Source organism: Bacillus sp. FSL W7-1346 (assembly GCF_038593335.1).
Lineage (GTDB): Bacteria > Bacillota > Bacilli > Bacillales > Bacillaceae > Bacillus > Bacillus altitudinis.
Genome location: NZ_CP151988.1, coordinates 1210082 through 1440767, shown reverse-complemented (window position 1 = coordinate 1440767; position 230686 = coordinate 1210082). Strand labels below are relative to the sequence as shown.

Below are 230686 nucleotides of genomic sequence, written 5' to 3'. Positions count from 1 at the left end.
CGGAATGTTGATCGGCTTATCGCTAGATGTTTCTTCATTAGACACCTTCGGCTCATTGCTGTTTTCTTTTTCTGGTGAAGATCCATATTGAATAAACAGAACGTACGTTCCAGATATAATCAGGAGGATGAAGAGTGTTTTCAGCACAGTTTTCAAATAAACACCTCCGTTAAATTGGCAAGGTACAAAAAGTACCTTCTACTGTCATTTAAACAAAACTTGCTCCATTTATCAACGACAATACAGCCTATTTAACACGAATTTAAAATATGCCCCTCCTAATGAAGAAATCCTTGGCCATGATCCTGGTCTTGTTGAGAGATTTCCGTCAGAGCATCACCTGCACGATCGTTTGATAAATCTTCAACTGATAAATCCCCAAGGGCTACGATTCCTGTTAGTGCCCCGTTTTTGACAACCGGGATACGGCGGAGCTGATGTTCTGACATCAACCGGACAATTTCTTCTAGGGTTGCATCTTCTTCAGCTGTCAATACTTCCTTCGTCATGAGGACACCAACCTCTTGTGAGTTCGGCTTTTTCTCAGCAATACCTCTAAGTACAAGGTCGCGGTCTGTGACAATACCAACAAGCTGATCTCCGTCGACTACTGGAATGGCACCAATGTCAGCATCTTTCATTTTGACTGCCGCTTCATACGCATTGTCGTCCTTTCGCAACGTCACTACTTTTTTCGTCATGATATCTTTGATTTTTTTCGTTTTCACGTTGATTCCTCCATCCGTTATTTTCTTTATTACTGTAACCAGCTTATAAAAGAACATACCTTTCACAGTTGAAAGTTTAACGCTTTCATACTATGATTGTCAGTAAAGGGAATTTTTATAAGGAGGGGTTTTGGGTGAAGTTTGAAGGTACGGGGATTGAGAAGGTATCAGCTGACTTAAATAAATTAGATTTCATTATGGAAAGTGAAGGATTTGTACGAGCCGATCAATGGGATTATGAGCGTGTGACGTACGACAGGAAGTATAACATGGTAGAGGGGACGTTTTACTTACGGATCTCTGGCTACGCCACTGAAGGAGATGTTGGCTCCAAAAAAGCCCACATCCAGCTGCTGACACCTTTACTTGGAAAACACTATTATCCGCATGGTGTTGAATATGGAGAAGGCGAAGATTTCCCTAAATCTCTTATTCAATCAAGCAAAAAAACGCTGAACCAATTAAAAGAAAAACTAGAAGCGATAACTGCTGAAGCATAAAAAGCACAGCCCCTGCGGCTGTGCTTTTCATTTATTCATATTTCGGAATGAGCGCATCTGGTACGGCATCTTTCGCTCTTTCTTTTCTCGCCCAGTCAAAGAAGACAACAGCAAGAATCGATCCGTATACAATCTCTTGAATGATTTTCATCAAAATAGCACCTAGTTGCTGATCTTCTAGCAGCGGCAATGTATGAAACATGTCAGGACCCGTAAGTGCAAGACCAGCAAGCATATCACTCGGTACGCATAGGTGCAGTGCTTGTATCCATGCGCCGGCATCTGAATAAGTGGCATAGATAGGCGCTTCACTAAACATAATGAGTGCGCAGGCAGGTGTCATTAAAATCCCATCTGCCATAATATACCCAAGCTTTAAAATGCCTGTAATCTGCGGCTGACTTTGCACTTTATGGACAAGCGGCCACCACATGAAAAAGGCAGCGATAAAAATGACAACCGTCATCAATGCGTGATAAAACGGATCTGTTTTAACAAAATCGAACACAAGCGGAATATGATAAAGCGAAAACAACCCGTTAAATCCGAGCAAGGCAATCAACGGCTTAGAAAACAAGCGGAAAATCGGCTGAATACCCCGTGTTTGAATGATCCGCTCCCAAATCGCCGCAGGTAAACCTGTAATAAGAAGCGGCGGGATGACCAAATAGAGCACTGCCATTTGCGCCATATGCGCACTGAACATAATATGCCCCATTAAATCAATCGGGCTCCCCTTCACTGCGTAAAGCAACACAAGCCCCGTGAGAAATAGCGTTTTCTCTTTCACCGTCGCACGGTGCTTTCCCTTCGTCACGAGAAGCAGATAAAAAGCGGCTGCTGCTACAATACATGTCAAATAGTAAGGACTCCATAATGCACGAAATCCAAATATCTCTAAGTTTTCCATTGCTGCGCCTCCTTCAAGGGCAAAGCGAGCTTACCACCAAATAATGGTCAAAAAGGCTAAAACGGTAATAAACGCGACAAACACACCTGAGTAAAGAAACAACGCGGGTGTTTCATGCCCTTTTTGGTTCATGTGCATAAAATAATAAAGCTGAAAAGCTACCTGAATCACTGCAAGCAGTAAAATAAAAGGGACAGCGAACCAATTTCCGACATCTTCAGAGGCGATTGTTAAAAAGGCAACAAACGTTAAACCAATCATCAAGCCGAAAGAAATGAGCTGATGCTTCATTTCTTCGGCATTTTTCTTTTTCCGATAGACAAGATCGACTTTGGACTGATTTGTGTTTTTATTTCCCATTCTTATCCCACCATTCCCATTAAATATACAACGGTAAAGATGAAGACCCACACAACATCAATGAAGTGCCAATAAAGGCTCGCCACATAATATTTTGGTGCATTGTATAAATCGAGTCCGCGTCTCATATTCCGAATCATCAGAGCGGTGATCCAGCAAAGTCCAAATGCGACGTGAGCCCCGTGTGTTCCAACAAGCGTATAGAAGGAAGAGCCAAGTGCAGAGCTCGTAATGGTAAATTCATACGCATGCACATAATGATAAAACTCATAAATTTCTACCCCTAAAAATCCAGCACCTAAAAGAACGGTTACACCTAGCCAAAGCTGCATTTTTTTAAAGGCAAAGTTTTTCATATGATACATAGCATACACACTCGTTAAACTGCTCGTTAACAGAAGCATTGTGGCAATAAAGACAAGTGTGAGGTCAAACATTTCAGTTGTTGTTGCGCCGCCTGCATTTGAATTTTTCAGCGCCAAATAAGTGGCAAACAAAGATGCAAACAGGACCGTTTCTCCCCCAAGAAACAACCAGAACCCGACGAACTTATTCTTTCCTTCTAACGTGGCTTTCTCAGGAGAAGCCGGAAAGGTTTCCGCTGTCATTTTTTGTGGTTCCATTATGCTTTCACCCCTTTGTCATCGTCATCCGTCAAATCTTCTTTGTGAATATGGTATCCATGATCATCTTTAAGAGAGCGAACGAGCATGGTCGCAAACGTGATCCCAAGACCAATGAAGATCACCGGTAGACCCCAGCTGTGTTCTTGACGATACATAAAACCAAACGCTGACACAAATAGACCGAATGAGATAATGATAGGCAAGATGGAATTATTCGGCATGTGAATATCATCGAGCGGTTCAGATGCTGTCATTCCTTTTTTACCATCCATTTTCTCAATCCATAATGGATCAAGCCCCCGTACAAGAGGCAGCTGCTTAAAGTTATATTCTGGAGGAGGTGAAGATACTGCCCATTCAAGCGTTCTTCCATCTCCCCAAGGATCGCCCGATACACGCTCCCCTTTTGCTGTCGTCCAGATGATATTAATCAGCATGATGACAACTGCTACAAACATGAACAGTGCCCCAATCGTACTGACCAAGTTCCCAAGGTCTAGACCCTGACCTGGCAAGAATGTAAAGACTCGGCGCGGCATGCCCCAAAGACCGAGAAAATGCTGGATAAAGAACGTTAAATGGAAACCAACGAAAAACAGCACAAAGCCAATTTTTCCAAGCTTCTCATTCAGTATTTTCCCAAACATCTTCGGCCACCAATAATGCACACCTGCTAAAATACCGAAGACCACACCACCGATAATGACATAGTGGAAATGCGCCACAACGAAGTACGTGTCATGGAACTGATAATCCGCTGCTGCTGCTGCAAGCATGACGCCGGTTACACCGCCAAGTAAGAATGACGGAATGAACGCAACTGAATATAGCATCGGCGTTGTAAACTTCACATTACCGCCCCATATGGTGAGCAACCAGTTAAATACTTTAATTCCAGTTGGCACCGCAATCGCCATTGTGGCTACGGCAAAGATCGCATTGGCAATTGGACCAAGTCCTGTTGTGAACATGTGATGCGCCCACACCATGAATCCAAGGAAACCAATTAATACAGTCGCAAACACCATGGACGAATAACCAAACAATCTTTTTCTTGCAAACACCGGAATGATCTCAGAGAAAATCCCAAATGCCGGCAAAATTAAGATATACACTTCTGGGTGTCCGAAAATCCAGAACAAATGCTCCCAGATGATTGTATTTCCGCCGAGCTCTGGATTAAAAAAGCTCGTATCAAACATTCGATCAAGCATCAGCATCGCAAGCCCTGCTGTCAGCGGCGGGAATGCGAATAAAATTAGTGCAGATGCCACAAACGTCGTCCAGGTAAAGAGTGGCATTCTCATATACGTCATACCTGGCGCTCTCATATTAATAATCGTTGCAAGAAAGTTGATTCCGGCAATTAGCGTACCAATACCCGCTATCTGCAACCCTAAAATATAGAAATCCATGCCGTGCCCTTCTGAATTCAGCGTGAGCGACGCATAGGCAGTCCAGCCTGCATCAGGTGCTCCGCCCATAAACCATCCAAGGTTTAAGAAAATACCACCGAAAAAGAACAGCCAAAAACCAAGTGAATTCACAAATGGAAACGCTACGTCACGTGCACCAATTTGAATGGGTACAACCGCATTCATTAATGCAAATAAAAGCGGCATTGCTGCAAGGAAAATCATCGTTGTTCCATGCATCGTCATGACTTCATTGTAAAACCCTGCACTCACAAAATCATTTTCAGGGATGGCTAGCTGAATACGGATAATCATCGCTTCCAGGCCACCAATTAAAAAGAAAAATCCCCCTGCCACTAAATATAGTATGGCAATTTTTTTGTGGTCAACCGTCGTTAAGTAATCCCATAAGACAGCGCCAAACCCCCGCTTTTTAGCTATTGTACTCACCATGAAATCCCCCTCTTATCTCCCATTTGCCCCTTTTCATATCAATGTCTATCTTCACGTTCTAAAACAGACTATATCTGACAGATGACTTATTCTTGGATGTAGAGACTTATTCGGGAGCTCTTAACAAAAACTTCACATAGATCGTATACCCTTTTGAATGTGCACCACTTCAAGCTGCTCAAGGCATTTACTGTATTTGAAGACCTTTTAAATACTCGTAGAGTGCATCTGCTTCTGAGTCATTTAGTTTAGGATACGTCCCTGTCATCTTATTACCTGGTTTAAAGCTCTCTGGATCTTTCAGCCATGCTTTGACATTTTCTTTGTTCATGTCTTTAATTCCAGCTACTTTTGTCCGCTCTCCGAAGGTTGCAAGGTTTGGAGCAGTCCTTGCCGCCTCTGGCCGTTCATCTCCAGGCTCTACCGCGTGACAGCTTAAACAGTTTTTCTCTTTAAAGAGTTTTTCACCCTCAAGGGCTAGATCTGACGTAGATGCAGGCTTCTTATAATCTGACATCTTTTTCGTCCAGCCTAAAAACTCATCTTGAGAAAGCGTTTTAACTTTAAAGTCCATTAAAGCATGTGATGGACCACAAAGCTCCGCACATTTCCCATAGAAATATTCTCCAGCATCTTTCGTTCGTTTTGAGTCAAATGTTAAATAAAACTTGTTCTCGTTGTCTGTATTTGTATCAATTTTACCCCCAGCCGATGGAACCCAGAAAGAGTGTTTCACATCGGATGCTTTCAGCTTAAAATAAACCTTTTGGTCAGTTGGAACAATCAATTCCTGACTTGTCACAATCCCATAATCAGGGTATTCGAATTCCCACCAATATAAGCTGGCTCTTACATTCACAACAAGTGTTTTTTCAGGATCTCGTTTTTTCTTATCCATGGCGCTTGTATCCCCTAGCTCAAGCGTATATGCCACAACAGGTACAACGAGAATAATGAGTAGAAGTATCGGAATCGCTGTCCACGTAATTTCGAGGTTACGGTTCCCTTCTACCTGTTTAGGAATCGTATCTTCTCCCACTTTAGAACGTTTGAATTTAATGATGACGTAAAAGAAAATGATCGATACAACAATAACGACAAGAACCATAATAAGTGTACTCAGTACCGTTAGGAAAAACTGTTTATCTGCTACTTCCCCAACTGGCTTGAGTGTTGATAAGTATGGTTCACCGCAGCCCGCCAAAACGAGCGTCAGTAAAAGAAACAGTGAATAAACACGCCATTTTCTTATCATAATTTGTCCCAACCCCTTTTGCTTGATCTCCTTTGCCTTTCGGTTTTACCTCTTATTTATAAAATCACCTTTCACCCATCCATAACCCCCGCCTCTTATAAAAGCACTTACATTTCCTCTTTTCATAAAAAAATGATGTTTTTACTCAAAATACCATCTATGTATAAACAGAAAGCCGCCTAAATAGAACTGAATATCAGGCGGCTTTCATAGTTGTAAGAAAATGTTGTGTTATAAGATATAGCCATTGTTTTGATGTGATCAAAGTGTATTTCACTCTAGAATAGTGTAATAATAATCATCGCAACGAAAAAGATCGTTAAGTAGTTTAATGAATAAACGAACATGAGTGTTGACCACTTCATGATATCTTTCATTTTAAAGCCCATAAGACCAATGACGAGCCATCCAATGTTCAGCAATGTGCCAAGTGCGACAATCGGCCATCCTAATCCACCTAAGAAAAATGGAAGCGGGAGAAGACATGCTGTCCAAATGATGATTTGGCGTTTTGTGACTTCAAAGCCGTAAACAACTGGCAGCATTGGAATACCTGCTTTGCGGTAATCTTCCGTTTTCTTAATCGCAAGTGATAAGAAATGCGGAATTTGCCAGATGAACATAATCATAAACAGGACCCAAGCCGTTGTGTCGATGGTGCCTGTAACAGCTGTCCAGCCAATTAATGGCGGAACCGCACCAGATACACTCCCAATGACTGTATTAATGGTGTAATGGCGTTTAGACCACATCGTGTATAGAACTGCATAAGTAAAGACACCGATAAATCCAATCACTGCTGATGTAACAGTTGTCATCAGAAGCATAATCAGTCCAAGTACAACAAGCAGAATACCAAAAGCATACGCTTGACCCGGCTGAACTTTACCTGTCACCGTCGGTCTTGTTTTTGTTCTTTCCATTAGTATATCAATATCACGGTCAAACGCATTATTAATGGCGCATGAACCGGCAATAATAAGAGAAGAACCAATCATTGTTAACAGAACAATATCAAGATTCCCAAGGAAACTCATATCTGTAAAATAAAAAGCAAGCCACATTCCAGTAAATGTTGTAATGAAATTGGAATTGACGATGCCCATTTTAATAAGAGCAAGAAAATCTTTTAAAGCGGTTGTTTCTTCTATTTGTCCATGAATAGCTGCTTCCGCGGCTGTTTTGGAATTTGCCAATGTGTATAACCTCCCTTGCCCAAACCTTCAAACGAACGAATAAAACGTAAAATCGTTACAACTCTATCATACAAGATAAAGAGCTGTAAAAAAACATCCTATTAAATAATAAACGACAAACTTGAAGTTATTTGTGAACTTTTCGTGAATTTATTAGGATGTGCGTTTCAGAAGGCGGTGCAAAATGAAATATTCTCTCCTCTATTTCTATCAGACTGTCAAAGAAAGATCAAGCACTCTAAATCTGTAAACTTTGTGAACTAACATATCATTTTTTTGTGAACTTTGGTCATTATGAATTGCAACAGAACACGCATTTGGCTTAAACTTGAGAGCATGTGAGGTTTTCATTTAGATCAGAAGTTATTTAGAGAAGGTGAAATCATTTGATGAAATTTGCTTTAAGGTTATTGAGCGTTGTCACAACATTTGTGATGCTGATCGTTCTGATTGGCGGTGCGCTTGTGACGAAAACTGGCTCCGGTCTTGGCTGCGGCAGACAGTGGCCCCTTTGCCACGGTCGTTTCTTTCCAGAAATGAACCCTGCTTCCATTATCGAATGGAGCCACCGCATGTCAACAGGAGTTTCCACCATTCTTGTACTGGCACTGGCGGTCTTATGCTGGAAAAAAATCAGTCCAGTATTCCGTGAAACCAAATTTTTGGTCATCATGTCCATTATATTCTTACTGCTTCAAGCGCTGTTAGGGGCACTCGCCGTTGTGTTTGGTTCTAACGCACTTGTCATGGCACTGCACTTCGGTATTTCACTGATTTCTTTTGCTTCCATTTTACTGCTGGCACTGCTTGTGTTTGAAGCAACCAGATCTGAAACAAAGCTTGTAAAGCCGCTTCATATCGGCAAAAGAATGCAGTTCCATATTTATGGGTTGATCACATATATGTATATTGTGGTGTATACGGGCGCCTATGTGAGACATACAAAATCAAGTCTTGCATGCTCTGTCTTCCCATTTTGTTCAAAAGACGGCGCACTTCCAGCGTATTTTAATCAATGGGTTCAAATGTCTCACCGAGCAGCAGCCCTTCTTTTATTCGTTTGGATATTTGTTGCGATGTTCCATGCCCTTAAACATTATAAAGAACAAAAGCAGCTGTATTATGGATGGATCATTTCAGCCATTCTGATTACACTTCAAGCGATCTCTGGTGTCATGTCTGTTTACTCTCAGCTCGCACTCGGTTATGCGCTTGCTCATTCATTCTTTATTTCTTGTTTGTTTGGGGTACTATGCTACTTCTGCTTACTCATTGCCCGGTTTAAATATGAAAATAGAGAGCCTTTCAGATAAACATACAATCCCCCTTTCATCCGAAAAGGGGGATTTCTTTTATGTTTGTTTCGCTTCTTCAAATGTCGAAATGGCTCTTTTTCGTCTTTCTTGATGATCGACTGTAGGCAGAGGATATGTATCCCCTAGCACACATCCCGATTTCATTTGCTCATCTATCGGCATTTTACTCGGTTCATGAATCCATTTTTCATTCACATGCTTTAGTTCTGGTACATACCTTCTAATATATTCTCCGCTTGGATCAAATCGTTTCGACTGGGTCGTTGGGTTAAAAATACGGAAGTAAGGAACCGCATCCGTTCCAACAGAGGCCGCCCACTGAAATCCCCCAATATTCGAAGCCTCATCATAGTCGACAAGTTTTCTCGCAAAATACGCTTCGCCCTTTCTCCAATCGATGAAATAATCTTTTGTCAGGAATGAAGCCGTCACCATTCTCAAACGGTTATGCATCCAGCCTTCTTCATTTAACTGTCTCATCCCAGCGTCAACGAGCGGGAAGCCTGTTTGTCCTTTACACCAAGCTTCAAAAAGTGTCTCATCATCATTCCATTTTATATGTTGAAAGGAGGAGTTGATTTCTTTTTCTTTCATCTCTGGATAATGCGCAAAGATCATATGATAAAAATCACGCCATGCTAGCTCTTTGATAAATGTTTCCTTGCCCTCATCTTCAAAAAGTTCTTCCTTATTGATAGCATGAAAGATCGTGCGAATAGAAATGGTCCCAGTTTTTAAAAACCGAGACAGCTTGCTCGTCCCAAAAACAGACGGAATATCTCGTTTCTCATGATAACGCGTCAATCTTTCTTGAATAAAGCCGTCTAGCGTGCTTCTCGCTTTGTCTGACCCAATCTGATCGAATTTCCTTGTACATTTCTTGATGATGTCCCTCAGTTTCTCGTCTCCCTTTTCAGAAAGTGACTCATCACAAATCGTATGCTTGCTGTTCAGAAATGATTTGTCAACTTTTATCACAGACTGCTTCTCCTGCTTCCGCCACGCTTGGTAGTATGGAGTAAACACTTGATAATGAGAACCATCCGCTTTTAAAATATCTCTCGCACCATGCAGATGCGTATCTTGCCACTTTGACACATGAATGCCCTTTTCTTCTAAGAAACGGGTCACTTGCTCATCACGTGTTCGACCATTTCCTACTTCGTCCTCATTAAAAAAGACCGCATTGATGTCATAAGCATCTATGAGCTTTTGAAAAGCGGACAAAATGTCATCATGAATGAGATGAACATACATGTGAGATTCTCTTGCTTCCTTTACAAAATTGGCCAAGTTTTGAAAGAAATGTTCGTTGTTCAAATCCAGTTTCATTTCTGTAAAAAATGGATCTAGATGATAAAAAGCACATAATCGGTACTGATGTTTTTTTGCATATGTGATCGCTTTTGATAAGGCGATATGATCATCCAATCGCATATCTCGGCGAAACCAAATCACGACAATTTCCACTCTTTCTTCACCTCATTCTATAGTGTAATCACTCTAGCGGGCGGCTGCACATTTTAATGCGCTCAAAAAAAGACACATCACAGTGGATGTGTCTTTGATTGTTGACAAAGGGCTAAAATGCTCTTTATTTTAGCCCTTTGTCTTCTTTTCAGCGTGATAGAAAGCCCTTGAAGTCTAGGAAGAACGAGTACTGGAGCGGAGCGAATGTAACATTCGTGAGCACCAGCACGCAGGACTGACAAAGAATGCAAGGGTTTGTCTATACGCTGAGACACATCGCAGTGGATGTGTCTCACTCATTATTCAGGCTTTAAGACAATCAACAGATCTCCAGTTTGAATCCCTTCTCCATTCGTGACATGAATTTCATCCACGATTGCTGAGAACGGTGCTTGTACCGTCGTTTCCATTTTCATCGCTTCATTGATCATCAAGTGCTCACCTTGAGAAATTTTCTGTCCTTTTTCAACAAGCACTTTGATCACAGTGCCTGGCATCGATGCGGCAATGTGATTTGGATTTGAGCGATCTGCCTTCATTTTTTCTTGAACGGAGGATTTGATGCTTTCATCCTTAATGACCACTTCACGCGGCTGTCCATTCAGCTCAAAGTAAAGCACTCTTGTAGCGTCCGGATTCGGTTCTCCAATGGACACGAGTTTGACAATGAGGGTTTTCCCTTTTTCAATTTCTACCTCAATTTCTTCACCAAGTCTCATGCCGTAGAAGAAGGTTGGTGTGTCAAGAACAGAGATGTCTCCATAGCTTTCTGCTGTTTGAACAAATTCAGAAAAGACTTTCGGGTATAAAGCATATGCAATGGCATCTTGTTCTGACAGCGTCAGATCATGTGATTCTTTGAACTGTTTTTTGATTTCTTCAAAGTCCACAGGCTTCAGTTTCTCACCTGGTCTGACAGTAAGCGGCTCCTCCCCTTTTAAAATCAGCTTTTGCAATTTTTCTGGGAATCCGCCATGAGGCTGCCCTAAATAGCCTTTAAACAATTCAACAACCGAATCTGGGAAATCCAGTGTTGCTCCTTTTTCATAAACATCCTCTTCTGTCAGATCGTTTTGCACCATATAAAGCGCCATATCTCCGACCACTTTAGAAGACGGTGTCACTTTCACAATGTCACCAAACATGTCATTTACACGTCTGTACATTTCTTTTACTTCATTCCAGCGGTCGCCAAGGCCGACTCCTTTCGCCTGCTGTTGCAGGTTACTATACTGGCCACCAGGCATTTCATGCTCATAAATTTCTGTATGCGGTGAATTCATTCCGCTTTCAAACTCATGGTAATATTTTCTGACGGAATCCCAATATTGAGAAAGACGTTCAACCGCTTGAACATTCATTTCGGGCTTTCTTTCATGCCCGTCTAAAGCATAATATAATGAGCTCGCACTTGGTTGTGATGTGAGCCCCGCCATAGAGCTGACAGCAACATCAACAATATCAACACCTGCATCAATCGCTCTTGCATAGGTGAAGAGTCCATTTCCACTCGTATCGTGTGTATGAAGATGGATTGGAATCGTGAGCTCGTCTTTTAGAGCCGATACAAGCTCATAAGCCGCTTGCGGTTTTAATAATCCCGCCATATCTTTAATGCCTAAAATATGAGCGCCTGCGGATTCAAGCTCCTTCGCAAGAGAGACATAATATTTCAAATCATATTTCGGACGTGATGGATCAAGAATATCACCTGTATAACAAATCGCTGCCTCTGCCACTTTGCCGGATTCACGAACAGAATCAATGGCAAGCGTCATGCCTTTGACCCAGTTTAGACTGTCGAAAATACGGAAGACGTCAATGCCTGCTTCTGCCGATTCCTTTACAAATGCTTTAATCACATTATCCGCATAGTTTGTATATCCGACAGCGTTTGATGATCTTAATAGCATTTGGAACAAAGTGTTTGGCACTTCTTGACGAAGCTCTTTCAATCTTTCCCAAGGATCTTCTTTCAAGAAACGATATGCCACATCAAATGTAGCGCCGCCCCACATTTCCATACTGAATAACTCTGGCCATAAACCTGCTGTTGGCTGCGCAACTTTCTTTAAGTCGTGTGTTCTAAAGCGTGTTGCAAGCAGGGATTGATGTGCGTCTCTAAAGGTTGTATCCGTTAAGAGTACACCGCTTTGCTCTTTCACCCAATTGGCGAGCCCCTCAGGTCCATGCTTGTCTAACAATTGTTTCGTTCCAGAAGGAATCGTTTCATGGACAGCAAGTTTCGGCACATTTGGTTGATCAAAATGAGGCTTCTTATTTTCCGAAATACCAGGGAACCCATTAATGGTAACGTTACCAATATAAGTAAGCATTTTCGTTCCGCGGTCTTTTTGCTTAGGGAAGTTAAATAGCTCAGGTGTTGAATCAATAAACGATGTATCATATTCCCCTCTTAGAAACTTCTCGTGCTTTGCGACGTTTTCAAGAAACGGGATATTTGTTTTAATGCCGCGAATCCTGAATTCTTGTAAATTTCGGACCATTTTAGCCGCAGCTTGATCAAATGTAAGTGCCCAAGTAGACAGCTTGACCAACAGTGAATCGTAATAAGGTGTAATCACCGCACCTTGGAAGCTGTTCCCTGTATCAAGACGTACACCAAAACCACCGCCTGAACGGTAAGCCATGATTTTTCCTGTATCTGGCATAAAATCATTCAAAGGATCTTCTGTTGTGACCCTTGATTGAATGGCAAATCCATGTGTAAAGATATCTTCTTGTTTTGGTATCCCGACTTCTTTGCTGTGGAGGTCATGTCCTTTTGCGACAAGAATTTGGGTTTGGACGATATCGACCCCTGTGATCATTTCTGTGATCGTGTGTTCCACTTGGACCCTAGGATTGACTTCAATAAAATAAAACTCCCCATTTGCCACTAGGAATTCTACAGTCCCTGCATTGATATACGATACATTCTGGGCCAGCTGAACAGCCGCTTCACAGATGTCTTCACGCAATTGATCTGAAAGAGACACACTTGGTGCAACCTCAATGACTTTTTGATGACGCCTTTGAACAGAGCAGTCACGCTCATATAAATGAATGATATTGCCGTGATTGTCTCCAATCACCTGCACTTCAATATGCTTCGGATTTTCAATCAGCTTTTCAACGTATACTTCGTCATTTCCAAAAGCCGCTTTCGCCTCTGACTTTGCACGGTCGTAGGCTTCGTTCAGCTCCTCTTTTGATCTGACAATCCGCATACCTCGGCCGCCGCCTCCAAGTGAAGCTTTAATAATAAACGGGTAACCGTATTCTTCACCGAATTTTTCGACTTCTTTGACCGAATCAACCGGCCCGTCACTTCCTGGAATGACTGGAATCCCAGCTTTTTTCGCTTCATCTCTCGCTTTTACTTTATCTCCAAACATATCTAAATGTTGAGAAGTTGGGCCGATGAATTGGATGCCTTCCTCTTCGCATCGTCTTGCAAAATGAATGTTTTCAGATAAAAATCCGTATCCTGGATGAATCGCATCCACGTCATTTCGTTTTGCAATTTCGATGATCCCCTCGATATCAAGGTAGGCATCAATCGGCTTTTTCCCTTCTCCAACTAGATATGCTTCATCGGCTTTATAGCGATGATAAGAGCCCGAGTCTTCTTTGGAGTAAATGGCCACTGTACGTAAGTTGAGCTCCGTACAGGCCCTAAAGACTCTGATAGCGATTTCCCCTCTGTTTGCAACTAGAACCTTTTGAATTGTTCTCTGTGACATTCTCACTCCTCCATATCCCTTAAAATTTTATATGTACTCTATAATAAAGGAAGAAATGAAAACTGTACACTTTTGTTTTCTAAAGATTCAAAGTTTTCTGCAATCCATTTTTTTGAATCGATGGTTTGCTGATTGATTTTTTCTTTTTATAACGTTCTTTATATTCAGTGAACATGCTGATATTCAGCAATATTCCCATACATCCACTCAGTAAAATGATAGACGATCCCCCGTAGCTGATAAACGGAAGTGTGACCCCAGTAATCGGAATGAGACCTGAAACACCGCCCAAATTAATACACGTTTGGATGGCAATCATTGAAGAAATTCCTATTGCAAGCAAACTTCCAAACGGATCTTCACACTTTCTCGCAATGTAAAAACCTTTCACGACAATAAAGCCAAGGAGAGCAAGGACAAAAAATACACCGAAAAAACCAAGCTCTTCCGAGATAATTGCCATGATAAAATCTGTATGCGGTTCTGGAAGGTATCCATACTTTTGTACACTCTCTCCAAGACCAAGCCCAAAAAAGCCACCTGATCCAATCGCATAATATGAATTAATCAATTGATGCCCAGAAGCGCCTGCGTCTTTAAATGGATCTTGGAAACTCTCAAAACGTCCAAGACGATTCTGCGTGAAAATTTTATCCCAAAAAAGAATAATAAACGGTGTCACAACAACCATCACCGCACTAAATAAAGCGAGCAGCTTGGCCAGCGTTTTACCGCTAAACCCTGAGCATAAAATCATCGCAAGGGCAATCATACCAATGATAAAAGCTGTCCCATAGTCTGGCTGCAAAATAATAAATCCGCATAGGATGGAGACAACCACAATTGGAGGTGTCACCCCTCTTAAAATATGGTCAATATAATGCTGCTTCTTTGCATAGACAGCAGCAAGATAAATGATGACAACGATCTTCACGAATTCCGCTGGCTGAAGACTAAAAGGTCCAAATTTGATCCAGCTTCTAGCATTCCCTGCAATGTGACCGCCAAAGTACACATAAATGAGAGAAAACACAGATAGCAAAAGCATCACAATTTGGAATCTTTTATTTAAGAGCAGCTGATACGGAATGAGGGCTGTAAAAATCAAGATGACCGCCCCGACAATCATAAATAAAAGCTGTTTCTTGAAAAAATTATCTGGCGCAGCATCATATCTGATCACAGATGTAATCATACTTGAGCTATACACCATCACCAAGCCGAATGCGCTAATTAATATAATGGCGAACAATAATGAGTAGTCATACGATTTTAGCATTCTCTTTAACATATAATCCTCTTCCTAACGTCTATTTCTACTGCTTGATATTCTCTTCTCTTAGCTGTTCTTATTCTACTACATTTTCTCCGTTTGATCCCGTTTTACCTCTTTATATTGTTCGTCTTTCATGAGACAATCAAGTCCGTTTGGCATCAATCGAAATAAAAAGGCGGACAAAAAAACTCAAACTTATGTTGTGGAAGTTTGAGTTTTCAATCATTATTTTTTTGTGAACGCATCATGAAGTGCGGATAATTCTCTCTCAAGTTTATCGAGTAGTTTTTTGCCTTCATGTTGATCAACTAATCCAAGCCGGACAGCGAAATCAATTTCTCTCGATAATCCGAACATTTGAGTATCTAAAACCTCTTCATAAAGAGGACATTGCGGCATCGTTAAGTTGTCCATTTGCACTTGGATCAATTTTAAAATTTTATCTGCATCCAATTTTAATAAAGCCAGTGCTTTTTGCCGATGATCGACTAAAATTTCTGACGCCAAAAGTATCCCTCCGTTCCCCAGGCGAGTACCTAATTCTTCTATTTATCATAAAGCGAAACGCCCAAAATTGCAAGCAGATTTGTACAGTTCGCTCTGTAAAAATAAAAAGAAGCCATTCGTCATTAAAAGATACTCATCTCATATTTTTCACTCATGAGCTCAAGCAGCTTAATACCCGCAATACTATTCCCTTTTTCATCCAAAGCAGGCCCAAATATACCTATTCCAAAGTCGTATGGCGCCGCCCCCATAATTCCGCCTGAAACACCACTTTTAGCAGGGATTCCGATATTGATCGCAAATTCCCCGCTCGCATTGTACATACCGCATGTGACCATAAATGTTTTACAAATTCTAGCCACATCTTTCGAAAGGATTCGCTTTCCTGTCTCTGGATGCCTGCCATCTAATGAAAAAACACACGCGATCTTCGCCAAATCCAGGCTATTCATCATGACGGCGCATTGCTTCGTATAGACGTCCATCACCTCTTCTACATTCCCTTTAATGATATGATATTGCTTCATATAATAGCACATTGCACGGTTAATCATTGATGTTTCAAATTCGGATGCAGCGGTTTCTTTGCAATATGTAATGGTGGTGTCATTGGCAAGCTCTCTAATAAAACCAAGCAGCCGGTTCAGCTGATCTTGCGGCGTTGCCCCTCTTATTAAACTTGTAACGGCAAGCGCTCCTGCATTAATCATTGGGTTCAGCGGCTTATTGGGGCTTGCAGTCTCTAGTTTAATCATCGAATTAAACGGGTCGCCAGTCGGTTCTTGTCCAACATATTGAAACACTTTTTTCGGTCCTTCTTCTGAGAGCACGAGCGCCAGTGCTAATACTTTTGAAATACTTTGCAGGGTGAATCGTTTATCAATATCTCCCGCTGAGTGGCACGTATTACTCACATGGTATACAGCGACAGATAAATCCGATTGATCCGCTTTACCGAGTGCCGGAATATAGGATGCTACCTTTCCATTTTTGGCCACCTTTTTTGCCTCTTCTACAAATCGCTGAAGCTCTTCATTGTCACGACATGCCATGCCCAAAATCCTCCCTATTTTTCGTCTAATCGTAGTGTGTACAAGGAAGTGCATGTTTATGAAAGTGACAAAGCGGGCGAAAACTTCTATAATTTATGTTGGAAAGGGGTTGTCTTGAACATGAGCATTATTCAAATCAAGGGGAACGTACAATACAAGATCACCATTGATCCGAGTGTATGGATTTTTGATGACCGTAAATTTTTAATGGATTCATTTTTTGAGAAAAGTGCAGCAAACGAAGAGCAGCAGCTAGATCAGGAACTCGATCAAGAGCGAGTCATAAGAGAAGGTCAAACACTTCCACCCACATTAAAAACAGAGAAAAAGTACGAAAAAGAAAGACTTGTCACAGGCAGCTTCGGGATGAAACTTGGCGACATGATAAAAAATGCAGAACCGCTCGAACAAGCGGAGACGTGTGAATTTGTCACAGAAACAGAAACAATTGCTGTTCCGCTCTCTAAGGCGATGGATAGCATTGCCCATTTCAGCCAAAATGGAAAACCTATAACAGAAGAAGGACCAATCCACGTTTATTTCGAGGATCAGTCCAACATCACTCAGCCGATTAAAGGCGTCAAAGAGTTAATCATTACATAAGATGGCGGGTCTGGACTATAATAAATCAGCTGCAAGCTGAGCAAGTCCAGACCTTTCTCCTTTGACAAGCTTGACATGTCCAGATATTTGCTGCCCTTTGAAACGCTCAATGACATATGTGAGCCCATTATTTAAGCTGTCTAAATAAGGGTGATCAATCTGCTCTGGATCTCCCATCAGCACAATTTTACTTCCCTCACCAACCCGCGTTAATAATGTTTTCACTTCGTGTTTTGTTAAGTTTTGCGCCTCATCGATAATGATAAATTGATCAGGGATACTTCTCCCGCGAATATACGTTAAAGCTTCCACTTGAATTGAACCGATGCCCGCTAGTATCGCATCGAGTTCACCAGGTTTTTTTGTGTTAAATAAAAATTCTAGGTTGTCATAGATCGGCTGCATCCACGGTCTGAGCTTCTCTTCTTTTTCGCCTGGCAAATACCCTAAGTCCTTACCGACAGGAACAATAGAGCGCGCCACGATGAGCTTTTTAAACATGCCGAGGTCCTCTGTCTGCATTAATCCAGCAGCAAGTGCAAGCAGTGTCTTTCCTGTTCCCGCTTTTCCGATAAGTGTCACAAGCGGAATATCGCGGCGTAAAAGTAACTCAAGCGCCATCGTTTGCTGGACATTTTTTGGACGAATTCCCCAAATATGTTCTTGGTCATAAATAAGCCGTTTTACATGCTCTGCTTTTTGATCAAGCATCCCCAAAGCAGAACCACCCTCATTTCCCTTCATAATAACAAATTGATGAGGGTTTAATGGCGTTTGGGTGACGTCTTTTATTGGTAACTGATTTTGCTTATAAAATGTATTCAGCTGCTCAGTCGGAATATAGAGCTCGTGATAGCCGTTATCAATGTCTTCATTTTGTAGCACTCGATCGCTTAAGAAATCCTCTGCTTGCAGACCAATGGCATCCGCCTTTACTCGCACTAGGACATCTTTGCTGACCAAAATGACAGGCCGGCCATCCGGTTTTGTTTCTTCCTCTAAGCTCAAATTCTTCGCAACAGCCAAAATCCGATTATCGTTTGTTTTTTCGATGAAAATTTCTTGAAGTTCATGGAAAGAGCGATGATTCAGCTCAATACGCAGCGTTCCTTTTGACTCCAGCGTAATTTTTTCATGCAGTTTCCCTTTCGATCTCAACCCGTCGATTAAACGTGAGACACGTCGTGCGTTTTGCCCAACCTCGTCCATATATCTTTTTTTCGAGTCTACTTCTTCTAACACTACGGCCGGAATCACGACCTCGTTGTCTTCAAATGAAAAGATTGAATTCGGATCCTGTAATAACACATTTGTGTCTAATACATAAATTTTACTCAGGTCCTTCGCCTCCTGATCGGGGTTTCATTCATCCTTGTCTTTCCAAAAACGATTGTTAAAATATATGTTTTCATGAATAAAGTTAGAAGGTTAATTCAACAATAAAATAAATCATGCAGTTTGTGAAGGAGGGAATACACATGCGACTATTTTTGACGTTATTCATGGTTCAAACCATTCTTTTATTAGGCGCTTGCCAGCATCAAGAGAAGCCTTTGGCACAAGAACATCAAGACGGAAACAAGCATTTAGTAAGAGTATCAGACTCATCCAAGAAAAGCACTGACAAAGCCCGCCCATCAACAGATGTGGCGCAGCACCTAGTGAATGTGACTGAGCATGTAGCAGATGTAAATGACGCAACAGCGATCGTCATCGGCAAGTATGCTGTCGTCGGCATTGATGTAAAAGATGATTTAGATAGAAGCAAAGTTGAAACCATTAAATATTCAGTCGCCAAAGCACTGAAAAATGATCCAGAAGGTGCGAATGCTGTTGTCGTCGCTGATCCAGATACAGTGAGCCGTTTAAAGGAAATGGGCAAAGAAATTCAAGCTGGCAGACCAGTAAGCGGAATTATGGATGAACTAGCAGCCATTGTGGGCCGTGTGATGCCAGAAATGCCTCGAAATGAAATCGACCGTAACGAAACAGATCCGACGAATGATCCGAATCATCAGCTCAAACAACAAGATCAAAAGCAATTAGAAAAAAATCAAAACGATCAATCAAACCATCATATGAATCAGAAGAAATAATGAGAACGGCTTATATCTCTTGTGATATAAGCCTTTTTTATGCTGATTTTAAGTGGTTCAAAAAACATGCTATAATGAAGGCATGACCAAAGTGAGGTGAAAATGATGAGAGTGAAGTGCTCATTATGTGAAAAGCTTGAAACCATTAATGATGATACACTTGTTGCTAAACGGTTAAGAAATCGACCGATTCATACATATATGTGCGATGACTGCCAAGAAAGAATTAAAGTAAAGACAGAGGCACGCATCAAAACTGGCAGATTCTCTCTTTATCAAGATCCTGCGACGAAAGAGAAAAAGAAGAAAAAAGGAAAAAAAGAACAGAAGACATAAAAAAGACCTGACACAAGTTCAGGTCTTTTTTACGTACTCACTGTTCCTTCTTTTTTCGCACGATGCAGCCGTATTTTATAAATAATCAAAATGACAGCTGCCACAACCAGGCCTTCTGCGACTGGCAAGAAGATACCTAGAAATGTGAGAAACGTGCAGCCAAAAATCAAAAACAAATAAATGACAAGTGCTTTTAAAATCGGTAAACGTCTAGCAAAGCCGAGTTTAAAAACAATAATCGCTAAAACAAGGATGGTGCCATATAGGAGCCACATCCCTGTTTGCGGATTTTCATCGACACGAAACAGCATCGCAAAAAAGGATAGATTCTCACTTACTTCCTGATCATTCAAAAAGATTCCCTCCCCTTACCTTTCAGGGTTCTATCTTTTTAATTCTTCATGGAATTAAGATAATCCTGCTAGCTTTTTCTTCTTCGCAGCTTTCTCACGTTCGTTTTTATCTAAAATTTTCTTTCTTAAACGGATCGATTCCGGTGTAACCTCACAGTATTCGTCTTCATTTAAGTACTCAAGAGATTCCTCAAGTGACATAATACGTGGTTTTTTCATACTAACCGTTTGATCTTTTGTCGCTGAACGTACGTTTGTTTGTTGTTTCATACGGCTCACGTTGACAACAAGATCGTTTTCACGGTTATGCTCACCAACAATCATTCCTTGGTATACTTCAACACCCGGCTCAACGAAAATCACACCGCGCTCTTCAACGCCTTGGATTCCGTAAGCAGTTGCTTTACCTGTTTCCATTGAAACAAGTACACCTTGACGGCGTCCGCCAACTTGACCAGACTGCATCGGCTGGTAGCTGTCAAATGTATGGTTCAAAATACCAAAACCACGAGTTAATGAAAGAAATTCAGTTGTATATCCGATTAAACCACGTGATGGAACTGTAAAGATCAGGCGAACTTGACCGTTACCATTATTGATCATGTCAATCATTTCACCTTTTCTTGCACCCATTGATTCCATAACAGAGCCAGTATGCTCTTCAGGTACATCAATTTGAACACGCTCTACAGGCTCACATCGAACACCATCTACTTCTTTTACAATAACTTCTGGCTTCGATACTTGCAGTTCAAATCCTTCACGTCTCATGTTCTCAATCAGAATTGATAAATGAAGCTCACCGCGTCCTGATACGACCCAAGCATCAGGTGAATCCGTTGGATCTACACGAAGACTTACGTCTGTTTGAAGCTGCTGTTCTAAACGCTCTTCAATTTTACGTGATGTCACGTACTTTCCTTCACGGCCTGCAAATGGGCTGTTATTGACAACAAATGTCATTTGAAGTGTCGGCTCATCAATACGAAGGATCGGCAAAGCCTCTTGGTGTTCTACCGGGCAGACTGTTTCTCCTACGTTGATGTCTTCCATACCAGATACTGCGACAAGATCTCCAGCTTTCGCTTCATTGATTTCCACTCGTTTTAACCCTTGGAAACCAAAAATCTTCGTCACGCGGAATTGTTTTACACTGCCATCCACTTTCATGAGAGCAACTTGCTGTCCTACTTGCATCGTTCCTCTAAATACACGGCCAATTCCAATTCTTCCAACATAATCATTGTAATCAAGTAGCGCCACTTGGAATTGAAGCGGTTCTTCATGGTTGTCGACTGGGCATGGGATATGGTTGACAATCGCTTCAAACAACGATTCCATGTTTTCATCTTGCTTACTAGCATCGTTACTTGCTGTACCATTGATTGCTGATGCATATACAACTGGGAATTCAAGCTGTTCTTCTGTTGCATCCAATTCAATGAACAAGTCAATGACTTCATCGACTACTTCAGCTGGACGAGCAAAGTCACGGTCAATTTTATTGACAACAACAATTGGTGTTAGGTTTTGCTCAAGTGCTTTTTTTAGCACGAATCGTGTTTGAGGCATACAACCTTCATATGCATCCACAACGAGAAGTACACCATCTACCATTTTCATGATACGCTCAACTTCACCACCGAAATCGGCGTGTCCTGGTGTATCTAAAATATTAATGCGTGTATCTTTATAATGGATCGCAGTATTTTTAGCTAAGATCGTAATACCGCGCTCTCGCTCTAAATCATTTGAATCCATGGCTCTCTCAGCGATATTTTCATTCGCACGGAAAGTACCAGCTTGATGGAGCAATTGGTCAACAAGCGTCGTTTTACCATGGTCAACGTGGGCAATAATTGCGATGTTGCGAAGGTCTTTTCGAAGTTTCACATTTTCATCTCCTAAAATAATTAGATAACTTTCATATTATATCACAATCCCCTTTAAATGCCGATCGTTTTTCTGTAAACTTATATTAACTCTAAAAAAAGGGATGGAGACAAATGAAACAAATCAAATGGCTTCTATTATTATGTGCATTACTTGCCGTCGTCAGTATGGCGTTTATTGGAGTGTCTGTTGCAGAAAAAAGCATACTGGGAACATGCTTAAGTATTGTGTTCGCCATGATTTTCATGGGTACAGGATTTACATTAAAACGAAAATTAAACGTACAATCATAAAATTTATGAAAAGCCTTTTACATTTTACATGTAGAAGGCTTTTATTTTGGGTAAAAACAAGACCAACCACCTATGTAACACTAATTATTCAACTAAAAATTTCATATAGTGTTGGCAAATCTAAGCAATCTGAACTCCTCCATTTTTCGACAAGAACTTTTATAGTTCTCCAAAATCAAACACAAAGTTACATTTTTCCTATTCTTCCACAAAGTTTCTCATGGTATGCTGTTCTTGCAACAAAATTTAACAGAAAAGGGAGAGAAAAGAAGCATGAAGAAGTTTTTGAGCAAATCGCTCAGCTCTGTTGTATTTTTCGCTTTAGCTATCATTTTTACTTTCACAACAGTAGCTCCTGGGCAAGCAAGTGCTGCAACTTTCAAAGGGATTCCTTTTGAGCAGCAACAAATTATTAAAGATTTATTGGAGAAAAACGAGCGTGTTATCAGCATTCTCATCAATTCATTTGTTGAGGAAGACAACAACTACACATTTGATGTGAAAAAAGCTGTTGAGCTCGGTTTGACTGAAGAAGAAGCGGCGACTGCTGAGAAATTCTTAGATCGCGCAGCTGTTCTTACAATCGTTTTCAGTGAAAGCATCACTAAAAACGAAAAAGGAAAATTAGTTTTTGATGCAGAAAAAGCTGTTGAACTTGGTCTTACTAAAGAAGAAGCAACTAAATTCGAAAAGCTTTTCAAATCAGTGATCAGAATTGCTGATCTTGCTGGTGATGCACTTGTTCTAGACAAAAAAGGAAACGTTGTAATTGATTCTAAAATCGCTAAAGGTCTTGGATTCAGCTCTACTGAATTACTTGTTTTCAACCAATTGCTTAAGAAAATTCCTCAAGAGCAATTAAAAACGTTCTATGATGCAGTTCAAATTGCTAAAGAAAAATTGAACTAAGCTCAAAAAACCCCCATCCGGTTCATCCAGATGGGGGTTCTTTCTTATATCCAATAGATCAAGAGCATGATGAGATAGACGATACTAAAAACGATACTTGCCCTTAATAACAGTTTTCCATAGTAGCGCTTTTCAAACTTTCTTTTTTCTTCTTTTTCATCTATGAACGGTATGAAATCTGTTGACTTTGCAATAGAGACTGGTTCTTTCATTTCTTCATATAGATGAAGGCATTTTTTGCATGAACGTAAGTGCTCATTCACTAATTGATTTGTTTCTTCACTCGTGTCCCCTTCTATATAAAGTGGTAATAGTTCTTCAATCAAATAACAGCTCATTTGTTGAACTCCTCACAATGTAGCTTTCGTTTCAGCTCTAATCTAGCTCGATGAAGGGTTTTCTTTACTTTAGATAAGGTCCAATTCAAAATTTCCGCTACTTCTTCATACGATAATTCCAGAATATCTCTTAAAATGAGGACTTCTCGGTAAGAATCCTTCAATTGATTGATCTGGCTTCACAGCCTTTGAATATCAGCTTGAGTTTCTAAATGGTCTTCAGGTGTCATGAATATCTGCTGCTCTAAAAAATCAGCTTTTTCTACATCCGTAAAAGTTCGTTTTACTTTTCGGCGATAGTCGTTGAATATAATGTAGTGTCCGCTGGTACAAACTTTGAAGCGAATGCTTTCGCACTTGCTTCAGATAAAGGGCGATATTCTTCTGAGAAAGTATCTGTCAGTTCCGTTTTAGTAAATTGAAACATGATATGTGGGAGATTTAGGATCGGGTTCAGCATCAGCATAAAAAAGACGACAATTCCCCAAGCACCCACTGTCTCAACTTCACCTTGTTTTGTAGTAACGCACCTAACAAATGTAATGTCATAAAGCTTCCTGCGGCCGCTACTAAAATCACAATGGATTTAAACGAAGATTGCAGCTCATGCTTCGAGATAGAAGGATAAAAAATATACAGCAGCGCAGCGAAAATCAAGCCATAGAAAAACAGCAATTCTTTCCACTTCTGATGCCAAAACAAGCGAAAGAATAGGTGAAGTACCAAAACGGCAAAGCCAATCATAAGCAAAATGATGATTAAATCTCTCCATACCAGCTCCGTATCACCGCTGAGAAAGAACTTTTTGCTTTCAACTAACACAATAAACACCGTTTGACATAAAGGCAGAAGTAACACAGATAAATCAAACGCATTTAAATAAGGAAGAGAAATCACATAGAAAAGTGATGCAAGCAAGACATATCCATAGATGAGAAATTGCATGAAATCTGTCAGCACTTCAAATGTTTCGATCGTATACTGTCTAGCTAGCACTTGGTGGATCATCTCAAGTGTCATACTCCCTAGCAGAACTACTCTTAATACGATTCCAGCATAAAATACATAACTACTCTTCTTTTCTTTCCATATGGGAAGTGTAATGAAAAGGACAAATAGTCCAAGCACACACCATTGAATCATGTGGATACTGTACTCATTTAAAATAAAAAACCTTTCAAAATGGAGGGATAAATCACTAAACAAATCAAACATCGCTACACAATCCTTTACTTCAAATTAAGGCCTCGTTCGTATAGACATTTGACTTGTTAAAAAGTTTCATCAAATACAAAAAATCACTTCATTCTCATGAAGTGATTTTGTTTATTGTTTATTTCCGCTTCCCTTTATGTAATCATGCAAGATTTTTTCACAGACGGATCGATTTCCAGCAACAATGCTATTTTTCTCTAGAAACGTCAAGCGTTCTCCGTGAATATTCGAGTAAACAGCGCCTACCTCATCAAGTAACACACATCCAGCCGCATAATCCCAAGGCGCTAGCCTTAACGTGACATATGCGTCGCTTCTTCCGCTTGCAATATAAGCTAGTTCAAGTGCAGCTGACCCAATCGTTCGTGTTCCTCTCACATCGCGTACGAGACGGGCAAACGGCTTAGCGTCAAAATGAGGGCTTTCAATCGCCCATGTTGGGTTAATGCCGACAATGGCTTTTTCAATGGCGACATCTTTTAAAGGCGGGAGTAAGATATCGTTCATATATGCCCCTTCTCCTTTGACTGCATGATAGAGCTCGTCATGGATGACGTCATAAATAAGACCGATTTTCCCCACACCATGTTCAAATATCCCAATTGAAATGGCAAAATTTCGTTTTTGATGGACAAAGTTCATGGTGCCATCAATTGGATCAATGATCCATACTATCCCGTCAAGAGAGGTCACTTCTTCCCCTTGGCCCTCTTCTCCTAAAATATGATGATCTGAAAATGTCGACTGTATCTTTTCAATGAAGAAACGTTCTGTTTCTTTATCGATATTTGTGACAAGATCATTTGGATTTGATTTTGTTTCAATTGATAGACCTTCCTGCATGGATTCTTTAATGCGGCTACCCGCTTCTTTTACCCAAAGCTTTGCAAGTCGGTCAATTTCCACCCAGTTTGTCATCGGACTGTAAACCTCTTTTCTATGTAGTACCTATTTGTATTAGCATACTGATATTATGTACGTAAAAGCAAGAAAAAAGTAGCTTCATACAAAAACGAACCGATGAATTGGTTCGTTTTTACCTCACCTTGTTTTACCCTTGAAGCTGCTCCCATTCTTTTCTTAGGCGCTCAAGCTTTCGTTTGCTGCGTTCTACCTGGATATCATCTTTTTGCTCGATGGCTTCATGAAGCGTAGAAAGCTCATAATCAACCTCTAATCTCCACACAGCAATGCGATTCTTCTTCTCTTGTCTATACCCATGCTTCACGATTTGCTTCATTGGTCAACGCCCCTTCCAGAGAATGATTCATTCCTTGTCAGTTTTCATTGATAAAAAATACAATCGATAAGAGAAATGGTTCTTGCTTATATCGTATGAAGCGATCGCATAACCGCAACGACATTCTGAAAATTGTGTTTTTACCTATTTGTTATGTACCACAAAATCGATGTTTTTAAACGCCGAACCAAGATCCCTGCTATCTTTCTCCTTAAAGTGCATCTTTTTTTGAGCTTGACCCAAGCTATGATAAAATATGATCAGCGAAAAGATACAGGAGGCATAACATGAGTGAAATGCGTTTTAGAGATGAAGATTTTGAAACATTCACAGTAGACGGTTTAGATGAACGTATGACCGTATTAAAAGAGAGAGTCCGTCCAAAGCTTGAAGCACTTGGTGAACATTTTGCACCGCTTCTTTCTTCTATTACAGGAGACGAAATGTTTGTCCACGTGGCAAAACATGCAAGAAGATCAGTCAACCCGCCAAATGACACTTGGGTGGCTTTCGCTAACAGTAAGCGTGGGTATAAAAAGCTCCCTCATTTTCAAATTGGGCTTTGGAAAACTCATGTATTTGTATGGTTTGCGCTCATTTATGAATCTCCAGTAAAAGGTGAATATGGGCAACTATTCGAAAAAGAGCTGGACACGATCCAAAAGAAAATACCGCAAGACTTTGTTTGGTCTAAGGATCATATGAAACCGGACGTCCTCCGCCACAGCGAACTTGATGCTGAACAGCTGAGAACACTATTTGAACGTGTTCAAACAGTCAAAAAGGCCGAACTCCTTTGCGGCATCCAGCTTCCTAGAGAAGAAGTTGTTCAAATGAATAATGAAGAATTCTTATCAAAAATTGAAGATGCCTTCCGCACAGTAACTTATCTATACCGCTTTACACAAAAAGAATCTGTATAAAAAAACGAGCCTATATTGGCTCGTTTTTTACATCCGTATCATAGCTGTTTCTTCAGCCTCTCTTGCACTTTTTACTGTGCGATAAGGGGAATACCCACTTCCCTTTTCAAACGCCGCACAATGCGTCTTTTCTTCTGCTTTTGATGGTACAACTTCTTTAAATCGTTTATAAGCCTCTAGTAACGCTTGTTTCGCAATTCCTGTTTCATAGGCTTTTTCAACGGCTTGAAAAAATGAAATGACCGCCATCTTTTCTTCAGTTGTCCAGTCGACGTCCATTGGATATTGATATTCCATTTACTTGTCCCTCACTTTAATCCACATTTCTTATTTGAACTTTTATTATAGCATCTGTTTGATCAGAATCCGATTGATTTTATGCTTTACATTCCGATCAGTTCATAATATAATTCTTTTGTTTTATGCAATGAAATCTGCTGTTATTGGGATAATAATAGCAGGTATTTCGATGAAGGTGGGAAAGCAATTGTCACAACATGATACACCCTTATACACTGGACTTAAAAAACACGCTTCAACCAATCCAGTCCAATTTCACATTCCAGGCCATAAAAAAGGAGCCGGAATGGACCCTGAATTTAGAGCATTCATTGGAGACAATGCATTAAGCATTGACCTTATTAATATAGAACCTCTTGATGATTTACATTCGCCTCGAGGAATGATCAAAGAAGCACAGGAGCTTGCAGCAGAAGCATTTGGTGCCGACCATACGTTTTTCTCTATACAAGGAACAAGCGGTGCGATCATGACAATGGTGATGACCGTCTGTGGCCCTGGCGACAAAATTATTGTTCCACGTAATGTCCATAAGTCGATTATGTCTGCTATTGTATTTTCTGGTGCAGTACCTGTTTTTATTCACCCGGAAATTGACAAAGAGCTCGGCATCTCTCATGGCATCACGCCAGAGTCAGCTAAAAAAGCACTAACTAAACACCCAGATGCGAAAGGGCTGCTTGTGATTAACCCAACGTATTTTGGTATTTCAGCTGATTTAAAAACCATTGTAGAGATTGCTCATTCATATGACGTACCTGTTCTTGTAGATGAGGCACATGGTGTGCATATTCATTTTCACGATGAGCTTCCACTGTCTGCGATGCAGGCGGGAGCTGATATGGCAGCAACAAGTGTGCATAAACTTGGTGGCTCTCTCACCCAAAGCTCGATTTTAAATATAAAAGAAGGGCTTGTTTCAAAGGATCGAGTACAATCTATTTTAAGCATGCTGACAACTACGTCTACTTCTTATTTGCTTTTAGCCTCCCTGGATGTCGCTAGAAAGCGATTAGCGACTGAAGGAAAGGCACTTGCAGATGAAGCCATTCGATTAGCTGAATCAGCAAGAACTCGTTTAAACGAAATTGAAGGTATTACTTGTATTGGTCAAGAAATTCTCGGTTCACCTTCTACTTATGATTATGACCCAACAAAATTAATCATCTCCATTAAAGACCTTGGACTGAATGGCCATGATGTGGAGAAATGGCTAAGAGAAAGCTACCGAATTGAAGTAGAGCTCTCTGACCTATACAACATTTTATGTATCGTAACGCCTGGCGATTGTGATGAGACGATTGATACGCTTGTAACGGCTATGAAGGAAATTGCGGCCACCTCTGCACGTCAAGGCGGAAAACAAGCCGTGACAGAAGTGTTACTGCCTGAGATCCCTTCGCTTGCGATGACGCCGCGTGACGCTTTTTACGCAACAACGGAAGTCATTCCATTTAAAGAAGCGGCTGGCCGGATCATTGCAGAATTTGTCATGGTTTATCCGCCTGGTATTCCTATTTTTATACCAGGAGAAATCATCACAGAAGAAAATATCTCCTATATCTTTAAAAATATCGAAATCGGTCTTCCTGTTCAAGGACCAGAAGATTCCACACTAGATATGATTCGTGTCATTAAAGAACAAAAAGCCATTTTATAAAAAAGAAACATGCAGCCCCCATTGGAGCTGCATGCTTTTTTTATTTATTCAGAGGCTTCATCACAGCAATGACAGTGACCACATGTTCCATAAAGTGTTGTCACTTTTTCATTTTCAAATTGATCAATGGTTTCATTGCAATCTTGACAAATAATTGTACCCACGTACATTCCCCTTTTCTTTACTCAAAGTTTGAAAGCGTTTAATCTATTTCATATCTCTATAATATGATGTCACATTTAAGTTGTCAACGGTTAATTGTATGACACATTTAATCATTTTTTATAAATATATGTTTTTTTCTCATCATATTGAGGAAACGTTTCAAATGTATTTTGCTTCATATCAATTCTGTAACAATTGAGTAACAATCGAAAATTGTCAAAAAGGACGTGATACACTAGAGTGACTAACAGGGAACTGGCTCCTAAAAATGTTGGTACAACCCCAAAGGATTTTGAGGTGAATAGATTGAATTTTATGAGGACCCTTCTCATTATATTCCCTATGCTCTTTGTACTTAGTTCATGCTCATTTGCGTATATCATACCGAATCAGACAGACCAGGTCAGTCATATTCAAAAACCAAGAATTCTCTTTTTTACTGATGCAGAAAATCTTGATAAAGAAAGTCCTTATTATGACGCAGTGCTCGATTTAAAAAATGAATATCCGAAGGAAATGTCCAAGATGATTGTCAAAGAAGATCGTAAAGGCTGGAAAAATGAAGTAGACGAACTGCCGGCTATTTTACTTGTCAATAATGAAAAGGTCATTGTGAAGGTGGAAGGTAATGTCCGAAGTAAAGAGGATATCTTATCACCCATATGCCAAGCATTAGATCGAGTGAATACAAATTAACAGTTCGACTTTGCACTTATATATCCATATGAAAAAAGCCCTCAGCTCATGAGGGCTTTTGGTTTTCAGCGAGGTTTCACATACATAAAAAAACCCTCTCCGTGTGGAGAGGGCTTCAGCGTGTAGACAAACCCTCGCATTCGGTGTCAGTCCTGCGTGCTGGTGCTCACGAATGTCAAATTCGCTCCGCTCCAGTACTCGTCCTTCCTAGACTGCAAAGGTTTTCTATCACGCTGAAAAGAAGACAAAGGGCTAAAATCAAGTTCATTTCAGCCCTTTGTCAACAATCTGAAACCCTCTCCGTGTGGAGAGGGTTTCAACGTTCATTATTTTACGATATGGATTGGGCTTCCGATTGCTACTTCAGCCGTTTCCATTGTGATTTCACCTAAAGTTGGGTGAGCGTGAATTGTCATTGCGATATCTTCAGCTGTCACACCAGCTTCAATTGCAAGGCTAAGCTCTGAAATCATATCAGAAGCACCAACACCTGCGATTTGTGCACCGATCACAAGACCATCCTCTTTACGAGTGATCATCTTCATGAAGCCATCAGTTGCATCAAGAGAAAGTGCACGTCCGTTTGCTGCGAATGGGAATTTCGCTGCAACAATGTCGATTCCTTCTTCTTTTGCTTCTGCTTCAGTGTATCCAACAGTTGCAAGTTCTGGCTCAGAGAATACAACAGCAGGAATACCAAGGTAATCAATTTCAGCTGGCTCTCCAGCGATTGCTTCAGCAGCAATTTTACCTTCGTAAGAAGCTTTGTGTGCAAGTGGTGGTCCATCAACGATGTCACCAATTGCATAGATGTTTGAAACGCTTGTACGGCATTGTTTGTCAGTTTTGACAACTCCGCGGTCTGTCAATTCAACACCAACTTGCTCAAGACCAAGCTCATCTGTGTTTGGACGACGACCAACAGTCACAAGTACGTAGTCAGCATCGACAGTTTTTTCTTCACCTTTTACTTCGAAAGTAACAGTGACACCGTCAGATTTTTCTTCAACGCCTTTTGCAAGAGCGTTTGTGTGAATTTCAACGTTTCCTTTTTTCTTCAGGTTACGTTTCACTAATGAGCTCATTTGCTTTTCAAAACCTGGAAGGATTTCGTCTCCACCTTCAAGGATGACAACTTCTGTTCCAAAGTTCGCATAAGCAGTACCAAGCTCAGTACCGATGTATCCACCACCGATGACAACTAACTTTTTAGGTACTTCTTTAAGCGCTAAAGCACCAGTTGAGTTAATCACGCGGTCTGTGTATTTAAATGTAGGCAATTCGATTGGACGAGATCCAGTTGCAAGAATTGCATTTTTAAATGTATAAGTCTGCGCTGAATTTTCATCCATGACACGTACAGAGTTGCTGTCTACGAAATAAGCTTCACCTTTGACGATGTCTACTTTATTTCCTTTTAGAAGACCTTGAACTCCACCTGTTAATTTGTTTACAACAGAAGCTTTCCACTCTTGAACTTTTGTGAAATCAACTGTTACGTTTTCAGCTTTGATACCCATGTCTTCAGAATGCTTTGCATTCTCGAAACGATGTCCAGCATTGATCAATGCTTTTGAAGGGATACAGCCGACGTTTAGACATACGCCGCCAAGTGTTCCTTTTTCAACGATTGTTACTTTTTGTCCTAGCTGTGCAGCACGAATAGCAGCTACATATCCACCAGGACCTGCACCGATGACAAGAGTATCTGTTTCGATTGGGAAATCTCCTACTACCATGAATTTACGCCTCCATTAAAATTAATTGTGGATCATTCAATAAACGCTTGATGTGGTTAAGGGCATTTTGCGCAGTAGCTCCATCAATCATACGGTGGTCAAAGCTTAGGGAAAGAGCTAAGACTGGAGCTGCAACGATTTCGCCATCACGAACAACCGCTTTTTCAGCGATACGGCCAATACCAAGGATCGCTACTTCTGGGTGGTTGATGACTGGAGTAAACCATTGTCCACCAGCAGAACCGATGTTTGTGATTGTGCAAGATGCACCCTTCATTTCAGCTGGAGCCAATTTACCATCACGTGCTTTTGTTGCAAGCTCGTTGATTTCGTTAGATACTTCGAAAATCGCTTTGCGATCTGCATTTTTCACAACTGGAACAAGCAAGCCTTTTTCAGTATCAGCTGCAATTCCGATGTTGTAGTAATGCTTTTGAACAACTTCATCTGTTTTATCATCGATAGAAGTGTTAAGTACTGGGTACTTTTTCAAAGCAGAAGTTAGAGCTTTTACAACGTAAGGCAAGTAAGTTAACTTGATTCCTTGATCAGCTGCAACTTGTTTGAATTGTTTACGATGTGCAACAAGGTTTGTTACATCAACTTCATCCATTAATGTTACGTGAGGAGCTGTGTGCTTAGAGTTCACCATTGCTTTCGCGATCGCTTTGCGGATTCCGCTCATTTTCTCGCGAGTTTCTGGGAATTCTCCTTCTAGAACTGGAGCTGCTGCCGCTTTTGGAGCTGCTTCTTCTTTCGCACTTTCAGCTGCTTGAGGTGCTGCTTCTTGAGTTGCTGCAGAACCGCCATTAAGGAAGCTGTCGATATCTTCTTTTAGCACGCGGCCATTTTTACCAGTACCTGCAACTTTGTAAATTTCAACGCCTTTTTCACGCGCATATTTACGTACAGATGGCATAGCAATAACGCGTTTGTTAGGATCAGCATCTACTTGCTCTTGTGCGCCAGCACCAGTTGCTGCTGCCGCTTCTTCTTGAGCAACTTCTTTCTTTTCAGGCTCGTTACCAGCTTCAGCAGTACCTTGTACTTGAGCTTCAGTTTTCGCTTCGCCTTCTTCTTCGCTGCCTTTAAATTGAAGATTTTCGTAACCAGGTGCATCAAACGTAATGATTGTTTGTCCTACAGTTGCAACTGTTCCCTCTTCAACTTTTAATTCTAATACTTTTCCTTTAACAGGTGAAGGAATTTCTACAACTGCTTTATCATTTTGTACCTCTGCTAAAACGTCATCTTCATTGATTTCGTCGTTTGGTTTTACAAACCACTTAACGATCTCACCTTCGTGGATACCTTCTCCGATGTCCGGAAGTTTAAATTCAAATGCCACTGTTTTTCGCCTCCTAGATTATGTTAAACCCTTGTTCTGTCAACATTACACGGTCATGTAATTGATAAAGGGGAAGAGAAATAAATTCTTTTCCCCTCTGTCATTTAATTAAAATTCAAGAACTTTCTTAGCTGTTTCAAGCACGTCTTTATGGTTTGGAAGCCATACGCTCTCAGCTTGAGAGAAAGCAAATACAGTATCAGGTGCAGCTACACGAAGTACTGGTGCTTCTAGACTAAGAATTGCTCTATCATTGATTTCAGCTACTACGTTTGCTGCAATACCAGCTTGTTTTTGCGCTTCTTGAACAACGATCGCACGACCTGTTTTTTCAACAGAAGCGATGATTGTTTCAATATCAAGCGGGCTCACTGTACGAAGGTCAACGACCTCAGCAGAAACGCCTTCTTTTTCAAGTTCTTCAGCAGCTTTAAGTGATTCGTGAACCATTGCACCGTAAGTGATGATTGAAAGGTCAGAACCTTCACGTTTCACGTCAGCTTTACCGATTTCAATTGTGTACTCTTCTTCAGGAACTTCCTGACGGAAAGAACGATAAAGTTTCATATGCTCAAGGAATACAACCGGATCGTTGTCACGGATTGCAGAAATTAATAGTCCTTTTGCATCGTAAGGTGTTGAAGGAATAACAACCTTGATACCAGGCTGTTGTGCAATAAGACCTTCTAAGCTATCAGCGTGAAGCTCAGGTGTGTGAACTCCTCCGCCAAATGGAGAACGGATTGTCACTGGAGAATGCCAGCGTCCACCAGAACGGTAACGCATACGAGCCATTTGTCCAGAAACAGAATCTAATACTTCGTAAACGAATCCGAAGAATTGAATTTCCATTACTGGGCGGAATTCTTGTAGTCCAAGGCCAATTGCAAGACCGCCAATACCAGATTCAGCAAGTGGAGTATCGAATACACGATCCTCACCAAACTCTTTTTGCAATCCTTCAGTCGCACGGAATACGCCGCCGTTTTTACCAACGTCTTCTCCGAAAACAAGAACGTTTTCGTCATTTTTCAGTTCTGTGCGTAACGCATCAGTGATCGCTTGAATCAATGTCATTTGCGCCATGGCTTACTTCGACTCCTTCTGTTTGTAGATTTCAAGCTGTTCAACCAAGTTAAATGGTTTCACATCGTACATGTTTTCAATCAAATCAGTGACTTTCTGCTTAGGCTGTTCGTCAGCTTCTTTGATTGCTTGTTTGATTTGTTCTTTTGCATCTTCGATGACTTTATTCTCTTCTTCTTCAGACCAAAGGCCTTTGTTTTCCAAGAATTTGCGGTAGCGTACCAATGGATCTTTTTGCTCCCACTCATTTTCATCTTCTTTTGTACGATATCTTGTTGGATCGTCACCAGCCATTGTATGTGGGCCGTAACGGAATGTAAGAGTTTCAATTAATGTTGGACCTTCACCATTTACAGCACGCTCACGAGCTTCAGCAGTCGCTGCGTATACAGCTAATGCATCCATACCGTCAACTTGTACGCCTACGATACCAGCTGCAGCTGCTTTTTGTGCAATCGTTTGTGCAGCAGATTGCTTTTCAACAGGTGTAGAGATCGCATATCTGTTGTTTTGGACAACAAAAATCGCTGGCGCTTTGTAAGCCCCTGCAAAGTTAATACCTTCGTAGAAATCACCTTGTGAAGCTCCACCATCACCAGTGTAAGTGATTGCAACAGCATTTTTACCGCGCTTTTTCAAACCAAGAGCTACACCAGCAGCTTGAATGATTTGTGCACCGATAATGATTTGCGGAGAAAGTGCATTCACATCTTCAGGCATTTGGTTTCCAACAAAGTGTCCACGAGAGAACAAGAATGCTTTTGTTAGTGGAAGACCATGCCAGATTAATTGTGGTACATCACGATATCCTGGAAGAATGAAATCTTCTTTCTCAAGTGCAAAGTGAGTTGCAAGCTGAGAAGCTTCTTGTCCAGCTGTTGGCGCATAGAAGCCAAGACGTCCTTGACGGTTCAATGAAATTGAACGTTGATCTAATACACGTGTAAACACCATACGGCGCATTAATTCTTTTAATTGGTCATCTGAAAGATCTGGCATTGCCGCTTCGTTTACGACTTCGCCTTTTTCGTTTAAAATTTGGAACGTTTCAAACTGCTTTTTGATGGCATCGAATTGCTTTTTGCTATCAACAATTGCTTTTTTTGTTTTTGCAGCCATTCTAAAGTCACCTCTTCCTTTCTTTTAACAGTCAATTTGTCGTGAATCCATTTATACATACAGATATAGGATAACCCAAAATGCTCATATGACTCCTGTATATAATAGCCACAAAGATCATTGTCGAAACATTGGATGATCGCTTGCTTTTGAGTTTTTCTAACTGTATTAACGATAGTTCACAAAAAACTAATACAACTTCTGTTAACAAGGAATAGTTTACAACAAGAAAAATAGTCCGTCAATTGATTTAACGGCTTTATTTAAATAAATGTATTCGCTTTACTTTTTATGGTGACCTGTATCAATCTGTTTAATCAACAGCACAAACTGTACTAGTATAGAGTGGGTCACTGTACTACAATAGCAGATGTTTGTTTTTGTCGAAAAATAAAAAAAGAGCTATTTTTAGCTCTTTTGATCGTGATGGACAAAGGGCTAAAATGAACTTCATTTTAACCCTTTCTCTTCTTTTCAGTTTGACTTCTTGGAAAAACGAGTAACAACACGCAGGCACTTTGTGAGTAGCAGCGATAAACAAAACTAGCAGCAAGTACTGTTTTTAACTGTTTTGTGATTCTTTCTGAGCTGTTTTGTATAAAGCTTGTTTATATTCGTTCAATTGATCTGTATATTGATTGAACTTCTTGCTTTCTTTTCTCACTTTACTATAGGAACGATTGACTGTTTTCAGTTTGGATTTCAGTTCAGCGTATCCTAAGTCTTTTCTTTTTAAAGATTCATACAAGTGCTTGTCTTGTTTCAGCGCCTTTTGATACTCACGGTAAAGCTGATCATACGATGCATATCTTTTTTCAATTGATTTGACTGTTTGTTCTGCTTTGTCTTTTACTTCCGCATCTTTTATCTGTCCAGCGAATTCCTTTACAGATTGAAATTCTTTTTTCGATTGATCCATGCTGTCTTTTTCTGTCTTTAAATGTTCTTCACGCTTTTCTGCCGATGCTAATGCTTGATCAGACAAGCTTGAGACTGTTTTTGTGTGGTCTTTTGTTGTTTGAATCATTTTTTTATACAACTGCTGCTCTTTTTTCTCATAGCTTTGCAGTGTACCTTGTTCTTTTTCAAAGGATGCTTCTTTTTCGCTCATTTTCGTCATGGCATCTTGCATCTCATAAAGCGGATTTTGACCTCCGCAGCCCGCAAGCAAGAGGGTGCATATCCCCGCTAAAGTTGCACCTGCTTTTATTCTTCTTTTCATCTGTTTCAATTACAAGGTCCCCCTTTACATCTCCACATACCACTATAATTTTTCAGGGCGGTTGTGACAAGGAAAGAGGCTGGTTTTTTGAGGGGAAAGAAGATTTTTTTCATGCTCTAGGCTCATGACTATACAAATAGTGCATTCATACATAGTTTATATTACACGCTTCGCCTTCACTTATGAGAGGCCGAGTGTATTTCCAAAGGAGGTCAAAAGTATGTCTAATTATAGTCATGGAAGTATGTATGGTGGATACGGCGGTTACGGTTATGGATACGGCGGCGGTTGTTGCTATCCAAGTTATGGTGGTGGATACGGTTGCGGTTACGGTGGTGGACGTACATTCGCTTTAATCGTCGTCCTATTCATTCTATTGATCATTGTTGGCGCAGCATTCTTAGGCGGCGGTGGCTGCTGCTAATGGCTGAATAAGCCTCTGACCGGTCTCATACGACCGGTCTTCTTTATTTCATTGCATATGTCGTGTATCATTTTATATACTTTACATACAAATGAAATAGGAGTGAAGTTTTGTGATTACCATGGATGATATCGTACGAGACGGGCATCCCGTCTTAAGACAAACAGCTGAAGCGGTCGAACTCCCGCCAACAGAAGAAGAAAAACAGCAATTAGCTGACATGATTGAATTTGTCAAAAACAGTCAGGATGCAGACATTGCTGAAAAATATGAACTTAGACCCGGTGTTGGCCTAGCAGCTCCTCAAATCAATATCAGTAAACGAATGATCGCTGTTCACTGTGAAGACGAGGGCGGAGAACTTTACAGCTATGCATTATTCAATCCTCGCATTGTTAGCCATTCAGTCAAAAGAGCTTATTTAGCTACTGGTGAAGGCTGTTTATCTGTTGATGAAGCCATCCCTGGATTCGTCCCGCGCTATGAAAAAATCAGGGTGAAAGGTACAACGCTTGAAGGTGAAGACATTGATATTCGCCTCAAAGGGTTTCCGGCCATCGTTTTTCAGCATGAAATTGACCACTTAAATGGCATTATGTTTTATGATCATATTCAAAAAGATCATCCATTCGCCGAGCCAGACAACGCGGTTGCGATCGGTAGATCATAACATAAAAACAAGACCCGTCCATCAGCGGGTCTTGTTTTTTATTCTTCAATAAGGCCTAATTCAGTCACAGCGTGGAATATGCCATCCTCATCTACAGGTTTGGTGACAAAGTCAGCTAATGTTTTTAATTCATTGACTGCATTCCCCATTGCAACGCCTGTTCCAACAAACGAAATCATTTCTCGATCGTTCAGCCCGTCACCGAAGGCAATTGTGTCCTTTTGATCGTACGGGAGTCTTTCAATGACTCGTTTAATTCCTTCAGCCTTTGATCCACCTTTTGGCAGGACATCAGTAGACAGCTCATGCCACCTGACGAGATCAATTTCTTCACGGAACGCTTCATATAGATGTTCCTCTTCTGCTTTACAAAATAACAGCATTTGATAAATGACGTTTTCTTTAAAGAATGACAAATCATGCTCGGGATGCTCTGTTTTTAAAGTGCCAATCCCTTCATGGATAAATGGATGGTTCGGCACAGACGCCTTCATCGTCTTCTCTCCCATGAAAACAAGCGGATGAGCATGTTGATCCGCTGTTTCATAAATTTTATCCATCAGCTCTTGCTTAAGCGGATTGCCATAAATGACTTCTCCTTCGTACATGACATACTGACCGTTATAAGCAATAAATGAGTCAAGCCCTATTTCTTCTAAAATAGGCTGGATAAGAAAAGGCGAACGGCCAGATGCAATGAAGAGATGATGCCCTTTTTCTTTTAATAAACGAACAGCTCGCTTCGTTGATTCAGGTATTTTTTTATCATGGTCATATAAAGTACCGTCGATATCAAAGAAGATGACTTTTTTATTCATATCTCGTCTCCTGTCTCTTGTTATGTATACCCTCTCCCCTTCATCATACAGAAAGATCTTCACTGACGAAACCACTTCCTCTTAAAACGCCCATTTCCCACATATAACCATGTAACATTAAGTGGAAACATCATATAATACAAGTATATAGAGAGAACGGAACAAATGGCTGAATGAGACTCATACCGAAAGGAGGCGATCCGCGATGCTTCGTCGTCTGCGCAAGAAAATTCGAAGACAATGGAAGGACATGCTTCGTAAAAAATCGATTGCTTAAAAGGATCTTCCGCACATTTGCTGAAGGTCCTTTTTTCTCTGAGACTTTTCTTATGCGCGTTTTTTTAATATAATAGAATAAGCGAGTGTAACATACGGTATTTAAGGAGAGATTTGGATGATATATAAGGTATTTTTTCAGGCAAGTACGACTGAGGTACCTGTGAGAGAACACACAGATTCACTATACGTTGAAGCGGTTTCTGAAAGAGACGTACGCGATAAGTTGAAAAAACATAACTACAATATTGAATTCATTCAGCCTGTAGACGGTGCTTTTTTAGACTATGAACGAGAAAGTGAAAATTTTAAAGTATTGGAGCTATGAGAGGAATGAAATTTGTAAAAAACGATCAGGCGGCAGTTTTTGCGCTCGGCGGATTAGGCGAGATCGGTAAAAACACGTATGGCGTTCAATTTCAAGATGAAATCATTTTGATTGATGCTGGTATTAAGTTCCCTGAAGATGAACTTCTAGGAATTGATTACGTCATCCCTGACTATACGTATTTAGTTAAAAACGAAGATAAAATCAAAGGTCTTTTTATTACTCATGGACATGAAGACCACATCGGCGGTATCCCTTACCTTCTCAAGCAAGTGAACATTCCAGTTTACGGAGGCAAACTCGCAATCGGCCTACTTCGTAACAAATTGGAAGAGCATGGTCTATTAAGACAGACCAAACTTCACATCTTTGAAGAAGAAGATACGATCAAATTTAGAAAAACAGCTGTGTCTTTCTTTAGAACGACGCACAGTATCCCAGATTCTTATGGAATTGTCGTGAAAACACCTCCTGGTAACATCGTACATACAGGCGATTTCAAGTTTGACTTTACTCCTGTTGGCGAGCCTGCCAATTTAACGAAAATGGCTGAGATCGGGAAAGAAGGCGTTCTTTGTCTTCTATCTGACAGTACAAATAGTGAAATTCCAGAATTTACGATGTCCGAAAGACGTGTAGGTGAAAGCATTGATGACATCTTCAGAAAAGTAGATGGACGTATTATCTTTGCTACATTTGCATCTAACATTCACAGACTTCAGCAAGTCATCGAGTCAGCTGTTGCCAATGACCGAAAAGTCGCTGTGTTTGGACGTAGCATGGAGTCTGCCATTGATATTGGACAAGAGCTCGGATATATCAAATGTCCAAAAAACACGTTCATTGAACACAATGAAATCAACCGCCTTCCAGCAAACAAAGTAACCATTCTTTGTACTGGTAGTCAGGGCGAACCGATGGCCGCTCTTTCTCGTATTGCTAACGGAACGCACCGCCAGATTTCAATTAACCCTGGAGACACTGTTGTCTTCTCGTCTTCACCGATCCCAGGTAACAATATTAGCGTAAGCCGGACTATTAACCAGCTTTATCGTGCTGGTGCTGAAGTCATTCATGGCTCACTCAATAATATTCATACCTCTGGACACGGCGGGCAGGAAGAACAAAAGCTAATGCTCCGTTTAATTAAACCAAAATTCTTCATGCCGATTCACGGTGAGTATCGCATGCAAAAAACGCATATTAAACTTGCGAATGATTGCGGAATCCCTGAGGAAAACTGCTTTATCATGGATAACGGTGAAGTTCTTGCACTGAAAGGTGACGAAGCAAGTGTCGCTGGCAAAATTCCATCAGGCAACGTGTATATCGACGGTAGCGGTATTGGTGATATCGGCAACATCGTGTTAAGAGACCGCCGCATTCTTTCAGAAGAAGGTCTTGTCATTGTTGTTGTCAGCATGGATATGAAAGAATTCAAAATTTCTGCAGGTCCTGATTTAATCTCAAGAGGTTTTGTCTACATGAGAGAATCTGGAGACCTCATTAATGACGCGCAAGATCTCATTTCAAAGCATCTTGAAAAAGTAATGGAACGCAAGACGACTCAATGGTCAGAAATTAAGAACGAGATTACTGACACTCTTGCTCCTTTCCTTTATGAAAAAACAAGACGCCGCCCAATGATCTTACCGATTATTATGGAAGTGTAAGGACGTACAGGGAGACACAGCCAATTGGCTGTGTCTCTTTTTTATGCGGAATAAAAAAACCCGCATATCTGTACGATACGTGCGGGTTTAGTCATTGTTTTACGATTGAATCGGGAGATGCTGAAAACTTCTCACATCAAACAATCCTTGTGTTGTCATTTTCACATCAGGAATGACTGGCAGTGCTAAGAAGGATAATGTCAAAAACGGATTAAAGTCTAAGACAAAGCCTGTTTCCTTTAAAGCATCATGAAGTGCATGAAGGCTTTCATTGACCGTATGTGCAGGTTGATCTGATAATAAACCGGAAATCGGTAATGGAAGCGTATGAAGAACTTCTCCGTCTTTTACAACGGTCAAACCGCCCCCTGCTTCTTTTAACGTCTCAATGGCTTTGATCATATCAGCATCATTTGTTCCAACGGCAATTAGGTTATGCGAGTCATGGGCAACTGTTGTTGCAATTGCCCCCTCTTTTAAGCCGAATCCGCTGACAACCCCTATCCCAATTTCAGATAGACCTTTGTGGCGTTCGACAAGTACTATTTTTAATACATCTCGATCAATATCACTCGTAAATTGTCCATCGCTTCCAGAAGGAGATATTTGTTCTAATTTCGTTTCAAGTTGATTCGGTATAATGCGGATGACATTCATCTTTTGATGATCTGTTATAGGCAGCGTTAGATCTTTCTCTTGAACGTCCACTGCATGTACCGATTGCATGAGCGAAGAATTTGGCGTGATCTTGTCGACACTTGGCAAATATTCTCCATGTTCAGAGACCAATTCTCCTGCGATAAAGACGCTTGTAATTCCTACCTCATGTAAGTCAGAAATGAGCATAAAGTCCGCGTCAAATCCTGGTGCAATCGCTCCCTTTGTTTTGAGACCGAAACACTCCGCTGCGTTTAAACTTCCCATTTGATATGCTAAAAAGGGGTCCAATCCTTCTTGTATCGACATCCGTACTTGTTCATCAATACTTCCTTGAGCCATTAAATCATCTAAATGTTTATCATCCGTACAAAAGAAAAAGCGTCTCGCATTCTTCTCATTGACAGCAGGTAATACGTTTTTCACGTTTTTAGCAACAGAGCCTTCTCTGAGCATGACATACATGCCTCTTTTGACACGTTCAAGGGCCTCTTGAGCTGTTGTCACCTCATGATCCGTTTGGACATTAGCTGTTCGGTACACATTAATTAATCGGTCCGTTAATCCTGCTAGATGGCCATCAATGAGTTTATGTTCATGTTGAGCATCAAGCAGTTTTTGAAGCATATCTTCTTCCGCTTGTTCCACCGCGACATAATCCATCACTTCGGCAAGACCAAGCACTTCTTTCTCCTGATAAAGAGGTTTTAAATCTTTTGCTTTTAGTGTAGCACCTGATCGTTCAAAGCTGACTGCCGGTACACAGGATGGCAGCATGAAATATATATTTAAAGCAGCTTTTCTCGCTTCTTCGAGCATAAAACGGATACCTGCAACACCGGATACATTGGCAATTTCATGCGGGTCTGTTACAACAGTTGTCACACCGTGAGGAACGACAGCTTTGGAAAATTCAGCAGGAGTCACCATCGAGGATTCGATATGAACGTGGCCGTCAATGAAACCGGGAACAAGCATTTGACCTGTTGCATCCAGCTCCTGTTCCCCCTCATACTCCCCAATTCCTACTATTTTTCCATTTTCAACAGCGACATCAGCGTCTATCCATTCCTGGTTAAACACGTCCATAACCTTCGCATGTTTAATCACTAGGGCTGCTTTTTTTCTCTTTGCAGCTACCTCAATTTGATGTCTGAAAAGCTCCTTATCCAACGACACTGCCTCCTCCGAGTAAACAATATAATGTTTCTTATCGTAAACGAATCTGTTTGTCCAGTCAATGACATTTAGAGAAAATCAACCATATCAAAAGATTGATTTTTATTTCTGAATAGTGATAATTGGCTGAAAAATAACCATGTTCTATTTTGCTGTTCTTTTGGAAAGTAAACGGCTCATTTCCACTTTGTTCTCTCCCACAATGTCCGCCCCATACGTACACTTCTAAAGCAAAAAACACCCCTTCTCGGAGTGTTTAATAGTCGTTCTGCATTTCCCGTTTTTCAAAGCGCCCGATATCTGCCACTGCCCCAATGACAATGAGGATATCTTCTTTTTGAATCATTTCATCTGCGAGCGGTGAAACGATCACTTCTTTCCCGCGCTTAATTGCCACGATATTGATCCCGTACCTTGCACGAATGTCGAGATCTAACAAAGAGTGCCCGGCGAGTCTGCTGTTGGCGACGATTTCAATAAGGCTGTACTCATCTGACAGCTCTAAATAATCAAGCACGTTGTTAGAAATAATTTTATGTGCAATCCGTCTGCCCATGTCTCGTTCAGGATGGACAATACGGTCCGCACCAATTTTATTCAAAACCTTTTCATGGTAGTCATTTTGAGCTTTCACTGTGACCATTTTGACACCCAGCTCTTTCAGCATAATCGTTGTTAAAATACTCGCCTGAATGTTTTCACCTATCGCCACGATCACATGATCAAAATTGCGGATGCCTAGGTTTTTTAGGACAGATTCGTCCGTCGAATCACCAATCACGGCATGTGATGCAATTTTAGCATATTCGTTCACACGATCTTCATTCATATCCATGGCCATGACTTCAAGTCCTTCTTCGCTTAGCGCCTTGCAGATACTTCCGCCGAAGCGTCCAAGACCAATGACTGCATATTCCTTTTTCATGTTCAGACTCCTTTTATATCACTTACCATGCATTTTACTACGGTTTGATTAATGAATCCATATGTGACCGTATTTTTTTACGGAATGCTTCACTTAAGTAAAGGTCTGCTCCTTTTTCGATTTCACTGCGATAATGACCAGGAGGCGCAATTTCTTCGCTCTTTTTTAAAACGAGAAACGTTAAGCAGTCCTCATACACTTGATCACCTACTGTGACATCGACAAATGCTGGACGATAAGTCCCTTCATTTACACCTTCTCGTTTGTACAAATAACGAATGGCATCAAAAGGCACTTCATATAGAACACCCTCTGTTTCTCCGCCGTCTTCTACCATATCTGCTCTTGATCCATCAGGGCGCACCAATGTAAACCTTGTGGTAAAACGATCAAGTGTGCCGCCGCCGATGATTTGTTTGAAATAATGTTCCACTTTCGCAAGCTTAAACCTTGCATCATCCATACAGGACCCATAGGCAAAATAATAGAAGGAAGACGGTTTGCGCTCCCATAGTTGATATGACTTCCAGCAGCCGCTTTCAATCTCCTTCAGGCTCGATGCCTTCTGCTTACCTATTGTATAAGCAACGGCTGACCTTGGCCCCTGGTCTGTCATAACCTCTATTTCCTGCTGGTCATACCCTTCCTCTAGCTCATCTATCTTATGCAGCGTTTCATCACTGACCTCATACAATTCTCCATATACTGTGTTTTGTTCCGAGACAACACACACAGGGTAACCCTCACCTGTATCGTACAGTCTCCCCTTTATCCAAGCAGATGCTGCTAATGGACTGCTTTCTTTCATCAATGTCTCGTGATACTTTTCGTGCTTTAAAAGTGTCCCATACACAAATAAAGTTTTTGTCTCCTTCGTCATCACACATCACATCCTCTCACCTTGCTACTATCTGCTTTTTTGATACACAGGTAAGTAAATATCAAAAGCCGTCCCTTTGCTGAGCTCGCTCTTTACATCCATTCTTCCATGGTGATCTTTTAAGATCGTCGCACAGATCGTTAAACCAAGTCCTGTACCTTCTTTTTTAGTCGAAAAGAAAGGATCATATATTTTCAGAATGTCCTCTTCGGACATTCCTTTTCCTTCATCTTGAATCGTGATTTTCCATTCATTCATCACTTTTTCTGTTGATATGTATATACTGCCGCCTTCAGGCATTGCCTCGATCGCATTTTTGATTAAGTTAATGAACAGCTGCTTCATTTGATTGGCGTCTGCTAATATCGTGCCAGCATCCTGCTTTTTAAATGGCTGTTTGAGATCAATATTTGAAAGAACGGCATTTGTGTTTAATAAGGTAATCACCTGCTCTAGCAAATCATGGAGCTGTACTTCTTGAAATTGAATCGATTGAGGTTTTGCTAAGACAAGCAGCTCACTTAAAACAAAATCAATGCGTTTAATTTCAGAAAAGATGATATCAAAATAATCGGTTCTTTCAGGATATTGCGTTTTCATCAGCTGCAAAAATCCATTGACTGAGGTGAGCGGATTTCTGACTTCATGGGCAATGCCAGCGGCTATTTGTCCTGCAACAGCCAGCTTTTGTGCCTGCATTTGCAATTGCTGATTTGATCTTTCAAGTTCAAGCTTTGCCTGCTTTTGTTTCGTGATATCTGCAACCGTTCCAATACCTCCAGTAAACTGGTGCTGTTCATCGAAATAAAGCTTATAATGCACATCTCCCCATACCTTTTTTCCTTCTTTATGGAGAAGCTGTAGCTCCACCCGCCCCTCATCCTTATGCTCTTTGATCACAGACAACAAATGCTGAACGACATGCTCTTCTTGATCAAAGTACTGATTGTACATCGTACCTAGACACTCCTCTATGTCGTAACCCGTCATTTGTTTCCATGCTTGATTTAAAAAAATGATTTCACCTTTTTCATTGGTTTCAAAGACGATTTCTTGCAAGTTATCTGTTATTCGATTCAGCCGCTCTGTCAGTTCATGTGCTTCTTTTTCTCGTTTATTTAAATCTGAGACAAGTAAATTCAGCCGGTCCACATGGCCTGAGATGACCCAAATACCGACCAAAACAACGACTGTAAAGGCTAGATCGAGCGGCCAATTAATGTGATAGCCGCTAAGATAATAAAAGAAATCCCAGCTCAAAATTAATATAAATGCAAGAACGGATAACAGAATCCGTACTTGATATGTTTTGTTCAAATAATTCCACCTGCCGCCCTGAGATTCTTTGTCAATTGTACCATTTTCCACTTATTTTTTGAGGGAGATGCGGCATTTTTTAGGAACTTTTTTAGAAAAAATAGCCTGCTCTCAGCACAATGGGAGAGAACAGGCTATTTTTATTTACTGCTGAAGGGCTTCTTGAAGCTCTTTTAGCAGCAGTTCTGCGCCTTCAGCGCTTAATGTAATTTGACCATTTCCATACTCGTGGTTCTCAGAAGTAATCTCACCAGTCATCAGGCAGACGCCCTCTGGCTGATATTTTTTCAAGACGATTTTCTCTCCATCTATAAAAAATTCCATACTGTCTTTAATAGCGATATCAAGTGCTCTTCTCAATTCGATTGGCATCACAATACGCCCTAGTTCATCTACTTTTCTTACAACTCCGATAGATTTCAATTTCGTTCCCTCTTTCTTTCATTAGCTCAAGATCAATCTGTTTTTCACCAATTGATATATCGTAGACGTAAGAGATTCTTAAAAGGTTTCTCCTGCATAAAAATTTTTTTCAAAATCGAAAAACCAAAGGGAAAATTTATTGTGAATGTCAAAATGAGACTTGAATTTTACAGATTCATTTCAAGGTGATCACACACCCCCACAAATGACTTCACCCCTCTGAACTTTTAAATGTAAAATTGTTTAAAACAGCAAAAATAGAGATTGGGTGAAAACATGTTTCAAAATGCCGAAATTGGAATTGATTTAGGAACAGCTAACATATTGGTTTACAGTAAAAATAAAGGAATTATTCTCAATGAACCATCCGTTGTGGCAGTAGATACGGAAACAAAAACTGTCCTTGCAGTGGGGTCAGAAGCAAAAGAGATGATTGGGAAAACACCTGGAAAAATTGTAGCGATCCGTCCGATGAAAGATGGTGTCATCGCTGATTATGATATGACAACCGATTTACTTAAACAAATTATGAAAAAAGCAGGAAAAAATATTGGGTTTACCTTTAGAAAGCCGACTGTGGTTGTTTGTACACCTTCAGGTTCAACAGCTGTCGAACGCCGCGCGATCAGCGATGCTGTCAAAAATTGCGGGGCAAAGCATGTGCATTTAATTGAAGAACCCGTCGCAGCTGCAATCGGTGCTGATCTCCCGGTGGACGAGCCTGTTGCCAACGTCGTTGTAGACATTGGCGGAGGAACGACAGAGGTAGCGATCATTTCATTTGGCGGGGTTGTCTCTTGCCACTCGATCCGAATTGGCGGAGATCAACTGGATGAAGATATCATTACTTTTGTGAGAAAGAAATACAATTTACTGATCGGTGAACGGACAGCTGAACAGGTAAAAATGGAAATTGGTTATGGACTCATTGAACACGAACCTGAGTCATTAGAAGTACGTGGACGCGACCTTGTCACAGGTCTTCCAAAAACAATTACACTTGAATCAACAGAAATTCAAGGTGCTATGCGTGAATCACTTCTTCATATTTTAGAGGCGATTCGGGCTACATTAGAAGACAGCCCTCCAGAACTGAGTGGTGATATCGTAGATCGAGGCGTCATTCTAACTGGCGGTGGTGCACTATTAAACGGCATTCAAGAATGGCTCTCTCAAGAAATTGTCGTTCCAGTTCATATCGCAGCAAATCCTCTTGAATCTGTCGCAATTGGAACAGGTCGTTCATTAGAAGTCATCGACAAATTGCAAAAAACATTAAAATAATCTTCATGTTCTACTTCTTTTTTCATCATTTCGATCATATCGTGATGAATGGATAAACGTGAAGGAGGAAGAACATGTTGCTTGATTTAGGTAAACGGGTCGTTGTCACAGTCATTTTAACCGGTATTATTTTAGGAGGAATGAGCCTGTCGTTTTCACATATGCCCCCTTCTAATGCACAGCCTGTGAAACAACTGAACCGCTAAAAAAGCCGCACGAAAGCGGCTTTTTTATTTTGCTTCGGGACGGCTCCCTATTTTCCTTTTCGGTCTTAAATCTGATATGATGAACATGACTAAAGGAGGGTTTTTTATGAGTTCATTCGAAAAACAACTAGATCAATATGCAAAAACCATCGTTGAAGTAGGTGTAAATGTTCAAAGTGGTCAAGAAGTGGTCGTATCTGCGTTCACTGAATCTGTAGACCTTGTCCGCCTTGTGGCAAAACACGCATATGAGCGCGGAGCGAAAAACGTACATATCCGCTGGAGTGATGGTGTTCTGACCCGTTTAAAATATGAACATGCCCCACAAGATGTGTTTGAGCAATTTCCAGAATGGGAAGCACAGATGATGGAAACCATCGCAAAACGTGGCGGTGCTTTTATTACGATCTTGTCAGAAAGCCCTGATCTTCTAAGTGGCATTGACTCGAAAAAAATTGCTTCACAGCAAAAAGCTGCAGGTTCAGCACTTCATACATATCGTCAATACGTTCAATCTGACAAAGTTGCATGGACAGTCGTCGGTGCTGCATCAAAAGATTGGGCGAAAAAGATTTTCCCTAAGCATGCAGATGAAGAAGCTGTTGCATTATTATGGGACCAAATCTTTAAAGTCGCCCGCGCTGATCAGCCAGATCCTGTTGAAGCGTGGAAAAAGCATGATGAATCACTAAATGAAAAAGTAAAAGTATTAAATGAACGTCACTACCACAAGCTGCACTATGAAGCACCAGGTACAAATTTAACGATTGAACTTCCAGAACAGCATATTTGGGTAGGTGCTGGCAGCGTAAGTGAACGCGGCGTATCATTCATGGCCAATATGCCAACAGAAGAGGTCTTTACCGTACCTAAAAAAGATGGTGTAAACGGGACTGTCTCTAGCACTAAGCCACTTAGTTATGCAGGAAACATTATCGATGAATTTACGTTAACCTTTGAAAATGGGCGCATTGTAGATGTGAAAGCAAAAGAGGGCGAAGACATTTTAACCTCTCTCGTTGAAACAGATGAAGGCTCACATTATCTAGGTGAGGTTGCCCTTGTACCAGATGATTCACCAATTTCTAACTCAAATATCCTCTATTACAATACACTTTACGATGAAAATGCATCCAACCACCTTGCCATCGGCAGCGGTTATGCATTTAATATCGAAGGCGGTAAAGAGATGAAACGAGAGGAATTAGACGCAGCGGGTGTGAACAGCAGTATTACACACGTCGATTTCATGATTGGTTCAAAGGAAATGAATATTGATGGGATCACAAAAGATGGTAAACGTGAACCGATTTTCCGAAATGGAAATTGGGCTTTTTAAGCAGTAACTTGATATAGAGACGTTTTGAAGCCTTTAAACCCTGAGTTGTCACATTTCTTTAGCTTTGAACAAATTATCAAGTTCATCAGCCACGTGTTTCTGCATACTTGGAAGCACGTGGCTATATTTATCTAATGTAATTTGGATTAAGGGAGTGTCCAATCCACTCCGGGATCAGCTTCCTTCTTAGGATTAAAATTCTCTTTTTCTTTTTTACGTTCTTCTCTGTTAATAGGTCTACACCCATTTCGAGTATATAAAAAATCCCTTCCTGTTTCTTGTATTTCTTGATACTAGATTTTACACTGTACAGCCCTCTTAAATTACCTAATAGTCATTATTATTCCCCCTAGGTCTACTTCACCTAAACCTAAACAAATTTTAAAGCACCACAATTAAAACTTATAGGAAATCTACTTGATAACCGCCTTTCAATATTCCTACATCCCTTAAGTTTTTCACTACTACCACTAATTCAATCAATGGAAGCTATCAGCATGTCTACTGGTAATTTTTATGTATATTGACGATTTTTAAGTTATAATAAGACTTAAAAAGAAAAGGAGTAGTATATGGGGGTAAAAATAGAAAAAGCTCTTTACATTAAAACAAAAAAAATGATGACGAATATCGAAGCTGATAAACATGAATTGAATGGGGAAAAGTTCATCTGTCCTTATTGTAATACAGAACTAACATTCAGAAGATCAGGAAAGAGACAGTTAGAAAATCGGGTAATTCCAATATTGCCTTATTTTTATTTGAAACAAGGAAACGAACATGGTAGGAATTGCGAATACAATACATTTGGAAAGATTGAAATTCTAGCACGCAAAGCAATGAATTTGAAAGATTTTATGAAAAAAAAGAAACCTGATCAATATGCTATAAGGATGCAAGTTGTTAAGCAAGCAATGGAAGAGCCTCCCGAAGAAGAGGAAGATGTGAGAACAGCTGATTCAAAAGGAAAAGGTGTTACTGCGAGTAAGAATTATAAAAATAGTGGAACAATGGCACCTTATCTTAGCAGGATGAAAGATATCATGATCTTGCGTTCTAAAATGGAAAAAAATGATGATATTAGGAAATACTTAAGGCTAGAATATAAGGGCAGGACGGTTAATTGGGATAAATTTTATTTTGGTCCTGATAATATGAGCCTTCTAGATTTATCTAAGTATTTTAGAAATAACACAGAGCCGGAGCATCCTATTTGTATAGAAGGAATAATAAAGAAATATATAGAAAAGAAAGATAAAAACGGCAAAACTTATTATTCTTTTATTTTAGAAAAAACTACTGTTAAGGATATTGATGCAGGAGGATTTCGGCATATTCCATGTGTCAGTGTCAATGTCTATGAAGGATATGGAAAGTTAATAGAATACATGAAAGATAATTATAAAAAACATAATAAACAAATAGTTGCTTATGGTCATAATCCTTATGTAAAGGTGAATCCTTCATCAGATAACACTGCAAAATTTCATAATATTACGATTTGGATTAATCGGACAGCTCAAGTTCATTTATTTAATGATGTTTATGAAAATTTATTTGAAGAATGAAAAAAGCCACCCTTATCGGTGGCTTTTCTTTATGTTTATGCATACAGTTCTTGTAGTCTTTTTTGAATCTCTTGATCTGATAAGAACTCATCATAAGTTGTTTGTTTATCAACGATGCCGTTTGGCGTCACTTCGATAATCCGGTTTGCAACTGTTTCAACAAACTGATGGTCATGAGATGAGAAGAGCATAGCCCCTTTAAAGCTCATTAGACCGTTATTCAGCGCTGTGATGGACTCTAGGTCTAAATGGTTCGTCGGCTCGTCTAACAGCAAAATATTCGCTCCAGACAGCATCATTTTTGATAACATACAACGAACCTTTTCTCCACCTGATAAGACGCTTGCTTTTTTCTTCACTTCTTCCCCAGAGAAAAGCATACGGCCTAAGAAACCACGCAGGAAGCTTTCACTTTGATCATTAGGAGAATATTGACGAAGCCAATCAACAAGATCTAAATCGCTTCCTTCAAAATATTCACTGTTGTCTTTAGGGAAGAATGCTTGAGATGTTGTCACGCCCCATTTAAATGTCCCGCTGTCTGGCTCCATTTCACCAGCAAGGATTTTAAATAAAGTAGAGACAGCAAGTTCATTACGGCTTAAGAACGCAATTTTATCCTCACGATTCATAATAAAGCTGACGTTATCCAGTACTTTTACACCGTCAATCGTTTTTGATAGACCTTCTACTTGAAGGACATCATTTCCGATTTCACGCTCTGGCGCAAAATGAACATAAGGATATTTACGAGAAGATGGTTTAATGTCATCTAGCGAAATCTTATCAAGCAATTTCTTTCTTGATGTCGCTTGCTTCGATTTAGATGCGTTCGCACTGAACCGAGCAACGAATTCTTGAAGCTGCTTAATTTGTTCTTCTTTTTTCTTGTTGGCATCCTGGCTGAGTTTTAATGCCAGCTGGCTTGATTCATACCAGAAATCATAGTTTCCGACATACACTTGAATTTTTCCAAAGTCAAGGTCTGCAATATGCGTACATACTTTGTTTAAGAAATGACGATCATGCGATACGACGATGACGGTATTTTCAAAGTTAATGAGGAACTCTTCTAACCACTGAATGGCTTGTAAGTCCAAGTGGTTCGTTGGCTCATCGAGAAGTAGAACGTCAGGCTTACCGAATAAAGCTTGTGCTAAAAGCACTTTTACCTTTTCAGATCCGCCAAGCTCAGACATTTTCTTCGATTGCAAGCTCTCTGGAATGCCAAGACCTTTTAATAGGATCGCAGCTTCACTTTCCGCTTCCCATCCGTTTAACTCAGCAAACTCACCTTCAAGCTCTGCTGCACGAATCCCGTCTTCATCTGAGAAATCAGGTTTCATATAAATCGCATCTTTTTCCTGCATCACATCATATAGACGTTTGTGACCCATGATGACGACTTTTAACACTTCAAACTCTTCGTATTCAAAGTGGTTCTGTTTTAAAATCGCTAAACGTTCACCTGGACTCATATGAACATCGCCCGTTTGAGCCTCAATTTCTCCAGAAAGAATCTTTAAGAACGTTGATTTACCAGCTCCATTGGCACCAATTAGTCCGTAGCAGTTGCCAGGAGTGAACTTAATATTTACTTCTTCAAATAATTTACGATCAGCAAATCGCAAACTAACATTATTCACTGCAATCATTTATTAATCCTCCATCACTCATTCATCAATATGAAGTATAACATGAATAACGATTGATAGAAACGTCTCTCGCTAAGAACAAAGGCTTTTTGTCCAATATGGTATAATAAGTGGGAATGTTTTTATTGAAGGAGTTCGGGCGATTTGAGATTACTCACACTCATGGAATACTGTTTATTGATTTTCTTTATGGGCATTTATTTATCGGCGACAGGCTTTAATGCAAGAGACTTTGGCCTTTATATTGGGCTTGTCCTCATTTACACACTGGTCCACATCTTTTCAAAACGCTTTTTACAAAAGCGCGGAAAAGACAATGTGAAAATTGGATTATTCCGTTCTGTTTTGGCGATTACCGGGTCCGTTTTCGCTTCTGTTTTGGCCATTGTCATCATTGTCACGATGCTCACACCAAATTAAAAACGACCCTACATGAAGGGTCGTCCAATCAAGCACCTTTCTTACGCAATTGAGAAAGGTGTATTTATTGTGTTTGTCGAATATCGCCAAATGGGAAGAAAACAAATTCTGATGTGCCGACAATCCGATCCTTTTCAATGAGTCCGAGTCCATTTCGACTGTCCATAGAATTCAGTCTGTTGTCACCCATAACAAAGTAATCGTTTTTCGGTACTTTCACTGGACCAAAATCTCCTGTTAAATGTACCTCATACTCTTTGGCATGTGCCTTGTTCTCTTTTAAATAAGGCTCATCTACTTTTTTACCATTAATGTAAAGCGTATCATCCTTCATTTCAATCGTGTCGCCTGGAAGGCCGATCAATCGTTTGACATAATGTATTTTCTGACCGTCTTTTCCATTAATAATCACGATGTCACCACGTTTGACTCCACCGAGATAGTTGATGGTTTTGTTAACAAACAGCTTTTCTCCATCATGAAGGGTTGGTTCCATTGACTCTCCTTCCACCACATACGGCTCAAAAATAAACGTACGGATGATGAGGACGAGGGCAAGTGCAATTAAAATGGCTTTGATCCATTCAAACAGAGAACTTTTCTTCTCTTTTTTGGCTTGTTTCTCATCAGATTGAATGTCATTTTCGTTTTGTTTGTTTTCTTCGTTCAAAATACTGCTTCCTCCTAAGACTTTCTGCTAAAAGACTTGAAACGTGAATTGAATAACTTTACTTTATCACATGTCATTTAAAAATTCACAAGACAACCATTCAATTAGATATTTTTTCCTAATTTGCTAATGATTAAACAAAAAGAAGCACCGCTCTTCACGATGCTTCTTTTCAAATTAAGCTTCTTGTCGGACTGGTTTTTTTAGAATTCCGAGAAGTAGCGCTGTAACAATGGCACCGATTAAGATGCTGATGATGTAAAGAACTGGATGGTTTGTTACCCAGAAAACGAATAGTCCGCCGTGCGGTGCAGGAAGCGTCACTCTAAAGAATTCTGTTAATCCACCTGCAACTGCTGCACCAATCACAGCTGAAGGAATGACGCGCAGAGGATCTGCCGCTGCAAACGGGATCGCCCCTTCCGTAATGAACGCAGCTCCCATGAAGTAACATGTAATACCTGCTTCGCGGTCACGTTTAGAGAATTTGTTTCTAAAGATCGTTGTCGCTAGGGCAATTCCTAGCGGCGGCACCATTCCACCTGCCATAATCGCAGCATGCGGTGCATAGTTGCCAGCAGCAATCATCGCAAGACCAAATGTGTAGGCCGCTTTGTTAATCGGACCACCCATATCAATGGCCATCATACCAGCTAAAATAATCCCCATTAGTACAAGGTTTCCAGTACCAAGTGATTCAAGCCAGTGTGTTAATCCGTCCATGACCATTTTAACAGGCGTGTTGACGATGTAATGCATGATAATCCCTGTAAAGAAAATACCGAACAATGGATAGAGCAGAACTGGTTTAATACCATCGAGCGACTGTGGTACAAAAGTGAATACTTTTTTGAGCAGCACCACGATGTAACCAGCAAGGAAACCAGCAATCAATCCGCCTAAGAATCCAGCACCTGCTGCTGAGGCCATGAATCCGCCAACCATACCTGGTGCGAAACCTGGACGGTCTGCAATACTCATTGCGATAAATCCAGCTAATACAGCAACGATTAAGGCAAGTGCATTATCTCCGCCAATTCCTTTTAATACAGCTGCAAATGAATTGAAAGAAGGATCTTTAGGGTCAGCTGAGTTAATTCCCCAGAAGAATGAAATCGCAACGAGGATACCGCCCCCAACAACAAACGGAAGCATGTTGCTTACACCGCTCATTAAGTGCTTATAGAATCCACTTCTTCCCTTACCTGACGATTCATTTTCATCTTTTGAAGAACTGCCGCCTGAACCTTTATAAATCGGCGCATCTTGATTGATGGCTTTTTCGATCAATTCTTGCGGACGGCGAATTCCAGCTGTCACAGGTACTTCAATGACATGTTTGCCTTTAAAGCGTTCCATTTCAACTTGTTTATCAGCTGCCACAATAATAGCTGGCGCTTCTTCAATTTCTTTTGCTGTCAGGGCATGTTTAATTCCACTAGAGCCGTTTGTCTCAACTTTAATGTCAACGCCCATTTCTTTTGCTTTTTCTTTCAAAGCATCTGCGGCCATAAATGTATGCGCGATACCTGTTGGACAAGCTGTCACCGCTAAAATTTTAGCAGGTTTTCCCGGTGCAGCCGGTTCCTCTTTGACTTCCTCTTCTTCTTCATCGTCTTTATCATGTGTATTGATAATTTCAATGATTTCATCTTCAGTAGCCGCTTCAAGAAGCTGCTTTCGGATCTCTTCACGCATGAGAAGTGTGGATAAACGAGAAAGTGCTTCTAAATGCGTGTTGTTTGCGCCTTCAGTTGCTGCAATCATAAAGACAAGATGACTTGGCTGTCCGTCTAATGATTCATAATCTACACCAGCTGTTGAACGACCAAATGCAATGGCAGGTTCTTTCACACTTGCTGTTTTCGCATGAGGAATCGCAATTCCTTCTCCAATTCCCGTAGAGCTTTGTTTTTCACGATTAACAACAGCTGCTTTGTAGCCTTCTTTATCATTTAATTTACCAGCTGTATCTAATACAGTGACCAGTTCTTCAATAACGGCTTCTTTTTGCTGGCTGTCTAATTGAAGCTTAATCGTATGCTTCGTGAGTAGTTCTGTAATTTTCATGATGACTCCTCCTTTAAATGCGTGTGACTTTTACTTGTGGCAATAATGTATCGACAAGCTCTTTTGTTCCAAGTTCCTCAGAAAATGCTGTAGCACTTCCTGATGTGACGCCAAGCTTAAATGATTCTTCTATGGAAAGGCCTTTAGAAACGCCAGCTAAGAATCCTGCAACGACTGAATCCCCTGCACCAACTGAGTTGATCAGCTTGCCTTTTGGAACATTAGATTGAAAGATCCCTTCCTTACTGAATAAGAGAGCGCCGTCTCCAGCCATAGATACAATGACATGTTCAGCACCTTGTTCCAACAGCTTTTTCCCATAAGGAATGGCTTCTTCTGCAGATGAAATACTGGTTTCAAACATTTCACCTAACTCATGATGGTTTGGTTTCATTAAGAATGGTTGCAGATCTGCTGCTTTTTTTAAGGCTTCTCCAGAAATATCAAGTACTACTCTTACCCCTTGCTTCGCACATACCTCAGCAATGCGCTCATATGTGTTATGAGGCAGTGAAGAAGGAATGCTACCTGCTAATACAACGACATCGCCTTCTGTTAATGAAGTGAATTGGGATAAAAACGAATCGAACTGTGCTTCAGTAATACTTGGACCGAGCCCGTTGATTTCTGTTTCTTCGCCTGTTTTTAGTTTCACATTGATACGTGTATCTTCTGACACCTCATGAAAGGCTGTTTGTAATTGTTCGTTTTGTAAAAAGTCTTGAATATATTTGCCTGTAAAACCGCCAATGAATCCAAGTGCTTTTGATTCAACACCGTGCCGTTTTAAAAGCCTTGAGACATTGATTCCTTTACCACCTGGATATTTTTTGTCATAGGTTGAACGATTTAAACCGCCGACCGCAAAATCCTCCACGTGTACGATGTAATCAACTGATGGGTTTAAAGTAACTGTATAAATCATGTTTTCACTACCTTTATAACCGTTTTTTCATGGTAATTATCGAATGAATCCTCTTTTGCGTCGTTTGTGATAATGGTGGCTTCCTGTAAACTAGCAAAGGTTGAAAACGATATTTCGCCAAACTTTGAGGCATCTGTTAAGATGTAGGTTTTTTTCGCCTGCTTCATGGCTCTTTTTTTAATGAGTGCTTCTTCTGGATCAGGTGTTGTAAACCCTGCCTCGGGATGAATGCCGTTCGTCCCAACAAAGCTTTTGTCAAAACGGTAATTTTCCATAGCTGTCAAAGCTGCGGCTCCCACCATGGCTCCTGTTCGATGTTTCACTGATCCGCCTATCAGGTAAAAAGAAATGCCTTTTCTCATGAGTGCTTCAATGTGCATGACACCATTTGTCACCACAACGATGTCTTGATCTGGATCGATAAAGTCAATCATTTGCTGTGTTGTCGTACCAGCATCTAAGTAAATACAATCGCCTTGTTTTATAAGTGATGCAGCTGCCTCTGCAATCAATGACTTTTCATGAAGGTTTTTGGCAGATTTCTCAAACACATCTGGTTCAAGACGAATACTAGATATTTTAGCTGCTCCTCCGTGAACTCTTTTAAGAAAGCCTTTTTCTTCGAGGGCTGACAAATCTCTTCTAATTGTAGATTCAGACGCATCCATCATAATCGTTAAGTCCTGTATTTTGATGACATCGTTTTCTTCTAAATAGTCGATAATGAGTTGATGTCTTTCTGGTGTTAGCATTGAAAACACCCCCTTTTGAAAACGTATTCATTTTGCGCGCACCTTTATTGTAATCGCTTTTTTCAACATTATCAATACAAAACAATCAAATACATTCAATAACTATCAAAATCTTTCACAATGGTCATCTTACCTTTATATGTACCATTTGTAAACTGAAAAATATGTGACATTGAGAAGAAAGTCATGATATTAGCATTTCTATCATTTTTCATTTCATTCAATTGAACGAAAAAAAGCCTTTATGCGTTTTGCATAAAAGCTTCAGGTGCGGAGCAGCAGGCAATATATCTCGTTCTACCTTCTTGTCAGCACCTTGAACGTTAACTTTAGGATTATTCATATCTAAGTGATTCAATCGGATCGAGCCTCGCTGCTTTATTGGCAGGAATCAGTCCAAAAATAATACCAATGAGCATACTAAATAGGACGCCTCCACATACGATTTGCCACGATACAAGAGAAGGCCACCCTGCAAACAGTGACACAAGTGAAGCACCTCCGAAGCCAAGCGCAATTCCAAGTAACCCACCGATCAGTGTAAGGACGACAGACTCAATTAAAAACTGAACGAGTATTTGAGCCCTAGTTGCCCCAAGTGCCTTTCGAATTCCGATTTCTCTTGTTCTTTCTGTGACAGATACGAGCATAATATTCATGACACCAATGCCGCCGACAAGTAATGAGATACCAGCAATTGAGCCAATGATTGTTGTCATGACAGACGTAATCTGACCAATGCCTGCTGCAATCTCTTCCAGATTGATCATTTCGTAAGCATCTTCTGTATGATGGTTTTCATTTAAGCGTGCAGCCGCACTCTTTCCCACTTCTTTCATTTGATCAGCATGTGCAACTTGAATAGACAACTTATCATATTCTTTCACACCGAATGCAGTTGTCAGCATTGCAAAAGGGACATATATTTCATTCATATCAAATGAGAACAGACCTTCCTGTTTTGCTAAAACTCCGATCACCTCAACCGGCTGTCCATTCATCCAAATCAACTCGCCTACTGCCTTCTCTCCATTAAACAATTCTTTTTGTATCCCTTCTGAAATAACAGCTGCCCTTCTTCCGCTCCTAAAATCGATTTCACGTAAGTCCTGTCCTTCTGCTATATGTAATGAATGTACATTCGTGTAGCCTTCATTAATTCCATTGACCGTTGCATCTATTGTTGTATCTTGGAATCTTAATTGCATGCCTTGTGCCGTGGAGGAGGCAACCTGTTTAACCCCATTCAATGCTTGAACACTTTGAATGTCTTCTTCAGTAAATGTGGCTTCAAATAACGCATTCGGATTCGCATTTAACTCCTCATCAGAGGGTGTATAGGTCATATCAATGGTATTGTTTGGCCCTGAAATTGATTCTTTCAGCATTTGCTCTCCGCCTTGACCGATGGCAACGACTGCAATCACTGATCCAACCCCAATAATAATGCCAAGCATTGTTAAAATAGAACGCAATTTATGAGCTAGGACAGAATTCAGCGCTATTTTGATATTTTCAAAGAGTTTCATTCATTGCGTCTCCTTGTATCAATCTATCTTGAACGAGGCGTCCATCTCTTACAACGACTATCCGGTTTGTATACGCAGCTATTTCTTCTTCATGAGTAACGAGCACAACCGTTGTTCCTTCCTCATTGAGCTTTGTAAACTGTTCCATAATCGAACCGCTCGTTTTTGAATCAAGAGCGCCTGTTGGTTCATCTGCCAAGATGAGCTTCGGCTCATTGACAATCGCACGTGCGATGGCTACTCTTTGCTTTTGACCCCCTGACAACTCGTTTGGCATATGCTTCATTCGATCTGCCAAACCAACCTTTTCAAGTGCCATTTCCGCACGTTCTTTTCTTTCCTTTTGACTGATACCAGCGTAAATCATCGGAAGTTCAACATTTCGCCTCGCATTTAATCTAGGCAGTAAATAAAATTGTTGAAAAACAAAACCAATGGATCGATTTCGAATCACTGCGAGATCTTGATCCTTTGCTGCCGACAGCTCCATACCTTGAAAATGGTACTGTCCGGAGGTCGGGTGGTCCAAACAGCCAATGATATTCATTAACGTTGATTTTCCAGAACCGGACGGGCCCATAATGGACATATACTCGCCTTTACCAATGACGAGGTTCACATCACTTAATACATCAAATGTCTCCTCAGCAACTTCGTAGCTTTTTGTCACGTTTGAAAGCTGAATCATTCAGCATTCACTTCCATTCCGTCATACATGTCATCTGATGGCTCTGCAATGATTTGATCTTCTTTTGTTAAACCTTTCGTCACTTCAAGATCTTGACCTGACGTTTCACCTAATGTCACTTTTACTTTCTTCAGTGCATTCTTTTCAACAACATAAACGTATGATCCATCTTTCTCTTTTTTCACAGCTGTTTCAGGAATTGTGAGCACTTGACGCTTGTCCGTTTCAATTTCCATGATCATTTTAAAGCCTGGTTTTGCATCCGGCTTTTTCCCTTTTATTTCAATTTCGACTGGATATTGTACGGTTTGATCACTAGCAGCTGTTTCTGCTGTTGACTGGGCAGGCACAGTGCCCACTTTTTTCACCACTCCTTGCCAACTCTTTCCGCGAATGACATCAGACGTTACCTTTACTTTTTGTTTCTTTTTGACTTTCATAGCATCATACTCAGTGATTAAGCCTCGTACGATCATTTTTTTCTCATTGCCAATATGGATCACCGGCTGCCTCTCTTCTAGCTTCCCTGCGCCAGCATCTTGCTCGATGGAGATGACTGTTCCTTCAATTTTGCTATGTATCGTTAAATCTTCTATTTGTGCCTTTACTTTTTCTTGGTTAAGCTCCGCTTGTTTTTGCTCTAATTCAGCGGCTTTGAGTTCGAGTTCAAGCTGATCTCGCTCGTTTTTCGAATCAGAGCCCGCCTTTTTCCCCTGATTTTCATCTAATGTATTGAGTCTATTTTGTAATTGTTCAAGCTTTAGTGTACTTGATTCAGCCGCAAGTGCTTGCTGCTGTTCTTCAAGCTCCAGTTCCTTATTTTCATATGTAAGGAGCGGTGTTCCAACTTTCACCTTTTCTCCTTCTTTCACAGCGATATGATTCAGGCTTCCCTTCTCTTCTTCTGTATAAATGAATTGCTCCTCCGAGAATGAAAGTGTTCCAGGCGTCATCACCGTAGAAGTTATTTCTTTTGATGCAAGTTGGACTGTTTTAAATGATGCCGTAGAGGCAGGCTTTGATTGGTTTTTTGCAATATTAAATCCAATGAATAGACCAATCACAATAATGATAATGGATCCGATAATGATTTTCTTTCTCATAAAAACATTCTACCCCCAGCTTACTGCATGTTGATGGTGATTGTGGTTCCTACATATTGAAAAATTAAAGATAATACATAAAAGACACTCACAATAATCCAAGATATTCTTGGCGAAATGCGGCCGACTTTGATCAATAAAAAGCCTGTTAAAACAAGATTCCAGATCACAAAAAGATCGATATTGGCTAACACGGCATGCCATGGACCAGACATTCGAATGAATGCGTTTAATGAGGTAACCGTGATATCTTTTGGCACATGAAAAAAAATGATCGCCAAATGAGAAATAATCGTACCAATGATCGTAATAGGTGTGATATACAGTACACCTGAAAACAGCTGATGAAATGTTGCATCACCTTTTGCTAAAAAGACGATGAACTTGTATACGGCAGTATTAATGACAATCCCAATGACCAGACCAATAAGCGTGATCACATAAACGAAAGGGATTGGTAAAATTAAATCTGCCCACAATCCTTCATTCACTAGCTGAGACAAATAAGTGACAACAACTGTTAATACAAGCACACATGATAAAGGCCACCAAACGAATGGCTGCTCCCACACTCTTTTTAAATGCTCTGATGGTCTTGTGCTTACTCCAATCATTGTGGGTTTTGGCGTTGTTTCTTTCATCAAATGTCATCCTCTCCATGTGCTGTAAGTATCGAAACGTTTTTTCATACTCTTGTTGTTTCTATTTTATCAAAAGATTGCCAATAAGTGATAGATCATTTGATTTTCTTATTTTCATAGTGATAGGATTGAATCTATTATTCTATTTTCATGAACGACATCCTTCAAATGATACCTTGATCCGACCATATTCTTATGAAAAAATCATGATTTTACTGACTGAAAAACAGTTTATGAAGTAAACAACATGTCTTTCGGAATAAATATCCTTTTCCTTTGGATTCAGATGGTCTCAGTTAGACACAACAATTTTTTGTTAAAATATTCCTAGTAATTTCAATGAATCCCGGCTTTATAGGACTATGTTTAGCGCCTTTTATAGAACAGATGAGCCTTTAGTATCAATACTTTCATATTAAAAAAATAAAAATAAAAGGATTTTACTTGATCAAATGTTATTTTTTCATATAATGTAAAATAGAGGTAGGTTAAATGATAGTGGAAATGGAGTCAAGTGAATGTTAAGAGAAAAATTGAAAATGCAATTGATTTTACTTTATGAAAAGGAACAAGAAGCATGGCAATACTTTAGAAAGGAAAGAGAACTGATTTATCATGAGCTCAAATTACTTGATATGAAAGAGAGCAGACCTTCTAATGACAAAATATACTACGCAGCAAGGTGTGTAGATATTATTAAAGAAAAAAAGGGAAGCATCGTGAGCACAAAAGAACTAAAAGAACAGCTTCAAGCTCAAACAGATTTCAATGTGAGACGAATCAGCGAATTGTATGATCTCATTCAACAGCTCGATCCTCACATTTCTAAAGCACGCCGGGGATGTTTTATTTACGAAGATCATACCCAAGTACCTCTCCAAACTTTTCACACATAAAAAAATTGGTTACAGCCGTTGGCCATAACCAAATCCTCTAATATCTATTATCCACCACTTACAGGAGGAATGAGTGCAACAGTGTCCCCGCTAAGCACTTCAGCATTTCCCCTCGTATATATTTCGTTGACTGCAACCATCACGTTTTGTGCAGTATCAACACCATATACCTCCTGTAATTCTATTTTAATCTCATCAACCGTTGTTTGATCTTTTTGAATGATGATTTGTTGTTTACCGGCCTTCTCAGCAAGGCCGGCGAACAATAATACGCTAATCATGCCGCTTCCCTTCTTTCTCGTTAAGTTGGAGAGTACTAGGTTTTCCTTCCGGGTATGAAACGGTTTCAAGCTGATCACCTATCCAAGCCTCTCCATCTTCCCAGTATTCCTTTTTCCATATAGGAACTATTTCCTTTATTCGTTCAATCGCATATTCATTGGCTTCGTATGCAGCTTTCCGATGAGGTGATGAAACAGCTATTGCCACTGCAATGTCACATATCTCAAGAGTGCCAATACGATGCACAATAGCAGCTTCTGTATCGGGCCAGCGTTTTTTAATTTCTTGTCCAATTTGACTCAACATATTTTCCGCCATTGGTATGTATGCTTCATATGTTAAACGCAGCGTTTTTTTGCCATTTGTCCATTCTCTTACCGTGCCTATGAATGTCGTAATGGCTCCCGCTTTGCGTCTTGTGACATGCTGAATCAATTCATTCACATCAATCGGCTCTTTTGTGATCTTAAAAAGTTCATTCATACGAGGCTTCCCCCTTCAATAAATTAAAAGCAAATGTGATCCCGTGCTTGTCAAATGCTGAAAACACAGGAAACGGGTATTTCTCAGTGAATTGTATTTCTTTATTGAAATAAATGGCTGCTTGTATATGAGAAAGTGTTGAAAGATCAATGAGTTCCTGTTCGTCTTTGACACACAGGATTTTGCGATAAGGCGCCTGTTTGTATCCTTCGATCAAGACGGCATCTAAAGGAAGATGCTGACACATGTTGATTAGTTGTGTGAATGTCATGTGCCGTATGAAAAAGTGACATTCACCTTCTCCCTCCACACCTGCGGCAAATGCACCCGCTTGAACATATCGATCCGTATCTTTTTGTTTGAACAGACGGTCTGGCTTTCCGCCATGTCCGTGATGTTTGAAGCAGCCTAGCTGCATTTCTTCTTCATCCGCCAGCTGACATAATTTTTCGATCAGCGTCGTTTTACCACTATTTTGATAGCCCACGACTTGTAGAATGTTTAATTTGTCATCCAACATGGAGCACCGCCTTCGTGGTGAAATAGCAGAACGCTGACCTGGTCACCTGCACTAAACCCTCTTGTTCCTCCAGGCAAAACAATGAAACAATCAGCATGAGCAATAGATGTCACCGCACTAGATTTATCAAGACCGGTTGGCGTCACACTCAGCTGGCTGCCAGCGAAATCAAGTGATGCTCTAACAAATCGTGTGAATGGATTGGCTTTTGGAAAATCATGTGTCAGCTTCGCCTCAGCAAAAACGGGAAATGGATTTTCTTTCAAACACCATTTATAAATGATCGGTTTGACAAATAGTTCAAAGCCAACAAAACAGGCAGCCGGATTTCCTGACAGCCCATAAAGCAATTGACCATTTGACAACGCAGCAACGGTCGTCACACTTCCAGGTCTCATGGCGACTTTATTAAACAACACCTCTGCACCTAGTTTTTCATAAATAGCAGGTAAAAAGTCAAAATCACCTACCGATACACCACCTGTTGTGATGAGCATATCAACTTTGCTTAAGGCTGCTTTTACGGCTTCATAGCTTTGATCAAAATCATCGGATACACCGCCTAAATCAAGCGGTTCTCCTCCAGCTTCAAGAACCTGAGCGTATACCATGCTTAGGTTACTATTTCTAATTTTACCGTCCACCATGGCATCACTTACTTGTAGGAGCTCGGTACCTGTTGAGATGATACCGATCACCGGTTTTTTGACGACTGGCACAACCGCATACCCGAACGTTGCCAATATCGCCGTCACGCCTGGGGTAACTTTTGAGCCTTTTTTGATCATGACGTTCCCTTTGAGGGTCTCTTCTCCTTGCCGAGAAATATTGTCCCCCTTTTTCAGCCGTCTTTTAAGTGACATCATTGATTTACCGTCTTTTTCAAACGTTTTCGTCAATTCGAGCATGATCACAACATTTGCTCCTTTTGGAATCTTCGCTCCTGTCATGATGCGAATCGCTTGAAAAGGACCGATCGTTTTTGCAGAAACAATACCTGCCCCTATATGATCAATGACCTCAAATTCAACCGGATGCTCGCTCGATGCTTCCTTTGTATCTTCTGCTCGAAGTGCAAAACCATCATACGGAGAACGATCAAAGGCAGGAACATCGTGATCTGCTAAAATATCCTCTGCAATCCATCTTCCAAGGCTGTTCTTTAAAGGAACCCATTCGACTTGTCCATGTTTTTGAAATTGGTGGACTTTCTTTACTGCCTCTTCTACTGGAATTGGCTGTCGTCTTTCCATCACTTCTCACTCCTATATGCCTAGCAGTCTTGCTAGTAATGAATTGGCTACTCTTTCATCATTTGTCCCATGGATTAATACACGTCCTCCTTTAAAACAAACGATACGGTGTCTTTCATAGCGTATATGAATTAAAAAATCGTTCACTTCCACCTCACAAATAGAGGACAGACGCTCTTTTACATGCTGAAATGAAAGGTTTTCTAAATCCTTCGATATGATCTGAATGGTGTCACGCCCGCAAAGAATCGCTGTTTTTTTTCGCTGTTCATCTAAATATGGATACGTTCTATTTATGCCGCAAGATGGACAGCTCTCCTGCTTCGTACGAGATACATCCATTTTAAACGAAGACGACTGCCACAAATCAAACGTGACAAACTTTCGCTCCATTTGCTCTTCATGCCCTGTTAAATATTTTAATGCCTCTGTTTGCTGATAAGCCGACACCATTTGGACAGCAGGAGAAATAATACCAGCTGTATCACATGTCAAACCCCCAACAGGCACTGAGGTAAATACACATGATAAGCAAGGTGTTTTGCCCGGCAAAATGGTCATATACATTCCCTGACTGCTCACACAGGCACCGTAAATCCAAGGCGTATTTGTTTCTAAAGATAAGTCATTCATCACCATTCTTGTCTCAAAATTATCAGTCGCATCAATGACGATATTTGCTTTTCGGAATAAAGGTCTTAACAGCTCTACTCCTGCATCTTCAATAAGAGCGTGTATGGTCACTTCATGGTTGATCTCTTGGAGACGTTTTTTCGCCGCTGCCGCTTTTGGCACATGCATCTTTGCATCGTGTTCAGTGTACAGCTGCTGCCGCTGTAAATTTGAGAATTCGACATAATCACGATCTACAATCGTCAAAGTACCAATTCCAGATCGGACAAGCCCTTCAGCAGATGCTGTTCCAAGTGCACCAGCTCCAACAATAAGGACATGACTTTCGGCAAGCGCAGACTGCCCTTTTTCGCCTACCGGAGGGAACAAGATTTGCCTTGAATATCGCTCGTTCAATATTGTTCTCTCCTTCTCGTTTTTATGTATCATATCATACCGTTTTCAGGTAAATCGCTTCTTTTGTTGATATTATGAAATTCATTTGGTGCCACGTTCAGTTCGTCGGCTGGAACAACCTGGACGTGAAGTTTTTGTAATAAGTCTTTGATAGCTAATTGATTCTCTTTTAAACACGCAGAAATAAACGGAAGACTGCGGCGGTGATAAAGCGCAAATAACGGCTGTAATCTTCCCTGCACCATCGGAACCACAGCATCTACATGCTTATGGCAATAAGAAGATAAAGCGACGGCTGTCTCTTTTCGTATGAATGGCATATCACATGCCGTCACTAAATACCACTCTGCTTCTTGCTTTTGCATAGCGGTATATATACCTGCAAGCGGGCCATACCCACGCACCTGTTCATCATCTAACCAAACAGCTTGTTCCCCTCTTGCTTTGAAAAAAGGCAGAAGCTTCGGGTGACTGATGATGACGGTTTCCCCTTTCAAAAGTTGCTCTTTCACATGTTCATATAGTGGTTTCCCCTGATAGACATGACTTGCCTTTGGCTCTCCAAAACGCCTAGAAGCACCTCCGGCTAGTATCACATTCACTATTCTCATCATCTCATCCTCTTTGATATGGTTGTTCTAATCGCACTCATTTCGCATACTTTATTGATAACATGAATAAGGAGGGTCTACCTATGAACCGGCGCCATGCTTCTCCCCTATTCCATGATCTGTCTCAAGAAAATCTATTTTTAAAAGCTGAAACGGCCAAATATCAACAGATAATTTCAGATTTACAGTCCACGTATACCTATGCTAAAAACAAGAAGCTATCTCAAGAATATCATGAGATGAAAAAGGATTTCACTCAATTAAAACAACAATTGGATGAAATGACCATTGACCAAGACGAAGCATCATCTAAAATACAAGATCTCTCTTATAGCAAATCGGAATTATTACATAAAATCGTCCTTCTTCATGAAATGCTGCAAAAGGAAACCTATCATAGACGAAAAGAAACAGAGGAAAAGCACCGATTGCATTTGAAGGTTGTAAAATATAAGGAAATGTCTCAGCAACTACAGGAGCGATTACTAGACCAAGGTAAACAGCTTGCAAAAGAGGGAAAAAAAGGAAATACTTTATCCACTGTGATTGAAAAACTGCAGCAAACTCTAGGCGATAAAAACGCAGAGCTTCATTTATTACAAGAAGGCGTCCGGCATCTACAGGAGCGTTTTTATGAAACACAAGAAAAATTACTGCAAATCGAAAAAGCAAAAGAAGCCATTTTTTATGAAACGCTCACGAGCTACCAAAAACAGTTGGCCGAAAGCGAGGAATGGATCGCTTCTCATTTTGCTGATATCGACCAGTCAGCCCAAACAAATGCCGAGCCGTTCTCACAAGACCCTATTTTACAAACAACCGAAGAAATAGGACCGATTTTGAAGAAACTAAACGAACAAGTAGAAACGCTCCAGGCAAAAGTTGATGCGGTGCAGCGGAGTGGAGAGGTCATGACAGTGAAGATCGATGGATTTAAAAAACAGCGCGACAACATGCCCAAAGAACGAAAGATTGTCTATACAGTTGATCAAAAAAAGTGATTCATTCATCACGTACGCAAGAAAAAACTGCTGGCATTTACGCCCAGCAGTTTCTTTTTTATTTATTCGTCTTCTGTTTGAATGTCGCCTTCTAAAATATACTGTCCGCGATAAGGTTTCTTCACTTCTGGGTACATTTTAATTAAGCTTTGCATAAACGTTGTCATATTTGGAATTTCAAGACCGCTCTCTTTTTCAATCTCTTTTTGAAGTTCAGAGCTTTTAATCGCCGCATTATGACGCTTTAATGTTTTGATTGCAGCTTCACGAAGCTTAGCTGCCTTTGATCCAGGTCTAGCTGTGCCTCTTCTGCGTCTTGTAGATCCTTCAGGAATACCTACAGGTGCACCATTTAGCTGACCTGTTCCTAAAGATGATGTAACGTTTGACTGCGTTTGCGCAGGCTGATTGTAGCTTCTCATTTCTTGTGCAGCCAGCTCAGCTAATACAGGCAGTGAATCTGTTTTTCTCTCTGTACGTACTTCTTTTTTTGTATCTGTGACGAGACCTGTACCTTGACGGTCTAATTCTCTTAGTTTTGCGTAAATCGCATCTCGTTCAATTTGATATTCACGGATGACCTTTACTTCTGCTTCATTTAATTGTTCCAATCGTAAACGTAACGCTTCCCTCTCATTAAACAATGGATTTCCCCCTCATCATATAAAAAATATTCTATAGTAAATATTAGATTAGAAAACTAATTTTATCAACTATTTTTTTATCATTTTACAGTTTGCTATCAGATAGGTATTTCCAACTAAAATTTTGCCAAAGAAGAAAAATCGGCACCCATTTCATTGCCACTATAGGCTTTTGACCACCTTTAAAATATTGTAAAAATTTTGAATAAATGCTTATACTACTTGATTTATATAGTTATTTACCAAACTGAAATTTCTTTTGTGCAAAAACGTTCTGAATAGTAAAAAGTTAAAATCTTTACATTTTCATTTCAAAATAAAAATGTAAATAGGTCATAATACCTTTTTATTTTAGGGAATTTTTTTTATGAAATCCCTCATTTTCTCTTTTCTTAGGCATTCCACCTACAATCATATTCATCCAGTGCAATATGTCTCCTATTTTTCCCCATGAAAAAACCCCCATTCATGGGGGGAAAGCCTATTCTGCAGCCTTTTCAGACTCAGAAAGAACTCGATTGACACGTTTTTCAAGCATTTTCATACCGCTTCCGCCAGCTTGGAAGTGGCGTAAAGCACCTGTTTTATCGAATACATAGTAAGCTGGTACATATTCGTTCTCAAATGCTTCTGTTAATTTATGGTCGCTGTCTACAAAGATTGGCTGTGTGATTTCATGCTCATTTGCAACCTCTTTGATTTTTTCTAGATCTAGGTCATCCTCTGAACGTGGCATATGAACTGCGATCACGTTTAGTTGATCCTTGTATTCATCACGGAATTGGTTCACTTGCGGCATCGCCTCTTTGCAAAGGTGACAGCTAACTGACCAGAAGTGGATCAATGTTGGTTTATCACCAATTAATTCTTCTCTTGTTACTTCTCCATTTAACCATTCTTTTGCACCAGTTAGTTCTGGCATTGGTTGACGTAATTTCATTTTGAAGCGCCTCCATCCATTGTATGTCTCGAAACAAAAAAGTCTAACATCAGTTAGACCCCAGCATGTAGACAAACCCTCTCATTCTTTTTCGGTCCTGCGTGCTGGTGCTCACGGAATGTCACATTCGCTTCGCGCCAGTACTCGTTCTTCCTAGACTTCAAAGGTTTTCTATCACGCTGAAAAGAAGACAAAGGGCTAAAATCAAGTTCATTTTAGCCCTTTGTCAACAATCTGAAGGTCTAACACCCGTTAGACTGTTTCTTCAACTATCAATTAAAGTGTTTTTTGACCAGGTTTCCAGTTCGCTGGGCAAAGTCCACCAGTTTGTAATGCTTGAAGAACACGTAGTGTCTCATCTACATCACGACCGATATTGTTGTGGAATACTGTTTGATATTGAAGTTCGCCTTCTGGGTTAATGATGAATAGACCACGAAGTGCAATTCCTTCTTCTTCAATTAAAACACCGTATTCTCTAGATACTGTGTGGTTTGTGTCAGCAGCTAGTGGATATTTTAATTCACCAAGACCATTGTCTTTACGATCTGTGTTGATCCAAGCAAGATGCGTATGGATTGTATCAGTAGATACACCAATGATTTCTGCATCTAAATCTTCAAACTCATCATAACGATCGCTCATTGCTGTAATTTCAGTTGGACAAACAAAAGTGAAATCCATTGGATAGAAGAAAAGAACTGTCCATTTGTCATTCTTGATGTTTTCCTCTAAACTCACTTTACCAAATTCCTTATTAGCAAGTACTGCTTCCATTTCAAAACGTGGAGCTTGTTTTCCTACAAAACGCTCTGCCATATGTAAATCCCTCCAAAAATAATATCTTTATACAGACTTCTTAGCTGTATATAAAATGAGAATCAATAGGTTGAATTCTCATTTAGTTAATAACTTCACAAATATAATTATAATACTTAAGCGATTTTTAGTCAATATTAATTAATAATAAATTTAATTAACGATTTGTCACAATCTCTCGCTCCAACTATTAAAAGTTTAACATGACTTGCATAAGGGAACAAATGATTAGCTTCTCATTTCGCACATACATAGAAAGGTTTTGAAGATCATGAAAGCACTTGAACAAGTAGATTGGGTTTCCATCATCATGAATATCAGTATGATTTTTCTAAAACTCATTGCTATTTTTGTGATTTATTTTATCATCAGAGCGATTGGAAACAAGATGATTAAGCGTGCCTATTCAGCATTCTCTGAGAAGCACGATGTCTCTTTATCACGAGCTCAAACGCTGCAAAGTCTTACCTTAAATATTTTCGCCTACTTGCTGATTTTTATTCTAGTTGTGATGATCCTCGACTTATTTCACTATAACCCAACCGCCTTATTGGCTGGCGCAGGTGTTGTAGGACTTGCCATTGGATTTGGGGCTCAGGGATTAGTGAGTGATATTGTGACAGGCTTCTTCATACTGCTGGAAAAACAATTTGATGTCGGCGAGTATATAACGGTTGCTGGTTTCGATGGGATCGTTGAACAAATTGGACTGAGAACAACACAGCTTCGAAGCTTTGATGGCACTCTTCATTTCATTCCGAACCGAAGTATACTGAATGTAAGCAATCATTCACGAGGGACGATGCAGGCACTCGTTGATATCGAATTATCCCCAGATGAAAATGTGGATCAGATGATCACCACTTTGCAAGCAGCCTGTGATGAAGTTCGTGAGAGCATGCCGCAAATCATCGAAGGTCCTCAAGTCGTTGGAGTGGAATCATTTGGCTCTTCATCCCTCGTCCTTCGTATCATTGCAAAAACTGAAACGATGGAGCAGTGGCGTGTCGAACGAATTCTGCGCAAAAAAATGAAAGAAGCACTCGATCTAGCCAAAGAGCAAAAAGAACCAGGATCATAATATCCTGGTTCTTTTTTGTTAGTTTTATTGAACACGCTGTTCTACTTCTTGACAAATTTCATCAGCCGTCATACCTGACGCTGTAATGACAGATGCCTTTGTCGTTGTGTCTGAAATGCCAAGAACATTTGAATCTAGTCCTGTGACCACATAGCAGTCACACTGATCCATTTGCTGTTCATTTTGAATACGTACGACATCATACCCTTTTTGCTTCAAAAGCTCTTCTACATCGGATAAAGATGGTTCTACACCAATTCTTGTCATAATCAAGAACACCTCCTGTTCATAAGGTGTACAGGAGACCATTTGATTATTCATTCACCTGCTTGCTTTTTAAAATAAGCCGTCATGACGTTCACAGCTGTTTCAATCGCATTTTCGTCAGGCGTGAGTTTTGCATGGTGCAGACCATATTCTGAATCTACCCCTAGCCAAAACATGAACCCAGGGTATTTTTTCAGCATGTAGCCGAAATCTTCTCCTGTCATCGCTTCTCTGCATTCAATGACGTTCGCAAGACCTTCTTCGGCTACATATGACATAAATTCTTCTGTCAAATCCTTTGAATTGTCCACTTCGTAATAAGATGAAGGGTATCGAACTGTCACCTTGCATTCATAGCCAATTTCAATTCCCTTTGCAAGTGCTTCAATTCGTTTTCTCACCTTTTCCATAGACTCTGGCGAGAGCGTGCGAATGGTTCCATCAAGCTTTGCATGCTGCGCAATGATATTTTGAGCAGTGCCACCTGTAATCGTGCCAACTGTAATGACGGCACTATCAAGAGGGTCCACATTTCGTGAAATCACCGATTGCAGCTGCCCTACTAGTGCACTTGCAGCCACCACCATATCATTTGCTAAATGAGGGTATGCGGCATGCCCGCCTTTTCCTTCAAGATCGATCACAAGCTCACTCGTATTAGCAAATAATAGGCCCGGCTTTGTTGCAATCGTGCCGACTGGATATTCAGGTGCAATATGCAGCGCTGTAATAAAGTCTGGCGTCCACTTTTTTAGAACATCACTTGTAAGCATTGGTTCAGCTCCGCCTGGCCCTTCTTCTGCCGGTTGGAAAATAAATAGCAGATCTTCTTTGATTGGCTGATGCACGAAATGATCAATGATACCAAGAGCAATGGTCATATGAAGATCATGTCCACATGCATGCATGTGGCCTTCATGTACCGATTGAAATGGATAGCCCGTTTCTTCAGGGATAGATAATCCGTCCATATCTGCACGATACGCAAAGACGCGCGTAGGATTTGTCCCTTTTACTTTCACAAAAAGTCCAGTCCGCCATGTTTCCATCTCGATTCGATCTGTTGGGTACGATTCGAGATGCTTGATGAGGTAAGCTTGTGTTTTAAATTCCTTAAAACCAAGCTCAGGAATTTGGTGCAAATCTCTTCGAATGGATATTAATTGCTCACGATTTAACAAGTGAACTCGCTTCCTTTCCTCTATACGAATAAGACGTGGATATATCATCCACGTCTATGTCTTCAGCTGCGAATTGTGTCAATTAAAGCTGACGCAGTTCTTGTTTGATTTCAGTTTTACCTTTTGTTTTTTCATCAATGTCTTTGATTTTCTTTGCAGGTGTACCTGCTACAACCGTGTAAGGCTCGACATCGTTCACAACGATCGCTCCAGCTGCTACAACTGCACCTTTTCCAATTGTCACACCTTCTAAAACAACAGCGTTTGCACCAATGACAACATCATCTTCTACTACAACTGGCTTAGCAGAAGGCGGCTCAATGACACCTGCAAGAACAGATCCCGCACCGATATGACAGTTCTTACCTACTGTCGCACGGCCGCCAAGAACAACGTTCATATCAATCATCGTACCTTCACCGATGACTGAACCGATATTAATAGAAGCACCCATCATGATGACTGCATTATCGCCAATTTCCACTTGATCACGAATGATTGCACCTGGCTCAATACGTGCTTTGATGTTTTTCAAATCCAACATAGGAATCGCAGAGTTACGACGGTCATTTTCCACGACAACATCTTCAATTTTGTCTTTGTTTGATGCTAGAGCTTCTTGAATTTCGCTCCACTCACCGAAGACAACACCAGTGTTACCTGTGATAAATGTTTTTGCATGTTCACCAAATTCAATACCTTCTAAGTCCCCTTTAATGTAGACTTTCACAGGTGTTGATTTTGTACTATTTTGAATAAATGAAATAATTTCATTAGCGTCCATTTGTTTCATGTATGTATGTCCTCCTCTTAATTTATACTTCATTACTGTACCAAAGGAGAGTTTTAATGACAAGTGAAAGAATCGTCTGCGCCTTGGCAAATAAAACGAGCGGGCCTCTTTATCCCGCTTCTTGCTGGTGAAGATGAACAAATTGTCTACCAAAAGAAATCAATTCCTCTTCCTCGTTTCCTTCTGGATTCAGCTCAATTTTGATGGATGGCAGGACGATATCACCGCCCAGTTCCTTCACTTTTTCTTCAATTAAATCCACAGCTCCGCAAAAATGTTCATAAGATGTATCTCCAGAACCGAATACAGCAAATGCTTTACCCGTCAAATCAAGCTCTTCCATTTCCTCATATAGATCAATAAAATCATCTGGAAGATCACCATCTCCCCAAGTATATGCACCTAACAGAATGTGCGAGTAATCATGAAGAAGTTCAGCATCAATATCCATCGCTTCATGCCGATCCACGCTAGCCCCAGCTTCCTTTAATCCTTTTTCGATTAAATCAGCCATTGCTTCTGTATTTCCTGACATTGTGGCATACACCAATAAAACTTTTTTCGTCACTTTTTCTTCCTCCTTATTAATGAATCAGTGCAGGTTCCTCATAAGGCCTGACAAACTTACTTTCATATAAACCCGCACAGAAAAAATTCTCCTTTTGATTGGCGACACGAAAACCATGCCCTTTGATCGTATCAAACCACTTGAGCTCTTTTTGCTCTATATCAAGCTGATACACCTTAGAAAATCCATGCTCGTCCTGTGAGGTGGTCACGTACACAATGCCGTTATCCTCTGACACATCCAAAAATGATTCCTCTCGCGCAAAAGCTTGTGATTGAATATCATGCAGCATATTTGTATGTAAGTCTAAAATTTGAACAGATCCTCTTTTCCCTTTTTTAGAGCCCATCGCACAGACAAGGAGGTGTTCCCCGCAAAGCAACATAGAAGCAGTCATTCGGTGCTCTTCTCTGTTTAGGAGAAAAATCTGTTCACTTTGCAAGTCATACACCCATATTCCTCCATGCACCTCATGAATCTGTGTTCCAATATAAAGATAATCACCGGCTACACATAATGAGCGAATCACAGGGGGCTGATTTACATGAGCAAATGGCTTCATAATTTCCCAGGAAATTCCGAAATCGGTTGACACATAAATACTATGCTTTCCATGTGCGCATACAAACCCATCTTTGCGTCCTGTAATAGACCAAACAACTGCATTTGTCGGAAAAGATGATAGCGCCCATGTGTGGCCCTCATCTCCTGATCGTATGACAGTTCCATTTTCACCAACACCGAACAAATACGGACCAATATAACTGATAGCGTGGATTTTATGCTTAAGCTTAAAAAGCTGCTGCCATCCGCCCTCCACACTGTAATGAAAAATACCTTCTCGTTTGACAGCAACAAAGTAGCCGCCACTTTTAGACGCAGCAACAGCTGTCGCACCTTTATGAAACATGATTTTCAACTCTTTTCTCAGACAATGATGCCCACGTTAAAAAGCTCGTTGCAAACTCCTCACAGCACGCCACATCTTCATCTGTATCTGGCGCAAGTTCCATTTTCAATGTTTCAGGAAATACGGATGCACCTGTCGATTTCAGCATGTCATGAAAGGTATGAACAGCCTCGCAAAACTTCGGATAACTGTAATCGCCTGATCCAAATACCGCCGCTTTGATGTGAGAAAGTTCAAGGGATGAGACCTCTTCATAAAAATCTTCAGCTTCATAAGGTAAATCACCGTCACCCCATGTGTAAGAGCCGATCATGACATAATCGTATGAAGAAAGATCTTCTGCACTTGTGTCGTCAAATTCCATCATCTCTGTCTCTATCCCTTTTCCTTCAAGCGTTTGTTTTAAGATCGCTGCCATATCTTCCGTATTGCCAGACATACTCGCAAATGCAATTAGTGCTTTCATCTATTGGTCACCTCATCTAAATGATAATCATTTTCAATTATTATATGTACACTTTAAATGATAATGATTTTCATTGTCAAATGTTTTATGAAAAGGTGCTGTTCAAAATACACATGACGTACATCAAAAAACCGCTCATTCCAATTGGAAGGCGGCTTTAATTGATCATCACTCTATCTCTTTGTGATGTACTCTTTTTTTATTTCTGAATAAAATATGGACCGCAATCGGTTTCGTGCGTCATCACAAATGTCCAATTTTCTTCCCAATCCATGACATACAGATCGCTATAGTCCATGTGTCCGTCTGTATATGGCAATTCCTTCACTGACAGGTCAGCGGCGTTTTCAAACAGATACGCTTCTTGAGTAAATTGATAAAAAAGAGTACATGTATGCTTTGATTGCTGATGAAAGGCGTTTATCGCTGCCTCTTTTTCAAGGCATTCAACTTTTCCCCAGCTACATAAGTGCCATAGGAAACCATCCATCCCAATCTCTTTTTGTTCTTCTAAAGAAAGATGACTTGCAAAACGTCCACGCCATCTCTCGCGTAAATAAGTTCCCCACTTCGGTATATCCGTCTTCTTTTTTCGTTGATTTCTCATCATTTCTTCCAGCTTTCTGTTTTTTCAGTATGAAACAGGTAAATCTATTAGAAACCTAATCAAACCACTTATCCTAAAAAAGCACCTCCTCTTCCAGAAGTACTTACACTGCCTCACTTTCAAGCATTTCTTTTACCACACCAACAAATGCTTGAACCTGTTTTAACTGAAAAGAGGCTTCATATCCTAACAGCCACGTGTCACGTCCGATTTGCTCTCCATTTGCGTCTACGAGCGGGGTTTTGTGTACGCTTTTCTCATGATCATATAGGGTGACCGAAGGCAAAATGGCGTAGCCGATACCGTGATAGGCCATTTGTTTACATGTCTCAATCTGGTCCACAAGAATCGTCTGTTTTGGCGACACTTTAAACTTTTGATGCCACCAGTGCTGAATTTCTTGATAATAGGTGCTATCACTTTTAAATTGAATAAACGGGCGTTCTGTCTCAATTAACTCATCCACGTCCTTGATGACAGAATCGACTAAATATAAATGATCGGTCATTAAGTATTCCTTTGTGCCCTTCCAATCAGGATTCCCGCGAATGATGCCAATGTGCACATGGTCTTCATACAGACTTTTAAGCATCTCACTGCTCCAGCCTGTCACGAGAGATACTTTGGCATTTGGGTATTTCTCGACATACCGCTTCAGCACCTTTGGCAGCCAGTGCTGACCAATAATGGACGCAACTGCAAGCTTGAGTGTACCGTGAATGTCTCCTTCAAGCTCGTCAATTCTCTCTCGCACTCGATCCTGCTCAGTTGTGACCTCTTTGGCGAATTGAATAATCTGTTCGCCAGCTGAAGTGACTGTCAAGCCTTTTTGTGAACGAAAAAAGATTTTGGTTCCCCACTCTTTTTCAATCGTTTGCAGTCTTTGAGATAAGGCAGGCTGAGAGACAAAGAGCCGCTCTGAAGCCTTTCTCATATTCAATTCCTCACTAAGTACAACAAGCATATGTAACTCTTGAAGCTGCATGGGCGCCCTCCTTCTCTTGATAAGTTTTTCTTATTTTATATAGTCATTATATAAATAATAGCTTATGAAGGCAAAAAAAATAAGCTGGGCTGCAGCTCATTTTTTTGCGGAATGAATGACTTCATTTAAGCGCTTTAATACAACACGCCGAGTGAAAATCCCTTCGAATACTTGCTCTTCATTTTCCACACAAACAAATCCATTATTCGTTACAGCGTGAACGCCTTTTAAAACAGGATCCGTCGTTTTCAGTCTTGGAATATCTGATAGCATGACCTCTTCTACCTTCAATTGGTCGAGCTTTTCAAATTCAATTCGTTCTAAGCCAAAGATTTTATCCATGATCATATTTGTTCCAATTAACCCATGAAGGTGATAAGAAGCATCCAGAACAGGTATGGCTGTATATCCTGTTTTTGTCAGGACCAATAGGGCGTGCTCAAGATTATTTCCAATTTGAACGTGTGCCACTTTATCTGCATCAATCATATGCTCAGCTACTGTTGACTCAAGTAATTGAGCCGGTTCTATCTCTATCATGTTTCTTCGACCCCTTTTCTCTCAATCATCAATCATACATTCCCCTTTAACATTAAGCATAAACTAAAACGAATTTTGTCGAAAGATTTTTTTCTGCATAAAAAAGATACTCAGCGTAGAGTATCTAATAGAATGTTCAATCGATATTAATTCTCAAACCTTACTCTGTCATACAATGTGATCAATTTCTTATACGTATTGTCGTCGACATTTTTTGTTCCACATTCTATATCATTGATCTCACTGCTTAGTAATTCGACAGCATATTCCTGATTCAGTAATACGTTTAATAATAGCTTTTTCTCTTCTTCATTAAAACGATTTTCGATGACGCTCATTCAACATCAGGCCCCCTGTTTCATATATGCTTTTATATTGATTAGCAGGCGTTTGAATGTCTGCTTCCTCTCTATACAGCTAGAATAAGGAACTAGAATCGAATCGTCAACCGCACGTTTCGACAACGTTTGGAGAAAAATGACGGAATTTATTTTGTGTATCGATTGGCGTAGCAAAATGCTGCGTATGAGTCGGGTTTTATTTTTGCTTCAATTCCCATGGCTGTGATCATTCCGGTCATTTCCTGGATCAGCTCTTTTGTACTTCCTTTTTTGCCAATATCTAGATGGACTTCAAAACGAAGGTCTGCCCCTTCCTCAGCAAACGGAAGAAGCAAATCCATCAGTTCTGTTAAAGGTCCCTCAAGGATGTCTGCACATACCTTTTGGCTAAACGCTGTCTCTAATGAAATTTTTTCTCTAAGACTTTGTACAGGCCGATTCAACACTTGCTGCGTGAGACAGCCCCAAGCTCCTTTGCCGATCCGGTGAAGATGAATGGCAGTCATAAATGTTGTGACATTCTGATTGACCTGAGAGTCCGTACCAATTGATAGTACATAAACAGATCTCGGGTCTTTTTGAATAAAGTCTTTCATTCTCATGACAACATCAGAAAACGCTAAATGCTCTTCAGAAAGATTAAAGAAAAAAGAATCACTCACAGAAAGGAACTCCTTTTTAATGGTCTCTTATCCGAATATTGCACTGAATGATCATCTTCCATTTGTTCATCACTTATGAAGTGTATGCTTCCGCAATCAACGAAGGAATTCTTAGAAAAAACATTTCATACGATTCAGCTTAGGATTGTAGAAGCTCAAAAATCTCAATCGAAATCATATCAATGTTGTCAAATGGGAAAGTGTTTGGCTTATCCCCTTGTTGAAAAACAGTCAATTCAAACGTTTGATTCTTTTCGAAATACTTAACACTACAGATTTTCTCACCGTTCACTTCGAAATAACGCTGTGCCGGCTCGTTTGCAGCTTCTGCTGTCTCTTGAAGACTTTGCAGCCTTGTAATGATACCCATTAATTGTGACATTCTAAAAAAAGACTCCTTTCAAAAAAACAACTCAAGATGAACCCGTATTGATTATACACAAGTCCTACAAAGCATCATACCATAAAGTGTTCTCAGATGATATTTTTCCTCTTGAATTCAAAAAAAGAAAAAGAATCTGTTTTTTTATTTTGAGTCTTTTTTCTTTTCTCATGCATCTTGTTTTTTATAAACCGGCCGATCTCATCAGGCGTTTCGCAATTTCGTCAAAATCTTCTTTTGAAATACCTGGAGCAAACTCTTCCGGCAAATCTCTATAATCTGGCACGGGCGCACCTTTTGGCGTGCCCTCAATAACTGTCAGCGGCTTCCCGTCAATCGGATGGTTTCCTTTCCAAATTTGATTGATATCTTTATAATCCGTATCACTAAATGTATACAGTTTTGTATGAATATTTTGATCTTCAAACTTTCTTGCAGAGTCAAAGTATTTATTGTCGAGATTTGGAATTGGCAGCATCTTCCCAACATCTACCCCTGTCGCTACCTCAAGGGCTTTTGCATACGCCACAACATGTACGCCGCCTCTGACAAGTAAATAACCGATCATTTCTCTTGCCGTAGGGTGATCCGTCATTTCATATACGCGCATTTTATGCGTACGAGCTCCGCACTCTAGGAAGAAGTTATGAAGAAGATCCAGAATCAGATTACCACTTGAGAACACATTCTCACCTGTCCACGGCTTTGCCATGGAGTCAAACGGATAGCCTGTTTGTGCCGTTTGGATAAAATGCTGCGTATTTCGTTTATCAACAGCCGCTTTCATCGGGGTCGTATCTGGATCGCCCCCATGGGTGGTTCCCGTAATCATGAGATTGACTGCAGTTGTCACAAGCTCTACATGACCGAATTCTTCAGCTGTAATACTTGATACAAGATCATAAAATGGTTTGAGCTTTCGTTTCCCTCTAAAGTTAAACGATTGAAACATGTAGTTATTTAATGTGGACATTTCACCAAATTTTCCGCCGAGTAATTCTTGCACAGCCGCTGCACCATTTGCATCTGGGTGATCTGGCATTGGTAAATCAATCAGCAGCCGCTTGTCACGTTTGATCATGACTTTTCCCTCCTACTGTCTAACTATCATCATTTAAGGTGTATGGATGAATTGGGATGTCCTATGCATGAAGGGAATGATTGGCGCACAAAAAAAACTTGGCGGGGGTAGCGCCAAGTTTTTTGGATCTTGATCTGATAGAGGGGTTGGGGAACAGAGAGTAGCTTCTCTCTATAACTAAATGATAATGATTATCAGTTTCATTGTCAACCATTTTTTCTATCTTTTTTCTAATAAAAAAAAACAGCCACGACGGCTGCTTTTAAATTAATCCTTCCTGCTCATATAGATAAGCATACGGAAGATCTACAAACAAATACACATCTCCCTCTAACGGATAAGAAAACGTACGTATTCGTTCTCCAGTTTCTAAATCACTGTAGATATCGCTGAAAAATCCTTTTCCGCTAATTCTCATTTGAAGAATATTTGCTAGAAAATAAGGGCGCCAGCTCCAGTTTTTCTCTATATACTCTGGCTGAAACAGCCATTCTTTCTCTTTCTTAAACACATTCCCAGTGATTTGAAACCCTTCTTCATTACACATATAAATGCGAAAGCTGCAATCGGTTAGTTCATGTGCCAGTTTTTGTATAAGTTCATCATTTGTGCTGCATGATTTTTTTAACGTACTGACGGCTTGATGTATTCGCTTATAAAAGGTTTCAGAATGTTCATAGACAGCTTGGAGTTTCTTTTTCTCATGGGCAATGAATTGCTGAAATTCTTCTTTAAGCTGTTCTTTTCGTTTGTTCCGGTCAATTAATTCTGCCGCAGGCTCGTGAAGGTAGAAGCCTTGAAAATATCTTCCGCCATTTCTCCATGCATATTGCAGCTGAAAATTCGCTTCAATGTCTTCATAGATTAAAGCCGCTCCTATTTTTCTTGCAAGAAGTGAAATGCTGTATAACACATATTCATAGGAAGGAGATGGAGACGAAGCTCTTAAAGCCTGTAGATCTATTTTTAATAGATCAGGTGAAAGCAGAGCAATCCGGTCAAGATTGCTGCTTTCTTTTCCTATATTAGATACGGCGATTTTGATCCCATATGTACGATAATACGTTAACGTATGGTAAAGCTGTTCAATGTCGCCGCTAAACGTATGTTCAGTAATTTCAATGACAAACCGGCTAAGCTGAATACCCTTTGCTTCATATTCTTTTAAAAGTTCTAAAAAACTTTCGCCATGATCAAGCATGAGGACGTTCGCATCATGATTAATAAAGATGAGCAAATCTTCATCTGCGGTTGTGAAGAGATCAAGCGCTTGACTTAATACTTTGTGATCTACTTCCAATTTATATTCGTCAGGAATAGATGAATCCGTAAAGAAGGAGCCTAGACTAACTGTTCCCGACTCAAGCTTCATTCTTCCAAGAATCTCATAGCCTATCACTTTTTGTTCCTCCGCACTGAAGATCGCTTGATAGTGCGGGAAAACATCTTCAATATTCGTTAAAATATCCAATGGATCGACCATTTTCATCACCTGCTTCTCTCTTTGTGTGATTATACCATATCAAAAGCAGGTCTTACACGGTCATTCAAAATGGTGATTGGTTGAGCCATTGCCCCCCATCCATCGTGATACAATCTCCATTAATATAAGATGCATGCTCAGATAATAAGAAACTCGCAAGTTCTGCAATTTCTTCTGGTGTGCCAAGTCTACCGAGCGGAACACTATCTAATGTTCTTTGGGCAGCCTCTTCAGATTCCCACAGTTTATCTGCACCACCTGTTCTTTCAATGGGCCCCGGCGCAATGGCATTTACGCGAATGCGATATTGCTTTCCCCATTCGACTGCAAGCGTTCGGGTAAGTGATAGTACGCCTGCTTTTGCGGCTGCTGAATGCGCTACACCAACACCAGCCCCCCATGCATATGTGGCGACCATGTTGATCATACTTCCGCTTTTCTTTTGACGAATCCAATAGTTGCCCACTGCATGGCTGCAAAAAAAGGTGCCATTTAGCACAATATCAATGACCGCTTTCCAGCCGTTAGGAGACAGTTTTTCTGTTGGAACTAAAAAGTTGCCTGCTGCGTTATTGATGAGTGCATCCACATCACCAAATGTATCTACTGCAAACTTCACCATTTGATCAGCATCTTCTGGATGTCGCACGTCCATTTGAAAATAAGCGATCGAACCACCTTGCTGTTTGATTTCATTTGCCGTTGTTTCAAGGGTCTCTTCTGTTCTTCCAGTAATCACAACATTCCAGCCCCCGAGTGCCAAATGAGTCGCCATCGCCTTTCCCATTCCGCTTGATCCCCCTGTGACAATCACTGTTTGCTTCGTCATTTGTTCTCCCCCTTTGTGTGTTTTGAATGACTATTCATTCATTATCCATCTATCATATCATGATTTCCCCTCCATACACCATATGGGAGATTCATCAAAAATCATGCTATACTTAATTTTATTTTTAAAGGAGTCTTATATGAAGCAACTTTCCCGTAGGCAATTTTTAAAAGGAGCAGCTGGTGCGAGTATTCTCGGACTTTTGGCGACCACATCCGGTTATGGCTATGCTCGGTACATTGAGCCGCGCATGATCGACACCGTATCACTCACCATTCATGATGCTCAGCTACCGGCTTCGTTTGACCAATTTAAAATTGCACAATTTAGTGATGTTCATTTAAGTGATACATTTTCGGCAAAAGATTTAGAGATTGTTGTCCAAAAGATCAACGCTGCATCTCCCGATCTCATTGTGTTTACAGGTGATCTTGTTGATTTTGAATCATCGATTGAAGAACATGAAAAAGCCAAAGCCTCTTTGTCTAAGCTTGATGCTCCGTTTGGAAAGTTTGCCATATGCGGAAATCATGACTACGGACCATTTGGCATTGATCTATATGAGGAAACGATGAAAGCTTGCGGTTTTACATTATGTAAAAATGAAGTGTTTCACTTAGAAAAAGAAGGCGGACGCATACAGATCGCTACACTGGATGATCTCATGATGAGTATGCCTGATTACCATTTCATCAAACGAGAAGTCTCTTCTGATCTCTTTACGTTATTGCTTGTGCATGAGCCTGATGCGGCACTAGAGCTTGAAACAACACCTATTAACTTACAGCTTTCTGGGCATACGCATGGTGGTCAAATACAGCTTCCTTTCTATGGACCGATTCTCACAGCACCTTTTGGGCGTACATATGTCGAAGGCTTATACGGTAGCTATCAGCACCGTATCTATGTCAACCGCGGGCTTGGGACAACTAGACTGCCGCTTCGGTTTTTAGCCAAACCTGAAATCACTTTTTTCACCTTAACATCTCACGTGTAAAGAGAAGCCAAATCACCTTTTCCTGCATATGTATAAACAAAGATCATTCTCATGACAAATGTTAGGAGAAACCTTATTGGGCCTGATCCCGTCCATATAGTATATGTGAGGCGGGGATCATGGCTTCTTTTATTTGAGTAAAAGGAGTGTGCTTTCGTGCTGCGATACACGGTAAAAAGTGGAGAAACACTTGCTTCTATAGCACTTGATTTTCGAACAACGACAGATGCTTTAAAGGCTGCAAATCCGTCACTTCAAGCCCGCGAGCCAGAACAAAATGAAGTCATCATCATCCCTGGGTTACCGGATCCTAACACGATCCCTTACCGCATATCTGTGTCAATTTCAGCGAAACGTCTCGTACTGTTTTCTGGATCACAGCTCTTGCGCTCATACCCGATCGCAACTGGCAGAATATTAAACATGACACCGACAGGTTCTTATTATATTGTCAACAGACAGCCAAACCCAGGAGGTCCCTTTGGCGCCTATTGGCTGAGCCTTTCAAAAGTTCATTACGGCATCCATGGAACGAATAACCCGTCTTCAATTGGTAAAGCTGTGTCTAGAGGGTGCATTCGCATGTACAATCAGAATGTCATCGAACTTGCTTCAATAGTTCCAAATGGAACACCTGTGACCATTAGCCAGTAGGAGAAATCAATTGTACGAATGGTTAAAATTTTATATGATAGAAAGTGGGATCTTCAGGTTAAGGAGCGTATTTATGGATATTTTTAAAAACAGAAATTTTGTTCGTCTCTTTTTTGCAGCACTTGCCTCGCAAATGGGGACAACAGTAGGCAATATGGCGTTTGCCTTTTATTTGCTCGATCATTTTAGTCATCAGCCCGCTTACGCCACTTTAGCAGAGCTAATGTATTCACTGCCTACGATCTTTGTCTTTTTTATGGTCGGTGTGGTCGCAGACCGTTTTGATCGTAAAAAAGTCGCAGAGAATTGTGATTGGATACGAGCTGGGCTGACGATCGTTTTATTTATCGTCATTTATTTTAATTCACTGCCGCTTATTTTCTTGATCTTGTTTATACGAAGCGCCATTACGAAGTTCTTCTATCCAGCTGAAGCCTCTCTCGTTCAGGCCATTTTAAATAAAGATCAATATGCAAAAGCTGCTGGTTTAAATCAGATGCTGTTTAGTTTGTTTATGGTATTTGGTGTTGGAATAGGTGCCATTATGTATAAAACGATTGGACTTCACGGTGCCATTACCATTGATTTGGTCAGTTTTATTATTTCCGGTATTCTCATTCGATCATGCAATATTCCAATTGAAGCACGACAGCCAAATGGACAAGCAGGCTGGAAAGGCATGACCGTTAAGACGTCTCTAAAAGATTTTAAAGAAGGCATTCTCTATATTTTAAAAAATAAATTATTGGCTTCTTTAATTTTCGGCTTTTTTGTTTTTGGTCTTGTGAATGGCGCATTTGCCGTTCTTCCGATGTTTACAATGAAATACGGTCTTTCACCGGACCATTTTGAACTGCATACATCCTTTTTTACGATCGCAATCGGTGCCGGACTTCTAGTTGGAAGCTTACTTGGCTCTATTCTTGCGAAAAAGGTAAAGATGCAATATCTCATGTCGATTCCAATTCTAGTTGCAGGTATTTTAATTTTTGTCCTTGGTTCTACCCATACATTATGGTTATTTTATGTCACATCATTTGTCATTGGTACATGTATTGGTCCAGTCAACATTGTCATTGGAGGCTGGCTCCCAAGAATTGTTCACCCTCGTCTGATGGGACGCGTATCAGGGTGGGTTGATCCGCTCACCATGTTTGCACAATCAATGACGCTAGGTTTAATTGCCATATTATTTCCAAATCTCATCACCAATGTTTCTTACATTTATTACGGAATGGGTATTATTATTTTACTCGTTTTCCTTTTTTACTTCATTACACTGCCAAAGTTCAGCAGAGAAGCTGCCGACTTAGATGTACAGCGTGAATTAAAAGGTCAGGGAGTACAATAGATGAAGCAAAAAGGGCTAAAATAAACATTATTTTAGCCCTTTTTCTTCTTTTCAGTGTGATAGAAAACCTTTGCAGTCTAGGAAGGACGAGTACTGGTGCGGAGCGAATTTCACATTCGTGAGCACCAGCACGCAGGACTGACAAAGAATGCGAGGGTTTGTCTACATGCTGAAAGGACTTTCTTCTATAGAAAGTCCTTTTTTCATGGGTGTAACATAAACGACGATTATTTTTTCTGCTCATGGAAATGATTCGAAGCAAAATGAACGATTCTATCGACTGTATAAATGCTAATAAATAAGATGAGAAAAAGAAGAAAAGGATGAATCGGCCGATCATCTATCACGTACACAATGCCTCCAACGACAAAAGCGACCAATAAAGGAGTTAAAATATCTTTCAATCTAAACCGTCCTTTCTGTCCTCATTGACTTTGATCTTCATATTTTATAATATATTTTCCTTTTTATAAAATAAAAGGAATGTGCATAAAATTGCAACAATTTTAATAAAAAACCTTTACATTATTGGAAGTTTTATAGTAGGATAGTCAGGTTGGAGGTGAGGGGTATGTTAAAAAGCTATTATTTTATTCATACAAAAAATGATCAAGGACAATATGTTGTACATACAGAAGACTGCGCATTTTTAGGTGATGCAGCAAGCCGTACGTTGATTGGTCTACACATGAACAGTGAAAGCGCCATGGATGAAGCCAAAAAAATGACGAGTGAAACTGATTTTAACGGCTGTTTTTACTGTGCTTATTCTAGCCATACGAAATAGTCCATGATCTTAAGCCATATGTTCGACCATGATTGTCTTGCATATGGTAGATTTTATCCGGCAATCCCGTTCTCATATAAGTCATTAACTACCCATTTATTTTAAAATAGGTAGTTATCTATGTTTAATAGTTCACTTTATATACATTTCACATATTTAATTTACCTTATCATCTATCAATGAACCCAATTTCTTCTTTTCCCCTCTTATTTTAGGCTGGTATAATGCCATGAATAATATCATGTATACAATACACGCTGTCCCTATCCACTGGAAAAGACCAAATGGCTCTTTTAACCAGAAAACAGTGGTTATCACTGCTGCAAGGGGTTCGACACTTCCAATTAAGCTTGAGTCTTTCGGAGATAAATACTTCAAACTTTCGATGTAAAACCAAAAAGCGACCATCGTTCCAAATACAATGACAAATAATAAATAAATATACGCTTCAAAAGGTAATTGAGACAGATTCACCTTCCATGGAGGATGGATCAAGCTAAGGGCAGCTCCCCCTATAAGCATCGCCCAGCCAACAACAACAAGTGAATCGAATTGTTTTAACAGCTTGATTGGATATAACGTATAAAAGGACAATGCCACGGCTGATAGTATTCCCCAAAATACCGCGACAGCTGGAACAGTTAATGTGGAAACGGAACCATTCGTCAATAAGAGAAACATGCCAACCAAAGCCAATACGACCGTCAACATATCTCTTTTTGTAAAAGTGGATTGCCGGCGAAATACTAGATACACGATAATCATGACAGGTGCTGTATACTGTAGCAATGTAGCCACCGCAGCATTCCCATGATGAATGGACACCATATAAGTATATTGAACAGCTAACATGCCCATTAGTCCAAATATCAGCACTTGAATGGCCGTACTCTTCATTTTCAACACGCCAATCAATTGCGTGCGTTCTTTCGTCATGTAATGAACAAATAAAAGTAACCCGCCTGAAATGAGTAGCCTGACAGTGACCAGCCAATTGACGTCAATTCCATATTGCTGAAACAATTTTTGTGAAACGGTTCCTCCTACTCCCCAACAGATAGCTCCTATCAGTACAAGAAAAATTCCCTTTCTCCTCTTCATTTTTATTCTCCTCAATTCTAAAAAAATCATGATAATATAGTTGATAGTAGTTCAATTTTTTACATATTGATATATCAATTGAACATAAAAATAAAAGAATATTGAGGAGAACCATGCACAATCATCATTTTCTTATTGACAACAATCTGAAAGAATTAACGGAGCATTCAACCACCACATGGCCTATTGCTCTATATCATACAAAGATTCGTGATCATATGAGCGGATATATCCCTCTTCATTGGCACGACGAATTTCAATTCGTCTTTATTTTGGAGGGAGAGGCTGAGTTTCACATTAACGAGAAGATATTGAACATTCAGCAAGGAGATGGTGTATTCATCAACAGTGGCTGCTTACACATGGCAAAGGATGCAAATGGGACGACATGTACTTATATTTGTTTAAACGTTTCACCTCACTTCATCACAGCCAATGAGTTATTCACCACGTTCGTTCATCCATATATGCATGCGAGTCAAACACCTTTTATTTTATTCAACCGAAAAGACGGATGGCCAAACCAAATCTATCAATGTATACAAATCATTCAACGATTAATCGAACAAACTCCGGCATATTTTGAACTCGAACTTAATATACAGCTCATCACGATTTGGAAATGCCTTTTACAAAATCGTTTTCAACTGACATATGATGCACGTAAGCACGATAGAAATGAACGTATGAAACATATGCTGAATTGGATTCATGAACATTATCATGAAAAGGTTCTTCTTCAAGATATCGCTCGTGAAGGACAATTAAGCCGCTCTGAATGCTGTAGATATTTCAATGATATTTTAAAGAAATCTCCTATACATTATGTGAATGAATATCGAATTCAACAAAGCCTCATTTTGCTTCAAAAGACGGACTTAAACATAACAGAAATCGCCTACCAAGTTGGCTTCAGCAGCACTAGCTATTTTATTAGTATTTTTAAAAGAATAAAAAATACAACACCTTTATCATATAGAAAATCAAAGGCATCGTTTACATCCAACTGAAACGCCTAGTTGGAAAGGATACCGGATAAATGATGATGCTCTTGCTAAGAATGATTCATTCATTGTTCTTCTTCACGTTTCAGAATCATCATGAATGGCTATTGTAAATAAGAGTGATGAAAATCTAATGCTTTTTACAATAAGTCTATTTGCAATTTACTAATAAAAACGTATAATTTATACTAAGCACAGGAAGACGAAAGACAAAGGAGAGAAAAAATGGACGATTATGCTCATACTAAAGACATAGAACCTACAGCAGAAAACATCGCAAAAGCCATTTATACTGTTAACCGCCATGCTAAAACCGCACCAAATCCCAAGTTTCTTTATCTTTTGAAAAAACGTGCGCTGCAAAAACTATTGCAAGAAGGTAAAGGAAGAAAAGTGGGCCTACATTTCTCTAACAATCCCAGATATAGTCAACAACAGTCCGACGTGCTGATTGAAATTGGAGATTATTATTTTCATCTGCCACCAACTAAAGAAGACTTCGAATTTTTGCCACACTTAGGAAATTTAAATCAATCATATCGCAATCCAAAAGCGAATATGTCATTAAATCGAGCGAAACAAATACTTCAAACGTATGTCGGTTTAAAAGAAAAACCTGCCGCCACAAAACAAAAATCACATTATACAAAACCCGTCTTCAAACGGCTCGGGGAAAGTTATTTTTAAACAGAAAAACCACTCAAAGCGAGTGGTTTTTCAGATTATGGACAAAGGGCTAAAATGTTGTTTATTTTAGCTCTTTGTCTTCTTTTCAGCGTGAAAGAAAACCTTTGCAGTCTAGGAAGGACGAGTACTGGCGCGGAGCGAATTTGGCATTCGTGAGCACCAGCGCGCAGGACTGACAAAGAATGCGAGGGTTTGTCTACACGCTGAAAAACCACTCAAAGCGAGTGGTTTTTTCTTTAGATAATAAAATGATCTACTTTTTCAATCAACTGATGAATTTCTGGTTTACTAATTTGATCATCTGCACCGATGGTTTCCCCTTTATGACGCAGATCGTCCGTAATTAATGAAGAGAAAATGAGAATTGGAATGGACTGTGTTAAAGGATTGTCCTTCAGCAGTTTTGTTAATCGATGTCCATCCATTTTTGGCATTTCTATATCTGTAATAATCATATCAATTTCTTCTGTCACACTAATGCCTTTACTGACAAGATCCATGACATGGTCATATGCTTGTTTTCCATCTTCAAAGGTCACAATGTTTTTATAGCCTGCCTCGGTTAATTCATTTGTTAATAAGCGCATAAGAAGCGGAGAATCTTCAACAACATACAGCTTCTTCCCTGTTCTTCTCTCGTCTTTCTCACCGTCAAACATATGATATGTGTCTACACCAGATGCGGATTCAATATCATAGATGATTTTTTCGTAATCTGGAAGGAAAATCATTTTCTCGTCAAGCTTGATGATCCCTGTTAAATGACGGTCCATTCCTTGATTGAGTGCAGTTGGTTTTTCAATCTCTTCCCAGCTGACGCGGTGAATTTGTGATACCGTTCCTGTATGGAACACAAATTTCCGTTGGTTGAATTCAGTCACAATGTATTTCTCTTGTTCTGACTGATCTGACTCGACATTAAAAAAGGAAAATAGATTGATGACTGGTAAAATCTCGCCTCGTAAACTAATCATCCCTTCTACATCTTGGTGAGAGTGCGGTACAACTGTCACCTCAACTGGCTGAATAATTTCTCTTACTTTCATGACGTTAATGCCGAATTGATTTGAACCAATTTCAAACTTCACAATTTCCAATTCATTAGTACCAGAGTCAAGTAAAATTTCTTGTTTGTTTAAAGCCACGGAAATCCCTCTATTCTTCAATATAAGATTGTACTTTTTATATCGGCAGCATGGGTAAAAAGTTGACGTTTCTTTACGCTTTCTCTCGCACGAATTGATGAATCACAAGTCCTATGGCTGCAAGGATGAGCAAAGACCCTAATGCAAGACGGCTTGCGAGATTCCCATGTGATGCAAATAGAAGTGTGACGGAGCCATAAATGATGGGACCAACAATTGAAGACACCTTTCCCGAAAACGCAAAGAGACCAAAAAATTGCCCTCGTTTTTCTTTAGGCGTCAGCTCAATAATGAGGATTCGTGATGATCCCCAGCTTGCGCCAAGTGAAATGCCGAATAAACTGCCTGCTACCCAGAAGACCCATTCAGTTGTCGCTGTCACAGCTAGAATGAGCGCCACAATTAAAATGACATACACGACTGTAATCGAGCGCTTTGCCCCGATGGCCTTTGTGACATATCCGAATAGAAACGAGCCAATGATACTTGAAATCGTGGACACAAGATAAAGCAAAATAAATTGACCTGCCGTAAAACCAATGATAATTTTTGCATAAACAGCCATCATCGCAATCGCTGTCTGCAACGCATCATTCATAAAAAAGAAAGCGATCATAAAAATAAAGGCCGGTTTGTACTGCTTCATCTCTTTAAATGTACGAATAATCTCTTTATACCCGCTGAAAAAAGACGACTTTTTCTCTTGCTGCGGGAGAGGTTGAGGATCTTTTATAATAAAGAGAAAGGGCAGAAAAAAGAGAAAGAATAAAAGGGCTGTCGGAATAAATGCTTCATGAAACTGGTCATTTCCTACAAGTAAATAAACAGAAAGGCCAACAAGTGTACCTAAATAACCGACAGCAATACCGAATCCAGAAATGAGGGGGATTTCATCCTTTGTCCCAAGATCGGGCAAAATGGTGTCATAAAAAACAAGACTAGAGTGATAGAAAAATTTGGCGATGACAAACAAGGTAACCACCACCAATAAGGAGACAGGAAGACCAAACCATTCGCTTGAGAAATCAATCCCAGCAAAGATCCCCATCATAATGGTACAGGCAATACAAATCAAGGTAAACACCGTGATATACCGCTTCTTTTTCCCTGTACGATCAATCAGCACACCATATAAAGGCGTAAAAATGACGAGGAAAAAGCTTGCAAGTGCGTTCGCATAAGAAATAAATGTACTGGCGATTTGATCCATCCTCGCACTGTCGCCTATCGTCTCCTGCAAATAAAATGGGAAGAAAATGGTGATCATATTCGATGAAAATATCGTATTTGCAAAATCATACAATGCCCAGGCCAAAACAGGTGCTGTGAAAAAGAGCCCGAAGCTTGCCCCTTTTTTCTGAACAGTCATTTTCCCTCTTTTCAATAGATTGACTCCCTTCTCTGCTTTTATTTTCACTATCATTCTACTTTATGTGACGTTTCCCTCTTCCATACAAGCAATCTATACAAAAAGCACCCCTTACTATTTAGCAGAGGTGCTTCTCTTCATTATTTCTTTACGACAATGGTACTTGCAATCAAGTCGTGAAGTGCTTGTTTTTTTTCTGTGAAAAACGCAATGATGTAGCCAATGAATAAGATTGGAGACAAAAAGCCTTTTGCAAAAAAGCGGCCTGTCGCGCGCCCGAATGTTATTTTTCCACCCGTTACTTTTGTCACTTTGATGCCAAGAGCCATCTTGCCAAGAGTTCCTTGCAACTTTGATGATTCCATGATCGCATAATACAGCCAAGTCACCGCGATACCGATTAAGGTCGTTACGCCATAGAAAAAGAGAAGGCCCACAATGACTGCCCATTCTTCATCCGTGATCACCGTTGAAGAATAGTAATAGCTATCATCATACATTAAAAATGCCGCCTCAGGGCTTGAGACAAAAAAGAGTGTTGCGAGAATAAATACAATGATTGAAAATGGTACACTAATAATGACACCGTCTAAAAGATGAGCAAGAAAACGATAACCTACTCCAGCTAGTTCAGGATGTTTTTCTTCTTGAATAGGTGCTTCTGACATGTTTGTTTCCATCCTATTTCTCCTTTATTATGTATGTTTTCTATAAATTTCTTATAATCATTCGTTATTATATCTTATGAATATCGCAAGATCAATGGAGCTTTACATTTTTACATGAATTTTAGATCATTTTTCAATGATGATTTATGTGAATAAATACTGAAAATTCACGAAAATTATGGCACATCTAGTTCTTTCAACGCCTGATTTTTTAACATTTTGTGATATTTTCCTCTCATTTCGATTCTTCTGTTGACAATCACGTTTCACATGGTACAATAGTCAAGGATTTTTTAAAGAAAGGTGTTCATGATGGGAACTGTCGTACTATTAAAGAACAACGAAATGACTGTGATTGAAGATATTTGCGAAGCTGATTTTTTAGATATGAAACATGGTTTATCTAATGAAGATACTGCTTATATCTCTTGGTATGAAGATTACGATACTGCTTATGGATATTGATTTCATTTCATAGATGAAGCGTAAAAAAAGGCGATACAACCTTCAAAGAGGTGGTATCGCCTTTTTACGTTTGTGATCTTCTTTCACTTTCAGGTTCTACATGAATAAAGATTTGTGCATGCGGAAACGCCTGCTGGATGTTCTCTTCAATTCGATCACATAATTGGTGAACATCTTCAATGGTTGTTTTTCCATGAACAATCAAATGGAAGTCAATATATTCTTCAGCACCGGATCGTCTTGTTCGAAAGTCATGATATTCAATGAATTCTTGGCTGAATGTTTGAATGATGGCCTCTATCGCTTGTTCTTCTTCCGGGGTTAACCGGGCGTCGACAAGCGGCGGGAAGGCTTCCTTCATGAGTTTAAACGCTTCACGCATAATATAGAGCGCTAGCACCATTCCAATAATCGGATCGAGGAAATACCAGTCCGTTAATGCAACAAGCAATAAACTAATGGCAACCCCTAGTGACGTAAACACATCTGTTAAAAGATGCAGCGCATTCGATTTCATGGCAACAGAATGTACTCGCTCTGCCTCTTTGTTCACAACTCTTGACACAACAAAATTGATAAGTGCGCCGATCAGCATGACCACAATACCAAGTACCGGCAGTTTAACAGGCTCTGGATGCATTAATTTATGAACACATTCATAAATGATCCAAATCCCAGCAACAAAAATCAACAAAGTTTCAATCGTTCCAGAAATATTCTCAACTTTCCCATGTCCATAAGGATGTTTTGAATCTGCCGGCTTTCTTGAAATACGAACAGAGATAAATGCAATAAATGAGGCCATTAAATCGAGAAAAGAGTGAATGGCTTCTGATAAAACCGCAACAGATCCAGTTAACACCCCAACAATGATTTTAAGGACCACAACAAACGTATTACTCATGACGGATAAAAAGGCTATTTTCGATGTCTTTGCTGATTGATCCATCTATTATCGTCCTCCTTCAGGAGATCGTATGCCTGTGAAAGCAATTCCCATGACTCGATTCTCTCGTTCTTTCAGTTTATACCGTTTTGCCTTATTCTAATCATCATAAGCAGAGCTGTATTTTCCGAGCAGGTTACGCTATAATAAATGTTGCTCTTTCTTCATATATCACTCATGCTGTGATGGATAGGAGAATAGACTACATATAACGATATCCGAAACCTTTCCGCAGGTGACATTTATGCAGTGAATGGTAAAATAGGATAAAAACATAAATTTTTAAGGTGATGAGAAATGGAGCATTTGCTGAATCCAAGAGTAAAGGATATTGAAATTTCAGGCATTCGAACATTTTCAAATCTCGTATCTTCATATGAGGATGTCGTTTCATTGACCATAGGTCAGCCCGATTTTTATACGCCGCATCATGTCAAAACAGCTGCCAAAACAGCCATTGACGAGAATTTCACCTCGTATACTCATAACGCTGGGTTTTTAGAGCTAAGACAAGCGATCCAGCAATACATCAAAAAGAAAGTCCATCTTGATTATGATGCAGAGACAGAAATCATTGTGACAACAGGTGCGAGTCAAGCAATTGATGCTGCGTTTCGAACCATTTTGACTGAAGGCGATGAGGTCATTCTGCCCGGCCCTGTGTACCCTGGCTATGAACCGATCATTCGGATGTGCGGTGCGGTGCCCGTGCATATTGACACAACAAATGCCGGTTTTAAATTAAACGCCAAGCTGATTGAAGATGCATTAACGGAAAAGACAAAGTGTGTTGTCCTTCCATACCCTTCAAATCCAACTGGGGTCACGCTATTAGAAGAAGAATTGAAAGAAATTGCACAGCTTCTTGAAGGAAAGGATATTTTTATTCTATCTGATGAAATTTATAGTGAGCTGACATTTGATCGTCCACATCATTCCATTGCTTCTTTCTTAAAGGAACAGACGATTGTCATCAATGGACTGTCAAAATCTCATAGCATGACCGGATGGAGAATCGGCTTTTTATTTGCTTCCGCTCCTATTGCTAAACATGTATTAAAAGTACATCAATATAACGTGTCTTGTGCCTCGGCTATCTCACAAAAGGCGGCACTTGAAGCAGTGACAAACGGTGTGGATGATGCACTAATCATGAGAGAGCAATATAAGAAAAGACTCGACTATGTATATGATCGACTCATTTCTATGGGGCTTCCGGTCATTAAGCCTTCCGGCGCTTTTTATATTTTCCCTTCCATTGAATCGCTTGGGATGAGTTCATTTGATTTTTGCATGGAGTTGTTAGAAAGTACAAAACTTGCGGTCGTACCTGGTTCTGCTTTCTCTTCACTTGGAGAAGGATATGTGCGCCTTTCCTATGCATATTCACTTGAAACGTTAAAAGAAGGACTTGACCGTCTCGAACAATTTGTACTTGAAAAGCGTTCCATACAATCAATAGACGGATGAAACAACGGCTCTTTTGCCGTTGTTTTTATTTTGCGGGAAACATGATGTGAAACACAGTCCCTTTCTCTGGATGGCTATCTACCCGGATGGTTCCGTTGTGATTTTCTAAAATATTAAATGTCACCATGAGCCCAAGCCCTGTTCCCTTTTCTTTTGTCGTTAAAAAAGGTTCGCCGATCCGCTTCATGACCGATTCAGGAATACCAATTCCTTCATCTCTAATCGTGACAAGTATCCCTTCTTTTTCGGCTTTGGCGGTAATGTCTACCTTCCCTCCGTCTGGCATGGATTCGACGGCATTTTTGATTAAATTGATAAACACCTGCTTCAGCTGGTTTTGATCCCCATTCATCAGGAGATCCTCCTCAATATCACTTGTGTTCATCAAAATTCCATTTAAGTTGGCCTGTGTTTCTAGCAGAGCGGTGACTTCGCTAATGATTTTTTTCAAATCAAGCGTCTGCATGGATGCTGTTTGCTGCGGCTTCGCAAGCATTAGTAGCTCACTTAAGATGATTTCAATCCGGCTCAGCTCAGAGAAGACAATTTCAAAATATTGATCACGGTCTTTTGTTTTTGGTTTAATGAGCTGTAAAAAGCCTTTAATCGCCGTCAGTGGATTCCTTATTTCATGTGCAATGCCTGCTGCCAATTGACCTGCGATTGATAATTTTTCAGAGCGCAGCATGAGTTCTTCTGTTTGTTTTCGTTCAGATATATCTCTTAAAATAATTTGAACGGCTGTTTCACCAAAAAATGTGGTAGGGATACAAACCATTTCTGTATAAATCAACCGGTGTTTAAACGTATGGCAGCTCATCGTCACAATCTCAGAATCTGATGCTCTTTCGATAATACGTGATATGCTCTTTTTGACTTTTTGCTGATCACATGAATGGATTTGATGAAAGATATCTTTTCCGATTAATTTATCGTAATGTTCGGCTTCAAATAATTTAATACCTGATTCATTCATAAATACCCATTTATGATCGTGGATGACGGCGATGGTATCAATGGAATTTTGGATAAGCAGCTGATACCGCTCTCTACTTTTTTGAAGAACGGTTTGAAATTTTTTACGGGAAGAGATGTCCACTAATAGTAAAAGTTCTGCCCGTTGATTTTGATAAATTGCCGGAGATGACTTCACCTCAATATGAATCATGCTCCCGTCTTGCCTTTTCCATATTTGTTCAATCATTCCGACTGGAAGGCCTTGCTGCAGTCTTTTGATTCGGCTTCTCACAATGTCATGGTACTCCTCGGCAATAAAATCAAACGCAGACTTTCCGATCATTTCATCTTTTGTACATACACCCATTAATTGCAGCATCGCATCGTTGGCGTACACAATTTTCCCAAGCGCCGTAATACATAACGGATTTGGCAGCATGGCAATCAGATTTTCAGCTTCACTGACATCTTGGAAAGCCGGTAGACTGCCTAACGACTGTTCTGACACTTCTGTTGGTTGAAATGCTGCTTTTTGAGGCTCTGTATTCATTACCCTCATTTTCAGGATCATTTCTCTACTTAAATCGTTGTCTAACCCATCACAAGCAACAAAATCAATGCTTGCTTCTACCCATACAGCTGTAAGATCACTTCTAAGCAGTCTAAAGTGGCAAATCTCTAGCATATGCTGATTATAGAAATAACTTTCGACGAGAAATTGATCTTCGGTATGAACAAAGTCTTTCAAAAAACACCCTAGTAAATCCTTTTGTTCATAGAGCAAAAGCTGCTTACAATTGGAAGAAATGTAGAGAAAGCGGCCATTAGAAGAAAGAACGGCATGTAAATCAATATTCGAGTACAGCTGATTCGAATCTTTCATTTTTTGTTCCATCGTCGTCCGACCCTCCTTTAATTTTTTTAGGGTTGTCCTTAGTTTGATGTATAAAAAGGATTCGCTAGAAAAACCGTATTTTCCTCCCAATCTCGTGTGAAACGTCCATATTTTCAGCAAAAAGGGAGCACTTTCTCTTGCTGTGCTCCCTGCTGTTTATTGCTTTTCATATTTCTTTTGTAATTCAACGTACTTATCAACAATTTTACTTGGAATGGTTTTAATGACAGGATCTTTATCTGATACATACGGTGTGACGACACTAAATGCCACTTTCGGATTGGAAGAAGGATAATATCCTCCAAAGGTTAAGTTGTACGTGGCATTCCCCCACCAGCTCCGGTTGGCACCATAGTAGAAGGTTTGGGCTGTACCCGTTTTCCCTGCGACATCATGCTGACCGAACCGGCCAGCGGCAGTCCCGCCTGTTGATGTGACCATTTTTAGTCCCATTTTGACACGGTCGATATCTGCTTTCGAGTTGTTAATGGTGTTCAGCACCTTTGGCTCATATTTCTTCACAACAGGGCCTACTTCTTCCTTATTCGTTGGAAAGTGAACACTTTTCACCACTCTTGGCTGAATACGGTTACCTCCATTTGCGATGGTCGACATGTATTGTGCGACTTGAAGCGGTGTATATGTGTCATACTGACCAATCGCTTCATCAAGCAAGAGTCCGCCGACTGTCTGAGGATGCGTCTGCATTCCGCTTGATTCCTGCGGCAAGTCGATGCCTGTTTTCACACCAAGACCGAATTGCGCATAGTAGTTTCTCATTTTTTGTAAGTGTTCAGGTCTTGCTGGTAACGGGCCATTCTTTTGGTAGGTGATTCCTGCCATTCTCATCGCTACATGAAACATATAGACGTTTGAACTTTTTTGTAGCGCTCGAAGATCATTAACCCAGCCAAGATTGCTATATGATTTCTTCGGTTTTCCATTTCCCGCAAAATACAGCGGTGTATCCATATAGGATTGGTTGTGTGACATACCATCTTGATAACCAGAGAGGACAGTAGCTCCTTTGACAACAGAGCCCATTTCATACTGTGTCGTAAATGTTCCGATCGCATAATCTGTGACGTCCCTGCCGTCCATTTTCTTCCCTGACATCGCGAGAACATCACCTGTGTTAGGGTCCATCATCACAACAAAGGCACGGTCCATCATATAGTTTCTTGCACTAGCGGATCTTAGCTCTGATTCAACGATTTTATCGACTTCCTTTTGCAGCTCCATATCAAATGTGAGTGCAAGGTCAAGTCCTCTTCGACCTTCTGTCCGCTTGATTTCATCAAGCAGTTTGCCGCCGACCTGTGTATATTGAACAGTTGCTTTTTCTGGATTGAGAAAATCCTCATATTGATATTCTAAATAACTTTTTCCTACTCGGTCATTTCGCGAGTAACCTCTTGCCATATAGTAATCTTCACGCTCTTTTATAATGCCTTGCTCTGGGGTGGTGACACCGCCAAGGACATTATAAAGGGTTTTTTCATACGGATATTTCCTTGTCCAGTCATTGATGACATTTACACCAGGCAGTTCATCAAGATGCTCTGATACGAGTGAGATCTCTTCGTATGTCAAACTTACGGATGATGTCTGTTTTGATTCTTTAGTTTCATCAAGCAGCGCAACTTTTTCGTCCCCTTTTTTCTCTTCGTTCGGGTCCATCGCTTTCACGATTTGAGGTTCAAAGGCATATCCGCCTGTAAACCTGCGATAGATCGCTGCAACTGCTTTTTCCTCTGCATCTTTTTCGATCGCCTTGACTTCTTTCTTAGGCACACGCTCTACTTGAAGAGGATAGACATCTTTTGCTTTAAGATTCTTTTGCTCTGTTTTTGAAATGAGCTTATCCGCTTCTTCCGGATGGCTTGCCAGCCAAAAATCTCGAATGTCACGCTCTCTCAAAAAATCTGTATCCATTTTTATATAAGTCGCAAGTTTTCTTGCTACTTTAATCTTATCCTCCGCTTTCACACCGCTTTCTGATGTATAAACGATGGCAGGTACACTTTCGTTATCAACAACGACTCTTCCTCTCGCGTCATACATTTTTCCTCTTGGAGACGGGTATGATGCTGTTTTGACCTCAGTTCGGTTGGCTTGCTTTTTATAATCCTCACCATTGACGATTTGCAGCACGCCGAGCTTGATGACAAGTCCAGCAAATAAACTAAATACAGCGAAGAAAAAGAGATTAATTCTCCAGGCGTTCCGGCGCTTCATTTTTTTCTGCTCGGCAGCACCTTGATGCTGTTTCTCTCCCACTTATGTTGCTCCTCTCATCCTTTCAATCTTTTACAATTACCACTCATTATTGTAACACTTTTGTAATAGTTGTTACAGCGAAACAAGTGAAAAAAAGCTGTCAATCCCTATTCTGCAAAAAAATATACTAACACTTTAAAATATTGGTATGTTTATGTCGTTTTCTTTAAATAGAAAGATTCTCCATTCATTGATATGAGGAGATTCTTTCTATGACTTTAACAAAAATGACAAATGGGCGTTGTCAATGGAGGATGCTGGTACGTTTATAACAAAAAGTCCATGTTATGATTTTCTGTGAGAAAACAAAACAAAGATTTTAGGAGGAGTTACAAAATGAAAAAGAAATCATTCATTTTTTCAGCGCTGACAGCTGCTGCATTGATCACGTTCACTGGAGGGCATTCAGCTGATGCGAAAGAGCTTAACCTGAAACAAGTCATAAACGTACAGCATCAAGCCATTGATCTTCATACATTAGCTGCAAAATTACATATCTCTTCAGATGTAAACAAGCTAAGCACTTCAAATCAAAAAGAGATCGAAGCTCTATTAAACAAGCTGATCAAAAGTGGTCAACCTGTTACTGGTACAAAAGTGGTGAAAGAAGTAAACAAAGCAAAAAATGAGCAAAAACAAGAATCAGTGAAAAAACCAGCTACTTCTAAACCAAGCACACCAGCAAAAGAAAACACAACGAACAACAGCTCAAAATCTGATCAAAAAGACACAACTGCAACAAAAGCAGACAGCAGCTTAAATGCATTTGAACAAGAAGTGGTTGAGCTGACAAATAAAGAGCGTGCAAAACAAGGCTTAAAAGCTCTTTCTGTTGATTCTAAATTAAGCAAATCTGCTCGCGCTAAATCACAAGATATGAAAGATAAAAACTATTTCTCTCATACAAGCCCAACTTACGGATCTCCATTTGATCAAATGAAGCAATTTGGTATCACGTACAAAACAGCAGGTGAAAACATTGCGCAAGGTCAAAGATCACCTCAAGAAGTAGTAACAGCTTGGATGAACAGTGAAGGTCACAGAGCGAACATTTTAAACAAAAACTATACACATATCGGTGTAGGTTATGTAAAATCTGGTAACTACTGGACGCAGCAATTCATCGGAAAATAAGATCAAAAAAACCTGTCTCTTTTCGGGACAGGTTTTTAGTTTGTTTTCTTTTTTCAGCCATGTGAGGGCTTGTTTACACGCTACAAACTGTTCCACCTAGGCGGGGCAGTTTTTTTATTTCACCCATAATTTATAGATGCTTTGTGTTCCGCTGTTTTCTTCGCCCTGTTCGCTGAGCTTTTCATATAATGACTTCGCTAGTGAAAGGCCTGGCATCTCTTCTCCCATCAGCTCTGCTTCTTCAAGTGCAATGCCCATATCCTTAATAAAATGCTTCACATAAAATCCTGGCTCGAAATCACCTTTCAGCATTCTTGGTGCAAGGTTTGACAAAGACCAACTGCCAGCTGCTCCTGTTGTGATGCTTTTAAGTACCTGCTCTGGATCAAGTCCTGATTTTTCCGCATAAGCCATTGCCTCTGCCACACCTACCATCCCTGCTGCGATAGCGATTTGGTTACACATTTTTGTATGCTGACCACTTCCTGCAGGTCCTTGATATTGTATATTTTCTCCCATTTGCTGAAATAGCGGCAGGCACGCTTCATAGGCTGCTTTTTCTCCACCAATCATAATGGCCAGCGTGCCATTTTGGGCTCCAACGTCTCCGCCAGAGACCGGCGCATCTAATGCAAATAGTCCTTTTTCCTTCGCTTTCGCTTCAATTTCTTTTGCCAGCTGAGGTTTCGATGTGGTCATATCAATGAGGTGTGTACCAGGCGCAGCATGTGCCACGAGTCCATCTTCTCCTAAATAGACTTCTTCTACATCTGATGGATACCCGACCATTGTGATGACGGCATCTGCCTCCTTTGCGATCTCCTTTACGGTCGATTTCCAAAGAGCACCTTTTTGAATCAATGTGTCTGCCTTTGCTTTTGTTCTTGTATAAACGAGAACTTCGTAGCCAGCATTCATTAAATGCCCTGCCATACTACGCCCCATTACACCGATTCCAATAAAACCAACTGTTTTGATTTGTGCCATCAAGAATTCCTCCTTATAGAGACTTTGTCAATCCACCATCAATGATGAGGGTTTGACCTGTCATATATGTATTGGCTTCAGATAAAAGAAAAGCCGCATATGCTGCAAATTCCTCTGGCTGCCCGTAACGGCCCAGCGGAATCATACGTTCAGCTTGTGCTTTGATCTCTTCAACCGATTGTTGCTCCTCTTGTGCACGGTGTTTGTCTAACTGTTTCACGCGCTCTGTTTCAATTTTCCCAGGGGCTAAGGTATTGATCAAAATGCCATCTTTGGCAAGCTCCTGAGCAGCTGTTTTTGTCCAGCCGGTAATGGCCGGTCTAAATGTATTCGACAGCATCAAGCCTGGGATTGGTTCTTTGACCGACATAGATGCAATATTTAACACGCGTGCACCTTGTTTTTTTAAATACGGCAAGGCTTCTTTTAATAACCGAATATAGCTGAGTAAATGAAGCTGAAATGATTCCATCCAATCTTCATCTGTTAAGGTTTCAAGTGTTCCTGTTTGAGGACCGCCTGTATTGTTCACGAGTATATCAAGACGTTTTTCATCACCTGCTGCTGCGACGACAAGCGCTTTAATTTGCTCGGCGTCAGATACATCACATACTTGATACGTCAGCTTCCCTTTTACAAGCGGGGATAATTCTTTGACCGCTTCTTGCAGCGTTTGCTCATGTCTTCCCGAGAGCATCACATCTGCTCCCTCTTTTGCAAGATGAAAGGCAATGGCTTTACCGATACCTTGACTGCTTGCTGCGACCAATGCTTTTTTTCCAGATAGATTAACATGCATGTTGGCACCCTCCTCTGTTCATATTTTATCATACAAAAAGAACCTTGCTCACATGGCAAGGTTCTTTTCTGCAAGATTATAGTTTAAACCGATTGACTGCCTGACGCAGTGCCTGACTTGATTCGTTCAACATTTCTGTTGATGTTTTCGTTCTTTCTAAAGCTTGTACTTGTTCGTCTGTGGAAGCATGTACTTCCTCAGCTGAAGCGGCGGATTCTTGTGAAATGGCCGCAATACTTTGAATGGAATCATTCATTTTCTGCTGTTCTTCAGTCATTTCATTGATTTGTGTATGAATGCTGTCAATGGAGCCGACAAGTGCCTGCATTTCCATTGTGATACTACTGAGTGCCTCACCTGTTGAATTGATGGCATCACCTTGTTCTTCATTCATTTTGCTTGCTGCTGTCATCGCTTCAGCTGCCTTTTTCGATTCATCTTGAATGAGTTTTACGGTTTCACTAATATGTTTCGTTGATTCCGCAGATTGTTCAGCCAGCTTTCTGACTTCTTCTGCAACAACAGCAAATCCTCTTCCGCTTTCTCCTGCTCTCGCTGCTTCAATACTTGCATTCAGTGCGAGTAAATTCGTTTGATCTGAGATTTCAGAGATCGCTGTTACGACGTTTTCAATATTTTTCGTTTTATGCTCAAGGTCAAGAAGCATTTGCTCTACCTTCTTCGATTCTTCATTCGCTTGTGTTGATTTTTGGACGAGCAGACCAAGAGCATCAAGTCCTCTATAGCTTGCATCTTCCGATGATTTTGAATTGGTTTGCATTTGCGTGGCAAGCTCACCCATATGACGAACTTTTTCATACAAATGCTCTGATTTTTCATTAATGGTTTCCGCTTCTGATGCTTGTTTCGTCGCTCCTACAGCGACCTCTTGAATAGCCGTTGCAATCTGTTCACTAGACAGCAAGGTCTCGTTTGAAATTTGTGTCACTTCATCCGTTGATTTCACAACCTGATCTGAAGACTCTTTCACTTTTTCAATTAAATCCCTGATGCCTTCAGTCATTTGATTAAAGCTTTTCGTGAGGAAACCTATCTCATCCTGAGACTTCGACTCAAGCGAGCTGGTTAAATCGCCTTCAGACACTTTACGAACATGCTCGATGAGGCGTTTAATTGGTGTTGTAATGCTTCTAGCCAATAAGTAGCTTAGAATCATGGCAAGTATAATGGCAATGACAGAAATAATGATACTTGTCTGATTCATTTGTTCAGTGATCCAAAGAAGTTTCTTTTTCTCGAAGCTCACACCGATCGTCCAGTTTGCCTCTTTAATTTTTGAGATGACGGTCAGCTGTTTGTCATCATCAATACCCGAGTTGTCGATCGCTTTTTTCACAGAAGCGACTTTTGAGATATTTTTTCCTTGCTCTGTTGGATGTGCCAAAATGGTCCCTGTGCCGTCAACTAAGAAAGCCGTTCCCATGTAAGGAATCTTTTGTTCATTTATAAAGGACTGAATGGAAGCCAGTTTCAAGTCAAGTCCAGCGACACCGACTACTTTCCCATTTCGTACGATCGCCTTCGTGGCTGAAACGACCATTTCACTTGTTGCTTTATCAATGTACGGATCTGTCCATAGGACTTCGTCAGGCTTTTCAGCCGCTTGAATATACCAGTCTCGTTTAGACGGATCATACCCTTCACCAAAATCGGACTCCGGGAAAGCAAACATTTTACCATCACTTGTTCCTATATAGGCAAGCGAGATGAGTTCATCCTGCTCCTGCAATCCTTTTAATTCATCGTTTTCAAATGCCAATGTCTGCTTTGTTTGTTTCTGTGCAAATTCTTCAGTAAGTGTACTTGTTGCCAATTGGTTAATCGTATCACCGTAATTCTCAAGCTTTAGTGCTATGATGTCTCTCATGCTTTCTGCCGTTGCTGCTGTCGTTGTTTTCGCATCTCGTTCAATCAGTGGTCTTAATACTAAATTGGAACCCACTTGAACTGCGACAACGGTTAAAATTAAAATAACTGAGATGAAAACAGCTATTCTCACTTGAAGTTTCTTAAACATCTCATCACCCCTACATCCTACTTTCGCATCTTAATGTGTATATCGGCAAAATTGGTACCGCATTCAATAGTTGTAAGAAAATTTAAATAGAAAAAACAAGCCATAATGACTTGTTTTAAGTAAAATATTCAATTTTTGCAGACGGAAAGTACTGTTCGATATATGATTCTAATGTCTGTCTAAGTTCTTGTTCTTCATCTTTTTGATAGATATATTTTCCAATTCCATATCTACCCCACTTATATCTTCTCTTTTCTTCATCTAGTTCTAGTTTTGTTTTCGGATAGTTTTTTTGGATGACACGCTTCGCCGGTTTTGTAAAACGGTGCTGAATCATTTCAAAGGTGATATCTTGTCTCACTTCTTCAGGGAGAGCTGCATCGAGTTTTTCAAATAGGACTTTATAGCCCTCTTGCCACCCTTCATGAATGTAAATAGGGGCAATAATAAAGCCCAGTGGATAGCCTGCTTTTGCTACCTTTACAGCCGCTTCAATCCGCTGATCGAGTGGTGATGTTCCAGGTTCGAAATATTTAATGACATAATCGGCATTGATACTAAAGCGGAATCTTGTTCGCCCATTGTGTTTTGCATCTAACAAATGGTCTACATGATGAAATTTCGTAACAAAGCGCAGTTTGCCAAGATCGGTTTGACCAAAGTATTCAATCGCTCGTTTGAGTGTGTGAGTCAAATGGTCAATTCCTACGATATCGGATGTACATGAAGCTTCAAATCGCGTGATATCAGGGGCACGCTCGTTCATGTACTGCTCAGCCTGATCTAAGATCTCTTCTACATTGACATATGTGCGAATGTACGGCTTACTCCCCATCGTCGTTTGCAGGTAGCAATAATGGCAATGCCCCATGCATCCTGTCGCAAACGGAATGGCATACTCTGCAGATGGTTTAGATGTATCAAATTTCAAGGTTTTTCTCACGCCGATAACGAGCGTCGATTTTGCATTACGGTACTTTTGTAAATCATTTTTCCCCGGAATATTTCTCACTTGGTTGTGTGACGTTGTTTCTCTAATTTCAATTCCCATACCTTCAAATTTTTCTTTCAGCTCTTGTCCTAATGGGTACTCTAGCGCCCGAGGTTCAATATACACAAGCTGGGGAACGAACGGTTTGATCATATTTAGCACATCCTTACCTTTATAGGTTCATATCGTTACTTTAACCTCTCAGGATGGCTTCTATCCTTTCTAAAATCTCCCTTATTCAAACAGATCTTGATAAAGGGCTTCTGCTTCTTCGTATGTTGGAAATACGGCATCATCAGGGGCTAATGGGTGATATGTTTCAAGTAGAAATAGCGCAAGCTCTTGTTCATTATAAGGGTGTGAAACGATTTCCGCTTCTTTAATTTGTGCAACATTGGCTGCATGTGGATTTCGATAAATGACATATACTTGATCACCTGGCTTATAGTCAGAGAAAGACAAACTGGTCACCTCCATTTTTTATGTTAGGATGCCCTTCTCTGCAAGCGATATGACTGATTATGATAAAATTCGACAAAAAAACCAGACAGGTCAAACTGTCTGGTTTACATCACCTAGTTATGTTGAAACGTTTTTTTCACGAAATCAACCACTTCTTCAGTTGTACTCAGTGATAAGATATGCTCTTTAAATGATGCAGCTTCTTCCTTAGAAAGCTTGCTTAACTGCGTTCTTGCTGGAAGAATCGATGTTGCGCTCATTGAAAATTCATCTAATCCTAATCCAAGTAGGAGCGGGATTGCGATTTCATCTCCTGCCATCTCACCGCACATGCCAACCCATTTACCTTCTTTATGCGCTGCTTCAATCACAAGCGTTATGAGGCGTAAAATAGCTGGATTGTATGGCTGGTAAAGATAAGACACTCGTTCGTTCATTCGATCAGCAGCCATTGTGTATTGAATCAAATCATTTGTTCCAATGCTGAAGAAATCTACTTCTTTTGCAAATTGATCTGCGATAACAGCTGTTGATGGAATTTCTACCATCATTCCGATTTCAATGGAATCAGATACTTCTGTACCAGCAGCAACCAATGCTTCTTTTTCTTCAAGTAAAATAGCTTTTGCTTCTCTAAATTCTGATAACGTCGCGATCATAGGGAACATGATTTTCAAGTTTCCATATGTACTTGCACGAAGTAACGCGCGTAGCTGTGTTCTGAAAATCTCCTGCTCTTCAAGGCAAAGGCGGATCGCTCTATAGCCAAGGAACGGGTTCATTTCTTTTGGAAGCTGCAAGTAAGGAAGTTCTTTATCGCCACCAATATCTAGTGTGCGGACAACCACTGCTTTGCCTTCCATCTTCTCTAAAACGGTTTTATACGCATCGAACTGCTCTTCTTCTGTTGGGAGCTGATCTCTGCCCATGTATAAAAATTCTGTACGGTACAATCCAACTGCTTCGCCGCCATTTTCAAGTACACCTTTCACATCTTCAGGTGTTCCAATATTCGCAGCTAACTCTACGTGAACGCCGTCTTTTGTGACCGTTGGCTGGTCAACAAGTTTCGCCCATTCCGCTTTTTGAGCTAAGTAGTCTTCATGCTTTTTTTGATACGCTTTCACTTCATCTTCAGAAGGCTGAATGATGACGTCTCCACTAATACCATCAACAATGATCAGATCATTGTTTTTCACCGTTTTTGTTGCTTCTTTTGTTCCAACAACTGCTGGGATTTCCATTGATCTAGCCATAATCGCTGAGTGAGAAGTACGACCACCGATATCTGTCGCAAAACCTTTGACGAATTGTCTGTTCAGCTGAGCTGTATCAGAAGGTGTTAAATCTTCAGCAATGATAATGACTTCTTCAGAAATCATACTTGGGTTTGGAATGTCAACGCCTAGCAAATGACCAGTGACACGTTTTGTAACGTCGCGAATATCCGCTGCACGTTCTTTCATGTATTCATTGTCCATTGCTTCAAACATTGTAACAAACATTGTTGCTGTTTCTTTTAAAGCAAATTCAGCATTTACTTTATCCGATGTGATTTTATCCTTCACTGGGTTGAGCAGCTCTGGATCACTTAACACAAGAAGGTGTGCAGAAAAAATATCCGCTTTATCTTGGCCAAGTTCTTTTAGCGCATGTTCTTTAATTGCTTCAAGTTCTTGCTTTGAAACATGAATTGCTTCTTCAAAGCGTTTCACTTCTGTCTCTGGATCATTGATGTCTTTTTGGTGAACTGTTAAATCTGGTTCTTCTAGACGATATGCTTTTGCAATCGCAACGCCTGCTGAAGCACCGATTCCTTTCAGTTGTTGCATTACTCGCCTAGGCCTTCACTTTTCATTGTGTCTTTTAGCGCAGCAAGTGCATCATTTTCATCAGAACCAGAAGCAGAGATTGTGATTGTAGCACCTTTCGCAATTCCTAGAGACATTACACCCATAATAGATTTCAGGTTCACTGTTTTACCATTATATTCTAAGTTGATATCAGCATCATATTTACTAGCAGTTTGTACAAGAACTGTTGCAGGACGTGCGTGAATTCCAGAATCTGCAGTTACTTTGAATGTTTGTTGAGCCATTTTTATCAATCTCCTTTTTATACATTTCATACATCCACAATATTATATCATACTGCCGAGCTTGTCATCTAACAAGAACGGCAGTTATGAAAATTATTTTGAAATTTTCATGATGTTTTCTTGGCCAGCTTTGATTTCACCGGATTCTTGAAGGTCAATAAATTGTCCTTCACTTAAGTTTGTAAATACAATTGGTGTCATTAAAGATGGTACTTCTGACTTAATTTTATCAATATCAACCTCTAAAAGTTTTTGACCGATTTCTACTTGATCTCCCTCTTGTACAAATGCTTCAAATCCTTCTCCTTTGAGGCTGACTGTATCAATCCCGAAGTGAATCAAGATTTCAAGTCCACCATCAGACTGGAGGCCGATGGCGTGTTTTGTTGGGAACACATTTAAGATTTTTCCTCTTACTGGTGAAACCACTGTTCCCTCTTTTGGCAAGATAGCAAAACCGTCACCCATCATTTTCCCTGAGAATACTTGATCTGGCACATCTGTAATTGGATGCAGCTCCCCTGTAATTGGTGAAGCAAACATTTCTTCCCCTTGTTCGTTTTGAAGCGGTTTTGCAATGACTTCTTCAACCTGCTGGCTAACTTCTTCTTTTGCAGAAGGGTCTTTCGCTGGTCGAGGTGTGCGCCCTGCAATAATGTCCTGCATTTGTGTTTTTAAATTATCAGAGCGTGGACCAAAGATGGCCTGGATGTTATTCCCTACTTCAAGGACACCTGAAGCGCCAAGCTTTTTCAAGCGGTCTTTATCCACTTTTTTCTGATCATTTACAGTGACACGTAAACGCGTAATACAAGCATCTAGGTGTTTAATGTTTTCTTGGTCACCCATCGCTTCAAGAATTTCATAAGGTAAGTCATCGCCTTTTCCAGATTGAGCGCTGCTTGCACCGTCAGCTACTTCATCTTCTCGTCCTGGCGTTTTCAGATTAAACTTGCGAATCGCAAATCTGAATCCGAAGTAGTAAATGACAGCCAGTACGAGACCGACTGGAATAACAAGCCACCAAGCGGTTCTATTTGGCAGGATACCAAATAGGAAGAAGTCGATTAACCCTCCTGAGAAGGTCATCCCGATTTTCACGTTTAGAATATCCATTATCATAAAGGATAATCCAGCGAATACACAGTGAATCGCAAATAATATCGGTGCAACAAACAAGAATGAGAATTCAAGCGGTTCAGTGATCCCTGTTAGGAAAGAAGTAAGGGCCGCTGACCCCATAATTCCTGCTACAAGTTTTTTATTCTTAGGTTTTGCTTCATGGTAAATCGCAAGTGCTGCTGCTGGAAGTCCAAACATCATGAACGGATATTTCCCTGTCATGAATGTACCGGCTGTCAGCTGAACACCATCTTTGATTTGCGCCATGAAAATACGCTGGTCACCACGGATAATATCTCCTGATAAGCTCTTATAGCTAAAAAATTCATACCAGAATGGTGCGTAGAATATGTGGTGTAGACCAAACGGAATTAATGAGCGTTCAATGACACCAAATACAAAGGCAGCTAGCGGCTCATTCGCTGCAAGCAGTCCAGTTGAAAATGAGTTCAATGCACCTTGGATTGGCGGCCAAATGACGAGCATCAAAAGCCCTAAAATAAGTGCTGAAATCGACGTAACGATTGGAACAAAACGCTTACCAGCAAAGAAGCCAAGATATTGCGGGAGCTCAATTTTGTAAAATTTATTAAACATATAAGCGGCTAATACCCCGACAATAATCCCGCCAAACACGCCGGTAGACAAGGTCGGTATGCCGAGCATATTCACATACGCTGGATGACTTTCTTTAAAGAACTTAGCCAATTTGATTGAATCGGATGGAATGGAACCGTTGGCCATTAATACGGCACTCATCGTTACGTTCATGACAAGGTAACCGATGATCGCGGCAATCCCTGCCACACCGTCTCCATTGGCAAGACCGATGGCAACCCCTACAGCAAATAGGAGCGGAAGATTCGAGAAGACAATATTCCCCGCATTCTCCATAACACTAGCAACAAGCTGAATTGTATCATTGCTTAAAAATTGAGCGACATCAATCAGCTGCGGATTTTGCATCGCATTTCCGAGTGCTAGTAAAATACCAGCAGCAGGAAGGATCGCAACTGGAAGCATAAGTGCTCGTCCAATTTTTTGCAACACACCAAAAAGTGATTTAAACACTGGTTGAACCTCCTTTTGTTTTCGCTTACAACATGCATTTCAATGACACACTGACGTACATTTCATAATTAACCGTTTACATTTCACTTTCAGAACACAAAAAAGGCATGGTGATATAAGGTTGCGCAAATAACAGGATCTTATCCTGTATTTACCTTAAGTCACTCATGCCTGATCGAATCAGTTACACGTTTCAAGGAAACTATGAAATTTTATTCGTCAATCTGTACAGGTGTAGTGTCAAGTAGACAGCTTCGGCATCTTGTACAGGCTTTTTCAATGCATGTTGCAAAATTTTGATCATTTTCCAAGCAGTATTGTAGCATAAAGGATATTCATTTTTCAATAGATGAAGCAACTTTTCTGGCTCCTCTAATGATTCTTCCCGTTTAATACGCTCAATCGAAAACGTAATATGGCGCAGTAAGCGTAAATAATGAATACTTTCTCTATCTACTTTCATATGAAATGCATCTTCTATGACTTGGACCATTTGTGTCATGAGCTGCGAATGACGGTTAACCTCGGATAAAGGCCGGTTCGTTAAAGCAGAGTGAATGTGGAGCGCAATAAACCCAATCTCTCCTTCGGGCAGCTTTGTTTCAACATCTGGCCGCGCATTTATCAGTTCCACGACTTCCTTTGCGACCTCGTATTCTTTCGGGTATAAGGATTTCGTTTCAAGCATAAAAGGATTGGTGATATCATAGCCTTGTTTAACTCGCTTAAAGCTAAAGGCAATATGATCTGTCAGAGCAATGTGAATATGCTCATTTAAGCGATGCCCCATTTTTTCTCGTATATGATAAATGACGTCATTGGCAAGCTCAATCATGTCCTCATTAATGTGGTGCAGCAATTGTTTGTATTCTGTTTGCTCTTTTGTGTTCTTTAACACAAACATTTTCTCAAATGCCGCTTGATCGAGAACGTCACCCGATTTTTTCCCAAAGCCGATCCCTTTATCAATCAGGACCACTTCGCCTAAAGAAGGGTGTTTTGCGATGATGACATTATTATTTAACGCTTTATCAACGGTGAAGGATTCCATGAACATCCCCACCTCCTTCTTATTCAATCCTTCTTATCGTACAAAACAGATGAAACGTGCGTCAACGATTGTTTTTCAAAATAGTCGTTGTGCGCTCAACGAGTCGATATGACAGCACTCTTTTTTCTGGTGCCTCACCTTGTAATGCTTGCTTGAACAAGTCAAATGCTTCCTGCCCCATTTGTTTAAGAGGAATGTCTATACTAGAAATCCCCAATGCTTCACTCAATTGATCGTTTTGAAAGCCAAGTATGGCTGGTGATTCTCCAACGTTTATTTGGTGACGCTGTGCTTCTAGTAAAAAACCTGCTGAGACATCATCGTTTGTAATCAGTAAGGCTGTCGGACGATTTTTCATCTCTTTCCATTCTGTAAATAATTGCTTGCCATCAAAAATGGTCAGTTTTCCTTCAATGATCCATTCCTCATCAATCTCCTGCCCAAGCGACCGCATCATTTCTTGATAAGTCTGAATGCGAACTTGGCTATTCTCCCCTTCTGTTCTAGCAAGAACGATTGCGATTCGCTCATGACCGCATGCCGCTAAGTGTTCAAGCCCTTCCTTAAAAGCCTGATCATGCGCAATCGATACCGATGAACATGGATCATGCGGAGTAGGATGACAAAAGATAATAGGACCAGATTCCTGCCACTTTAAAATGTCTCGATCACTTAACGCATTTGAGCAAAAGATTAAACCATCCACACGTTGCTCTTTTAAGCTCATTAATGCTTCTTTTTCCTTTACTGGGTCATATCCTGTTTGAAACAAGGCAAAATGCATTCCGCACTCCTGTGCTTTCTCTGCAATCCCTGTGACAATTCCGCTGAAATAGGAGTGATCAATTGTCGGAAGTACAATTCCAAGCATATTGGAATATCCCTTTGCTAAATGTACTGCCTGAATATTCCGTGTATATTTGAGCTCTTTCATCGCACTAAGTACGCGCTCTCGCTTTTCTTCTTTGACATAAGGATGATCATTCATCACTCGTGATACGGTGGTAACAGATACACCCGCTCTTTTCGCAATATCCCTTATGTTAGGCATTTTTTCTCCTACTTTCTCTTGATATGGTAAGCGTTTCATACTTTAAGATGTATGTGAGCTGAACAAATCACTGGGTGGAAAGGGGAATTCAAGATGGGTATTATCATATGGATCATATTATGTTTGACTATTTTGTTTTCTGCTCGATTCGCACTACATCCTTTAGGAAAAGAACATAAAATCAAGCCGTTTCAATCAATTGATGATTTTTTTGTTGATAAGGATCGCAAAGAGTGACAAAAAAATCACGATGACGCTCCCAATACTTGGACGTTCATCGTGATTTTTTTCATTACTTGATGATCGTCAACTCTTTTGGATAATTGGTTAACGTGACTGGGCCATCTTTTGTAATGAGAACATCGTCTTCAATTCTAACCCCGCCGACTCCTGGTACATAAATACCCGGCTCGATCGTATAGACCATCCCTTCTTTTAGAAGGTCATCATTTGCTTGACTCATAGAAGGGAACTCATGAACAGAAACCCCGAGTCCATGCCCTAGACGATGCGGGAAGTATTCGCCATACCCTGCTTCTGCGATCAGCCCTCTTGCTTTTAAGTCAAGGTCACCAATTCTCACACCCGGCTTGCTCATATCAAGTGCTGCCAATTCGGCTTTCAAGACGGTGTTGTAAATATCCTTTTGTTGTTCAGACGCTTCTTGATAGATGAAGGTTCTTGTAATATCTGAACAATAGCCATCCACAATCACGCCAAGGTCAAATAAAACAAAATCACCTTTTTTCAAGGCTGCCTGCCCCGGATTTCCATGAGGTTCTCCTGATTTTTCTCCGAATAGTACCATAGTTGAAAAGGACATGCCCTGAATGCCTTTTTTCTTCAGTTCATATTCGATGACAGCAAGAACTTCGGTTTCCGTCACCCCTTCTTTTAGGGCATGAACCCCAATTTTGACGCCTTCGTCTGCCAATTGAGCAGCTTTTTTCAATGTTTCAATTTCAGCTTCGTCTTTAATTAGTCTTAACTGATTGAGCACATCTTCTGCCCGGACGAATGTTTCTGCCCCAGTGACAGCTTGAAGCTGCTCTGCTCTTTGCAAAGGAATGGATTCTTTTTCAATCGCTAGGCGAGTCGCTTTTACTCCTCGTTTTTCTAGTGCCTTTTGTATGAAATCAAAGGGGTTTTCATGGTCTTCATATCCAATGAGATCTCCAGCCCATCCCGCATTTTTTGCTTGCTCAACTTCCATCTTAGGCAAAATGAAAAATGGATCTGCTTCCTGAAAAACAAACAGCCCCATCACTCTTTCATGCGGCTCTGTGAAGTATCCAGATAGATAGAATACATTCTCCTTTGTATGTATAAATGCACCTTGAATGTCTTTTTTCTTAAGCCAAGAAGACAAGTTTTTCATTCGATTCATCGTGATCCTCCTCACACGTTTGACTACTGATCTATTGTATCAGTTTTCACTGTATTTCGCACAAAAGCGCACTGACCTAAAGCCAGTGCGCTTTTGTGATTTGCTTAAGAAGCACGAAGCAAACGAAGTCCGTTTAAAATAACCAAAATCGTACTGCCTTCATGCCCAATGACACCAAAAGGTAAATCAAGAACTTGTAAGAAATTCGCACAGATTAAGAGACAAATAACTGTTAATGAAAAGATGATGTTTTGTTTAATGATTCGGTTCATCTTTCTTGAAAGACGGATCATCTTTGTCAGATTGTTTAAGTTATTTTTCATTAAAATGAGGTCTGCTGTTTCTAAAGCAACATCTGTACCTCCGCCCATTGCGACGCCAACATCTGCTGTGGCGAGTGCAGGTGCATCATTGATTCCATCTCCGACCATAATGATCGAATCACCTTGTTTTTTCAGTTGATTGACTTCATGTACCTTTTCATCTGGAAGACATTCAGCGACAACGGTTTGGATGCCTGCTTCCTCTGCAATCGCTTCAGCTGTTTTTTGCTGATCCCCTGTGAGCATGACGGTTTGGATGCCTAAATCATTCAGCTCCTGAATCATTTTTTTGGCTTCAGGTCTGATTTGATCTTTCAAACCGAGACAGCCGACAACTTCTTGATTTTTTTGAACATAGACAACTGTATATCCTTTGGATGAAAGAACATCACCATTCTCTTCAATGTCACGATCCATTGAAGCTTTTCCGGCAAAATCTTTCTTCCCAATCCGCCATGTGTCCTCATTTAATTGTGCTTCCACACCAAAACCTGATGTTTCTTCAATGGTTACGTGGGCTGCCCGCTCTGTATGATGCTCTTTTGCCATATCAGAAATGGCTTTAGCTAATGGATGGTTTGACTGACTTTCAATTTGATAGAGCGCTTGATAAAAGGTCGATTCATCCTGCCCTTTTGCCAAGACCACTTTTTCAACAGCTGGTTTTCCACTTGTAATCGTACCCGTTTTATCAAATGCAATCATCGTACTTGTGCCCAGTTTTTCTAAAAAGACACTTCCTTTTACAAGCATACCGTTTCTTGCACCGTTTGAGATGAGTGAAAGAGCTGCTGGCATAATTGAGGCAACAAGTGCACAAGGCGAAGCAACCACCATAAACACCATCGCACGGTAAAACGTTTCACTCATGCTCCAGCCAAGTACAAAATGAGGCAGGAACATTAAAATCGCCACAGTGATGAGTACACCTTTTACATATGCACCTTCAAATTTTTCAATAAATGCTTGGCTTGGCGATACACTTTCTTGTGCAGATTCCACAAGCTTAATGATTTTATGAAAAAGTGTTTCTTCATTATGTTTTGTTACTTCTACTGTTAATGAACCATTTAAATTCACTGTTCCTGCAAACACATCTTCCCCTTGCCCTTTTTCCTGAGGCACCGATTCACCCGTTAAGGCAGATTCGTCTACACTTGTTCTTCCGCTCATGATCACACCATCTGCTGCAATTCGTTCGCCCGCTTTGATTAAAATACGGTCGCCTGGCGTAAGTGAAGAAGCAGCGATTTGGATGGTGGTGCCATCTTCTTCAATTAAAGTGGCTTCATCTGGAGCGATACTCATTAAAGCCGTTAAGTCTTTTTTACTTTTATTTGACGTATACGTTTCTAACGCACCGCTGAGCGAAAAAATAAAAATTAAAATGGCACCCTCTGCCCAGTAGCCAATGATCGCTGAGCCTATCGCAGCAAATATCATTAAAAGTTCTACATTTAATGTCTTGGATGAAATGGTTTCTTCAATTCCTTCCTTTGCCTTTGCAAAACCACCAATAACAAAAGCAAGAATGAAAAGAGGAATACTCCACATCGTTTCATCCTTTAGAAACCATCCAATCAAGATGAGAATCCCCGAAATACCTGCTGCGATTAATTCTCCGTGCTGTGCCCATTTTTGAAAGAGCGAGTTGGATCCCTTTTGATCTGTCGTTTGATAAAGTGCTGTATTCTCATTCATGATTACTTTCTCCTCTCTAATTGATAATGATTTTCACATTATCAATCGTTGCCCGTTCCGTTTATCATCTATATTTTCTGCTATTTCAAGCTTTTTATAGGTCTGTAACTCATTATAACAGGTTCTGATCAATTTTCAATTAATAATTATTATAATTTCTTTTTGATAATAATTCTCATTATTATCATCCGACATTTCTTCCTCTTTCTGAGCACATTTTATTCATCTGAAAGGTAATTGAACACAAAAAAGAACCAACGGATCGACCATTGGTTCTTACAGAAAGCTTGTGTTCTACGAATTTGTCCACTCTTTGATTTGTTTTTTTGTCAGCGGACCTACATGGTTTTTGACCACTTCACCCTTTTCATTGATGAAAAAAGTCGTCGGGATCGTAATAATTTGGTATTTCTTCATCATTTCGCCGTGCTCATCGAGAACGATCGGAAATGTGAACTTTCTGTCTTTCACAAATTGGGCAACTGCATGCTTGCTTTGCTCAGCACCAAGTAAATTCACAGTCAGTATGTCTACATCACTTTGATTTTCTTTCACGATCTGTTCAAAGGCTGGCAGTTCCATTTTGCAGGACGGGCACCACGTTGTCCAAAAATGCAGAATGGTCCGCTTCCCTTTCACCGGGATCACCTGCGTTTCACCTGTTAATGTAGGAGCTTCTATCCTTGGCGCCATGACAGGCTCTTTTGCTTCAGCCTCTATGTTCATCAGAAATAAAAGAAGGGTCATCATGAGAAGACTGGCGGGTAGATATTTACGATTCATCAGCATCTTCCTTCCTGATTTTCCTATAGCTTGCCCGCTAGCTGCACATGACATTCAAGCTTTTTTCAATGTAAGAAACATGGAGACGCCGAGTTCCTTGCAAATCGTCGCATAATGCAGAGCCGTTAAAAGCAGCATCCCCGTGTTCATTCCTAAGATAACGCCCATCATATTTAAGGATTCGATGGATCCTAGAAAATACACCATAGAGAACGACACCACGTGCACCCATATATTATGTAGGAACACATCTTTAATAAGACCCATACCAATTAAGCACGCTTGAAACGGCATCACGAACAAGTGGCATAAGAAGTATGGCCATAGCAGCTGCAAGTAGACGGCTGCTTGAGGTGAGTCAAAAAAGAGCTGCGTGAGCGGATAAGCGAAATAATACATGATCATCACCGCTGGCACCCCATAGCCAAACGTAATGAGAATCGCTTGTCTGACACGTTTTTTCACGAGATCATACTGCCCCAAGGCATAGGCTTCTGATACATTCGGAATCATCACAATCATAATGGAATGAGCGATAAACGCCGGAAAAAAACCGATCGACATCGCTACGCCAGCAAGCATTCCGTAATGATCAACAGCAAGCGTACCAGAAATGCCCGCTGCAACGAGGGCTCCTTTGATTAAAAACGGTTCAATCGCATTGGCAATGGCATGAAAGATACGCATACCTGTTGTCGGGATGGAGACTGCTAACAAACGTTTTCTGACGTCAATCCCTCTTAACTCAACCGATCTGACATTCACAGCATTTTTTGCCATGACGTATTGGGAATATAAATAGATAAAGACAACGAGATCACTTGCAACAATCACACCAATCGCGATAAGCACCGCTGTTTCAATATCAAACGAATACCAATGAAAAAACAAAAACAAACAGATAAGCTGGATCGTTTTTTTCAGCATATTGGCAAGAGCAATTCTGCCCATTTGCTGCTTGCCCATAAAATAGCCGCGTGCAATGGAAGTAAATGCGATGATCGGAATAAGTGACAGAACCAAGCCCTTCATCAGCGGATGATACGATTGAAATACAGGAATGAAAGGCAGTACAATGGCTGCTATTGCCGTTGTTGTGCATGTCACCACAAGCGTCATTTTAAATGCATGGCGAAGCATACTTTTATGAAGCCGCTCATGCGATTCTGCAATGAATTTAGAAATGGAGACTGGCAGCTCTAAGCTGGCGATCACAAGCACAAGCATGATGATGGGAAGGATGCTCATATATAAACCCATTCCATGTTCTCCAAGCTCTCTCGCTAAAATCATATTGACTAAAAACTCGATACACTCAGCAATGAAAGCTGCGACAGATAGCAGAATGACCCCTTTTACAAATCGATTCATGTAGCCTCCCCTTGTCTAAAAGCAAATTCTTTTCACATTCTATGAGACAAGTCCTGAAAATATTTTAATAATTGAAGACAAAAAAACAGCGACTGATTGATCGCTGTTTTTCTTTACACTGCAAACACATGACGACCAATGCGTTCTACAATTTTACGAGAACGAATCCAGTTATCTGTCGCCGTTTTTGGATTATAAAAATAAATCGCCTTTGTTGTTCTGTCATCTTCTTTGACAACCTGCTTCACAGCTTTTACGGAATCCTGGTCTGCCTTATCATTGATACTTCCATTTGATACGGGCTGGAAGGCATTTCGCTGATAAATCACGCCTCTGACACTGTCAGGAAAAGAGCGGTGTTCCACTCGGTTTAAGACGACGCTTGCTACCGCTTTTTTCCCGGCGTAAGATTCACCTTTTGCTTCGGCATGTACCAACCGAGAAAGCAAGTCCATTTCTTCATTAGAATAGTGTGATTGATTTCTTGAGCTTGCTGGCTTTGCCGTTTCCTTTTTCTTCGGCTTCGGTTTTGATGCCTTCTCCTCTGTTGACGTGCTTAGCATTTTCACTTTCGGCTGATGTTTCTCCTCTGAAAACGCTGGGATCACGGTATGCTTTTCATCTTGATCTATATATGAAAGCTGATGCTTTACAGGTGCTTGTCCAAGTTTCTGACTTAATGTGCCTTCTTGCTCTTGTATATTGTCCATCTTGATCGCTGAGATGAGCATAAGGATGGCAAAAAGAGCTGTATGAATTTTGATCATTCGCCTCATTCCTCCTTTAATCAATGTAGGCTGTAAGATACTTGTCCACTCTAACAAGAGCTTATTCTATTTTCACGCACAAAGATTTTCATGCCTGTCCAAATTCCGTCATTAAATGGCATGTCCTAGTTGAAATACGCACGAACTGGTAATGTAAGCGTTTATTATAGTCTCTTTTTAGCCTATAATCATCCTTATGCTCCTGATTATGGGTTATTACATTTTCTTTTCATATGTATCAAGCTGGTTTGAAGTGTGACAAAAGAACCAAAATAAAAAGCTTTTTCTCATGAATGAGAAAAAGCTTTAGCTTCTTGCTTCTTTAAGATATTCAAAAATAACATCTCCACCATGCTTGGCGATTCCGCGAAAATGTTTAAAATCATCTTGATTGACCAATACAGAACGAAATGTTAAAAAATCATCCTTTTGAATGGTCACTTGTTTTTCAGTACCATTCCGTAATGATTCTAGTATTGTGTTGATGTGTTCTTCAGTCAAAAAAATCGCTCCTTTTCAGCCTTGATCAAATATTAAATATACCATTCGTTTTCAAAGCGTACAACGAAAACGAAAGAAAAACGTCTTTATCCTTTACATTGGTATGAAAATATTGCAAAATACTTTTTAATAGGGAATGAAATCTGTTTTTAAAGGAGAGGGATCGGTTGAAGATTGCAAAAATTGGGAATGTGATCGAATTTAGAAATGGTTTAACAGGTGTAGTTGAAAAAGTGAATGAAAACTCTGTTATTGTGGATGTCACCATTATGGACAACTATAGAGATTTAGAACTGGATTCACTAACAGTCGTTAATCATAAAAACTATAAAATCATCAAAGACTCCGTACATTAATTTGCAATCCTCAATTCAGCCTACCGTTACATAAGGATATACGAAGCAGAGCTGATCACAATACCTTACTTTTTATGTTTTATGTAAAAAAAGTGATCTGATGCAATATTAGCTCTAGATAGGAGAAACTAATATGCAACATTCAAATGATATCATTGTACGTTTTGGAAAAATAGAAGATGCTGAAACTACTTTAGAAATTCAAAAATCAGTGATTGCTGAGTCAGATTATTTACTGACAACGCCGGAAGAATACAAAAAAACCTTGTTAGAACACAAGGAATGGATACAGAAAAGAATAGAAAACGAAAATGAGACGTACATAGTTGCCCAAACTGGCGATCAAGTCATTGGATGGATAGCCTTTGAACAATCATCAAATAGAAAAAGAACTTCTCACGTTGGTTCTTTCGGCTTGATGGTTGATAAGAGCTATAGAGGTTTAGGCATAGGGGAAATGTTACTAACAGCATTATTAAATTGGGCAGAAAAGAACCCTTCAATTGAAAAGGTTAGTTTAGCCGTTTTCTCCACAAACCAAAAAGCTATTTCTTTGTATAAAAAGATGGGCTTTTTAGAAGAAGGGCGTAAAATCAATGAATTTAAAATAAATGATCATGAATACTGGGATGATGTATTAATGTATAAGCTCGTTTAATACGATGAAAAAGAATTGCAGAAATAAAGACATAATAAATTGAATCATCAATTTATTATGTCTTTTTCTTATTTTCTCTTACATCATTTGATGAAGGCGTCAGTCTTTTTGCGCGTGAAAGGTTTGCATTTCCGCTTTTGTTTTGTACATGTCAACTTCTTCAGGTGTTATCACGCCTTTATCAATTAAAAGGGCGATCACTCCAAGTAATGTGGAGGCACTCCATTTATATCGTTCTTTGTTTTGATGTTCAAGCATCTGAAGCTCTTCCCTCAATTCCATCAGCAGCTTCTCTGTTTTGTCTTCTTTGTTTGCCAACACAAACGCCTCCATTTCCATTCGCTCGTTTCAATTTTATCTTAAAGTAAATATATCAAGAATAAAAGCATGATACACCTTTACAAACATACGTTCTGTCGTGTATACTATACATACGAGCTGGTAGCCCCCAGCCGTCCTAGCAAGTTCTATTCCTATTGGTATGAGAAGAGTGACATGACTCTTCTCTTTTTTTATGCGCCATCATGATCTATTCCATAAAAAAAGACATGTCATCCGCATGTCTTTCAGCATGTAGTCAAACCCTCGCATTCGGTGTCAGTCCTGCGTGCCGGTGCTCACGAATGTCAAATTCGCTCCGCGCCGGTACTCGTCCTTCCTATAATTCAAAGGTTTTCTATCACGCTGAGCTGAAAAAAAGACAAAGGGCTAAAATCAAGTTCATTTTAGCCCTTTGTCAACAATCTGAAAGACATGTCATCCGCATGTCTTTTTTTATTTATTAGCGATTATCAATCGTTTCTGGATACATATCGTGATTCATCATACGATACGATGCCATCTCTTCATACTTTGTCCCAGGTTTTCCGTAGTTCGTATACGGATCAATTGAAATACCGCCTCTTGGTGTAAATTTGCCCCATACTTCGATATATCTTGGGTCCATTAATTCAATGAGGTCGTTCATGATAATATTCATACAATCCTCGTGGAAGTCACCGTGGTTACGGAAGCTGAACAAATATAATTTTAATGATTTACTTTCGACCATGATTTCATTTGGGATGTAGCTGATATACACGGTCGCAAAATCTGGCTGCCCTGTTTGCGGGCAAAGTGATGTGAATTCTGGGCAGTTGAATTTCACAAAATAATCTCTATTCGTATGTTTATTCGGGAACGTTTCAAGCACTTGTGGTGCATAGTCAAACAAGTAATTGGTCCCCTGGTTTCCTAGTAAAGTGACACCTTCTAATTCTTCTGGTTTTCTTGTCGTCATTTTGTCTCTCTTCCTTTCTATACGCCTCGTTTATTTCCCCACAATAGCGTGTGCAGTTGTGGTAAGACTCTCACACGATTCAAATCAGGATCTTGCGCTACTTGATCTACAAGCATTTCGTATTTCTTTAATAAGTGCGTTAATAAGTACGCATCATCAGCTGTTGTTGTATCATCATTTCCCACCTGCAAATAAAAGGGGAGTTCTGGGTATTTCGCATGAACATCCTTTGCATAGGCTAGATCAAGATCATCAAAGATGACGACCTTCAGGCTTGCATGATGCAACCTGTTTCCATTTTTCAATTCATCTATGATACGCGTTAGTTTCGAGAAATCGGTTTTCATATTAGAACTTGGTGGCTTTGGAGAAATGGTTAAATCATCTATCTTCAAAAACCAATCTTGATACATCGTTCCCTGCGTTTCAAGCGCCGTATCAATTCCTTCTTCATGCAATAAATCAATAAGTGATTCCATTTGTTTCAAAAGCGCAGGATTCCCACCTGAAATGGTGACATGAGAAAATGCCTTTCCACCTATTCTCTTCAGCTCTTTTACAATGTCCTCTGCCTGAAGCCACTGAATATCATGCTTAGCTGATCCATCCCATGTAAAAGATGAATCACACCAGCTGCAGGAGTAGTCACAGCCAGCCGTTCTGACAAACATGGTTTTTTGGCCAATGACCATTCCTTCTCCTTGAATGGTTGGACCAAAGATTTCTAAGACAGGAATCGCTTTAGTCATTGAGCTCAACTCGTTTCGGACGGTAAATGCAGTAGCTTGTTGGTGTCTCTCTGACAAAAACTTGAACACATACTGGTTTGTTCGCTAAAGTCGTTAAATATGCGGCCACTTTATCATACACAGTCTTTGCGACAACCTCAGTGGTTGGCATCGCATATGGATCATTCGATGAGAATTCTTCATGGTCATTGAGCAGTGTATGGTCGTACTGTCCATGAATGAGTTTTTTTAGCGTGCTAAAATTCACAAGGAAACCTGAATCATCTAGATGATCTCCTGCAATCGTAATGTTAATCGTATACGTATGACCATGTACGCGGCTACAAGCGCCAGCATCTTCTCTCGGGATAAAATGGGCTGCCGATACATGCATATCTTTATTTAATTCAAACGAAAAAGGGTGATTCGTCTGTGGATAGATTTGAGAAAGCATTTAGTTCGCCTCCTTCATGTCCATATAAGTGTCATAGCCATTTTTCCGAAGCTTACATGCAGGACATTCCCCGCAGCCATCAGAAATGATGCCATTATAGCAAGTGAGTGTTTCATTTTTCACAAAATCTAGCGCATTCAGTTCATCAGCCAGCTTCCACGTTTCAGCTTTATTCAGCCACATGAGCGGCGTATGGATGACAAATGGTTTTTCCATTGCCAAATTCACCGTGACGTTACAAGATTTCACAAACTCATCTCGGCAATCTGGGTAGCCGCTAAAGTCTGTCTCGCACACACCCGTGATAATATGACGTGCTCCAATTTGATACGCAAGAATGGATGCAAAGGATAAGAAAACTAAGTTTCTCCCCGGAACAAATGTGGAAGGCAGTTCTCCTTCTTTTTCTTCAATATCAATGTCATCTCTTGTTAAGGCATTTGGTGCAAGCTGATTTAAAAGAGACATATCTAATAGATGATTTTTCACACCTAGCTTGTCAGCAATTCTTTTGGCGACATCAATTTCTTCTTGATGACGCTGATTATAATGAAAGGTTACCGTTTCAACCTCTTTAAATTGTTGAAGTGCCCATAGTAAACATGTCGTACTGTCCTGTCCCCCGCTAAAGACAACGACCGCTTTTTCATTTTTCATTTTCCTTTTCCTCCTTTTGCAGACCCGTACCACCGCACAAAGCTGCATCTGAAAGGTTCATGAAAACCCCTATTTTTCTCAAAAGAAAAGACACCTTTACATGTGTATGAGGTGTCCCAGCCATAAAAAATAAAAAATGCCACATCCAAGGATACGGCAAGTCCTTAGTTTTTTATAGAGGGTTTTGCTAGAACCTCTCCCGTTTTCACGGATTTTTGTTCAATTTTCACAGAGGATAGTGTACCACATAATTGGTGTACAAGCTATCCCTTCTTTACTTATCACGTGATGCAGGCACTTTTTTCAGACAAAGAAAGAGGATAAAAAAGATACTGACATAGCCAAAAACAGGGTAAACCGTTGAAATGAGTGTGCCGTATCCAATTTTACTGATCACATAACAGCAAAGAAGAATAAAGGATATCGTATACATACTGTTCAATCGGATATACGCCCTCACTTGCCTTTCGAGACCGTATAAATTCCCTATAACAGATGTAAAGACTTCACCGAAGATCACGAATAAATAGACGAGATGAATGGAGTTTGCGACTTGATACACCACTTGGGCCATCGGAATATCATACGCTTCCAGCATTTCTAATGAAGAAAGGGATAAAAAGCAGGCGAGCAGAATGAGTGTCAGCATCAGACCCCCAAGCACCGCTCCTTTTTTTATAACGGCTTCGGATGTCATTTCGTTTGCGACCGGCACTAATACGGCTTGAGACAGCGCTAAATTAAATGCACCATATGAAATAGCAGACAACATCCATTCGCCCTCTCCCATTTGCAGCCCCAGAACGTGGCTTTCACCGCTACTAAACACAAATGAGTCTAGAAACACAATCAGCGAAAAGAAAATCAGCATTGGAACGACAAGTACATTGACACCAAATAACCCTTTTGACCCTTTAAAAAGGACAATGACACTTAAAATAATCGTTAAAAAAATACCATATTCTTTTGAGATGCCAAGTTGTTCTTCAAAAATAGCGCCTGCGCCAGAAATCATCACTGACGTCACACCTAGTAAGATAAAAAACATGACGATGTTAATATATCGACTCGCAGCAGCTCCAAATAAAAACCGATTCATATCTTGATAAGATTCCGCTTCAATTCGTTTGGAAATCAGCATCATTTTTGCGCCAAGGCCGGTAAAAATAACACCGCTCATCAAAATCCCGATCAATCCAATCCAGCCAAAACGAACAAAAAATTCTACGATTTCTTTTCCTGTCGCAAACCCAGCTCCAACCACTGTTCCTACATATACAAAGGCAAGCTGAAAAGCGGATTCATTTGAACGTTTCATATGACCCCTCCGCACCCATCACTTTCGATTGTCTCTTTTTTATCCTATGAGACAAGTTCCTTGAAAAGAAGGACAAACCATGATTAAATGCAAAAAAGGATTTTTCATTCAGCTATGAGCAAAACAGTTGAAAGTCAAAATAGGTCAGAGTATACTATAGTCAAAGATGGTCAAACAACAGACCATTTTATTTAACATTCATTGGTCAAATAAAGTCAAACTTTATTTTAAGGAGGTCATGGCTCATGCGTTGTCAACATTGTCAAGTGAATGAAGCAACTATTCGCCTGAATATGCAAGTAAATTCGTCCCGTAGCCAAATGGTTTTATGTGAAGACTGCTATACCTCTTTGATGGAACAGTCAAAAATGAAAATGGGTCCTAACCTTTTCGGAGGCAGCTCATTCTTCTCTGAGCAAGCAGGACATGCGACGAGCCAAGAGCGGCCTAAACAAAAAGGCTTGCTAGACGAGCTTGGCCGGAACTTAACGGATGGCGCACATGCTGGTTTAATCGATCCTGTCATTGGCCGTGATGAAGAAGTCACAAGAGTCATTGAGATTTTAAATAGAAGAAATAAAAACAATCCTGTCCTCATTGGTGAACCTGGTGTTGGTAAAACGGCCATAGCCGAAGGACTAGCACTAAAAATTGCAAATGGAGATGTACCAAATAAATTAAAGAACAAACAAGTTTATTTATTAGATGTCTCTTCACTTGTGGCAAACACAGGTGTACGTGGTCAATTTGAGGAACGGATGAAGCAATTAATCAAAGAATTGCAAAGCCGTAAAAATATCATCTTATTCGTTGATGAAATTCATCTTCTTGTAGGCGCAGGCTCTGCCGAAGGGTCAATGGATGCCGGAAACATTTTGAAACCAGCTCTAGCTCGAGGGGAACTGCAGCTAGTAGGTGCGACAACATTAAAAGAGTATCGTCAGATTGAAAAAGATGCTGCACTTGAACGCAGGTTCCAGCCTGTCATCGTTGATGAGCCAACACAGGATGAAGCATTCGAGATATTAAAAGGCATTCAAGATAAGTATGAAGCCTATCATGGCGTCACCTATTCTGACGAAGCGATTAAAGCGTGTGTTCAATTATCTTCGCGGTATATTCAAGACCGCCACTTGCCGGATAAAGCCATTGATTTAATGGATGAAGCAGGTTCAAAAGCGAATCTCTCCATTGATGCAGCAAGTGAAGATGAATTAACAAACCGTCTTGCGCAAATTGCCGCTGAAAAACAAGCTGCTTTAAATGAAGAACGATATGAAAAAGCAGCGAAGCTTCGAGACGAAGAAGAAGCGATTGAAGCGAGATTGCAAAACAAAACAAATGTCAAAGAACATGTCGTCACAGCTGAGGACATTCAGTCGATTGTAGAACAAAAAACAGGTATCCCTGTCGGCAAACTGCAAGCAGACGAACAAACAAAAATGAAAGAAATTGATGTCCGCTTAAAAGCCCGCGTCATTGGTCAGGAACATGCGGTTGAAAAAGTGGCGAAAGCCGTAAAAAGAAGCAGAGCCGGCTTAAAATCAAAACACAGACCAACTGGCTCCTTCCTTTTCGTTGGGCCAACAGGCGTCGGGAAAACCGAATTGTCTAAAACATTAGCGGAAGAATTATTTGGCTCAAAAGAAGCGATCATTCGTTTAGATATGAGTGAGTACATGGAGAAACACTCCGTGTCCAAAATCATCGGTTCTCCTCCTGGTTACGTTGGACATGATGAAGCCGGCCAGCTCACGGAAAAGGTTCGCAGAAAACCATACAGCATCATTTTGCTCGATGAAATCGAAAAAGCGCACCCTGATGTCCAGCATATGTTCCTTCAAATCATGGAAGATGGCCGTCTAACAGACAGCCAAGGCAGAACCGTCAGCTTTAAAGACACAGTCATCATTATGACAAGTAACGCTGGCAGCACAGATAAAAAAGCAGTCAAAGTCGGATTCCAGTCTGAACAAGAAGAAGCCATCGAAGAACAATCATTGATTGATTCACTGAGCGCTTATTTCAAACCGGAATTCTTGAACCGTTTTGACAGCATCATTCAGTTTGATTCATTAGATAAAGACGATTTAGTCAAAATTGTGGATCTTCTGCTCAAAGATTTGTCAGAGCAGTTAAAAGAACAAAATCTAACTGTTCACGTCACAGACGAAGCGAAAGAAAAAATCGCTGAACTTGGTTATCATCCAGCATTTGGGGCTCGTCCGTTACGAAGAACGATTCAAGAGCATGTTGAGGATCAAATGACGGACATCTTGCTTGAAGAAGAACAACTTACTGGATTTACAGTCGATGTTGAACATGACGAAATTGTTGTGAAAAAGAGCTAAGTACATCCTAAGGAGGATCTTCAGCTCCATCATGTTGCAGTGTTTAAATTCCATCTGAGCGCCGACGCTCCCCCGCCTCTTTTCCTTTACGATAAAAGAAAAAGAGGTGGATCACATGGATCACATGATCAATTGGAACTACGATTTGATCAAAATCATACATGAAGAAAAATTAAAAGAATTGCTCTTAGATGAAACAGCTCAAAAAAGATGAAGTTTCCAGATTGTTGACAAAGGGCTAAAATGAACTTGATTTTAGCCCTTTGTCTTCTTTTCATCGTGATAGAAAACCTTTGCAGTCTAGGAAGGACAGCTACTTGCGCGAAGCGAATTTGGCATTCGTGAGCACCAGCACGCAGGACTGACAAAGAATGCGAGGGTTTGTCTACACGCTGAAAACTCCCTTTTATATGAGGGAGTTTTCTTTTTTTACGGCTTCTAGAAAGCGCTTTCGTCAAAATTTCTTCACATAAAATGTCTTAATTTTATATTCTGACTAAAACCCTTCTAGAAGACACCGATATTAACTATAGAAAAAGATAGTTAAAGGATTTGGTGAGATAATGGACAAAACATCGTTAATTGGTATTATTTTAGCATTTATTGCACTGAGTGTCGGTATGGTTTTGAAAGGTGTGAGTCTAACCGCTCTTATCAACCCGGCGGCTATATTGATCATTGTGGTTGGGACAATTTCAGCTGTTGTCATTGCCTTCCCATCTAGTGAAATTAAGAAAACACCAAAATTATTCGGCAAAATTTTCAAAGATAGCAAGCTTCCAACGATACAAGAAATGATTCCTCTATTTTCAAACTGGGCACAAATTGCTCGTCGTGAAGGTCTTTTGGCATTAGAGGCAAATCTTGAGGAAGTCGATGACGATTTTCTAAAGAACGGCTTAAGCATGGCAGTTGACGGTCAAAGTGCTGAATTTATTCGCGACGTCTTAACAGAAGAAGTCGATGCCATGTCGGAGAGACATCAGTCAGGCGCATTAATCTTTACACAAGCTGGTACATACGCTCCGACTCTAGGGGTACTTGGTGCCGTTGTCGGACTTATTGCCGCACTTGCAAACATGGGAGACATTGAAGCACTTGGACATGCGATTAGTGCTGCCTTCGTCGCCACACTGCTAGGGATTTTTACAGGGTATGTGTTGTGGCATCCATTTGCCAACAAGCTGAAGCGTAAATCAAAGGAAGAAGTAAAGCTTCGTCTCATTATGATTGAAGGGATTCTTTCTGTCCTTGAAGGCCAGTCTCCAAAGGTCATTGAGCAAAAACTTCTGATGTACTTACCAGCAAAAGAACGTGCAAATCTTGTCATTGAAGAAGGAGAAAAACAGAATGGCTAGGAAACGTAAAAAACATGATCATGAAGACCATGTAGATGAGTCTTGGCTGATTCCTTACGCCGATCTTCTTACGCTTCTTCTCGCCCTCTTCATTGTGCTGTTTGCATCTAGCTCCATTGATGCGGCAAAATATGAACAGATGGCTAAATCGTTTAATGTTGTCTTTACTGGCGGCACTGGCGTAATGGACCAATCAAGCATGCAGAGCACCGAGGAAACAGAAAACAGCAATCAAACCAAAAAATCAGCAGAAGATGAAGAAGAAGCAAAAGCGAAAGCTCGTGACCAAGCGGTATTAACAAAGGTTAAAAAGCAAGTAGATTCATTCATTGCGGATAAAAAACTTGGTTCGAAGCTTGAAACAAAGCTGACGGATGAAGGTCTGCTTATTACAATTGAAGACAGCATCTTTTTTGATTCTGGGCGAGCGGTGATCCGCTCGCAGGATGTTCCGTTAGCCAAAGAAATATCCAAGCTGCTCGTCATTAACCCTGCTCGTGACATCGTCATTAGCGGACATACAGATAACGTTCCGATTCGGAATTCTGAATTTGAATCCAACTGGTATTTAAGCGCCATTCGTGCGGTCAACTTTTTAAATATTCTCCTTGAAAACAGCAACCTAGACCAAGAGAACTTTAGCACAAAAGGTTACGGTGAATTTAAACCGATTGCCTCTAACGATACCGCAGAAGGCAGAAGTAAAAACAGACGCGTCGAAGTTCTTATTTTGCCAATTGAGAAAAAAGCAAAATAAATAGGAAGCCAGCAGCTTCCTTTCAGATCATGACAAAGGGCTAAAATAATGTTTATTTTAGTCCTTTGTCTTTCTTATGAGCGCGTTTGAAAGCGCTTGTCGTTTATCGGTGCGCAGGACTGACACCATATGCGAGGATTAGTCTACATACTAAAAAGGAAGCCAGCGGCTTCCTTTTTTATGTGTTTATTCTTTATGATCATATAAATGCTTGGCACGCAGCCCTACATGTTTGAGCATATCGATGCAGGCATCCTTTTCCTCTTCACTAAGCACACTGATCATCTCGTGAATCTCTTTTGCATGATCTGGGAAGATGTCATCAAGCAAAGCTCTTCCCTGCTCCGTAATATGTGCAAATGTCACCCTGCGGTCTTCTGCACAAGCTTTCCGGCTAAGGAGTTCTTTTTTCTCCAATTTATCAACCACATACGTGATACTTCCGCTTGCGAGTAAGATCTTATCACCTATTTGCTGAAGCGGCTGATCACCTTTATGATACAGCAATTCTAATACAGCAAATTCAGTTGGATTCAGACCGTGCTTCACAATATGTTTGTTCATGTGGTGATTAATGGAGCGATAGGCACGTGATAGTACAATAAATAATTTCAAAGATTTCTCAACATTATGATTTTCCATTTTTTATCATCCTTTATGAAATGCAACCCACTAATGTGACATTAATAAACAATAAGTAAAATGTCAACATGTTGAACCATTTTTAGCATGAAAAAGAGACCAGAACGAATCACCTAATTTTTTAAAAATCTCACAAGTCATCGTAATAAAGATAGGTTCAATGCTATAATAAGTCTATTAGGTAATACGTTGGAGCGATGAATCATGAGTATACTGAAAGGGTTTTGGAAGAAGATCAAGCTTTACCTTATTTTGGTCGTGATTCCAACCCTCATCATTAGTTATTTTATCTACGAAAAAGAAACTGAGAAAATTGATGTAAAAAACAAACAAACCGCTACACTTATGTTAAATATTCACAAAAACCAAATGAATTATTTAATCAGTGAAACAGAAGCAAGATTAACTTCCCTTGCCATGGGATTTGATCAGCCGCTTGAAACGAAAAGAGTACAAAACATCCTAGAGAAAATCTATAAACAAGAACCTCGTTTTTCAGGCCTGTATCTCCTAGACCAAAAAGGAAATGTCACAGCCAGCACCACACCATTAAAGGAAAAAATCAACCTGTCATTTAGAGATTACTTTAAACGTATTCAAGTTACAAAACAGACCGTCATCACAGATAACTATGTAAGCCGCATTACTAAGCAGCGGATTCTCTCCATTTGTGTCCCTGTTTTGAATGAAAACGACGAAGTCACGGATGTGCTAGTCGCTGCGATTCAAATTGATTATTTAAGAAATATTATGAATGTATTAAACCCAGAGCTTCATTTTAAGATGCTGAATCAAAATGGAGACGTTGTGTTTACAAGTGGTCCACAGCCAGCATCTGAAAGTGATAGCACCGTGTCTACATATTTAGATGAAAACAGCTGGAAGCTGGAGGTTTTTCCGCAGCGTGCGACAACAAGTGAAGTACTGTCTGTGATGCTGTTTCCTTTATCCAGTGCATTTATTCTCTTAAATATCTTATTCACACTCGTCCAATATATCATTTTAAGACGACAAACCCAGCAGGAACGCCACCAAAATGAAGCACAAAAACTTGAACTCATTGGAACACTCGCAGCAAGTACAGCGCATGAAATTCGCAATCCATTAACAGGCATTAGCGGGTTTATTCAACTTTTGCAAAAGAAGTATCGTTCAGAAGAGGATCAGCTTTATTTTTCTGTCATCGAGGAAGAAATTAAACGGATTAATCAAATCGTCAGTGAGTTTCTTGTGCTAGGAAAACCAACGGCTGAAAAGTGGCAAAATAATTCTGTGAAAGAAATTGTCAGTGAAATCATGCCAATTGTATTTTCTGAGGCGAACCTTTATAACGTCGAGGTTGATTTGCAAATCAATACCATTCAAGATGTTGGCGTGTATTGCACGAAGGATCACATTAAACAAGTGGTATTGAATGTAGCGAAAAACTCGTTAGAAGCGATGCCAAATGGCGGTCATTTGAAGATTGTCATTGAGGCTGAAAAAGAACAGGTCATCATAAAAGTGAAAGATACAGGTGAAGGTATACCAGAAGAGATGCTGAAACATATCTTCCTCCCTTTTATTACGTCGAAGGAAAAAGGAACAGGTCTTGGGCTTGTTGTGTGTAAACGAATCATTTCGATGTATGGGGGGACAATCGATATCGAGAGCGAAGTGAATAAAGGAACAACCGTGATCATCATGCTCCCTTCTGCACACTAATAGCTGAAGCATTCATCCGGTTTTGCTAATGGCAAGACCGGTTTTTTGATGTCAATAAGAAGGACGATTGACAGAAAGGAGACTCATTTGTGATACAAGATCATGAAAGGAAGCAACAGATTGTTGTTCATGAAAAAGAAGATATTGATACTCATTCATCAGGTTGTCCAGTTCTTGACTATATTTAATTGTCGTCTCACCTGTATAGCCTTCTACTTGAGCAGCTTCTACCATTTGTCTTCTCTTTTCATCAATTGACATTAATAGCTGTTCTTTCCGTACATAAATATTCATGATCTCAGCTCCCGCTATGAATTCGTCTGTCTACGCTCTAAATGATCCGACACCAAAATTATACTTTATTTGTAAATTAAATTAAATATGCTTATTTTATTTAATTTTTTACAGCCTAAAGACCTTTTACCCAATGAATTCTGGGGGTAAACTTCAAAATTGGACAGGACTGACACATTGATTAAACAGAATTTTATCCTATGCAGAAGACCAAAATCAACTGTTTTCTCTCTCATTTTATGTCTATTTTCCTAAAAAAAAGCTGATCTTCCGCCTCATGCGAAATGATCAGCTCCCACTATTAAACCGTTTCTTCTTCGTAAATTGGCACCCAGCCCTCAGTTGTGACAAATATGCGAACGGCGACGACTTGACGATCTTCTTGAAGTGTAAAGTAGTGACGAATATTCGGGGGCACAGAAATTAAATCACCTGGATTCAGTCTCACATCAAAAAAGACGCCGTCTTTGCCTTGAATGGCAAAGATTCCATGACCGCTCACGATAAATCTGACTTCATCATCTGTATGATGATGCTCACGTTTAAAGTTTTGAAGCAGTTCATCAAGGTTAGGGGTCGCATCTGATAATGAAATCACATCCTGCGCTTTGTATCCTCTTCGCTCGGAAATACTCTTTATTTCCTCTTGAAACACAGTTAAAATTTCTTCCTTTTCATCATCTGTTAAATCGTACTTTTCTGATAACTGTTTTGGTAGTTTTTCAATATCCCAATGTTCATAAATGACCCCTTGCTGTTCTAAATACGCCCGGACCTCTTGTTCGTTCTCAAGTAACGTGTTCTCTTCATTATGAATGTAAATGGTCGCCATGTGTGTTTCCTCCTTTTTATTTAACAAGCTGCTTTTGATAAAGCGCTACTTTCAAATGATAGGTAAATAAAAATTCATAAGCCTCTAAGACTCGTTTGGCTTCAAATGCGGTTTTCCCCCAAACGGTGATGCCATGATTACGAATGAGTACAGCACCAGCATCGTCCGTCAGGTGCACTGCAAATTGTTCTGCAAGGTGCGGAATATGAGCTGGGTTTTCAATAATAGGAACAGTGACTTCTGCATCCTCTTCCCAATAACCAAGCGCTTTGATGATTTCGTTGCCTTTAAAACGAATTTCTCCTTTATCGCCATACAGCTCAGAAATGACATTGTTATCGATCGTGTGGACGTGAAGACAACATCCTGCTTTCGTCCGCTCATAAACGTATGTGTGAAGCAGTGTTTCAGCTGATGGCCTGAGCGGCTGATTCGGATGAACCGGCTGACCTGCTGCATCAACAAGAACAAAATCTTCGTCGGTTTCTTTTCGTTTATCTTTGCCGCTTGCCGTCACCAAAAACGTGATGGGATCATCCGACACTTTTATCGATAAATTGCCGCTCGTTCCGTAAAACCAGTCTCTCTGTGCCAATTCACGTTTGACGTCTGCTAGTTCCTTCCAGCGTTTACTCTTCTCGTCTGCCATTCCTTCACTTCCTTTATTTGATCAAATTGCGCTTTTAGATCAACAAATGTTTCATACTCTTTATGTACGAGCCCTAGCTCTTTACATTCGTTCAGTAAATAGTCACGTGCAAACGTGAGATCCGCATGTTTCGCTGCCTCAATATCAGTCACTGAATCACCAATCATAATAATAAAGTCATCTTCCTGCGTCAGCTCTCGAATAATGGAAGGCTTGCAGCAGCCACAGCCATTTTGGCATTCTGAATCACAGGCATGCGGCCATTCAATTTGAATATGGTCTTCTTTAAATGATGCATGGTTACAATAAATATTCTCTTGTTCGACAATCCCTTCCAGGATGGGATAGACAAAAAAGTCCATACCGCCGCTGAGTACATAGAAAGGAATGTCTGCTTTTTTGACATCATCGACAAACTGTTCAAATCCTTCACGAATCTCTGTATCCTCTAAAATAAATGACCGAATGGCTTCTTTCTGATCACTCGTCAGTAACTGAAACATCTGTCCGACGCCTTCTTGGATCGTGATTTCTTTTGCTAGAACACCATCCTTCCATTTCGTCCATTCTTTTGGAGCAAACTGCTTCATGATGCGAATGATATTATCATTTTTCGTAATCGTGCCATCAAAATCACAACATACAATTGGTTTTTTCATTTATTCTGCTACCCTTCCCCAAAGATCAAGTGCTGCTTGTAAGTCTTGACAAGTTGATGCTTTTTCTTCGATAGACTCTTTTTTGACCACCGCATCAATGATCGAACGAAAGGCTTTCCCTCCTCCGATTGCTCCCCGCGGATGTCCGTGAATTCCCCCGCCTGCATTAATGACATGATCAAGTCCAAAATCTTTGACTAAGATCGGCACCATTCCCGGGTGAATGCCTGCTGAAGGGACAGGAAATGTTTGTTGAACTGTATCCTCTTTCACACATGCTTCGAAAATGCCAATGGCATCTTTTTTCGGAAGGGCGACTGATCCATAAGGAGAGGGAAAAAGACTTAAATCAGCGCCAGCATATCGATTTAATTTGCCTAAAAGAAGAGAATGCGAGAATCCATAGTCTGGAGAGGATGTCATTGCACCGCTCACTGCCGGATGTGCCATGATCGGCAATGGGATCTCTGGATCTTCAGCCAAGCTTTGCATGACATCAAGTCCATAGGCAAAAACGTTGAATAATAGCGCATCAGCCCCGAGTTCGGCTGCCTTTCTTGCTCGATCTTTCAAATCAAAAGTTCTACCAGTTAAATTAACAGCATAAAGCGTGCGATGTCCTGTCTCTTCATATGTTTCTTTTAATATCTTTTTTCCTTCCTTGATTCGATCTTCAAAAGGGGCTAATGGGCTTTCAAATAAAATCTCATCATCTTTGATGAAGTCTACTCCACCTAAAGCCTGTAAGCGGAGCTGTTCTTTTAAATCCTCCATATCACGACCGATCACGCCTTTAAATATACTCATCAATAGCGGCCGATCAAACACGCCTACTTTCTTTCGTATCCCCTCAATGCCAAATACCGGTCCTGGCAGACAGCTTTTAAACCTTTCCGAAAATTCGATATCGACGAGCTTTACTTTCCCATCCAGTGAAAGCTTTCCAAAAATCGTCGTCAACACCGCTGGTATATCAGCTGAAAAGTTCGCCTCAGGATAAGCAATGGTCACCTCTGATTGATACAGACCACCAATTGAGGGAGACTGTTCTTTTACGCTCACCACACGGCCTTTATGTTTTTTCAGCTGCTCCTTTTTGAGCTGCGGCAAGTCCGTCCATGACCCGACCGTTAACCCAAGTGCGATCTGCTCTGCTTTTCGGTCTATTTGTTCATCCTCTCGATGTGTTAGTACGTATGTTGCCAGTAGTTCACTCACTAGGAATCCCCTTTCGATTGCGTCCTGTATATGGTCAATAAAAAAACCTCTTTAAGTGCTTGATCAGCGCGTTAAAGAGGTTTCGTCTCATTCATCCGAATCTTATCTCTCAGCGCTTGCTGCAAGAATTAGCACCGTGCTTCATGGAAGTCGGTTGCCGGGCTTCATTGGGCTAGTCCCTCTGCCTACTCTTGATAAGAATATTCAATTTTCTTAAATATTGCCTGAATTATCGCACCATTTTTTTACGTTGTCAATGGCTTTTTTTCAAATAACTGCAAGGCAGCGATACGATCAGCGGCTTCCTTTAGCCGCTCCTCACTTGTTAAAAGACCGACTCTGACGTAGCCTTCACCGTGAGCACCAAAGCCATTCCCCGGTGCAACAACAACATGTGCTTTTTCTAATAATACATCAGAAAAAGTTTCCGATGTATATCCTTCAGGCACCTTTAACCAAGCAAAAAACGAGCCCTTTGGCGCACTGACGTCCCAGCCAATCTCTTTGCATGCAGCAATCCAAGTGTTTCGTCTTTTTTCGTACCGATCATTTTGTACTTGGACGCACGTTTGATCGCTTAAAAGTGCTTCTGCTGCTGCATCTTGAGTTGCTTTAAACAGTGACACAAACAGGTGATCCTGATAAAGCTCAATGGCTTCGATAACAGAGGCATTCCCTGCTGCAAAACCGACTCTCCATCCAGCCATATTATACGTTTTGGACAATGTATAGATTTCAATACCTGTCTCTTTTGCTCCGTCTATTTGCAGGAAACTGAGGGGCTTTTCGCCGTCAAATCCTATGCCGCCATATGCAAAATCATGGACTACACACATCTTATTTTCACTCGCAAACGCAACAGTATCTTCAAAAAATGTCCGGGTTGCAGTCGCACCAGTCGGATTATTTGGGTAATTTAAGTACATCAATTTTGCTTGATTCTTATCTTCCTTAGACAGTTGGTGGTAGTCAGGTAAAAAATCATTTTGTTCAAGAAGAGGCATTGTGACCATGCGAGCTCCGGCAAGCACAGCGCCTGACCAGTAATCAGGATATCCTGGGTCTGGAACAAGCAGCGTATCACCTGGATTCAGTAGGCATTGCGGCAATTCGACTAGTCCCGCTTTCCCTCCAAATAAGATGGCAATCTCTGTCTTTGGGTCAAGCGTGACGCCATATTCTCTTTCATAAAAAGCAGCTGCGGCTTTTTTTAGTTTCGCTGTCCCGCGGAATGAGGAGTATTGATGATTTTCAGGTTTTGCTACTGCTTCCTGCATCGCTTTCACAATATGTGGAGGAGTGGGCTGATCAGGATTTCCTTGACCTAAATTAATCACATCTGCCCCTTCCTGCACTTTTTTCTGTACTTTTTGTACAAGCGACGCAAAAAATTGTTTCGGTAAATGTTTCAATACATCCGATTGCTGGAATTCCATTTTTTCACCTTCTATTCAAGTTACGTGACAATACAATCACTGTAATGGATTGTTTTATGAATTGTAAAGCAATTTTGAAAAAAGATTGACATGTGAACTGCAGCTCTGATAATATCTAGAATTAAGAAATGCAAGCAGACATGAAACAATTACATATTGATTTCTCTTATCGAGAGTTGGGCGAGGGATTTGGCCTTTTGACCCCAACAGCAACCGACCGTTAATACCACTGTGAAGTGGGGCGCAGCAAGAACAGCGCCAAGACAATTTATTGTCTTATAGGGCACGGTGCTAATTCCATCAGACGTATGTGCTGAGAGATAAGAGAGGCTTCGAGCATACACGCCATCAAGCCTCTTTCTCTCAGGAGAAAGAGGCTTTTTTATATGATTTGGAGGGGAAGCAATTGGTTACACTTACGGCATCATATGAAGAATTAACAGAGAGTTCGGCAGTTGCATTAGCCATTAGACTTGGATTGATTCAAGAAAGCAGTCATTTGACCTGTACTGAAATTGGCGACGGAAATTTAAATTACGTCTTTCATATTTATGATCACAAACAAGCAAAAGGACTGATTATCAAGCAGGCTCTTCCTTATGCAAAGGTCGTTGGAGAAAGCTGGCCGCTGACATTAGACCGCGCAAGAATTGAAAGTGCAGCACTCATCAAGCAATCAGAGTATGCACCACATCTCGTACCAGCCGTCTATTATTCGGATACAACTCTTGCAGTGACGGCAATGGAGGATCTATCACACCTTGAAATCGTCAGAAAAGGGCTAATTGCCGGAAAACATTATCCGTATTTATCAGATCATGTCGGAGAATTTTTAGGCAAAACACTATTTTACACGTCTGACTTTGCCACAAATCCTAAAATCAAAAAACAATTCGTGAAGCAGTTTACGAATCCTGATCTTTGTGACATTACAGAAAAACTCGTCTTCACAGATCCTTTCTTTGACAGCGAAACGAATGACTTCGAAGAGGAATTAAGAGAAGAGGCGCAAGCACTATGGGCTGATCTTGAACTGCAAGCAAAAGCAGCCGAATTGAAACGGATCTTCTTAACCTCTGCTGAAACACTGGTACATGGAGATCTTCATACAGGCAGTATTTTTGCAAACGAAACGGAAACGAAAATCATTGATCCAGAGTTCGCTTTTTACGGTCCTTTCGGATTCGATATCGGTCACTTTATTGCCAATTTGTTCATCAATGCTTTATCTCATGAGAATGAGCAGGATCAGCAGCACCTTTTTGATCATGTCGTCAATGTGTGGGCAACATTCAAAGAAGTGTTCACAAAAGCATGGAAAGAAGACAGTATTGAAGCGTTTAGTGTATCGGACAGCTTTTTAGAAACAACCTTTGACCGTATTTTAAAAGAGGCCACCGGCTTTGCTGGCTGTGAGCTTGTTCGCCGAACCATCGGTCTTGCGCATGCGGCTGATCTCGATGCGATTCCATCACATTCTAGAAGGATTCAGCAGAAAAAAGCAGCACTTACACTAGGAAAAACATTGATCAAACAATATCAAGCAGTGGAAACAGCGTCTGACCTCGTCGCATTATTCCAGCAAACTGTAAAGGAGTGACGAGTTTTGTCTAAAGAATTTGAAGTTCCCCGTTCCGTCGAATGGGAAGAAAACCGTATCAACATTTTGAATCAGCAAAAATTACCCGCTGAAACCGTGTTTGAGCATTTATATACAAAAGAAGATGTGTATGATGCCATTGTGACGCTAAAAGTACGCGGAGCACCTGCTATTGGCATTACAGCGGCTTTTGGGCTTGCACTTAGTGCACAAGAGATTGATACAGAAGACATTAATCTCTTTAAGCGAGAAGTCGCTCGCCTGAAAGAATATTTAAACAGTGCTCGTCCAACCGCTGTGAATCTTGCCTGGGCATTAGACCGGCTTTATCAGCGCATTGAGCGTGCTGCTTCGGTGAATGCAGCCAAAACTGATCTTGTCCATGAAGCCATTCAAATTCAAATCGAAGATGAAGAAACATGTCGGCAAATCGGTCAAAATGCTCTTCAGCTCTTTAAATCTGGTGATCGAATTATGACCATTTGTAACGCAGGCTCCATTGCCACAAGCCGCTACGGAACAGCGCTTGCACCCTTTTATTTAGCGAAAAAGAAAAACCTCGATCTTCACATTTACGCATGTGAAACACGTCCTGTCCTTCAAGGCGCTCGTCTGACGACATGGGAATTGATGCAGGGCGGCGTAGATGTGACGCTTATCACGGATAATATGGCAGCCCATACGATGAAAGAAAAACAAATTTCTGCCGTTATTGTTGGTGCAGATCGAATCGCTAGAAACGGTGATACAGCAAATAAAATTGGAACGTTAAGTCTGGCTATTTTGGCTAAACACTTTCAAATTCCATTTTTTGTGGCAGCGCCTCTTTCGACCTTTGATGTGTCAACTCAGGATGGGTCAGATATTCCGATTGAAGAACGCGACCCGCAGGAAGTAAAGGAATTAAACGGCATCCAAATAGCGCCTCCTGACGTGCAGGTATTTAACCCTGCCTTTGATGTCACTCCTCACCATCTCATTTCCGGGATCATTACAGAAAAAGGCATTATCACTTCCAACTATACAGAAGAGATTGATGCACTATTTACTGAAAGCGTGTCACTTTAATCAAAAAAAAGCGCGGGATTCTTATCATTTAAGAGCACCGCGCTTTTTTGTTTCGTTTGTTTTTGCTAATATTTCTTTTTTCTGTTCTTCTGTCAACACGTTCATTTTGACACATAGTGATGTGACGGCGTACATTTTATCTTTTTTGCCCCATAACATGTTAGCAGCCTCCTTTTTCCCCAGACCAACTTTTTTAGCTTAATAAAAGGATATGTCGCTCACTAAACATTTGGAACAGGTCAATTCATTTATTTTTGAACAAATGGGATGCCTTCTAATTCTAACAGGATCGCTTTCATCCCTGTCTTCGTCCCTGCATAGCCAGTCAGAGTCCTGTCTTTTCCAATGACCCGGTGACACGGGATAAAAATTGGCAATGCATTGCGTCTATTAGCTTGTCCAATGGCTCTGACAGCCTTTGGATTGCCGATCGCTTCTGCAATATCAGCATAGCTTTTTGATTCACCATACGGAATAGTAGAAAGTGCCTCCCACACTTGCTCTTGAAACGGAGAGCCTGCTTGCTTGAGCGGGAGATCGAACACTTTCCGATCGCCCTTAAAATACTCATCCAGCTGTTTTTTCGCTTCTTTTAATACAGGCGTGTCTTCTTGTTTAAAATGGCCTCTCTGTTCTTTGACCAAAAACGATTCATCATCAAACTTCACTTCAATGATGGCACCATCTTTCTCTAGTATGTATAATGCCCCGATTGGTGCGGTATAGACTGTATAATACACATTAAAGCTCCCCTTCTTGTTTCTGCTGCCGGAGTGGAAGCGTGAGATGGAACACTGTTCCGACCCCTTCTTCACTCTCTACTTCAATGGTTCCTTGATGCTCTTCAATAATTTTATAACTAACCATTAACCCAAGTCCAGTGCCTCTTTCTTTTGTTGTATAAAATGGTTCTCCGAGACGCTTTAGTTTATCCTCTGTCATGCCGCAGCCTTCATCACGAAGAGAAATCACAATGTGCTCCTCCCCCTTCCTTTGAATGCTCACGTAAACATTTCCTTTCTGAGGCATTACTTCAATCGCATTTTTCAAAATGTTAATAAAGACTTGCTTTAACTGATTTTGTTCACAGTAGATGAGCGGAATATCATCCAACACATTTAAGTGCATTTGCACATTGCCAAGATTGGCCTGTGCGTGAAGAAGGTCCATCGTGTCTTTGACAATTTGCACGACATTTTTTTCTTCATAGATGATGGCCTGCGGTTTCGCTAAAATCAAAAATTCTGTAATGATGGATTCGATTCTTTTTAGCTCTGATGTAATGACATTAAAATAGAGCGAATACTCCCCTTCAATGTTTCCTTTGAGCAGCTGAATGAAGCCTTTTAAAGCCGTCATTGGATTTCTAATTTCATGGGCAATTCCAGCGGCAAGCTCTCCGACAACATGAAGCGTATCCGATTTTCTTACCCGCTCTTCTAATTCCTTGCGTTCAGTCACATCTCTAAAGATGGCCAAATTCATGTTATGAATAATATTTCGTTTAAAAGAAAACTCCAAAATACGTTGATCTGGATGGTTCAGCACAAATGGAACTTCATTGTCCATCTCGTCTAATGACATCGCCTGAGCTGGCTGCGCCAAATTTTCAATTTGATATGGCGCAAGGATATGAAAAAGGTTCATTTCCGTTAAGTGATCATCTTTGAGGCCAAGCAGTTCACTTGCGGAAGGATTCACATCAATAATCCGGTATTGATTATCGAAAAGAACAATGCCATCCATAGAGCCATTAAATACTTTACGGAATTTGAGCTCACTTTCTCGCAGCTCCTCTTCCATTCGCTTTCTGTCACTGACATTCCGTAAAATGGTTAAGTGCTGCCCTTCTAATACCGCATGCTTAGAGGTGAACTCAAGCTCTTTGAATTGGCCATTCGCCATTCTAAAGAGGAGTTCTTCTCTGATTTCAAGATTCCTGATATACCGTCTTCTTGTCGGCCGGTATCTGCGATCAGATTTGACTAGAAAATCCATGAGTTTCTTGCCAATCAGCTGCTGCATCGGTAATTCGAAAATTCGGCAGGCTGATTCATTTGCCCTGACAATTTCTCCATCATCCGCCCAAATGATGATGGCATCCATCGCATTTTCGAATATTTCTCTAAAACGTTCTTCACTTTTTAGCAGCTTTTCTTCCATTAATCTTTTTTCTGTAATATCACGCATGATGGACATGTAAAAACCACTCATCACATTGGATGTGATGGTCAGTTCGAATAATTTGTGCTGCCCAGATTGAAGGGTAACAGGAAGTTCTCCCTTTGCTTTCCCTGTTTCTTTCAATGAAGTTAAGAGCTGCTGGAGCGCTGGAAGGTTTTCTTCTTCAACAAATTCATTTAAGTAGCGGTCTGTTAAATCTGTTTTTTGAAGTTCAAAGCTCTGGCAAAAAGAGTGATTGGCGTCAATCATACAACCATCCTGATCAAAAATGACCATACCGTCAATCGCTCGATCAAATAAATCTTTAAACAGTTGCTCATTCATCGAACGTTCTCGCTCTAATATTTTCTTTGAAGAAATATCACGCATGACGACAATATATTGTTGATTCACCACGTCGTGCTCTGCTGCAAATTCAATATATTTTGTCTCTCCATTTTCAAGTTGAATGGAGATCTCTCTTTTTAACGTTCCTTTTCGAAAAAAAATCTCAAGTGAGCAGTCAATTTTGTTTTTCGGGATGCCGTATAGGAAATCTAGAACGGATTTATTGAGGAGGTCTTCTTTCGGTGTTTGCACAAGCCTACATGTCGCTTCATTGGCTTGAATAATGTTGAGGTGCTGATCAAATATAAAAATGGCATCTAACGTCTTATTTAACAGCATTTTGTGCTGTATCAATTCATTTCGCAAATATTCGTTTTCTTTTTCTAATTTTCTGATATTTTTCGCACCATCGAGCGTTTCAGTCATTCTCTTACACTCCTTTTCCAGCCTCATTCCTCTACAATATTTCTACAAGATTTTCATTGTTCCTTCATTCGACTCATAAAAAAAGAGAACTTTTTACATGAGGCTTGCTTCATTTGTTTCATTTGGATGACACGATTGTATAACGATTCTCTTTTCTTACGCTTCTTTTACAACCGTTCTACAATTTCACATCAAATAGCGAAATGAGCCAATTTGTATTTTAAAATGGGGCAAATGAGGGAACAGTGCACTTAGAACGTTTATGTTCGAAATGAAGCAGGAAAGGTGATGTTATGACGTCAACGAGAGACAGTTATTTCGATAATGCAAAATTTCTTCTGATTTTTCTAGTTGTTTTTGGTCATTTGTTACGGTCATTCATACATGATAATGACTGGATACTCTACTTATATAAATTTATTTATACATTCCATATGCCCGCTTTTATATTGGTGTCTGGCTTCTTTGCCAAAGGTTTTAGAAAACCAGGTTTTATGAAAAAAGTCGCAGTTAAGCTGATCATCCCATATTTGATTTTTCAGGTCATTTATTCTGTGTATTATTATTTCTTACAGGATCAAAGCATCTCTAACTTAAATCCGATTGATCCGCAGTGGTCTTTATGGTTTTTAATCAGTTTATTCTTTTGGAACTTACTACTCATTCCTTTTTCAAAACTGCCATTCCACTGGGCAATGATCGTTAGTTTATCGATGGCGTTACTTGTCGGTTACGTGGACAGCATTAGTGATACGCTCAGCCTATCTCGTACGTTTGTCTTTTTGCCGATGTTTTTAGCTGGCTTTTATTTAAAAAAGCAGCACTTTGAATTTATCCGAACAAGCAAAGGGAAACTGACTGCACTTCTTGTACTGATGGCCGTGTTCATGTTTTGCTATTTCTATGAATTCGATTATTCCTTTTTATTTGGGTCACAATCGTACGCTTCTCTTGGAGATGAAGGACTCATTGCAGCGATGAAACGAATGGCATGGTATTTACTTGCATTTGCTGCTACCTTTAGTTTCTTTGCATTAGTCCCTACACGCCGGTTTTTCTTTACCAAATGGGGCACAAGAACGTTATATGTCTATTTACTTCATGGCTTTGTGATTAAGCTTTTAAGAACGACTTGGTTTGATGATTGGGCTCTAAATACGGCAAGTGTATTGATTCTATTGCTACTTACGGTCCTCTTAACCTTTACCCTATCTAGTACATTTGTTAAAACTGTTGCACAACCAGTCATCGAGCTCAAAATGACCAGTCTAATGCGAACCATTACTGGCAGACAAAACAGTTATATTAAATAGAAAAAACGATCTCTCTGGATCGTTTTTTTCTATTTATTTTTTGTTTTTCTGTTCAGTGTGACATTCATCGTTTTTTTTAGGCTTCATTAAGGTATCAATCCATTTACTGCTGTTTATATCTCCCAGCTCGCTGCCAAATTCCTCTTCCAAGATATCGTGGTTCATCGGTTTTTTATGGTCTTTCATATCTTTACTTTTCACATGTTTTTTAGTCACGAGATGCTCCCCCTTGTTTACCTTGATGAGAATTTCGGTTCGCCTGGCGGTCTTCTGATTGCTCGTCAAATTGTGTTTGTCCTTGATCGTGTGCCATGCTTTCTGTAGGCGTCATATTATTCGTGAGTGCTTCATTTTTTGCTGTTTTTCTTTTCATTTGTCATCATTCCTTTTTAACATGTTTAGTTCTTCGCTCAATTGATCAAACAGCTCTTTCATTTGTTTGACTGTCACTGGTTTTTCCTCAGGCTTTAACTCATATCCAATTTGCCCATTCGCTTCTAGCGTTGCTTTTTTGAGACTGCTGATGTCTGTGATGCCCTGCTGCTTTAAGCGCATTTTGAATTGGTCCCTTGTCAGCCGCGTTTTTTTTAGCTTGTGATCAAGCATTTCTCCATCCTCTAAAATCACCACAGACTTCCCTGAAACCAATTTTTCAAAAAAATCAAATTGGATCGACAGCTTTTCCATAATCACAAGCGCCACAATAAAAATGGCGGCCGCATAAATGGTTTCAAGTAAATTATGCTCAATAAAGGGTTGGATAATAATCGATCCAATTGAAATCATGATGACTGTCTGTTGAACCGTTAATTGACTAATGGATTTAGGCCCTGCTATTCTCAGCAGCAAAGTACCAACGAGCAGCATTACAATTGCTTTCCATAACACATCCAGCACGTCTCTTTCACCTCTTACCTATAGATTGCGAACATCCTTTGTGATTTAGCCAGTTATATAATGGAAATAAAAAAACCAGCATTCAGTAGGAATGCTGGTCTGATTGTTGATAAAGAGTTAAAATGATCTTTATTTTAGCTCTTCTTCTTTTCAGCGTGATAGAAAACCTTTGCAGTCTAGGAAAGTCGAGCACCGGAGCGGAGCGAATTTGACATTCGTGAGCACCGGAGCACAGATTTGACAACGAATGCGAGGGTTTGTCTACACGCTGAAACCAGCATTCAGTAGGAATGCTGGTTAGCCGATGATCACACGCTCTTTCGGATAATGATAATTCGCTTCACTTTCCCGGCGGCCAATTAAATACAAGAAGCTTGGAATTCCAATCCGTCCTATAAACATGACGACCATAATAATACACTTACCAAATACGGACAAGTCAGACGTAATTCCGAGCGACAGTCCTGTTGTTCCGAAGGCAGAACAAACTTCAAATAAAGTTTCAAGAAGTGTATGATGGTCTGATAAAGTTAACAGAAACGTAGCACCAAACACTAAAATAAAGGCCATCATCGTCACCATGAGGGATTTATTAATGTCCGCTTGATGAAGCTCTCTTTTAAAGATTTTAATGGACTTATTTCCTCTCGCAAAATGAAACAAAGCAAGTAAATTAAGGGCAAACGTGGTTGTCCGAATTCCGCCCCCTACCGAGCTTGGAGATGCCCCGATAAACATCAGCAAACATAAAAATAACAGTGTCGGCTCTGTCAATTGCGTAATATCTAATGTCGAAAGCCCGCCACTTCTAGTAGCTGTTGATTGAAACAAAGAATAAAACAAGATTTCATGCCAGCTCTTCCCTAGAAAAGTAAACCGGGCTTCAAGTGCATAAATCCCAATTGCCCCAACGACAACAAGAAGGCCAAACGTGATCGTTGTAATTTTCGTAAACAATGAAAACGATGCATGTTTTCGGTCTTGATTGAATAAATAATCCTTTACTTCGACAAGTACCGGAAAGCCAATAGCGCCAAAAATGATGAGCAGCATCGTGATAAATTGGACGAAATAGTCATCTTTATAAGGAATTAACGAATTCCCAGTAATATCAAAGCCTCCATTGGTTGTGGCACTGATACTAGAGAAAAATCCGTGTAAAAAAGCGCCTTGCACATCGTAATACTTAAGAAAATACATACTTAAAATCAGACCGCCTACAAACTCAATCAGTAAGATTAAATATAAGACCTGCTTCATGAGTTTTACAATTCCTGATAAGTTGCTCTGGTTTTGGTCTGCCATAATTAATTTTCTTTCTTTAATGCCGATCCTTTTTCGCATAACCAGCCAGACGAATGTACCAAGTGTCATAATGCCGATACCACCGATTTGCAAAACAAATGCAAGGATCCACATCCCGGTCACACTAAATGTTTGTGACGTATCGACAACAGTCAGACCCGTGACACTGACAGCACTCACAGCTGTAAATAGCGCATCAATAAATGTCCATTTGACTCCTTCTTGGTGAGCCACTGGCAGACTGAGTAGAATGAACGACACGGTCACAGCAAGAAAATAGTAAAGGGCAATCAGCTGAAAAGCCGACAGCCGATCAATTAGTTTTTTCATTGGATTCATGGTTATTCCTTCTTTTATCTTTCTTTTCGAATACTTTATCATTTTAATGAAAAGAGAGAAGATTTTAAAGGTATTTTGTGCTTTATTTACTTTTTCATCAAAAAGAAAAAGACATCCTTACGCAGAATGTCTTTTGATCTTTCTTATTTTGCTTCGAGTCTTCTAATTCTTTCGTTTAAATCAGGGTGTGTTGAGAAAAGAGAAGCTTTTCTTTTACCACTGATTTTCAGTGTAGCAACAGCTGTTTGATCATCATCTTTAATTCTTGATGTATACGCCTCTAGTGAACGGAGCGCATGAATCATTTTATCTTTTCCTGCAAGGTCCGCACCGCCGCGGTCTGCATGGAATTCGCGATGTCTAGAGTAAGCAAATACGACAAGGCTTCCTAAGATAGAGAAAATAATTTGGAAGACGATCACAGCGATAAAGTGAACAATCGGCACAAGCTCTTCACGTGGAACGAAACGGCTTGCGATCCATGCCGCAATTCTTGAAAGGAAGACAACAAACGTGTTGACGATTCCTTGAAGTAACGTCATTGTGACCATGTCACCGTTCGCTACGTGAGCGACTTCGTGAGCGATAACCCCTTCAACTGCTGCATCATCCATTTCATGAAGCAATCCAGTTGATACGGCAACAAGCGATCTTCTTTTAGAAGGACCTGTCGCAAATGCATTTACTTCAGATGATTGGTAAATACCGACCTCAGGCATTTTAGAAAGGCCTGCTGCTCTTGATAGTCTGTGAACGCGGTCAACAAGCTGCTGCTCATCATATGTTAATGAATCCTTTTCTGGATTTAACACACGCACACCCATCATCATTTTTGCCATCCAGCGAGACATCGCTAGTGACATAAACGAGCCTACAAAACCAACAACTGCACTGAATACAAGAAGATAAAGGATATTAAGTCTTCCGTCTGCTCCTATATAAGAACCAACACCAGTTGCTGCACTAATAACCGATAGGACAATACCAATCGTAGTGATAACAAGAATGTTCGTTAATATAAACAGAAATATTCTTTTACCCATACATAACCTCCGCTGTCATATTAAGTTCATTTGAACTTATTAATAAAATTATAAAAATAAACGTCTCAAATTGCAAGGAAAAAGGAATCGTTTTCTATGTTTATCATACTGGCTCAAACCTCGTCATTTCAATGATTACGCTACTTGCATCCGCAAACAAGTGAACAAATTGTGACGCACCGGTCCTATTTTAGTTTATTTTGCATTTTCAATAAAAAGAGATTATGATGTTGAATTAGATCAATAATCACGTTTTTGACGTACAAAATGAGGTGGAACATGGTGACTTTTAAATTAACGAGAATTGACATGACGAGACTTCTGTATTCTCTAAAAGGCGAGGGAGATCTGACTCCGCTTCAGCTTTTGAATTTATCTGTAAAAAGCGATAAGGAACATGAATATGATGAATTAAGAATCCCTTCGTTTTTTGAAAAACTCGAACGGCGGAAGCAAAAATCAGAGCACGGGCTTTCAACGAACGAAATCGTTGAGCTTGGCAACTTGTGTGAACTGACTTCTCTTAAATCGACAGCCATTCAAAACTGGATCAAGCGCGATATTAAAGATATGATCGGCCATCCAGAGCTTGGCAAGAAGTACTCCATTGATCAAGTCGTTATTTTATTAATTGTCCGGGATTTAAAATCAGTATTTGATTTTGATTCTATTCGTACGATCTTATCTGCCTTATTTAATACGATCACAGATCGAACGGATGATATTATCAGCCCCATCCGTTTTTATGAAGCATATGCGCACGTCCTTGATTTTATTTATCACCATACACATTTTCCATTAAAGGAAACGAATTTACGAGAAATGACAGAAGAGCAGACGGACAAACTCCACGAAGAGTTTACAGAATTGACGAAGCCGCAATGGCATTTGATTAAAGGCATTATCAGTTCTACCGTTTTCTCCGTTTTCACTTCTCACTTGCAAAGCACAGCGCAAGAAATGATGTTGAATACGCTTCAGCTGAAAAAGGCTTAAAACTGAGCCCGAGGTGACCTTCATCACCTCGGCTTTTTTGTGCAGCAATTGCCAGCATAATTGCAGGCTGTTTTTTTCAAAATAAGAAGGCGCAACAAACATGAGGTGAAAGGAGGAATATGTGATGGCAAATCGAAATCAACTTCTTGTTCCTGGAGTAGAACAAGCTTTAGATCAATTTAAATACGAGATCGCTCAAGAATTTGGCGTGAATCTCGGTTCAGATACAGTCGCACGTTCAAACGGTTCTGTTGGCGGCGAGATGACAAAAAGACTCGTACAGCAGGCGCAATCTCAAATGGGCCATTCAACTAAATAAAGACATGGTGAAATACGCCGGATCTATTCTGGCGTTTTTTTACTGTTCATATGTAGGTTCATCCCGGTTTTCACGGTATGAGGGCGGTGTGTTTTTTCCTTTTTGTTTGACGCCATTTCTGTTTCGTTCGCCGTACGGACGATTCTGACCACTGTCGTTTTTTTTTACATGCTTTTCAGTATCACCACGTGATGTGCCGTTTGGATGTTTTTTTTCATTTGGATCAGTCGAGTGATTTTTTTTTTGCTCTTTGTCTTTTTCAAAAGGGCGGTCCTTGTCTTCTTTTCCCTTTTTCTCTTTGTTGTCAAGATTAGGGCTTGTTTGGTGAGGCTTTTGAACAGCTCCTTGCTCTTCCCTCTCAACTTCCTTCTGCTCTTTGTCTTCGCCTTCAGGAGCCTCTTTATCAGGCTGCATCTCATCGCTACCGTCTGTCTTGATGTCTTCTTTTTTGTCTTCGTCTTTTTGATCTTCATCAGCATTTTTCGGCTCTTCTTCTTTGACAGCCTCATCATCTGCTGGATCTTCATCTTCTTTTTTAACGTCCTCTTGTTCGTTGTCTTGCATTTCTTGATTTCTAATATAAGTTCCTGTTGAGATGCCTGCTTTTTGTGCCTTTTCTCTTGTTTCCAGGTCACCTTCCACAGTTTCTAGCTTATAATTGCGCTTTTGATATTCCCCCGAGATGGTGCTGATTTTACTTTTTACGTTTGTTTTGTATGTATGATCCTGCTTGTTTTCATAAACAGTTGAAATATAAATGCTTTTAGAGTGGTTCACGTATCCCTTTTTATCACAATCATCGATGATTTCCTGCACGACTTTGGTCATGTCGTTTTTTTCTAAATCTTTCATACTGGCCAGTACTTGCTTCGCATCTTTATTCAGCGGAGTGACACCGATCACTTGATAATTGTGATCGAGTTTCAGCTCAAAGCTTGGGTTAATGTCAATCGTCATATATGCATATGCTTTTTGACTTGAGAAAGATGGCATCATAGTGAAAATCACGACAATAATTGCTGCAATTGATAGAATTCCTGCATTTAACGGACGTAAACGAAGCAGGTCAAAAAAACCGGCTCTTTTTCTTTCGAGACGTGATTCATTCGGAAACGTCACTTCTTGACCGATTTCATAGTCTTGCTGTTCATACTTTGTCCGCAGAAATTGTCCATCAGGGGTCAGCAGTGTGACATATTTTTTGTTTTTCTCTACTATAATGCCTCTTCTCATGAATTAAGCACCCCTTTAAGGTAATCTTTCAAATACACATAATCACCTGTCATAATGATCGCCATCGCAATAATATATTTTCTATTTCTCTCAATCGTTTTGCGGCTGACTTCCACTAGCTTTTCCAGCTGTTTGACTGGCAATTGTTTTTTCTGAAATAAAATGGTTCTCAGTTCATCGTGCTTCACGAGTGTATGGGCCACTTTAATGGCATTTTGTCTCGCATCCGCATGCTTTGGTGAATGCTCAAGCAGTTCTTGAAACGTAAGACCATATACTTTCAATCGTTCTTTAAAATGTTCAATCTCTTCTCTTCTATGTTCTTGTTCAATTAAACGCCTATATTCATTTGCAGAAAGCTCTGCTTCAATCATGCTTTGCGAGTACTCGCCATTCTCACTTTCTTGAAGGTCCATTTGAACCGTTGGCGCGTTTCTTGCTTCTTTTCGAATATAGTCGATTACTTTTCTTTTAATAATTAACTCCGCAAATGCAAGGAGTGAGTTGCCTTTTTCGGCAGAGTATTTTTCTATCGCTTCATTAAAGGCAATTAAGCCTACGCTAAATTCATCATCTTTTTCATCTATATATCGTTTACAAACGGATGAAACCGTCTTAGCGACAAATGGTTTGTATTGCTCTATTAATGCATTTTGCAGCTCGGTATCACCCTGTTGGATGTTGATTGCCGACTGCTCTAATGTTTGCTTTTTCTTTCCCTTTTTAAACAAAAGGCTAAGCAATGGTTTCACCTCAGTTCTCCCTATATTACTCATTTATGATAGCTAATTTATGAGGGAAGCGCAAAGGAAGAAATGAGGAATTCATTTCCTGTTACTCAATTGTGACATGTATTTCTTTATCTACTTTACAACGTTTCGTTTAAAAGCAAAGAAATAAGGGGGTATCACCCCCTTTTTTGTAATATACGTGTTATGAAAATGAAATGATATTTCTTTCAAAAAACCTACTCTTCCAGCCGCATCTCTTGTTTTTCCTCGTTTTGCTGGCCGCCTTTTCTTGATGGACTTGATAAAAACCAACCAAATGCTGCAATTGCGAGAAGAACCGTCCAGAAAATGACTTTCCATAATGTTGAATGAATGAAATGAGAGGACACGACCCCAATGGCTGGATGAGAAAGTGTATAGAGCGTCAGCTTCACGCCAACCCATCCGACAATGACAAATGCTGCTGTTTCTAGGCTTGGTCTCGTTTTAAGCAGTTTCACAAATACAGTCGCCGCAAACCTCATGATCACTAGACCAATGATACCGCCCAATAGAATGACAATAAATTGACCGCCATCAAGCCCGCCAATTTGTGGAAGGTTTGTTGCTGGCAGAGTCACAGCTAATGCAACAGCTGCTAAAATAGAATCTACTGCAAATGCAATGTCAGCAAGCTCAACTTTCACGACGGTTGCCCAAAAGCCGCTTTGTTTCATGTTTGTGTCTGCTTCCTTTTTCTTAAATACGTGCGATTTTAAAATATGGTGAATCGAAATATATAGAAGATAAATTGCGCCAATGGCTTGAACTTGCCACACATCTACTAAAAACGAAATAAGAAAAAGAGAACCAAATCGCATGACAAATGCTCCCGCAAGTCCGTAAAACAATGCCTTTTTTCTCTGTTTTTCAGGAAGGTGTTTGACCATCACAGCCATAACCAGCGCATTATCAGCTGCTAAAATCCCTTCTAATCCAATCAATACGAGAAGAACCCACCCGTACTCTAAAATAATTGCTGCATCCATCATCATTCCTCCTTATTTTTTATCTATTGTCCCACAACAGACAAAGGCTTATGAATGCAAAAAAGACCTTTGCCTGTAATGGCAAAGGTCTTGCTAGACATGTGATATGTAAATAATCATGCCAACAAAGCCGATGGAATGAGGTTCCATGTAATGACGACTTTGTTTCCGGTAAAAACCGGACGCTACTCCCCTTTGGTGGGATTAAGAATATTTAGATTACTTATATCATAATCAACAGACCCCGGATTGTCAACAGGTGACTTTTTATCTCCACCCATTGATTAAGCCGTTGGTGTTTCTGTTTTTCTTTTTCTTCGTTTCAGCCACACGTAGAGAACAAACAATAAGAGCATACCAATTCCAATCGGCAATACATATGGTTCTAAAATGGTTCCAACCTCTTGCCAGTTCTCCCCAAGGACAAATCCTAGATACACATATACAAATGTAATTGGCGTAATCGCCAAAAACGTATACAGGCAAAAAACCCACACATTCATCTTCGCAATCCCACACGGAATGGAAATAAGGGTTCTGACCCCTGGAATAAACCGGCCACTAAACGCAACAAATCCGCCATGTTTTTCAAAAAAGGCATCCGATTTATCAAGTGACTCAGGTTTCACAAAGAAATATTTCCCATATTTATTTAAAAAGGGTCTCCCTCCATAACGCCCTAACCAGTACAAGGTCAAGGGGCCTGCAACACCGCCAATAGAACCGGCAGCCACAACACCGATGAAGGCCATGTCCCCTTTTGAAACCCAGTAACCTGCAAGAGGCAACACCACTTCAGCAGGAACAAATTCAATGCATAATGCAAGAAAGATGCCGAAGTACGACAAATTCTTAAAGGCATCAGCTAATGAAATAATAAAATCTTCGATGTTTATCAATCCCTTTCACACATAATCAGTTTGACAGGCTATGCTTACAAATCGTACCGTGCCACCTATTAAACGAATAAAAAAACAAAAATGATTCACTTTTCTTCGTTTTTTTACATTAAATTTGATTTTACTATAAAAAATGTTCAAAAAAAATGCTAAATACCCTTTTTAAGTAAAGGAAAAGTGAACACAGGCGCCACTTGATCCGATATATTAAGTATATGTCTGTTTTTAGATACAGGAGGTTTTCTTACATGACACATTTAACAGGAAGCTACAACGGATGGCTTGTCTTTCTGTCAGTCGCTGTCGCCGCTGTCGCCTCCTACTCAGCTCTTCAATTAGCCAGCCGGGTGATCCAGTCGAGCGGCGCAAAGAAAAGAGTATGGTTGATCATTGGTGCGATGATCATGGGGATGGGAATATGGTCAATGCATTTTATTGGCATGATGGCGTTTCATCTACGCTCTGGTATCACATATGAAACACCCTTACTCATTTTATCGATTTTGGCCTCTTTTATCGGTTCTTTCATTGCTTTTTCAATATGTATTCAGCAGCAACTTTCTACAAGACGACTTTTGATTAGTTCGATCACGATGGGCTCAGCTATTTGCAGCATGCACTACCTCGGATTGGAATCAATGACCAATGTCACCATCAGCTATGACCCTGTTCTCTTTTTTCTTTCGTTTTTTATTGGTGCGCTCGCTTCATTCTTTTCATTACACCTTTTTTTCCGGCTCCATCGCTCTGAGAAAAGGCGGGAGGATCAGCTGTTAAAAATAGCGGGTGCTCTGATGATGGGCGTTGCTATTGCGGGTATGCATTACACTGGCATGGCGTCTTCGACGATGTTTTTTCATTCAGATGGTCAGGTCGCTGCGGGTGGTTCTCTTGAAATGTCACCATTCAGCCTGTCCATTTTCATCGGCCTGATGACACTTATCGTCCAATCACTCATGATTTACGGCGCCTATATTGATCACCGGATTATGTCACAATCCGATCAGCTAAAAGAAAATGAACAGCGGTTCCAATCACTGATCAAACATAATATAGATGGGATTATCGTGTTATCTGTTGATCGAAAAGTGATATCTGCGAATGACCAAGGCAAACACATTTTGAAAATGTGCAATTCCTGGATCGGTGATGATGTGAGTCAATACGTCATGCCGACTGAGATGTGGGAAGACTTTATTGATCAATCTAAAAAAGCAATTACGCGTGAAGCAGAACTGAAAGCAGCAGATCGTTTTTATTATTATCATGTTACATACATACCCGTACACGTCAACCATACACTTGACAGCATTTATCTCGTTTTAAAGGATTTAACCCAGCAGAAGATTGCTGAAAAAGAAATTCATGTGATGGCACATTATGATGCATTAACTGAACTTCCGAACCGTCGTCACGGAATTAATCATTTAAATGATGTTTTATCCGCTCAAGAAGAGACAAAAACGTCAACGGCAGTTCTTTTTCTTGATTTAAATCGGTTTAAAATTATTAATGATGCCCTTGGTCATAACATAGGCGATCTGCTGTTGAAAGCCGCCGCAAACAGACTAACCAAATGTTTGCCTGACAATGGCTTTATTGCAAGAATTGGCGGGGATGAATTTTTAATGATCTTTCCTCACATGGAGCATAACACACATAAAATTGAACAGCTTTTGAAAAACATCATTCACCAATTTGAACGTCCTTTTTTCATTCAAAACCATCAGCTCATTACATCCATTAGTATTGGAATCGCCATCTCTCCGCAAAACGGAAAGAATGGTATGGAATTGATGAGAAAAGCAGATATGGCCATGTATTTATCAAAGAAACATAAACAAAGCCGCTATGAATTCTTTACTGAATCTATGGAGAGATTGAGTGAGGACAGACTTAATCGCGAACTGGAGCTACGAGATGCCATTCAAAGAAAGCAGTTTGTGCTTCATTATCAGCCGCAAATCAGCGCCAAAACAAGACAAATGACAGGTGTTGAAGCCCTTTTAAGAATGAAAGCACCAGACGGTTCTCTAAAATCACCAGAGGCTTTCATTGAACTTGCTGAAGAATCGGGCCTGATTATCGATATTGGAAGGTGGGTCATTGACACGGCATGTCAGCAGGCAAAATTGTGGTATGACAAGCAATTGAAAATCCCTGTAGCGGTCAATTTATCTGCTAAGCAGTTTAACTCTGAAGACTTAATTGATTTGATCAAACTAACGCTAAAAAAATACGACCTTCAACCATCACTTCTTGAGCTTGAAGTGACAGAAAGCATGACAATGGACAACATCAAGCAGTCAAAACAGGTACTGACGTCTCTAAAACAACTTGGCGTCCGTATTAGTATTGATGATTTTGGTACAGGCCATAGCTCTTTAAGCTATTTGAAGGATTTGCCGATTCACCGTCTGAAAATTGATAAATCATTTATCGAGGATATTTTGAGCGATTCAAAGTCTGAGCAAATTACAGGGGCTATTATTGCAATGGGGCACCAGCTATCTCTAGAAGTCATTGCTGAAGGTGTTGAAACTTTTGCACAAGCGCAACTTTTATCTGCGCAGGGCTGTGACGATCTACAAGGCTTTTATTATGCCAAGCCACTTCCGGCTAGTGATATTGAAAAATTTATCGCCTATCCTGCTCATCAGCTGGATACATAAAAAAGGTGCCAACCATGGCACCTTTTCGTTTTATCTAAATAACAAATGCTGACTGTGAATACCTGCTTTTTTCAGCAGACTAATTAATTGCTCCTGTTCTTCACGCGAAAGACCAGAAAACGCCCGCGCAATTCGAAGAGAATGGATTGGATAAATTTTATCCAGATAACTGCGCCCTTTATCCGTTAAATGGGCATAAACTGACCGCTTATCCTTTGGGTCCTGTTCTCTTTCAATGAAACCATTTCGTTCTAACTTGTCAATTACGTACGTCACATTCCCGCTGACAAGCAGGAGTCTTGAGCCGATTTGCTGAAGTTTTTGAGCACCTCTCGTATACAGTAATTCGAGAACGGCAAATTCAGTTGGATTGAATCCATGCTCCTTGCTGTCTCTAATACTGTGTTCGGAAACGCTTTTAAATGCCCTTGCAAAAACTTTGTAAAGCGTCATTGAACGTTCTACTTCTTCTTCATTAAACGATAGTCTCATCACATATCTACCTCTTATAATATTTTTTTAACTTCAAGGCTTTCTTGCGGTGCAGTTGGAGCCTTTCGTAAAAAATAGAAGTACGTTTTTGAAAACCCTTTCAACCACATAAGTGACTCCATTCGTGTTATGTATAAGATTTCGATATAAACTTTTAAAATCCTTCTTATTTTTCACAATCATCTCGAAAAAAAGCTTTTCCAGCAAACCATCATGTTACGACAAATTTTAACATAATCTGTAAAGGCTCTATATTTTCTTACATTTGATTCGTCAAATTTCTACAAAATTCAATATTGCTATAATATTAAACACACAAAAAAAGACCCTTCATGTGACAACGCACATGATAAGGGATGTTAAAGATAGCGATCGGTTTTGTTGAAAAAGAAATGATACTCTTTTTTTAAGTCACTAATTGTCATGTTCTTGGTCATATCAGGGCTATACACCCCAAGTGAGCAAAGCTGCTTCGTATAATAATGTCTTTCTTTCGCTAAAGCTTCTTTTAATATACGCCGCACGACATCTCCCCTCCTATCAATGGATATGGATCGGGTGCTTATGAGGACTTTTTATACAAATCATTTTGTACGGCTCTAAGAAGAGCATGTGCATTCTGACCCGCAGCCTGCATGAACTGCTCCAGCAGTTCATCCCTCTTCACATCTAATGCGATGATTTCTTTTGCCATACGGATGATCTGTGTTTTCTCCATCAAGTGCGCCTCCTCCTCATTTTTTCTTTTTCTTATCATATGTTCACGTGATATGTTTTGCACTTTATATGTTAATTTTCCTTCCATTGTTTTTCACTTTATTCATTTTTGTGTTATATTATCTAACAAACGTTAGGTTTTTTTACTGACTGTTCGATATAATATGAAGAAAAGACTTGCAGGGGTGAGGATATGACGCAGGAAGATGTATCTTATAAAGATAAAAAAGTCATTTCAATCGGGATTGTCAGTGAATTAACAGGACTTTCCGTCAGGCAAATCCGATATTATGAGGAACGGAAACTCATCTACCCCCAGCGCTCAACAAGAGGCACACGGAAATATTCTTTTTCTGATGTAGAACGTTTAATGGATATCGCCAATAAACGGGAAGATGGTGTGCAGACAGCGGAAATTTTAAAAGACATGAAGAAAAAAGAACAGGCATTAAAAAGTGGTCAATTTAAGAAAAAAATGCTGGAAGGACAGATCAACGCACACTTCCGGTACAAAAATCGATGAACTAAATAACAATCCCTTACTCGGCAAAATAGACTTAGCATCTGATCGCCCTGAATATGAAACGATGAAAGCACAAACTGATCCAAAGACTGATTCTTGCTGAAGAGTCGCGAAAGCAAATGCGTTACAGCTCATCTTGAATCATTGATGCAACAAAACGAGGCAGCAATTGCAGCCTCGTTATTAGCTAAAACAACCATTCTACTATTTATCACCTAAGATACTTGATCTTTAACGATTTAGTTTTTCAAATTTGTTCAGGAATCGAAACAGTTCGTTCATTGAGCACATTCCCCGTGTTTAGCGTCGTTTTGGGTTCTATTAAGAGCAAGTGAACTTCTTCTTCAGCAATGGGCTGATGTTCAACTCCTTTTGGTATCACAAGAAATTCTCCTTCATTAAGCGTTATTTCCCTATCCCTAAAACGGATGACTAGATTGCCTTTCCACACAAAGAACATTTCATCCTCATCATCATGGTGATGCCAAATGAATTCACCCTTAATTTTCACCATTTTCATGTATGAGTCATTCAACTCTCCACCTATTCTAGGATTCCAATAATCATTTATTTGCGAAAATTTTTCTTCGATATTTACCTTTGAAATCAATCGATTCCCCTCCTTATTAAATGGAAACGTTTAATTGCCACAGCTAAGAAAATCTCATTTTCTCCTCTCAATCAGATAAAAGGGACGCAATGAGCATCAACCTCTTCTATCATTTAGTTTACATACTTCATTGGATCACGTAAAATCAAAAAACAGCATATAGATCATCACAATTTGTGATGCAAAAAAGGAGAGTTAGTTTGGATATTAAATCTTTGGAAGTATTTAAAGCCGTTGCCATTGAACAAAGCATCACAAAAGCTGCTCAAAAATTAAATTATGTGCAGTCCAATGTCACCGCAAGAATCCAACGTCTTGAACAAGAGTTAGGTGTACCTCTTCTCTATCGATATCATAAGAAAATATCTTTAACGCCTGCAGGACGTGAACTGCTGCCCTATGTAAATAAATTGCTATATGATTACGAAGAAGCGATAGAAGCAGTAAAGCTTTCCTCTACTCCGCGGGGATCTTTACACATTGGATCTATAGAGTCCACCGCATCTACAAGATTGCCCAGCATTTTCACAGAATATCACAAAACATTTCCACAAGTAGAATTGAGCTTGTATATGGCACCTACAGTCGACCAAGTTAGCGCTATCCTCAACTACAAAGTAGACGGCGCTTTGGTAGATGGGCCAATTCTTCATCCAGAAATCATCGAGTATCCTGTATTGGAAGAATCCCTCGTTCTCATTACAAGCTACTCCACGGAGCAATTCCAGGTAGAATCTATTTTACATGAGCCGTTGCTCTCGTCATTCGCCCATTGTATTTATTTAGGACGATGGCAAAAGTGGCTAGAGAACAACGGCTATCCTCCTATGAAGGTCATGGAATATGGTACGTTAGAGGGCGTCCTTAAATGTGTTGAAAGCGGGCTGGGAGTGACTATATTACCAAAATCTATGGTTGAATCTCGGGGAGAAGGCAAATTTACCTGTCATCCATTACCAGAACCACATCGAATCGTACCCACTGTGTTGATCAGGCGACGTGATTCGTACATGACCAGTGCTCTGTCACAATTTATGGAGTTAATAGGCATTACGAATATGTGATCTGAGACAGATCATTGTTTTCGTTAATAAGAAAAAAGAGGATAGATAGAGCGACATTTCAGCTCTTCTATCCTTTTACATTATCTCAACTTATGCCAAGCATATGAACGATTCTTTTTATTTAGATGAAGCGTCAGTTCCTTCAACAACCCCTACAAAGTCAATCCGTACGCCGCCTTTTTCAGGATCTTCTTTCACCCGAAAGGCAAGCGCCTTTTTTTCTCCAGTGTTTGCATCTTTATAATTTGCATGAAAGACGTGGATGCTGGCTTCTTCCAATTGAAAATCTTCATAAGAAAGCGTCTCAATTCCCCATTCCTTTTTCGATTTAAGAATGTCACTTGGACTTGGGACTGCGCCTTCGACATAGACGTTGTCCATTTTTCGTTTATTTCCTTCAGTTATCGCTTCAAGCATATGCTCTGATGCTACCAGTCTTCTATCTTTTCCCTCGTCTTCTCTTGAACATGCACTTAGCAAAACAATGCACATGAAAATGAATAAAAGCTTCTTCATTTTTCTCTCCCACCTTCTCCTTAAAATGTAAAGGATGGAAGCGCTATATGCAATCTTTATTCAAAAAAGACTGTAAAACGTTACATTTTACAGTCTTTTGACTACATCAGTGTATGAAGAAATGCTGTTGCAATTCCAAAATAGATGAGTAAGGATAAAATATCATTCAATGTTGTGATCAGCGGTCCAGATGCAATGGCTGGGTCGACGTTTAATCTGTGTAAAATAATCGGCACGACCGTACCTGCCATTGTCCCAATAATCAGTGTTGCAAGAAGCGAGGAACCAACAACAAAACCTAAAATCATATTGCCCTGCCATACCATGGCAACGACCGTAATAATGATTGAACAAACAATCCCAATATAAATACTTGTTCTCAGCTCTCTGAAAATCAAGCGCATAATGGTTTTTTTCGTTAATTCTTCTTTTGACAATCCTCTAATGACAACCGCTAGAGACTGTGTCCCTGTATTCCCTGTCATACCTGCAATCATCGGCATGAAGAATGCTAAAGCAACGACTTGCTGCAGGGTATCTTCAAAATAATTTAAGATACTACCTGAAATCAGCCCAATGAATAAGAGCAAAATGAGCCATGGAAGACGGCGGTATGCCGCCACAAATGCCGGTGTGTCGAACGTGATATCTTTACCAGAGGCAGCAAACTTTTCATAGTCTTCTCCTGCCTCTTGAATCACAACATCAATGATATCATCGACTGTCACAATTCCGACTAAGACATTGTTCTCTTCTACAACAGGGATGGCAAGGAAATCATATCGTTCAATGAGCTTTGCGATTTCTTCCTGGTCTTGAAAGGCACCAACGGCAATGACTCTTGTAAACATAAGATCCTGCACTTTTTCATCTGGCTCACCTAAAATAAGATCCCTGTATGAGAGTACCCCTACAAGCTGTTTTTGATCATTTATGACATATAAGTAGTTGATCGATTCGGCAATTTCAGCAAAGCTTTTCAGCTTCACCACGGCATCCTGAACCGTATAATGCTGCGGAATCCAAACGTACCGATTGGTCATGATCCGGCCTGCTGTCTCAGCAGGGTAATTCATGAGAAGCTGGACGGCCTTGGATTCCTCTGCTTCCATGTTAGATAAAAGCTGATCCTTCAGCTCATCCTCCATCTCATCAAACAAGTTGGCAAGGTCATCGTTATCCATTTTGTTTGTGACGAAGGTGGCTTTGTCTTTCCCTACTTTTTCAAGAACAATCTCTTGATATTCCCGCTCCAGTTCACCCATCATTTCCGTCACGTCATCGACTGTTAAAAAGCTGAGAAAGCGGCCGCGATGTTTTTCTGGAAGCTCCTTGAATAAGTAGGCCATATCATAAGGCTGCAGTTCTTCCATAATGTTTTTAAATTCTTTACGTTTTCCATCTCTTAGTAAAATAATGATGCGTAAAATGAGTTCATCGTACGTAATGTTCTGTATCATCGCTGTTACCTCCCCAAAATCAGGAGATACCCGAATCCCTTAGATTGTGCGGGGGTCAGGATCTCCTCTATCTGATGTGTCAATCTGATCTTTTGACATACTCTCTATGTGTCTCGAATCGGGATGATCCATCCCCACACCTCCTTTTCTCATAAAAAAGCACCTTCAACCGAATGAAGGCGCTTTGTAAGCATGACAAATAAACACTTGCTCCTTCAATCGTAGAGCTTTAGCACTGTATGGCATAGGATTCATCCAGCTGCATTAAAAATCACCTTATGTCGATGATTCCTGTTGACCCATTGGCGTCTTTGGACATTTTTGGGCAGCAGCGTATCTCCATACAGGAGCCTCACCTAACGAAGTCTCATATTGTTGACACACTGAGATTACAGAAAAAGCGCAATGATGTCAATAAGCAAGATGCCAAGTTTCCTGATGTATTCGCTTACTTTTCAAAAAAAAAGAGCGATAGACAAGTTGACCATCGCCCTTTCATGTCTTTTATTCCTCTTCTGGCTGATTCATATCCTCTTGGGAGAGGAGATGAAAGGAATCATGCAAAAACAAAGCATATCCTTCTCCATCAGGATGGGGAACATATTCCGCACGATCCATCGTCTGTTCTTCTTCTTTTTTCTTCATCATATTCTCTCGCCTCCTTTCCAGTAGTTTGTCCCAATGAAAAAACCTTACACATAAAAGTGTAAGGTTCAGCGTGTGCGTGCTGGTGCTTACGAATGTCAAATTCGCTCCGCGCCAGTGCTCGTCCTTCCTAGGGATGCAAAGGTTTTCTATCACGCTCAAAGGTTTATTTATAGCTTAATCGTCCCATTCTTGCTTGAGGATTTTGCCTGTTTTAGCGGAAATCTCAAAATCAACTTCTTCGCCGCTTGGTGTCGTAATTTCGATTTCATACAAGTACACACCATTTTCTTTATCTAATTCTGAATCTGTGACTGTTCCTTTTACTTTTGCAAGGGCAATTTGTTCAGCCTGTTTTTTGGTGATTTTTACATTTTGTTTCTTTTCTTTGACTGGATCATTGAGCGCTTTGCCTGTTTTGGCATCGACATATACTTTATATTCAAAGCCGCCTTTTTTTATCTCGACCTCATATACCCATTTTCCTTTTTTACGCTCAAGATCTACATCATCTACATAGCCTTTCACAACTTTTAATGCTGCTTTTTCAGCCTGTTTCTTTGAGACAAATGAAGATTTCTTTTGCACCACTTGTTCGGCATTTGCCGTTTGATTTGTATTTTGCGCTTGAAGGGTGAAACCACCTGCGACAAGGGCTCCTGTGAATGCTGTAGCGACTAGTACTTTTTTTATCATATTTCATTCCTCCTCTGTTTATTTCTCCTTTATCTTAAAAAAACAAGATGATAAAGGAAGGAAAGGAAGATGAGAAAATCATGAGAAAATGATTAGTTTTCGTACGTAATACCTTCAATATCTCCTGTATAGGCATTCACTAACACCTCTGCCTCTCTTCCATCCGGCAAATCGAGCTCTACCTCAAACACGAGCATTCCGCTAAAAGTTTCAAGGTCTGCATCATCCACTGTGCCGCCCACTTCTTTTACGGCAATCTGAATGGCTTCTTCTACCGTTATTTTTGTCAGCTTCTTTTCTTTAGAGGTTGGCTTTTTCTTTTCTGCTTCAATCACCTTGAACGTGTCTTTCTCAACATCCACTTGATACAGTTCTTTTTTTGATTGAATCGTAAAGATAAAGCGATCCGATTTTTCTTTCTTTTGAATCACAGTACCCTTCACTTTTTTCACTGCCGCTTCTTCTGCTTGAAGTTCGGCATTTTTCTCATTTGGTTTTTGATGGCTCTTTAACTGTTTCATCTCTTTCATTTGACCGCTTGAGGAAGATGCAATGATTTGATAGATGCCATTTGAATTTTCAAGCGTCAATGTATAGTCCTGTTTATGATTGATCAAATCAATATTTGTGATGTTTCCATTGTAGTCTTTTGCGATGATTTTTTTAATGTCTGCTTCGCTTAATATTTTTTTGTCAATGGTTTGAATCATGAGCATTGCAAAAGCCACAAGAATGAAAAGACATCCTGCGAGCGTAAGCAGCATTTTCATTTTTTTAGACATGCAGCGCCTCCTTCCTATTTCCTATTTTATAAGGAGGAAATGAGAAATTGATGAGAAAAGACCTACTTATTTCTGAAAAAGAATGGTCATCACGGTTCCTTCACCGATACGGCTGTCTACCTTTAGCTCAGCCCCATGCTCTTCAGCAATTTGCTTCGCAATTGACAGGCCAAGTCCAGTCCCACCCGTCTCACTGTTTCTCGCTTCATCCACACGGAAAAAGCGGTCAAAGATTTTCGGCAGATCCTCTTCTTTTATGCCAATTCCTTTGTCAACAACCGAAATAAACGGTTTCTCTCCTGCTCGTCCGCAGTTCACATCAACTGGCTCTGCACTATATTTAACCGCATTATCAATCAAGATGGTCAAAAGCTGTTTGATCTTCTCTTCGTCTCCTTCAGCAATCACAGGCTGATCGGTTTGTATATGAGTAAGGATGGTTCGATTGGTTGCCACTTCAAGTGTATGGCCGACTTGGCTGCACAATTGACCAAGATCAACCGGCTTCATGTCCAAGTAAAGCGGCTGCCCATTTTTCGCCAGTGTGAGTAGTTGATCTGTCAGCCTTTTCATTTTTTTCGCCTCATCATGAATGGCTTGAGAGGATTCTTCTACGACCTCTGGCCGGCTTTGCCCCCAGCGTTTTAGTAAATTGCTGTAGCTCATGATGACGGTAATGGGTGTTTTCAATTCATGAGAAGCATCGTGTAAAAATTGCTGCTCTTTCTCATAATGTTTCTCGAGAATTTCGGCCATTTCATTAAAGGTTTGACCCATTTGATACAGTTCATCCTTTGAATCGCCTGTTAATTCAATTCGTTTAAATGCCTTTTCTCTCATACTTGCTTTCATCGTATTGGTCATTCGGCTAATTGGGCGGACAATTTGTTTCGTTAAAATGTGGCCTGCAAAATAAGAAAGCACAATAAACAAAACGCCAGTAGTGATTAAAATCATTTTTAATAACGCCAAGTTCTCTTCTGTATTTTCAATTTCTTCATATACTTGCAGCGACACAATGTCCCCATTTGTCCAAATGACAGGGATAGCCGCAAACGCAATCATATGCTTATTGTATTCTTGAATTTCTGCTGTCTGACCAGATTCGTATGTAAAAGGAAGTGAGCTAAACGTAGATTCCTTCGTGACGGTCAGCTTTGATTCACCTTTCTCTGTGACGACACGGATCATACCATTTTGAGGCAGATACGCTTTCAGAAGCTCTGAAGATGGAAGGCCCTCTTCTTCTGACTTCTTTAGTGCAATCGCAATATTTTCAGCTACTTCCGACAGTCTGGACATATCTTTTTGCGTCAAGGTCATCGAAAAAATAAAATAAATCGCTGTATGAAACAGTAGCACCATTAAAAACAAGGACAACGATGTATAAAGCTGGATCTTATTTTTTAATCTCATGCTTTATCCTTTCATCACATAACCCACACCTCTCACTGTGTGAATCAATTGTTTTTCAAACGGGTAATCGATTTTTTTCCTTAAATAGCGAATATAGACATCAACCACGTTCGTGTCACCAAAATAATCAAAACCCCAAACAGCTGTTAAAAGCTGATCTCTTGTGAGCACTTGCTGCTGATGTTTCAATAAATGAACAAGCAGGTCATATTCTCTCGGTGTCAGCTCAAGCGTCTGACCGCCTCTTTGAATTTCTCTTGTTTTCTCATTCACCGTTAAATCTGCAATACTTAACTCAATGTCCTTTTCCTCTTGCGCATTGTGATTGAACCTCAGCTGTGCACGAATTCGCGCTAATAATTCTTCTATGTCAAAGGGTTTTGTAATATAATCGTTTGCCCCAAGATCAAGACCACTGACCTTATCGGGAACACTTCCTCTTGCGGTAATCAAAATGATCGGTGTTGCCGTATTTGTCTTTCGAACCCTTCTAAGCACTTCAAGTCCGCTTAATTCTGGAAGCATGACATCTAGAAGCACTAAATCAAAACTCTCCTCCTCGAGCGCCTGGAGCCCTTTCATCCCTGTATCTTGGACTGTGACCTCATACCCTTCATATTCAAGTTCTAATGACAGCACTCTTGCAATTTTCTTTTCATCTTCGACCACGAGTATCTTCCCTTTGTTCATCTCTATCTCTCCTATCTGAAAGGCAAGCTTGTCTTTCCATTATTATATGTTGCCTTTCTCCATTGGAACAGTCACAATCTTCATATCTTATTTTTCATGAATGAGGAATTGTTATGTAATATGGTTGATTTTTATTTTCAGCTGAACCTTTCACATTACACAAATCAACAAAAAAAGCCTCTTTTCTGAGGCTGGTCCCTTACTTCTTTTTAGGTTGACTGACAAAAAGCTCATCTACAGTCGTATTCAAAACAGAGGCGATGTCAAAGGCTAATTGTAAAGTAGGGTCGTACTTATCGTTTTCAATGGCATTGATGGTTTGTCTCGAGACCTTACACCGTTTAGCAAGTTCTTCTTGGGATAATTTAATGGATTTCCTTAGTTCTCTTATATGATTTTGCAATTTAATCACCATATTTTTTTCTGTATATGAGTAATGTAACTAAATAAATGACCGAAATCACAGTTAGGAACATGATGGGAGAAATCCCAAACCCCTTATCAGAATTGTTCCCTTGGGTCGTTAAAAATATGGACTGTGCGACTTCTAATAAAAGCATACCAATGACCACCATAAATGCATACGATTGAGCCTTTGAGTAGATAAATCGCTTTCTTTCATCACCCTTTAGAATCATAGGCGCGATAAAGATGAATAGTCCGACCACTAATAATATGACTGAATACACAACTTTGACAACATCCAACGGTTAGTCCCCTCCCAATCAAAATGTCAAATACTTTTTACATTTTAATCATATCATCCGCTTAAAAAATGTCAAATACTTTTTACATTCTATATTCTTTCGATCATTATAATGAAAAAACAATCATCTGCACATGGCATGTACCTTTTTCTTTTCTGTCATCCTCTATCTCTTTATATGATGTTTTTTTCGATCTGCCTTTTTTAGTTCTTTTCACCCATTTTCATCTGTACAGGTGCAAGCTCACTATGCAGCATTTCATTCTTTTTCATATGATACTAAGAGTTTTCTTCAAAAGGTGACTTCTTTCGGCAAGATATGAGGAGAACTGCACAATAAATAATTATTTGATTATTTGAAAAATTATTACAATTGACCCTTTCCGATCAAACATTTGTTTTATACAATAACATTACGCAACCTGAATCTACTTTGAAAACAAAATAAGGAGGGCTTTCTTATGAAAGGTGAAATTCGCTTAATTCCGTATGAAGTAAAAGCCAATGTGATGGAAGCGAAAGAGACGCCGGAAAGTATTCAGGAGATTAAAGCACCCGAACTTTGGTCAAGTGGCTTCAAAGGAAAAGGCATAACCATTGCTGTCCTTGATACAGGTTGCGACACGGAGCATCCCGATTTAAAAGATCAGATTATCGGAGGAAAAAACTTTACCGATGATGACAATGGAGATGCTGAGAATGTAAAAGACTACAACGGGCATGGTACCCATGTATCAGGAACGATTGCAGCAACGGATCAAAATGGCGGCATTTTAGGTGTTGCCCCTGAAGCCAAGCTGTTGATCGTGAAAGTTCTTGGAGGGAAAAATGGCAGCGGGAAATACGAATGGATTATCAATGGCATTAACTATGCGGTTGAGCAGAAGGTTGATATCATTTCCATGTCTCTCGGTGGGCCAAGCAATGAACCAGAACTGCAAAAGGCCATCCAACATGCGGTAAGCAGCGGTGTGCTTGTTGTCTGCGCAGCAGGAAATGAAGGTGACGGAGACGAGCGTACTGAAGAGTTCTCCTACCCAGCTGCATACAACGAGGTCATTGCCGTCGGCTCTGTCTCTCTTGCAAGAGAATCCTCTGAATTCTCCAATGCGAATAAAGAAATCGACCTCGTCGCTCCAGGTGAAGACATTTTATCCACTCTCCCTAACCATAAATACGGAAGACTAACAGGCACTTCCATGGCTGCCCCTCATGTGAGCGGTGCACTCGCCATTATTAAAAATGCCGAAGAAGAAGCGTTCCAGCGTAAGCTGACAGAACCTGAGGTATATGCTCAGCTCGTACGGAGAACCCTTCCGCTAAAACAATCAAAAACCCTTGTAGGAAACGGGTTTTTATATTTAACTGCACCAGATGTGCTTCTTGAGAAAACATTGGAAGCAGAACTTTTGTCTCTATAGGTACATGTTAGGTCCTGAGAAAAGATAGAATTTTCTCAGGATTTTTTTAATTAAAATTATTCAAAATTTACTTTGACGAAATGAAGTGAACGTTATATAATCGAACACAATAAATTCATAGTTTGAGAGTCGGTAATTCGATCACACATCGAATTTTAATTGGGAAGACCGGTGAAAATCCGGCGCGGTCCCGCCACTGTAAGTGAGGAGAGCTTTTCGTTAATAATCCACTGTCATGAGGATGGGAAGGATGAAAAGCTTGCAGATTCGCGAGCCAGGATACCAGCCGCTCTATCACATCAAACCCCCTACGGTTGATAGGAGATGTCGGAAAAGCGTTCGTCATTGATACTTACGCCTTCTTTCGCACACACATTTTGTCTTTTTAAACCAGACATTTGCCCTCATCAATCTTGATCATGAGTGTGAGTGTCTTTTTATATTTAGAGGAGGAATTGGAATTGACAATTGTTAAAACAAGTAATCTAGGTTTCCCGCGAATTGGTTTAAACAGAGAATGGAAAAAAGCACTTGAGTCTTATTGGAAAGGTCAAACTGACCGAGAAACCCTCTTAAGCACACTCGATGAACAATTTTTAGCCGCTATTAAAACTCAAATTGATCAACAAATTGACGTTGTTCCTTCTGGCGACTTCACCTTCTATGATCACGTGCTGGATACTGCCGTTATGTTCAATTGGATTCCAGAGCGCTTCCGCAGCTTGAAAGACCCGCTAGATACATACTTTGCGATGGCAAGAGGAACAAAAGATGCTGTCTCAAGTGAAATGACAAAATGGTTTAATACAAACTATCACTACATCGTTCCAGAATACGAAAAAAGCACAGAATTCAAACTCACACATAACAAACCACTTGAAGCATACGAAAAGGTGAAAAAAGCGTTTGGTGTTGAAACAAAACCTGTCGTTCTTGGCCTTTATACATTTGTCGCACTTTCTAAAGGCTATGAAGCCAATGAAGTGAAAGAGATTCAGCAACGCCTAGTGCCGCTTTATACTCAGTTGTTAAAAGAGCTTGAAGAAGCCGGTGTAAAATGGGTTCAAATTGATGAGCCTGCTTTAGTCACAGCTTCAAGTGAAGACGTGAAAGCAGTAAAAGCCATCTATCAAACGATTAAAGAAGCTGTACCTGCCTTAAACGTTCTCCTTCAAACATACTTTGACTCAGTAGATGCCTATGAAGAGCTTGTCACGTATCCTGTTGAAGCCATCGGTCTTGATTTTGTCCATGATCAAGGACGAAACCTTGAACAATTGAAAAAACACGGCTTCCCAAAAGATAAAATTTTAGCAGCCGGTATCATCGACGGCAGAAATATTTGGAGATCAGATCTAGGAGAAAGATTATCGTTTATTTCTGAAGTGATTGCTGACGTGCAGCCAAAAGAAGTATGGCTACAGCCTTCAAGCAGCCTGTTACATGTACCAGTTGCAAAACATCCGAGCGAACAGCTTGAAGAAAAACTATTAAACGGACTTTCTTATGCCACTGAAAAGCTGGCTGAATTAACGCTATTAAAAGAAGGCTTATCAAAAGGAGCAGCTGCCATTGATGCAGACATCCATGCAGCAAATGAAGCACTTCTGACGTTAAAAGAATTCGCGAAAGGAACGAATGCGGACCTGACAGCAGAGCGCAACAGCCTTTCATCAAAAGATTTTAAACGTCCAGTTGCTTTTGAAGAACGACTACGCATTCAAAATGAATCTCTTGAACTGCCGCTTCTTCCAACCACAACAATCGGAAGCTTCCCTCAGTCAGCTGAGGTGCGCAGTGCTCGTCAAAAATGGCGCAAAAATGAGTGGACAGATGCAGAGTATGATGAATTTATTAAAAAAGAAACAAAAAGATGGATTGATATTCAAGAAGAGATTGGCCTAGATGTACTCGTTCATGGAGAATTTGAACGTACAGACATGGTTGAATACTTCGGTGAAAAACTCGCTGGATTTGCCTTTACAAAATTCGCTTGGGTTCAATCTTATGGATCACGCTGCGTGAAGCCGCCGATCATTTATGGAGATGTAGAATTTACAGAGCCAATGACAGTGAAAGAGACGGTTTACGCTCAAAGCTTAACAGAGAAAAAAGTCAAAGGAATGCTGACAGGGCCTGTCACGATCTTAAACTGGTCTTTCCCAAGAACAGATATCTCTCGTAAAGACATTGCCTTCCAAATCGCTTTTGCTTTACGCAAAGAGGTAGAAGCGTTAGAAGCAGCGGGTATTCAAGTGATTCAAGTGGATGAACCTGCGCTAAGAGAAGGTCTTCCTTTAAAAGAGAGTGATTGGGCAGCATACTTAAACTGGGCAGCAGAGTCATTCCGTCTATCGACATCGTCTGTTCAAAATGAAACGCAAATTCATACACATATGTGCTACAGTAACTTCGAGGATATTGTTGATACGATTGAAGACCTTGATGCAGACGTGATTACGATTGAACATTCACGCAGTCATGGCGGGTTCCTCGATTATTTAGAAAAACACCCGTATTTGAAAGGCCTTGGACTTGGGGTGTATGACATTCACAGCCCGCGCGTTCCATCTGTTGAAGAAATGAGTAAAATCATTGATGATGCACTGAACGTATGTCCGACAGATCGCTTCTGGGTCAACCCTGACTGTGGACTGAAAACAAGACAAGAACCTGAAACCATTGCTGCTTTGAAAAACATGGTGACAGCTGCTGAAGTCGCTCGTAAAAAGCTAGCGCAGCACGCATAATGGACTCACTCTTCCCCTGCTGAACATTTGGCAGGGGTTTTTTATGCGCAAATTGTCCTGTTCAATCTCCTCCTACAATGATTCCTTTTCTATCATGATTCGTTTATACTAGAGAAGTCAGTCGAACAAAGGGAGGAAGACAATGAATCACGAAGCTTTTTTACAACGCGCAATTGATCTTGCAGTAGAAGGAGTAAATAGTGGCACAGGCGGCCCTTTTGGAGCGGTCATTGTCAAAGACGGTCAGATTATTGCAGAGGGAAGCAACAATGTCACAACAAGTAATGATCCAACTGCACATGCAGAAGTGACAGCTATTCGAAAGGCGTGCCAAACACTACATACATACCAATTAGAAGACTGTATTTTGTATACAAGCTGTGAGCCTTGTCCAATGTGTCTTGGTGCTATCTATTGGGCTAGACCAAAGGCCGTATATTTTGCCGCTGGACACAAGGATGCAGCGACTTCTGGTTTTGATGACTCCTTTATTTATGAAGAAATCAATAAAGAATACGAATCAAGAAACATTCCATTTTACCAGCTGACCCTTCAAAAAACCCTTGCTCCATTTGAAGCATGGGACACATACGACAAAAAGAAAGAATACTAAAAAAAGACACCTGCTCCACAGCAGATGTCAGTAGATTGTTGAGAAAGGGCTAAATTTTAGCCCTTTTTTCTTTTCATGATTCCGCCACTTCGAGCTCTACTTCGATGTTTCCTCTTGTTGCTTTTGAATATGGACAGAATTCATGTGCAGCCTCAACAAGCTCTTTCGCTTTGTCATGGTCAAGCCCTTTAGCGGAAACAATCAGCTTCACACCAAGTTTAAAACCGCCATCACTTTCATCTTTTAATAGACTGACATGTCCTTCTACTTCTGATTCAATTTCGACACCTTGCTTCTTAGCGACTTGTTCAAGCGCCCCTCCGAAGCAGGCCGCATAACCCGCTGCAAATAATTGTTCAGGATTCGTACCAGTTTCTCCATCTTTCTTTGCGTTTGGCATCACAATGTTGTGGTCAAGCACACCATCATCAGAACGAACATGTCCTGCTCTTCCGTGCTGTGCTTTTACTTTTGCAGTAAATAATGGTTTCATCTTGATCTCCTCCTTCTTCTACTTATACCTTTCACGTTCTATTCGTTGCTCAAACATTTATGGCACATTGAAGAATTTTTCATTTTTAGTCTGTATTTATTTTAAAAAGGAAGAAAATCTTATACAATGATAAGTATGACAAAAAATAGTTGGTGACAGATATGACAAATGAATTTGAACATATGAAGCTGGAAAATCAGCTTTGTTTCTTGTTATATGCAAGTTCAAGAGAAATGACGAAGCAGTATAAACCATTATTAGAAGAGTTGAATATCACATACCCGCAATATTTGGCACTGCTTTTGTTATGGGAGCATGGGACATTAAATGTGAAAACAATGGGAGAGCTTTTATATTTAGACTCCGGTACACTCACACCTATGCTAAAACGAATGGAACAAAATGGACTCATCATCCGCGAACGTTCGAAAGAGGATGAGCGTTCGGTCCAAATTCGTTTAACAGAATACGGAGAAGCTTTACAAGAGAAGGCCACTTCGATTCCATTTCAAATGCTGTCTGGAACAGGCAGATCAGAAGAAGAGCTGAAAACACTTCGCGCTTCTTTACATGAGCTTCTGCAAAAATTAACACAATCAAAAGGCTGAGGGAATATTCCCTCAGCCTTTTTTTGATGTCTATTATTGAGCGACAGCTACTAATTCTACTTCAATGTTTCCTTGCGTTGCTTTTGAGTATGGGCAAACGCCGTGTGCTTTATGAACAAGTTCATCAAGTGCAGATTGCTCAATTCCAGTTCCTTTTACTTCTAATTTGACACCTAGTTTGAAACCGCCGTCTGAACTGTCTTTGATTAAGCTTACATGTGCCGTTACTTCACTTTCAAAACGGATACGCTCTTGTCTTGCGACCATTTGAAGAGCTGAATCAAAACATGCAGAATAGCCCGCTGCGAATAATTGCTCTGGATTCGTTGCTTTCTCAAGCTTTTTCGCTCTTGGCGTTCCTGGCATTGCTACATCATGCTCTAGTACGCCATCTGTTGACACAACCTTACCTTCTCTTCCTCCTACAGCTGATACCGTTGCAGTAAATAAAACTTCTGACATGAATATAACCCTCTTTCGCTCTATTAATATTTTCTACAATTGAATTGTACACAATCTAAATTCAAGAGTCAATGAAAAACACTCACTTTCATCTTTCCTCCATTTTTTATTTTTATGAATGTGCAACCTACGATGATTGAAGCGGTCAATAAAAAAAGCCCTTTAAAAAGGGCTTTTTAGATCGTGATATGCTGCGAATTCGGTTTTTCTAGCGTATGGTTTCTGTTATCGGGGTCGGCATTAGGTGATGTGATCCATAATGCCAAGATTGTGATGCTTGTACAGACGACTGCCCATTTTTTAAAATTCATATAAACAATCCCCTCTCTGAATATAGATACGAGCATGTTCCGCTTCCCCATAGAACATGGAAGATTTTTCATAATCCTCCATTTCATTATAATACTTTGCGGTGTCTAAAGCCAGCTCTTCTATATCTGGATATGCATAGGAAGATTCTAAAAAATGGAAAATTCGTTTAATATGCTCTGCATCTTGTCGTAAGTACAATGCTTCTAAAAAAATGGTCTTCTGAATATGAATGTCATCCTGCAGAGCTTCTGCTCGTTTCATACATTCTTCTCTGTAATATAATGCTTCATTGTTTTTACCTTGTTTGTATAAGATCTGAGCGGCTGTATAAAGAGGGTCTATCGATCGACGAAGATGATCAGATTGATTTTGATCAAATAATGAGATGGATTCTTTCATTAAGTCGAGTGCGCGGTTCAAGTCTCCCATTCTGTAATAGCTGTTGCCCATATTAAACAAAGAAGAAGCAATAAAACGCACATTCTGAAAGTCTCTTGATCTTGCAAGTGCTCTTTCGAGATGTGGCAATGCCTTTTCATGCCTTCTCATATCATCATAATTACCGGCTACAATAAATTCACACTGAATGGTACGAAGCGCATATAGTTCGTGCTGAATATAGACATCCAGCGCTAGTTTGGCATGGTGCATCGAAATGTGTGTTTGTTTCATGTGATAATATATTTCTGACATTTTAAAATGAAATTCTGCACGTTCAATATCGTCGGATACAAAAGAAAGCTTGTGCTCTGCCTTTTGATAGGACGATATGGCAGCAATGTACTCTCTCCGGCCGAACTCATACATGCCTCTGAAGAAATGATAGTAATATTCAAGCATGCCTGTGACATGCGTTTGATGCTCATCTATTTCTTTCGAAAGCTCGGAAAAGTTGGCGCGAAGCTTTCCTTCCTTTAATGGCTTTAAATAATCGAGCATGACCTCATGCCTGAATTCCATTAAAGAAAAATAGAGAAGCAAATTCTGATCTTCTTCCATTGAATCAAGAGAGGTGCGAATTTCCTGCTTTAACTGTTCTGCTTGTTCTGAATCAAATCTGCGGATTAATTCATACCACTTGTTGATTTTCACTCCAATATCCGAAGAGGGAATGATTTTCGCCATACGTTGCCTTCTCCAATCTTCTCAAAATATAAAACATTACCATATTTTATCATACTTGACCGGAGAAATACAAAAATGAAAGGAAAAAGAGAGCCTTGTGCGATAAGACTCTCTTTTGGATTGGTTATTCTCTTATTTGTCCTTGCCCACGAATGACAAATTTTTCAGAGGTTAGGGCTGGCAGACCCATTGGTCCTCTAGCATGCAATTTTTGTGTGCTAATGCCGATTTCCGCTCCGTAGCCAAATTCAAAGCCATCTGTAAACCGGGTAGATGCATTATGATACACAGCGGCAGCATCAACGGCTGTTAAGAAAAGTGCCGCATGCTGGTCGTTTTCCGTAATGATCGCTTCAGAATGCTTAGAGCTATACATTTGAATATGCTGTATCGCCTCTTCCATGGTCTTGACGGTTTTAATACTGACAATCGGCGCTAAAAATTCCGTTTCAAAATCAGTGGTCGTCGCTAAAGTGGCACTCGGTGCAAGTGCACATACTGCTTCATCGCCCCGTATCTCTACACCATGTGTCTGAAGTGCTTCAAAGAGCGAAGCGCCATGTTCTTTTGCCCATGTTTCATGAATGACAATGCTCTCAATGGCATTACAAACAGATGGTCTTTGAGTTTTCGCATTCAGAACAATTTGTTCAGCCATTTCTTTTCGGGCTGTTTCATCAATGTAAATATGACAATTCCCTGCACCCGTCTCAAGTACTGGAACAGTAGACTCTCTCACAACAAGATCAATTAAATGTTTCCCGCCGCGTGGAATAAGGACATCTAGATAGTCATTTAAGGTGAACAGGGTTTTAGCTGTCTCACGGCCTGTATCTTCAATCAATTGTACACTGTCTACTGGAATATCCGTTGGTTGCAACGCTTCATGAATGACTTTCACAATCGCTTTATTACTATGAATGGCCGATGAACTTCCTCGAAGAATCACAGCATTTCCAGTTTTCAAGCAAAGAGTGGCCGCATCGACTGTCACGTTTGGTCTTGCTTCGTAAATCATCCCAACCGTTCCAAGAGGTACACGTACTTTTTCAATGAAAAGCCCGTTTTCTTTTTGAATGGTTTCTAATGTTTCACCAATTGGGTCTTTGAGCTGAATGAGTTGATGCGTAGCGTCTGCAATCGCTTCAATTCTCTCTTCTGTTAATGTAATTCTGTCGATCACAGATGGCGTGAACTCTTTGTCTATAGCCGCCTGAACATCCTTATGGTTCTCGGCAATTAAATACGCTGAAGATGCTTTTAATGCTTTTGCAATAGCGTCTAATGCAGCATTCTTTTGTTCAGTTGTTTTTAATAGCAGCTGATCTTTGGCTGCGCTTGCCTTTTTTGCTTTTTCTAGAACTTCATTCATCGTTTTCCCTCCTCAGTTTTGTACGTGCTGAACCCAGTGATCTCGGTGAATGACTTCAGGTTTTTCATGAGAAAGCTCATGACTTCGCATCCCTTTAATGCCAAGAAGCTCATCTGAATCATACAATGTTTGTCCTTTACCGACTAACCCGTTTGGACCAACAACTTCGACGACCTCTCCTTTAGAAAATTCACCAGCCACATCAATGACACCAGCTGGAAGAAGACTTCTTCCATTATGCAAAATCGCCGCCTCTGCCCCCGCATCAATCATGATCTTTCCAGAGACTGGTGAGTGGAATTGAATCCATTGGCGACGGTTATTGACTGATGATAAGTCTTGTTCACCAATATATGTGCCGTCCCCTTGACCAGCGAGAATGTGAAGAAGCTTGTCTTCCCCTGCACCTGTACCAATGAAGACTTTAACGCCAAGGGAGAGAGCTGTTTGTGCAGCTGAAAGCTTAGATTTCATCCCGCCTGTTCCAACCTTTGAACCCGTACTCTTCGCATATGAGAACAATTCATCTGAAATGTGAGTCAGCACATCAAACCGCTTCGCATCAGGATTCTCACTTGGATTGGCATCATAAATTCCGTTGATATCTGTTAAAATGATCAATTGGTCTGCATGAATTAAGCCACTCACCAGTGCTGATAACATGTCATTATCACCAAAGGTAAGCTCCTCGATGGACACAGAATCATTTTCATTAATGATCGGTAAAATTTTTCTTTCGAGCAGCTCCATCATCGTTGCGTAAGCATTTCGATATCTTGTACGATCTGAAAAGTCATTACGTGTTAAAAGCATTTGTGCAGGCGTCATCTGAAACTGTGAAAATAGTTCTGTATATTTCTGCATTAACAAGCCTTGACCAACAGCAGCAGCAGCCTGCTTCCCTTTTAAGGTCACAGGTCTTGACGGATATCCTAAACTGCCAAATCCCGCCGCAACGGCACCTGACGAAATGAGAATGATTTCATGCCCTGCCTCTTTTAGTTTTGCGATGGCTTTGACATGATCCTGCATTTTTTGTTCATCAATGGCTCCCTTTTGCTCTGTTAATGAACTGCTACCAATTTTTATGACGATCCTTTGCTTTTTCATCATTGATTCCCTCCGCTATACCTTTCACCACATAAAAAATCCCTTTTTCTCCTTATGTAAAGGACGAAAAAGGGATTTTCCGTGGTACCACCTTCATTGAATAAGCATACGTTTGCTTATTCCACTCAACTCCTGTAACGCCAGGCATGCGCTTAGATTTTTCCTCTAAGGCTCAAAGGGTAGGTTCAGCAGCTGTCTGTGGCAAATGTTTCAGCGTGTCATTTGCTCTCTTTACACAGCAGGTCCTGCTTACTATTCCTTCTCAACGCTCGTTAATTTTTTTATATTATCACCAATTGCTTCAGAAAAGTCAAGCGGTCAATTAAACACAATCGTTTTATTCTCATGGACAATGATTCGATCTTCTAGATGCCATTTGACAGCACGGGCAAGCACACTGCGCTCAATCGTGCGGCCAATATTTTTTAATGCCTCTGCATCATCTCTATGATCTACCCGCTCAATATCCTGTTCAATGATTGGCCCTTCGTCTAAATCATTGGTGACATAATGGGAAGTCGCGCCAATCAGTTTAACCCCTCGCTCATATGCACGCTTGTAAGGGTTAGCCCCTATAAAAGCCGGCAGGAAGGAATGATGAATATTAATGATTTTGTTCGGGTGCTGTTCAATAAAGGCTGGCGTCAAAATTTGCATGTATCTAGCAAGCACAACCGCATCAATATCATACTCTTCTAATAATGCAAGCTGTTGTTTTTCTGCATCTTGACGAATGTCTTTATTTGCCTTCACGAAATGGAATGGAATGCCGAGTGCTTCGACTGTATCTTTTGCCGTTTCATGATTGCTGATGACAACCGCTATTTCAGCCATTAAATTACCGCTTTGCCATTCCCATAAAAGTTCATGTAAACAATGAAGCTCTTTGGACACAAAGATCGCCAGCTTTTTCAGATCACTTGCACGCGACATGCTCCATGTCATGTGAAATGATTGCGCAATTGGCTCAAAACTGCTTTTCAATTGATCTAAGTTGACAGAAATGTCTTTCCAATCAAATTCAATTCTTAAAAAGAACCGGCCGCTCTCATGATCTGTTGTGTATTGACTAGATTCAATGATGTTTGCTCCATGTTCAAATAAAAAAGTAGAAACAGCTGACACAATACCAGGCTGATCCGGGCAGCTGACTAAAAGCCTTCCTTTTTGCTCATGTTTTTGTCTGTGTAATTCAAGTTTCTCTGTAATCAATGTTCTCATGTCTTATGACCTCATTTACATTTTTCATTCTAATGAAATATTATACTGGACTGGAAAGAGAAAAAGCAATTAAGCGTCATATTTTTTATTGAATATTCATTCAATTCTGCACCTAACGTGATATAATATGAATAGACCTTTTATCACAAAAGGAGTGATGGAGATGAAAAGCATGACTTTGTTTGGTAAAGTGAGCTTTTGGCTCGGCATCGTATGTCTCATCACGGGCATTTATCTATTTATGACCGGAGAAAGACTCATTCCTTTACTTACATTTGGTGTATGTTTTCTGCTTGTGAGTCAGCTTTACCGCAAAAATGAAAACGATTCCAATCATCATTCGATGTAGCAAAAAGGCTGGCACATGTTTGCCAGCCTTTTCTTATTCAATGATTTTCAACCCGACCGCTGCTGATAAAATGAGTGCGATAAATAAAATACGTTTTGCGTCTTTCGACTCTCCATAAAACAGCATCCCAACAATCGCTCCTCCAGCTGCTCCGATTCCTGTCCAAATCGCATACGCCGTTCCCATCGGAATTGTATTCATCGCAAGAGACAGCATCAGAAAGGAAAGCGAAAAGCCAGCTGCTATGAAGAAAATCCATTTGACATGGCGATCTTTCTGAAATTGATTCATCATGGTGACACAAAGCATTTCTAAGATGCCTGCCCCAATGAGTAAAAGCCAGCTCACGATTCAGCCTCCCCTTTCTTTTCACCTGTGGTCAATTTGAGTCCTAATACACCGCTTAAAAGGACCATGATCAAAAGTAATTTTACTAGCTGTACCGGCTCACCCATGACCATCCCTACTATGACCGTACCGGCTGTTCCAAGTCCGGTGAAAACGGCGTAAAGTGTGCCAACTGGAAGTACAGTCGTGGCTTTCAGGAGTAAATAAAAGCTGACAACAATACAAACGATGGTTGCGCTCCATTCCAATATAGAGCCAGCATATTTCAACCCCATCACCCAGCCGACTTCAAATACGGCTGCAATCAAAACATTTCCCCATTTCATTCGATCTCTTCCTTTCTTACCGATTCCAAGCAATAAAAAAAGCCCGGAAATCGATCGTTTGATCAAATCTCCCGGGCTTTTATCCCTCCGTGTCCATACGGTCTATTGTCTAGACCCTATGTGTTTTCTCTCGGTCCAGACTGCGCTGCCCGCACGGAACCCTAGAAAACCAATTCATGATAATCAGATCTAGCGTAGAGCCGATTCTGTATGAAAAAGTGTATCACACCCTGATATGCCGGTCTACCACTTTGCTTTTTCCCTTCAAATATACTTGTTCATTTTTCGAAAGAAAGTGGATGAAAGCGAAGTATACTAAATGTTAGAAAGAGGAACGACCACATCACTGATATAATAAAACAAGAGGTGGATCAAATGATGATGACCGACGAACAAAAACACGAATTTTATCAAGCACTTGTTGATAAGAATCCGCAATATGACGGCACGTTCTTTGCAGGTATTAAAACAACCGGCATCTTCTGTCATGCCACATGTACTGCTAGAAAACCAAAATATGAAAACTGTGAGTTTTTCTTTACAGCAGAGGAGGCGCTGCTTGCAGGGTATCGGCCGTGTAAGCGATGCACGCCTTTAACATATCCTAACAGCATTCCAGAAGAAGTCAAAACACTTGTATCAGCAGTTGAAGAGAGTCCTGAGAAACGATGGAAAGAAGAAGATTTTCGCCAATTAGGGATTCACTCTGCAACAGCTCGGAGAAAATTTAAAGAAATCTATGGAATGACCTTTGTTCAATATGCTAGATCACGCCGAATGGGGCTAGCGTTTAAAGAGATTCTGAACGGAAAAAAAGTCATAGATCAGCAAGTCACCTTCGGTTACGAGTCTTCCAGTGCCTTCAATGATGCCTTTACGAAAATCATGGGAAATCCACCCAAAAAGGCGCAAGTCAATATTTTGCATGCGAATTTTATTTCTACTCCGATTGGGCGGATGATGAGCATTTCAGATGCAACCCATGTGTATTTGCTTGAATTTATGGACAGGCGAGGATTAGAAAGAGAAATTGAGAACATCAGAAAAAAACATCATGCCCGTATTTTAGTTGGAGAAACAAACGTCCATCAGCAATTAGCAAAGGAATTGGCCTTATATTTTGAAAAGAAACTCACGCAGTTTACTGTGCCACTTTCTATACATGGCACCCCTTTTCAGAAAAGGGTATGGGATCTTCTATTACAGATTCCACCAGGCGAAACGAGATCGTATCGAGATCTTGCCACCATGCTTGGCGATCCCCATTTGGTTCGGGCAGTTGGAAATGCAAATGGTGCCAATCAGTTGGCCATCATCATTCCTTGTCACCGAGTCATTCAAACAAGCGGTGAACTTGGCGGATATGGCGGGGGAATCGAACGAAAGAAATATTTACTTCAGTTAGAACAGCGTATATAAAAGAAATAGCGGCTCTCCTTATGATTCAAGCGAGCCGCTTTTTCCGTCACGAGTAACACTGTAAACATCAATCATTTGATCCCATTTTGAAATGGTTTTTTCTTTTTTCATCCCCATTTTCATTGCGACCTTGACTGACGCTTCATTGTCAGGGCGAATTAAGCTGACCATTCGTCTCACCTTCATTTCGTCAAAACCATACGCAAGACAGCCTTTTGCAGCCTCAACAGCATATCCTTTTCTCCATGCCGATCTCTTTAGCATATAGCCAATTTCAAGCTCTGTTTGTCCTTCGACGTTTTGGAGAACAATTCCGCTTTGTCCAAGTGGTTCTTTCGTTTCTTTTTCTTCAATGATCCACAGGGATGTATGGTACGTGCGGTCATTCTTTTGATTCCAAGCAATCCACTCTTTTGTCTGCTTTTCATCCTTTAGTGAAGGATAATACTTCATGACCTCTTCATCTTGGAACAGCTTTTCATATAAAAAAGGCGCATCGTCTTCATCCATTGTTCTCAGTCTGAGGCGCTCTGTTTCAAACACGATCCGTGTTTGATGTGCCATTTTTTATCCCCCCTGCTTACTTGCTAAAAATATCCCCGAACAACCCATTTGAATCTGGGGCAAAGTAATGGAAGCCCGCACCCGTTAAACTAGCTGCTAATACGGTCCACATGATTAAACTGACCGTCATCCACACAGCGACTTGTTTTCTTTTCGTACCGAAGCTCATACACATAAAAGCCGCTAAATGACTGCCAATAATAAAAGGACCAATAAGTGCCAGACCAGGGAGACCATACCGTTCCCAAACCTTTCTGGCTTTCAGCTGTTTTTTCTCTCCTTTTTCATCATGTTTCTCCTCTTTCCTCTTCAGCCACCACGCTTTAAATCGGTCCACGAAGACGATGAGTAGCAAGACGGTAAGAAAGTTGCCGACGAATCCAATAACTGCCGTTGTCACAGGATGCAGACCACTTAAAATCCCCAGCGGAACGACACCAACCACTTCAAAGAAAGGTAAAGCAGCCAATATAAAAACGAGTACATACCCCCATACAATATCCAATTACAGAACCCCTTTTCATTTTTGTCCTCTTCTCATTGTAAAGAAAAATGTGATCCCATATCTACATTTTTTTAGAAAAAGAAAAGCACATCGCAAGAGATGTGCTCCAGATTGTTGACAAAGGGCTAAAATGAACTTTATTTTAGCCCTTTGTCTTCTTTTCAGCGTGATAGAAAACCTTTGCAGCCCTAGGAAGGACGAGTACTGGCGCGGAGCGAATTTGACATTCGTGAGCACCAGCACGCAGGACTGACAAAGAATGCGAGGGTTTGTCTACACGCTGAAGCACATCGCAAGTGATGTGCTCTATTTACATTAAATGTTCATTTTTCTTGTTTGTTTTCCGTAAAAAAGCGATTGTGAGCAAGACTAAAATCACAATGGATAGCAGACTTGTGAAAAGAAGCATGAGAGGTGATGTCCATCCAAGCCATTCGAATAGGAGTTGCGGTCCAAAGAAGATCACCGGAATGAGCGACACCATATTCGCCTTTAATATGGCATTTAATAAGACAATACACAGCAGCAACAGAAGAATGACGCCCCATCTTTGGCTCGAGGTCAGCACAAGTAAAGGAGTACCAAGTTTTTGGTCCAATAATTTCACTGTGATCAAGGCTGTCATCTGAAAAACACCTAATATCCAAAAGTAAAAGAATGCCCTCCTGCTTGTTTGAAAGGCAGAAGCTCTAAACATCACAATGGTCATGATCACATTGGCCACTATGATGAGCGGATAACCAATGAGTGCATACCAAGAATACGATAAACTTTGACTGATGGCATCTGCTAACATCATGTAAAAAAGAGATCCAATTAAAAAAGCACTGACAAACGGAACCCAATCTTTATGGTTTCTAGAGAGCTCTTTTGATAGCTCATCAGCAAAGCCCCGTGGATCTCCGCCAAATACATCTTCCCCTGTTTTCCCATCTTTCTCAGCTTCGACAGCGTGTGTCGTTAATTCATCCATCACTTCGTCGATCTCGTCTTGATTTTTCCCTTTTGATATGAGATAGAGTTGCAGCTCTAATAAGATGTGTCTCGTTTCTTTTGTTACCATCTTCTCACTTCCCTTTATGTAATAATCGCTCTACATTCCCTGACAGCTCATTCCATCGCATGGTAAAATCAGTCAGCGCTTCTTCGCCTCTTTGTGTGAGCGTATAGTATTTCCTTTTCGGCCCGCTCGCCGATGCTTTTGTAGACGTATGAACTAGTTGTTCTTTTTGCATGCGCAGCAAGATCGGATAAATACTCCCTTCACTAATTTGATCAAACCCATAGTGCGCAAGCTTCTTTGTCATTTCATACCCATAAATTTCACCTTCAGAAATAATCGACAGCAGGCATCCCTCTAAAATTCCTTTTAGCATTTGTGTTGATTGTGTCATCATCGATCCTCCGCTTTCAGTACCTTGCATGACAAGATAGTTTGATCTTACCACACACTATCTTGCCATGCAAGATACCGACTCAGAAAAAAAATCACCGCTTAAAGGGTGATTTTTAAGCCCAAGGCTTATCCGTCCCAAGTGCGTCAGCCAAAGCTTTACTATGCTTTCGGCGGCTTTTTCTTTCCTCTGCACGCTGCTTCGCTGTTTGATGAAGCATGATTTCTTCCTCTGTTTCCGGCATGACTTGTGGAACTCGTTTTGGCTTCCCGTTTTCATCAAGCGAGACAAATGTAAGAAATGAAGTTGCTGCGAGTCTGCGTTCTCCAGACATCAAGTTTTCTTTAATGACTTTGACGAATACTTCCATAGAAGATGTGCCGACCCATGTCACATAAGATTCTAAGCAGACGGACTCTTTCTGTCCAATCGGCTCTAAAAAATCAACTGAATCCATTGATGCGGTGACTGTTTCACTACGGCTGTGTCTTGCTGCCGAGATGGAAGCAATGTCATCTATATAACTCATTAATTTCCCGCCAAATAACGTTTGGTGGTTATTCGTATCGAGGGGGAATACCCTGCTGGTTTTCACAACTTTTGATTCCTTGCAGTATTTGAAATTTTCTTCACTCATCGTCATAGCTCCTTCTTGCTGTTTTCGTTGATGCGGAACGACTTTTATTAAACACTATTCTATTAGGTTTGTCTAAACTTTTTGCTTTAGTCTCTCATGAGAGATTTTCTTTCGGAAATGTTTCAACATTTACTAGAAGGAGGAATAATATAACTATCGATAAACAAGGAGGCCCTTTGATGGATTCTATGAAATCAGAGAAAGTGTATAAAACGCCGCAATGTATGAGTGAATATGATGATTTACAAGAAGTCCTCTTATGCAGTCCAATTTATATGGAAATTAAACAGATCATCAATGAAACCCAAAAGCATTTTGCAAGAGAAAATATTTCTCAAATCAAAGCCCTCACGCAGCATAAGCAATTCATCCAAACGCTGAAAAACCATCATGTCCGGCCTGTCCTTCTTCCTGCAAATGAACGTTTCCCTGAACAAGTCTTCACTCGGGATATTGGATTTACAATTGGACAGACTTTATTTGTTTCAAATATGGCAGCCCCTGTCAGACAAGGAGAAGAACATTCCTTAAAAGAATGGGCACAGACAAAAGGATGGACAACCATCACGCTGGATGATGGAACGATTGAAGGCGGCGATGTGCTTATAGACCAAACCCGTGTATTTGTGGGGATCAGCAAAAGAACAAATCTAGCCGCCATCCAGCAGCTCAAAAAAGAACTGCCGAATCACGACATCATTCCTATTCATCTTCCTTCTCACATTTTGCATCTTGATTGTGTGATGAATATTCTTTCTCATCATGAGATCTTGATTTACCCTGAAGCTTTTACGGAAAAGGATCTTCATATGCTCAAAAAGCATTATGATCTCATTGAAATAAGTGAGCAAGAGCAGTTCACACTTGGACCAAATGTTTTGTCCATTGGTCAGAAAAAAGTCATCAGCTTACCAATCAACCAAGAAACAAATGCTGCATTAATAGCACGCGGCTACACCGTCATTGAAGTGGATTTTTCAGAAATCATTAAATCCGGCGGCTCTTTTAGATGCTGTACATTACCTATTAGGCGTTCATAAAAGCCAAAAAGCCAGCTTGTTTACTCGCTGGCTTTTTAAACGCTTGTCTTCTTCCCTCTATCTATTTCCTATCATATAAATGACAGGCCACTTCATGTCCATCTTCGACTGCTTGTAATACTGGCTTTTTGTCCGCACATACATCCATTGCAGCAGGACATCTTGTCCGAAATACGCAGCCGCTTGGCGGATTCACTGGACTTGGAATTTCTCCCTTTAAAATAAACCGCTTGCGTTTATCTTCCACATCAGGATCTGGAATCGGGATAGCAGACAGCAGTGCTTGTGTATATGGATGAAGCGGTGTTTTATATAAAGCATCACTGCTCGTCATCTCCACGAGATGTCCTAAGTACATGACACCAATTCGATCGCTAATATATTTAACCATCGATAAATCATGGGCAATAAATAAAAACGTCAATCCTTCTTCTTTTTGCAGTTTTTTCAGCAAATTCACGACCTGAGCTTGAACGGATACATCTAGTGCAGAAATCGGCTCATCTGCCACGATAAACTTCGGCGATAAGGCGAGTGCTCTAGCAATCCCTATTCTTTGCCTTTGTCCTCCGCTGAATTCGTGAGGATAGCGTGTAGCAAAATCATGACTTAGCCCCACCGCTTCAAGCAGTTCCTTCACACGTGCGAGCCTTTTCTTTTGACTGCCATACAATTGGTGGATCTCCATCGGTTCTAGCATAATATCTTTTACAGAGAGCCTAGGATTTAAAGAAGAATACGGATCTTGAAACACCATTTGAATTTGTCTATTGAAATCAAATGATTCTCGGTTCGATAAGTGATGGAGACTTTTCCCTTCATACAAAGCTTCACCTTCTGTCGGGTCATAAAGCCGCATGAGCACTTTTCCAAGTGTAGATTTACCACAGCCTGACTCACCAACAAGACCAAAGGTTTCGCCTTGTTTCAGCTGAAAGGTGACACCATCTAATGCTTTTAACGTTCTTCCTTTCGATAGATGAAAATGCTTTTTTAAGTTGTTGACTTGCAGAAGTGGTTCACTTCCCATCACATCTCCCCCTTTCAGCTTTCAAATACCGCCTTGTTCCTGCCCATTCCTGTTCATATGAAGTACCAGCAAGAGTAAGAAGTTCAATCTGTCTGCCCGTTTTAGGCGAGTGAAGCATCATGCCATCTCCAGCATACATCCCTACGTGACGAACTGCTCCCTTCCCATTGTCATTGGCAAAAAACATGAGATCACCTGGCGCCAAATGATTTGATGCGACTGGAGTTCCTTGAACTGCTTGGTCACTTGCGTCTCTCGGTAATAAACATCCACATGCTTTGTACATACTGTAAACAAAACCCGAACAGTCGTAGCCATAGCTGCTCATGCCGCCCCACAAATATGACAGTCCAATAAATTGTTTTCCTATGGCTAAGGCATCCTTACCGCTCATAGAAGAAGGTGATGAAGCGCGGCGCACATCTTCTTTTTTGATTTCTCTTCTTCCTACTGGAGTCAGAACATCAAAGGAATCGCTCCTTTCTTCAACAGGTGCTAGTTCTGTTAAAAAACTAACCTCCATATCCGGTGTTCCGTTTTGATATAAAACCGCTTTTTTCTGACAAACAATCAAGGGACTAGCAGGTGGTTCACTCTCTGATACTTCATTTAATTGCTCTACAGGTATATAACCTGGATAGCCTTGCGGGTGTTTCCGGCTTGCCTGCTGCGGGATGACAACTTTCATCCAGCCATCTGTTTCCTCCAGCCCAATGACTCGTTCGCCAAGCAGTACTTGGGTTTGAATAAGGTTTTCTTCACATAAGGCCAATTTCTGTTCATATGTTTGCTCATCAATCCATTCTTTGATCTGGACGGAACTTTGAAGAACGTGTCGATCTATTTCTCTCGGCGACTGCGGTGCTGTCCATATATTTGCGACTGGAACCTTTGATTCATATAACATCATAAGACCCCTTTCACTCTTTGAATGCCTAACCCATGATGCGGCGGAAAGAGAATATCTTTTCCTTGATAGATAATTCCTCCGTCTATTAAGTCCTCTTTGAGCATAAGCGGCGCATCAAAATCATAACGGGTAATATTCGGCTGGCTTGCAGCAAGATGAGCGGCTGCGGTAATCCCTAGTTTTGATTCGATCATACTGCCAACCATGCACTTGACGCCGTATGCTTCTGCTAAACTATTGATTTTCAGCGCTTTTTTGATACCGCCTGTTTTCATTAATTTTAAGTTGATGAGATCACAGCTTCTCGTTTCTAACACCTTGATGGCATCATGGAGGCTAAAAATACTTTCATCTGCCATAATCAATGTGTCTGTTGCTTCCGTCACCCGGCGCAGACCCTCGATGTCTTCTTTAGGCACTGGCTGCTCGACTAGTTCAATATCGAATGCCTCCATTTTTCGAATGGCCACAACCGCTTCCTTCCATGTCCAGCCTTGGTTGGCGTCAAGCCTGATTTGAATATCCGGCCCGACTTTTTCTCGAATCCGTTTGATCCGCTGAATATCCGTCTCTATATCATCTTTTCCCACTTTGATCTTTAAGGTACGAAAGCCTTCAGCTGCATATTGCTTCGCATCCTCTGCCATTTCTAGCGGACGGTTGACACTGACCGTATAATCCGTTTCCAGCTGATCACGATAACCACCAAGATATTGATAAAGCGGCAGGCCAGCCTGCTTCGCTAAACCATCGTAAATCGCCATATCTATTGCAGCCTTTGCACTCGTGTTTCCTACAAGTACACGGTCGATCGCTGAAAAGATTTGTTCATATTGTGACAATGAGGCCCCAATCAAGATCGGCCTCATCACAGCGCAAATAGCATAGTCGATGCTTTCCAGTGTTTCACCTGTAATGACCGATGTCGGCACTGCCTCTCCATAGCTGACATCCCCTTGATCATAGGTGATGATCACAATAAGAGATGCGGCGTCATACACCGTTCTTAATGCTGTTTTGAAAGGCTTCTTTAGCGGTACATTCGTTCTGCATGTGCGAACATCTACGATTTTCATTTGATCGCCTCTTTCGCTGCAACACCTGGGGAAATATGAAGTTTTTTCCCTGTAGCATCTAATGTTGCGTGCACGCCGATTGGAATGGCGAAGTTTGGAGATGAATGACCGATCCGAAAACCACCAAGTGCAGGTTTCTGTTGCGGAACAATATACGTATCCCATAACTGATCGAGCGTTAACGACTGCTCTTTCTTTTTCGGCTCACATTGATGAAAATCACCAATGATAAATCCAGCCGCATCACGTAATTTTCCTGCAGAGGCTAGGTGCTGCATCATTCGATCGATTTTATATGGTTCTTCGTCAATATCTTCTATCAATAAAAGCTTCCCCTTTGTATCAATTTCAAAAGGTGTACCAAGTGTCGTGACAATAAGGGCAAGATTTCCTCCGGTGATTTCGCCTGAAGCCGTGCCATGATAAAAAGTGTGAAGAGGTGACAGGTGGTTCGTATACGAAATGGCTTTCGGAGTGAATAGCTGTAAAAAGGTATCCTTTGTATACGGATGAACCTCCTCAAGTCCCACATCCGAGGAGAGCATTGGACCATGAAAGGTCACAAGACCCGTCTGCTGCTGAATCGCTGTATGTAAAAACGTAATATCACTGTATCCCCAAAAAATTTTGGGGTTCCGGCGAATGAGGTCATAATCAATGGCTTCTGCAATTCTTCCTGTTCCGTATCCTCCGCAAGCACAAATCACTGCCTTCACGTCTGGATCTTGAAACATGTGATGAATATCTTCCACTCGTTCATGATCATGACCTGCTAAATAACCATACCGGGAGTCGATATACTTCCCCTTTTTCACCTTTAGCCCTAAGCTTTCTAAAAAAGAAATACCTCTTGCTAATTTCAGCTCATCAGGCGGGCTTGCTGGTGCAATGATTCCCACTGTATCTCCTGTTTGAAGTGCCACTGGCAGATGGTTCATGCCAATCCCCTCTTTCTCTTCGTTTCTTTCAATCTATGGGCATCTTCTTCATAACATGAACAAATAAAGGAACAGACGCTTTTTTCAAAGCGTCCCGTTCTCTCATTTTTTCATTTACTCTCCATCTACCTGTGCCCATTTCAAATCAATGTAACCAACAGGATGGCGGACAATGCCCTTTACGCCTTCTTTTTGTAAATAGACTTGGTTATAAAAATGAATGGGAATGATCGGTGCTTCTTCCATCAGAAGTGCCTCGGCATCATGCAGCATACGATTTCTCTTTTGTTCATCTGCTTCTTGACTCGCCTTTTTGATCAGCTGATCATACGTATCATTTGACCAACCTGTCCGGTTCATCGCATTTCCTGTTTGGAAGCTCTCTAAGAAATTGATTGGGTCTGCATAGTCAGCTAGAAATGAACTTTGCGAGAATTGGAATTTGAGTGCCTTTTGATCTTCTGCAAACACATTTGCTTCCATGTTGGCAAGCTTCACATCTACCCCTAGCGCTTCTTTTAATTGCTGCTGAATGGCTTCTGCTTTTTTCTTATTTTCAGGCTTTGTACTATATGTTAATGTGACGGGCGGCAGCTTTGAATAGTTCTCTTCTTTCAACCCTTTTTCTAATAGTTTTACGGCTTCACTCGTATCATGTTTGACAAGGTCGCCGCCAGCTTCTCTGAAATCTTCACCCTTTGAATCTAAAATTCCTGGTGAAACGAAGGCACGTGCTGGCTTCTCTTCATTTTTCGTTACATACTCTACAATATCCTGAGGATTGATCGCCATTTGAAAGGCTTTGCGAATGTTCTTATTTTGAAAAGGCTCCATGTTGACATTTAGACGATAAAAAAACAGCCCTGCTTGATCTTCAATTTGCACATCTTTGCTTTTTAACAGGTCCTCACTTTGTTCTGCCGGAACGAAGGCCGTATCTAAATCTCCTGATTGATACATTTGGTAATCTGTGTTTCGATCACTGATCATGAGCCATTTCACTTGATCTAGCTTGACCGTTTGTTTGTCCCAATACGTGTCACTTTTTTCCATTGTAAAGCTTTCATCATGCTTCCACTCTGTCAGCTTAAACGGTCCATTACCGACAAAGGTTTTCGCATCCTTGGCCCAGTTCGGGTCCTTCTCCGCTACCTTCTCATTCACCGGGAAAAAGGCAGGGTTTGCGGTCATATTTAAGAAAGATTTCTGCGGGTATGCTAGCTTGACCTCTAGCGTTTGATCATTAACAGCCTTGACTTTTACATCTTCTTTCTTCCCTTTTCCGCTGTTAAACGCTTCGCCCCCTTCAATCATATAAGCTAAGAATGCCGCAGAAGAGCCCGTCTTTGGATCTAGCAGCCGCTTCCACGCATATTCAAAGTCACTTGCTTTGACTGGGTCACCATTTGACCACTTAATCCCATCCCTTAAATGGAACGTGTACGTTTTTCCGTCCTTTGAAATGTCCCATTTTTCCGCCATGGCAGCAGATGGTTCGTGCTTCTCATTCAGTCTCGTTAATCCTTCCATTAAGTTATTGAGCCCTTGCCAGGACACATTATTAAAACCAATGGGCGGATCAAATGATGTCGGTTCGTTTTCGTTATTTAATGTTAAAACTTTCTCATCGCCCTTGCTTGAAGATCCTTTGCCTGCTTGCTCATTGGCTGTACATCCTGCAAGCAGCATCACTGCGATAAAGCAAATACTGAGAATCCAACCTGTTTTTCTCATGAAAAACTCCCCCTTTGTGTTGAAGATAAAACCGTTTGCTTCGCTCGTTCATCTTGGAGCCAGCAATGTACTGCATGTGTAGGTGAACGCTGCGTTTCATGCGGCATGATATGATCACACACTTTCATCGCAGACGGGCATCGATCGGTATATGGACAACCTTTTGGCGGGGCAAATAAATCAGGCGGGCTTCCTTCAATAGGAATGAGTTCATCTTTCATATCCAGCCTTGGAACGGATTGCAGTAGCCCTTTTGTATAGGGATGCTGCGGACTGTAAAAGATATCTCGCCTTGTCCCAACTTCAACGATTTTCCCCCCGTACATGACGGCCACTCGATCAGCGACTTGTGCTACGACCCCTAGGTCATGTGTGATTAAAATAATCGTCACGCCTGTTTTTTTCTGAATCTCTTTAAATAGTTCTAAAATCTGCGCCTGTATGGTGACATCTAGTGCAGTTGTCGGTTCATCTGCAATCAGCACCTTCGGCTCACAAATAAGAGCCATTGCAATCATGAGCCGTTGCCTCATGCCGCCGCTGAACTGATGCGGATATTGCTTCAGCCTCTCTTTCGGCTGCGGAATCCCCACCAAATCAAGCATACGAAGCGCCTCTTCTTTCACTTCTTTTTTTGTCAGCTTCTGATGCACTTTTGCAGCCTCCATCAGCTGATCTCCAATTGTCAGCGTCGGGTTGAGTGCCGTCATAGGATCTTGAAAAATCATGGAGATATCGACACCACGTATGCTGCGCATGTCTTTTTCAGATAATGACAGCAAGTTGCGATCACGAAACCAAATTTCCCCTTGATCGACTTGTGCGCTGTATGCAGGGAGAAGCCGCATGATACTTTGAGACGTCACACTTTTTCCGCAGCCTGATTCTCCGACAATGGCGAGGGTTTCTTTTTCATACACATCCACATTCACTCCGCGTACCGCTTGAACAGAACCGCCATATGTCCGAAAGCTGACATGCAGATCGATAATCCGAAGCATTTTTCTCATAGCGCCATCACCTCTTCATCTTTGGATCAAGCGCATCTTGCAAGCCATCACCTAAATTATTAAAACAAAACATCGTCAGCGAAATAAAAAATGCCGGAAAGAATAAACGCCACCAGTGACCATTATCTGACAGCACTGTCGGCAAGGCATCATTGGCCATCACACCCCAGCTTGCAAACGGCGCTTGAATCCCTAAACCGAGAAAACTTAAGAATGCTTCAGCAAAAATCGCTGTCGGTACAGTTAGCGTCATCTGCACAATAATCGGTCCCATCGTATTCGGCAGTAAATTTCTGCGGATGATGCGCAAGCTTTTTGCGCCAAAGGTTTTCGAGGCAAGGACATATTCTTGGCTTTTCAGCTGAAGGACTTGACCTCTTACGATTCTTGCCATCCCGATCCACCCTGTGACAGTGAGCGCCACAATAATAGTGACAAGCCCAGGCCCCATCAGGACCATCAATAAAATGACGACGAGTAAATACGGCAGACCGTAAAGCACCTCGACGATCCGCATCATGACATGGTCATACTTCCCGCCTTTATAGCCTGCAATACCGCCATAGATGACACCGATTGCAAAATCAATGAGAGCGGCCATCACGCCCACAAATAATGAAATGCGTGCGCCGTACCAAGTACGTGTAAACACATCACGTCCAAGCTCATCTGTTCCAAACCAGTGAGCAGCTGACGGCGGCAAGTTTTGCATGGAAAGCCGCTGTTCTGTCACACTATTCGGCGCAAGGAGTGGACCTAATACAGCCATGACGAAAAGAAAAATCAGCACCGATAAACTAAACATAGCGAGTTTATTTTGTTTTAACCGTCGCCAAGTATCTGCCCAATACGAAAGTGAGGGTCTTTTAATGGCATGGACTTCAGATGTCTTTTGTTCTTTAGGAGCAAACCATTCATCTGGCACTTCATGCGCTTGATTCATTTGATCATGCTGAAGGTGTATACTCATGCCTTTCCTCCTTTCTGATGCAGCTGGATCCTTGGATCAAGCAGACGATATGTCACATCTACAATGAAAAGAAGGGTAATTAAGATGATGCTGTAAAAAACAGTAGTTCCCATGATGACAGGATAGTCACGGTTATTAATACTCTCGACAAAGTATTTTCCCATTCCAGGGATCGCAAATATTTTTTCAATCACAAAACTGCCTGTTAAAATACTTGCGACAAGCGTGCCAAGGATCGTGACAACAGGTAAAAGCGCATTCCGCAGGGCATGTTTAAACACAATTTTATAAGGGGAAAGTCCTTTCGCTTTTGCAGTTCGAATATAGTCCTGCGACAGCACTTCAATCATGCTCGATCTCGTTAACCGGGCAATGATCGCCATTGGACCTACCGCCAGTGCAATGGTAGGAAGCACCATATGCATTGGACTTGTCCACATCGCTGTAGGAAAGAGCTTTACATTCACAGCAAGCTGCTGAATTAATAAGGTAGCAAAGATAAAGTTTGGTATGGATATACCGAAAACAGCAATCGTCATGGCGATATAATCAATCAAGCCATTATGCCGGAGGGCAGCCATGATTCCGAGCAAGATACCGGAGATGACAGCAATCAAAATAGAGATAAGACCAAGTTCTAATGAGACTGGAAAACCTCTCGCCAATAAATCATTGACACTTTCAGAAGGCTTTTTAATGGAAGGACCAAAATCAAAAGTAACGATGGATTTTAAATAGATCATATATTGAACATAGAGTGGTTCGTCTAAGTGATAGTAGCTTTCGAGGTTTCGCTGGACAGTTTCGTTTGTATTTCGTTCTTCATTGAAGGGCGATCCTGGGATGACCTTCATTAAAATAAACGTTAACGTCGTAATCGTTAAAATCGTGGCAATCATCGCAATCAAACGCTTGAGCAAAAAGCTGGCCATCTGCTGTCTCCCCCTCGCTTAACAAAATGTTGTACGTGCGGCAAGCTCTGTCATGACAAGCATCGCTTGGTAGGCTTCTAATATATTCTCCGCTTGGTACGTCACCGTTGTTGTCCCTTCAATGATGGCCGTACCCGGCATTAAATTCGCCCATTCAGCTTGTCCATAATTGGCAAACTCGATTTTCAGCACTGGCTGCTCAGGAGGCGTGAGCGGCTTCATTTGATGAATTTGTTTCATGGCAGCTTCCACTTGCTGCGAGATGAGGGTGCTCACTTTCGCTGGTGTTAAGCATTTCACAGCAGATCTTGAAATGGTTTCTTTCACCGCCACTGTTTTCACGCCAGGCATTAACTTTTCAGCTTCAAGTGCTGCTTGATCGTCTCCGCATACAAGAATGACCGGAACACCATAATAGCCTGCGACATACGCATTAAAGCCCATTTCACCAATCGGATGATCATTTATGTAAAAATGTCTGACACCAAAAATCATACTGTGAGACATCACACCTTTCATTGATGCCCTTGCATGATAGCCTAAAAAAACAGCGGCATCATACGTTTGATCTAATCCTTGGACCATTGAATAAGGCTTTACATCACCTGATATGAGAGATGCTTCCTCATGCAAATCTTCAATCAACAGATTATTCATTTTAGAATGGCTATCATTCACTAAAATATCGGTCGCCCCATGTGTAAGAAGAGCTTCTACACAGGCGTTCACTTCACCTGTCATGATTTTTCTCCCGCGCTCATAATTGTGCTGGCGGCTATCAACAAATGTATGATCAGCTAGACCAGTAATTCCCTCCATATCGACTGATACATAGAGCTTCATCCCCATCCCCCTTTAATTAAACTTAAAATTTGTGTATATTTTTCTAAATTTTCTAAAAAATTATATGAGAACTTGATTGATTTTTCAATACAATGTCTGAAAATAAGGAAATTAGACTCAGGTAATACAGGTCAAAAGCATTGATGATAAAGGATTTAATTTACAGAAAAAACACCACTAGCTATGTCTTTAGTGGTGTTTGTCTGCTTCATCGATTTGCGATTTTAGTTGCGCATATTTTTTCATCGTTTGTGTAAACAAGTCATCGAACATTTGCGGTGCCTGCTGCTGGATGACTGCAGCGCCTTCTCCTGTAATCCCGCCTTTTGTTGCGACCCTGTTCACCGTTTCAGCAAATGTCAGTCCGTGTTCAACAAGAACTTGTCCTGTACCGAGCAGCGCATATGTTAAAAATTCATAGGCTTCTTCTAAAGAAAGCTCACTATTCCGAACAGCGGCTCTCGCCATTTCTTCAAAGATTGCTGCAATAAAGCCCGGAGAAGAGCTTGTCAAATTACTCGCCGCATCAAAGCGGTCCTCTTCCACTTCCCTGACGATACTAAAAGCTGAAAGCAGGCGGTGGAGCCGTTCTTGCGCCTCCTGCCCAGCGGTTTCACCATGCGCCACAAGGGATACACCCGTCCCTACGGCTGATGTCAAAGTGGGAATGTATCTAGACACCGGCTGATTCGTATGTTGCATTAATTTGTCTAACGTGACAGCCGCTGCCACTGATACGATATGGAGAGATTTCTTTGCGGGGCTCAGCTGATCTAAGACATCAAGTACAGCAAGCGGTGGTACACAAACAAACACGACATCACATGATGCAGAGATGTCATCTAAAGAGCAAATGTTTACATGCTGGTTCTTCTCTTTCAGCTGTTGCAGCCGCTCCGTTTCACTTCTTGTATGGATCATAAACTGACTGGCATGAAGTACTCCTTTGTCCAGCCATTTTTGCACCATCATATCTGCCATGCTTCCATATCCAATGATTCCAATTGTCTCCACAGTTTAATCTCCTCTATTTTGCTTAGATTCACTACTTATTTTAACAATTTCCCACAATGTTTTCATTTTTATCCCACACTTTTTTCTTACGATAAAGTCAGTATCCACCACATACGGTCAATCACCTTAAACACATACATGTAAAAATCGATGAAAGAGAGTGATCTTGATGACACATCACAAAGATGAAAAACACACTTCCTATGAATTACAAACAATTGAACAGCCGAAAAAACAGCAGAAGAAGCCAAGTGGCTGGCTGAAGCCATTTATCAGCGGGATTGTAGGCGGTACGTTAGCGTTAGGTGTTTACGTTCTGACTCCATATGCTCAGCATTCAGAAAATAATTCAACTGATTCGTCAACGAAAACAGCCGCTGTATCGACAAATGATACAAGTACAAATTCGTCAAAAACAACAGCGTCACAAACATCGAATTCGACCAGCAGTATTTCCAGTATGGTCGAAAACGTATCACCAGCCATCGTCGGCATTACAAACTATCAAACACAAAGTCAAACAACCACAGATTTTGGTGATATGAACACACCTTTTGATGGATCACAGCAAAATCAAAACAGTAGCAGTCAAGAGCAAGAAAGCGGTACCGGATCAGGGGTTATTTTCAAAAAATCCGGCAGTAAAGCCTATGTATTAACAAACAACCATGTGATTGAAGGAGCAAATAAATTAACAGTCTCCTTGCATAATGGTAAGACGGTGGAAGGAAAAGTGGTCGGTTCTGACCCGCTGACTGATCTTGCTGTCGTGGAAATTAGTAGCAACGGCGTTACAAAAGTCGCTGAACTTGGAGACTCCTCATCCCTTCGTGCGGGAGAAACCGTCATCGCAATCGGAAACCCGCTTGGGGAAGATTTATCAAGAACAGTGACACAAGGAATTGTCAGCGGTGTCGATCGAACAGTTTCTATGGATACATCAGCTGGCGAAAGCAGTATTAATGTCATTCAAACAGATGCCGCCATTAACCCCGGCAACAGCGGCGGGCCGCTTTTAACAACAGACGGAAAGGTTGTGGGGATCACCAGTATGAAAATTTCTGAAACAGGTGTGGAAGGTATCGGGTTTGCACTCCCAATCAATGATGTCAAACCAATTGCAGAGCAGCTTCTCACAAAAGGAAAAATCGAACGACCTTATATCGGTATCAGCATGCTGGATCTCGAACAAGTACCAGATGCTTATCAGAAGGAAACGCTTGGACTGACAAGCAGTCAGCTCGATAAAGGCGTGTACGTAAAAGAAATCGCTGCTGGCTCACCTGCTGCAAAAGCTGGATTAAAGGCAGAGGATGTCATCACCGCCATCAATGGCAAAAAAGTGACAACCGGCAGTGAATTACGTCACGAGCTTTACACGAATGCAAAAGTAGGAGATACCGTCAGCATCACACTCGTTCGTAATGGAACAGAAGAAACAAAACAAGTGACATTAACACAATCTGAATCAAAGCAAGTCAGCTCTTAACGAAAAAAGCAGCTCATAAAAATTGAGCTGCTTTTTTCATGTTCACTTGATTGGGACCAATCTTTGTTCAATTTCTGCTCGTTTGTGCTCTAAAAATGGTGGAAGTGCTAATTGATCACCAAGCTCATCTACGCTTTCATCCACTGTAAATCCCGGACCGTCTGTTGAGATTTCAAACAAAATGCCGTTTGGCTCTCTAAAATATAGGGCTTTGAAATAAAAACGTTCTACAACACCAGAGTTGGTGAAACCGGCTTTGGCTATTTTATCATGCCATTTTTCAAGCTCTTCTGCGTCCGCTACACGAAAAGCTACGTGATGAACACTACCTCTACCAGATCGCTCAACAGGTCCTTCTGCTTTTTCAATGACATGAATCTCTGTTCCAGCTCCGCCTTGTCCTGATTCAAAAATCGTCACGATTTCCCCATCATTTGATTGTTCACGTGCTTTTTCTGTGAAACCAAGGATGCTCGTTAACACACTGATCGTTTTATCTGCTTCTGCGACTGTTAATTCTACTGGCCCCAAACCTCTGATCGCAAAATCAGCAGGAATCTCATCATGCACTGGCGGCTTCGCTCCATCTTGCACGCTTGGTTCTACAGTCAAAAACAGCTGCTGTCCTTCTGGATCTGTAAATTTCAAGGCAGGTCTGCCGCCTCTTAAAGAAGCTGTTTCTTTCTTTACACCTTTTTCTTCAAAGCGCTTTTCCCAAAAGGTGAGTGCCTCTTCTGAAGTGACAATCAAACCTGTGCGTGAGATCGCATTTGTTCCGTCCAGCCGGCGGGCGAGCATCGGTATTTCAAAAAACGTCAGCTCTGTACCAGGTGAGGCGACCTCATCTCCATAAAATAGATGATACATCGATGGATCATCTTGATTGACTGTTTTTTTCACCAGTTTTAAGCCGAGAATTTGGCGGTAGAAATCAACGTTTTTCTGAGCATTTGCTGTTAGTGCTGATACGTGGTGAATCCCATTTATTTTCATTGTGTTCACTCCTATTATAAAATATCTCGAATTCAAGATAATATCCTTATGAATAAAATAGGTCATTTTAGAAGAAAAGTCAACCATTCGGCTGCATCTTTATTGGATGTTCGGCTTTCGCCTATTAAATTAACATTACATCAAAAATATTCTTGTATTGTTCGCTTTTAAGATAACATTCATCCTAATATCTCCAATAAACGAACACTTTTAAATACAAATACGAAAATCAGAAAATTTTTTTAATTCTCGTTTTCCTAAAATCGTATTACAATAAACAAAATACATGTCACAGTAACGTATGAAAGTGATGCAGGAGGTCGTGTGTAATGAACAAAGAACAACCAGCGTTAAAACAAGACATCGGCTTATTTTTTGCCCTATCTCTTGTCATCGGAACAATTATTGGATCTGGCGTTTTTATGAAGCCTGGCAACGTCCTTTCTTATTCAGGAAGCTCAGGCATCGCCTTATTCGCATGGCTGTTAGGCGGGATTTTAACTCTAGCAGGCGGACTCACAGTCGCTGAAATTGGTACACAAATCCCGCGTACTGGCGGTTTATATGCCTATCTTGAAGAAGTATACGGTGAATTTTGGGGCTACTTATGTGGCTGGGTGCAAATTATTATTTACGGACCAGCGATTATTGGTGCTCTTGGTCTTTATTTTGGTTCATTATTAGCTAATTTATTTTCTCTTTCTTCTTTATGGGCTACAACCATTGGCATTATCACCGTTCTTTTTTTATGTGTAATCAACATCATGGGAACAAAATACGGTGGTTTTGTCCAAGGACTGACCACGATCGGAAAGCTTGTTCCAATTGCAGCAATTATTGTGTTTGGCTTATGGAAAGGAAATGAACATATTTTCACAGCCGTCAATGAGAGTATCGCACAAATGAACTTCGGTGCAGCAATTTTGGCAACATTATTCGCCTATGATGGCTGGATTTTGCTTGCAGCGCTTGGCGGTGAAATGAAAAATCCAGAGAAACTGCTTCCTCGCGCGATGGCAGGCGGTATTTTAATTGTCACAGCATGTTATCTCTTTATTAACATCGCCCTTTTGCATGTGTTACCAGCTGATCAAATCGTTCAACTAGGTGAAAATGCCACAAGCACAGCTGCTACAATGCTCTTTGGTCCCATTGGCGGTAAAATTATTAGTATCGGAATCATCATTAGTATCTTTGGCTGTTTGAATGGAAAGGTTCTTTCGTTCCCGCGTGTCATTTTTGCAATGGCAGAACGAAAACAAATTCCGTTTGCCAAAGCCATTTCACGCATTCATCCTACTTTTCAAACACCTTGGATCGCTGTATTTGTACAGATTTTGATTGCCATTGTGTTTATGATCGTCAGTAATCCTGAGAAGCTGTCAGAGGTTTCGATTTTCATGATTTACATCTTTTATGTGATGGCCTTTTTCGCTGTCTTTAAGCTAAGAAAACAAAACAAGGGAATGAAGCGCACTTATAGCGTACCACTTTACCCGCTCACACCGATCATTGCGATTATCGGCTCTTTCTTTGTCTTAATCAGCACCATGATCACCGATTGGCAAAGCTGCCTGATCTCCATGCTGATCGGCATTGCCGGACTGCCGATTTATTACTACATGAAAAAAACACAAAATAAAGCAGAGCGCTAAGACAGCCTCTGCTTTATTTTTTATATTGCTTAATGACCTTATAAGATTCGTTTAAATATCTCATCAGCCGGTATGGCTTACTTAAAACCCGGATGGGGAGTCTTGAAATAAATCCATTCAGATTCGCCTTATACTCCTGCGTCATCCGCTTCGGCTTTGTCGCAATTTTTTCATATACTTCTTTGTAAAATTCCTTCATGATGTCGACTTGCACACTGATCTTCTGATGACACTCTGTACACTCAACGCTTTTCATCTGATCATTCACATAAACGATGCTGTGGAGGGTCTCTTCTTGGCACCGAGTACAGTGTAGGTTTGCTTCCATTTCGGTTTTCTTCAAGATACACAGCTCCTTTCTCGTTTGATGTAGCTCTTTTTATACAATACGATAGCTGTCAGCTGTTTATTGGACAGATGCTTCCTTTAAAATAGCTGCCGCAGTTAATTCGTCGGTGACGAGCACCTGAATAAAGCCGCCGTTTAAGGCCCCTAAAATACTTTCAGCTTTATGGGTTCCTTCCACAACTGCGATGACTTTTTTCACGTTCTTTAATTGTTCTAACGATAATCCAATCACCTTTTGGTTCAGCTCATCTTGGACTGGTTTCCCTTCACCATCAAAGAAACGAAAACCAATATCACCAACAGCCCCTGATTGTCTCAACCCAGACAAATCCTCTTCTTTTAAATAACCGACTGTTTTCAATGTAGAGCCTTTATGCGGATTTCCAATACCGATCAGGGCAATATCAACATTTCTGCCTTCTTCAAGCACAGCTTCTATGTCCTGCATCGCCATCAGCCGCTCTTTTAATTCTTCTGTTTCTAAAATCGCAGGTGCATATAAATAGGAACACGTACCATTCATCTTCTTTGCCAGCTCATATGCCAGCTGATTCGCGTGAATGTCGACTGCCTGCCTGCCCATTCCGCCCTCTAAAGGAATGACTTTGACATCGTTTCTTCGCTCAAATGGATATTCCTTCACGAGCTCGGCAAGTGTGGTTCCCCATGAAATACCGATTTTCTCAGCGCCTTTCATGTTTTTAGAAAGATAATAGGCGCCCGCTTGACCGACTGCCCGTTTGACCATCTCAGACATTGTCCCGACACTTGGGACAACGACAGCATCCGTTAATTGAAAAGTTGTTTCCAGCTGCTTTTCAAGTTCCACTGTATGAATACTTTCGTCTTTAATGTACACTTCAACGATTCCCACATCTTTTGCTTTTTGTAAGAGCTTTGAAATGACTGGTCTTGAGACATTGAGCTTTTTTGCAATCTCCTGCTGCGTCCACCCGTCTGTATAATAAAGATGAGCAACCTTGACGAGCTGTCGTCTTTCTTCCCAATTCAGCATGTGACATCATCCTTTTAATATACTATGATTACCAGTATACCAAACATTCGTTTCTAATTGGAACAATTGTTATGAAAATGACAAAAAGAGCGATTAACGCTCCGCTCTTTTTCCCTCGCTATATTTAGGCTGATACGTTCTCCCGCCGTCTAATAAGAGTATCTGTCCGTGCAAATAGCTTCCCTCGTCACTTGCGAGAAATAAAGTGACTCCAGCAATATCTTCTGGTTTTCCTAATCTCCCGATAGGAATAAGTGATCGAAGCTGACTTTTCTCAAGCTCAGTCGGATAGAGCGTATCAAGCATCTGAGATTCAATGACGCGCGGTGCAATGACATTGATGCGGACATGATGGGAACCCAATTCCTTTACGAGCGAACGCATGAGACCAAATGCCCCGGCTTTTGATGCGTAATACTGGATGCCGCCGCCAGAGCCTGTTATCGCAGATCCTGATCCAATAATGACGACGCTGCCTTCATTCCGCTCACATAGATAGGGTGCTAATGCTTTGATGCAGTAGAAAAGACCATATAGATTCACAGCCAGTGTCTTTTTCCAAAGTGAAAAATCAACCTCTAAAAAAGGAAGGGATTTCGTCATTCCTGCTGAATAGACAAGATGCCCAATGCCACCCAGCTCCCTTTCAGCTGCTGACGCCATTTGCTGAACACTTTCCCACGATGAAACGTCAGCTTGGAACGTCAGCAGCTGAGGATGCTGTTGTTTTAAAAGCAAAAGTCCCTGTTCATCTATATCTGACACAGCTACACGATGCCCTTCTTTTAAAAAACGCTGAGCAATTTCTTTGCCGATCCCTTGGGCGCCACCTACGATGAGAACTGGTTTTTGTTGATTAGCCAGCGCTCTCACCCCCATCAAGCATAATCGCTGCTCCATCTGTAAATGCGCCGTACGATGTACTTAAGAAAACCGTCATATGAGCCACCGTCTCCTTGATTTGCTCTTTGTCAGGAAGCAAATGGAGAGGCGGCGGAAGTAGTGCCAATACCCGGATGCCTTTGTCTTTAAATTCGCGCGCTAATCCTTTTGTCATGGCATTCAACATACTATTTGATGTAGCATGTGAGATCCCGCCATCACCTGTTATGCTGCCTGATGAGGAAATATTAATGATACAGCCCTGCTTCTGATCCACCATATGCCACACAGCGGCTTGACTGGAAAGAAAGACTGTATTTACGGACCTTTCCACTTCATCGATCCATATCTCAGGACTTACGTCATCAATCTCCCCATCTGCTGTTTGCTCGGCTTGATTGACTAAAATATCAAGCTTGCCGCATGTATCGATGACTTGTCTTAGCATAAGCGTAGCATCACGCGGTGTCTCAAGCGGATTGATGACAACAGTCGATTGGCCGCCTAATTTTTCAATGTCTTCGCTTATCGACTTTGCTTTTGATTCATCACGAAAAGCGTGTATGAAAACATGTGCACCTGCCTGGGCCAAAGCCAGGCAGATGGCTTCTCCAAATCCATCTGTGCTATCTGTCACAAGTGCCACTTTCTGATGAAGCTGGACGTGCACACGGATCTCCTCCCTATCCCTTGTTTGGCATTTATTTTCTCAGCTTACTCACAATATCAAGAGCTGCTTCATAAAAGCCTTCTGAGATGGTTGGATGCGGGTGAATCATTTTGGCCATCTCTTCCGCTGTTCCTTCTAAATACATAAATGAGGAAGCCTCTGATATCATCTCCGTTACGTGCGGACCAACCATTGTAGCGCCAATGACTTCACCATATAAGGTATCGTACACGAGTTTAATAAAACCGGTTTGAACACCTGCTGCCAACGCTTTTCCGCTTGCAGCTAAATCAAATCGCTCTGCCCGCACGTTTAGCCCTTTGGCTTTCGCCTCTTTCTCTGTCAGTCCCACACTCGCTACTTCTGGCAATGTATAAATACATCTAGGAACGATGTCGTGATTCATTCTTTCAGGCTCACCGCATATATTGCTAACTGCAACGGCTGCCTCTGCCATCGCCGCATGAGCGAGCTGATAGCCGCCGGCTACATCGCCAATTGCATATACACCTTCAGCACTTGTCTTCATCTCGTCGTTCACTTTAATAAAAGGACCATCTAGCTGAAGATCCAGCTGACTGACAGCAGAGACATTTGGTCTTCTTCCGACACAAACTAGCAGCCTTTCAGCCGTAAAGATGTGCGTCTCTCCTTTATCGTCTGTCGCATGAATCGCTTTGACTCCTTCGCTTTCTGTTACTTCTGTCACCGTCGTTTTCTTTGCGATATGGATGCCTTTTTTCTTCAATTCTTTTTCTAGTAATTTCGACGCTTCTTCATCTTCCTGCGGAATAATCGACGGAGCGGCTTCTATAATGGTGACTTTTGATTGGAGACTCTGGAAGATGCATGCCAGCTCAAGACCAATTACACCCCCGCCAATAATGACGACAGATGCAGGAATATCTGGGATGTCAAAGATCGTATCACTTGTGTCAAATTGAATCTCTTTGAGCCCTGGAATAGGCGGAATAGCAGGTGATGAGCCAGTGGCAATGATCAGCTCTTTTGTTTCAATCGTTTCTGACCCATCTTGTTTTTCAATGTCAATGCGATTTTTTGTCACAGCTGTTCCTCTGCCGTTATATACATCAATCTTTCCTTGCTTTAATAAAAAGGCGATTCCACCCCTGAGTTTTTCGATGACATCATCTTTACGTTTTCTCATTTTATCGAAGGAAAGAACCATCTCACCTGTTTCGATTCCCCAGCTTTTTGCTTTCTCAATGGATTCAATGACTTCTGCATGTTTGAGCAGTGTCTTTGAAGGGATACAGCCTCGATTTAAACAAGTCCCCCCTAGAAAATCCTCTTCAATCAATGCAACCTTGTGTCCACGTTCAGCGGCTTGAAGGGCGGCAGTGTATCCGCCAGGCCCTCCGCCAATGACTGTCAGATCATACGTTTTTGTCATCCGATTCATCTCCTACATTAGCAATTCAAATGGTTGTTCAAGCACTTTTTTAAGGTCTGTTAAAAAGGCTGCTGCTGGTGCACCATCTACCACTCGATGATCAAATGATAAACTGACGCCCATCATTGGCCGCACCTGAATTTCTCCATCGATCACTACAGGTTTTTCTTGAATGCGTCCAACACCTAAAATCGCCACTTCCGGCTGATTAATAATTGGGGTAAACGTGTCAATGGCATACATCCCTAAGTTACTAATGGTAAATGTAGACCCCTTCAACTGGTCTGGCAGCAGCTTTTGATCGCGTGCATTTCGACCAATTTCTTTTGCTTCTTTTGTGAGCTGTTTCAGCCCTTTTTGATTTGCATGAGAGATGACCGGAACCATTAGGCCGTCTTTCACAGCAACCGCAAGACCAATGTGCACATCCTCATGGAAATGGAGCTCATTTTGTTCAAACGTCATATTGATTTGCGGATGGCGCGTGAGGACACTGCTGACCGCATGGATGATGATTTCTGTAAACGACAATCTGTAGCCTGTCTCTTTTTCAATCGCTGGGAGCAGCTGTTTGCGCACTTCTTTTGCTTTTGTCATATCAATTTCACTTGTTAATGTGACGTGCGGCGCTGTAAAGGCACTTTGTGACATGCGATCTGCGATCACTTTTCTCATCCCGGCTAGTTTTTGTGTTCTTACTGGAGCAGCTTCTGCCTTTTGTGCGCCTGCTGCTGTCACATCACTCTTCATGATTTTTCCGTGGACGCCAGAACCAGCAACATTCGCTAAGTCGATCCCTTCACGAGCAGCCACTTTTCCTGCAAGTGGTGATACGCGCTGGCCTTCCTCGTTCGTATGAAGTGCCGCTTCGACATCCCGTTTTTGAATTCTGCCTTTTGGTCCTGTACCAGATACTTCTTGAATGGCTACTTGGTGATCTTTTGCCGTTTTTCTCGCTGCAGGTGTTGCGCGTACTTTCTCACCCACCGTTGGTTCAACTTCAGTCGAAACAGATGGTTCAGATGGTGATGACGTTCCGCTGTCTTCAGAAGATGCTTCATCTGACTGCGCTGGCGGCTCGCTCGGTACCTGCTCATTTGCCTCTCCGATATATCCAATGACAGCATTGACTGGAATCTGATCATCTGCTTCGTAATATTTCTTTAGAAAAACGCCATCATCATAGGCTTCAACCTCGATATTGATTTTGTCTGTCATAATCTCAAATAGAGGCTCACCGATTTCAACCGAATCTCCTTCTTCTTTAAACCATTGAAGCAAGGTACCGATCTCCATCGTACTGCTTAGCTTCGGCATAAATATCTCTTTTGGCATGATCTTCTCCCCCTTTACTTAAGAGCGCACGAGCTCTTTTGCTGCTTCAATAATATCTGGCACTTGTGGAATGACTGCTTTTTCCAGCGTTGGGTTGTACGGTATTGGAACGGCAAGACCGCCAAGTCGTTTAATAGGTGCATCTAAATAGTCGAAGGCTTCACTTTCCGCTATCATACTCGCAATCTCTCCGCCGTAGCCGCCTCGTTTCACTGCCTCATGCACAACGATACATTTGCCTGTTTTTTTCACAGATTCAATAATGGTTTCTTCATCTAATGGGACGAGCGTTCTCGGATCAATGATCTCGACATCGATTCCTTCCGCTTCTAGTTCCTTCGCTGCTTCGAGCGCTTTGTGCACCATAATGGCTGTTGCGACAATTGTGACGTCCTTTCCGCTTCTCTTCACATCCGCTTTCCCTAAAGGAATCGAGTACTGCTCTTCTGGTACTTCACCAATTGTTTTATATAAAAGCTTGTGTTCATAGAAAATGACAGGGTTGTCATCATCCATTGCTGCTTTTAAAAGTCCTTTTGCATCATAAGCTGTTGAAGGCTGAACCACCTTTAGTCCAGGAATATGAGCCATCCACGCTTCTAAGCTTTGGGAGTGCTGCGCTGCGGCACCTGTCCCGGAACCTGCTGGTGTTCTGACAACAAGCGGCACTTTCCCTTTTCCGCCAAACATGTAACGTGTTTTCGCTGCTTGGTTTACAAGCTGATCCATTGCAATTGTAATAAAGTCAGAGAATTGTAGTTCTAAAATCGGACGCATCCCTGTCAAAGCCGCTCCGACTGCGCCTCCTGCGATGGCAGCCTCTGAAATCGGCGTATTGCGGACGCGTTCTGGACCGAATTCCTCGATCATCCCGCGCGTGACACCAAATGCGCCACCGTATACGCCGATATCTTCACCTAAAATGAAGACATCTTGATTTTTTCTCATTTCCTGACTCATTGCTTCTCGAACGGCTTCTAAATATGAAATCTCTCTCACTGTCGTGTTTGTCACGTGATTCCCCTCCTAATTAGGCGTATACATCCTCTAATAGTGTGTCAATTGATGGTTCTTTACTATTTTTCGCAAATTCAACAGATGCCTCGATCTCTTGCTTCGCTTCTTCTTGTAAACGAGCAGCCTGTTCTTCTGTCAGAACATCTAGCTCCATTAAGAGTGACTTAAAGCGTTTAATTCCGTCTTTTTGTCTCCATTCTGTCTCTTCTTCACGTGTACGGTATTTTTTCGCATCACTCTTTGAGTGACCCTTCCAGCGATACGTTTTCATTTCAATGAGTGATGGCCCTTCTCCAGCTCTTGCACGGCTTACCGCTTCATCTACTGTATTCATGATTTCAACCATGTCATTTCCATCAACTGTTTTCCCTGGCATTCCGTAGCTTTTGGCTCTTGTTGAGATGTCTTCAATGTTGATCATTTCTTTCACAGGACCAGACATGCCGTATTGGTTGTTTTCACAAATAAACACAACAGGTAAATCCCAAATGGAAGCAAGATTCAGCGCTTCATGGAAGCTGCCTTCATTTGTAGCGCCGTCTCCGAAGAAACAAAGGACCACAAAGCCTTCCTTTTTCATCTTGGACGTGAGCGCCGCACCAGTTGCAAGCGGAATACCGCCGCCAACAATTCCATTTGCCCCAAGGTTTCCTTTTTCTAAGTCGGCAATATGCATGGAACCGCCTTTTCCTTTGCAGTAACCTGTTTCACGTCCGAATAGTTCAGCCATCATTTTATTGACCTCTGCACCTTTTGCAATACAGTGACCATGTCCGCGGTGTGTACTGACAATCTTATCTTCATCCTTTAACACAGCAATAGACCCAACAGCCGATGCTTCCTGTCCAACACATAAATGGGTCGTTCCATGGATTAATCCTTTAGCAAAGAATTGATCGACCTTTTCATCAAAATATCTTACTAACCACATTTGTTTATATAAATCTGCTAATTTCTCATGACTAATCTGTTCAGGCAAAGTGATTTGTTTTTGCATTTCTTCTCTCCCCTTTACATTTGTTCTTATGTGTTACATTTGTAATTATCATACGTTTAACTCTCATTGAAGTCAAGTATTTCCGTTTATTTTTTAAGCGTTTTCATCTTTTTTCAGAAAAAAAGAGAAAGGCAAAGCCCTTTTCCAAAGACCTTCTCTTTCTCTCCATCTCGTACATTCTCATTCATCTGGATACATCATGATTTTGACGCTTTCACCTTCTGGATGCCTAGCGCATTCTATCGCCTGACGAAGCTGACTTAATGGATATCGATGCGTCACCATTTTTTCTGTATGAACGACCTTCGCTTTTAAGAGCTCCAGCGCTTCACGATAATGGTATGGATGCGAGGAATAAGCTCCGACTACTTTTACTTCATCATGGAAAAAACGTTCTGCTGGAATGGAGACATCCCCTTTCGGAAAGTGAGCAAAGACCAAAATCGTTCCGCCTCTTGCAACAGCTTGAAATGCTTCTTTTAAAAGCGCACTGCTCCCCACAGAAATAATGACAAGATCCGCTCCCTTTCCATCTGTTTCTTTCATGACGCGGTTTTCTACTGGCTCAGATGCTGGATGAAAAGCGACGTCCGCCCCAAGATTTCTTGCTTGAAGGAGCCTGTTCTCATTTACGTCTGTGATCATCACTTTTCCAGCCAAATAATATTTGGCAAGCTGTAATTGAATGCAGCCAATTTGCCCCGCTCCAAGAATCAAGACCGAATCTCCAGGATGAACGGGCGCCCTTTCAAAGCCGTGAAGACAGCAGGCAACCGGTTCGACCATCGCTCCTTGTTCATATGAGACGTCATGTGGGAGCTTGCCCATTGTATGCTTCACATGTAAAGCAGGAACACGAATATATTCCGAAAAACCGCCCGGCTCTACATTTGTGGCTGCAAATTGCGGGCACATTGTATAAAATCCTCTTTGACAAAAGTCACAAGTGAAACAAGGGACATGATGCGCTACATACACCCTGTCTCCCGTTTGAACATGTGTGACGTGACGGCCTGTTTCGATAATGTCACCAGCGATTTCATGCCCTAGCACTGTGCCAGGAGGTACCGTCTCATGTGTTGCTTTATAAATATCCGTCCCGCATAAGCCGCAGGCACGCATTTTTAATAATACTTCATCATCACCAATGGCTGGCCGCTTCCGCTCCTCGTAACGAATGTCCTCTGAAGAATAAAAGACAGCTGATTTCATTTAGCCGCATCCTCCTTTTCATCACATGTCGCAAGACTCTGCAAGGATTGAACGAGCTGCTTGTACTCACTCATCTCACTTGAAATCCAGTAGCGTCCGCCAAATATTCGCGCAGGTCCCACTCTGACATATACTTTCCCGATATGAGGATATGGTTTTAAAAACAATTTTCCTTTAATATCGGACACGGCATATGTGTGCCACCTGCCAAAAGCACCTATTTTCAGCTCATCTTCACTAATCATGATATTCGTTGGCTGATTCAGGCCAGTGATGCTAGAAAGCATAAGGATAGGCAGCGTATAGACACCTAACACAGCTAATGGCTCAGGTCCTGCCGACATCAACGTATAAAGAGACCAGAGAAAAAACACACATATTAACAAGGCCGGAAGGAAAATAGAAAACATGGCAGACGTTCGGCTATAAGCATGCTGCTGCATGAGAGCTCCTCCTTTCAAATGACATGGAAGGAGCTTTCGCAGCTCCTCCACGCAACCATCGTTCACTTAATATGATCGATAATTTTTTCAATATCCTCTTCAATGCCAAATCCCGTTAAAAAAGACAACGTTTGAATCACAGGCGTTCCTTTTGTATCACTAACAGGCGTTGTCGTCACAATTAAATCAGCACCCTCCGCCTTCTGCGGAACCTCAGATGCCTTACACTGTTCAACGATGACATCGTATCCTTTTTCCTTTAATGTCTCTTCTACCTTTTTTGCTACAACCGTTGACGTAGCAACTGCCGTTCCACAAGATACTAATATTTTTTTTGCCATGAGAATCCCTCCAGCTCATTTATTGATCTTTCTGATCTAAGCCCATTTCTTTTGCATACTGCTTTTTAATATCATTTCGCACCCAGTACCAAAGAAGCGCATATGCCAGTGCACAGACAATCGCTGCAATGAAGTAAGGGTTGCTCGGATCAAGAAGTCTCACCATGATCCAAGGAATGACGTGTGAACCAAGATCAATACCAGAGATCATATTTGCCCCTTCTGGGAAGTCGAAACCAACTGCTTTCCCCATTGTTGTGGCGAGTGGTGCAAGGTTCGTTGCAATGAAGAAAACAATCATTAAAGTAAAAATACTGTTAATGAGGCCGCGAATAATATTCCCACGAGCGGCAGCTACTGCCCATACCACTGTAAATGGCAGAACCGATAAGTCTGCAAACGGCAGCATACCATTGTAGGGAAGAACGACAGCGAGCAAAATGGTGATTGGCACCATCAAAAGGGCTACAGCCATATTCGCTGGATGACCAATGACAATCGCTGTATCCAAACCAATATAGACATTTTTTCCAGGGAAACGCTTTTGAATATAAGAACGAGCACCCTCAGAGATTGGAATAAGTCCTTCCATTAATAAAGCAACCATTCTTGGCATTAACACAAGCACTGCAGCCATTTGAATTCCAAGGGTCATGACACCTTTTGCATCATAGCCACCAAGAAGACCAATAATGATACCAAGTATAAGACCCATTACAAGCGGTTCACCAAAGATGCCAAAACGTTTTTTCAAAGTTTCTGGATCCGCATGAATTTTGTTTAAACCAGGGATTTTATCAATCACGCGGTTTGACGCATACATGAGCGGAGCGAAGTTGACCGTTTCAGCATGAGCCATCGATACGCCTTTTAATCCGAAATGGTGTTCAATCGTCGGTGCCGTCCAATCGGCGAGTTTTAGTGTAATCGCAGAAACGATTAAACCAACGGCAAGAGCTAAGAACATATTATGATAAGCGTAGTAAGTAACAGAAGCAGCGAAAATCAAATGCCAGAAATTCCAAATATCCACATTCAATGTTTTCGTAAAGTTAACAGACAGCAAAATGACATTTAACAAGAGCACAAGAGGAATCATCAAAGGGGCAACAGGTGTACCAAATGAAATGGCGGCTCCAATCGGCCAACCGACATCTAAAATATCAAGCTTTAATCCAAGAGAATTGACCATGGCTTTGGCTGCTGGTCCAAGACCGCTTACGAGTAAATTAATGACAAGATTGACCCCGACAAATCCAATTCCGATCGTAATACCTGCACGGAAGGATTTTTTAAATCCTTGCCTTAAAATCATACCGAATAACGTCATAATAATTGGGAGCATAATTGTTGGCCCTAAGTCTAAGATGAAATCGACGGCTTGCTTGATCATACATCCACCTCCTGATTTTAAATAAAGCGCTTACATTATGTCGTGAATAGCTATTGGTTTAATTCTTTTTGAAGTACATCAACTGCTTCTTCATACGATGTCATGTGAGATAAACTTGTCATTACTTCTTCTTTTCTGAAAAGCGTCATCAGTTTCTCTAACATCACGAGCTGTTTACTAGGTTCAGAGATTGCCAGAACGAACACAATTTTGGCTTGAACTGTCTCATGAGGGCTTCCCATCTTATGAAAAATAACAGGTTCCTTTAATGTCGCTACACTGATCGCCGGTTTGTTTACATGTTCAGGATCTGTATGGGGAATGGCTACCCCAAAGGTCGCAAGAGGAAGACCGGTCGGATATGTTTTTTCTCTTTCAAGCACTGCTGGTAAAAAGCTCGATTTGATATACCCTCCAGTTTCTAACCTTTCTGCTAAATAGGCAGTCACCTCCTCACTTGAAGATGCTTCGTATTGCAGCTCAATCAGCTGTTGATCTAACTCAAACAAGCTGTTCAAACAACCACCCCTTTCATTTGGTATAAATATGAACACATGTAACAAAAAGAATGAACATTTTAAAATAGAACCTTTCGTAAAGCGCTTACAAATACATGTTTTATAAAATGTTCAATACTGTTACCTTTGTAAAGATATTATAATATTCAAAATTATAAGTCAATGTTCCTAGGAAAATTTTTATAAAAAAAGATGCAGCTTTTTGCCGCATCTCTTTTATTACATCACATCAACTTCTTGTTAAATATGGCTTCCTATATCTAAAAATTCAGCTACAAAAAGGTTGTCTGTCTGCTCTGTCATTTCTTTTTTTGTGCCGATTTTTTCGATTCTGCCCTCATTCATCACCACAACACGATCAGCGATATCAAACGCTTCTTCTTGATCATGCGTCACAAAGATGGTCGTCATTTGAAATTCTTGATGAACTTTTTTCAGCCAATGTCTTAAGTCTTTTCTCACCTTTGAATCTAGTGCACCAAAAGGTTCATCTAAGAGAAGAGCTTTCGGTTTAACGGCTAGCGCACGTGCAAGTGCTACACGCTGCTTTTGTCCACCTGACAGCTGCTCTGGATAACGGTGAGCATACTGCGTTAATTGAACGACTTTCAGCAGCTCATGCACCCGCTCTTTGATGTCTTTTTTAGGCAGCCTTTCTCCTCTAGGTTTCATCTTCAATCCAAAAGCCACATTATCAAATACCGTCATATTTCGAAAAAGCGCATATTGCTGAAAGACAAAACCAATTTGCCGTTTTCGCACTGGAATGTGAGTATAATCCTGTTCTCCAAATAAGATCTGCCCTGTATTCGCATCATCAAGCCCTGCAATAATTCTTAATAAAGTCGTCTTACCTGATCCAGATGGTCCTAGTAAGGATATTAATTCCCCATTTCCGATCGTCAAATCCACGTTTTGCAAAACCTTCGTCTGCCCAAATTGCTTTGATATTTGTTTCGCTGTAATCCCCAAGGCTGATCCCTCCATTTATTTTGAACGCTTGCCAAGCCTGTGATCTCTCTGCTGAATGATCTGCTTGATGATTAATGTGATGACCGCAACAAACGCCATGAGAGAGGCCACGGCAAAAGCCGCTTGGAATTGATACTCGTTGTATAGAATTTCTATATGAAGCGGCATTGTATTTGTCATTCCGCGGATATGACCGGATACAACTGACACTGCACCAAATTCACCAATCGCCCTTGCCCCTGCTAAAATGGCGCCGTAAAAAAGGGCCCATTTTATATTTGGAAGTGTCACAAGGAAAAAGGTCTTCCACCCACTGGCACCAAGCGTAAGCGATGCTTCTTCCTCATGAATGCCTTCATTTTGCATAAACGGAATTAACTCTCTCGCAACAAAAGGAAATGTCACAAAGATGGTCGCAAGAATCATCCCCGGTACAGAGTAAATCACTTTCCATCCATTTGCTAAAAGCCACGGTCCTAAAAGTCCATTTGAACCAAATAAAAGTACAAATACAAGTCCTGCAATGACAGGTGACACCGCAAACGGAAGATCAATGACAGTTGTTAACAAACGTTTTCCCGGGAAATGAAATTTTGTGATGAGCCAAGCAGCACTGATCCCAAAAATCATTTGAAGCGGCAATGTGATCATCACAATGAAAACAGTCAATTTAATTGCCGCAAGCGTGTCTGGATGTGAGATGGCAAGAAGATAAGAACTCCATCCTTTCTCAAAAGCCTTTGAAAACACAGCAATCAACGGCATGAGTAAAAACAAAATCAAAAAAGCATACACCACACTAATCAACATACTCTTCACCGCTTTTGATTCCGTCACAGGACTCCTGTACTTGATGCGGTGCTCTTTAAGAAGCTCCCTTTCCAATCGTCTCACCTCACTTCCACTTGTTTTTTCCGCTCGACAAACCACTGCAATCCGTGAATCAATAACAAAATGACAAATGATAAGAGCAGCATGAAACAGGCAATGGCTGCGGCACCTTGATAATCATACTGCTCAAGCTTAGACATGATCATCAGTGGTGTAATCTCTGTTTTAAACGGAATATTTCCCGCTATAAACACAACGGAGCCATATTCACCGAGTGCTCTTGCAAATGCAAGAGAAAATCCAGTCATTACCGCTGGAAACAAGGCAGGCAGCAGTACATGAAAAAAGGTCTGTTTTCTTGTAGCACCAAGTATGGCTGCGGCCTCTTCCACTTCCTGCTCAAGCCCCTCAATGACCGGTTGAACCGTTCTTATGACAAATGGAATGCCAATAAAAATCAGTGCCAAAATAATACCGAGCGGGGTGTAAGCCACCTTCACATGCAAAAATTGCCCAATCCACCCATTCGGAGAATATAGAGTCGTCAAAGCGATGCCAGCCACTGCCGTTGGAAGAGCAAACGGCAAATCGATGAGGGCATCCAGGATGTTCTTTCCTGGAAACGAGTACCGCGTGAGAACCCATGCGATCAGTACACCGAAACCTGCATTGATGAGTGCAGCTGCAAAAGAAGTCGTAACCGTAAGCTGCAGCGACTTTAGCACCCGCGCATCACTAAAGACATTCCAAATTCCTTCTGCTCCTAATGAAGCCGTCCAAATAAATACCATAGATAAAGGAATCACGACAATCGCACTGACATAAACAAGTGTCACTCCGAGACTCAGCCCGAATCCAGGCAATACACGTTTTCTTTTATTGGCGGCAGCATAGCCTTTCTTCATCACGTCGCCCCCTATTTTTGTCCGCTATATATTTGATCAAATAATCCGCCATCATCAAAAAATCTTTTCTGCGCCTTTCGCCATCCGCCAAATGCCTGATCAATGGTCACCATATCAATCTCTTTAAATTGATCTTTATATTTGTTTAGCACTTCTTGATTTCTTGGTCGATAATAGTTTTTCGCCGCAATTTCCTGTCCTTTTTTAGAATACAAATAATCTAAATAAGCCTTTGCCACTTTCTCTGTTCCTTTTCGTTTCACATTTTGGTCGACAACGGCAACGGGCGGCTCTGCTAGAATACTAATGGAGGGACTGACAATCTCAAATTTGTCTTTACCTAATTCATGCAGTGTCAAATAGGCTTCATTTTCCCAAGCAATTAACACGTCACCAAGACCGCGCTCGACAAAAGTTGTTGTGGCGCCACGAGCACCTGAATCGAGTACTTCGACATGCTCATATAACTTTTTCACAAAATCCTTCGTTTTTTCTTCATCCCCATGAAAGGTTTTATCGGCATATGCCCATGCGGCTAAATAATTCCATCTTGCACCGCCTGACGTTTTTGGATTTGGTGTGATGATGGATACACCTGGCTGAAGCAAGTCATCCCAGTCTTTAATATTTTTGGGGTTTCCTTTCTTCACAAGAAACACAATCGTAGACGTATAAGGTGTGGACTGATTTGGAAATTCTTTTTGCCAATCCTTTGAAAGTAGCCCTCGATCTGCAATGGCATCAATGTCGTACCCAAGAGCAAGTGTAGCCACGTCTGCTTCGAGTCCATCAATAATCGATCTCCCCTGCTTACCTGATCCTCCATGAGACTGCTGTATCGTCACATCCTCACCGGTTTTGTCTTTCCAATAAATCTGAAAGGCTTGATTGTATTCCTGATACAATTCACGTGTAGGATCGTATGACACATTCAACAGCTCAATCTTTCCCTTTTGATTTGAGGCTTCATTCGCATTTGAGCATGCAGCACTTGTGATGATGAAAAGTGTCATCGCAATAGACATCCATATCCTTTTTTTCATGTTATCCGCTCCCTTTCACATTGAATAGTGACACCAACCTTGCCGTTTTCAGTTCTATACGCAAAAAAGGCCCTCAGCGATTGAAGTACAAAAAAGTCCTGTACGTCAATGCCAAGAGCCTTCGGTTGTCCGATCAGCTATGTATGATTGATGTTAGTCTATATATTATTCAAACTATTCACAGGTGTCAACTGTGTTTTTATTTTAATGAAAACTAAAAAGAAACGCCTTCTTGATGAGGCGCTTCTTTTCCCGGGAAATGCTATTGATCTGCAGCTACCTTTAGATTGACACCAACAGCAGTTCCATTTCTCGTTGAATCAGCTACTCCAGTGAATGTCCCTGCTTTTCGATCAATCAGTAAAGCTTGCACATTCCCTATATCAATAGGGGAACTGCCAAACTGGTGACCCATATCATTTAACTTTGTTCTTACATCTAGAGGGACACCTACTTCATAACGATACGAAGTTAAGCTGTTTGTGTAGATTCTTGGCTCTTCTACCGCATCCTGAAGCTCCATGTCATATTCAAGTAAATTGAGAATCGTCTGTGAAACAGAAGCAATGATCGTCGTTCCACCAGGAGATCCAACAGTCATGACAGGCTCTCCATCTTTAAAAATGATCGTCGGGGTCATACTTGATAATGGGCGTTTATTGGGCTGGACTTCATTTGCACCGCCAGGTCGTGCATCAAAATCAGTTAGTTCATTATTTAAGAAAAATCCATACTCTGGAACAAGAATCCCTGTACCAAATAATTGTTCAATGGTTGTTGTAAATGACACAACATTTCCCCACTGATCTGCAACAGTAAAATGGGTCGTCTCACCAATGGTTTTATCTTCTGGCTGAGGAACAATTGGGGATGGGTTTTTCTCATCCTCATATGCCCAAGGATCTCCTTCTTTCGGGCTGCGATTCATTTGATCTAATTGAATGAGAGAGGCTCTTTCTGAAATGTAATCATCGTCTAGTAGTCCTTTTAGTGGAACATCTACGAATTCGGGGTCGCCGGCATATGCGGCTCTGTCAGCATAGGAGAGGTGCATTGTTTCAGCAAGCAGCTGATATTTTTCGAATGATTTGGGGTCATACTGAGACAGGTTAAAATGGTCAAGTATTTTGAGAATTTGTAGCATAAACACCCCGCCTGAGCTTGGTGGAGGCATGCTTGCAAGCTGATATCCTTTATAGTCTCCCCAGATTGGCTTGTCAGTCTTGACTTCATAACGTTTGATATCTTTTGAAGTCATCGTCCCGCCAAAATCTTGAACTGTATTTGCAAGTGCCTTTGCTACTTTTCCTTCATAAAACGCTTTGCTTCCTTTTTTCGCAATGAGTTTAAATGTTTTTGCAAGACCTGGCTGGACAAGCAGATCTCCTTCTTCGAGCGGCTGATCATTTGGAAGAAAAATTGGCGCTGCGGCCGTTTTTTTCAATTTCCCTTGGTGATCATCAATCGCTTTTGCCAAGACAGAATCAATTTCAAAACCATCTTCTGCAAGTTGAATGGAGGGCTCAATCAATTCCTTCATAGAACGAGTACCCCACTTATCTAATGCAGCTTCAAGACCTTTTACAGTCCCTGGAACACCTACCGCATTTCCATGTGTAGATCGCTCAGCAAACGGAATCACTTTTCCATCATCTGTTAAAAACATGTCAGGTGTTGCGCCCTGTGGTGCTCGCTCTCTGCTATTGATGATGGAAGTTTCCTTTGTTTTCCCATCATAAACCATCATAAATCCGCCACCGCCAATTCCTGACATCATTGGCTCTGTTACGTTAAGTGCGTACTGAATGGCAACAGCAGCATCCACTGCGTTCCCACCTTTTTTCAATACGTCAGCACCAATCTCCGATGCAAGCGGATGTGCAGTAGCCACCATACCATCTTTACCAACAGCTACTTTATTCCCATGAGTTTCGTTTGCAGTGACTTGGCTGACCGGCAGAAAAAACGAGAAAACAAACAGACATATGGACAAAACAGTTAGAGAAATGCGTTTCATGAACAACACCCCTTCCATATTCTTACTTTGACCTTACCGACTTCTTGACCAGAATACAATAGATTATTCTAAAATTTCAAAATTTTTCATTCTATCATCCTATATCTGCCAAACAAAACGCATGTTTTCAAAACATATGACATGCACAGTTCGTAGTAATAAAGACATACGATTTCCAAGTTTGAAACTTCACGATATAATAAACTCATAACAAAGGGGGAAAAAGGATGAACCACAAAAGCACTTTATTTTGGGAATCTTATTGGGAAGAAAAATCAGGAAAAACTCCTGATCACGCCTCTGTTTCTGCTTGGGCATTTGGCGCAGATCCAGATCACTTGCTTGACCTTGTACAACAAGGAAAAAAAACAGCCACTTGTTCTGGATACCTTTTTTACGAAAAAGAACAAGAGCCTCTTCCAAAACCCGGTCAATATGCGGTCATTTTGGACAGCCAGGAGGAACCAAAAGCCATCATAGAGATCACACAAGTAGATATCATGCCAATGAATGAGGTTCCTGAATCATTTGCAAAAGCAGAAGGTGAAGGCGATCTTTCATATGACTATTGGTACAAAGAACATGAAGAATTTTTCACAGAAGTCCTTAAGCCGTACGGATTAACATTTAAGGAAGATATGCTTCTTGTTTGTGAGCGGTTTAAGCTTGTTTATTCAGCTTCTTAACGTTTAAGCGGTGCCAAAAATGGTCCGCTTTTTTGCTTTCTTTTCCCCTTTCTGAAAAAGGTGAGTTGAGATCACATCTTTAGGTCAGAATAAGATCAAATAGAAAAAGTGAAGAAATTTTCGACTACACCTGTTTTTTTTCGACAAAAGAATATATAATTATTTGATGTGTGCATTGTCTCATTTATACAATGGAGGGTTTTTACATGTTAAAAAGGAAAAAAGACAAGTTTTCCGTCTTGTTAACGGAAATTGCTAAAAATTTAGATGAAACTGCTGAGTATTTTGTTAGCTATAAAGTAACAAATCAAACCACTCTGAAAGAATTTTCTGACACATTGAAGGAATATGAGACAAAAGGTGATAATCATGTTCATACCATGATTAAAGAGCTGAATAAAGCCTTTATTACACCGATTGAACGTGAAGACATTCTTCAATTGACGAATAGCCTCGACGATGTTTTAGACGGCATTGAGCATTTTTCAGCAACTTTAGAAATTTATTCAATTACAAGCTCTGACGAACATATCGACAAATTCAGCCACTACATCAGAGAATGTGCGAAAGAAATTTTAACGACTATTGAATTACTGGCTGATAATCGCTTGAAAGATATTCATCCGCACGCAATCAAAATTAAAGAGATTGAGCATAATTGTGACAATCTTCACCGCAAATCACTAAAGAACTTGTTTGGAAAAGAAACAGATCCAATTAAGGTCATTCAATACAAAGAAATTTACGAAACACTTGAAGAAATCGCAGATTCCTGTCAAAGTGTTGCCAACAATCTAGAAACAATCATTATGAAGAATGCGTAACGGGGTTAGTTAAACATGGATACATTACTCATCCTTACCATACTTATTGTCATTTGTGCACTTGCTTTTGATTTCATTAACGGATTCCACGATACAGCAAATGCCATTGCTACTTCAGTTTCAACAAAGGCGTTAAAGCCAAGACATGCTATTATTATGGCAGCGTTTATGAACTTCTTAGGAGCAATGACATTTACAGGTGTGGCAAAGTCCATTACAAAAGACATCGCAGATCCTTTTACACTTCAAAACGGATCTGTCGTCATTTTGGCTGCTTTAATTGCAGCGATTACTTGGAACTTGCTTACTTGGTATTACGGGATTCCGAGTAGTTCTTCACATGCACTGATCGGATCAATTGCAGGAGCTGTTATTGCCTCTGCTGGTTTTGGCGCTTTAAACTATTCGGGATTCATTAAAATCATTCAAGCACTTTTGCTTTCACCTATCCTGGCTTTTGTTTTGGGATATATCGTGTATACCATTATCAAAATTATATTCCGAAACAACAATCTCGCAAAAACAAATAAACAATTCCGACGTGTTCAAATTTTAACGGCTGCACTGCAATCGTATACCCACGGAACAAACGATGCGCAAAAAGCGATGGGAATTATTACGATGGCTTTAATTGCAGGTAATTTGCATACAACAGACGACATTCCTTTCTGGGTACAATTCTCTTGTGCGCTTGCAATGGGACTTGGCACGTCTATTGGCGGCTGGAAGATTATTAAAACAGTCGGCGGTAAAATCATGAAGATTCGTCCAGTAAACGGAGTATCTGCAGACTTAACGGGTGCAGCTATTATCTTCGGTGCAACATTTATTCACTTACCGGTTAGTACCACTCACGTGATCTCATCTTCTATTCTAGGTGTAGGTTCTGCACATAGAGTAAAAGGAGTCAACTGGGGTACGGCAAAACGTATGCTTGTCACTTGGGTGATCACATTACCGATTTCGGGAACTCTAGGGGCACTTATATACTTTGTGTTAAATGCGATTCTCTAATATCAAAGACCTGTCTAACAGGTCTTTTTTTATTTGTTCGCATCCTCAAATGCTCTTTTTCTGCAAGCCATTTTTTCATGAAGCAGGGTTTCCAATCATATCCATAGAAATAAATAAGTATCCATCTGTCTATGGGAGAGAAGAACATGCTATTATTTTTTCAATTGACTGTTTGGTTATTGCTAGGTGCTCTTGCTGTATATGTATTTGCGGTATGGCGCTTTGAACAAAAAGTAAAAGAAAAGATGTTTGCGATTCGTAAAACGTGGTATTGGATTTATGTAGCGGGTGCTGTTGTGTACTGGACAAATGACCCTGCTTCAATCTTCACCGATTGGATGCACTACCTGATTATTGCTGTTTTTTTCGCATTAACTGATGCCTTTATTTTCCTCAGCTCCTATATTAAAAAACTCGGAAATCATGAACTTGAAACCGACACCCATCAACTCCTAGAACAAAATAACGACCTGCTTCATTCTTACCTCAATAAACTAAAAACGTACCAATACCTATTGAAAAATGAACCGATCCATGTATATTATGGAAGTATAGAAGCATATATAGAGGGAATTGAACGACTGATCTATTCTTTTGCAGAAAAAATGAATATTCAAGCAGTTCTTTGTCCTTATGATACGCAGGAGCAAAAAGATGACCTGCTGCGGACACTTGATCAGAGAGCACTTATTCAAGCAAAGCTTGACAGGCAGGAAGTGTATTACGATGATTTCGGCAAATTGGTTCTCATCCCGTTTTCAGTAGCGGATGCACACTTTGTGATTAAGCTGACCTCTGAGGATATTGTCACTGAATTCGACTATTTATTAATGACTTCACTTACAACGATTTATGACCTAATCTTGCCTGACGAAGAGGAAGGTGATGAAGATGGAACACGCACTTCAAGGGGATAATAACAATCGCAAGAAAAACCCATTTAAGATTTTAAAGAAAAAGCGCCATATTAGTATGGCTGATTACAAAGTAAGTCCCCATACGGAGCGTATTTTCAAAAAGAATGAACAGCTCCTAGATGAGTATAAAAATAAAAAAGCTTGATTACACTAAAGGACGCGGAACTTTATCCGCGTCCTACTTCCGTTTTCACATCTACTTGCATACAATAAAACCAACTGCTGCAACGATTGAGGTGCCAATATGAAAAAGAAACTTAAACAATTGAGGTATGTTCAGTTTGCTGAATTTAAGCCATCCCCTTATATCTGCCGATTACATGAAAAAAGTGAAGCCGTCATTCAAGCGGCCAAAAAGAAAGACTCACTGATTTAATAGTTGAAGCAACTTCACTTTTGTTTTAGGACCGTATACTCCATCACTTGTTAGACCATTCATCAGTTGAAATCGCGCGACGGCATTGGCTGTTTTTTCCCCATAAACGCCATCAATGCCCTTATCTGCAGCTGTTTTGTCAGGATAAAAATACACAGCAGCAAGCGCTTTTTGGACGAGACGTACATGCTCCCCTTTTGTCAGAGGTGATGTCACCTTTAACACCCCATCCGGCAGTTCATAACTGAGCTTTTCTTCTGCACGATAAATTTTGAGAACTTGTCCAACTCGAATCATGTTCGGGTCACTAATCTGATTCCATGTCTGTAAATCACTCACTGTAACACCATGGGCTTTGGCAATACTCGTTAGCGTATCCCCGCTTTTCACCACATATGTGATCACCGTTTCCGGATCACCTGCAGTCTCAATTCCTCTTTTAAATTCATCCCATGTAGCTAGCAGCAGACGTGGACATGTTTTTCCTGACCAATGCTGATGCGTCACCACATTTGCTAATGGAATGCCATGTTCTTTTAAAAGCTTTTGAATAAGCCACTGGGCATGTTTGACAGCTTGTTGAAAGTTTCCATCTTCGTTTTCACAAATTTCAATGCCAATCGATTTTCGGTTGCCATCTCCATGTCCATCCCCAGCATGCCACCCATTTTCATTTAAAGGGAGATGCTGAAAAATTTCTCTGTCATCCACTGTGAAGTGCCAGCTTACCTCTGTTGTTGAGCGTTTGACATATGCCACATGACTTTTTGCGTCAGCTCCCTTAGATGTATTGGCTGTGTTATGCACAGTTACATAAAGCGGCGTCATAGTATATCCTGGCCGATTTCCGTTTCCAACTGGAATAAAATCTTGATAAATTTGTACCATGTTTTGCACTCCTTTTTGTTCAATTGATGTTTGATCTTGCTCATCAATCGGTGGCAAACGTAAGACAAATTTGTTTGTTTTCGTCATAAGACTATGGTAAAATTTGAATTCAATCGACGTTTTATCTTTGTAAAAAATAAAAAATAGAACAAAAAAAACAGGAAAAACTTCCAATTTTCTTTGATTTTATGTTAAAATTGTTAAAAATAAGCCGATATAAAAAGTAAGCGATAGCTTTATTAGCCATTTAGTCCTATATGGACTTTTCTTTTACGGCAAAAATAGAACATACGTTTGTATGGAGGTTTTGACATGACTTATTTTTTAACCCATTTAGAAGAAGATATTAAACGGTTATACACTCAACTGCAAATGAGCGGTCCTGCCTATGTAGACATGCATAGGATCGCAGCTGAATTTCATGTATGGGTACACTACGAGGATACTGGCAGCATGATGATCAAACATCAAGGTCTTTACAGTATTATTTTAAACAGATCCTTATCGTCAGAAGAACAGTGGCAGGATTTCGCCCACGAGCTTTGTCATGTGCTGAAGCATACAGGCAACCACTTTAACATGCACAAGCTCTTTCGAGAACTGCAAGAGTTTCAAGCAAAACAATTCATGTATCACTTTTGTGTTCCGACTTTTATGCTGCTGCAAATGACGCTCCCAAACCTTAGGCAGCAAGCCATTTTGCATATTGCTCAAACATTTCATGTCACTCGGGCTTTTGCTGAAAAACGGCTTGCTCTATTTGAACAGCGAAGAGCCGGCATTCAATTTCAAAAAGAATTTACTTCTTATTTAATGAGAGCCGGCAAGGTGGCAGAAAATGAAGCTACATATCAAACAAAAGCGTCAGCACACGTGACGTCAGAAGTTTATTCATAAAGGCTTAACACTTGTTTCAGCGCATTTGTGTATTGATAAAATTGTTCGGTTTGTGTATCACGTCTACGGCTCCGCCTAAAGTCTTGAAAAAAAGCTCTTCTCTGAGCTTGGCTAATTTCAATTTGAACACTTTTTCCTGTGAGGCATTGATTATTGATATTTTGAGGATGTGTTCCAGCAAATTGATCCGATTCAGATAAAAGCAAGGCATGGAAGCCATTTTGTGTGAGACACTTCACTGTTTCAGCAGCTTTTTCCCTGTCGGTACCGCCAACTAAAGTTTGTAGGACATCTGTTTCTCCATAGCCGTGGAGTGCAAACGTATAATGATGTGTATGCACTTGAGAAAGACAAATCGGCTCATCAAAACGTGTGCTCGTAATGTGAAGAACATGATTGCCTTTCACTTTAAGGCCCTCGAATAAATACATAGAATAATCGGTTGCTACTTCATGGACCAGCTCGCTCACACCAGATTCAATTCCGCCCGCATGAGGTGACAGGACGAGAAGCTGATCCCCTTTCCGCTGATGAAGAATTTGATAGTCAATCCCTTTTCTTTCATGAGCGGAAAGCTCTTCATAATTTTGATACGTATCTATGATTCGATTCATTCCATCTGCCCCATTTCTCTATATGAGCATAAGTCTACTGATCGCAAATTCTTTTGTAAAGTGTTTTCGAATGACCAGTGTGATCTGAATGCATCCTTAAATTTTCCTTATCTTTACGGGCTAACTGTTGAATGTTAAGAAAAAATGACCGATAATTGAAATGAATAGAACTTTTGGACTATATGAATCTTTTTGTAATCTCTCTCATATATTAGAATATTGCGATCTACACCTGGAGGAATTCATGTTTAAAAAGAAAACCACCATCATCCTTGCCATCTTATGTCTTAGCTTCGCCGGAATTATTTACTGGAAATGCTTCTCTCTTCAAGGCGTGTCTCACGGAACATTCATCCGCTCGATATCATCACCTGATGGAACCTATACCATTAACACATATCGACATAGCGGAGGAAAGCTAAAAGAGAATGCGGTCAGAGCAGAAATTGAAAACAAACTCACCCATCACAAGAAAACAATCTACTGGAAGTACCCTGATAAAGATCCTCTGATTAAATGGGAAAATGCACAGCTCGTTCAAATTGGACATGAGTTTTTAAATGTGGTCAAAGGTGAAACATACGATTATCGCTTTGATCAGAAAAATAGAAAATAACGAGCCAACAAAAAAACGAACCCTTTTTGGATTCGTTTTTTACGTTAACATCGCCTTTTGCATAAATTCTTTCATTTCTTTGCTAACCATCGTCAACCTATCTACAATTTCACTAAACTCCGTCACTAATAAAGCTTGTTCTGAAGATGACCCTTTCATATGGCCCATACTCTCAAGTAATGTATGTATATTAGAGGAAATCCCTTGTAATGAGCTTTCTATATTTTCCGTTGCACGTGAGGTTTCGCTTGAGAGCTTTTGAACCTCGCTCGCTACCACACTAAAACCCGCTCCCTCTTTTCCTGCCCTGGCCGCTTCAATTGAAGCATTCAATCCTAGCAAACTCGTTTGTTTAGAGATACCTTTGATCATTTTTGTAATATCTGAAGTTTTTTTCGAGCTTTCAAGTGTTTGCTGTGTTTGGAATGTCATTTCCTCACTTGTCGCAGAGAGCTCTTCTGAATGAGCCGCCACCACATGTACTTTTTCTTGAATACTTTGAATGATGTCGTTCAATGACTCCATATACGCCTCGAGTTCTATTTGATTTTTAAGCGGAAAACCTAAAGCGATTGCACCAATGACTTGATGATTTTCATCGAAAATCGGCAATCCCATTGCATTTAAAGGCGTCCCATACACCGATTCAGGTACGAATGTACTTGATGTTTCGCCTCTAAGCGCATTTTTCATATTCTGATCATCTGGTTTAATGGGATCTCCTGTCCGTATTTGAAAATCCACATCTTTTGATGGCAAATACAGCAAGAATTTTTCTCGATCAATGACACCCATCGTCACTTCATCTTTTAAAATCTTCATCATATAAGGTGCTGCGGTTACAATACTCTGTAGTATATCCATTCTCTCTACCCCCTTAATGTATTTATCGGTCATTCCTCTTAAATTTGATCATTATTTTTTAAAAATAATGATCAAGATTGAAGTTTTTTTCATATTTACGAGTAAAAAGTATGCCAATTCCTTTCTATATTCAAAAAAACAAGAATTTGCTATACTTAGAAAATCAACATATGATGAAATGGTCATGTAACCATTTGATATATTCACTGGAGGCGCATGTTGTGACACAACCCATGAAGTATGAGCGGGCGATCGTCATCGGAGGCGGAATAACGGGAATGCTCGCTGCAAAGGTTTTATCAAGTTTCTACCTTGAAGTATTGATTATTGAAAAGGACGAATTGCCAGACTCTCCTGAGAATCGTCTTGGCACGCCTCAAGCCTTTCATCCACATAGAATGCTGCCACTAGGCAAACAAATAGTGGAACGTCTATTTCCTGGTTATACAAAAGAATTACTAGAATTGGGCGGGTACAACACATGGCATCAGACATCTCGATTTATGACAAAAGATGGCGAGTTAGTACTCACCGATACTGAAGAAACAGCTGTCACACGACGTGCCATGCTAGAGTGGGTGCTGATGCAAAGAATGTTACGTGAGGAACGTGTTCAATTTTTTGAAAAACATGAAGCGATCTCTCTTCTTTTTGAGAAAAAAACGACTCAAGTGAGTGGACTACAGGTCAAAGATCGGAGGATAAAGCCAGGAATCATTCACAAATTGAAAGCGGACTTAGTGATCGATACGTCTGGAAGAATGTCTAAATTGCCAAAATGGCTGAAAAGCGCAGGACTGACCTTGCCGCAGACAGATGAGTTAATCGTGTCTCTTGGCTATAGCACAAGATACTACCAAATACCAGCTGAGGCACCGAACCTAGAACCAATGGTCATCGTTGGACAGCCAAATAAGAAAATTCCAACAGGACTGTTTGAACGAGTAGATCATGATTTAGCAGCTGTTCTTCTCTCTGCAGCTGGCGGCTCTCATTATCCAACAACGGACGCTGATCAGTTTGATGTAGAGACCGCTAGGCTGACCAATCCCTCTATAGCAGAAGCCATCACTCATTTAATTCCCTATACGAAACCAAAAGGATTTAGAGTTCCGGCTTGTGTCAGAAACCACTATGAACAAATGGAAGATTGGCCAAGCGGATTATTGGTCATGGGTGATGCCTTGTGCACATTAGATCCAATACATGGTCAGGGAATGACAAAGGCAGCTCTTGAGGCACAAACACTTGAGCATATGCTCAAACAAGCACAAGAAGATGAGCTTATTTCTTTTGAACGGCATACCTTACAACAAATGCAGCATGCCAATGAGCTTGGCTGGTGGCTTTGTGCAATTGCGGATATGGCATGGGAAGGCGTCGAGTTAAAAGGAACCCCCATTCCCCATCTGACATTTGTACAAGAATTTTTAAATTATTATGTACAATATGCCGTTCAAACAAAACAAACTAAATACCTTGAGGCGTATCATCGTATGCATTCATTCTTAATAGAACCGAGAAAAATCATCAACCTAGAGCAGCTGCAAGACATGATTCAAGCTGACTTCACTGGTGATGTCGGCCACTGGTGGCATAGGTGGGATCAAAAGAATGAGGAATTAAATCGAGCTTTCTTCAATGAAGCTGTTCCAGACTTTCAATTACATCAATTGCTAAAATTAAACTAACATAAAAAAAGCCCCTCAACGGGGGCTTTTAATTAACGTAATAACTGAAGTACGTTTTGCGGCTGTTGGTTCGCTTGTGCAAGCATTGCTTGAGAAGCTTGAGAAAGAATGTTGTTCTTAGTGAACTCACTCATTTCTTTCGCCATATCAACGTCACGGATACGAGACTCAGCAGCTGTTAAGTTTTCAGCAGAAGCACCAAGGTTGTTGATTGTGTGCTCTAGACGGTTTTGGACAGCTCCAAGTGCTGAACGTTGTTTAGATACCGCACCGATTGCAGCGTCGATTTTTGCTACTTCAACGTCAAAGTCAAAACCATCTTCATTCACTTTAATATCTTTGACAGTCAATGTTTCAGCGTCCATTTTGCCGATCTTTACGTTGATATTTTGCTCAATGTTCGCTCCAATTTGGAATTGGAATCCATCCTCTACACTACCATCTAATAGATTCTTTCCGTTAAATGCTGTACGCTGAGAAATCCCATCAATTTCATCAACCAAAGCAGTAAGTTCTTCTTGAATCGCCGTTAAATCTTCAGTCTGCTGTGTACCAACGTTACCTGCTTGAACTGTCAATTCACGCATACGTTGAAGAATCGCATGAGTTTCAGTTAATGCACCTTCAGCTGTTTGAATAAGAGAAATACCATCTTGTGCGTTTTTAGATGCCATTTCTAATCCGCGGATTTGTCCACGCATTTTTTCAGAGATTGCAAGACCCGCTGCGTCATCTCCTGCACGGTTGATACGAAGTCCAGAAGAAAGCTTCTCCATGTTCTTTTGTCCTGCCCCATTGTTTGCAGACAAACGGTTCAGTGTGTTAAGTGCTGCGATATTGTGGTTAATTCTCATATTAAATGACCTCCATGTGTTTGAACCAATTAGACATCCATGTCCAAAAGTTCTAAATTAGAATTTTTTTGTAAGCCTTACAATCCATTTATCGAACTTCAATGGAATATGTTTAACAAAAAAGGAATAAATAAGGAAAAAGTCTTATTCATTATGATCGTTTCGCTAGAGTATGCCAAATTTAGAGGTCATTTTTCATGATTTATCAGAGGGATTTAAGAATCATAAGACTGGAGAAAATGCGAAGGAAAAAACAGCATAAAAAAAAGCCCCATCAAGGGGCCTTTCATTAACGTAGTAATTGAAGTACGTTTTGTGGCTGTTGGTTCGCTTGTGCAAGCATTGCTTGAGAAGCTTGAGAAAGAATGTTGTTCTTAGTGAACTCACTCATTTCTTTCGCCATGTCAACGTCACGGATACGAGACTCAGCAGCTGTTAAGTTTTCACCAGAAGCACCAAGGTTGTTGATTGTGTGCTCTAGACGGTTTTGAACTGCACCAAGTTTACCACGCTCAGAAGATACTTTATTGATTGCAGCATCTACTTTGTCTAATAAAGCATCTGTGTTAGCAGCTGTAGCTGTTGTCACAACATAGTCTGCTTTCAACATATCAAGACCTGTAGCCGCAGTACCCATGTTTCCAATATTAACAGTTAATTGTTGAGTTTTGTTAGCACCGATTTGGAAAGTAAATCCATCTGTTGCAGTACCATCAAGTAATTTTTTACCGTTGAATGCTGTACGATTAGAGATACCATCTACTTCATCTAAAAGGTTGTCGATCTCATCTTGGATCGCTTTAAGATCTGTAGTTGCATCTTGCGTACCAGTGTTACCCGCTTGAACAGTTAGTTCACGAACACGTTGAAGGATTGAGTGAGTTTCAGTCAATGCACCTTCAGCTGTTTGGATAAGTGAGATACCATCTTGTGCGTTTTTAGAAGCCATTTCTAATCCGCGGATTTGTCCACGCATTTTTTCAGAGATTGCAAGACCTGCTGCGTCATCTCCTGCACGGTTGATTTTAAGACCAGAAGAAAGTTTCTCCATGTTCTTTTGGCTAGCAGCGTTGTTTGAAGACAAACGGTTTAATGTGTTAAGTGCTGCGATATTGTGGTTAATTCTCATTTCCTATTACCTCCATGTATGTGGGACCTGACAGACGTCCTTGTCTGAAAAAAGTCCTTTATTCTAGGGCTTATCAACCCTGACAATTTTATTATCGGACGTGGTTATGGGATGTTTAGCAGATTTTTAAAAAATATCTTGTTTTTTTATGATATTAATCCTATTTTTAACAATAATGTAAAATATAAAAAGCTGCTAACCTATTTTTAGCAGCTTTCATTTTATTAATATTGCTTGATATCAAACATTAAGATATTTTGGTACACCACGTAATCTTTCTTACTTGTGAAAGGTCCTTTATTGTGTTCATCATTGATCTCATAAAAGTTCATTCCGATTCCAAAGCTTCTTTCTTTATACCAATTAAGAAAATCGTTGATTTCTTTCATTGAGAGCAGATAATCCTTTTGTAACCCATTGATCATGGTAATGGAAAGTATACCTTTCGCAGTTTCTTCTCCTGGTTTTGTTCCATCTTGGTCTTTCGGCTCTTCTGTTGTGCCGTCACCTGGTTTTGTTCCATCTTGGTCTTTCGGCTCTTCTGTTGTGCCGTCACCTGGCTTTGTTCCGTCTTGATCTTTCGGCTCTTCTGTTGTGCCGTCACCTGGCTTTGTCCCGTCCTGATCTTTTGGCTCTTCGGTTGTACCATCACCTGGCTTTGTCCCGTCCTGATCTTTTGGCTCTTCGGTTGACCCATCATCTGGCTTTGTTTCATCTTCAACAATTTGTAAGCCATTTATTGAGATAGAAATTACTGATTTGAAGTCGTTTTTAACCGATTTGGAATGATAATATTCTTTAAAGTTCCTCCCACCTATGATATATATCGTACCGCCAAGAGTTACAGCACTTGATCCCACTCTAGCTTCAGGCAATTCACTTATACTTTTTTTCACAGAATTAGAATCGACATCATAATATTGTGAATATGGTGATATTGGGCTGGATCTGTCATCGTCATACTGACCGCCTACCATAAACAATTTTCCCTGATATGTTGTAAACGCTGCCCCTAGTTGATAAAACTTCAACTTTGATTTCGTTTGTACCCATTGGTTTGTTTCAATGTTATATTCATACACTTGGGCATTCTTGGCATTACTAACTGTTCTTTCTCCACCTGTGACATAAATTTTGTTGTTAATAACTTCTGACATAGACATACCAGTAAATTGCTGAGGAAACATTTTCAATTGTTGCCATGTATCCGTTTTTGTATCATAACTATAAAAATTATGTTCTTGATAAGGACTTTTATTCGTTGCAAGAATATAAATCTTATCATTTACAACACTCGCGCTTATATCACCTTTTGTCACAGCTAGGTTTGGTATATTAATTGGTGTTTCGAACCATGTATCGGATTCTACATCATAAATATCAATTGTTTTTGTGCTATCTTGATATGCTCCTCCAATGACATATATTTTTTTCCCTATCGCCACTGCCGCACTATCTGTTCTTTCTCTTGGCATATCAGCTTTTGAGCTCCACTCATTTTTGTAAGGATCATACATGTAGGTATTTTTATTACTATGTGATTTTTGACTGCTTCCCCCAAAAACAAAAATTTTCCCATCTACTACTACAGAACTAGAATGAAGTCTCTCTTCCGGTAAGTCCGCTCGCTTCGTCCAACCATTTGTCTCAGCTGCATGAGCATTTAACGGATGAATTGTGACCATCATAAAAATGGTCAAAAGCACTAAAAATAATCCTTTTTTCATCATTTATTTCCCCCATATCTTAAATATCCCTCCTTTTATCGACATATTTGGAATAAAATTTAATTTTTATCATTGTGCCCCATCATAAATTCAGGATGCACTTATTTCTATTAATATCTTTCTACATATATCAAATTTATCTGACATTACCTTTTCATAATCGCTTCTTCATCTTTCAGCTGAATCATGAGTGAGGATTGAATATATAATAAATTGATAATGCGGCGTGCCATTTCTGAGGGAGATGCATTGTAGTCATTTCTGATCCATTCAATTATAAAACCGAAAATGCCGTATGAGCGATACTGGACAAAATAACTGTCGTTGATTTCTGCATACTGATCACTCACAAACGACATTCTATTTTGGAAAATATATTGTATTTTCTTAAGCAATTGTTCTTGTATGTGGGGAATTCGGTCTTCCATCACTAATAAATCATAATAGTCGCGATTTTCAACGATATATTGAAATACATCAGTGCCCTCTGGTTTCATGCGAGTTAAATCCAACAGTGGATTTTCACGAGTCGGCTTACAAAATTCATATTCGAAATCGACCATTTCCCGGTGAATAACATCTGCTGCTAATTCATCTTTACTTTCATAATGCACATAAAACGTCGTCCGATTATAGTTTGCCTTTTCCACAATATCCTTCACTTTTACGTGCGAATATCCTTTTTCTTTTACTAGTATTTTGAATGTTTGACGAAGTGTTTCTTTTGTTCGCTCAACACGGCGATCCTCTTTTTTGATCATGGGCCCCTCCTTTAGACACTTTTTAAAAAATGTTGATTAGAGATACATAATTTCATTTGTGTTGAAAACCTATACAAAAAAGATTTTTTGCTGATTGAAACGGAAAATCTTTCGTCCTACAATCAACTTAGTCATAAAGAAATGAATTTTTTGTGACATTTGATCTAACTTCTTTAGAATATCATACTATATAAAAAGTGAGGGCACATGATATGGAAATTCAAGCGATGGTCACAACAAATGAAAAAGATTTCGAGAAACAAACACTATTACTAGATGATCCAAAAGCAGATGAAGTGCTTGTTAAAATTGTTGCATCTGGCGTTTGTCATACGGATGCCACTGTATTAGATGGCACGCTTCCTGTCCCACGTCCTGCTTTATTAGGACATGAAGGCTCTGGTATTGTCGTGAAAGCAGGTTCTAATGTCACAACCGTTCAAGAAGGAGACCACGTTGTACTAGGTTTCGCTTATTGCGGTCATTGCCATAATTGTCTTGACGGGAACGCTGGTGGATGTGAAAACATGATTCCACTGAATTTTTCTGGTCGTAATAAACATAATGAAACGCCTATCCATACACATGATCATCAAGATGTATCACAATTTTTTGGTCAATCGTCATTTGGTACATATGCAACGGTTGATGAGAAAAATGTGGTGAAAGTAGACAAAGAAACTGATTTACGTTATTTAGGACCATTTGGCTGCGGCTTAATGACTGGGAGCGGTACTGTCTTAAATTCACTTGCTCCAGCTCCAGGTACAAGCTTTGTTGTGTTCGGTACAGGCGCTGTTGGTTTAAGTGGGTTAATGGCAGCAAAAATTGCAGGCTGTGATCCGATTATTGCCGTTGATATCCATGATAGCCGCCTTGAGTTAGCAAAAGAATTAGGTGCAACACATGTCATCAACAGTAAACATGAGAATCCAACTGAAAAAATCAAGGAAATCACAGAAGGAAAAGGGGCACATTACTCATTTGAAACAACTGGAGTACCAGAAGTCACACTAGCTGCCCTTCACTGCCTGCGTGTCAAAGGAACTTGTGCAACAGTAGCAGTAGGAAAACGCGATTTAACGTTTAATGTGACCAATGATCTCATGCTCAATGCGCTCACGTTAAAAGGTGTGATAGAAGGAGATGCCGTTCCTCAACTATTCATTCCTAAACTAGTCAAGTTCTTTAAAAATGGACAATTCCCAGTTGAGAAACTAGCAAAATTCTACGAATTAGAAGAGATTGAACAAGCTTTTGAAGATTCTAAAAACGGATCTACGATTAAACCAATTCTAATTTTAGATAAAGAGTATCGAGCTTAAGTCGTAATGAGACATGAAACTCAAAATCCCCCTTTCCATATAAAGGGGGATTTTTGCAATTTCATGCTCTCCTTACCTTTACACATACATCACAGGTGTCGATATTTTAATAACCTTCCCGCCTCGACGATAAAACCTTGGAACACGGCGGCTTAATGTTGCAATGACTTCATAGTTAATCGTATTGAGCATTTCAGCAATTTCATCAACAGAAATTTCTCCGCCCTTTTGACGGCCATAAATGACGACTTCCTCGCCTTGCTTTGCTTTCATTTCCCCTAAACTGATCATCGTCATATCCATTGTGACTCGGCCAGCAATCGGCATTCTTTCTCCGCGGAAAAGCATAAACCCTCGATTGGATAAAGCACGTGAGTACCCATCTGCATAGCCAATCGGTATGGTCGCAATGACTTCGTCAGGCTTTGCTACATAGGTTGCCCCATAGCTGACGGTTCTTGGCTTTGTCACCATTTTCTTCACGAACGCAATTCTTGCTTTTAAACTAAGAGCGGGCTCTAGCTGAACAGCGTCTAAGCTTTCAATGTATTGCGAGGGATACAATCCATAAAGTCCGATACCAAGCCGGATCATATCGGCGCTAAATTCAGGAAACGCAATCGAAGCAGCTGTATTGTTCATATGTACGGTCGGCAGTTTGATCCCTTCTTCTTTCAAAAACCGAAGAAAATCAATGAAGATGCTGTGCTGCAGCAACGTGAAATCAGGGTCAGGCTCATCCGCAGTGGAGAAATGCGTAAATATTCCATCCCACCTCAGGTTTTCACTCTTTTCAAGCGCCTTCACCACCGCTAACAGCTCTTCCTTTGTCCGTACACCTAATCGCCCCATCCCTGTGTCAACATTGACATGAATCCCAAGCCGGCGCTGGCTTTCTTCTTCCGCTAAGATCTCATTTGCTTGAGCAATCCAATCTTCACGAAGGCCAGATAGATCAATTCTCCAGGCTGCGGCCCTTTTCACACAGTCGAGCGGTGTAAATCCAAGAACCAAAATCGGCGCTTCAATTTTTGCTCTTCGCAGCACAATGCCTTCCTCTAAGCTAGCAACTGCGAGCTCCGTCGCACCGCTTTCTAGTGCCTGCCGCGCTACCTCCACTGAACCGTGTCCATAAGCATTCGCCTTCACGACAGCCATGATCTTACTTTTTCTTGGAATATGCGCTTGAATGGCTTCAATATTTCTTTTAATCGCATCAAGATTGACTTCAATCCAGACTTCCCGGCAAAGTTTTTGCATGTATTTCTCCTCCTAATCAATTTAATCATCCCTTTATCCATTTTCGCTTTTATGCGTAGTCTATCTTTATTCATTTTTAGGAAAAAACATTCAATCATGCCAAAAACAAATAATTCCTAAATATGTATATTTTTTGAATTTTTATTTATTTAGACATTTTTTGACATTATTCTCCTACTAGACGTGCTATTCTTATAACCATCTGTTAAACATTGGTTTAATAGAAAAATAAGGAAAAGGGAGATGTTTTAATGTTTAAGGGAAAAATGAAAAAAATAGTGGGAGCTACTCTCTTCACTGGTGCTTTAATGTTCTCTGCAATTCCTGCTGATGCCGCTTCGAATTTAAT

The 230686-nt window shown here is 40.6% G+C and carries 245 protein-coding genes, 7 riboswitches and 1 other annotated feature (2 of these 253 cut by a window edge); of the genes, 65 read left to right on the top strand and 180 right to left on the bottom strand.

The genetic code is table 11. The features are described 5' to 3' along the window. Positions 1 to 156, bottom strand: the 5' portion of a protein-coding gene (locus tag NST09_RS07340; protein WP_008345031.1) for a CAP domain-containing protein. 888 nt of this gene lie to the left of the window's left edge; only the first 156 of its 1044 coding nucleotides appear in the window; it begins with the start codon at positions 154 to 156; the stop codon falls past the left edge of the window. A 122-nt stretch (positions 157 to 278) separates the two neighbouring features. Beyond that, on the bottom strand, positions 279 to 701 hold the full coding sequence (locus tag NST09_RS07335; RefSeq protein WP_035392645.1) for a CBS domain-containing protein: 423 nt from the start codon (positions 699 to 701) through the stop codon (positions 279 to 281). Positions 702 to 862: 161 nt separating this feature from the next. Between NST09_RS07335 and NST09_RS07330 the strand changes: the two genes are divergently transcribed. Next, the gene (locus tag NST09_RS07330) at positions 863 to 1228 is read left to right on the top strand and encodes a YugN family protein (RefSeq protein ID WP_008345035.1); all 366 of its coding nucleotides are present in this window, start codon (positions 863 to 865) and stop codon (positions 1226 to 1228) included. Between the two features lie 31 nt (positions 1229 to 1259). On the opposite strand, the gene ctaG is transcribed toward NST09_RS07330, so the two are convergent. The 6 genes from ctaG to cyoE all read right to left on the bottom strand — a co-directional run bounded on the left by ctaG (position 1260) and on the right by cyoE (position 7443). Beyond that, on the bottom strand, positions 1260 to 2138 hold the full coding sequence (gene ctaG, locus NST09_RS07325; RefSeq protein WP_017367183.1) for a cytochrome c oxidase assembly factor CtaG: 879 nt from the start codon (positions 2136 to 2138) through the stop codon (positions 1260 to 1262). Between the two features lie 30 nt (positions 2139 to 2168). Then, entirely contained in the window at positions 2169 to 2498 is a 330-nt protein-coding gene (ctaF, locus tag NST09_RS07320) for a cytochrome c oxidase subunit IVB (protein WP_003211520.1), read from the bottom strand. Between the two features lie 2 nt (positions 2499 to 2500). Then, positions 2501 to 3124, bottom strand: coding sequence for a cytochrome c oxidase subunit III (ctaE, locus tag NST09_RS07315; RefSeq protein WP_089374148.1), 624 nt, complete (start codon positions 3122 to 3124; stop codon positions 2501 to 2503). After that, the gene (gene ctaD / locus NST09_RS07310) at positions 3121 to 4992 is read right to left on the bottom strand and encodes a cytochrome c oxidase subunit I (RefSeq protein WP_007499823.1); all 1872 of its coding nucleotides are present in this window, start codon (positions 4990 to 4992) and stop codon (positions 3121 to 3123) included. The genes ctaE and ctaD overlap by 4 nt, the downstream gene beginning before the upstream one ends. Positions 4993 to 5179: 187 nt before the next feature. After that, complete coding sequence (coxB, locus tag NST09_RS07305; protein WP_342493484.1) at positions 5180 to 6247, bottom strand: cytochrome c oxidase subunit II; 1068 nt, start codon at positions 6245 to 6247, stop codon at positions 5180 to 5182. A gap of 278 nt (positions 6248 to 6525) precedes the next feature. Beyond that, positions 6526 to 7443 carry a heme o synthase gene (cyoE, locus tag NST09_RS07300; protein WP_007499825.1) on the bottom strand — a complete coding sequence of 306 codons (918 nt, stop codon included), beginning with the start codon at positions 7441 to 7443 and terminating at the stop codon, positions 6526 to 6528. Positions 7444 to 7832: 389 nt separating this feature from the next. On the opposite strand from cyoE, the gene NST09_RS07295 reads away from it, so the two are divergent. Beyond that, positions 7833 to 8756, top strand: coding sequence for a heme A synthase (locus NST09_RS07295; protein WP_342493483.1), 924 nt, complete (start codon positions 7833 to 7835; stop codon positions 8754 to 8756). A gap of 39 nt (positions 8757 to 8795) precedes the next feature. Here NST09_RS07295 and NST09_RS07290 read toward each other — a convergent pair whose 3' ends face one another. The 5 genes from NST09_RS07290 to glsA all read right to left on the bottom strand — a co-directional run bounded on the left by NST09_RS07290 (position 8796) and on the right by glsA (position 16810). Further along, a complete protein-coding gene (locus NST09_RS07290; protein WP_342493482.1) occupies positions 8796 to 10229 on the bottom strand; it encodes a deoxyribodipyrimidine photo-lyase in 1434 nt (477 codons plus the stop codon). A 299-nt stretch (positions 10230 to 10528) separates the two neighbouring features. Then, positions 10529 to 13975, bottom strand: coding sequence for a pyruvate carboxylase (pyc, locus tag NST09_RS07285; protein ID WP_342493481.1), 3447 nt, complete (start codon positions 13973 to 13975; stop codon positions 10529 to 10531). 79 nt (positions 13976 to 14054) lie between these two features. Then, on the bottom strand, positions 14055 to 15266 hold the full coding sequence (gene ftsW / locus NST09_RS07280) for a putative lipid II flippase FtsW (protein ID WP_008345051.1): 1212 nt from the start codon (positions 15264 to 15266) through the stop codon (positions 14055 to 14057). 210 nt (positions 15267 to 15476) lie between these two features. Then, positions 15477 to 15758 carry a YlaN family protein gene (locus NST09_RS07275; RefSeq protein ID WP_003212509.1) on the bottom strand — a complete coding sequence of 94 codons (282 nt, stop codon included), beginning with the start codon at positions 15756 to 15758 and terminating at the stop codon, positions 15477 to 15479. 122 nt (positions 15759 to 15880) lie between these two features. Beyond that, complete coding sequence (glsA, locus tag NST09_RS07270) at positions 15881 to 16810, bottom strand: glutaminase A (RefSeq protein ID WP_342493480.1); 930 nt, start codon at positions 16808 to 16810, stop codon at positions 15881 to 15883. Between the two features lie 120 nt (positions 16811 to 16930). Here glsA and NST09_RS07265 point away from each other — a divergent pair, with 120 nt between their 5' ends. Beyond that, positions 16931 to 17413, top strand: a complete 483-nt coding sequence (locus NST09_RS07265) for a hypothetical protein (RefSeq protein WP_008345056.1) — start codon at positions 16931 to 16933, stop codon at positions 17411 to 17413. Between the two features lie 15 nt (positions 17414 to 17428). Here NST09_RS07265 and NST09_RS07260 read toward each other — a convergent pair whose 3' ends face one another. Beyond that, positions 17429 to 18751 carry a PhoH family protein gene (locus NST09_RS07260; RefSeq protein WP_025207279.1) on the bottom strand — a complete coding sequence of 441 codons (1323 nt, stop codon included), beginning with the start codon at positions 18749 to 18751 and terminating at the stop codon, positions 17429 to 17431. A gap of 140 nt (positions 18752 to 18891) precedes the next feature. Between NST09_RS07260 and NST09_RS07255 the strand changes: the two genes are divergently transcribed. Together NST09_RS07255 and NST09_RS07250 are read left to right on the top strand one after the other, a co-directional pair. Beyond that, complete coding sequence (locus NST09_RS07255) at positions 18892 to 19509, top strand: YhcN/YlaJ family sporulation lipoprotein (protein ID WP_113747327.1); 618 nt, start codon at positions 18892 to 18894, stop codon at positions 19507 to 19509. A gap of 105 nt (positions 19510 to 19614) precedes the next feature. Further along, positions 19615 to 19845, top strand: a complete 231-nt coding sequence (locus NST09_RS07250) for a YlaI family protein (RefSeq protein WP_008345063.1) — start codon at positions 19615 to 19617, stop codon at positions 19843 to 19845. 29 nt (positions 19846 to 19874) lie between these two features. Here NST09_RS07250 and NST09_RS07245 read toward each other — a convergent pair whose 3' ends face one another. Together NST09_RS07245 and typA are read right to left on the bottom strand one after the other, a co-directional pair. Beyond that, complete coding sequence (locus NST09_RS07245) at positions 19875 to 20198, bottom strand: YlaH-like family protein (RefSeq protein WP_007499841.1); 324 nt, start codon at positions 20196 to 20198, stop codon at positions 19875 to 19877. 54 nt (positions 20199 to 20252) lie between these two features. Beyond that, complete coding sequence (gene typA, locus NST09_RS07240; RefSeq protein ID WP_008345068.1) at positions 20253 to 22091, bottom strand: translational GTPase TypA; 1839 nt, start codon at positions 22089 to 22091, stop codon at positions 20253 to 20255. A 113-nt stretch (positions 22092 to 22204) separates the two neighbouring features. Between typA and NST09_RS07235 the strand changes: the two genes are divergently transcribed. Both NST09_RS07235 and NST09_RS07230 read left to right on the top strand, forming a co-directional pair. Further along, positions 22205 to 22384: a DUF5325 family protein gene (locus tag NST09_RS07235; protein ID WP_008345070.1), complete on the top strand. Its 180-nt coding sequence runs from the start codon at positions 22205 to 22207 to the stop codon at positions 22382 to 22384. A 273-nt stretch (positions 22385 to 22657) separates the two neighbouring features. Continuing rightward, positions 22658 to 23293, top strand: coding sequence for a hypothetical protein (locus NST09_RS07230; protein WP_017359387.1), 636 nt, complete (start codon positions 22658 to 22660; stop codon positions 23291 to 23293). A gap of 44 nt (positions 23294 to 23337) precedes the next feature. On the opposite strand, the gene NST09_RS07225 is transcribed toward NST09_RS07230, so the two are convergent. The 5 genes from NST09_RS07225 to NST09_RS07205 all read right to left on the bottom strand — a co-directional run bounded on the left by NST09_RS07225 (position 23338) and on the right by NST09_RS07205 (position 26086). After that, entirely contained in the window at positions 23338 to 23631 is a 294-nt protein-coding gene (locus tag NST09_RS07225) for a zf-HC2 domain-containing protein (RefSeq protein WP_008345075.1), read from the bottom strand. Then, positions 23628 to 23795, bottom strand: a complete 168-nt coding sequence (locus NST09_RS07220; RefSeq protein ID WP_342493479.1) for a sigma factor-like helix-turn-helix DNA-binding protein — start codon at positions 23793 to 23795, stop codon at positions 23628 to 23630. Before NST09_RS07220 ends, NST09_RS07225 begins: the two co-directional genes overlap by 4 nt. 295 nt (positions 23796 to 24090) lie before the next feature. Further along, positions 24091 to 24774 carry a hypothetical protein gene (locus NST09_RS07215; protein ID WP_234941406.1) on the bottom strand — a complete coding sequence of 228 codons (684 nt, stop codon included), beginning with the start codon at positions 24772 to 24774 and terminating at the stop codon, positions 24091 to 24093. A 183-nt stretch (positions 24775 to 24957) separates the two neighbouring features. After that, entirely contained in the window at positions 24958 to 25764 is an 807-nt protein-coding gene (locus NST09_RS07210) for an inositol monophosphatase family protein (RefSeq protein WP_213406602.1), read from the bottom strand. Positions 25765 to 25897: 133 nt separating this feature from the next. Continuing rightward, positions 25898 to 26086, bottom strand: a complete 189-nt coding sequence (locus NST09_RS07205; protein ID WP_008345085.1) for a hypothetical protein — start codon at positions 26084 to 26086, stop codon at positions 25898 to 25900. Positions 26087 to 26373: 287 nt separating this feature from the next. Here NST09_RS07205 and NST09_RS07200 point away from each other — a divergent pair, with 287 nt between their 5' ends. After that, entirely contained in the window at positions 26374 to 27009 is a 636-nt protein-coding gene (locus NST09_RS07200; protein WP_008345087.1) for a DUF1054 domain-containing protein, read from the top strand. A gap of 27 nt (positions 27010 to 27036) precedes the next feature. Here the strand turns inward: NST09_RS07200 and NST09_RS07195 are convergent, their stop codons facing one another. After that, on the bottom strand, positions 27037 to 27306 hold the full coding sequence (locus NST09_RS07195) for a UPF0223 family protein (RefSeq protein WP_008345089.1): 270 nt from the start codon (positions 27304 to 27306) through the stop codon (positions 27037 to 27039). A gap of 190 nt (positions 27307 to 27496) precedes the next feature. Between NST09_RS07195 and NST09_RS07190 the strand changes: the two genes are divergently transcribed. Further along, on the top strand, positions 27497 to 28969 hold the full coding sequence (locus NST09_RS07190; RefSeq protein ID WP_090756397.1) for an aminotransferase class I/II-fold pyridoxal phosphate-dependent enzyme: 1473 nt from the start codon (positions 27497 to 27499) through the stop codon (positions 28967 to 28969). A 44-nt stretch (positions 28970 to 29013) separates the two neighbouring features. Here the strand turns inward: NST09_RS07190 and NST09_RS07185 are convergent, their stop codons facing one another. Next, on the bottom strand, positions 29014 to 29133 hold the full coding sequence (locus NST09_RS07185; RefSeq protein ID WP_003212464.1) for a GapA-binding peptide SR1P: 120 nt from the start codon (positions 29131 to 29133) through the stop codon (positions 29014 to 29016). A 316-nt stretch (positions 29134 to 29449) separates the two neighbouring features. Here NST09_RS07185 and NST09_RS07180 point away from each other — a divergent pair, with 316 nt between their 5' ends. Continuing rightward, positions 29450 to 29830 carry a hypothetical protein gene (locus tag NST09_RS07180; RefSeq protein ID WP_223255627.1) on the top strand — a complete coding sequence of 127 codons (381 nt, stop codon included), beginning with the start codon at positions 29450 to 29452 and terminating at the stop codon, positions 29828 to 29830. A 326-nt stretch (positions 29831 to 30156) separates the two neighbouring features. On the opposite strand, the gene lpdA (NST09_RS07175) is transcribed toward NST09_RS07180, so the two are convergent. The 5 genes from lpdA (NST09_RS07175) to NST09_RS07155 form a co-directional block, all read right to left on the bottom strand. Beyond that, entirely contained in the window at positions 30157 to 31569 is a 1413-nt protein-coding gene (lpdA, locus tag NST09_RS07175) for a dihydrolipoyl dehydrogenase (protein WP_003211097.1), read from the bottom strand. Positions 31570 to 31573: 4 nt separating this feature from the next. After that, on the bottom strand, positions 31574 to 32917 hold the full coding sequence (locus tag NST09_RS07170; RefSeq protein ID WP_008345100.1) for a dihydrolipoamide acetyltransferase family protein: 1344 nt from the start codon (positions 32915 to 32917) through the stop codon (positions 31574 to 31576). A gap of 108 nt (positions 32918 to 33025) precedes the next feature. Then, positions 33026 to 34003 carry a pyruvate dehydrogenase complex E1 component subunit beta gene (gene pdhB, locus NST09_RS07165; protein ID WP_007498597.1) on the bottom strand — a complete coding sequence of 326 codons (978 nt, stop codon included), beginning with the start codon at positions 34001 to 34003 and terminating at the stop codon, positions 33026 to 33028. Between the two features lie 3 nt (positions 34004 to 34006). Further along, positions 34007 to 35122, bottom strand: a complete 1116-nt coding sequence (gene pdhA, locus NST09_RS07160) for a pyruvate dehydrogenase (acetyl-transferring) E1 component subunit alpha (protein WP_007498599.1) — start codon at positions 35120 to 35122, stop codon at positions 34007 to 34009. A 562-nt stretch (positions 35123 to 35684) separates the two neighbouring features. Then, the gene (locus NST09_RS07155; RefSeq protein WP_342493478.1) at positions 35685 to 36353 is read right to left on the bottom strand and encodes a YkyA family protein; all 669 of its coding nucleotides are present in this window, start codon (positions 36351 to 36353) and stop codon (positions 35685 to 35687) included. A gap of 235 nt (positions 36354 to 36588) precedes the next feature. On the opposite strand from NST09_RS07155, the gene NST09_RS07150 reads away from it, so the two are divergent. Then, entirely contained in the window at positions 36589 to 36768 is a 180-nt protein-coding gene (locus NST09_RS07150) for a YjcZ family sporulation protein (RefSeq protein ID WP_026050085.1), read from the top strand. Positions 36769 to 36880: 112 nt separating this feature from the next. Further along, positions 36881 to 37438 (top strand): peptide deformylase, encoded by a 558-nt coding sequence (gene def / locus NST09_RS07145; RefSeq protein WP_008345111.1) that lies wholly within the window; start codon positions 36881 to 36883, stop codon positions 37436 to 37438. Positions 37439 to 37476: 38 nt separating this feature from the next. Here the strand turns inward: def and NST09_RS07140 are convergent, their stop codons facing one another. Next, on the bottom strand, positions 37477 to 38256 hold the full coding sequence (locus NST09_RS07140; protein WP_342493477.1) for a Cof-type HAD-IIB family hydrolase: 780 nt from the start codon (positions 38254 to 38256) through the stop codon (positions 37477 to 37479). Between the two features lie 394 nt (positions 38257 to 38650). Here NST09_RS07140 and NST09_RS07135 point away from each other — a divergent pair, with 394 nt between their 5' ends. Continuing rightward, positions 38651 to 38860 carry a DNA-directed RNA polymerase subunit epsilon gene (locus NST09_RS07135; RefSeq protein WP_008345114.1) on the top strand — a complete coding sequence of 70 codons (210 nt, stop codon included), beginning with the start codon at positions 38651 to 38653 and terminating at the stop codon, positions 38858 to 38860. A gap of 5 nt (positions 38861 to 38865) precedes the next feature. Further along, positions 38866 to 40533 (top strand): ribonuclease J1, encoded by a 1668-nt coding sequence (gene rnjA, locus NST09_RS07130; protein WP_342493476.1) that lies wholly within the window; start codon positions 38866 to 38868, stop codon positions 40531 to 40533. 99 nt (positions 40534 to 40632) lie between these two features. Here rnjA and ade read toward each other — a convergent pair whose 3' ends face one another. From ade to NST09_RS07105, 5 genes are all read right to left on the bottom strand, one after another. Continuing rightward, positions 40633 to 42363, bottom strand: coding sequence for an adenine deaminase (gene ade, locus NST09_RS07125; protein ID WP_060781035.1), 1731 nt, complete (start codon positions 42361 to 42363; stop codon positions 40633 to 40635). Between the two features lie 262 nt (positions 42364 to 42625). Next, positions 42626 to 43294, bottom strand: coding sequence for a TrkA family potassium uptake protein (locus NST09_RS07120; RefSeq protein ID WP_008345123.1), 669 nt, complete (start codon positions 43292 to 43294; stop codon positions 42626 to 42628). Positions 43295 to 43331: 37 nt separating this feature from the next. Further along, a complete protein-coding gene (locus NST09_RS07115) occupies positions 43332 to 44174 on the bottom strand; it encodes a gamma-glutamylcyclotransferase family protein (protein WP_125588941.1) in 843 nt (280 codons plus the stop codon). A gap of 27 nt (positions 44175 to 44201) precedes the next feature. Further along, the gene (locus tag NST09_RS07110) at positions 44202 to 45491 is read right to left on the bottom strand and encodes an ATP-binding protein (protein ID WP_008345127.1); all 1290 of its coding nucleotides are present in this window, start codon (positions 45489 to 45491) and stop codon (positions 44202 to 44204) included. A 144-nt stretch (positions 45492 to 45635) separates the two neighbouring features. Beyond that, positions 45636 to 45914 carry an AbrB/MazE/SpoVT family DNA-binding domain-containing protein gene (locus NST09_RS07105; protein WP_008345129.1) on the bottom strand — a complete coding sequence of 93 codons (279 nt, stop codon included), beginning with the start codon at positions 45912 to 45914 and terminating at the stop codon, positions 45636 to 45638. Between the two features lie 276 nt (positions 45915 to 46190). Here NST09_RS07105 and mreBH point away from each other — a divergent pair, with 276 nt between their 5' ends. The 4 genes from mreBH (at position 46191) to NST09_RS07085 (ending at position 50311) form a co-directional block, all read left to right on the top strand. Further along, positions 46191 to 47198: a rod-share determining protein MreBH gene (mreBH, locus tag NST09_RS07100; protein WP_017359401.1), complete on the top strand. Its 1008-nt coding sequence runs from the start codon at positions 46191 to 46193 to the stop codon at positions 47196 to 47198. Between the two features lie 74 nt (positions 47199 to 47272). After that, positions 47273 to 47404: a protein YkpC gene (locus NST09_RS07095; RefSeq protein ID WP_003210922.1), complete on the top strand. Its 132-nt coding sequence runs from the start codon at positions 47273 to 47275 to the stop codon at positions 47402 to 47404. Positions 47405 to 47510: 106 nt separating this feature from the next. Continuing rightward, positions 47511 to 48743, top strand: a complete 1233-nt coding sequence (locus NST09_RS07090) for an aminopeptidase (protein WP_342493475.1) — start codon at positions 47511 to 47513, stop codon at positions 48741 to 48743. A gap of 572 nt (positions 48744 to 49315) precedes the next feature. Further along, entirely contained in the window at positions 49316 to 50311 is a 996-nt protein-coding gene (locus NST09_RS07085) for a hypothetical protein (protein WP_048001599.1), read from the top strand. A gap of 35 nt (positions 50312 to 50346) precedes the next feature. Here the strand turns inward: NST09_RS07085 and NST09_RS07080 are convergent, their stop codons facing one another. After that, positions 50347 to 51966, bottom strand: coding sequence for an ATP-binding cassette domain-containing protein (locus tag NST09_RS07080; RefSeq protein WP_007498620.1), 1620 nt, complete (start codon positions 51964 to 51966; stop codon positions 50347 to 50349). Between the two features lie 144 nt (positions 51967 to 52110). Between NST09_RS07080 and NST09_RS07075 the strand changes: the two genes are divergently transcribed. Next, a complete protein-coding gene (locus NST09_RS07075; RefSeq protein ID WP_008345136.1) occupies positions 52111 to 52386 on the top strand; it encodes a hypothetical protein in 276 nt (91 codons plus the stop codon). 64 nt (positions 52387 to 52450) lie between these two features. Here the strand turns inward: NST09_RS07075 and lepB are convergent, their stop codons facing one another. From lepB to NST09_RS07035, 8 genes are all read right to left on the bottom strand, one after another. Next, positions 52451 to 53023, bottom strand: a complete 573-nt coding sequence (gene lepB, locus NST09_RS07070) for a signal peptidase I (RefSeq protein WP_035392647.1) — start codon at positions 53021 to 53023, stop codon at positions 52451 to 52453. A 210-nt stretch (positions 53024 to 53233) separates the two neighbouring features. Continuing rightward, positions 53234 to 55126, bottom strand: coding sequence for a PTS fructose transporter subunit IIABC (locus NST09_RS07065; RefSeq protein ID WP_008345139.1), 1893 nt, complete (start codon positions 55124 to 55126; stop codon positions 53234 to 53236). A gap of 13 nt (positions 55127 to 55139) precedes the next feature. Continuing rightward, on the bottom strand, positions 55140 to 56051 hold the full coding sequence (gene pfkB / locus NST09_RS07060) for a 1-phosphofructokinase (protein WP_046527029.1): 912 nt from the start codon (positions 56049 to 56051) through the stop codon (positions 55140 to 55142). After that, positions 56048 to 56803 carry a DeoR/GlpR family DNA-binding transcription regulator gene (locus tag NST09_RS07055; protein WP_342493474.1) on the bottom strand — a complete coding sequence of 252 codons (756 nt, stop codon included), beginning with the start codon at positions 56801 to 56803 and terminating at the stop codon, positions 56048 to 56050. Before NST09_RS07055 ends, pfkB begins: the two co-directional genes overlap by 4 nt. Before the next feature lie 335 nt (positions 56804 to 57138). Then, positions 57139 to 58332: an ABC transporter permease gene (locus tag NST09_RS07050; RefSeq protein WP_035392183.1), complete on the bottom strand. Its 1194-nt coding sequence runs from the start codon at positions 58330 to 58332 to the stop codon at positions 57139 to 57141. After that, on the bottom strand, positions 58319 to 59020 hold the full coding sequence (locus NST09_RS07045; protein WP_135226822.1) for an ABC transporter ATP-binding protein: 702 nt from the start codon (positions 59018 to 59020) through the stop codon (positions 58319 to 58321). The genes NST09_RS07050 and NST09_RS07045 overlap by 14 nt, the downstream gene beginning before the upstream one ends. Further along, a complete protein-coding gene (locus NST09_RS07040) occupies positions 59017 to 60123 on the bottom strand; it encodes an efflux RND transporter periplasmic adaptor subunit (protein ID WP_007498628.1) in 1107 nt (368 codons plus the stop codon). The genes NST09_RS07045 and NST09_RS07040 overlap by 4 nt, the downstream gene beginning before the upstream one ends. A gap of 20 nt (positions 60124 to 60143) precedes the next feature. Continuing rightward, on the bottom strand, positions 60144 to 60764 hold the full coding sequence (locus tag NST09_RS07035) for a YIP1 family protein (protein ID WP_008345152.1): 621 nt from the start codon (positions 60762 to 60764) through the stop codon (positions 60144 to 60146). Positions 60765 to 61282: 518 nt separating this feature from the next. Between NST09_RS07035 and NST09_RS07030 the strand changes: the two genes are divergently transcribed. Next, on the top strand, positions 61283 to 61660 hold the full coding sequence (locus NST09_RS07030) for a hypothetical protein (RefSeq protein WP_017359410.1): 378 nt from the start codon (positions 61283 to 61285) through the stop codon (positions 61658 to 61660). A gap of 47 nt (positions 61661 to 61707) precedes the next feature. On the opposite strand, the gene moaD is transcribed toward NST09_RS07030, so the two are convergent. The 6 genes from moaD to NST09_RS07000 are packed head-to-tail and all read right to left on the bottom strand — an operon-like array spanning position 61708 to position 65838. Further along, positions 61708 to 61941, bottom strand: coding sequence for a molybdopterin converting factor subunit 1 (gene moaD, locus NST09_RS07025; protein WP_342493473.1), 234 nt, complete (start codon positions 61939 to 61941; stop codon positions 61708 to 61710). Next, complete coding sequence (locus tag NST09_RS07020; protein WP_008345161.1) at positions 61934 to 62425, bottom strand: molybdenum cofactor biosynthesis protein MoaE; 492 nt, start codon at positions 62423 to 62425, stop codon at positions 61934 to 61936. The genes moaD and NST09_RS07020 overlap by 8 nt, the downstream gene beginning before the upstream one ends. Next, positions 62418 to 62945 (bottom strand): molybdopterin-guanine dinucleotide biosynthesis protein B, encoded by a 528-nt coding sequence (gene mobB, locus NST09_RS07015; RefSeq protein WP_342493472.1) that lies wholly within the window; start codon positions 62943 to 62945, stop codon positions 62418 to 62420. The genes NST09_RS07020 and mobB overlap by 8 nt, the downstream gene beginning before the upstream one ends. Continuing rightward, entirely contained in the window at positions 62927 to 64201 is a 1275-nt protein-coding gene (gene glp, locus NST09_RS07010) for a gephyrin-like molybdotransferase Glp (protein WP_217815725.1), read from the bottom strand. The genes mobB and glp overlap by 19 nt, the downstream gene beginning before the upstream one ends. A 9-nt stretch (positions 64202 to 64210) precedes the next feature. Beyond that, positions 64211 to 65227 (bottom strand): MoeB/ThiF family adenylyltransferase, encoded by a 1017-nt coding sequence (locus NST09_RS07005; protein ID WP_081114456.1) that lies wholly within the window; start codon positions 65225 to 65227, stop codon positions 64211 to 64213. 29 nt (positions 65228 to 65256) lie between these two features. Beyond that, positions 65257 to 65838 carry a molybdenum cofactor guanylyltransferase gene (locus NST09_RS07000; RefSeq protein WP_017359414.1) on the bottom strand — a complete coding sequence of 194 codons (582 nt, stop codon included), beginning with the start codon at positions 65836 to 65838 and terminating at the stop codon, positions 65257 to 65259. Between the two features lie 83 nt (positions 65839 to 65921). Here NST09_RS07000 and NST09_RS06995 point away from each other — a divergent pair, with 83 nt between their 5' ends. Then, the gene (locus NST09_RS06995) at positions 65922 to 66839 is read left to right on the top strand and encodes a sigmaE regulated sporulation protein (protein WP_342493471.1); all 918 of its coding nucleotides are present in this window, start codon (positions 65922 to 65924) and stop codon (positions 66837 to 66839) included. A gap of 62 nt (positions 66840 to 66901) precedes the next feature. On the opposite strand, the gene NST09_RS06990 is transcribed toward NST09_RS06995, so the two are convergent. From NST09_RS06990 to ahpA, 3 genes are all read right to left on the bottom strand, one after another. After that, on the bottom strand, positions 66902 to 67483 hold the full coding sequence (locus tag NST09_RS06990) for a hypothetical protein (protein ID WP_007498648.1): 582 nt from the start codon (positions 67481 to 67483) through the stop codon (positions 66902 to 66904). A gap of 481 nt (positions 67484 to 67964) precedes the next feature. Then, positions 67965 to 68423: a TlpA disulfide reductase family protein gene (locus NST09_RS06985; RefSeq protein WP_008345174.1), complete on the bottom strand. Its 459-nt coding sequence runs from the start codon at positions 68421 to 68423 to the stop codon at positions 67965 to 67967. Positions 68424 to 68699: 276 nt separating this feature from the next. Then, entirely contained in the window at positions 68700 to 69242 is a 543-nt protein-coding gene (gene ahpA / locus NST09_RS06980) for a biofilm-specific peroxidase AhpA (protein WP_007498654.1), read from the bottom strand. Between the two features lie 271 nt (positions 69243 to 69513). Between ahpA and NST09_RS06975 the strand changes: the two genes are divergently transcribed. Next, entirely contained in the window at positions 69514 to 70323 is an 810-nt protein-coding gene (locus NST09_RS06975; protein ID WP_039963326.1) for a mechanosensitive ion channel family protein, read from the top strand. Between the two features lie 24 nt (positions 70324 to 70347). Here NST09_RS06975 and NST09_RS06970 read toward each other — a convergent pair whose 3' ends face one another. The 15 genes from NST09_RS06970 to fadH form a co-directional block, all read right to left on the bottom strand. After that, complete coding sequence (locus NST09_RS06970) at positions 70348 to 70590, bottom strand: YkuS family protein (protein ID WP_003211408.1); 243 nt, start codon at positions 70588 to 70590, stop codon at positions 70348 to 70350. Positions 70591 to 70640: 50 nt separating this feature from the next. Beyond that, a complete protein-coding gene (locus NST09_RS06965) occupies positions 70641 to 71819 on the bottom strand; it encodes an N-acetyldiaminopimelate deacetylase (RefSeq protein WP_125588953.1) in 1179 nt (392 codons plus the stop codon). A gap of 34 nt (positions 71820 to 71853) precedes the next feature. Further along, positions 71854 to 72564, bottom strand: coding sequence for a 2,3,4,5-tetrahydropyridine-2,6-dicarboxylate N-acetyltransferase (gene dapD / locus NST09_RS06960; RefSeq protein ID WP_008347987.1), 711 nt, complete (start codon positions 72562 to 72564; stop codon positions 71854 to 71856). Positions 72565 to 72673: 109 nt separating this feature from the next. Next, on the bottom strand, positions 72674 to 73099 hold the full coding sequence (locus tag NST09_RS06955; protein ID WP_045034296.1) for a flavodoxin: 426 nt from the start codon (positions 73097 to 73099) through the stop codon (positions 72674 to 72676). Positions 73100 to 73148: 49 nt separating this feature from the next. Further along, positions 73149 to 74042 (bottom strand): hypothetical protein, encoded by an 894-nt coding sequence (locus NST09_RS06950; RefSeq protein WP_008347991.1) that lies wholly within the window; start codon positions 74040 to 74042, stop codon positions 73149 to 73151. Beyond that, positions 74032 to 74508, bottom strand: coding sequence for a flavodoxin (locus NST09_RS06945; protein WP_017367153.1), 477 nt, complete (start codon positions 74506 to 74508; stop codon positions 74032 to 74034). Before NST09_RS06945 ends, NST09_RS06950 begins: the two co-directional genes overlap by 11 nt. A gap of 199 nt (positions 74509 to 74707) precedes the next feature. Next, on the bottom strand, positions 74708 to 75115 hold the full coding sequence (locus NST09_RS06940; protein WP_017367152.1) for a DUF4275 family protein: 408 nt from the start codon (positions 75113 to 75115) through the stop codon (positions 74708 to 74710). Positions 75116 to 75218: 103 nt separating this feature from the next. Further along, positions 75219 to 76100 carry a LysR family transcriptional regulator gene (locus NST09_RS06935; protein WP_007498669.1) on the bottom strand — a complete coding sequence of 294 codons (882 nt, stop codon included), beginning with the start codon at positions 76098 to 76100 and terminating at the stop codon, positions 75219 to 75221. A gap of 96 nt (positions 76101 to 76196) precedes the next feature. Continuing rightward, complete coding sequence (cbpB, locus tag NST09_RS06930) at positions 76197 to 76640, bottom strand: cyclic-di-AMP-binding protein CbpB (RefSeq protein ID WP_007498671.1); 444 nt, start codon at positions 76638 to 76640, stop codon at positions 76197 to 76199. Positions 76641 to 76786: 146 nt separating this feature from the next. After that, positions 76787 to 76978, bottom strand: coding sequence for an antirepressor AbbA (gene abbA / locus NST09_RS06925; RefSeq protein ID WP_008347999.1), 192 nt, complete (start codon positions 76976 to 76978; stop codon positions 76787 to 76789). Between the two features lie 149 nt (positions 76979 to 77127). After that, complete coding sequence (locus tag NST09_RS06920) at positions 77128 to 77643, bottom strand: ribonuclease H-like YkuK family protein (protein WP_008348001.1); 516 nt, start codon at positions 77641 to 77643, stop codon at positions 77128 to 77130. A 139-nt stretch (positions 77644 to 77782) separates the two neighbouring features. Then, positions 77783 to 78025 (bottom strand): DUF1797 family protein, encoded by a 243-nt coding sequence (locus NST09_RS06915; RefSeq protein ID WP_003212254.1) that lies wholly within the window; start codon positions 78023 to 78025, stop codon positions 77783 to 77785. Between the two features lie 184 nt (positions 78026 to 78209). Further along, on the bottom strand, positions 78210 to 79106 hold the full coding sequence (locus tag NST09_RS06910) for a manganese catalase family protein (RefSeq protein ID WP_019743902.1): 897 nt from the start codon (positions 79104 to 79106) through the stop codon (positions 78210 to 78212). A 262-nt stretch (positions 79107 to 79368) separates the two neighbouring features. Then, positions 79369 to 80589, bottom strand: coding sequence for an EAL-associated domain-containing protein (locus NST09_RS06905; RefSeq protein WP_008348004.1), 1221 nt, complete (start codon positions 80587 to 80589; stop codon positions 79369 to 79371). Positions 80590 to 80653: 64 nt separating this feature from the next. Continuing rightward, positions 80654 to 81418 carry a 2,4-dienoyl-CoA reductase gene (fadH, locus tag NST09_RS06900; RefSeq protein WP_342493470.1) on the bottom strand — a complete coding sequence of 255 codons (765 nt, stop codon included), beginning with the start codon at positions 81416 to 81418 and terminating at the stop codon, positions 80654 to 80656. A gap of 139 nt (positions 81419 to 81557) precedes the next feature. Between fadH and NST09_RS06895 the strand changes: the two genes are divergently transcribed. The 3 genes from NST09_RS06895 to NST09_RS06885 all read left to right on the top strand — a co-directional run bounded on the left by NST09_RS06895 (position 81558) and on the right by NST09_RS06885 (position 84420). Next, positions 81558 to 82415: a metallophosphoesterase gene (locus NST09_RS06895; RefSeq protein ID WP_081114959.1), complete on the top strand. Its 858-nt coding sequence runs from the start codon at positions 81558 to 81560 to the stop codon at positions 82413 to 82415. A gap of 156 nt (positions 82416 to 82571) precedes the next feature. Beyond that, complete coding sequence (locus tag NST09_RS06890; RefSeq protein WP_008348009.1) at positions 82572 to 83069, top strand: L,D-transpeptidase family protein; 498 nt, start codon at positions 82572 to 82574, stop codon at positions 83067 to 83069. 73 nt (positions 83070 to 83142) lie between these two features. Next, positions 83143 to 84420, top strand: coding sequence for an MFS transporter (locus NST09_RS06885; protein ID WP_048001612.1), 1278 nt, complete (start codon positions 83143 to 83145; stop codon positions 84418 to 84420). A gap of 227 nt (positions 84421 to 84647) precedes the next feature. Here the strand turns inward: NST09_RS06885 and NST09_RS06880 are convergent, their stop codons facing one another. After that, positions 84648 to 84824, bottom strand: coding sequence for a hypothetical protein (locus NST09_RS06880; protein ID WP_008348014.1), 177 nt, complete (start codon positions 84822 to 84824; stop codon positions 84648 to 84650). 167 nt (positions 84825 to 84991) lie between these two features. On the opposite strand from NST09_RS06880, the gene NST09_RS06875 reads away from it, so the two are divergent. Beyond that, the gene (locus tag NST09_RS06875) at positions 84992 to 85207 is read left to right on the top strand and encodes a hypothetical protein (RefSeq protein WP_008348016.1); all 216 of its coding nucleotides are present in this window, start codon (positions 84992 to 84994) and stop codon (positions 85205 to 85207) included. A gap of 156 nt (positions 85208 to 85363) precedes the next feature. On the opposite strand, the gene NST09_RS06870 is transcribed toward NST09_RS06875, so the two are convergent. Continuing rightward, positions 85364 to 86308, bottom strand: a complete 945-nt coding sequence (locus NST09_RS06870) for an EamA family transporter (RefSeq protein ID WP_191218877.1) — start codon at positions 86306 to 86308, stop codon at positions 85364 to 85366. Between the two features lie 113 nt (positions 86309 to 86421). Between NST09_RS06870 and NST09_RS06865 the strand changes: the two genes are divergently transcribed. Further along, positions 86422 to 87318 carry an AraC family transcriptional regulator gene (locus tag NST09_RS06865; RefSeq protein ID WP_236810420.1) on the top strand — a complete coding sequence of 299 codons (897 nt, stop codon included), beginning with the start codon at positions 86422 to 86424 and terminating at the stop codon, positions 87316 to 87318. Positions 87319 to 87537: 219 nt separating this feature from the next. Further along, a complete protein-coding gene (locus tag NST09_RS06860) occupies positions 87538 to 87999 on the top strand; it encodes a YkyB family protein (RefSeq protein WP_007498684.1) in 462 nt (153 codons plus the stop codon). A 236-nt stretch (positions 88000 to 88235) separates the two neighbouring features. On the opposite strand, the gene NST09_RS06855 is transcribed toward NST09_RS06860, so the two are convergent. The 3 genes from NST09_RS06855 to NST09_RS06845 all read right to left on the bottom strand — a co-directional run bounded on the left by NST09_RS06855 (position 88236) and on the right by NST09_RS06845 (position 91193). Continuing rightward, a complete protein-coding gene (locus NST09_RS06855) occupies positions 88236 to 89144 on the bottom strand; it encodes a chemotaxis protein (RefSeq protein WP_008348035.1) in 909 nt (302 codons plus the stop codon). Between the two features lie 73 nt (positions 89145 to 89217). Further along, positions 89218 to 90528, bottom strand: coding sequence for an MFS transporter (locus NST09_RS06850; protein WP_342493469.1), 1311 nt, complete (start codon positions 90526 to 90528; stop codon positions 89218 to 89220). Between the two features lie 125 nt (positions 90529 to 90653). After that, on the bottom strand, positions 90654 to 91193 hold the full coding sequence (locus tag NST09_RS06845; RefSeq protein WP_007498690.1) for an RDD family protein: 540 nt from the start codon (positions 91191 to 91193) through the stop codon (positions 90654 to 90656). A gap of 300 nt (positions 91194 to 91493) precedes the next feature. Here NST09_RS06845 and NST09_RS06840 point away from each other — a divergent pair, with 300 nt between their 5' ends. Continuing rightward, a complete protein-coding gene (locus NST09_RS06840) occupies positions 91494 to 91646 on the top strand; it encodes a hypothetical protein (RefSeq protein ID WP_008348040.1) in 153 nt (50 codons plus the stop codon). A 64-nt stretch (positions 91647 to 91710) separates the two neighbouring features. Here NST09_RS06840 and NST09_RS06835 read toward each other — a convergent pair whose 3' ends face one another. Further along, entirely contained in the window at positions 91711 to 92595 is an 885-nt protein-coding gene (locus tag NST09_RS06835; RefSeq protein ID WP_342493468.1) for a cation diffusion facilitator family transporter, read from the bottom strand. A 294-nt stretch (positions 92596 to 92889) separates the two neighbouring features. Between NST09_RS06835 and NST09_RS06830 the strand changes: the two genes are divergently transcribed. Further along, entirely contained in the window at positions 92890 to 94062 is a 1173-nt protein-coding gene (locus NST09_RS06830) for an aminotransferase A (protein ID WP_342493467.1), read from the top strand. A 25-nt stretch (positions 94063 to 94087) separates the two neighbouring features. On the opposite strand, the gene NST09_RS06825 is transcribed toward NST09_RS06830, so the two are convergent. Both NST09_RS06825 and NST09_RS06820 read right to left on the bottom strand, forming a co-directional pair. Beyond that, complete coding sequence (locus NST09_RS06825; protein ID WP_017359430.1) at positions 94088 to 95914, bottom strand: PAS domain-containing sensor histidine kinase; 1827 nt, start codon at positions 95912 to 95914, stop codon at positions 94088 to 94090. 156 nt (positions 95915 to 96070) lie between these two features. Beyond that, positions 96071 to 98194 carry a penicillin-binding protein 2 gene (locus NST09_RS06820; RefSeq protein ID WP_342493466.1) on the bottom strand — a complete coding sequence of 708 codons (2124 nt, stop codon included), beginning with the start codon at positions 98192 to 98194 and terminating at the stop codon, positions 96071 to 96073. A 336-nt stretch (positions 98195 to 98530) separates the two neighbouring features. Between NST09_RS06820 and NST09_RS06815 the strand changes: the two genes are divergently transcribed. Continuing rightward, positions 98531 to 99328 carry a CAP domain-containing protein gene (locus NST09_RS06815; protein WP_017359431.1) on the top strand — a complete coding sequence of 266 codons (798 nt, stop codon included), beginning with the start codon at positions 98531 to 98533 and terminating at the stop codon, positions 99326 to 99328. A 114-nt stretch (positions 99329 to 99442) separates the two neighbouring features. On the opposite strand, the gene NST09_RS06810 is transcribed toward NST09_RS06815, so the two are convergent. The 16 genes from NST09_RS06810 to NST09_RS06735 all read right to left on the bottom strand — a co-directional run bounded on the left by NST09_RS06810 (position 99443) and on the right by NST09_RS06735 (position 117831). Then, positions 99443 to 100315, bottom strand: a complete 873-nt coding sequence (locus tag NST09_RS06810) for an NAD(P)-dependent oxidoreductase (RefSeq protein ID WP_008348050.1) — start codon at positions 100313 to 100315, stop codon at positions 99443 to 99445. A gap of 13 nt (positions 100316 to 100328) precedes the next feature. Continuing rightward, positions 100329 to 101114 (bottom strand): SDR family oxidoreductase, encoded by a 786-nt coding sequence (locus NST09_RS06805; RefSeq protein ID WP_007498705.1) that lies wholly within the window; start codon positions 101112 to 101114, stop codon positions 100329 to 100331. 76 nt (positions 101115 to 101190) lie between these two features. After that, complete coding sequence (locus tag NST09_RS06800; protein WP_217815718.1) at positions 101191 to 103152, bottom strand: methyl-accepting chemotaxis protein; 1962 nt, start codon at positions 103150 to 103152, stop codon at positions 101191 to 101193. Between the two features lie 115 nt (positions 103153 to 103267). Beyond that, positions 103268 to 104296: a spore photoproduct lyase gene (gene splB, locus NST09_RS06795; protein WP_007498710.1), complete on the bottom strand. Its 1029-nt coding sequence runs from the start codon at positions 104294 to 104296 to the stop codon at positions 103268 to 103270. A gap of 81 nt (positions 104297 to 104377) precedes the next feature. Then, the gene (locus NST09_RS06790; protein ID WP_034657834.1) at positions 104378 to 104620 is read right to left on the bottom strand and encodes a transcriptional regulator SplA domain-containing protein; all 243 of its coding nucleotides are present in this window, start codon (positions 104618 to 104620) and stop codon (positions 104378 to 104380) included. Positions 104621 to 104718: 98 nt separating this feature from the next. Further along, positions 104719 to 106437 carry a phosphoenolpyruvate--protein phosphotransferase gene (gene ptsP, locus NST09_RS06785; RefSeq protein ID WP_008348058.1) on the bottom strand — a complete coding sequence of 573 codons (1719 nt, stop codon included), beginning with the start codon at positions 106435 to 106437 and terminating at the stop codon, positions 104719 to 104721. Further along, positions 106437 to 106703, bottom strand: a complete 267-nt coding sequence (locus NST09_RS06780) for a phosphocarrier protein HPr (protein ID WP_003211078.1) — start codon at positions 106701 to 106703, stop codon at positions 106437 to 106439. Before NST09_RS06780 ends, ptsP begins: the two co-directional genes overlap by 1 nt. Before the next feature lie 93 nt (positions 106704 to 106796). Beyond that, on the bottom strand, positions 106797 to 108896 hold the full coding sequence (gene ptsG / locus NST09_RS06775) for a glucose-specific PTS transporter subunit IIBC (RefSeq protein ID WP_052320862.1): 2100 nt from the start codon (positions 108894 to 108896) through the stop codon (positions 106797 to 106799). 202 nt (positions 108897 to 109098) lie between these two features. Then, positions 109099 to 109953: a transcription antiterminator gene (locus tag NST09_RS06770; RefSeq protein ID WP_017359435.1), complete on the bottom strand. Its 855-nt coding sequence runs from the start codon at positions 109951 to 109953 to the stop codon at positions 109099 to 109101. Between the two features lie 55 nt (positions 109954 to 110008). Next, positions 110009 to 110998 carry a LacI family DNA-binding transcriptional regulator gene (locus NST09_RS06765; RefSeq protein WP_035392239.1) on the bottom strand — a complete coding sequence of 330 codons (990 nt, stop codon included), beginning with the start codon at positions 110996 to 110998 and terminating at the stop codon, positions 110009 to 110011. Positions 110999 to 111290: 292 nt separating this feature from the next. Next, positions 111291 to 112385, bottom strand: coding sequence for a Xaa-Pro peptidase family protein (locus tag NST09_RS06760; RefSeq protein WP_017359437.1), 1095 nt, complete (start codon positions 112383 to 112385; stop codon positions 111291 to 111293). Between the two features lie 104 nt (positions 112386 to 112489). Then, entirely contained in the window at positions 112490 to 114409 is a 1920-nt protein-coding gene (locus tag NST09_RS06755; protein ID WP_017367132.1) for a heavy metal translocating P-type ATPase, read from the bottom strand. A 294-nt stretch (positions 114410 to 114703) separates the two neighbouring features. Next, on the bottom strand, positions 114704 to 115192 hold the full coding sequence (stoA, locus tag NST09_RS06750) for an endospore biogenesis thiol-disulfide oxidoreductase StoA (RefSeq protein WP_008348077.1): 489 nt from the start codon (positions 115190 to 115192) through the stop codon (positions 114704 to 114706). Between the two features lie 54 nt (positions 115193 to 115246). Further along, positions 115247 to 116563, bottom strand: coding sequence for a polysaccharide biosynthesis protein (locus tag NST09_RS06745; protein WP_017359440.1), 1317 nt, complete (start codon positions 116561 to 116563; stop codon positions 115247 to 115249). A 113-nt stretch (positions 116564 to 116676) separates the two neighbouring features. Beyond that, positions 116677 to 117330 carry a cell wall hydrolase gene (locus NST09_RS06740; protein ID WP_017359441.1) on the bottom strand — a complete coding sequence of 218 codons (654 nt, stop codon included), beginning with the start codon at positions 117328 to 117330 and terminating at the stop codon, positions 116677 to 116679. A gap of 306 nt (positions 117331 to 117636) precedes the next feature. Beyond that, positions 117637 to 117831 (bottom strand): hypothetical protein, encoded by a 195-nt coding sequence (locus tag NST09_RS06735; protein WP_008348081.1) that lies wholly within the window; start codon positions 117829 to 117831, stop codon positions 117637 to 117639. 167 nt (positions 117832 to 117998) lie between these two features. On the opposite strand from NST09_RS06735, the gene NST09_RS06730 reads away from it, so the two are divergent. Next, positions 117999 to 118187 carry a DUF2187 family protein gene (locus tag NST09_RS06730; protein WP_003211747.1) on the top strand — a complete coding sequence of 63 codons (189 nt, stop codon included), beginning with the start codon at positions 117999 to 118001 and terminating at the stop codon, positions 118185 to 118187. Between the two features lie 133 nt (positions 118188 to 118320). Continuing rightward, the gene (locus tag NST09_RS06725; RefSeq protein WP_035392243.1) at positions 118321 to 118845 is read left to right on the top strand and encodes a GNAT family N-acetyltransferase; all 525 of its coding nucleotides are present in this window, start codon (positions 118321 to 118323) and stop codon (positions 118843 to 118845) included. Between the two features lie 99 nt (positions 118846 to 118944). On the opposite strand, the gene NST09_RS06720 is transcribed toward NST09_RS06725, so the two are convergent. From NST09_RS06720 to NST09_RS06695, 6 genes are all read right to left on the bottom strand, one after another. After that, the gene (locus NST09_RS06720) at positions 118945 to 119163 is read right to left on the bottom strand and encodes a hypothetical protein (RefSeq protein ID WP_017367128.1); all 219 of its coding nucleotides are present in this window, start codon (positions 119161 to 119163) and stop codon (positions 118945 to 118947) included. Between the two features lie 463 nt (positions 119164 to 119626). After that, complete coding sequence (queF, locus tag NST09_RS06715) at positions 119627 to 120124, bottom strand: preQ(1) synthase (RefSeq protein ID WP_003211403.1); 498 nt, start codon at positions 120122 to 120124, stop codon at positions 119627 to 119629. Positions 120125 to 120141: 17 nt separating this feature from the next. Next, positions 120142 to 120873: a 7-carboxy-7-deazaguanine synthase QueE gene (gene queE, locus NST09_RS06710; RefSeq protein ID WP_146270064.1), complete on the bottom strand. Its 732-nt coding sequence runs from the start codon at positions 120871 to 120873 to the stop codon at positions 120142 to 120144. Continuing rightward, positions 120866 to 121306, bottom strand: coding sequence for a 6-carboxytetrahydropterin synthase QueD (queD, locus tag NST09_RS06705; protein WP_024719651.1), 441 nt, complete (start codon positions 121304 to 121306; stop codon positions 120866 to 120868). The genes queE and queD overlap by 8 nt, the downstream gene beginning before the upstream one ends. Then, a complete protein-coding gene (gene queC, locus NST09_RS06700; protein ID WP_008348090.1) occupies positions 121307 to 121963 on the bottom strand; it encodes a 7-cyano-7-deazaguanine synthase QueC in 657 nt (218 codons plus the stop codon). 158 nt (positions 121964 to 122121) lie between these two features. Continuing rightward, positions 122122 to 122166: riboswitch (PreQ1 riboswitch) on the bottom strand. A gap of 71 nt (positions 122167 to 122237) precedes the next feature. Beyond that, positions 122238 to 123281, bottom strand: coding sequence for a hypothetical protein (locus NST09_RS06695; protein ID WP_268438463.1), 1044 nt, complete (start codon positions 123279 to 123281; stop codon positions 122238 to 122240). A gap of 245 nt (positions 123282 to 123526) precedes the next feature. Between NST09_RS06695 and NST09_RS06690 the strand changes: the two genes are divergently transcribed. From NST09_RS06690 to motB, 3 genes are all read left to right on the top strand, one after another. Further along, on the top strand, positions 123527 to 125632 hold the full coding sequence (locus tag NST09_RS06690) for an ATP-dependent Clp protease ATP-binding subunit (RefSeq protein ID WP_342493465.1): 2106 nt from the start codon (positions 123527 to 123529) through the stop codon (positions 125630 to 125632). Between the two features lie 563 nt (positions 125633 to 126195). After that, positions 126196 to 126990, top strand: coding sequence for a flagellar motor stator protein MotA (gene motA, locus NST09_RS06685; protein ID WP_008346088.1), 795 nt, complete (start codon positions 126196 to 126198; stop codon positions 126988 to 126990). Next, positions 126983 to 127747 carry a flagellar motor protein MotB gene (motB, locus tag NST09_RS06680; protein ID WP_017367125.1) on the top strand — a complete coding sequence of 255 codons (765 nt, stop codon included), beginning with the start codon at positions 126983 to 126985 and terminating at the stop codon, positions 127745 to 127747. The genes motA and motB overlap by 8 nt, the downstream gene beginning before the upstream one ends. Positions 127748 to 127933: 186 nt before the next feature. Here the strand turns inward: motB and NST09_RS06675 are convergent, their stop codons facing one another. Further along, positions 127934 to 128389 (bottom strand): MarR family transcriptional regulator, encoded by a 456-nt coding sequence (locus tag NST09_RS06675; RefSeq protein WP_003211701.1) that lies wholly within the window; start codon positions 128387 to 128389, stop codon positions 127934 to 127936. A 204-nt stretch (positions 128390 to 128593) separates the two neighbouring features. Between NST09_RS06675 and NST09_RS06670 the strand changes: the two genes are divergently transcribed. Next, the gene (locus NST09_RS06670; RefSeq protein WP_008346092.1) at positions 128594 to 130093 is read left to right on the top strand and encodes an ATP-binding protein; all 1500 of its coding nucleotides are present in this window, start codon (positions 128594 to 128596) and stop codon (positions 130091 to 130093) included. Between the two features lie 51 nt (positions 130094 to 130144). On the opposite strand, the gene NST09_RS06665 is transcribed toward NST09_RS06670, so the two are convergent. From NST09_RS06665 to NST09_RS06640, 6 genes are all read right to left on the bottom strand, one after another. After that, positions 130145 to 130387, bottom strand: a complete 243-nt coding sequence (locus NST09_RS06665) for an aspartyl-phosphate phosphatase Spo0E family protein (protein ID WP_008346101.1) — start codon at positions 130385 to 130387, stop codon at positions 130145 to 130147. 301 nt (positions 130388 to 130688) lie between these two features. Continuing rightward, the gene (locus NST09_RS06660) at positions 130689 to 131219 is read right to left on the bottom strand and encodes a cupin domain-containing protein (RefSeq protein ID WP_008346104.1); all 531 of its coding nucleotides are present in this window, start codon (positions 131217 to 131219) and stop codon (positions 130689 to 130691) included. A 16-nt stretch (positions 131220 to 131235) separates the two neighbouring features. Then, positions 131236 to 131868, bottom strand: a complete 633-nt coding sequence (locus NST09_RS06655) for a methylthioribulose 1-phosphate dehydratase (protein ID WP_025207241.1) — start codon at positions 131866 to 131868, stop codon at positions 131236 to 131238. After that, positions 131832 to 132527 carry a 2-hydroxy-3-keto-5-methylthiopentenyl-1-phosphate phosphatase gene (locus NST09_RS06650; RefSeq protein ID WP_017367123.1) on the bottom strand — a complete coding sequence of 232 codons (696 nt, stop codon included), beginning with the start codon at positions 132525 to 132527 and terminating at the stop codon, positions 131832 to 131834. Before NST09_RS06650 ends, NST09_RS06655 begins: the two co-directional genes overlap by 37 nt. After that, positions 132528 to 133745, bottom strand: coding sequence for a 2,3-diketo-5-methylthiopentyl-1-phosphate enolase (mtnW, locus tag NST09_RS06645; protein ID WP_035392259.1), 1218 nt, complete (start codon positions 133743 to 133745; stop codon positions 132528 to 132530). It abuts the gene before it with no gap. A 99-nt stretch (positions 133746 to 133844) separates the two neighbouring features. Further along, positions 133845 to 133946, bottom strand: a riboswitch (SAM riboswitch). Between the two features lie 44 nt (positions 133947 to 133990). Continuing rightward, positions 133991 to 135181 (bottom strand): pyridoxal phosphate-dependent aminotransferase, encoded by a 1191-nt coding sequence (locus NST09_RS06640; RefSeq protein WP_342493464.1) that lies wholly within the window; start codon positions 135179 to 135181, stop codon positions 133991 to 133993. Positions 135182 to 135344: 163 nt separating this feature from the next. Next, positions 135345 to 135508, top strand: a riboswitch (SAM riboswitch). A gap of 79 nt (positions 135509 to 135587) precedes the next feature. Here NST09_RS06640 and mtnK point away from each other — a divergent pair. Then, positions 135588 to 136781 carry an S-methyl-5-thioribose kinase gene (mtnK, locus tag NST09_RS06635; protein WP_342493463.1) on the top strand — a complete coding sequence of 398 codons (1194 nt, stop codon included), beginning with the start codon at positions 135588 to 135590 and terminating at the stop codon, positions 136779 to 136781. 6 nt (positions 136782 to 136787) lie between these two features. Next, positions 136788 to 137849 (top strand): S-methyl-5-thioribose-1-phosphate isomerase, encoded by a 1062-nt coding sequence (mtnA, locus tag NST09_RS06630; protein WP_342493462.1) that lies wholly within the window; start codon positions 136788 to 136790, stop codon positions 137847 to 137849. A gap of 24 nt (positions 137850 to 137873) precedes the next feature. On the opposite strand, the gene NST09_RS06625 is transcribed toward mtnA, so the two are convergent. The 3 genes from NST09_RS06625 to NST09_RS06615 form a co-directional block, all read right to left on the bottom strand. Continuing rightward, positions 137874 to 138008 carry a hypothetical protein gene (locus tag NST09_RS06625; RefSeq protein WP_017359454.1) on the bottom strand — a complete coding sequence of 45 codons (135 nt, stop codon included), beginning with the start codon at positions 138006 to 138008 and terminating at the stop codon, positions 137874 to 137876. 89 nt (positions 138009 to 138097) lie between these two features. Then, a complete protein-coding gene (locus NST09_RS06620) occupies positions 138098 to 138589 on the bottom strand; it encodes a methylated-DNA--[protein]-cysteine S-methyltransferase (protein WP_035700525.1) in 492 nt (163 codons plus the stop codon). Position 138590: 1 nt separating this feature from the next. Further along, positions 138591 to 140786 (bottom strand): PAS domain-containing sensor histidine kinase, encoded by a 2196-nt coding sequence (locus tag NST09_RS06615; RefSeq protein WP_142154870.1) that lies wholly within the window; start codon positions 140784 to 140786, stop codon positions 138591 to 138593. Between the two features lie 293 nt (positions 140787 to 141079). Here NST09_RS06615 and NST09_RS06610 point away from each other — a divergent pair, with 293 nt between their 5' ends. After that, the gene (locus tag NST09_RS06610) at positions 141080 to 142099 is read left to right on the top strand and encodes an acyltransferase family protein (protein ID WP_007498757.1); all 1020 of its coding nucleotides are present in this window, start codon (positions 141080 to 141082) and stop codon (positions 142097 to 142099) included. Between the two features lie 33 nt (positions 142100 to 142132). Here the strand turns inward: NST09_RS06610 and NST09_RS06605 are convergent, their stop codons facing one another. The 5 genes from NST09_RS06605 to htpX form a co-directional block, all read right to left on the bottom strand. After that, a complete protein-coding gene (locus tag NST09_RS06605) occupies positions 142133 to 142315 on the bottom strand; it encodes a hypothetical protein (RefSeq protein ID WP_342493461.1) in 183 nt (60 codons plus the stop codon). Further along, the gene (locus NST09_RS06600; protein ID WP_008346124.1) at positions 142308 to 142472 is read right to left on the bottom strand and encodes a hypothetical protein; all 165 of its coding nucleotides are present in this window, start codon (positions 142470 to 142472) and stop codon (positions 142308 to 142310) included. The genes NST09_RS06605 and NST09_RS06600 overlap by 8 nt, the downstream gene beginning before the upstream one ends. Then, positions 142469 to 142996, bottom strand: a complete 528-nt coding sequence (locus NST09_RS06595; RefSeq protein WP_017359458.1) for a YetF domain-containing protein — start codon at positions 142994 to 142996, stop codon at positions 142469 to 142471. The genes NST09_RS06600 and NST09_RS06595 overlap by 4 nt, the downstream gene beginning before the upstream one ends. Positions 142997 to 143293: 297 nt before the next feature. Beyond that, positions 143294 to 144640: a TrkH family potassium uptake protein gene (locus tag NST09_RS06590; protein ID WP_007498761.1), complete on the bottom strand. Its 1347-nt coding sequence runs from the start codon at positions 144638 to 144640 to the stop codon at positions 143294 to 143296. A 143-nt stretch (positions 144641 to 144783) separates the two neighbouring features. Continuing rightward, positions 144784 to 145683 (bottom strand): protease HtpX, encoded by a 900-nt coding sequence (gene htpX / locus NST09_RS06585; RefSeq protein WP_007498762.1) that lies wholly within the window; start codon positions 145681 to 145683, stop codon positions 144784 to 144786. 279 nt (positions 145684 to 145962) lie between these two features. On the opposite strand from htpX, the gene NST09_RS06580 reads away from it, so the two are divergent. Together NST09_RS06580 and NST09_RS06575 are read left to right on the top strand one after the other, a co-directional pair. Further along, positions 145963 to 146679: a DUF1836 domain-containing protein gene (locus NST09_RS06580; protein WP_046343373.1), complete on the top strand. Its 717-nt coding sequence runs from the start codon at positions 145963 to 145965 to the stop codon at positions 146677 to 146679. Positions 146680 to 146803: 124 nt separating this feature from the next. Then, positions 146804 to 146998 (top strand): alpha/beta-type small acid-soluble spore protein, encoded by a 195-nt coding sequence (locus NST09_RS06575; RefSeq protein WP_008346135.1) that lies wholly within the window; start codon positions 146804 to 146806, stop codon positions 146996 to 146998. Between the two features lie 39 nt (positions 146999 to 147037). Here NST09_RS06575 and NST09_RS06570 read toward each other — a convergent pair whose 3' ends face one another. From NST09_RS06570 to NST09_RS06555, 4 genes are all read right to left on the bottom strand, one after another. After that, positions 147038 to 148231 carry an anti-sigma factor domain-containing protein gene (locus NST09_RS06570; RefSeq protein WP_342493460.1) on the bottom strand — a complete coding sequence of 398 codons (1194 nt, stop codon included), beginning with the start codon at positions 148229 to 148231 and terminating at the stop codon, positions 147038 to 147040. Continuing rightward, on the bottom strand, positions 148228 to 148983 hold the full coding sequence (gene sigI / locus NST09_RS06565) for an RNA polymerase sigma factor SigI (RefSeq protein ID WP_008346139.1): 756 nt from the start codon (positions 148981 to 148983) through the stop codon (positions 148228 to 148230). Before sigI ends, NST09_RS06570 begins: the two co-directional genes overlap by 4 nt. A gap of 215 nt (positions 148984 to 149198) precedes the next feature. Further along, positions 149199 to 149990, bottom strand: coding sequence for a TerC family protein (locus NST09_RS06560; RefSeq protein WP_048003405.1), 792 nt, complete (start codon positions 149988 to 149990; stop codon positions 149199 to 149201). Between the two features lie 96 nt (positions 149991 to 150086). Next, positions 150087 to 150196: riboswitch (yybP-ykoY riboswitch) on the bottom strand. 78 nt (positions 150197 to 150274) lie between these two features. Continuing rightward, on the bottom strand, positions 150275 to 150889 hold the full coding sequence (locus tag NST09_RS06555; protein ID WP_007498772.1) for a DedA family protein: 615 nt from the start codon (positions 150887 to 150889) through the stop codon (positions 150275 to 150277). Positions 150890 to 151137: 248 nt separating this feature from the next. Between NST09_RS06555 and NST09_RS06550 the strand changes: the two genes are divergently transcribed. Next, positions 151138 to 153561, top strand: a complete 2424-nt coding sequence (locus NST09_RS06550) for an EAL domain-containing protein (protein ID WP_338335403.1) — start codon at positions 151138 to 151140, stop codon at positions 153559 to 153561. Positions 153562 to 153591: 30 nt separating this feature from the next. On the opposite strand, the gene NST09_RS06545 is transcribed toward NST09_RS06550, so the two are convergent. From NST09_RS06545 to NST09_RS06535, 3 genes are all read right to left on the bottom strand, one after another. Continuing rightward, positions 153592 to 154056 carry a MarR family transcriptional regulator gene (locus tag NST09_RS06545; protein ID WP_088004396.1) on the bottom strand — a complete coding sequence of 155 codons (465 nt, stop codon included), beginning with the start codon at positions 154054 to 154056 and terminating at the stop codon, positions 153592 to 153594. A gap of 356 nt (positions 154057 to 154412) precedes the next feature. Further along, positions 154413 to 154577 (bottom strand): hypothetical protein, encoded by a 165-nt coding sequence (locus NST09_RS06540; protein ID WP_008346148.1) that lies wholly within the window; start codon positions 154575 to 154577, stop codon positions 154413 to 154415. A 38-nt stretch (positions 154578 to 154615) separates the two neighbouring features. After that, entirely contained in the window at positions 154616 to 154771 is a 156-nt protein-coding gene (locus NST09_RS06535; RefSeq protein WP_008346151.1) for a hypothetical protein, read from the bottom strand. A gap of 192 nt (positions 154772 to 154963) precedes the next feature. Between NST09_RS06535 and NST09_RS06530 the strand changes: the two genes are divergently transcribed. Further along, complete coding sequence (locus NST09_RS06530) at positions 154964 to 155293, top strand: MerR family transcriptional regulator (protein ID WP_008361347.1); 330 nt, start codon at positions 154964 to 154966, stop codon at positions 155291 to 155293. A 247-nt stretch (positions 155294 to 155540) separates the two neighbouring features. On the opposite strand, the gene NST09_RS06525 is transcribed toward NST09_RS06530, so the two are convergent. After that, complete coding sequence (locus tag NST09_RS06525) at positions 155541 to 155903, bottom strand: cupin domain-containing protein (protein WP_007498780.1); 363 nt, start codon at positions 155901 to 155903, stop codon at positions 155541 to 155543. 200 nt (positions 155904 to 156103) lie between these two features. Here NST09_RS06525 and NST09_RS06520 point away from each other — a divergent pair, with 200 nt between their 5' ends. Continuing rightward, positions 156104 to 156967: a LysR family transcriptional regulator gene (locus NST09_RS06520; RefSeq protein WP_046343363.1), complete on the top strand. Its 864-nt coding sequence runs from the start codon at positions 156104 to 156106 to the stop codon at positions 156965 to 156967. 117 nt (positions 156968 to 157084) lie between these two features. Here NST09_RS06520 and NST09_RS06515 read toward each other — a convergent pair whose 3' ends face one another. The 9 genes from NST09_RS06515 to NST09_RS06475 all read right to left on the bottom strand — a co-directional run bounded on the left by NST09_RS06515 (position 157085) and on the right by NST09_RS06475 (position 163879). After that, positions 157085 to 157483: a lipoprotein gene (locus NST09_RS06515; protein WP_048002065.1), complete on the bottom strand. Its 399-nt coding sequence runs from the start codon at positions 157481 to 157483 to the stop codon at positions 157085 to 157087. 101 nt (positions 157484 to 157584) lie between these two features. Further along, positions 157585 to 158943, bottom strand: a complete 1359-nt coding sequence (gene mgtE, locus NST09_RS06510) for a magnesium transporter (protein WP_007498785.1) — start codon at positions 158941 to 158943, stop codon at positions 157585 to 157587. Between the two features lie 207 nt (positions 158944 to 159150). Continuing rightward, a riboswitch (M-box (ykoK) riboswitch) is annotated at positions 159151 to 159314 on the bottom strand. 133 nt (positions 159315 to 159447) lie between these two features. Next, positions 159448 to 159591 (bottom strand): hypothetical protein, encoded by a 144-nt coding sequence (locus NST09_RS06505; protein WP_008346168.1) that lies wholly within the window; start codon positions 159589 to 159591, stop codon positions 159448 to 159450. Positions 159592 to 159765: 174 nt separating this feature from the next. Next, on the bottom strand, positions 159766 to 160284 hold the full coding sequence (locus NST09_RS06500) for a PepSY domain-containing protein (protein ID WP_008346169.1): 519 nt from the start codon (positions 160282 to 160284) through the stop codon (positions 159766 to 159768). 92 nt (positions 160285 to 160376) lie between these two features. Further along, positions 160377 to 161066 (bottom strand): PepSY domain-containing protein, encoded by a 690-nt coding sequence (locus NST09_RS06495; protein WP_342493459.1) that lies wholly within the window; start codon positions 161064 to 161066, stop codon positions 160377 to 160379. Positions 161067 to 161132: 66 nt separating this feature from the next. After that, the gene (locus NST09_RS06490; RefSeq protein ID WP_056704869.1) at positions 161133 to 162482 is read right to left on the bottom strand and encodes an ATP-binding protein; all 1350 of its coding nucleotides are present in this window, start codon (positions 162480 to 162482) and stop codon (positions 161133 to 161135) included. Between the two features lie 3 nt (positions 162483 to 162485). Continuing rightward, positions 162486 to 163172, bottom strand: a complete 687-nt coding sequence (locus NST09_RS06485; protein WP_007498794.1) for a response regulator transcription factor — start codon at positions 163170 to 163172, stop codon at positions 162486 to 162488. 199 nt (positions 163173 to 163371) lie between these two features. After that, on the bottom strand, positions 163372 to 163587 hold the full coding sequence (locus NST09_RS06480; RefSeq protein WP_169476040.1) for a helix-turn-helix transcriptional regulator: 216 nt from the start codon (positions 163585 to 163587) through the stop codon (positions 163372 to 163374). Then, complete coding sequence (locus NST09_RS06475; RefSeq protein ID WP_046527443.1) at positions 163577 to 163879, bottom strand: hypothetical protein; 303 nt, start codon at positions 163877 to 163879, stop codon at positions 163577 to 163579. Before NST09_RS06475 ends, NST09_RS06480 begins: the two co-directional genes overlap by 11 nt. Before the next feature lie 460 nt (positions 163880 to 164339). Between NST09_RS06475 and NST09_RS06470 the strand changes: the two genes are divergently transcribed. From NST09_RS06470 to NST09_RS06460, 3 genes are all read left to right on the top strand, one after another. Beyond that, the gene (locus NST09_RS06470; RefSeq protein ID WP_007498796.1) at positions 164340 to 165299 is read left to right on the top strand and encodes a S8 family peptidase; all 960 of its coding nucleotides are present in this window, start codon (positions 164340 to 164342) and stop codon (positions 165297 to 165299) included. A 113-nt stretch (positions 165300 to 165412) separates the two neighbouring features. Further along, positions 165413 to 165605: riboswitch (cobalamin riboswitch) on the top strand. 155 nt (positions 165606 to 165760) lie between these two features. Beyond that, the gene (gene metE / locus NST09_RS06465; RefSeq protein ID WP_165378847.1) at positions 165761 to 168049 is read left to right on the top strand and encodes a 5-methyltetrahydropteroyltriglutamate--homocysteine S-methyltransferase; all 2289 of its coding nucleotides are present in this window, start codon (positions 165761 to 165763) and stop codon (positions 168047 to 168049) included. Between the two features lie 142 nt (positions 168050 to 168191). Next, positions 168192 to 168662, top strand: a complete 471-nt coding sequence (locus NST09_RS06460; RefSeq protein ID WP_008346184.1) for a nucleoside deaminase — start codon at positions 168192 to 168194, stop codon at positions 168660 to 168662. Positions 168663 to 168735: 73 nt separating this feature from the next. Here the strand turns inward: NST09_RS06460 and NST09_RS06455 are convergent, their stop codons facing one another. Continuing rightward, on the bottom strand, positions 168736 to 169155 hold the full coding sequence (locus NST09_RS06455; protein ID WP_008346186.1) for an organic hydroperoxide resistance protein: 420 nt from the start codon (positions 169153 to 169155) through the stop codon (positions 168736 to 168738). A gap of 161 nt (positions 169156 to 169316) precedes the next feature. On the opposite strand from NST09_RS06455, the gene NST09_RS06450 reads away from it, so the two are divergent. Then, positions 169317 to 169763, top strand: coding sequence for a MarR family transcriptional regulator (locus NST09_RS06450; protein ID WP_008346188.1), 447 nt, complete (start codon positions 169317 to 169319; stop codon positions 169761 to 169763). A 33-nt stretch (positions 169764 to 169796) separates the two neighbouring features. Here the strand turns inward: NST09_RS06450 and NST09_RS06445 are convergent, their stop codons facing one another. The 6 genes from NST09_RS06445 to purU all read right to left on the bottom strand — a co-directional run bounded on the left by NST09_RS06445 (position 169797) and on the right by purU (position 175365). Beyond that, positions 169797 to 170225, bottom strand: a complete 429-nt coding sequence (locus tag NST09_RS06445) for an organic hydroperoxide resistance protein (protein ID WP_007498801.1) — start codon at positions 170223 to 170225, stop codon at positions 169797 to 169799. Positions 170226 to 170401: 176 nt separating this feature from the next. Continuing rightward, entirely contained in the window at positions 170402 to 170536 is a 135-nt protein-coding gene (locus NST09_RS06440) for a phosphatase (protein ID WP_342493458.1), read from the bottom strand. Further along, positions 170526 to 171662 carry a tetratricopeptide repeat protein gene (locus NST09_RS06435; RefSeq protein ID WP_008346192.1) on the bottom strand — a complete coding sequence of 379 codons (1137 nt, stop codon included), beginning with the start codon at positions 171660 to 171662 and terminating at the stop codon, positions 170526 to 170528. Before NST09_RS06435 ends, NST09_RS06440 begins: the two co-directional genes overlap by 11 nt. A gap of 124 nt (positions 171663 to 171786) precedes the next feature. Continuing rightward, complete coding sequence (locus tag NST09_RS06430; RefSeq protein ID WP_342493457.1) at positions 171787 to 173034, bottom strand: glutamate-5-semialdehyde dehydrogenase; 1248 nt, start codon at positions 173032 to 173034, stop codon at positions 171787 to 171789. A gap of 12 nt (positions 173035 to 173046) precedes the next feature. Then, positions 173047 to 174144, bottom strand: a complete 1098-nt coding sequence (proB, locus tag NST09_RS06425; protein WP_048002076.1) for a glutamate 5-kinase — start codon at positions 174142 to 174144, stop codon at positions 173047 to 173049. Positions 174145 to 174200: 56 nt separating this feature from the next. Then, positions 174201 to 174419, bottom strand: a binding site (T-box leader). 43 nt (positions 174420 to 174462) lie between these two features. Continuing rightward, positions 174463 to 175365: a formyltetrahydrofolate deformylase gene (gene purU, locus NST09_RS06420; RefSeq protein ID WP_342493456.1), complete on the bottom strand. Its 903-nt coding sequence runs from the start codon at positions 175363 to 175365 to the stop codon at positions 174463 to 174465. 163 nt (positions 175366 to 175528) lie between these two features. Between purU and NST09_RS06415 the strand changes: the two genes are divergently transcribed. Further along, positions 175529 to 175714: a hypothetical protein gene (locus NST09_RS06415; RefSeq protein WP_024719622.1), complete on the top strand. Its 186-nt coding sequence runs from the start codon at positions 175529 to 175531 to the stop codon at positions 175712 to 175714. A gap of 33 nt (positions 175715 to 175747) precedes the next feature. Here NST09_RS06415 and NST09_RS06410 read toward each other — a convergent pair whose 3' ends face one another. Together NST09_RS06410 and NST09_RS06405 are read right to left on the bottom strand one after the other, a co-directional pair. Continuing rightward, a complete protein-coding gene (locus NST09_RS06410; RefSeq protein ID WP_017359126.1) occupies positions 175748 to 176062 on the bottom strand; it encodes a multidrug efflux SMR transporter in 315 nt (104 codons plus the stop codon). Further along, positions 176059 to 176388 carry a multidrug efflux SMR transporter gene (locus tag NST09_RS06405; RefSeq protein ID WP_024719620.1) on the bottom strand — a complete coding sequence of 110 codons (330 nt, stop codon included), beginning with the start codon at positions 176386 to 176388 and terminating at the stop codon, positions 176059 to 176061. The genes NST09_RS06410 and NST09_RS06405 overlap by 4 nt, the downstream gene beginning before the upstream one ends. Positions 176389 to 176454: 66 nt before the next feature. Next, a riboswitch (guanidine-I (ykkC/yxkD leader) is annotated at positions 176455 to 176564 on the bottom strand. A gap of 199 nt (positions 176565 to 176763) precedes the next feature. Between NST09_RS06405 and NST09_RS06400 the strand changes: the two genes are divergently transcribed. Then, positions 176764 to 177807 carry a trifunctional transcriptional activator/DNA repair protein Ada/methylated-DNA--[protein]-cysteine S-methyltransferase gene (locus NST09_RS06400; protein ID WP_342493455.1) on the top strand — a complete coding sequence of 348 codons (1044 nt, stop codon included), beginning with the start codon at positions 176764 to 176766 and terminating at the stop codon, positions 177805 to 177807. Between the two features lie 18 nt (positions 177808 to 177825). On the opposite strand, the gene NST09_RS06395 is transcribed toward NST09_RS06400, so the two are convergent. From NST09_RS06395 to NST09_RS06375, 5 genes are all read right to left on the bottom strand, one after another. Beyond that, entirely contained in the window at positions 177826 to 178371 is a 546-nt protein-coding gene (locus tag NST09_RS06395; protein WP_249670250.1) for a GNAT family N-acetyltransferase, read from the bottom strand. A gap of 16 nt (positions 178372 to 178387) precedes the next feature. After that, positions 178388 to 178876: a small multi-drug export protein gene (locus NST09_RS06390; protein WP_019743449.1), complete on the bottom strand. Its 489-nt coding sequence runs from the start codon at positions 178874 to 178876 to the stop codon at positions 178388 to 178390. A 310-nt stretch (positions 178877 to 179186) separates the two neighbouring features. Then, the gene (locus NST09_RS06385) at positions 179187 to 179939 is read right to left on the bottom strand and encodes a hypothetical protein (protein WP_342493454.1); all 753 of its coding nucleotides are present in this window, start codon (positions 179937 to 179939) and stop codon (positions 179187 to 179189) included. A gap of 4 nt (positions 179940 to 179943) precedes the next feature. Continuing rightward, the gene (locus NST09_RS06380; RefSeq protein ID WP_017367090.1) at positions 179944 to 180270 is read right to left on the bottom strand and encodes a PadR family transcriptional regulator; all 327 of its coding nucleotides are present in this window, start codon (positions 180268 to 180270) and stop codon (positions 179944 to 179946) included. A gap of 115 nt (positions 180271 to 180385) precedes the next feature. Beyond that, positions 180386 to 180907 carry an acyl-CoA thioesterase gene (locus tag NST09_RS06375; RefSeq protein ID WP_008346212.1) on the bottom strand — a complete coding sequence of 174 codons (522 nt, stop codon included), beginning with the start codon at positions 180905 to 180907 and terminating at the stop codon, positions 180386 to 180388. Between the two features lie 179 nt (positions 180908 to 181086). Between NST09_RS06375 and NST09_RS06370 the strand changes: the two genes are divergently transcribed. Continuing rightward, a complete protein-coding gene (locus NST09_RS06370; RefSeq protein WP_342493453.1) occupies positions 181087 to 181947 on the top strand; it encodes a dimethylarginine dimethylaminohydrolase family protein in 861 nt (286 codons plus the stop codon). Positions 181948 to 182008: 61 nt separating this feature from the next. On the opposite strand, the gene NST09_RS06365 is transcribed toward NST09_RS06370, so the two are convergent. The 10 genes from NST09_RS06365 to proG all read right to left on the bottom strand — a co-directional run bounded on the left by NST09_RS06365 (position 182009) and on the right by proG (position 192404). Continuing rightward, complete coding sequence (locus tag NST09_RS06365) at positions 182009 to 182977, bottom strand: oligopeptide/dipeptide ABC transporter ATP-binding protein (RefSeq protein ID WP_065460234.1); 969 nt, start codon at positions 182975 to 182977, stop codon at positions 182009 to 182011. Beyond that, positions 182967 to 183884: an NlpC/P60 family protein gene (locus tag NST09_RS06360; RefSeq protein WP_342493452.1), complete on the bottom strand. Its 918-nt coding sequence runs from the start codon at positions 183882 to 183884 to the stop codon at positions 182967 to 182969. Before NST09_RS06360 ends, NST09_RS06365 begins: the two co-directional genes overlap by 11 nt. Next, complete coding sequence (locus NST09_RS06355) at positions 183884 to 184963, bottom strand: dipeptide epimerase (protein WP_249670255.1); 1080 nt, start codon at positions 184961 to 184963, stop codon at positions 183884 to 183886. Before NST09_RS06355 ends, NST09_RS06360 begins: the two co-directional genes overlap by 1 nt. Further along, positions 184960 to 185901 (bottom strand): LD-carboxypeptidase, encoded by a 942-nt coding sequence (locus tag NST09_RS06350; protein ID WP_342493451.1) that lies wholly within the window; start codon positions 185899 to 185901, stop codon positions 184960 to 184962. Before NST09_RS06350 ends, NST09_RS06355 begins: the two co-directional genes overlap by 4 nt. Before the next feature lie 114 nt (positions 185902 to 186015). Further along, complete coding sequence (locus tag NST09_RS06345; protein ID WP_213406581.1) at positions 186016 to 187635, bottom strand: peptide ABC transporter substrate-binding protein; 1620 nt, start codon at positions 187633 to 187635, stop codon at positions 186016 to 186018. Next, positions 187632 to 188645 (bottom strand): ABC transporter ATP-binding protein, encoded by a 1014-nt coding sequence (locus tag NST09_RS06340; protein ID WP_008346229.1) that lies wholly within the window; start codon positions 188643 to 188645, stop codon positions 187632 to 187634. The genes NST09_RS06345 and NST09_RS06340 overlap by 4 nt, the downstream gene beginning before the upstream one ends. A gap of 7 nt (positions 188646 to 188652) precedes the next feature. Beyond that, positions 188653 to 189615, bottom strand: a complete 963-nt coding sequence (locus NST09_RS06335; RefSeq protein ID WP_008346230.1) for an ABC transporter permease — start codon at positions 189613 to 189615, stop codon at positions 188653 to 188655. Continuing rightward, positions 189612 to 190547, bottom strand: coding sequence for an ABC transporter permease (locus NST09_RS06330; RefSeq protein ID WP_008346233.1), 936 nt, complete (start codon positions 190545 to 190547; stop codon positions 189612 to 189614). Before NST09_RS06330 ends, NST09_RS06335 begins: the two co-directional genes overlap by 4 nt. A gap of 18 nt (positions 190548 to 190565) precedes the next feature. After that, positions 190566 to 191390 (bottom strand): M55 family metallopeptidase, encoded by an 825-nt coding sequence (locus tag NST09_RS06325; RefSeq protein ID WP_048002442.1) that lies wholly within the window; start codon positions 191388 to 191390, stop codon positions 190566 to 190568. 189 nt (positions 191391 to 191579) lie between these two features. After that, positions 191580 to 192404, bottom strand: a complete 825-nt coding sequence (gene proG, locus NST09_RS06320; protein ID WP_342493450.1) for a pyrroline-5-carboxylate reductase ProG — start codon at positions 192402 to 192404, stop codon at positions 191580 to 191582. 169 nt (positions 192405 to 192573) lie between these two features. Here proG and NST09_RS06315 point away from each other — a divergent pair, with 169 nt between their 5' ends. Continuing rightward, positions 192574 to 193893: a trypsin-like peptidase domain-containing protein gene (locus NST09_RS06315; RefSeq protein WP_265154132.1), complete on the top strand. Its 1320-nt coding sequence runs from the start codon at positions 192574 to 192576 to the stop codon at positions 193891 to 193893. A 42-nt stretch (positions 193894 to 193935) separates the two neighbouring features. Here NST09_RS06315 and NST09_RS06310 read toward each other — a convergent pair whose 3' ends face one another. Next, positions 193936 to 194886 carry a ring-cleaving dioxygenase gene (locus NST09_RS06310; RefSeq protein WP_046526586.1) on the bottom strand — a complete coding sequence of 317 codons (951 nt, stop codon included), beginning with the start codon at positions 194884 to 194886 and terminating at the stop codon, positions 193936 to 193938. A gap of 329 nt (positions 194887 to 195215) precedes the next feature. Here NST09_RS06310 and NST09_RS06305 point away from each other — a divergent pair, with 329 nt between their 5' ends. Further along, on the top strand, positions 195216 to 196541 hold the full coding sequence (locus tag NST09_RS06305; protein WP_181891797.1) for an amino acid permease: 1326 nt from the start codon (positions 195216 to 195218) through the stop codon (positions 196539 to 196541). Between the two features lie 13 nt (positions 196542 to 196554). Here NST09_RS06305 and NST09_RS06300 read toward each other — a convergent pair whose 3' ends face one another. From NST09_RS06300 to ggt, 18 genes are all read right to left on the bottom strand, one after another. After that, positions 196555 to 196884: a hypothetical protein gene (locus NST09_RS06300; RefSeq protein ID WP_008358910.1), complete on the bottom strand. Its 330-nt coding sequence runs from the start codon at positions 196882 to 196884 to the stop codon at positions 196555 to 196557. A gap of 63 nt (positions 196885 to 196947) precedes the next feature. Beyond that, positions 196948 to 197904, bottom strand: a complete 957-nt coding sequence (locus NST09_RS06295; RefSeq protein WP_017359143.1) for a sugar-binding transcriptional regulator — start codon at positions 197902 to 197904, stop codon at positions 196948 to 196950. 93 nt (positions 197905 to 197997) lie between these two features. Further along, positions 197998 to 198783, bottom strand: coding sequence for an SDR family oxidoreductase (locus NST09_RS06290; protein ID WP_046526585.1), 786 nt, complete (start codon positions 198781 to 198783; stop codon positions 197998 to 198000). Next, positions 198761 to 199456 (bottom strand): SDR family NAD(P)-dependent oxidoreductase, encoded by a 696-nt coding sequence (locus tag NST09_RS06285; RefSeq protein WP_342493449.1) that lies wholly within the window; start codon positions 199454 to 199456, stop codon positions 198761 to 198763. The genes NST09_RS06290 and NST09_RS06285 overlap by 23 nt, the downstream gene beginning before the upstream one ends. Before the next feature lie 31 nt (positions 199457 to 199487). Continuing rightward, complete coding sequence (gene lpdA, locus NST09_RS06280; RefSeq protein ID WP_035392329.1) at positions 199488 to 200870, bottom strand: dihydrolipoyl dehydrogenase; 1383 nt, start codon at positions 200868 to 200870, stop codon at positions 199488 to 199490. A gap of 12 nt (positions 200871 to 200882) precedes the next feature. Further along, positions 200883 to 202205 (bottom strand): dihydrolipoamide acetyltransferase family protein, encoded by a 1323-nt coding sequence (locus tag NST09_RS06275; RefSeq protein WP_035392333.1) that lies wholly within the window; start codon positions 202203 to 202205, stop codon positions 200883 to 200885. 18 nt (positions 202206 to 202223) lie between these two features. Then, complete coding sequence (locus NST09_RS06270) at positions 202224 to 203204, bottom strand: alpha-ketoacid dehydrogenase subunit beta (RefSeq protein ID WP_026050078.1); 981 nt, start codon at positions 203202 to 203204, stop codon at positions 202224 to 202226. A 31-nt stretch (positions 203205 to 203235) separates the two neighbouring features. Next, positions 203236 to 204219, bottom strand: coding sequence for a pyruvate dehydrogenase (acetyl-transferring) E1 component subunit alpha (pdhA, locus tag NST09_RS06265; RefSeq protein ID WP_041092295.1), 984 nt, complete (start codon positions 204217 to 204219; stop codon positions 203236 to 203238). Positions 204220 to 204399: 180 nt separating this feature from the next. Then, a complete protein-coding gene (locus NST09_RS06260; RefSeq protein ID WP_017367078.1) occupies positions 204400 to 205431 on the bottom strand; it encodes an alcohol dehydrogenase catalytic domain-containing protein in 1032 nt (343 codons plus the stop codon). Next, positions 205428 to 205874 carry a hypothetical protein gene (locus NST09_RS06255; RefSeq protein WP_008346260.1) on the bottom strand — a complete coding sequence of 149 codons (447 nt, stop codon included), beginning with the start codon at positions 205872 to 205874 and terminating at the stop codon, positions 205428 to 205430. The genes NST09_RS06260 and NST09_RS06255 overlap by 4 nt, the downstream gene beginning before the upstream one ends. A 62-nt stretch (positions 205875 to 205936) precedes the next feature. After that, entirely contained in the window at positions 205937 to 206215 is a 279-nt protein-coding gene (locus tag NST09_RS06250) for a PTS sugar transporter subunit IIB (RefSeq protein WP_008346262.1), read from the bottom strand. Between the two features lie 19 nt (positions 206216 to 206234). After that, on the bottom strand, positions 206235 to 207608 hold the full coding sequence (locus NST09_RS06245) for a PTS transporter subunit IIC (RefSeq protein WP_007498866.1): 1374 nt from the start codon (positions 207606 to 207608) through the stop codon (positions 206235 to 206237). A gap of 50 nt (positions 207609 to 207658) precedes the next feature. Next, entirely contained in the window at positions 207659 to 208126 is a 468-nt protein-coding gene (locus tag NST09_RS06240; RefSeq protein ID WP_008346265.1) for a PTS sugar transporter subunit IIA, read from the bottom strand. 240 nt (positions 208127 to 208366) lie between these two features. Beyond that, complete coding sequence (gene cysA, locus NST09_RS06235; protein ID WP_051632389.1) at positions 208367 to 209098, bottom strand: sulfate ABC transporter ATP-binding protein; 732 nt, start codon at positions 209096 to 209098, stop codon at positions 208367 to 208369. A 15-nt stretch (positions 209099 to 209113) separates the two neighbouring features. Continuing rightward, positions 209114 to 209983 (bottom strand): sulfate ABC transporter permease subunit CysW, encoded by an 870-nt coding sequence (gene cysW / locus NST09_RS06230; RefSeq protein WP_017359152.1) that lies wholly within the window; start codon positions 209981 to 209983, stop codon positions 209114 to 209116. Positions 209984 to 209988: 5 nt separating this feature from the next. Next, on the bottom strand, positions 209989 to 210834 hold the full coding sequence (cysT, locus tag NST09_RS06225) for a sulfate ABC transporter permease subunit CysT (protein ID WP_019743464.1): 846 nt from the start codon (positions 210832 to 210834) through the stop codon (positions 209989 to 209991). An 11-nt stretch (positions 210835 to 210845) separates the two neighbouring features. Further along, positions 210846 to 211877 (bottom strand): sulfate ABC transporter substrate-binding protein, encoded by a 1032-nt coding sequence (locus tag NST09_RS06220; protein ID WP_192808230.1) that lies wholly within the window; start codon positions 211875 to 211877, stop codon positions 210846 to 210848. Positions 211878 to 212139: 262 nt separating this feature from the next. Further along, complete coding sequence (gene ggt / locus NST09_RS06215) at positions 212140 to 213894, bottom strand: gamma-glutamyltransferase (RefSeq protein ID WP_017359155.1); 1755 nt, start codon at positions 213892 to 213894, stop codon at positions 212140 to 212142. Positions 213895 to 214121: 227 nt separating this feature from the next. Between ggt and NST09_RS06210 the strand changes: the two genes are divergently transcribed. The 6 genes from NST09_RS06210 to NST09_RS06185 all read left to right on the top strand — a co-directional run bounded on the left by NST09_RS06210 (position 214122) and on the right by NST09_RS06185 (position 217711). Then, positions 214122 to 214580: an ASCH domain-containing protein gene (locus tag NST09_RS06210; protein ID WP_342493448.1), complete on the top strand. Its 459-nt coding sequence runs from the start codon at positions 214122 to 214124 to the stop codon at positions 214578 to 214580. 206 nt (positions 214581 to 214786) lie between these two features. After that, positions 214787 to 215404 carry a DUF47 domain-containing protein gene (locus tag NST09_RS06205; RefSeq protein ID WP_017359157.1) on the top strand — a complete coding sequence of 206 codons (618 nt, stop codon included), beginning with the start codon at positions 214787 to 214789 and terminating at the stop codon, positions 215402 to 215404. Positions 215405 to 215419: 15 nt separating this feature from the next. After that, the gene (locus tag NST09_RS06200; RefSeq protein WP_017359158.1) at positions 215420 to 216418 is read left to right on the top strand and encodes an inorganic phosphate transporter; all 999 of its coding nucleotides are present in this window, start codon (positions 215420 to 215422) and stop codon (positions 216416 to 216418) included. 146 nt (positions 216419 to 216564) lie between these two features. Beyond that, entirely contained in the window at positions 216565 to 217335 is a 771-nt protein-coding gene (locus NST09_RS06195) for a type II toxin-antitoxin system SpoIISA family toxin (protein WP_019743468.1), read from the top strand. Next, entirely contained in the window at positions 217304 to 217480 is a 177-nt protein-coding gene (locus NST09_RS06190; protein ID WP_008346289.1) for a type II toxin-antitoxin system SpoIISB family antitoxin, read from the top strand. The genes NST09_RS06195 and NST09_RS06190 overlap by 32 nt, the downstream gene beginning before the upstream one ends. Positions 217481 to 217579: 99 nt before the next feature. Then, a complete protein-coding gene (locus NST09_RS06185) occupies positions 217580 to 217711 on the top strand; it encodes a hypothetical protein (protein ID WP_255201815.1) in 132 nt (43 codons plus the stop codon). On the opposite strand, the gene NST09_RS06180 is transcribed toward NST09_RS06185, so the two are convergent. Then, the gene (locus NST09_RS06180; protein WP_210552401.1) at positions 217700 to 218599 is read right to left on the bottom strand and encodes an N-acetylmuramoyl-L-alanine amidase; all 900 of its coding nucleotides are present in this window, start codon (positions 218597 to 218599) and stop codon (positions 217700 to 217702) included. The genes NST09_RS06185 and NST09_RS06180 overlap by 12 nt on opposite strands. 312 nt (positions 218600 to 218911) lie before the next feature. On the opposite strand from NST09_RS06180, the gene NST09_RS06175 reads away from it, so the two are divergent. Then, positions 218912 to 219496 (top strand): ImmA/IrrE family metallo-endopeptidase, encoded by a 585-nt coding sequence (locus NST09_RS06175; RefSeq protein ID WP_342493447.1) that lies wholly within the window; start codon positions 218912 to 218914, stop codon positions 219494 to 219496. Here the strand turns inward: NST09_RS06175 and NST09_RS06170 are convergent. Beyond that, positions 219487 to 220110 (bottom strand): poly-gamma-glutamate hydrolase family protein, encoded by a 624-nt coding sequence (locus NST09_RS06170; protein ID WP_210552399.1) that lies wholly within the window; start codon positions 220108 to 220110, stop codon positions 219487 to 219489. The two genes, NST09_RS06175 and NST09_RS06170, sit on opposite strands and share 10 nt — an antisense overlap. A 244-nt stretch (positions 220111 to 220354) precedes the next feature. Here NST09_RS06170 and NST09_RS06165 point away from each other — a divergent pair, with 244 nt between their 5' ends. After that, entirely contained in the window at positions 220355 to 220726 is a 372-nt protein-coding gene (locus NST09_RS06165; protein ID WP_017359605.1) for a DUF5412 domain-containing protein, read from the top strand. Between the two features lie 39 nt (positions 220727 to 220765). Here the strand turns inward: NST09_RS06165 and NST09_RS06160 are convergent, their stop codons facing one another. After that, on the bottom strand, positions 220766 to 221590 hold the full coding sequence (locus NST09_RS06160) for a methyl-accepting chemotaxis protein (protein WP_046527519.1): 825 nt from the start codon (positions 221588 to 221590) through the stop codon (positions 220766 to 220768). Positions 221591 to 221811: 221 nt separating this feature from the next. Between NST09_RS06160 and NST09_RS06155 the strand changes: the two genes are divergently transcribed. After that, the gene (locus tag NST09_RS06155) at positions 221812 to 223281 is read left to right on the top strand and encodes an FAD-dependent monooxygenase (protein WP_210552398.1); all 1470 of its coding nucleotides are present in this window, start codon (positions 221812 to 221814) and stop codon (positions 223279 to 223281) included. Positions 223282 to 223313: 32 nt separating this feature from the next. On the opposite strand, the gene hag (NST09_RS06150) is transcribed toward NST09_RS06155, so the two are convergent. The 4 genes from hag (NST09_RS06150) to NST09_RS06135 form a co-directional block, all read right to left on the bottom strand. Continuing rightward, positions 223314 to 224135, bottom strand: coding sequence for a flagellin Hag (gene hag / locus NST09_RS06150; RefSeq protein ID WP_025207195.1), 822 nt, complete (start codon positions 224133 to 224135; stop codon positions 223314 to 223316). A 289-nt stretch (positions 224136 to 224424) separates the two neighbouring features. Then, the gene (hag, locus tag NST09_RS06145) at positions 224425 to 225264 is read right to left on the bottom strand and encodes a flagellin Hag (RefSeq protein ID WP_191096755.1); all 840 of its coding nucleotides are present in this window, start codon (positions 225262 to 225264) and stop codon (positions 224425 to 224427) included. A gap of 224 nt (positions 225265 to 225488) precedes the next feature. Continuing rightward, positions 225489 to 226991, bottom strand: a complete 1503-nt coding sequence (locus NST09_RS06140; RefSeq protein WP_268440329.1) for a kelch repeat-containing protein — start codon at positions 226989 to 226991, stop codon at positions 225489 to 225491. Positions 226992 to 227137: 146 nt separating this feature from the next. Next, positions 227138 to 227752 (bottom strand): TetR/AcrR family transcriptional regulator, encoded by a 615-nt coding sequence (locus NST09_RS06135; protein WP_058213846.1) that lies wholly within the window; start codon positions 227750 to 227752, stop codon positions 227138 to 227140. A 212-nt stretch (positions 227753 to 227964) separates the two neighbouring features. Between NST09_RS06135 and NST09_RS06130 the strand changes: the two genes are divergently transcribed. Further along, positions 227965 to 229077, top strand: a complete 1113-nt coding sequence (locus NST09_RS06130; protein WP_065460212.1) for an NAD(P)-dependent alcohol dehydrogenase — start codon at positions 227965 to 227967, stop codon at positions 229075 to 229077. A gap of 78 nt (positions 229078 to 229155) precedes the next feature. On the opposite strand, the gene alr is transcribed toward NST09_RS06130, so the two are convergent. Continuing rightward, positions 229156 to 230337 carry an alanine racemase gene (gene alr, locus NST09_RS06125; RefSeq protein ID WP_342493446.1) on the bottom strand — a complete coding sequence of 394 codons (1182 nt, stop codon included), beginning with the start codon at positions 230335 to 230337 and terminating at the stop codon, positions 229156 to 229158. A 251-nt stretch (positions 230338 to 230588) separates the two neighbouring features. Here alr and NST09_RS06120 point away from each other — a divergent pair, with 251 nt between their 5' ends. After that, positions 230589 to 230686 carry the 5' portion of a hypothetical protein gene (locus NST09_RS06120; RefSeq protein WP_024720168.1) on the top strand. It continues 166 nt past the right edge of the window, so the window shows 98 of its 264 coding nt (coding positions 1-98); the start codon lies at positions 230589 to 230591; its stop codon lies beyond the right edge, outside the window.

Coding starts and splice junctions, on each gene's coding strand:
- NST09_RS07335 (WP_035392645.1), bottom strand. CDS start 701: ATGACGAAAAAAGTAGTGACGTTGCGAAAGGACGACAATGCGTATGAA.
- ctaG (WP_017367183.1), bottom strand. CDS start 2,138: ATGGAAAACTTAGAGATATTTGGATTTCGTGCATTATGGAGTCCTTAC.
- ctaF (WP_003211520.1), bottom strand. CDS start 2,498: ATGGGAAATAAAAACACAAATCAGTCCAAAGTCGATCTTGTCTATCGG.
- ctaD (WP_007499823.1), bottom strand. CDS start 4,992: ATGGTGAGTACAATAGCTAAAAAGCGGGGGTTTGGCGCTGTCTTATGG.
- coxB (WP_342493484.1), bottom strand. CDS start 6,247: ATGATAAGAAAATGGCGTGTTTATTCACTGTTTCTTTTACTGACGCTC.
- NST09_RS07295 (WP_342493483.1), top strand. CDS start 7,833: ATGAAATTTGCTTTAAGGTTATTGAGCGTTGTCACAACATTTGTGATG.
- pyc (WP_342493481.1), bottom strand. CDS start 13,975: ATGTCACAGAGAACAATTCAAAAGGTTCTAGTTGCAAACAGAGGGGAA.
- ftsW (WP_008345051.1), bottom strand. CDS start 15,266: ATGTTAAAGAGAATGCTAAAATCGTATGACTACTCATTATTGTTCGCC.
- glsA (WP_342493480.1), bottom strand. CDS start 16,810: ATGGCATGTCGTGACAATGAAGAGCTTCAGCGATTTGTAGAAGAGGCA.
- NST09_RS07265 (WP_008345056.1), top strand. CDS start 16,931: ATGAGCATTATTCAAATCAAGGGGAACGTACAATACAAGATCACCATT.
- NST09_RS07255 (WP_113747327.1), top strand. CDS start 18,892: ATGCGACTATTTTTGACGTTATTCATGGTTCAAACCATTCTTTTATTA.
- NST09_RS07250 (WP_008345063.1), top strand. CDS start 19,615: ATGAGAGTGAAGTGCTCATTATGTGAAAAGCTTGAAACCATTAATGAT.
- NST09_RS07235 (WP_008345070.1), top strand. CDS start 22,205: ATGAAACAAATCAAATGGCTTCTATTATTATGTGCATTACTTGCCGTC.
- NST09_RS07230 (WP_017359387.1), top strand. CDS start 22,658: ATGAAGAAGTTTTTGAGCAAATCGCTCAGCTCTGTTGTATTTTTCGCT.
- NST09_RS07225 (WP_008345075.1), bottom strand. CDS start 23,631: ATGAGCTGTTATTTGATTGAAGAACTATTACCACTTTATATAGAAGGG.
- NST09_RS07215 (WP_234941406.1), bottom strand. CDS start 24,774: ATGATTCAATGGTGTGTGCTTGGACTATTTGTCCTTTTCATTACACTT.
- NST09_RS07210 (WP_213406602.1), bottom strand. CDS start 25,764: ATGACAAACTGGGTGGAAATTGACCGACTTGCAAAGCTTTGGGTAAAA.
- NST09_RS07205 (WP_008345085.1), bottom strand. CDS start 26,086: ATGAAGCAAATCGTGAAGCATGGGTATAGACAAGAGAAGAAGAATCGC.
- NST09_RS07200 (WP_008345087.1), top strand. CDS start 26,374: ATGAGTGAAATGCGTTTTAGAGATGAAGATTTTGAAACATTCACAGTA.
- NST09_RS07195 (WP_008345089.1), bottom strand. CDS start 27,306: ATGGAATATCAATATCCAATGGACGTCGACTGGACAACTGAAGAAAAG.
- NST09_RS07180 (WP_223255627.1), top strand. CDS start 29,450: ATGAGGACCCTTCTCATTATATTCCCTATGCTCTTTGTACTTAGTTCA.
- lpdA (WP_003211097.1), bottom strand. CDS start 31,569: ATGGTAGTAGGAGATTTCCCAATCGAAACAGATACTCTTGTCATCGGT.
- pdhB (WP_007498597.1), bottom strand. CDS start 34,003: ATGGCGCAAATGACATTGATTCAAGCGATCACTGATGCGTTACGCACA.
- pdhA (WP_007498599.1), bottom strand. CDS start 35,122: ATGGCTGCAAAAACAAAAAAAGCAATTGTTGATAGCAAAAAGCAATTC.
- NST09_RS07150 (WP_026050085.1), top strand. CDS start 36,589: ATGTATGGTGGATACGGCGGTTACGGTTATGGATACGGCGGCGGTTGT.
- NST09_RS07140 (WP_342493477.1), bottom strand. CDS start 38,256: ATGAATAAAAAAGTCATCTTCTTTGATATCGACGGTACTTTATATGAC.
- NST09_RS07135 (WP_008345114.1), top strand. CDS start 38,651: ATGATATATAAGGTATTTTTTCAGGCAAGTACGACTGAGGTACCTGTG.
- rnjA (WP_342493476.1), top strand. CDS start 38,866: ATGAAATTTGTAAAAAACGATCAGGCGGCAGTTTTTGCGCTCGGCGGA.
- NST09_RS07120 (WP_008345123.1), bottom strand. CDS start 43,294: ATGAAAAAGGAATATGCAGTCATTGGTCTTGGACGCTTCGGCGGAAGT.
- NST09_RS07115 (WP_125588941.1), bottom strand. CDS start 44,174: ATGACGAAGGAGACAAAAACTTTATTTGTGTATGGGACACTTTTAAAG.
- mreBH (WP_017359401.1), top strand. CDS start 46,191: ATGTTTCAAAATGCCGAAATTGGAATTGATTTAGGAACAGCTAACATA.
- NST09_RS07095 (WP_003210922.1), top strand. CDS start 47,273: ATGTTGCTTGATTTAGGTAAACGGGTCGTTGTCACAGTCATTTTAACC.
- NST09_RS07090 (WP_342493475.1), top strand. CDS start 47,511: ATGAGTTCATTCGAAAAACAACTAGATCAATATGCAAAAACCATCGTT.
- NST09_RS07085 (WP_048001599.1), top strand. CDS start 49,316: ATGGGGGTAAAAATAGAAAAAGCTCTTTACATTAAAACAAAAAAAATG.
- NST09_RS07080 (WP_007498620.1), bottom strand. CDS start 51,966: ATGATTGCAGTGAATAATGTTAGTTTGCGATTTGCTGATCGTAAATTA.
- NST09_RS07065 (WP_008345139.1), bottom strand. CDS start 55,126: ATGAAAATTACAGAACTACTCACGAAGCATACGATTAAGCTTCAATTA.
- pfkB (WP_046527029.1), bottom strand. CDS start 56,051: ATGATTTATACAGTTACTTTAAACCCATCAGTTGATTACATCGTACAC.
- NST09_RS07055 (WP_342493474.1), bottom strand. CDS start 56,803: ATGCTAACACCAGAAAGACATCAACTCATTATCGACTATTTAGAAGAA.
- NST09_RS07050 (WP_035392183.1), bottom strand. CDS start 58,332: ATGAAACTCTTTGAAAATATCAAAATAGCGCTGAATTCTGTCCTAGCT.
- NST09_RS07045 (WP_135226822.1), bottom strand. CDS start 59,020: ATGATTCAGCTTTCAAACGTGACAAAAAGCTACGAAGTTGCTGAGGAG.
- NST09_RS07040 (WP_007498628.1), bottom strand. CDS start 60,123: ATGAGAAAGAAAATCATTATCGGATCCATTATCATTATTGTGATTGGT.
- NST09_RS07035 (WP_008345152.1), bottom strand. CDS start 60,764: ATGAAAGAAACAACGCCAAAACCCACAATGATTGGAGTAAGCACAAGA.
- NST09_RS07030 (WP_017359410.1), top strand. CDS start 61,283: ATGTTAAGAGAAAAATTGAAAATGCAATTGATTTTACTTTATGAAAAG.
- moaD (WP_342493473.1), bottom strand. CDS start 61,941: ATGATTAGCGTATTATTGTTCGCCGGCCTTGCTGAGAAGGCCGGTAAA.
- NST09_RS07020 (WP_008345161.1), bottom strand. CDS start 62,425: ATGAATGAACTTTTTAAGATCACAAAAGAGCCGATTGATGTGAATGAA.
- mobB (WP_342493472.1), bottom strand. CDS start 62,945: ATGTTGGATGACAAATTAAACATTCTACAAGTCGTGGGCTATCAAAAT.
- NST09_RS07000 (WP_017359414.1), bottom strand. CDS start 65,838: ATGAGAATAGTGAATGTGATACTAGCCGGAGGTGCTTCTAGGCGTTTT.
- NST09_RS06995 (WP_342493471.1), top strand. CDS start 65,922: ATGAACCGGCGCCATGCTTCTCCCCTATTCCATGATCTGTCTCAAGAA.
- NST09_RS06985 (WP_008345174.1), bottom strand. CDS start 68,423: ATGAAATTACGTCAACCAATGCCAGAACTAACTGGTGCAAAAGAATGG.
- ahpA (WP_007498654.1), bottom strand. CDS start 69,242: ATGGCAGAGCGTTTTGTAGGAAAACAAGCTCCACGTTTTGAAATGGAA.
- NST09_RS06975 (WP_039963326.1), top strand. CDS start 69,514: ATGAAAGCACTTGAACAAGTAGATTGGGTTTCCATCATCATGAATATC.
- NST09_RS06970 (WP_003211408.1), bottom strand. CDS start 70,590: ATGACAAGAATTGGTGTAGAACCATCTTTATCCGATGTAGAAGAGCTT.
- NST09_RS06965 (WP_125588953.1), bottom strand. CDS start 71,819: ATGATATATCCACGTCTTATTCGTATAGAGGAAAGGAAGCGAGTTCAC.
- dapD (WP_008347987.1), bottom strand. CDS start 72,564: ATGAAACAAATGGACGCTAATGAAATTATTTCATTTATTCAAAATAGT.
- NST09_RS06955 (WP_045034296.1), bottom strand. CDS start 73,099: ATGTCAGGAAATACAGAAGCAATGGCTGATTTAATCGAAAAAGGATTA.
- NST09_RS06950 (WP_008347991.1), bottom strand. CDS start 74,042: ATGTTTCATAAAGGTGCGACAGCTGTTGCTGCGTCTAAAAGTGGCGGC.
- NST09_RS06945 (WP_017367153.1), bottom strand. CDS start 74,508: ATGAAAGCACTAATTGCATTTGCGAGTATGTCTGGCAATACGGAAGAT.
- NST09_RS06940 (WP_017367152.1), bottom strand. CDS start 75,115: ATGAGAAATCAACGAAAAAAGAAGACGGATATACCGAAGTGGGGAACT.
- NST09_RS06935 (WP_007498669.1), bottom strand. CDS start 76,100: ATGCAGCTTCAAGAGTTACATATGCTTGTTGTACTTAGTGAGGAATTG.
- cbpB (WP_007498671.1), bottom strand. CDS start 76,640: ATGATAGAGATAGAACCGGCTCAATTACTTGAGTCAACAGTAGCTGAG.
- abbA (WP_008347999.1), bottom strand. CDS start 76,978: ATGAGCGTCATCGAAAATCGTTTTAATGAAGAAGAGAAAAAGCTATTA.
- NST09_RS06915 (WP_003212254.1), bottom strand. CDS start 78,025: ATGTCACAATTAATGGGTATCATTACAAGGCTGCAAAGTCTTCAAGAG.
- NST09_RS06910 (WP_019743902.1), bottom strand. CDS start 79,106: ATGATCAAACGTGACAAGCGGCTGCTGATTGATTTACCAATGCCAGAT.
- NST09_RS06905 (WP_008348004.1), bottom strand. CDS start 80,589: ATGGTCGATCCATTGGATATTTTAACGAATATTGAAGATGTTTTCCCG.
- fadH (WP_342493470.1), bottom strand. CDS start 81,418: ATGACGAAGCAAACAGTGATTGTCACAGGGGGATCAAGCGGAATGGGA.
- NST09_RS06895 (WP_081114959.1), top strand. CDS start 81,558: ATGAAGCAACTTTCCCGTAGGCAATTTTTAAAAGGAGCAGCTGGTGCG.
- NST09_RS06885 (WP_048001612.1), top strand. CDS start 83,143: ATGGATATTTTTAAAAACAGAAATTTTGTTCGTCTCTTTTTTGCAGCA.
- NST09_RS06875 (WP_008348016.1), top strand. CDS start 84,992: ATGTTAAAAAGCTATTATTTTATTCATACAAAAAATGATCAAGGACAA.
- NST09_RS06870 (WP_191218877.1), bottom strand. CDS start 86,308: ATGAAGAGGAGAAAGGGAATTTTTCTTGTACTGATAGGAGCTATCTGT.
- NST09_RS06865 (WP_236810420.1), top strand. CDS start 86,422: ATGCACAATCATCATTTTCTTATTGACAACAATCTGAAAGAATTAACG.
- NST09_RS06860 (WP_007498684.1), top strand. CDS start 87,538: ATGGACGATTATGCTCATACTAAAGACATAGAACCTACAGCAGAAAAC.
- NST09_RS06845 (WP_007498690.1), bottom strand. CDS start 91,193: ATGGAAACAAACATGTCAGAAGCACCTATTCAAGAAGAAAAACATCCT.
- NST09_RS06840 (WP_008348040.1), top strand. CDS start 91,494: ATGGGAACTGTCGTACTATTAAAGAACAACGAAATGACTGTGATTGAA.
- NST09_RS06835 (WP_342493468.1), bottom strand. CDS start 92,595: ATGGATCAATCAGCAAAGACATCGAAAATAGCCTTTTTATCCGTCATG.
- NST09_RS06830 (WP_342493467.1), top strand. CDS start 92,890: ATGGAGCATTTGCTGAATCCAAGAGTAAAGGATATTGAAATTTCAGGC.
- NST09_RS06825 (WP_017359430.1), bottom strand. CDS start 95,914: ATGGAACAAAAAATGAAAGATTCGAATCAGCTGTACTCGAATATTGAT.
- NST09_RS06815 (WP_017359431.1), top strand. CDS start 98,531: ATGAAAAAGAAATCATTCATTTTTTCAGCGCTGACAGCTGCTGCATTG.
- NST09_RS06810 (WP_008348050.1), bottom strand. CDS start 100,315: ATGGCACAAATCAAAACAGTTGGTTTTATTGGAATCGGTGTAATGGGG.
- NST09_RS06805 (WP_007498705.1), bottom strand. CDS start 101,114: ATGCATGTTAATCTATCTGGAAAAAAAGCATTGGTCGCAGCAAGCAGT.
- NST09_RS06800 (WP_217815718.1), bottom strand. CDS start 103,152: ATGTTTAAGAAACTTCAAGTGAGAATAGCTGTTTTCATCTCAGTTATT.
- splB (WP_007498710.1), bottom strand. CDS start 104,296: ATGATCAAACCGTTCGTTCCCCAGCTTGTGTATATTGAACCTCGGGCG.
- NST09_RS06790 (WP_034657834.1), bottom strand. CDS start 104,620: ATGGAGGTGACCAGTTTGTCTTTCTCTGACTATAAGCCAGGTGATCAA.
- ptsP (WP_008348058.1), bottom strand. CDS start 106,437: ATGCAACAACTGAAAGGAATCGGTGCTTCAGCAGGCGTTGCGATTGCA.
- NST09_RS06780 (WP_003211078.1), bottom strand. CDS start 106,703: ATGGCTCAACAAACATTCAAAGTAACTGCAGATTCTGGAATTCACGCA.
- NST09_RS06770 (WP_017359435.1), bottom strand. CDS start 109,953: ATGTTCATGGAATCCTTCACCGTTGATAAAGCGTTAAATAATAATGTC.
- NST09_RS06765 (WP_035392239.1), bottom strand. CDS start 110,998: ATGCCTAACATAAGGGATATTGCGAAAAGAGCGGGTGTATCTGTTACC.
- NST09_RS06760 (WP_017359437.1), bottom strand. CDS start 112,385: ATGAATCGAATGAAAAACTTGTCTTCTTGGCTTAAGAAAAAAGACATT.
- NST09_RS06755 (WP_017367132.1), bottom strand. CDS start 114,409: ATGAATGAGAATACAGCACTTTATCAAACGACAGATCAAAAGGGATCC.
- stoA (WP_008348077.1), bottom strand. CDS start 115,192: ATGAATCGTAAATATCTACCCGCCAGTCTTCTCATGATGACCCTTCTT.
- NST09_RS06745 (WP_017359440.1), bottom strand. CDS start 116,563: ATGAATCGATTTGTAAAAGGGGTCATTCTGCTATCTGTCGCAGCTTTC.
- NST09_RS06740 (WP_017359441.1), bottom strand. CDS start 117,330: ATGATCAAAATTCATACAGCTCTTTTTGCCATCCTTATGCTCATCTCA.
- NST09_RS06725 (WP_035392243.1), top strand. CDS start 118,321: ATGCAACATTCAAATGATATCATTGTACGTTTTGGAAAAATAGAAGAT.
- queF (WP_003211403.1), bottom strand. CDS start 120,124: ATGACGACAAGAAAACCAGAAGAATTAGAAGGTGTCACTTTACTAGGA.
- queE (WP_146270064.1), bottom strand. CDS start 120,873: ATGACTAAAGCGATTCCTGTCTTAGAAATCTTTGGTCCAACCATTCAA.
- queD (WP_024719651.1), bottom strand. CDS start 121,306: ATGCTTTCTCAAATCTATCCACAGACGAATCACCCTTTTTCGTTTGAA.
- queC (WP_008348090.1), bottom strand. CDS start 121,963: ATGAAAAATGAAAAAGCGGTCGTTGTCTTTAGCGGGGGACAGGACAGT.
- NST09_RS06695 (WP_268438463.1), bottom strand. CDS start 123,281: ATGAAACGTTCAAATGAATCCGCTTTTCAGCTTGCCTTTGTATATGTA.
- NST09_RS06690 (WP_342493465.1), top strand. CDS start 123,527: ATGCGTTGTCAACATTGTCAAGTGAATGAAGCAACTATTCGCCTGAAT.
- motA (WP_008346088.1), top strand. CDS start 126,196: ATGGACAAAACATCGTTAATTGGTATTATTTTAGCATTTATTGCACTG.
- motB (WP_017367125.1), top strand. CDS start 126,983: ATGGCTAGGAAACGTAAAAAACATGATCATGAAGACCATGTAGATGAG.
- NST09_RS06675 (WP_003211701.1), bottom strand. CDS start 128,389: ATGGAAAATCATAATGTTGAGAAATCTTTGAAATTATTTATTGTACTA.
- NST09_RS06670 (WP_008346092.1), top strand. CDS start 128,594: ATGAGTATACTGAAAGGGTTTTGGAAGAAGATCAAGCTTTACCTTATT.
- NST09_RS06665 (WP_008346101.1), bottom strand. CDS start 130,387: ATGAATATTTATGTACGGAAAGAACAGCTATTAATGTCAATTGATGAA.
- NST09_RS06660 (WP_008346104.1), bottom strand. CDS start 131,219: ATGGCGACCATTTACATTCATAATGAAGAGAACACGTTACTTGAGAAC.
- NST09_RS06655 (WP_025207241.1), bottom strand. CDS start 131,868: ATGGCAGACGAGAAGAGTAAACGCTGGAAGGAACTAGCAGACGTCAAA.
- NST09_RS06650 (WP_017367123.1), bottom strand. CDS start 132,527: ATGAAAAAACCAATTGTATGTTGTGATTTTGATGGCACGATTACGAAA.
- NST09_RS06640 (WP_342493464.1), bottom strand. CDS start 135,181: ATGGAATTCCAGCAATCGGATGTATTGAAACATTTACCGAAACAATTT.
- NST09_RS06625 (WP_017359454.1), bottom strand. CDS start 138,008: ATGTTATGGGGCAAAAAAGATAAAATGTACGCCGTCACATCACTATGT.
- NST09_RS06615 (WP_142154870.1), bottom strand. CDS start 140,786: ATGACTGAAACGCTCGATGGTGCGAAAAATATCAGAAAATTAGAAAAA.
- NST09_RS06610 (WP_007498757.1), top strand. CDS start 141,080: ATGACGTCAACGAGAGACAGTTATTTCGATAATGCAAAATTTCTTCTG.
- NST09_RS06600 (WP_008346124.1), bottom strand. CDS start 142,472: ATGAAAAGAAAAACAGCAAAAAATGAAGCACTCACGAATAATATGACG.
- NST09_RS06590 (WP_007498761.1), bottom strand. CDS start 144,640: ATGAATCCAATGAAAAAACTAATTGATCGGCTGTCGGCTTTTCAGCTG.
- htpX (WP_007498762.1), bottom strand. CDS start 145,683: ATGGGTAAAAGAATATTTCTGTTTATATTAACGAACATTCTTGTTATC.
- NST09_RS06580 (WP_046343373.1), top strand. CDS start 145,963: ATGGTGACTTTTAAATTAACGAGAATTGACATGACGAGACTTCTGTAT.
- NST09_RS06575 (WP_008346135.1), top strand. CDS start 146,804: ATGGCAAATCGAAATCAACTTCTTGTTCCTGGAGTAGAACAAGCTTTA.
- NST09_RS06570 (WP_342493460.1), bottom strand. CDS start 148,231: ATGAGAAGAGGCATTATAGTAGAGAAAAACAAAAAATATGTCACACTG.
- NST09_RS06560 (WP_048003405.1), bottom strand. CDS start 149,990: ATGGATGCAGCAATTATTTTAGAGTACGGGTGGGTTCTTCTCGTATTG.
- NST09_RS06550 (WP_338335403.1), top strand. CDS start 151,138: ATGACACATTTAACAGGAAGCTACAACGGATGGCTTGTCTTTCTGTCA.
- NST09_RS06535 (WP_008346151.1), bottom strand. CDS start 154,771: ATGGAGAAAACACAGATCATCCGTATGGCAAAAGAAATCATCGCATTA.
- NST09_RS06530 (WP_008361347.1), top strand. CDS start 154,964: ATGACGCAGGAAGATGTATCTTATAAAGATAAAAAAGTCATTTCAATC.
- NST09_RS06515 (WP_048002065.1), bottom strand. CDS start 157,483: ATGAAGAAGCTTTTATTCATTTTCATGTGCATTGTTTTGCTAAGTGCA.
- mgtE (WP_007498785.1), bottom strand. CDS start 158,943: ATGATACAGAACATTACGTACGATGAACTCATTTTACGCATCATTATT.
- NST09_RS06505 (WP_008346168.1), bottom strand. CDS start 159,591: ATGATGAAGAAAAAAGAAGAAGAACAGACGATGGATCGTGCGGAATAT.
- NST09_RS06500 (WP_008346169.1), bottom strand. CDS start 160,284: ATGATAAAAAAAGTACTAGTCGCTACAGCATTCACAGGAGCCCTTGTC.
- NST09_RS06495 (WP_342493459.1), bottom strand. CDS start 161,066: ATGTCTAAAAAAATGAAAATGCTGCTTACGCTCGCAGGATGTCTTTTC.
- NST09_RS06490 (WP_056704869.1), bottom strand. CDS start 162,482: ATGAGATTAAAAAATAAGATCCAGCTTTATACATCGTTGTCCTTGTTT.
- NST09_RS06485 (WP_007498794.1), bottom strand. CDS start 163,172: ATGAACAAAGGGAAGATACTCGTGGTCGAAGATGAAAAGAAAATTGCA.
- NST09_RS06480 (WP_169476040.1), bottom strand. CDS start 163,587: ATGGTGATTAAATTGCAAAATCATATAAGAGAACTAAGGAAATCCATT.
- NST09_RS06470 (WP_007498796.1), top strand. CDS start 164,340: ATGAAAGGTGAAATTCGCTTAATTCCGTATGAAGTAAAAGCCAATGTG.
- NST09_RS06460 (WP_008346184.1), top strand. CDS start 168,192: ATGAATCACGAAGCTTTTTTACAACGCGCAATTGATCTTGCAGTAGAA.
- NST09_RS06455 (WP_008346186.1), bottom strand. CDS start 169,155: ATGAAACCATTATTTACTGCAAAAGTAAAAGCACAGCACGGAAGAGCA.
- NST09_RS06450 (WP_008346188.1), top strand. CDS start 169,317: ATGACAAATGAATTTGAACATATGAAGCTGGAAAATCAGCTTTGTTTC.
- NST09_RS06445 (WP_007498801.1), bottom strand. CDS start 170,225: ATGTCAGAAGTTTTATTTACTGCAACGGTATCAGCTGTAGGAGGAAGA.
- NST09_RS06440 (WP_342493458.1), bottom strand. CDS start 170,536: ATGAATTTTAAAAAATGGGCAGTCGTCTGTACAAGCATCACAATCTTG.
- NST09_RS06435 (WP_008346192.1), bottom strand. CDS start 171,662: ATGGCGAAAATCATTCCCTCTTCGGATATTGGAGTGAAAATCAACAAG.
- NST09_RS06430 (WP_342493457.1), bottom strand. CDS start 173,034: ATGAATGAAGTTCTAGAAAAAGCAAAAAAGGCAAGCGCAGCCAAAGAT.
- proB (WP_048002076.1), bottom strand. CDS start 174,144: ATGAAAAAGCAAAGGATCGTCATAAAAATTGGTAGCAGTTCATTAACA.
- purU (WP_342493456.1), bottom strand. CDS start 175,365: ATGAGAACATTGATTACAGAGAAACTTGAATTACACAGACAAAAACAT.
- NST09_RS06415 (WP_024719622.1), top strand. CDS start 175,529: ATGAAAAGCATGACTTTGTTTGGTAAAGTGAGCTTTTGGCTCGGCATC.
- NST09_RS06405 (WP_024719620.1), bottom strand. CDS start 176,388: ATGAAATGGGGAAATGTTTTGATTGCAGCCGTATTTGAAGTCGGCTGG.
- NST09_RS06400 (WP_342493455.1), top strand. CDS start 176,764: ATGATGATGACCGACGAACAAAAACACGAATTTTATCAAGCACTTGTT.
- NST09_RS06395 (WP_249670250.1), bottom strand. CDS start 178,371: ATGGCACATCAAACACGGATCGTGTTTGAAACAGAGCGCCTCAGACTG.
- NST09_RS06385 (WP_342493454.1), bottom strand. CDS start 179,939: ATGGTAACAAAAGAAACGAGACACATCTTATTAGAGCTGCAACTCTAT.
- NST09_RS06380 (WP_017367090.1), bottom strand. CDS start 180,270: ATGACACAATCAACACAAATGCTAAAAGGAATTTTAGAGGGATGCCTG.
- NST09_RS06375 (WP_008346212.1), bottom strand. CDS start 180,907: ATGAGTGAAGAAAATTTCAAATACTGCAAGGAATCAAAAGTTGTGAAA.
- NST09_RS06370 (WP_342493453.1), top strand. CDS start 181,087: ATGGATTCTATGAAATCAGAGAAAGTGTATAAAACGCCGCAATGTATG.
- NST09_RS06365 (WP_065460234.1), bottom strand. CDS start 182,977: ATGGGAAGTGAACCACTTCTGCAAGTCAACAACTTAAAAAAGCATTTT.
- NST09_RS06360 (WP_342493452.1), bottom strand. CDS start 183,884: ATGTTATATGAATCAAAGGTTCCAGTCGCAAATATATGGACAGCACCG.
- NST09_RS06355 (WP_249670255.1), bottom strand. CDS start 184,963: ATGAAAATCGTAGATGTTCGCACATGCAGAACGAATGTACCGCTAAAG.
- NST09_RS06350 (WP_342493451.1), bottom strand. CDS start 185,901: ATGAACCATCTGCCAGTGGCACTTCAAACAGGAGATACAGTGGGAATC.
- NST09_RS06345 (WP_213406581.1), bottom strand. CDS start 187,635: ATGAGAAAAACAGGTTGGATTCTCAGTATTTGCTTTATCGCAGTGATG.
- NST09_RS06340 (WP_008346229.1), bottom strand. CDS start 188,645: ATGAGAAAAATGCTTCGGATTATCGATCTGCATGTCAGCTTTCGGACA.
- NST09_RS06335 (WP_008346230.1), bottom strand. CDS start 189,615: ATGAGTATACACCTTCAGCATGATCAAATGAATCAAGCGCATGAAGTG.
- NST09_RS06330 (WP_008346233.1), bottom strand. CDS start 190,547: ATGGCCAGCTTTTTGCTCAAGCGTTTGATTGCGATGATTGCCACGATT.
- NST09_RS06325 (WP_048002442.1), bottom strand. CDS start 191,390: ATGAAGCTCTATGTATCAGTCGATATGGAGGGAATTACTGGTCTAGCT.
- NST09_RS06315 (WP_265154132.1), top strand. CDS start 192,574: ATGACACATCACAAAGATGAAAAACACACTTCCTATGAATTACAAACA.
- NST09_RS06310 (WP_046526586.1), bottom strand. CDS start 194,886: ATGAAAATAAATGGGATTCACCACGTATCAGCACTAACAGCAAATGCT.
- NST09_RS06305 (WP_181891797.1), top strand. CDS start 195,216: ATGAACAAAGAACAACCAGCGTTAAAACAAGACATCGGCTTATTTTTT.
- NST09_RS06295 (WP_017359143.1), bottom strand. CDS start 197,904: ATGCTGAATTGGGAAGAAAGACGACAGCTCGTCAAGGTTGCTCATCTT.
- NST09_RS06290 (WP_046526585.1), bottom strand. CDS start 198,783: ATGGGGGTGAGAGCGCTGGCTAATCAACAAAAACCAGTTCTCATCGTA.
- lpdA (WP_035392329.1), bottom strand. CDS start 200,870: ATGACAAAAACGTATGATCTGACAGTCATTGGCGGAGGGCCTGGCGGA.
- NST09_RS06275 (WP_035392333.1), bottom strand. CDS start 202,205: ATGCCAAAAGAGATATTTATGCCGAAGCTAAGCAGTACGATGGAGATC.
- pdhA (WP_041092295.1), bottom strand. CDS start 204,219: ATGCAAAAACAAATCACTTTGCCTGAACAGATTAGTCATGAGAAATTA.
- NST09_RS06260 (WP_017367078.1), bottom strand. CDS start 205,431: ATGAAATCAGCTGTCTTTTATTCTTCAGAGGACATTCGTTACGAGGAG.
- NST09_RS06255 (WP_008346260.1), bottom strand. CDS start 205,874: ATGCAGCAGCATGCTTATAGCCGAACGTCTGCCATGTTTTCTATTTTC.
- NST09_RS06250 (WP_008346262.1), bottom strand. CDS start 206,215: ATGGCAAAAAAAATATTAGTATCTTGTGGAACGGCAGTTGCTACGTCA.
- NST09_RS06245 (WP_007498866.1), bottom strand. CDS start 207,608: ATGATCAAGCAAGCCGTCGATTTCATCTTAGACTTAGGGCCAACAATT.
- cysT (WP_019743464.1), bottom strand. CDS start 210,834: ATGAAGAAAGGCTATGCTGCCGCCAATAAAAGAAAACGTGTATTGCCT.
- NST09_RS06220 (WP_192808230.1), bottom strand. CDS start 211,877: ATGAAAAAAAGGATATGGATGTCTATTGCGATGACACTTTTCATCATC.
- ggt (WP_017359155.1), bottom strand. CDS start 213,894: ATGAAACGCATTTCTCTAACTGTTTTGTCCATATGTCTGTTTGTTTTC.
- NST09_RS06210 (WP_342493448.1), top strand. CDS start 214,122: ATGAACCACAAAAGCACTTTATTTTGGGAATCTTATTGGGAAGAAAAA.
- NST09_RS06205 (WP_017359157.1), top strand. CDS start 214,787: ATGTTAAAAAGGAAAAAAGACAAGTTTTCCGTCTTGTTAACGGAAATT.
- NST09_RS06200 (WP_017359158.1), top strand. CDS start 215,420: ATGGATACATTACTCATCCTTACCATACTTATTGTCATTTGTGCACTT.
- NST09_RS06195 (WP_019743468.1), top strand. CDS start 216,565: ATGCTATTATTTTTTCAATTGACTGTTTGGTTATTGCTAGGTGCTCTT.
- NST09_RS06190 (WP_008346289.1), top strand. CDS start 217,304: ATGAAGATGGAACACGCACTTCAAGGGGATAATAACAATCGCAAGAAA.
- NST09_RS06185 (WP_255201815.1), top strand. CDS start 217,580: ATGAAAAAGAAACTTAAACAATTGAGGTATGTTCAGTTTGCTGAATTT.
- NST09_RS06180 (WP_210552401.1), bottom strand. CDS start 218,599: ATGGTACAAATTTATCAAGATTTTATTCCAGTTGGAAACGGAAATCGG.
- NST09_RS06175 (WP_342493447.1), top strand. CDS start 218,912: ATGACTTATTTTTTAACCCATTTAGAAGAAGATATTAAACGGTTATAC.
- NST09_RS06170 (WP_210552399.1), bottom strand. CDS start 220,110: ATGAATCGAATCATAGATACGTATCAAAATTATGAAGAGCTTTCCGCT.
- NST09_RS06165 (WP_017359605.1), top strand. CDS start 220,355: ATGTTTAAAAAGAAAACCACCATCATCCTTGCCATCTTATGTCTTAGC.
- NST09_RS06160 (WP_046527519.1), bottom strand. CDS start 221,590: ATGGATATACTACAGAGTATTGTAACCGCAGCACCTTATATGATGAAG.
- hag (WP_025207195.1), bottom strand. CDS start 224,135: ATGAGAATTAACCACAATATCGCAGCACTTAACACACTGAACCGTTTG.
- hag (WP_191096755.1), bottom strand. CDS start 225,264: ATGAGAATTAACCACAATATCGCAGCACTTAACACATTAAACCGTTTG.
- NST09_RS06140 (WP_268440329.1), bottom strand. CDS start 226,991: ATGAAAAAAGGATTATTTTTAGTGCTTTTGACCATTTTTATGATGGTC.
- NST09_RS06135 (WP_058213846.1), bottom strand. CDS start 227,752: ATGATCAAAAAAGAGGATCGCCGTGTTGAGCGAACAAAAGAAACACTT.
- NST09_RS06130 (WP_065460212.1), top strand. CDS start 227,965: ATGGAAATTCAAGCGATGGTCACAACAAATGAAAAAGATTTCGAGAAA.
- alr (WP_342493446.1), bottom strand. CDS start 230,337: ATGCAAAAACTTTGCCGGGAAGTCTGGATTGAAGTCAATCTTGATGCG.